The sequence below is a fragment of the Pseudomonas sp. S2_B07 genome (genome assembly GCF_054668435.1).
In genome coordinates this window covers 3,261,292-3,470,000 of the sequence record NZ_CP162769.1, presented here as the reverse complement: position 1 = coordinate 3,470,000, position 208,709 = coordinate 3,261,292, and the positions used below count along the sequence as shown (strand labels likewise).

General features: G+C 58.9%; 175 protein-coding genes, 5 tRNA genes, 6 rRNA genes and 10 pseudogenes (2 of these 196 only partly in view). 106 read left to right on the top strand and 90 right to left on the bottom strand.

Annotation, left to right across the window (positions count from 1 at the left end):
- The 3 genes from AB4N43_RS15905 to rrf (AB4N43_RS15895) all read left to right on the top strand — a co-directional run.
- A 23S ribosomal RNA gene (locus tag AB4N43_RS15905) occupies nucleotides 1–2,047 on the top strand (it extends 845 nt beyond the left edge of the window).
- Between the two features lie 149 nt (nucleotides 2,048–2,196).
- Nucleotides 2,197–2,312 (top strand): 5S ribosomal RNA (gene rrf / locus AB4N43_RS15900).
- Between the two features lie 108 nt (nucleotides 2,313–2,420).
- Nucleotides 2,421–2,536 (top strand): 5S ribosomal RNA (gene rrf / locus AB4N43_RS15895).
- A gap of 78 nt (nucleotides 2,537–2,614) precedes the next feature.
- Here the strand turns inward: rrf (AB4N43_RS15895) and AB4N43_RS15890 are convergent.
- The 5 genes from AB4N43_RS15890 to AB4N43_RS15870 form a co-directional block, all read right to left on the bottom strand.
- On the bottom strand, nucleotides 2,615–3,082 hold the full coding sequence (locus AB4N43_RS15890; RefSeq protein ID WP_027926033.1) for an SRPBCC family protein: 468 nt from the start codon (nucleotides 3,080–3,082) through the stop codon (nucleotides 2,615–2,617).
- A gap of 22 nt (nucleotides 3,083–3,104) precedes the next feature.
- On the bottom strand, nucleotides 3,105–6,518 hold the full coding sequence (locus tag AB4N43_RS15885; protein ID WP_460151685.1) for an amino acid adenylation domain-containing protein: 3,414 nt from the start codon (nucleotides 6,516–6,518) through the stop codon (nucleotides 3,105–3,107).
- A gap of 14 nt (nucleotides 6,519–6,532) precedes the next feature.
- On the bottom strand, nucleotides 6,533–7,462 hold the full coding sequence (locus AB4N43_RS15880) for a diiron oxygenase (RefSeq protein ID WP_460151684.1): 930 nt from the start codon (nucleotides 7,460–7,462) through the stop codon (nucleotides 6,533–6,535).
- Nucleotides 7,459–8,235, bottom strand: coding sequence for a DUF3050 domain-containing protein (locus tag AB4N43_RS15875; protein ID WP_027926030.1), 777 nt, complete (start codon nucleotides 8,233–8,235; stop codon nucleotides 7,459–7,461). Before AB4N43_RS15875 ends, AB4N43_RS15880 begins: the two co-directional genes overlap by 4 nt.
- A gap of 683 nt (nucleotides 8,236–8,918) precedes the next feature.
- Nucleotides 8,919–9,629 (bottom strand): GntR family transcriptional regulator, encoded by a 711-nt coding sequence (locus AB4N43_RS15870; RefSeq protein WP_027926029.1) that lies wholly within the window; start codon nucleotides 9,627–9,629, stop codon nucleotides 8,919–8,921.
- A gap of 218 nt (nucleotides 9,630–9,847) precedes the next feature.
- On the opposite strand from AB4N43_RS15870, the gene lapG reads away from it, so the two are divergent.
- The 3 genes and pseudogenes from lapG to AB4N43_RS15855 all read left to right on the top strand — a co-directional run.
- A complete protein-coding gene (lapG, locus tag AB4N43_RS15865; RefSeq protein ID WP_027926028.1) occupies nucleotides 9,848–10,540 on the top strand; it encodes a cysteine protease LapG in 693 nt (230 codons plus the stop codon).
- 14 nt (nucleotides 10,541–10,554) lie between these two features.
- The gene (lapD, locus tag AB4N43_RS15860) at nucleotides 10,555–12,501 is read left to right on the top strand and encodes a cyclic di-GMP receptor LapD (protein WP_059181869.1); all 1,947 of its coding nucleotides are present in this window, start codon (nucleotides 10,555–10,557) and stop codon (nucleotides 12,499–12,501) included.
- Between the two features lie 400 nt (nucleotides 12,502–12,901).
- Nucleotides 12,902–13,146: pseudogene (locus tag AB4N43_RS15855) on the top strand (DUF6124 family protein); the annotation flags it as partial.
- Nucleotides 13,147–13,195: 49 nt separating this feature from the next.
- Here the strand turns inward: AB4N43_RS15855 and AB4N43_RS15850 are convergent.
- The 3 genes and pseudogenes from AB4N43_RS15850 to AB4N43_RS15840 all read right to left on the bottom strand — a co-directional run.
- Nucleotides 13,196–13,534 (bottom strand): hypothetical protein, encoded by a 339-nt coding sequence (locus AB4N43_RS15850; protein WP_027926026.1) that lies wholly within the window; start codon nucleotides 13,532–13,534, stop codon nucleotides 13,196–13,198.
- A gap of 149 nt (nucleotides 13,535–13,683) precedes the next feature.
- Nucleotides 13,684–20,232 (bottom strand): immunoglobulin-like domain-containing protein, encoded by a 6,549-nt coding sequence (locus AB4N43_RS15845; protein WP_460154214.1) that lies wholly within the window; start codon nucleotides 20,230–20,232, stop codon nucleotides 13,684–13,686.
- Nucleotides 20,233–20,364: 132 nt separating this feature from the next.
- Nucleotides 20,365–25,617, bottom strand: a pseudogene (locus AB4N43_RS15840) (retention module-containing protein); the annotation flags it as partial.
- Nucleotides 25,618–26,197: 580 nt separating this feature from the next.
- Here AB4N43_RS15840 and AB4N43_RS15835 point away from each other — a divergent pair.
- From AB4N43_RS15835 to AB4N43_RS15785, 11 genes are all read left to right on the top strand, one after another.
- On the top strand, nucleotides 26,198–26,566 hold the full coding sequence (locus AB4N43_RS15835; RefSeq protein WP_460151680.1) for a hypothetical protein: 369 nt from the start codon (nucleotides 26,198–26,200) through the stop codon (nucleotides 26,564–26,566).
- Complete coding sequence (locus AB4N43_RS15830) at nucleotides 26,529–28,685, top strand: type I secretion system permease/ATPase (RefSeq protein WP_059181867.1); 2,157 nt, start codon at nucleotides 26,529–26,531, stop codon at nucleotides 28,683–28,685. Before AB4N43_RS15835 ends, AB4N43_RS15830 begins: the two co-directional genes overlap by 38 nt.
- Nucleotides 28,675–30,042 (top strand): HlyD family type I secretion periplasmic adaptor subunit, encoded by a 1,368-nt coding sequence (locus AB4N43_RS15825; protein WP_027926023.1) that lies wholly within the window; start codon nucleotides 28,675–28,677, stop codon nucleotides 30,040–30,042. Before AB4N43_RS15830 ends, AB4N43_RS15825 begins: the two co-directional genes overlap by 11 nt.
- 215 nt (nucleotides 30,043–30,257) lie before the next feature.
- Complete coding sequence (locus AB4N43_RS15820) at nucleotides 30,258–31,145, top strand: TauD/TfdA dioxygenase family protein (RefSeq protein ID WP_460151678.1); 888 nt, start codon at nucleotides 30,258–30,260, stop codon at nucleotides 31,143–31,145.
- Nucleotides 31,146–31,162: 17 nt separating this feature from the next.
- On the top strand, nucleotides 31,163–32,188 hold the full coding sequence (locus AB4N43_RS15815; protein ID WP_460151676.1) for an ABC transporter substrate-binding protein: 1,026 nt from the start codon (nucleotides 31,163–31,165) through the stop codon (nucleotides 32,186–32,188).
- A gap of 5 nt (nucleotides 32,189–32,193) precedes the next feature.
- On the top strand, nucleotides 32,194–33,054 hold the full coding sequence (locus AB4N43_RS15810) for an ABC transporter ATP-binding protein (protein WP_460151674.1): 861 nt from the start codon (nucleotides 32,194–32,196) through the stop codon (nucleotides 33,052–33,054).
- 20 nt (nucleotides 33,055–33,074) lie between these two features.
- Nucleotides 33,075–33,941 (top strand): ABC transporter permease, encoded by an 867-nt coding sequence (locus AB4N43_RS15805; RefSeq protein ID WP_059181866.1) that lies wholly within the window; start codon nucleotides 33,075–33,077, stop codon nucleotides 33,939–33,941.
- A 196-nt stretch (nucleotides 33,942–34,137) separates the two neighbouring features.
- On the top strand, nucleotides 34,138–35,058 hold the full coding sequence (locus tag AB4N43_RS15800; protein ID WP_460151672.1) for a LysR family transcriptional regulator: 921 nt from the start codon (nucleotides 34,138–34,140) through the stop codon (nucleotides 35,056–35,058).
- Nucleotides 35,059–35,190: 132 nt separating this feature from the next.
- Entirely contained in the window at nucleotides 35,191–36,726 is a 1,536-nt protein-coding gene (locus AB4N43_RS15795) for an MFS transporter (protein WP_027926017.1), read from the top strand.
- 26 nt (nucleotides 36,727–36,752) lie between these two features.
- A complete protein-coding gene (locus tag AB4N43_RS15790; RefSeq protein ID WP_460151669.1) occupies nucleotides 36,753–37,817 on the top strand; it encodes an HlyD family secretion protein in 1,065 nt (354 codons plus the stop codon).
- Nucleotides 37,814–39,289 carry an efflux transporter outer membrane subunit gene (locus tag AB4N43_RS15785; protein WP_460151667.1) on the top strand — a complete coding sequence of 492 codons (1,476 nt, stop codon included), beginning with the start codon at nucleotides 37,814–37,816 and terminating at the stop codon, nucleotides 39,287–39,289. Before AB4N43_RS15790 ends, AB4N43_RS15785 begins: the two co-directional genes overlap by 4 nt.
- Here AB4N43_RS15785 and AB4N43_RS15780 read toward each other — a convergent pair.
- Nucleotides 39,270–39,959, bottom strand: a complete 690-nt coding sequence (locus tag AB4N43_RS15780; RefSeq protein WP_082694318.1) for an NYN domain-containing protein — start codon at nucleotides 39,957–39,959, stop codon at nucleotides 39,270–39,272. The two genes, AB4N43_RS15785 and AB4N43_RS15780, sit on opposite strands and share 20 nt — an antisense overlap.
- A gap of 587 nt (nucleotides 39,960–40,546) precedes the next feature.
- Here AB4N43_RS15780 and AB4N43_RS15775 point away from each other — a divergent pair.
- The gene (locus AB4N43_RS15775) at nucleotides 40,547–42,118 is read left to right on the top strand and encodes a glycosyltransferase family 39 protein (protein ID WP_027926015.1); all 1,572 of its coding nucleotides are present in this window, start codon (nucleotides 40,547–40,549) and stop codon (nucleotides 42,116–42,118) included.
- 11 nt (nucleotides 42,119–42,129) lie between these two features.
- Here AB4N43_RS15775 and AB4N43_RS15770 read toward each other — a convergent pair whose 3' ends face one another.
- Entirely contained in the window at nucleotides 42,130–42,888 is a 759-nt protein-coding gene (locus tag AB4N43_RS15770; protein ID WP_027926014.1) for a slipin family protein, read from the bottom strand.
- 2 nt (nucleotides 42,889–42,890) lie between these two features.
- Complete coding sequence (locus AB4N43_RS15765) at nucleotides 42,891–43,424, bottom strand: NfeD family protein (protein WP_027926013.1); 534 nt, start codon at nucleotides 43,422–43,424, stop codon at nucleotides 42,891–42,893.
- A gap of 198 nt (nucleotides 43,425–43,622) precedes the next feature.
- On the opposite strand from AB4N43_RS15765, the gene AB4N43_RS15760 reads away from it, so the two are divergent.
- From AB4N43_RS15760 to AB4N43_RS15715, 10 genes are all read left to right on the top strand, one after another.
- Nucleotides 43,623–44,084, top strand: coding sequence for an aminoacyl-tRNA deacylase (locus tag AB4N43_RS15760; RefSeq protein ID WP_027926012.1), 462 nt, complete (start codon nucleotides 43,623–43,625; stop codon nucleotides 44,082–44,084).
- A gap of 117 nt (nucleotides 44,085–44,201) precedes the next feature.
- Nucleotides 44,202–44,447: a DUF2789 domain-containing protein gene (locus AB4N43_RS15755; protein ID WP_460151663.1), complete on the top strand. Its 246-nt coding sequence runs from the start codon at nucleotides 44,202–44,204 to the stop codon at nucleotides 44,445–44,447.
- Nucleotides 44,448–44,540: 93 nt separating this feature from the next.
- Complete coding sequence (locus AB4N43_RS15750; RefSeq protein WP_460151661.1) at nucleotides 44,541–44,786, top strand: type II toxin-antitoxin system Phd/YefM family antitoxin; 246 nt, start codon at nucleotides 44,541–44,543, stop codon at nucleotides 44,784–44,786.
- 126 nt (nucleotides 44,787–44,912) lie between these two features.
- Nucleotides 44,913–45,341 carry a MarR family winged helix-turn-helix transcriptional regulator gene (locus tag AB4N43_RS15745; protein ID WP_027926009.1) on the top strand — a complete coding sequence of 143 codons (429 nt, stop codon included), beginning with the start codon at nucleotides 44,913–44,915 and terminating at the stop codon, nucleotides 45,339–45,341.
- A complete protein-coding gene (locus AB4N43_RS15740) occupies nucleotides 45,338–47,410 on the top strand; it encodes an FUSC family protein (protein WP_027926008.1) in 2,073 nt (690 codons plus the stop codon). Before AB4N43_RS15745 ends, AB4N43_RS15740 begins: the two co-directional genes overlap by 4 nt.
- The gene (locus tag AB4N43_RS15735; RefSeq protein WP_460151659.1) at nucleotides 47,407–47,616 is read left to right on the top strand and encodes a DUF1656 domain-containing protein; all 210 of its coding nucleotides are present in this window, start codon (nucleotides 47,407–47,409) and stop codon (nucleotides 47,614–47,616) included. The genes AB4N43_RS15740 and AB4N43_RS15735 overlap by 4 nt, the downstream gene beginning before the upstream one ends.
- Nucleotides 47,613–48,500 carry an efflux RND transporter periplasmic adaptor subunit gene (locus AB4N43_RS15730; RefSeq protein WP_194941126.1) on the top strand — a complete coding sequence of 296 codons (888 nt, stop codon included), beginning with the start codon at nucleotides 47,613–47,615 and terminating at the stop codon, nucleotides 48,498–48,500. The genes AB4N43_RS15735 and AB4N43_RS15730 overlap by 4 nt, the downstream gene beginning before the upstream one ends.
- A complete protein-coding gene (locus tag AB4N43_RS15725; RefSeq protein ID WP_460151657.1) occupies nucleotides 48,497–49,945 on the top strand; it encodes an efflux transporter outer membrane subunit in 1,449 nt (482 codons plus the stop codon). Before AB4N43_RS15730 ends, AB4N43_RS15725 begins: the two co-directional genes overlap by 4 nt.
- A gap of 82 nt (nucleotides 49,946–50,027) precedes the next feature.
- Nucleotides 50,028–50,663, top strand: coding sequence for a hypothetical protein (locus tag AB4N43_RS15720; protein ID WP_027926004.1), 636 nt, complete (start codon nucleotides 50,028–50,030; stop codon nucleotides 50,661–50,663).
- 293 nt (nucleotides 50,664–50,956) lie between these two features.
- Nucleotides 50,957–52,465 carry a YdgA family protein gene (locus AB4N43_RS15715; RefSeq protein WP_027926003.1) on the top strand — a complete coding sequence of 503 codons (1,509 nt, stop codon included), beginning with the start codon at nucleotides 50,957–50,959 and terminating at the stop codon, nucleotides 52,463–52,465.
- 75 nt (nucleotides 52,466–52,540) lie between these two features.
- Here AB4N43_RS15715 and AB4N43_RS15710 read toward each other — a convergent pair whose 3' ends face one another.
- Nucleotides 52,541–54,070, bottom strand: coding sequence for an apoptosis inducing factor family protein (locus tag AB4N43_RS15710; protein ID WP_194941124.1), 1,530 nt, complete (start codon nucleotides 54,068–54,070; stop codon nucleotides 52,541–52,543).
- Nucleotides 54,071–54,208: 138 nt separating this feature from the next.
- On the opposite strand from AB4N43_RS15710, the gene AB4N43_RS15705 reads away from it, so the two are divergent.
- From AB4N43_RS15705 to rrf (AB4N43_RS15660), 10 genes are all read left to right on the top strand, one after another.
- A complete protein-coding gene (locus tag AB4N43_RS15705; protein ID WP_027926001.1) occupies nucleotides 54,209–54,769 on the top strand; it encodes a YbhB/YbcL family Raf kinase inhibitor-like protein in 561 nt (186 codons plus the stop codon).
- An 88-nt stretch (nucleotides 54,770–54,857) separates the two neighbouring features.
- Complete coding sequence (locus AB4N43_RS15700) at nucleotides 54,858–56,561, top strand: vWA domain-containing protein (protein WP_460151654.1); 1,704 nt, start codon at nucleotides 54,858–54,860, stop codon at nucleotides 56,559–56,561.
- A 1-nt stretch (nucleotide 56,562) separates the two neighbouring features.
- Nucleotides 56,563–57,129: an RNA polymerase sigma factor gene (locus AB4N43_RS15695; RefSeq protein WP_027925999.1), complete on the top strand. Its 567-nt coding sequence runs from the start codon at nucleotides 56,563–56,565 to the stop codon at nucleotides 57,127–57,129.
- Nucleotides 57,126–57,707 (top strand): hypothetical protein, encoded by a 582-nt coding sequence (locus AB4N43_RS15690; RefSeq protein WP_027925998.1) that lies wholly within the window; start codon nucleotides 57,126–57,128, stop codon nucleotides 57,705–57,707. The genes AB4N43_RS15695 and AB4N43_RS15690 overlap by 4 nt, the downstream gene beginning before the upstream one ends.
- 20 nt (nucleotides 57,708–57,727) lie before the next feature.
- Nucleotides 57,728–57,976, top strand: coding sequence for a hypothetical protein (locus tag AB4N43_RS15685; RefSeq protein ID WP_027925997.1), 249 nt, complete (start codon nucleotides 57,728–57,730; stop codon nucleotides 57,974–57,976).
- A 445-nt stretch (nucleotides 57,977–58,421) separates the two neighbouring features.
- Nucleotides 58,422–59,958 (top strand): 16S ribosomal RNA (locus AB4N43_RS15680).
- An 81-nt stretch (nucleotides 59,959–60,039) separates the two neighbouring features.
- Nucleotides 60,040–60,116: transfer RNA gene (locus AB4N43_RS15675), tRNA-Ile, on the top strand.
- 30 nt (nucleotides 60,117–60,146) lie between these two features.
- Nucleotides 60,147–60,222, top strand: a tRNA-Ala gene (locus AB4N43_RS15670).
- A gap of 250 nt (nucleotides 60,223–60,472) precedes the next feature.
- A 23S ribosomal RNA gene (locus tag AB4N43_RS15665) occupies nucleotides 60,473–63,363 on the top strand.
- Nucleotides 63,364–63,514: 151 nt separating this feature from the next.
- Nucleotides 63,515–63,630 (top strand): 5S ribosomal RNA (gene rrf, locus AB4N43_RS15660).
- Together the 16S, 23S and 5S rRNA genes with 2 tRNA genes alongside form the textbook arrangement of a ribosomal RNA operon.
- Before the next feature lie 366 nt (nucleotides 63,631–63,996).
- Here the strand turns inward: rrf (AB4N43_RS15660) and AB4N43_RS15655 are convergent.
- Nucleotides 63,997–64,073, bottom strand: a tRNA-Arg gene (locus AB4N43_RS15655).
- Between the two features lie 348 nt (nucleotides 64,074–64,421).
- Here AB4N43_RS15655 and gabD point away from each other — a divergent pair.
- The 3 genes from gabD to AB4N43_RS15640 all read left to right on the top strand — a co-directional run bounded on the left by gabD (nucleotide 64,422) and on the right by AB4N43_RS15640 (nucleotide 68,681).
- Nucleotides 64,422–65,864 (top strand): NADP-dependent succinate-semialdehyde dehydrogenase, encoded by a 1,443-nt coding sequence (gene gabD, locus AB4N43_RS15650; RefSeq protein ID WP_008148203.1) that lies wholly within the window; start codon nucleotides 64,422–64,424, stop codon nucleotides 65,862–65,864.
- Nucleotides 65,865–66,047: 183 nt separating this feature from the next.
- The gene (gabT, locus tag AB4N43_RS15645) at nucleotides 66,048–67,325 is read left to right on the top strand and encodes a 4-aminobutyrate--2-oxoglutarate transaminase (RefSeq protein ID WP_027922279.1); all 1,278 of its coding nucleotides are present in this window, start codon (nucleotides 66,048–66,050) and stop codon (nucleotides 67,323–67,325) included.
- Between the two features lie 141 nt (nucleotides 67,326–67,466).
- Nucleotides 67,467–68,681 carry an HDOD domain-containing protein gene (locus AB4N43_RS15640; RefSeq protein WP_460151652.1) on the top strand — a complete coding sequence of 405 codons (1,215 nt, stop codon included), beginning with the start codon at nucleotides 67,467–67,469 and terminating at the stop codon, nucleotides 68,679–68,681.
- Between the two features lie 32 nt (nucleotides 68,682–68,713).
- Here the strand turns inward: AB4N43_RS15640 and AB4N43_RS15635 are convergent, their stop codons facing one another.
- Both AB4N43_RS15635 and desA read right to left on the bottom strand, forming a co-directional pair.
- The gene (locus tag AB4N43_RS15635) at nucleotides 68,714–69,703 is read right to left on the bottom strand and encodes a GGDEF domain-containing protein (RefSeq protein ID WP_059181843.1); all 990 of its coding nucleotides are present in this window, start codon (nucleotides 69,701–69,703) and stop codon (nucleotides 68,714–68,716) included.
- 150 nt (nucleotides 69,704–69,853) lie between these two features.
- Nucleotides 69,854–71,038 carry a delta-9 fatty acid desaturase DesA gene (desA, locus tag AB4N43_RS15630; RefSeq protein WP_027922276.1) on the bottom strand — a complete coding sequence of 395 codons (1,185 nt, stop codon included), beginning with the start codon at nucleotides 71,036–71,038 and terminating at the stop codon, nucleotides 69,854–69,856.
- Between the two features lie 147 nt (nucleotides 71,039–71,185).
- Between desA and dibA the strand changes: the two genes are divergently transcribed.
- The 6 genes from dibA to AB4N43_RS15600 all read left to right on the top strand — a co-directional run bounded on the left by dibA (nucleotide 71,186) and on the right by AB4N43_RS15600 (nucleotide 77,307).
- Nucleotides 71,186–73,105 (top strand): phosphodiesterase DibA, encoded by a 1,920-nt coding sequence (gene dibA / locus AB4N43_RS15625; RefSeq protein ID WP_460151651.1) that lies wholly within the window; start codon nucleotides 71,186–71,188, stop codon nucleotides 73,103–73,105.
- A 168-nt stretch (nucleotides 73,106–73,273) separates the two neighbouring features.
- Complete coding sequence (gene oscA / locus AB4N43_RS15620) at nucleotides 73,274–73,456, top strand: sulfur starvation response protein OscA (RefSeq protein ID WP_027922274.1); 183 nt, start codon at nucleotides 73,274–73,276, stop codon at nucleotides 73,454–73,456.
- 70 nt (nucleotides 73,457–73,526) lie between these two features.
- Nucleotides 73,527–74,540, top strand: coding sequence for a sulfate ABC transporter substrate-binding protein (locus AB4N43_RS15615; protein WP_059181841.1), 1,014 nt, complete (start codon nucleotides 73,527–73,529; stop codon nucleotides 74,538–74,540).
- Nucleotides 74,541–74,609: 69 nt separating this feature from the next.
- Nucleotides 74,610–75,428 carry a sulfate ABC transporter permease subunit CysT gene (gene cysT, locus AB4N43_RS15610; RefSeq protein ID WP_027922272.1) on the top strand — a complete coding sequence of 273 codons (819 nt, stop codon included), beginning with the start codon at nucleotides 74,610–74,612 and terminating at the stop codon, nucleotides 75,426–75,428.
- A gap of 13 nt (nucleotides 75,429–75,441) precedes the next feature.
- A complete protein-coding gene (gene cysW, locus AB4N43_RS15605; RefSeq protein WP_027922271.1) occupies nucleotides 75,442–76,314 on the top strand; it encodes a sulfate ABC transporter permease subunit CysW in 873 nt (290 codons plus the stop codon).
- A gap of 3 nt (nucleotides 76,315–76,317) precedes the next feature.
- Nucleotides 76,318–77,307: a sulfate/molybdate ABC transporter ATP-binding protein gene (locus AB4N43_RS15600; protein ID WP_027922270.1), complete on the top strand. Its 990-nt coding sequence runs from the start codon at nucleotides 76,318–76,320 to the stop codon at nucleotides 77,305–77,307.
- 100 nt (nucleotides 77,308–77,407) lie between these two features.
- Here the strand turns inward: AB4N43_RS15600 and AB4N43_RS15595 are convergent, their stop codons facing one another.
- The gene (locus tag AB4N43_RS15595; RefSeq protein WP_027922269.1) at nucleotides 77,408–77,926 is read right to left on the bottom strand and encodes an Mpo1 family 2-hydroxy fatty acid dioxygenase; all 519 of its coding nucleotides are present in this window, start codon (nucleotides 77,924–77,926) and stop codon (nucleotides 77,408–77,410) included.
- An 84-nt stretch (nucleotides 77,927–78,010) separates the two neighbouring features.
- Between AB4N43_RS15595 and AB4N43_RS15590 the strand changes: the two genes are divergently transcribed.
- Both AB4N43_RS15590 and AB4N43_RS15585 read left to right on the top strand, forming a co-directional pair.
- Nucleotides 78,011–78,697, top strand: a complete 687-nt coding sequence (locus tag AB4N43_RS15590; protein WP_027922268.1) for a Crp/Fnr family transcriptional regulator — start codon at nucleotides 78,011–78,013, stop codon at nucleotides 78,695–78,697.
- Between the two features lie 70 nt (nucleotides 78,698–78,767).
- Nucleotides 78,768–79,133, top strand: coding sequence for a response regulator (locus AB4N43_RS15585; RefSeq protein WP_460151648.1), 366 nt, complete (start codon nucleotides 78,768–78,770; stop codon nucleotides 79,131–79,133).
- Between the two features lie 156 nt (nucleotides 79,134–79,289).
- Here AB4N43_RS15585 and AB4N43_RS15580 read toward each other — a convergent pair whose 3' ends face one another.
- Nucleotides 79,290–80,294, bottom strand: coding sequence for an AraC family transcriptional regulator (locus tag AB4N43_RS15580; RefSeq protein WP_310266294.1), 1,005 nt, complete (start codon nucleotides 80,292–80,294; stop codon nucleotides 79,290–79,292).
- 100 nt (nucleotides 80,295–80,394) lie between these two features.
- Here AB4N43_RS15580 and AB4N43_RS15575 point away from each other — a divergent pair, with 100 nt between their 5' ends.
- The 8 genes and pseudogenes from AB4N43_RS15575 to AB4N43_RS15540 all read left to right on the top strand — a co-directional run bounded on the left by AB4N43_RS15575 (nucleotide 80,395) and on the right by AB4N43_RS15540 (nucleotide 90,336).
- On the top strand, nucleotides 80,395–81,468 hold the full coding sequence (locus AB4N43_RS15575) for a fatty acid desaturase (protein WP_027922265.1): 1,074 nt from the start codon (nucleotides 80,395–80,397) through the stop codon (nucleotides 81,466–81,468).
- Nucleotides 81,469–81,866: 398 nt separating this feature from the next.
- Nucleotides 81,867–82,448 (top strand): alpha/beta hydrolase, encoded by a 582-nt coding sequence (locus AB4N43_RS15570; RefSeq protein ID WP_027922264.1) that lies wholly within the window; start codon nucleotides 81,867–81,869, stop codon nucleotides 82,446–82,448.
- A 58-nt stretch (nucleotides 82,449–82,506) separates the two neighbouring features.
- Nucleotides 82,507–83,442, top strand: coding sequence for a sigma 54-interacting transcriptional regulator (locus tag AB4N43_RS15565; RefSeq protein ID WP_460151646.1), 936 nt, complete (start codon nucleotides 82,507–82,509; stop codon nucleotides 83,440–83,442).
- A 156-nt stretch (nucleotides 83,443–83,598) separates the two neighbouring features.
- Nucleotides 83,599–84,381, top strand: coding sequence for a MetQ/NlpA family ABC transporter substrate-binding protein (locus AB4N43_RS15560; RefSeq protein ID WP_010464830.1), 783 nt, complete (start codon nucleotides 83,599–83,601; stop codon nucleotides 84,379–84,381).
- A gap of 398 nt (nucleotides 84,382–84,779) precedes the next feature.
- A pseudogene (locus AB4N43_RS15555) lies at nucleotides 84,780–84,887 on the top strand (glutamine ABC transporter substrate-binding protein); the annotation flags it as partial.
- A gap of 237 nt (nucleotides 84,888–85,124) precedes the next feature.
- Entirely contained in the window at nucleotides 85,125–86,228 is a 1,104-nt protein-coding gene (locus AB4N43_RS15550) for an efflux RND transporter periplasmic adaptor subunit (protein ID WP_027922261.1), read from the top strand.
- A complete protein-coding gene (locus AB4N43_RS15545) occupies nucleotides 86,225–87,289 on the top strand; it encodes an efflux RND transporter periplasmic adaptor subunit (protein ID WP_460151644.1) in 1,065 nt (354 codons plus the stop codon). The genes AB4N43_RS15550 and AB4N43_RS15545 overlap by 4 nt, the downstream gene beginning before the upstream one ends.
- A complete protein-coding gene (locus AB4N43_RS15540; protein ID WP_460151643.1) occupies nucleotides 87,286–90,336 on the top strand; it encodes an efflux RND transporter permease subunit in 3,051 nt (1,016 codons plus the stop codon). Before AB4N43_RS15545 ends, AB4N43_RS15540 begins: the two co-directional genes overlap by 4 nt.
- A gap of 96 nt (nucleotides 90,337–90,432) precedes the next feature.
- Here AB4N43_RS15540 and AB4N43_RS15535 read toward each other — a convergent pair whose 3' ends face one another.
- From AB4N43_RS15535 to AB4N43_RS15480, 12 genes are all read right to left on the bottom strand, one after another.
- Nucleotides 90,433–91,062 carry a class I SAM-dependent methyltransferase gene (locus AB4N43_RS15535; protein WP_460151642.1) on the bottom strand — a complete coding sequence of 210 codons (630 nt, stop codon included), beginning with the start codon at nucleotides 91,060–91,062 and terminating at the stop codon, nucleotides 90,433–90,435.
- Nucleotides 91,063–91,131: 69 nt separating this feature from the next.
- The gene (locus AB4N43_RS15530; RefSeq protein ID WP_059181836.1) at nucleotides 91,132–91,776 is read right to left on the bottom strand and encodes a methionine ABC transporter permease; all 645 of its coding nucleotides are present in this window, start codon (nucleotides 91,774–91,776) and stop codon (nucleotides 91,132–91,134) included.
- Nucleotides 91,766–92,887: a methionine ABC transporter ATP-binding protein gene (locus AB4N43_RS15525; protein ID WP_194940920.1), complete on the bottom strand. Its 1,122-nt coding sequence runs from the start codon at nucleotides 92,885–92,887 to the stop codon at nucleotides 91,766–91,768. Before AB4N43_RS15525 ends, AB4N43_RS15530 begins: the two co-directional genes overlap by 11 nt.
- 2 nt (nucleotides 92,888–92,889) lie before the next feature.
- Nucleotides 92,890–93,699 (bottom strand): MetQ/NlpA family ABC transporter substrate-binding protein, encoded by an 810-nt coding sequence (locus AB4N43_RS15520; RefSeq protein WP_194940919.1) that lies wholly within the window; start codon nucleotides 93,697–93,699, stop codon nucleotides 92,890–92,892.
- A 139-nt stretch (nucleotides 93,700–93,838) separates the two neighbouring features.
- Complete coding sequence (locus tag AB4N43_RS15515; RefSeq protein WP_460151639.1) at nucleotides 93,839–95,197, bottom strand: LLM class flavin-dependent oxidoreductase; 1,359 nt, start codon at nucleotides 95,195–95,197, stop codon at nucleotides 93,839–93,841.
- A complete protein-coding gene (locus tag AB4N43_RS15510; protein WP_059181833.1) occupies nucleotides 95,197–96,390 on the bottom strand; it encodes an SfnB family sulfur acquisition oxidoreductase in 1,194 nt (397 codons plus the stop codon). Before AB4N43_RS15510 ends, AB4N43_RS15515 begins: the two co-directional genes overlap by 1 nt.
- Nucleotides 96,391–96,429: 39 nt before the next feature.
- Complete coding sequence (locus AB4N43_RS15505; protein WP_460151637.1) at nucleotides 96,430–97,671, bottom strand: SfnB family sulfur acquisition oxidoreductase; 1,242 nt, start codon at nucleotides 97,669–97,671, stop codon at nucleotides 96,430–96,432.
- Between the two features lie 298 nt (nucleotides 97,672–97,969).
- On the bottom strand, nucleotides 97,970–98,734 hold the full coding sequence (locus tag AB4N43_RS15500) for a hypothetical protein (protein ID WP_460151635.1): 765 nt from the start codon (nucleotides 98,732–98,734) through the stop codon (nucleotides 97,970–97,972).
- 487 nt (nucleotides 98,735–99,221) lie between these two features.
- Entirely contained in the window at nucleotides 99,222–99,974 is a 753-nt protein-coding gene (gene tcyN, locus AB4N43_RS15495; RefSeq protein WP_027922250.1) for an L-cystine ABC transporter ATP-binding protein TcyN, read from the bottom strand.
- A gap of 3 nt (nucleotides 99,975–99,977) precedes the next feature.
- Nucleotides 99,978–100,643 carry a cystine ABC transporter permease gene (gene tcyL, locus AB4N43_RS15490; protein ID WP_032833441.1) on the bottom strand — a complete coding sequence of 222 codons (666 nt, stop codon included), beginning with the start codon at nucleotides 100,641–100,643 and terminating at the stop codon, nucleotides 99,978–99,980.
- Nucleotides 100,643–101,443, bottom strand: a complete 801-nt coding sequence (tcyJ, locus tag AB4N43_RS15485; RefSeq protein ID WP_027922248.1) for a cystine ABC transporter substrate-binding protein — start codon at nucleotides 101,441–101,443, stop codon at nucleotides 100,643–100,645. The genes tcyL and tcyJ overlap by 1 nt, the downstream gene beginning before the upstream one ends.
- A 228-nt stretch (nucleotides 101,444–101,671) precedes the next feature.
- Nucleotides 101,672–102,664 carry a D-cysteine desulfhydrase gene (locus AB4N43_RS15480; protein WP_027922247.1) on the bottom strand — a complete coding sequence of 331 codons (993 nt, stop codon included), beginning with the start codon at nucleotides 102,662–102,664 and terminating at the stop codon, nucleotides 101,672–101,674.
- A gap of 190 nt (nucleotides 102,665–102,854) precedes the next feature.
- Between AB4N43_RS15480 and epsC the strand changes: the two genes are divergently transcribed.
- On the top strand, nucleotides 102,855–103,781 hold the full coding sequence (gene epsC / locus AB4N43_RS15475) for a serine O-acetyltransferase EpsC (protein ID WP_027922246.1): 927 nt from the start codon (nucleotides 102,855–102,857) through the stop codon (nucleotides 103,779–103,781).
- A 427-nt stretch (nucleotides 103,782–104,208) separates the two neighbouring features.
- Nucleotides 104,209–106,164 carry a choline transporter BetT gene (gene betT / locus AB4N43_RS15470; RefSeq protein ID WP_177327593.1) on the top strand — a complete coding sequence of 652 codons (1,956 nt, stop codon included), beginning with the start codon at nucleotides 104,209–104,211 and terminating at the stop codon, nucleotides 106,162–106,164.
- Between the two features lie 16 nt (nucleotides 106,165–106,180).
- On the opposite strand, the gene AB4N43_RS15465 is transcribed toward betT, so the two are convergent.
- Together AB4N43_RS15465 and AB4N43_RS15460 are read right to left on the bottom strand one after the other, a co-directional pair.
- Nucleotides 106,181–106,441, bottom strand: coding sequence for a hypothetical protein (locus AB4N43_RS15465; RefSeq protein ID WP_027922244.1), 261 nt, complete (start codon nucleotides 106,439–106,441; stop codon nucleotides 106,181–106,183).
- Between the two features lie 80 nt (nucleotides 106,442–106,521).
- Nucleotides 106,522–107,256 carry an SDR family oxidoreductase gene (locus AB4N43_RS15460; RefSeq protein ID WP_460151633.1) on the bottom strand — a complete coding sequence of 245 codons (735 nt, stop codon included), beginning with the start codon at nucleotides 107,254–107,256 and terminating at the stop codon, nucleotides 106,522–106,524.
- 121 nt (nucleotides 107,257–107,377) lie between these two features.
- On the opposite strand from AB4N43_RS15460, the gene AB4N43_RS15455 reads away from it, so the two are divergent.
- Nucleotides 107,378–108,268 carry a LysR family transcriptional regulator gene (locus AB4N43_RS15455; protein ID WP_460151631.1) on the top strand — a complete coding sequence of 297 codons (891 nt, stop codon included), beginning with the start codon at nucleotides 107,378–107,380 and terminating at the stop codon, nucleotides 108,266–108,268.
- Between the two features lie 236 nt (nucleotides 108,269–108,504).
- Entirely contained in the window at nucleotides 108,505–109,542 is a 1,038-nt protein-coding gene (mgrA, locus tag AB4N43_RS15450) for an L-glyceraldehyde 3-phosphate reductase (protein WP_027922241.1), read from the top strand.
- A gap of 161 nt (nucleotides 109,543–109,703) precedes the next feature.
- On the opposite strand, the pseudogene AB4N43_RS15445 reads toward mgrA, so the two are convergent.
- The 4 genes and pseudogenes from AB4N43_RS15445 to AB4N43_RS15430 all read right to left on the bottom strand — a co-directional run.
- Nucleotides 109,704–109,808, bottom strand: a pseudogene (locus AB4N43_RS15445) (taurine dioxygenase); the annotation flags it as partial.
- An 80-nt stretch (nucleotides 109,809–109,888) separates the two neighbouring features.
- Nucleotides 109,889–111,472: a glutamate--cysteine ligase gene (gshA, locus tag AB4N43_RS15440; RefSeq protein WP_027922240.1), complete on the bottom strand. Its 1,584-nt coding sequence runs from the start codon at nucleotides 111,470–111,472 to the stop codon at nucleotides 109,889–109,891.
- Between the two features lie 274 nt (nucleotides 111,473–111,746).
- Nucleotides 111,747–112,130 carry a PaaI family thioesterase gene (locus AB4N43_RS15435; protein ID WP_032833439.1) on the bottom strand — a complete coding sequence of 128 codons (384 nt, stop codon included), beginning with the start codon at nucleotides 112,128–112,130 and terminating at the stop codon, nucleotides 111,747–111,749.
- The gene (locus AB4N43_RS15430; protein ID WP_027922238.1) at nucleotides 112,130–114,454 is read right to left on the bottom strand and encodes a Tex family protein; all 2,325 of its coding nucleotides are present in this window, start codon (nucleotides 114,452–114,454) and stop codon (nucleotides 112,130–112,132) included. The genes AB4N43_RS15435 and AB4N43_RS15430 overlap by 1 nt, the downstream gene beginning before the upstream one ends.
- Before the next feature lie 258 nt (nucleotides 114,455–114,712).
- Between AB4N43_RS15430 and AB4N43_RS15425 the strand changes: the two genes are divergently transcribed.
- From AB4N43_RS15425 to AB4N43_RS15415, 3 genes are all read left to right on the top strand, one after another.
- On the top strand, nucleotides 114,713–114,841 hold the full coding sequence (locus tag AB4N43_RS15425; RefSeq protein WP_256218301.1) for a hypothetical protein: 129 nt from the start codon (nucleotides 114,713–114,715) through the stop codon (nucleotides 114,839–114,841).
- Nucleotides 114,816–115,556 (top strand): osmolarity response regulator transcription factor OmpR, encoded by a 741-nt coding sequence (ompR, locus tag AB4N43_RS15420; protein WP_027922237.1) that lies wholly within the window; start codon nucleotides 114,816–114,818, stop codon nucleotides 115,554–115,556. Before AB4N43_RS15425 ends, ompR begins: the two co-directional genes overlap by 26 nt.
- Before the next feature lie 114 nt (nucleotides 115,557–115,670).
- Nucleotides 115,671–116,984, top strand: coding sequence for an ATP-binding protein (locus tag AB4N43_RS15415; protein WP_460151627.1), 1,314 nt, complete (start codon nucleotides 115,671–115,673; stop codon nucleotides 116,982–116,984).
- A gap of 120 nt (nucleotides 116,985–117,104) precedes the next feature.
- Here AB4N43_RS15415 and rimK read toward each other — a convergent pair whose 3' ends face one another.
- Both rimK and rimB read right to left on the bottom strand, forming a co-directional pair.
- Complete coding sequence (gene rimK, locus AB4N43_RS15410) at nucleotides 117,105–118,010, bottom strand: 30S ribosomal protein S6--L-glutamate ligase (protein ID WP_007949201.1); 906 nt, start codon at nucleotides 118,008–118,010, stop codon at nucleotides 117,105–117,107.
- Complete coding sequence (gene rimB, locus AB4N43_RS15405) at nucleotides 118,007–118,486, bottom strand: retropepsin-like aspartic endopeptidase RimB (protein ID WP_027922235.1); 480 nt, start codon at nucleotides 118,484–118,486, stop codon at nucleotides 118,007–118,009. Before rimB ends, rimK begins: the two co-directional genes overlap by 4 nt.
- Nucleotides 118,487–118,702: 216 nt before the next feature.
- Between rimB and AB4N43_RS15400 the strand changes: the two genes are divergently transcribed.
- Nucleotides 118,703–119,110 (top strand): RNA-binding S4 domain-containing protein, encoded by a 408-nt coding sequence (locus tag AB4N43_RS15400; RefSeq protein WP_027922234.1) that lies wholly within the window; start codon nucleotides 118,703–118,705, stop codon nucleotides 119,108–119,110.
- Between the two features lie 132 nt (nucleotides 119,111–119,242).
- Here the strand turns inward: AB4N43_RS15400 and AB4N43_RS15395 are convergent.
- Nucleotides 119,243–119,450: pseudogene (locus AB4N43_RS15395) on the bottom strand (phosphatase PAP2 family protein); the annotation flags it as partial.
- A 76-nt stretch (nucleotides 119,451–119,526) separates the two neighbouring features.
- Between AB4N43_RS15395 and hslO the strand changes: the two are divergent.
- On the top strand, nucleotides 119,527–120,429 hold the full coding sequence (gene hslO, locus AB4N43_RS15390) for an Hsp33 family molecular chaperone HslO (protein WP_027922233.1): 903 nt from the start codon (nucleotides 119,527–119,529) through the stop codon (nucleotides 120,427–120,429).
- 180 nt (nucleotides 120,430–120,609) lie between these two features.
- Nucleotides 120,610–122,151 carry a phosphoenolpyruvate carboxykinase gene (locus tag AB4N43_RS15385; RefSeq protein WP_027922232.1) on the top strand — a complete coding sequence of 514 codons (1,542 nt, stop codon included), beginning with the start codon at nucleotides 120,610–120,612 and terminating at the stop codon, nucleotides 122,149–122,151.
- 58 nt (nucleotides 122,152–122,209) lie between these two features.
- Here AB4N43_RS15385 and AB4N43_RS15380 read toward each other — a convergent pair whose 3' ends face one another.
- The 8 genes and pseudogenes from AB4N43_RS15380 to AB4N43_RS15345 all read right to left on the bottom strand — a co-directional run bounded on the left by AB4N43_RS15380 (nucleotide 122,210) and on the right by AB4N43_RS15345 (nucleotide 127,218).
- A complete protein-coding gene (locus AB4N43_RS15380) occupies nucleotides 122,210–123,064 on the bottom strand; it encodes an EamA family transporter (RefSeq protein WP_460154213.1) in 855 nt (284 codons plus the stop codon).
- Between the two features lie 43 nt (nucleotides 123,065–123,107).
- Nucleotides 123,108–123,254 (bottom strand): annotated as a pseudogene (locus AB4N43_RS15375) (DUF1493 family protein); the annotation flags it as partial.
- Between the two features lie 46 nt (nucleotides 123,255–123,300).
- On the bottom strand, nucleotides 123,301–124,575 hold the full coding sequence (locus AB4N43_RS15370) for a type II toxin-antitoxin system HipA family toxin (protein WP_460151624.1): 1,275 nt from the start codon (nucleotides 124,573–124,575) through the stop codon (nucleotides 123,301–123,303).
- 2 nt (nucleotides 124,576–124,577) lie between these two features.
- A complete protein-coding gene (locus tag AB4N43_RS15365) occupies nucleotides 124,578–125,048 on the bottom strand; it encodes a helix-turn-helix domain-containing protein (RefSeq protein ID WP_194940915.1) in 471 nt (156 codons plus the stop codon).
- A gap of 202 nt (nucleotides 125,049–125,250) precedes the next feature.
- Complete coding sequence (locus AB4N43_RS15360) at nucleotides 125,251–125,616, bottom strand: DUF1493 family protein (RefSeq protein WP_027922228.1); 366 nt, start codon at nucleotides 125,614–125,616, stop codon at nucleotides 125,251–125,253.
- Nucleotides 125,617–125,897: 281 nt separating this feature from the next.
- Nucleotides 125,898–126,194 (bottom strand): hypothetical protein, encoded by a 297-nt coding sequence (locus tag AB4N43_RS15355; protein ID WP_460151622.1) that lies wholly within the window; start codon nucleotides 126,192–126,194, stop codon nucleotides 125,898–125,900.
- 280 nt (nucleotides 126,195–126,474) lie between these two features.
- Complete coding sequence (locus AB4N43_RS15350) at nucleotides 126,475–126,750, bottom strand: hypothetical protein (protein ID WP_027922226.1); 276 nt, start codon at nucleotides 126,748–126,750, stop codon at nucleotides 126,475–126,477.
- A gap of 321 nt (nucleotides 126,751–127,071) precedes the next feature.
- Nucleotides 127,072–127,218 (bottom strand): hypothetical protein, encoded by a 147-nt coding sequence (locus AB4N43_RS15345; protein ID WP_172825921.1) that lies wholly within the window; start codon nucleotides 127,216–127,218, stop codon nucleotides 127,072–127,074.
- Nucleotides 127,219–127,481: 263 nt separating this feature from the next.
- On the opposite strand from AB4N43_RS15345, the gene AB4N43_RS15340 reads away from it, so the two are divergent.
- The 3 genes from AB4N43_RS15340 to AB4N43_RS15330 all read left to right on the top strand — a co-directional run bounded on the left by AB4N43_RS15340 (nucleotide 127,482) and on the right by AB4N43_RS15330 (nucleotide 131,196).
- Nucleotides 127,482–129,416: a RecQ family ATP-dependent DNA helicase gene (locus AB4N43_RS15340; protein ID WP_460151620.1), complete on the top strand. Its 1,935-nt coding sequence runs from the start codon at nucleotides 127,482–127,484 to the stop codon at nucleotides 129,414–129,416.
- A 103-nt stretch (nucleotides 129,417–129,519) separates the two neighbouring features.
- On the top strand, nucleotides 129,520–130,746 hold the full coding sequence (locus tag AB4N43_RS15335) for a 3-hydroxyacyl-CoA dehydrogenase (protein ID WP_027922224.1): 1,227 nt from the start codon (nucleotides 129,520–129,522) through the stop codon (nucleotides 130,744–130,746).
- A 30-nt stretch (nucleotides 130,747–130,776) separates the two neighbouring features.
- Nucleotides 130,777–131,196 (top strand): acyl-CoA thioesterase, encoded by a 420-nt coding sequence (locus tag AB4N43_RS15330; protein ID WP_059181821.1) that lies wholly within the window; start codon nucleotides 130,777–130,779, stop codon nucleotides 131,194–131,196.
- 69 nt (nucleotides 131,197–131,265) lie between these two features.
- Here the strand turns inward: AB4N43_RS15330 and AB4N43_RS15325 are convergent, their stop codons facing one another.
- The 4 genes from AB4N43_RS15325 to AB4N43_RS15310 form a co-directional block, all read right to left on the bottom strand.
- Nucleotides 131,266–131,754, bottom strand: a complete 489-nt coding sequence (locus AB4N43_RS15325; RefSeq protein ID WP_027922222.1) for a glycine zipper domain-containing protein — start codon at nucleotides 131,752–131,754, stop codon at nucleotides 131,266–131,268.
- 339 nt (nucleotides 131,755–132,093) lie between these two features.
- The gene (locus AB4N43_RS15320; protein ID WP_027922221.1) at nucleotides 132,094–134,442 is read right to left on the bottom strand and encodes an FdhF/YdeP family oxidoreductase; all 2,349 of its coding nucleotides are present in this window, start codon (nucleotides 134,440–134,442) and stop codon (nucleotides 132,094–132,096) included.
- Nucleotides 134,439–135,278, bottom strand: a complete 840-nt coding sequence (gene fdhD, locus AB4N43_RS15315) for a formate dehydrogenase accessory sulfurtransferase FdhD (protein ID WP_027922220.1) — start codon at nucleotides 135,276–135,278, stop codon at nucleotides 134,439–134,441. Before fdhD ends, AB4N43_RS15320 begins: the two co-directional genes overlap by 4 nt.
- A 92-nt stretch (nucleotides 135,279–135,370) precedes the next feature.
- A complete protein-coding gene (locus tag AB4N43_RS15310) occupies nucleotides 135,371–136,258 on the bottom strand; it encodes a LysR family transcriptional regulator (protein ID WP_027922219.1) in 888 nt (295 codons plus the stop codon).
- Nucleotides 136,259–136,396: 138 nt separating this feature from the next.
- On the opposite strand from AB4N43_RS15310, the gene lysM reads away from it, so the two are divergent.
- Nucleotides 136,397–136,837 carry a peptidoglycan-binding protein LysM gene (gene lysM / locus AB4N43_RS15305; protein WP_027922218.1) on the top strand — a complete coding sequence of 147 codons (441 nt, stop codon included), beginning with the start codon at nucleotides 136,397–136,399 and terminating at the stop codon, nucleotides 136,835–136,837.
- Nucleotides 136,838–136,937: 100 nt separating this feature from the next.
- Here the strand turns inward: lysM and yrfG are convergent, their stop codons facing one another.
- Complete coding sequence (yrfG, locus tag AB4N43_RS15300) at nucleotides 136,938–137,600, bottom strand: GMP/IMP nucleotidase (protein ID WP_027922217.1); 663 nt, start codon at nucleotides 137,598–137,600, stop codon at nucleotides 136,938–136,940.
- Between the two features lie 90 nt (nucleotides 137,601–137,690).
- Between yrfG and nudE the strand changes: the two genes are divergently transcribed.
- Both nudE and cysQ read left to right on the top strand, forming a co-directional pair.
- Nucleotides 137,691–138,257, top strand: coding sequence for an ADP compounds hydrolase NudE (gene nudE / locus AB4N43_RS15295; protein ID WP_027922216.1), 567 nt, complete (start codon nucleotides 137,691–137,693; stop codon nucleotides 138,255–138,257).
- Nucleotides 138,254–139,087 carry a 3'(2'),5'-bisphosphate nucleotidase CysQ gene (cysQ, locus tag AB4N43_RS15290; RefSeq protein WP_032833437.1) on the top strand — a complete coding sequence of 278 codons (834 nt, stop codon included), beginning with the start codon at nucleotides 138,254–138,256 and terminating at the stop codon, nucleotides 139,085–139,087. Before nudE ends, cysQ begins: the two co-directional genes overlap by 4 nt.
- A gap of 46 nt (nucleotides 139,088–139,133) precedes the next feature.
- Here the strand turns inward: cysQ and AB4N43_RS15285 are convergent, their stop codons facing one another.
- The 4 genes and pseudogenes from AB4N43_RS15285 to rfbC form a co-directional block, all read right to left on the bottom strand.
- Nucleotides 139,134–139,589, bottom strand: coding sequence for a thioesterase domain-containing protein (locus AB4N43_RS15285; RefSeq protein ID WP_027922214.1), 456 nt, complete (start codon nucleotides 139,587–139,589; stop codon nucleotides 139,134–139,136).
- A 40-nt stretch (nucleotides 139,590–139,629) separates the two neighbouring features.
- A pseudogene (locus AB4N43_RS15280) lies at nucleotides 139,630–141,020 on the bottom strand (sigma-54-dependent transcriptional regulator).
- Nucleotides 141,017–142,825: a sensor histidine kinase gene (locus AB4N43_RS15275; RefSeq protein WP_027922212.1), complete on the bottom strand. Its 1,809-nt coding sequence runs from the start codon at nucleotides 142,823–142,825 to the stop codon at nucleotides 141,017–141,019. Before AB4N43_RS15275 ends, AB4N43_RS15280 begins: the two are co-directional and overlap by 4 nt.
- Before the next feature lie 103 nt (nucleotides 142,826–142,928).
- Complete coding sequence (gene rfbC, locus AB4N43_RS15270; protein ID WP_027922211.1) at nucleotides 142,929–143,474, bottom strand: dTDP-4-dehydrorhamnose 3,5-epimerase; 546 nt, start codon at nucleotides 143,472–143,474, stop codon at nucleotides 142,929–142,931.
- 197 nt (nucleotides 143,475–143,671) lie between these two features.
- On the opposite strand from rfbC, the gene AB4N43_RS15265 reads away from it, so the two are divergent.
- The 10 genes from AB4N43_RS15265 (at nucleotide 143,672) to AB4N43_RS15220 (ending at nucleotide 154,041) form a co-directional block, all read left to right on the top strand.
- Nucleotides 143,672–146,584 (top strand): aminotransferase, encoded by a 2,913-nt coding sequence (locus AB4N43_RS15265; RefSeq protein ID WP_460151618.1) that lies wholly within the window; start codon nucleotides 143,672–143,674, stop codon nucleotides 146,582–146,584.
- Nucleotides 146,585–146,795: 211 nt separating this feature from the next.
- Entirely contained in the window at nucleotides 146,796–147,674 is an 879-nt protein-coding gene (aguB, locus tag AB4N43_RS15260; RefSeq protein WP_027922209.1) for an N-carbamoylputrescine amidase, read from the top strand.
- A gap of 5 nt (nucleotides 147,675–147,679) precedes the next feature.
- Nucleotides 147,680–148,786: an agmatine deiminase gene (gene aguA / locus AB4N43_RS15255; protein ID WP_460151617.1), complete on the top strand. Its 1,107-nt coding sequence runs from the start codon at nucleotides 147,680–147,682 to the stop codon at nucleotides 148,784–148,786.
- A 245-nt stretch (nucleotides 148,787–149,031) separates the two neighbouring features.
- Complete coding sequence (locus tag AB4N43_RS15250) at nucleotides 149,032–149,244, top strand: HAD family hydrolase (protein WP_059181815.1); 213 nt, start codon at nucleotides 149,032–149,034, stop codon at nucleotides 149,242–149,244.
- 214 nt (nucleotides 149,245–149,458) lie between these two features.
- A complete protein-coding gene (locus AB4N43_RS15245; RefSeq protein WP_460151616.1) occupies nucleotides 149,459–150,073 on the top strand; it encodes a DsbA family protein in 615 nt (204 codons plus the stop codon).
- 229 nt (nucleotides 150,074–150,302) lie between these two features.
- The gene (locus tag AB4N43_RS15240; protein ID WP_027922206.1) at nucleotides 150,303–151,589 is read left to right on the top strand and encodes an OprD family porin; all 1,287 of its coding nucleotides are present in this window, start codon (nucleotides 150,303–150,305) and stop codon (nucleotides 151,587–151,589) included.
- A gap of 230 nt (nucleotides 151,590–151,819) precedes the next feature.
- A complete protein-coding gene (locus tag AB4N43_RS15235; RefSeq protein ID WP_059181814.1) occupies nucleotides 151,820–152,569 on the top strand; it encodes a 2OG-Fe dioxygenase family protein in 750 nt (249 codons plus the stop codon).
- 46 nt (nucleotides 152,570–152,615) lie between these two features.
- The gene (locus AB4N43_RS15230) at nucleotides 152,616–153,029 is read left to right on the top strand and encodes a GNAT family N-acetyltransferase (protein WP_172825958.1); all 414 of its coding nucleotides are present in this window, start codon (nucleotides 152,616–152,618) and stop codon (nucleotides 153,027–153,029) included.
- Nucleotides 153,026–153,745 carry an AzlC family ABC transporter permease gene (locus tag AB4N43_RS15225; protein ID WP_027922203.1) on the top strand — a complete coding sequence of 240 codons (720 nt, stop codon included), beginning with the start codon at nucleotides 153,026–153,028 and terminating at the stop codon, nucleotides 153,743–153,745. The genes AB4N43_RS15230 and AB4N43_RS15225 overlap by 4 nt, the downstream gene beginning before the upstream one ends.
- Nucleotides 153,724–154,041 carry an AzlD domain-containing protein gene (locus tag AB4N43_RS15220; RefSeq protein ID WP_081743912.1) on the top strand — a complete coding sequence of 106 codons (318 nt, stop codon included), beginning with the start codon at nucleotides 153,724–153,726 and terminating at the stop codon, nucleotides 154,039–154,041. Before AB4N43_RS15225 ends, AB4N43_RS15220 begins: the two co-directional genes overlap by 22 nt.
- Here the strand turns inward: AB4N43_RS15220 and AB4N43_RS15215 are convergent.
- Nucleotides 153,958–154,884 (bottom strand): LysR family transcriptional regulator, encoded by a 927-nt coding sequence (locus AB4N43_RS15215; protein ID WP_059181813.1) that lies wholly within the window; start codon nucleotides 154,882–154,884, stop codon nucleotides 153,958–153,960. The two genes, AB4N43_RS15220 and AB4N43_RS15215, sit on opposite strands and share 84 nt — an antisense overlap.
- A 520-nt stretch (nucleotides 154,885–155,404) precedes the next feature.
- Here AB4N43_RS15215 and AB4N43_RS15210 point away from each other — a divergent pair.
- Nucleotides 155,405–157,018, top strand: coding sequence for a Fic family protein (locus AB4N43_RS15210; RefSeq protein ID WP_194940909.1), 1,614 nt, complete (start codon nucleotides 155,405–155,407; stop codon nucleotides 157,016–157,018).
- Between the two features lie 55 nt (nucleotides 157,019–157,073).
- Here the strand turns inward: AB4N43_RS15210 and AB4N43_RS15205 are convergent, their stop codons facing one another.
- A complete protein-coding gene (locus AB4N43_RS15205; protein ID WP_410921740.1) occupies nucleotides 157,074–157,367 on the bottom strand; it encodes a DUF3077 domain-containing protein in 294 nt (97 codons plus the stop codon).
- 695 nt (nucleotides 157,368–158,062) lie between these two features.
- Between AB4N43_RS15205 and AB4N43_RS15200 the strand changes: the two genes are divergently transcribed.
- From AB4N43_RS15200 to AB4N43_RS15185, 4 genes are all read left to right on the top strand, one after another.
- Nucleotides 158,063–158,284, top strand: a complete 222-nt coding sequence (locus AB4N43_RS15200) for a tautomerase family protein (protein ID WP_027922199.1) — start codon at nucleotides 158,063–158,065, stop codon at nucleotides 158,282–158,284.
- A complete protein-coding gene (locus AB4N43_RS15195; protein ID WP_059181810.1) occupies nucleotides 158,281–158,937 on the top strand; it encodes a DsbA family oxidoreductase in 657 nt (218 codons plus the stop codon). Before AB4N43_RS15200 ends, AB4N43_RS15195 begins: the two co-directional genes overlap by 4 nt.
- 47 nt (nucleotides 158,938–158,984) lie before the next feature.
- Nucleotides 158,985–159,695, top strand: a complete 711-nt coding sequence (locus tag AB4N43_RS15190) for an SDR family NAD(P)-dependent oxidoreductase (protein WP_460151613.1) — start codon at nucleotides 158,985–158,987, stop codon at nucleotides 159,693–159,695.
- Between the two features lie 66 nt (nucleotides 159,696–159,761).
- Nucleotides 159,762–160,604, top strand: coding sequence for an oxidoreductase (locus AB4N43_RS15185; RefSeq protein ID WP_460151612.1), 843 nt, complete (start codon nucleotides 159,762–159,764; stop codon nucleotides 160,602–160,604).
- A gap of 155 nt (nucleotides 160,605–160,759) precedes the next feature.
- On the opposite strand, the gene AB4N43_RS15180 is transcribed toward AB4N43_RS15185, so the two are convergent.
- The 8 genes from AB4N43_RS15180 to AB4N43_RS15145 form a co-directional block, all read right to left on the bottom strand.
- The gene (locus AB4N43_RS15180) at nucleotides 160,760–160,966 is read right to left on the bottom strand and encodes a hypothetical protein (protein WP_027922195.1); all 207 of its coding nucleotides are present in this window, start codon (nucleotides 160,964–160,966) and stop codon (nucleotides 160,760–160,762) included.
- 225 nt (nucleotides 160,967–161,191) lie between these two features.
- A tRNA-Thr gene (locus AB4N43_RS15175) sits at nucleotides 161,192–161,267 on the bottom strand.
- 77 nt (nucleotides 161,268–161,344) lie between these two features.
- Nucleotides 161,345–162,169, bottom strand: coding sequence for an FkbM family methyltransferase (locus AB4N43_RS15170; RefSeq protein WP_027922194.1), 825 nt, complete (start codon nucleotides 162,167–162,169; stop codon nucleotides 161,345–161,347).
- Nucleotides 162,170–162,512: 343 nt separating this feature from the next.
- A complete protein-coding gene (locus tag AB4N43_RS15165; protein WP_460151609.1) occupies nucleotides 162,513–163,745 on the bottom strand; it encodes a methyltransferase in 1,233 nt (410 codons plus the stop codon).
- On the bottom strand, nucleotides 163,726–164,415 hold the full coding sequence (locus AB4N43_RS15160; protein WP_027922192.1) for an ABC transporter permease: 690 nt from the start codon (nucleotides 164,413–164,415) through the stop codon (nucleotides 163,726–163,728). The genes AB4N43_RS15165 and AB4N43_RS15160 overlap by 20 nt, the downstream gene beginning before the upstream one ends.
- Nucleotides 164,412–165,107 carry an ABC transporter permease gene (locus AB4N43_RS15155; protein ID WP_027922191.1) on the bottom strand — a complete coding sequence of 232 codons (696 nt, stop codon included), beginning with the start codon at nucleotides 165,105–165,107 and terminating at the stop codon, nucleotides 164,412–164,414. The genes AB4N43_RS15160 and AB4N43_RS15155 overlap by 4 nt, the downstream gene beginning before the upstream one ends.
- A gap of 78 nt (nucleotides 165,108–165,185) precedes the next feature.
- Nucleotides 165,186–165,932, bottom strand: a complete 747-nt coding sequence (locus tag AB4N43_RS15150; protein WP_027922190.1) for an ABC transporter substrate-binding protein — start codon at nucleotides 165,930–165,932, stop codon at nucleotides 165,186–165,188.
- Between the two features lie 13 nt (nucleotides 165,933–165,945).
- A complete protein-coding gene (locus tag AB4N43_RS15145) occupies nucleotides 165,946–166,719 on the bottom strand; it encodes an ABC transporter ATP-binding protein (RefSeq protein ID WP_027922189.1) in 774 nt (257 codons plus the stop codon).
- Between the two features lie 552 nt (nucleotides 166,720–167,271).
- Between AB4N43_RS15145 and gabP the strand changes: the two genes are divergently transcribed.
- Nucleotides 167,272–168,663 carry a GABA permease gene (gene gabP, locus AB4N43_RS15140; RefSeq protein ID WP_027922188.1) on the top strand — a complete coding sequence of 464 codons (1,392 nt, stop codon included), beginning with the start codon at nucleotides 167,272–167,274 and terminating at the stop codon, nucleotides 168,661–168,663.
- 380 nt (nucleotides 168,664–169,043) lie between these two features.
- Nucleotides 169,044–169,370, top strand: coding sequence for a hypothetical protein (locus AB4N43_RS15135; RefSeq protein WP_027922187.1), 327 nt, complete (start codon nucleotides 169,044–169,046; stop codon nucleotides 169,368–169,370).
- An 83-nt stretch (nucleotides 169,371–169,453) separates the two neighbouring features.
- Here the strand turns inward: AB4N43_RS15135 and vapC are convergent, their stop codons facing one another.
- The 6 genes and pseudogenes from vapC to AB4N43_RS15105 all read right to left on the bottom strand — a co-directional run bounded on the left by vapC (nucleotide 169,454) and on the right by AB4N43_RS15105 (nucleotide 172,862).
- The gene (gene vapC, locus AB4N43_RS15130) at nucleotides 169,454–169,861 is read right to left on the bottom strand and encodes a type II toxin-antitoxin system tRNA(fMet)-specific endonuclease VapC (protein WP_460151605.1); all 408 of its coding nucleotides are present in this window, start codon (nucleotides 169,859–169,861) and stop codon (nucleotides 169,454–169,456) included.
- The gene (vapB, locus tag AB4N43_RS15125) at nucleotides 169,861–170,091 is read right to left on the bottom strand and encodes a type II toxin-antitoxin system VapB family antitoxin (protein WP_194940893.1); all 231 of its coding nucleotides are present in this window, start codon (nucleotides 170,089–170,091) and stop codon (nucleotides 169,861–169,863) included. Before vapB ends, vapC begins: the two co-directional genes overlap by 1 nt.
- 183 nt (nucleotides 170,092–170,274) lie before the next feature.
- Nucleotides 170,275–170,727: a hypothetical protein gene (locus AB4N43_RS15120; protein WP_027922184.1), complete on the bottom strand. Its 453-nt coding sequence runs from the start codon at nucleotides 170,725–170,727 to the stop codon at nucleotides 170,275–170,277.
- Between the two features lie 6 nt (nucleotides 170,728–170,733).
- Entirely contained in the window at nucleotides 170,734–171,150 is a 417-nt protein-coding gene (locus tag AB4N43_RS15115; protein WP_027922183.1) for a hypothetical protein, read from the bottom strand.
- Nucleotides 171,151–171,180: 30 nt separating this feature from the next.
- Nucleotides 171,181–172,155, bottom strand: a complete 975-nt coding sequence (locus AB4N43_RS15110; protein ID WP_027922182.1) for an alpha/beta hydrolase family protein — start codon at nucleotides 172,153–172,155, stop codon at nucleotides 171,181–171,183.
- 69 nt (nucleotides 172,156–172,224) lie between these two features.
- A pseudogene (locus AB4N43_RS15105) lies at nucleotides 172,225–172,862 on the bottom strand (DUF1016 N-terminal domain-containing protein).
- A gap of 264 nt (nucleotides 172,863–173,126) precedes the next feature.
- Here AB4N43_RS15105 and AB4N43_RS15100 point away from each other — a divergent pair.
- Nucleotides 173,127–173,573: a hypothetical protein gene (locus AB4N43_RS15100; protein ID WP_027922181.1), complete on the top strand. Its 447-nt coding sequence runs from the start codon at nucleotides 173,127–173,129 to the stop codon at nucleotides 173,571–173,573.
- Between the two features lie 56 nt (nucleotides 173,574–173,629).
- Here the strand turns inward: AB4N43_RS15100 and AB4N43_RS15095 are convergent, their stop codons facing one another.
- The 6 genes from AB4N43_RS15095 to AB4N43_RS15070 form a co-directional block, all read right to left on the bottom strand.
- Nucleotides 173,630–174,091 (bottom strand): DUF4234 domain-containing protein, encoded by a 462-nt coding sequence (locus tag AB4N43_RS15095; RefSeq protein WP_027922180.1) that lies wholly within the window; start codon nucleotides 174,089–174,091, stop codon nucleotides 173,630–173,632.
- Between the two features lie 335 nt (nucleotides 174,092–174,426).
- A tRNA-Phe gene (locus AB4N43_RS15090) sits at nucleotides 174,427–174,502 on the bottom strand.
- A 103-nt stretch (nucleotides 174,503–174,605) separates the two neighbouring features.
- Entirely contained in the window at nucleotides 174,606–174,878 is a 273-nt protein-coding gene (locus tag AB4N43_RS15085; RefSeq protein WP_010464608.1) for an oxidative damage protection protein, read from the bottom strand.
- Nucleotides 174,875–175,942: an A/G-specific adenine glycosylase gene (mutY, locus tag AB4N43_RS15080; protein ID WP_059181797.1), complete on the bottom strand. Its 1,068-nt coding sequence runs from the start codon at nucleotides 175,940–175,942 to the stop codon at nucleotides 174,875–174,877. The genes AB4N43_RS15085 and mutY overlap by 4 nt, the downstream gene beginning before the upstream one ends.
- Nucleotides 175,939–178,164 (bottom strand): AsmA family protein, encoded by a 2,226-nt coding sequence (locus AB4N43_RS15075; RefSeq protein WP_059181796.1) that lies wholly within the window; start codon nucleotides 178,162–178,164, stop codon nucleotides 175,939–175,941. The genes mutY and AB4N43_RS15075 overlap by 4 nt, the downstream gene beginning before the upstream one ends.
- A 79-nt stretch (nucleotides 178,165–178,243) precedes the next feature.
- The gene (locus AB4N43_RS15070) at nucleotides 178,244–178,648 is read right to left on the bottom strand and encodes an acetyl-CoA sensor PanZ family protein (protein ID WP_027922177.1); all 405 of its coding nucleotides are present in this window, start codon (nucleotides 178,646–178,648) and stop codon (nucleotides 178,244–178,246) included.
- Between the two features lie 222 nt (nucleotides 178,649–178,870).
- Here AB4N43_RS15070 and AB4N43_RS15065 point away from each other — a divergent pair, with 222 nt between their 5' ends.
- From AB4N43_RS15065 to hisF, 6 genes are all read left to right on the top strand, one after another.
- A complete protein-coding gene (locus AB4N43_RS15065; RefSeq protein WP_027922176.1) occupies nucleotides 178,871–180,535 on the top strand; it encodes an OFA family MFS transporter in 1,665 nt (554 codons plus the stop codon).
- 272 nt (nucleotides 180,536–180,807) lie between these two features.
- Nucleotides 180,808–181,401, top strand: a complete 594-nt coding sequence (gene hisB, locus AB4N43_RS15060; RefSeq protein ID WP_003218037.1) for an imidazoleglycerol-phosphate dehydratase HisB — start codon at nucleotides 180,808–180,810, stop codon at nucleotides 181,399–181,401.
- The gene (gene hisH / locus AB4N43_RS15055; protein WP_059181795.1) at nucleotides 181,401–182,039 is read left to right on the top strand and encodes an imidazole glycerol phosphate synthase subunit HisH; all 639 of its coding nucleotides are present in this window, start codon (nucleotides 181,401–181,403) and stop codon (nucleotides 182,037–182,039) included. Before hisB ends, hisH begins: the two co-directional genes overlap by 1 nt.
- Entirely contained in the window at nucleotides 182,040–182,300 is a 261-nt protein-coding gene (locus AB4N43_RS15050; RefSeq protein WP_027922174.1) for a DUF2164 domain-containing protein, read from the top strand.
- 42 nt (nucleotides 182,301–182,342) lie between these two features.
- Nucleotides 182,343–183,080, top strand: coding sequence for a 1-(5-phosphoribosyl)-5-[(5-phosphoribosylamino)methylideneamino]imidazole-4-carboxamide isomerase (gene hisA / locus AB4N43_RS15045; protein WP_010464588.1), 738 nt, complete (start codon nucleotides 182,343–182,345; stop codon nucleotides 183,078–183,080).
- Between the two features lie 9 nt (nucleotides 183,081–183,089).
- Nucleotides 183,090–183,860, top strand: a complete 771-nt coding sequence (gene hisF, locus AB4N43_RS15040) for an imidazole glycerol phosphate synthase subunit HisF (RefSeq protein ID WP_007972752.1) — start codon at nucleotides 183,090–183,092, stop codon at nucleotides 183,858–183,860.
- 36 nt (nucleotides 183,861–183,896) lie between these two features.
- On the opposite strand, the gene AB4N43_RS15035 is transcribed toward hisF, so the two are convergent.
- Nucleotides 183,897–185,426, bottom strand: coding sequence for a trypsin-like serine peptidase (locus AB4N43_RS15035; protein ID WP_460151598.1), 1,530 nt, complete (start codon nucleotides 185,424–185,426; stop codon nucleotides 183,897–183,899).
- A 215-nt stretch (nucleotides 185,427–185,641) separates the two neighbouring features.
- Here AB4N43_RS15035 and AB4N43_RS15030 point away from each other — a divergent pair, with 215 nt between their 5' ends.
- Entirely contained in the window at nucleotides 185,642–186,397 is a 756-nt protein-coding gene (locus AB4N43_RS15030; protein ID WP_027922172.1) for a substrate-binding periplasmic protein, read from the top strand.
- Between the two features lie 39 nt (nucleotides 186,398–186,436).
- Here AB4N43_RS15030 and AB4N43_RS15025 read toward each other — a convergent pair whose 3' ends face one another.
- From AB4N43_RS15025 to gpmI, 4 genes and pseudogenes are all read right to left on the bottom strand, one after another.
- Nucleotides 186,437–187,213: a divergent polysaccharide deacetylase family protein gene (locus AB4N43_RS15025; protein WP_194940891.1), complete on the bottom strand. Its 777-nt coding sequence runs from the start codon at nucleotides 187,211–187,213 to the stop codon at nucleotides 186,437–186,439.
- 1 nt (nucleotide 187,214) lies between these two features.
- Nucleotides 187,215–188,531, bottom strand: a complete 1,317-nt coding sequence (locus AB4N43_RS15020; protein WP_027922170.1) for a S41 family peptidase — start codon at nucleotides 188,529–188,531, stop codon at nucleotides 187,215–187,217.
- A gap of 32 nt (nucleotides 188,532–188,563) precedes the next feature.
- A pseudogene (locus AB4N43_RS15015) lies at nucleotides 188,564–189,860 on the bottom strand (murein hydrolase activator EnvC family protein).
- 184 nt (nucleotides 189,861–190,044) lie between these two features.
- Nucleotides 190,045–191,574, bottom strand: a complete 1,530-nt coding sequence (gene gpmI, locus AB4N43_RS15010; protein WP_059181792.1) for a 2,3-bisphosphoglycerate-independent phosphoglycerate mutase — start codon at nucleotides 191,572–191,574, stop codon at nucleotides 190,045–190,047.
- A 419-nt stretch (nucleotides 191,575–191,993) separates the two neighbouring features.
- Between gpmI and AB4N43_RS15005 the strand changes: the two genes are divergently transcribed.
- From AB4N43_RS15005 to secB, 3 genes are read left to right on the top strand one after another with little or no spacing between them, the layout of a single operon-like run.
- Nucleotides 191,994–192,407 carry a rhodanese-like domain-containing protein gene (locus AB4N43_RS15005; protein WP_027922167.1) on the top strand — a complete coding sequence of 138 codons (414 nt, stop codon included), beginning with the start codon at nucleotides 191,994–191,996 and terminating at the stop codon, nucleotides 192,405–192,407.
- A 1-nt stretch (nucleotide 192,408) separates the two neighbouring features.
- The gene (grxC, locus tag AB4N43_RS15000; RefSeq protein WP_008149430.1) at nucleotides 192,409–192,663 is read left to right on the top strand and encodes a glutaredoxin 3; all 255 of its coding nucleotides are present in this window, start codon (nucleotides 192,409–192,411) and stop codon (nucleotides 192,661–192,663) included.
- Nucleotides 192,664–192,704: 41 nt separating this feature from the next.
- Nucleotides 192,705–193,196: a protein-export chaperone SecB gene (gene secB, locus AB4N43_RS14995; RefSeq protein WP_027922165.1), complete on the top strand. Its 492-nt coding sequence runs from the start codon at nucleotides 192,705–192,707 to the stop codon at nucleotides 193,194–193,196.
- A gap of 111 nt (nucleotides 193,197–193,307) precedes the next feature.
- Here the strand turns inward: secB and AB4N43_RS14990 are convergent, their stop codons facing one another.
- Nucleotides 193,308–193,763, bottom strand: coding sequence for a tRNA (cytidine(34)-2'-O)-methyltransferase (locus AB4N43_RS14990; protein ID WP_027922164.1), 456 nt, complete (start codon nucleotides 193,761–193,763; stop codon nucleotides 193,308–193,310).
- On the opposite strand from AB4N43_RS14990, the gene AB4N43_RS14985 reads away from it, so the two are divergent.
- Entirely contained in the window at nucleotides 193,762–194,202 is a 441-nt protein-coding gene (locus AB4N43_RS14985) for a hypothetical protein (RefSeq protein ID WP_027922163.1), read from the top strand. The genes AB4N43_RS14990 and AB4N43_RS14985 overlap by 2 nt on opposite strands.
- A gap of 583 nt (nucleotides 194,203–194,785) precedes the next feature.
- Here AB4N43_RS14985 and ntrC read toward each other — a convergent pair.
- The 6 genes and pseudogenes from ntrC to glnA form a co-directional block, all read right to left on the bottom strand.
- A complete protein-coding gene (ntrC, locus tag AB4N43_RS14980; RefSeq protein ID WP_027922162.1) occupies nucleotides 194,786–196,222 on the bottom strand; it encodes a nitrogen regulation protein NR(I) in 1,437 nt (478 codons plus the stop codon).
- Nucleotides 196,219–197,304, bottom strand: coding sequence for a nitrogen regulation protein NR(II) (gene glnL / locus AB4N43_RS14975; RefSeq protein WP_008024908.1), 1,086 nt, complete (start codon nucleotides 197,302–197,304; stop codon nucleotides 196,219–196,221). The genes ntrC and glnL overlap by 4 nt, the downstream gene beginning before the upstream one ends.
- A 230-nt stretch (nucleotides 197,305–197,534) precedes the next feature.
- Nucleotides 197,535–198,156 (bottom strand): annotated as a pseudogene (locus AB4N43_RS14970) (DUF4124 domain-containing protein).
- Entirely contained in the window at nucleotides 198,153–198,662 is a 510-nt protein-coding gene (locus AB4N43_RS14965; RefSeq protein ID WP_460151595.1) for a DUF4124 domain-containing protein, read from the bottom strand. Before AB4N43_RS14965 ends, AB4N43_RS14970 begins: the two are co-directional and overlap by 4 nt.
- Nucleotides 198,663–198,688: 26 nt before the next feature.
- Entirely contained in the window at nucleotides 198,689–199,105 is a 417-nt protein-coding gene (locus AB4N43_RS14960; protein WP_194940889.1) for a cupin domain-containing protein, read from the bottom strand.
- A gap of 181 nt (nucleotides 199,106–199,286) precedes the next feature.
- Entirely contained in the window at nucleotides 199,287–200,693 is a 1,407-nt protein-coding gene (gene glnA / locus AB4N43_RS14955; RefSeq protein ID WP_027922158.1) for a glutamate--ammonia ligase, read from the bottom strand.
- Between the two features lie 330 nt (nucleotides 200,694–201,023).
- On the opposite strand from glnA, the gene thiI reads away from it, so the two are divergent.
- Together thiI and typA are read left to right on the top strand one after the other, a co-directional pair.
- Nucleotides 201,024–202,478: a tRNA uracil 4-sulfurtransferase ThiI gene (thiI, locus tag AB4N43_RS14950; protein WP_027922157.1), complete on the top strand. Its 1,455-nt coding sequence runs from the start codon at nucleotides 201,024–201,026 to the stop codon at nucleotides 202,476–202,478.
- A 139-nt stretch (nucleotides 202,479–202,617) separates the two neighbouring features.
- The gene (gene typA, locus AB4N43_RS14945; protein ID WP_027922156.1) at nucleotides 202,618–204,438 is read left to right on the top strand and encodes a translational GTPase TypA; all 1,821 of its coding nucleotides are present in this window, start codon (nucleotides 202,618–202,620) and stop codon (nucleotides 204,436–204,438) included.
- Between the two features lie 210 nt (nucleotides 204,439–204,648).
- Here typA and AB4N43_RS14940 read toward each other — a convergent pair whose 3' ends face one another.
- Entirely contained in the window at nucleotides 204,649–205,089 is a 441-nt protein-coding gene (locus tag AB4N43_RS14940; protein WP_027922155.1) for a YkgJ family cysteine cluster protein, read from the bottom strand.
- A 260-nt stretch (nucleotides 205,090–205,349) separates the two neighbouring features.
- On the opposite strand from AB4N43_RS14940, the gene AB4N43_RS14935 reads away from it, so the two are divergent.
- Complete coding sequence (locus AB4N43_RS14935; protein ID WP_027922154.1) at nucleotides 205,350–207,800, top strand: glycogen/starch/alpha-glucan phosphorylase; 2,451 nt, start codon at nucleotides 205,350–205,352, stop codon at nucleotides 207,798–207,800.
- A 221-nt stretch (nucleotides 207,801–208,021) separates the two neighbouring features.
- A protein-coding gene (locus tag AB4N43_RS14930) for a DUF2339 domain-containing protein (RefSeq protein ID WP_460151593.1) crosses the window boundary here: on the top strand, nucleotides 208,022–208,709 show its beginning. The gene runs 2,891 nt beyond the window's last position; only the first 688 of its 3,579 coding nucleotides appear in the window; its start codon is at nucleotides 208,022–208,024; the stop codon falls past the right edge of the window.

The following is a 208,709-nucleotide window of genomic DNA, read 5'->3' as shown; positions in this document are numbered from 1 at the left end:
GGGGTAGAGCACTGTTTCGGCTAGGGGGTCATCCCGACTTACCAAACCGATGCAAACTCCGAATACCTACAAGTGCCGAGCATGGGAGACACACGGCGGGTGCTAACGTCCGTCGTGAAAAGGGAAACAACCCAGACCGTCAGCTAAGGTCCCAAAGTTATGGTTAAGTGGGAAACGATGTGGGAAGGCTTAGACAGCTAGGAGGTTGGCTTAGAAGCAGCCACCCTTTAAAGAAAGCGTAATAGCTCACTAGTCGAGTCGGCCTGCGCGGAAGATGTAACGGGGCTCAAACCATACACCGAAGCTACGGGTATCACTTAGGTGATGCGGTAGAGGAGCGTTCTGTAAGCCTGTGAAGGTGAGTTGAGAAGCTTGCTGGAGGTATCAGAAGTGCGAATGCTGACATGAGTAACGACAATGGGTGTGAAAAACACCCACGCCGAAAGACCAAGGTTTCCTGCGCAACGTTAATCGACGCAGGGTTAGTCGGTCCCTAAGGCGAGGCTGAAAAGCGTAGTCGATGGAAAACAGGTTAATATTCCTGTACTTCTGGTTATTGCGATGGAGGGACGGAGAAGGCTAGGCCAGCTTGGCGTTGGTTGTCCAAGTTTAAGGTGGTAGGCTGGAATCTTAGGTAAATCCGGGATTCTAAGGCCGAGAGCTGATGACGAGTGTTCTTTTAGAACACGAAGTGGTTGATGCCATGCTTCCAAGAAAAGCTTCTAAGCTTCAGGTAACCAGGAACCGTACCCCAAACCGACACAGGTGGTTGGGTAGAGAATACCAAGGCGCTTGAGAGAACTCGGGTGAAGGAACTAGGCAAAATGGCACCGTAACTTCGGGAGAAGGTGCGCCGGTGAGGGTGAAGCATTTACTGCGTAAGCCCATGCCGGTCGAAGATACCAGGCCGCTGCGACTGTTTATTAAAAACACAGCACTCTGCAAACACGAAAGTGGACGTATAGGGTGTGACGCCTGCCCGGTGCCGGAAGGTTAATTGATGGGGTTAGCTAACGCGAAGCTCTTGATCGAAGCCCCGGTAAACGGCGGCCGTAACTATAACGGTCCTAAGGTAGCGAAATTCCTTGTCGGGTAAGTTCCGACCTGCACGAATGGCGTAACGATGGCGGCGCTGTCTCCACCCGAGACTCAGTGAAATTGAAATCGCTGTGAAGATGCAGTGTATCCGCGGCTAGACGGAAAGACCCCGTGAACCTTTACTATAGCTTTGCACTGGACTTTGAATTTGCTTGTGTAGGATAGGTGGGAGGCTTTGAAGCGTGGACGCCAGTTCGCGTGGAGCCAACCTTGAAATACCACCCTGGCAACTTTGAGGTTCTAACTCAGGTCCGTTATCCGGATCGAGGACAGTGTATGGTGGGTAGTTTGACTGGGGCGGTCTCCTCCTAAAGAGTAACGGAGGAGTACGAAGGTGCGCTCAGACCGGTCGGAAATCGGTCGTAGAGTATAAAGGCAAAAGCGCGCTTGACTGCGAGACAGACACGTCGAGCAGGTACGAAAGTAGGTCTTAGTGATCCGGTGGTTCTGTATGGAAGGGCCATCGCTCAACGGATAAAAGGTACTCCGGGGATAACAGGCTGATACCGCCCAAGAGTTCATATCGACGGCGGTGTTTGGCACCTCGATGTCGGCTCATCACATCCTGGGGCTGAAGCCGGTCCCAAGGGTATGGCTGTTCGCCATTTAAAGTGGTACGCGAGCTGGGTTTAGAACGTCGTGAGACAGTTCGGTCCCTATCTGCCGTGGACGTTTGAGATTTGAGAGGGGCTGCTCCTAGTACGAGAGGACCGGAGTGGACGAACCTCTGGTGTTCCGGTTGTCACGCCAGTGGCATTGCCGGGTAGCTATGTTCGGAATAGATAACCGCTGAAAGCATCTAAGCGGGAAACTAGCCTCAAGATGAGATCTCACTGGGACCTTGAGTCCCCTGAAGGGCCGTCGAAGACTACGACGTTGATAGGTTGGGTGTGTAAGCGCTGTGAGGCGTTGAGCTAACCAATACTAATTGCCCGTGAGGCTTGACCATATAACACCCAAGCAATTTGCGTCGAAAGGCCAGATTGCGGTGTGTGAAGACGATACAAAGTCGAAAATTCGAAACGAAACACACAAATCTATTACATACCCATTCGCTGGAGCGTGAACCGAAAGGTAAACGACCTGGCTACCGAATTTCTTGACGACCATAGAGCATTGGAACCACCTGATCCCATCCCGAACTCAGCAGTGAAACGATGCATCGCCGATGGTAGTGTGGGGTTTCCCCATGTGAGAGTAGGTCATCGTCAAGATTAAATTCCGAAACCCCTATCTGCGTATGCAGGTAGGGGTTTTGTTTTAGTAGAAGTCACCATTTTTTGCTGGCACGTTGCTGCGGTAACGGGCTGGTCACAGAATTTCTTGACGACCATAGAGCATTGGAACCACCTGATCCCATCCCGAACTCAGCAGTGAAACGATGCATCGCCGATGGTAGTGTGGGGTTTCCCCATGTGAGAGTAGGTCATCGTCAAGATTGAATTCCGAAACCCCTGTCTGCTAACGCAGACAGGGGTTTTGTCGTTTCAGGCTAAGTTATCGATCAAGCTCAGACTTATACAAACAGCTTCAACACATTATTCATCGCATCATCAGCAAACCCCTGCACAAACGCCTTGAACCCCGGCAGAGCCTCAGCACCCCTCTGCACCGGTTCGGCGATGATGGTCCAGGTCGCACGGGACTTGCCCACGCCCAGCGGCTCAACACTCATCGCCGCCCACAAATTGGCCACGCCCAAGGTGTTGTAGATCGTGGTCCAGGTCATGTTCAACGCGTGGTCATCCCGCGAGTTGAGTTGCTCGACCACCAGGTTACCGTCCTTGAAGAATTTTTTGCGTAAGGACGATACGCCTTCGCCCGTCATTTCGATGTGCGACAGTGCCGGAATGAACTGATCAAAGCCGGCAAAGTTGCCGACGATTGCCCAGACTTTCGTGGCTTCCACCGGCACTTCCACCGAGGACACCACGTGGCAGCCTTCAGGATTTTTGATCAGGGTATCGGGTTGCAGAGTGCTCATGGTTTTGCTCCGTTTGGTTGATTCAGATGAAGTTGATTTCTTTCAGGTAGTCGCAACCACGCCGCAGTAGCGCCGGGGTCTTTTCCGGGTAGTGCGCGCCCATCTGTCGCACGCCTGCCTGGGCGTTGGCGTGGCCGATCATCGAGATGTCGCCGATGTCTTCCTCGAAGCCGTTGAGGTAAAAACCGAGCACACCGAACAGCGCGTTGTCGCTGTCGACCCGGCCCAGTTGCTGCTGCCAGTGCGCGACGCTGACCATAGAGAATTCCCGCCCGGCCTCGCGAAAGGACGCCACGTAGTCGTCCCAGCTCAACGGCTCGGGGTTGTGCAGGTTGAACACCGCCTTTTCCGGCTGATAGCGGCTGGCATGGAAGGCGATGAATCGGGCGAGAAAGTCCACCGGCATCAGGTCGAAATTCAGCGCGAACTCCGGCACCTGGCCGAGCTGGATCGAGCCTTTGAGCATCAACATCAAACGGTTTTTGTGCGGCTGGCAGACACCCGTGAGGCTGTTGAAACTGATGTTGCCGGGGCGATAGAGATTGACCCGCACCCCACGCTCGCGAGCCCGTTCAAGAATCCGTTCGCCGACCCACTTGGAGAGGTTGTAGCCATTCTTGATATAGATTGGCGGGGTCTGCGCCGCTGGCAATTCCAGCACTCGGCCGTCGGCGGCAATCGTGCTGGACGCCGAGAGCGTCGAGACGAAGTTGAAGACTTTCTTGCTGCGCCCTTCACACAACTTCAGGCACTCGAAAATCGGTTCGACGTTGTCTCGCGCCAGTGATTCGTAATCGAGTACGTGATTGACGTTGGCAGCGTTGTGCACCAGCGCGCCGAACTCTCGATCGAGGCGCGCGTAAACCTCATCGGATAGCCCCAGAAACGGATGAGTCATGTCCGACGCATAAACCCGTACACGGCTCAGATCCAGATGCTCCAGACGGTTCTCGCGCAGCGCATGAGCGAAGCGCTCGGCCGCTGATTGCCCACCGCCATCGCGCACCAGGCACGCGACTTCAGTGGCGCCCCAACCCAGCAGTGCCTCGACGATATGCACACCGACAAAACTGTTTGCGCCGGTGACAATCACCTTATGCACGTCGCCCATTCGGCTGACAGGCAGCGGCTGAATATCCAACTCACGGAAGGCATCCGCCAGGGCCTTTTCGCTGAGCACTTCTTCAGTGCCGGAGCCGCGCACCAAGGTCGCCAACTTCGTAATGGTCGGCAGTTCAATGAAGCGGTTGATCGAAATACTGCGCCCGAACTCCTCGCGCAATCGCAGCAACATGCGCGACAACAGGATCGAGTGACCGCCCAGATTGAAGAAGCTTTCGTCGGTAGAAATATCGCTGGCCGGCAGCTCCAGCAACTCGGCCCAGATCTCCAGCAGCAAAGCCTCATCGGCACTGACTGGCAAGCGTCGAGCGGTGTTTTCCAGGACGTTGACCGGCATGGCAAGCAACGCTTTGCGATCGACTTTGCCATTACTGGCGAAGGGCATGCTGTGCAGTTCGGTCCAGGCACCGGGCTGCATGTAGTCCGGCAAGAACTGCAACGCGTGAGCCTTCAAGGCTTCGCGAGCGGCACCGGGCCAGTCTTCCTGAGGCTGTGCGAGGAAGGCCAGAATGCGCCGCTGACTGTCGATGACCACCGCCACCTGGCGGTACAACAGGCTGTCGCGCAGGCAGCGTTCGATCTCTTCCGGTTCAACCCGAAAGCCGCGAATCTTCACCTGGTTATCTCGCCGCCCACACAGCTCGATGCCGTCGCTCGTCCACTTCGCCATATCGCCAGTCCGATAGGCGCGCAGGCTTTGGTCGCTTGGCAAACTCAGGTTCAGATAGCGTTCGGCGGTCTGCTGCGGGTTGTTCAGATACCCCAGGCACACCCCCGGCCCGACGATGTACAACTCACCGACGGTGTGGTCGGTAACGGGTTGAAACTCTTCATCGAGAATCAGCACCTGACTGTTGGCAATCGGTGCGCCGAGGGTCCGGTTACTGTCGCCGGGACGCAATTGTCGCGCGGTGATCAGCACCGTGGCTTCGGTCGGGCCATACAAGTTGTAGAGCTTGCCCTGGCGCGACAGTTGTTCGATCACGTACGGTTCACAAACGTCGCCGCCGGTCATCACATGATCCAGCCCCTGTAACTGATCCAGCGGCAGAATGCTCAGCAGTGCCGGCGGCAAAAAACCGTGGCTGAGTTGCTGGTGGCGGATCAGCTCGACCAGTTGCAAGGGATCACGGCGTTGATCGTCACTGGGCACGATCAGCTCGGCGCCCTGCAACAGCGTCGGGAAAATATCGATCAGCGACGAGTCAAAACTCAGCGATGAAAACTGCAGTACCCGACTCTGTTCGGTGAGTTGTACGTAGTCGGCGTACCACGTAGTGAAGTGTGCAAGGTTGGCCTGACTGAGCAACACGCCTTTGGGATGCCCGGTGGTGCCCGAGGTATAGAGCGCCATGCACGGCGCATCCCTGTCAGGTCGCTGACGCATCAAGGGTTGTTCGAGGTCCACGTCGTCGAGGTCGATGCGGCTGATGTCCAGCCCCGGCATGTCCTCGGCGAGCGGATGCTGGCCGTCATGCAGCAACAACACGGCCCCGGCGTTTGAAAGTATGTACTGCTGACGTTGCAGCGGATGGCTCGGCTCCAACGGCAAATACACCGCGCCGCTGCCGAGAATCGCCAGAATCCCTGCATACAGCGCACTGCATTTCGGCAGGCAGATCCCGACCACCAACGGCCCCTGATGCTTATCGAGCAGCGGCTGTAACTGCTGTTGGATAGCACGGCTATGGGCATGCAGTTGCCGATAGCTCAGCGTCGTACCGTCGATGCTCAGCGCGGGTCGTTCGGCGGATTGAAGGAGGCGCTGTTCAAGGCGCTCGATCATCGGGATCTGCCCCAGTTCCAGCAGCCAGGGTTGAGTGGTGACGTTGAGTTGATGGACGAATGCCAGGTGTTCAAGCCACACCAACGTGTCCACACGCTCAAAGTGAGCCGGCGCGGCCGGTTGTGCGTGCAGAAAATACTCGGCATCCCGGGAGAAGCGGCTGACCAGCAGCGCGACGTGATCCACCAGCTCCGCTACCGCTCGCAGGCGCAATGCCTGGCCGTTGCCGTAAGGCTCGTCGGCGATCGGCACACGCGTGAACAATGCCTCGTTGTACGAGCACAACAGGTCCAGCGACGGCAAGCTACCAGCCTCCGACCCGCCGATACCCAGTTGAAGCGTCAATCGCGGTGTCTCACCAGAATGACCGAAAGGCATCGACGCGTCGTCTATCAGCAAATCAAACGACGGTTGCTTATCAAGTGTGTCGAAAAACCGCACCAGCGAATGACCGTGTTGTTCAAGCTCCAGCGCCAGGGCGGTCAAGGCCTGGCTTTGCCCAATGAGCAAAATGTCGAGACGTCTCATGGAGGTTCTCCTCGTTAAACCAGGTAGTCGCTGAGGGCGTCTTGCACGCACGGCGAATCGAGCAGCGAACTGCTGCGGAAAAACCGCACGATGTTGGCGACCAGCGGGTGATGGCGATTGATCGGGAAGGCCAGCCCCGAGACTTCGCCCTTGAGGGCCTGACGCGCCGCGTCGCTGATCTGCAAAGACTCGATCAGCCGGAAGTCGAAAGACTTCTGGATATCGTTGGTCAGGTAATGGCCGATGAACACCGGCAGGATCTGCGCGATGCAATGGCGATCGTCTTCGCTCGCGGTGTGCCAGTAGATACGCACGAGCCGCGCCCAGAAGCCGGAGTGGCGACCTTCGTCCAGCAAGTGATCGGCCATCAGGCCTTTGATCGATTGCTTGACCGTGTCGTCTTTGGCGAACGCCGCGACATCGCCGGTCACGGTGTTCTCGGCAATGGCCACGCAGATCAATTCGACGGCACTGCGCAAGTGTTCCGGCGCGAGCGCCACCGCCGCCGGGATAGCGCGACTGAGCTCGATTTCGTCTGGCAACACGACCGGTGTGATGCCGGTCATGGCGATGGTCTGCTGCATGAAATCCATGGCCACCAAGGCGTGGTAATCCTCGTCCACCACCACGGTCATGGCGTCGTATCGGCAAGCGAACGGGAACGCCACGGCGAAGCGATTCTTGGCGATGCTGCGCGCAGTCTTGTCGACGATCTCGGTTTCGAAAATCACCACGTCGTTGATGAATTTGTAGAGCGTCTGCACCAAGGCGAAGTCCCGCTGTTCCGGGCATTCGCGCAGGAAGGTTTCGCTCAGCACCAGCGGCTGACGGCTCAAGGGATAGATCAGCTTGTCATCGTTTTCCAGCACTCGCCGTGGGCGAGTGCGGATGGTCGCGCGGCTCTCCCAGGCGTCGGCGAAGGATTGGTAATCGGCAGCGTTCATACAGTCACCTCACGCAAAGGCTCGCCCATGCTCAGGCGCAGACCGTCCCACAGGGCAATGCGGCTTTCTACGGCAGCAATCGCGCTGGCGTAGACGTCTTCTTCCCGTTGCGGATTGCCATCAACCAACCGGGCGAGAAGCTTTTCCGCCGCCGGGCCGTGGTCTTCGGAATCGACTTCGATGTGCCGTTCCAGGTAATAACGGAAGGTCGGCGCTTGCTCGATGCCGATGCCCCAATCGTCGAGAATTCGCTGGAACATCTGCGGAATCACACTCTCACGACCATGTAAAAACGCCGCTGCAACGCTGTGTCCCGGTGCATGCAATGCCGTGTGCAAGGTGTGCCGCACGAACTGCGCGGCGGCCGGGTCGACGTCCACGCTTTGCAACGCGACGTCGTAGCTCACGCCTTCTTGTTGCAACGCAACAAAGCGCTCCACGGCGACGGTGCTGGCGCCGACTTCGCGCATCGCATCCAGATACAATTCAAAGTGGCTGTAATGACCCTGGGCCGGACGGTCATCGGACTCCTCACCCAGCACGATCTCGTTGATCAGGCGTGCGGCCTGCGAGTCTCGAGGCGGCAGCCAAGGTAATTGAACACAGGTCAGTTCCTGTTGCAGACGTTTGGTCAGCGACATGAAATCCCAGACTGCAAATACATGGGTTTCCATGAAGCGCTGAAGTACCGCCAGCGAATGTATTTCAGAAAAGATCGGGTGTGCACTAAGTTCTGCTTTCTTCTGGATGAGACGGTCTTTATTCGCTTTCATGAGTATGCCTATAAGTGATCTGAGATGGCGTTAAGGAAGTTGCGATCAATCAGTGCCTGGCGTTTAAAGTTTTCAGTGGGCGAGCAAGTGCCTCGAACTGATTAGTCGGTTTGAATGGCTATGAGTCCACAGGGCAAGCCTTGTAGGACTTTGCTCAGTGCGGCGAGCAAAAACTAATACACGAATAAAGTTTCCGGCAAGTCATTTTTTAATTAAATGAAAGTTCAAGTTTGTTCGGCGCGACAAGCTCCAATAAAACTGCGGTTTGAAGTTTTATTCAGGCGTAGTTGCTCCTTCCAACTAATTAAAGTCAGAATTGAAATAAAGAGTGAATGCCTCACTCGAAGCAACTTTCTTGGTTGAATCAATGACGTGACTTTAGAGGGTGGAAGTTGGCTGGGATCAACGCCGATGCTTCCTTTCCCGTGACAAGACTCCTTCCGTAGGTTCTTGTGGCGGGGACTGTTGCGCAGGTGCGCAGCGTCGCCCGTTCATTGGTTGTTGGCCGTCCAAGAGTGAGCGTAAATCACGGCAGCCGCTATCACCGAGGCGTCATCCTCTCGGTACAGTTATTGGGCTTGGGAAGGGAAAAATCGAGGGCAAGGCTTTAGCGAGGGGCTGAGCGCCGACGTGGTCAGCGAAACGAGCAGTCCGATCTGCTCGTTCAGGCTTGATGGCACGATTTACCGGGTGGTTTTCTTGTTCAGTGCTTCAGGGCTGGCGAGATAGCGCGTAATGACCTCTACACCGCGGTTGAGGTGATTTTCTAGCAGCTTGACTGCGCGCTCGATGTCGCGATCTTCCACGGCCAGCAACAGCTCCCGGTGATCGTCCTGGGACAGTTTGCCCAGTCCCATCGCTTCGAGGTTGAAACGCAGGAAGCGTTCTTCTTCGTTCAACCCTTCTTCGATCAGGCCCAACAGGCGGCGGTTAGGCGCCTTGCAGTACAACGACATGTGGAACAAGCGATTGAGACGGCCAATCTCGCTGTAGTTCTGCTCGGTCTCCATATCATCGATATGACGGGCAGCGGCTTCCAGGTCTTCTTTTTCGAGCAATGGAATCGACAATCGCAGGGCTTCCGATTCCAGGAGAATCCGCAGCGCATAGGTTTCCACGGCGTCGCCCTGGACCAGCGGTGCGACGACGGCACCTTTATGGGCGACAACGTTGAGCAGCGCCTGGGCTTCGAGCTGGCGCAAGGCTTCGCGCACGGGCATACGGCTGACGCCGAACAGGTCAGCCAGGTCTTGCTGGCGCAACGCGGTGCCGCAAGGGATGCGCCCATCGAGAATCGCCGAACGCAGCGTTTCTTCGATCACCGAACGTGCGAGGTGAGCGGGTATCGACCCGCTGACCTTGATACTGCTGAGAGGGTTGGTCTTGTGTGACACTACTCGCACCCTATTCGACTGAAATATTTGGATCCAACTGGACACTAGTGACTGCGATGAGGCTTGTCAAACAAGTCAGGTTTTCAATCGCAACCTTTTAATGACATTCACAATACAAAGTCTAGCGCGTCGCCCGTGATTGCACCGTGCCATTGTCTTTTGTCGGGCTAACCTGCACCATCGGGCGAATTCCATTTGCCTGCTCTGGATGCCTCGCATTGGCGGTACGTTTCGCAATCCCACGGATCTTGCGCTGGCTGTGCTGCGCGCTGCTGCTGACCGGCGTCATGCTGGGCGGCTTGCAGGCCGATTGGGACTTTTCGCTGATCAGCCGTCGCGCCCAGGCCCTGTACGGGCCGTTGGGTGAAGGGCAGCAACGGATAGACGCCTGGCAGCATTTACTGGCCACGCAGAAGCAGGTCAGCGAGCTGGAACAGCTCAAAGTGGTCAACCTGTTCTTCAACAATCAGGTGCGCTACGTCGAGGACATCGACCTGTGGCACGACGTCGATTATTGGGAAACGCCCATCGAAGCGTTGTGGAAGGGCGCCGGCGATTGCGAAGACTATGCGATTGCCAAGTATTTCAGCCTGCGCCACCTCGGCGTGTCCAGTGACAAGCTGCGCATCACCTACGTCAAGGCGTTGCGTCAGAACCGGGCGCACATGGTGTTGACCTACTATTCCAGCCCCGAGGCCATGCCGCTGGTGCTCGACAGTCTGATCAACGAGATAAAACCGGCCAGTCAACGAACCGATCTGTTACCGGTCTACTCTTTCAATGCAGAAGGTTTGTATTTGCCGGGCGCCAAGGGCAACAAAAAGGTCGGTGACACCAAACGCCTGTCCCGCTGGCAGGACGTGTTGAAGAAAATGCAGGCCGAAGGTTTCCCGGTCGAAACGACAAACTAGGAGCACGCGCTCAGATGTCTTTGTTCAAACAGCTGTTGATCGCTATCTGTCTGTTCCTGGTGGTCGCCTTCACCGGCAGCTTCATGGTCAGCCTGGAAAGCTCGCGCACCCAGTACGTCAACCAGTTGCGTTCCCACGCTCAGGACGCCGCGACGGCGCTGGCGCTGTCCCTGACGCCGAACATCGACGACCCGGCGATGGTCGAGTTGCTGGTCAGTTCGATTTTCGACAGCGGCTACTACGCCAGTATCCGCGTCGTTGATCTGAGCAATGACAAAACCATCGTCGAGCGCAGCGGGATTCCGGCGGTGAACAACGTGCCGGACTGGTTCGTCAAAATGATTGGCCTCGAAGCCGCTGGCGGCGATGCGATTGTCAGCCGTGGCTGGGAGCAGGCGGCGCGGGTCGAGGTGGTCAGCCACCCGATGTTCGCGTTGGCCAAGCTGTGGCAGAGCGCGCTGGGCAGTCTTGGCTGGTTGCTGGTCTGCGGCGCCGTGAGTGCGGTACTGGGCGCGCTGCTGTTGCGTCGGCAATTGAAACCGCTGGACTACATGGTCCAGCAATCCCACGCCATCGCGCGTCGTGAATTTCTCAGCCTGCCGGAGCTGCCACGCACCCCGGAGCTGCGCCGCGTGGTGCAGGCGATGAACCAGATGGTCGAGAAGCTCAAGGCACTGTTCCAGGAGCAAGCCGAACGCAGTGAAAAACTGCGGGTCGAGTCCTATCAGGACAACCTGACGGGACTCGCCAACCGTCGTTATTTCGAGATGCAATTAAACGCTCGGGTGAGCAATCCGGAGCAGGCCAGTTCCGGTTATCTGCTGTTGTTGCGGGTCAAGGACCTGGCCGGTTTGAACCAGCGGTTAGGCGGCCAGCGCACCGACCAGTTGTTGAAAGCGGTAGGCGAGCAGTTGTCCCGCGAGTGTGCCAAGTACCCGGAAACCCAGAACCTCGTCACGCGGATTCGCGGCGGCGAATTCGCTGTGCTGGCCCCGGGGTTGGTGCGCGAAGAAGCGTTGCAGCTGGCGCAGAGCCTCGACAGTGCCTTGGCCAGCCTGCATGCGACGGGCGCCACCGACGTGGCCACGGTGGCTTCGATCGGGCTGGCGCCGTTTGTTCATGGCGACTCACCACAAGCGGTGCTGGGGCTGGGTGACCAGGCGCTGGCGCAGGCCGAAAGTCAGGGCGAGCCGAGCTGGGCGTGCCTGGATCACAGCGCGTCGGCCAGTGTCGGCGATGACCATCATGCCTGGAACAACTTGCTGGATCAGGCGTTGAATCAGCGGCGCTTCCAGCTGTATTTCCAACCGGTTGTGGCCAGTCAGGACACGCAACTGGTGCTGCATTACAAAGTGCTCTCGCGCTTGGTCGACGAGCAGGGCCAGACCATTCCCGCCGGGCGCTTCCTGCCATGGCTGGAGCGTTTTGGCTGGACTGCGCGGCTGGATCGGCTGATGTTGGAGTTGGTGCTGGAACAGATGGCGGACCACGAAGAGTCGCTGGCGTTGAACCTGTCGTCGGCGACGTTGGGCGATCCGCAAACGCTGAATAAAATCTTCGAGATTCTGCGCGCGAATTCCAATCTGGGGCCGCGCCTGACCCTGGAAATTGGCGAGGAACAATTGCCAGAGCAGGCGAAGCTGGAAGAGCTGACGCGGCGCCTGCGAGAGCTCGGTTTCTCCCTGAGCCTGCAGCGCTTTGGCGGGCGTTTCAGCATGATCGGCAACCTGGCGCGGCTGGGGTTGGCGTACTTGAAGATCGATGGCGGCTACATTCGGGCGATTGATCAGGAGAGCGACAAGCGCCTGTTCATCGAGGCAATCCAGCGCGCGGCGCACAGCATCGATTTGCCGCTGATTGCCGAGCGGGTCGAGACCGAAGGGGAGTTGTCGGTGATTCGGGAAATGGGGATCTATGGGGTTCAGGGGCAGTTGTTCGGTGAGCCCAAGCCTTGGCGGTGAGGCTGATGCCCTTATCGCAGTCACCGGGAAATCTGAAGGAAAACTCCTAGGAGATTTCCTTCGAGTTGCGTCGGTTTTGGTGAACTTATTCCGGGTAATGCGCAGGTCTAGTCTGGCCTTGTCACTGAATAATCGGTGACACGGACGTGCAAGTCCGGGTAAAAACCACATCCAAACACTGCCTCTGGCCGTTCATCAGGCATTTTTCATGCTTGTTGCGATTGCTTTATGGCGGCTGTGTGCGGGAGACCTTCGGGTCTGCCGAGGTTTAGGGCGTGGTTTACTCGGTCTTGCACCCCGCACATAGCGGCCACCTTATTCGCGTGCAAGCGAACCGGGTCAGCCTCTTTGTAATCATTGAGACTACGCCATGTTCAAAGTAACCCCCAACTGGCCTTCTCCCCGCAGAGGCCACCTCTTCACCGTCTCCCCCGACATCCCCACCGAAGCCCTCCTGGCCAACGCCTCTGAAGACCTGCGCTCCATCAGCGCCATCGCTGCCGATCTGGCAGACGATGTCGAAGGCTCACGCCGCTGCGTCGCGCTGGCGCTTGGCCGAATGGCAGATGGGGTTCATCATTGGTGGAGCGAGCGCTGGACCACCTTGAATCGCCAGAGTTGGCGCCGGGTTCGGTCAAGGCTTAGCGCGGATGATCGATCCCACGCTCCGCGTGGGATCGATCAGTGTGCGGGGTTAAATCAACCCCGTCTCTTCATCATCAATCAAATGACTCAACCCGCCCAACGCCTCACGGGCCTGGGTCCGGTCCATCAATTTGGCTTGTGCCGCCGGCGGCAGATCGGTGACGCGGATCACGCCTTTGCTGGTCAGCACCTGGATCAAGTCGTCGAGTACCCGGATCATTTCCTGGTCGCTCTGCTTGAGTTGTTTGAGGTTGGTTTCCACCACTTCGTTGGCATACCAGGCCTGGATCTCATGGTGGTCGGCCGGCAGTGTTTCCGTGGCCTCGGCGTAGGCCGCGGCTTCCACGCGCACTAACTGGCCTTGCGCATCGCGTTGCACGTAGAACATGTGAGCATCCCTCAGAAATGAACCAGCCTCATGCTGTCAGCAGCATAGGCCAACTGGACGCGAGTATGCGGTGCGGCGACGAAATCGTCACCGTGGAGAAAGGCACAAACGTGACGGCCGCCCCATAAGGGCGGCCGTTTTTCTTGGGATCAGCTGTTGTTGTGGTCGACTTTGATGGTTGGATCGCTGCCGGCAATCAGCGTGTGGATGTTGGCGCTGGACCAATTGTTGCCTTCCAGTTTGATCGTCACGTCCGGTGTCGCGGCTGCCGCGTCGCCAGAGTTGAACTTGCCGCCGGAGCTGACTTGCAGCGACGACACGCCATCCACCGTGCTGATCTTCAGGAAGTTGTCGATGGTGCTGCCGGTCTCGCCCTGCAACAGATCACGCAGGTCGATACGGTCGCCTTCGCTGGCCTTGAAGTCCTTGATCACGTCGTTGCCGGTGTCGCCCGACTTCCACACAAAGGTATCGGCGCCCGAACCGCCAATGAGGATGTCGTTGCCCGAACCACCCATCAGCGTGTCGTTACCGGTGCCGCCGAGCAGAATGTCATTGCCCTTGCCGCCGTCGAGGCTGTCGTTGCCACCCGAGCCGAAGAGAATGTCATTGCCCGCACCACCCAACAGCGTGTCGTTGCCGTCGTGGGCGCCGGACACATCAAACACGGTGTAGTGCTCGGTGATGAACTGGTGCACGTTGCTGGTGGTGACCTTGCTGACGTCCACGCCGGTCTGCTGGGCGACGAACGCCTGCATCGCCTGATAACCCTCACCGGCAACACCGTTGAAGCTCACCAGGTCGCCGAACAGAATGTCGTTGCCGTCGCCGCCATTGACCGTGTCGGAACCTGGTTGTGTCGCTTCGGTATGACCGACGATCGAGTTGGCCAGGTCTTTCGGATCGATGTTGGTTTGCGGTGTATGGTTCGAGTCGTACGGGCTCAAGTCGACGAGGGTAACGCCCTTGTTCAGGCCAATGGCTTCAACGTTGGACACATTGCTCAGCAGCGCAAAACTGGAAGAGGAGTTATCGACAATCGTCTGATCACTGCCGCTGCCCGTCGTGTAGGACACCTCGTAAGTACCGTCGCCCTGAGCGTGTATGGTTCCCACGTCGCTGGCTTTCCAGTTCTTGGAGCCGTTCAAGGTGTACAGCGTCGCATTCCCGTCACTGTCGATGGTCAGTTTGTGAGTACTGTCGATGGTCGTGGAGAAGGTATCTCCCGGCTTGTAATTGCGGGTGTTCACCACGTCATCGAGCTTCACGCTGCCGTACAGCGTCGGGTTGGTCTGTTCGCCACTCTGGTAGTAGTTCGGTTGGCCGTCGGTGATGAAGTAGGTGAGGTTCTTCGCCCCGGTGTTGGCCACGGCGTCAGCGCTCTGGAACCAGTTGGCCGTGGTTTTGAACACATCTTCGTAGTTGGTCACACCGCCGGACGACATCGAGTCCAGTACCGATTTGAGCAAGGTCAGGGCGTTCGGATCGTTCAGGTTGACCGATACCGATTTGTTGACCTGGGTATCGAAGTCCACCAGGAAGATGTTCACGGTGCCCGAGTTGCCGCCCATGCTCTGCTTGAGGGTGTTGAACACCGACGTCAGCGAGTCCTTGGCGGCGTTGATCGACGACGAGCTCATGCTGCCCGAACTGTCGACCATGAACGCGATGTTGTAGTTGGTGCCCGGCACCACGGTCAGCCCGCCGATGTCGGCGACCATGATGTCGTTGCCGTCGGTGCCGGTGATGTTGTCACTACCGGACGTTGCGGTAACGGCGTTGTAAGCCGCCGGGTAAACCGTGACTGGAATCGTCGCGGTGCTGAGTGCCGATCCGCCCAACGCCTCGGTGGAGGTCGAGGTCACGGTCAGGTTGAACTGGCCGTTGTAGTACGGCGGCGGGGTCACGGTCAGGGTGCCGAGGTTCCAGCCGGTGACGTTGGCTTCGCCTGAGGTCGCGGTGGCGATGAAGGTGTGGCCGGCGCCATCGGTGAGCACCGAGCCCGCCGGGATGCCGCTGATCTTCACGCTCAGGCTTTCGGAGCCGTCGGTGTCGGTCAGCGCTGTGTTGATCGCGGTCAGGTGAACGCTGGTGCCTTCGGCGCCTGTGTTGAGTTTGTAACCGTCGTAGTAGCCTTCGCCGTTGGTGCCGTGCAAATCGGACACCGTCACGCCGGCCGCGACCAGGTCCGCCACACCGGTGTACAGCGGCACGCCAGCGCTGCTCAGGTCGACTGCCGCACCGCCGTTGACCGACAGGTTGACGTCATAGCTGCCCGGGCCGCTCTGGTTGTGGTGGTAGATGTCCAGGGTGTAATAACCGCTGGTGGTCGGGATGAACGAACCGTTCAAATTACCCCCCGCACCCCAGGTGATCGACGCAACGTTCTTGCCGCCGATGGTCACCAGCAGGCTGTCATCGCCAGTCCCGCTGAAGGTGTAAGTCTTGCCCGCTTCGAGGTAGATCAGACCGGAGGTTTTCGACGCCGTGCCTGCCGCGACGCTGCCGTCGGACTGCACGTTGGTCACTGTGCCACTGGTGTTCGGTGTGCCCGCGCCATCGATGACGCTTTTCAGCGTGCCCGTAGCCGCGCCGTTGCCATCGGTGCCGAGGCCCGACAGGCCGGTCCAGACTTCCTTGATCAAGCCTGTCGAGGTTACGTTGTTGCTCGCGACGTTCAGCGTTGGCGCGTCAGCAACCGGGGTGATGTCGATTTTGATCGTGCCGGTGTTGCCCTGCAGCGAGCCATCGGTTGGCTGGAACTGGATCTGCGCGTAGTCCGCCTTGTTGTTGCCCATGCCGGCGCTGTTGCCATTGGCGCCAGACTCGTTGGCATCCGGCATGAAACGCACTTTACCGGCGTCGATATCAGTCTTGCTGAGGGTCTGGTTGGCCGTTACGTCGGTCCAGGTCGAGCCGTTCAGGTACTGCAATTTACCTTCGCCCGGCAGGCCGGTGATTTTCACACCGAGGCTGGCGGCGGGGGTGTCGACATCGCTGACGCCGAAGGTCGACCAGTTCAGGATCAGCGGGGTGTCTTCGGTGCCGGTGACGTTGACCGGTGCGGCGGTCGGTGCGTCATTCACCCCGACGACGGTCACCGTGGTGGTCGCGGTGTTGGAGTAGTTGCTGCCATCGGTCACGGTCACGGTGATGATCCGCGGCACGGTGCTCGGGTCTTCACTGCTGTTGGTGAAGCTGATGTTCTTGATCTGCTGCATGTAGTCGGCGAGTGTCGCGTTGCCGGACAACGTCAGCGTGACCGTGCCATTCGTGCTGTTGGCATTGATGGTGATGCCATTGACGCTGTTGCCCAGGTTCAGCGCATCGCCCGGCTGACGGTTGGTCAGCACGATGGTTGCGCCGGTCAGCATTGTGCTGTCCGGGTCGGTGATTTTCAGATCAGTGTCGCCGATCGATACACCCTGGCCGGTGGTGCCTTCGGTGAACGTCACGTTGTAGTTGGCACCGGTGGCGCCGCTGGAGTTATTGGCGTCGAGGTCGAGCACCGGCGGCGCATCGTTGTCGATGATCGAGGTGCTGACGCTGCCATTGGTCGCACTGACCGCCAGCGTCTCGAAGTTGCCGCCGGTGGCCGAGTCGATCTTGACCACGAAGTTTTCAGTGCCTTCGGTGATCCGGTCGTCCAGCGTTGCGACATTGAAATTGGCGCTGCTGGCGCCGGCCGGAATCTTCACGGTGTACACCCCGGTGAAGTCCGAACCGTCGGCCGCGGTGCCGCTGTAGACGATTTTCAGCGTCACTTCGGTCTGCGCCGGGTTGGTCAGGCTGACCGTGTAATTGGCCGTCTGGCCTTCGGTCACCGAGGCGCTGCCGGTGATGCTGACCGTGGTGGTGTCCTTGAAGTCGCCGACCGTGGTCGAGACGCTGGTCTTGTCTGCGCCGAGGGCTTCAAGGTTGCCGCCGCTGGCGCTCTTGATGGATTCAGTGACGCTTGGCGCGCCGTTGTAAACGTCGTTGCCCGCGGTTACCGACAAGGTGCCCGAGCTCTGGCCGACGGCGATGGTGATGGTCTTGCCGCTGTCGAGCGTGACGGTGACCGGCGCATCGTGCGCGGTGACCAAGGCGCCTTTGGCGTCGGTCAGCGTCGCGGTGTAAGTGATGGTGCCGTTTTCATCGACGCTCGGCGTGGCGGTCAGCTTCACGGTGGTGGCGTCGTTGACGTCATTGACCGTGGTGGTGACTTTGTCTGTGTTGGGCGAAATCAGTTCCAGGTTGCCACCGGCCGCCGATTTGATGCCCTCGGTAACGGTGGTCTGGCCTTTGTAGACATCGTTATCCGCCGTCACCAGCAAGGTGCCGGAGCTCTGGCCGACGGCGATGGTGATGGTCTTGCCGCTGTCGAGGGTGACGGTGACCGGTGCATCGTGAGCGGTGACCAAGGCGCCTTTGGCATCGGTCAGGGTCGCGGTGTAGGTGATAGTGCCGTTTTCATTCACGCTCGGGGTCGCGGTCAGCTTGGCGATGACTTCGCTAATGGTGTCGGTGATGACCACCGATGCCGGGTTACCCACCACCAGATTTTCCAGCGCAGTGCCACCGGAAGTTGCGCCGCTGATGCCCAGCGTCGCGGTGCCGCCGTCTTTGTAGACGTCTTCGCCTTGCGGCGCCAGGGTGTGGACTTTTTCCGTTTCGCCTGCGGCGAAGGTCACTGTCTGGCCGTCGCTCAGTTTCACGGTCAGGGCAACATCCTGGGCCTTGTCGAGCTTGATGGTGAAGCTCGGCGCCTGGTTTTCCAGGACCGCGCCGTTGCCGACGATGGTGATGCCGACTTTGTCGCCATGGTTGTCGATTGAGGTACCCGAACCTGACTCGTCGGTCACGGTGGTTTGCGACGAATTCTGCGCCAGGGTCAGTTGTTGGAAGTTGTCAGCACCGCTAACGCTTTCGAGCTTGTTGACGATGGTCGGCTGACCGCCCATCAGGATGTCGTCAGGGGCGGTAATGGTGAACGAGCCCGACGCCGCGTTGGCGGGCACTTTGATGAGTGTGCCGTCGGACAGCTTGAAGGTCAGCTCGTCGTGGCTGCTGATTGCAATGCCGTCTTTGTTGGACAGGGTCACGGTGTAAGTGATCTGGCCACCTTCGGCCACGGTGGTTTTATCCACGGTGAGGGTCGCAACCACTTCGCTGACGTAGGCCGTCGGATAAACCGTGACCGGGATCGTCGCGGTACTTGGCGCGGAACCGCCGAGGGTCTCGGTGGACGTCGAGGTCACGGTCAGGTTGAACTGGCCGTTGTAGTTCGCCGGCGGGGTCACGGTCAGGGAGCCGAGGTTCCAGCCGGTGACATTGGCTTCGCCTGAGGTCGCAGTCGCGGTGAAGGTATGGCCCGCGCCGTCAGTAAGTACCGAGCCCGCCGGGATGCCGCTGATCTTCACGCTCAGGCTTTCAGAGCCGTCGGTATCGGTCAGCGCCGTGCTGATGGCGGACAGGTGAATGCTGGTGCCTTCTACGCCGGTGTTGAGTGCGTAGCCGTCGTAGTAGCCTTCGCCGTTGGTGCCGTGCAAATCGGACACCGTCACGCCGGAAGCGGCCAGATCCGCGACGCCGGTATACAGCGGAACGCCAGCGCTGCTCAGGTCGATGGCCGGGCTGCCGTTGACCGACAGGTTGACGTCATAGTTGCCCGGACCGTTCTGATTGTGGTGGTAGATGTCCAGCGTGTAGTAACCGCTGGTGGACGGGGTGAATGAACCGTTCAGGTTGGCACCCGCGCCCCACGTAGTGGCCGCGATGTTCTTGCCACCAATGGTCACCAGCAAGCTGTCATCGCCGGTGCCGCTGAAGGTGTAAGTCTTGCCGGCTTCGAGGTAAATCAGGCCGGAGGTTTTCGACGCCGTGCCTTGGGCCACATCGCCACCGGATTGCACGTTGCTCACGGTGCTGCTGGAATTCGGTGTGCCGGCGCCATCGATGACACTTTTCAGTGTGCCCGTTGCCGCGCCGCTGCCATCGGTGCCGAGGCCTGACAGGCCGGTCCAGACCTCTTTGATCAAGCCCGTCGAGGTTACGTTGTTGCCCGCGACGTTCAGCGTTGGCGCGTCAGCTACCGGGGTGATGTCGACTTTCAAGGTCGATTCCGCGCCCTGGTTGAAGCCGTCGGTAGGTTTGAACTGGATCTGCGCGTAATCCGACGCCTTGTTACCAACGCCGGTACCGCCGTAACCATCGGCGCCCGATTCATTGGCGGCGGGTACAAAGGTCAGTTTGCCCAGCGCGATATCCGCCTGGCTGATGGTCTGGCCCAAGGTGACCTGCACGCCGTTGAACAGCAGCGTGCCACCGCCCGATACCTGGGTGATGGTGATGCCGAGTGGACTGTCATTATCGACGTCGGTGACCTTGAAGTCGTTCCAGCTCAGGGTGATGGTCGAATCTTCGAGGCCGGTGACAGCACCGCCGGCGGACACTGGCGCGTGGTCGTTGTCGATGACGGTGACGGTGGTCTTGTCGGTGCTCAGTACCAGGTTTTCGAAGTTGTTGGTGCCCGAGACGCCAGTCAGTTGATTAACCACAGTCACCGGCTGGTTGACGTAGTGGTTGTCCTGGGTGGTCACCACGGTGTTGCCGCTGGTTTGGTTGGCCGCAACTTTGACCACGGTGCCGTCAGTCAATGTAAAGGTCAGGTCACCGTGATTGTTGACCGGCAAACCATCGGCGTTGGTCAGGGTCACGGTGTAGGTGACTTTGCCGCCTTCGGTGATGCTGGAGTTATCCACCGTCAGTTTGGCGACCACGTCGTTGAGGGTGTCCGTGATGTCCGTGGACACCAGCGACTTGTCCGGCACCAGGCTTTCAAACTTGCCGCCGCTGACCTGATCGATGCTGGCGGTGACTTTGCCGGCGTCCAGGTACACGTCGTCTTTCGGTGCGTCCACGCTGACCTGGCCGGACACCGCATCCTTGAGGATGGTGATGATCGCGCCGTTGCTCAGTTTCACGGTCATGTCGCTGCCGGCGGCATGGGACAAGGTCGCGGTGTAGACGATCTGCCCACCTTCCTGCACCGAACTGCTGGCGCTGAGGGTCAGGCTGGTGGTGTCGGCGGTGTCGGTTACTTTGGTGACGACGGCGGAGCGGTCGGTGTCGAGTTTTTCGAAGTTGCCGCCGGTGCTGTCGGCGATTGCTGCGCGGACGTCCGGTGCGCCGGTGTAAATGTCATTCGGCACGGTGTACGGCACCGAACCACTGGATTCGCCGGCCTTGATATTGATCACCAGGCCATTGTTCAGCGTCACGGTCATCGCGGTGTCAGCCGGGTGGTTCAGGGTGGCGGTGTAGATGATCTGGCCACCTTCGCCGACGGTGCTCACGTCTGCGCTGAGCTTCAGCGTCGTGGTGTCGATGGTGTCATTGACGGTGGTGGTGTGCGTGGTCTGGCTGACGTCGAGCTTCTCGAAATCGCCGCCGCTGGTGCTGGCGATGCCGACGGTGATCTTGCTGCCGTCCTTGTAGACGTCATCGCCCGGCGCCGGAACGGTGATGGAGCCCGACTTGTCGCCGGCCTTGATCAGGACGCTCTCGCCGTTGCTCAACTTGACCGTCATGTCAGTGCCAGCGGCATTGCTGAGGTTGACGGTGTAAGTGATGTTGCCGCCTTCGACCACGTAGTCGCTGGCGGTCATGGTCACCTTGGTGGTGTCCACGGTATCGCTGATGGCGGTCGAGGTCGGGGTTTTGTCGGCGACCAGATTCTCGAAGTTGCCACCGGTCACCTCCTTGATGGAGTTGATCAGCGGCTCGTGGCCGACCAGCGCATCGTTCGGCGCCTTGACGGTGATCGAGGCATTGCTTTCACCGACGGCGATGGTGATTTTTTCACCGTTGGCCAAGGTGACGACCACGGCCTGGCCAGTGACGGGTGCAGTGACGGACGCGGTGTACACCACGTTGCCGCCTTCGTTCGTGGCAGGCGTTGCCGTCAGGCTGACCGTCGAGGTGTTGATCGTGTCAGTGACGTCAGTCACCGCTGCTACCGGGCTGCTCACCAGGTGTTCGAAGTTGCCGCCAGTGGCGTCTTTGATGGTCGCTTCGACTTTGCCGGCGTCTTTGTAGACGTCATCGGCCGGTGCCTTGACGGTCACCGAGCCAGTGGTCGCACCCGCAGCGATGCTGATCACCGCGCCATTGCTCAAGGTGACGGTGACTGGCGTGCCGGCGGCGTTGGTCAGTTTGGCGGTGTAAACGATCGAGCCGCCTTCAGCGACGGAATCGGTCGCGGTCAGGCTAACCGTGGTGGTGTCTTTTACATCGGTCACTGAGGTGACCGCCGGCGTTTTGTTCGCCACCAGATTTTCGTAGTTGCCACCGGTGGTGCCGTCGATTTTTACGCTCAGCGATCCGCCGCCAGCCAAGGCATCGTTAGGTGCTTTGAAATGCACGCTGGCACTGCTGGCGCCGACCGGAATGGTGATGGTCTGGCCGTTGGACAAGGTCACAACCACCGGTGAACCGGTGACGGGCGCGGTGACGGACGCGGTGTAGACCACGGTGCCGCCTTCGACCGTGTGGGCCGTGGCGGTCAGGGATACGGTGCTGTTGTTGATGGTGTCGGTCACGTTAGTGACAGCTGGCGTCTTGTCGGCCACCAGGTTTTCGAAGTTGCCACCGGTGGTTTTGGTGATGCTGGCGTCGACTTTGCCGGCGTCCTTGTACACATCATCCTTGGGCGCGGCGAAACTCACTGAGCCGGTGGTGGCGCCCTTGGCAATGTTGATCACGGCGCCGTTGCTCAGCGTCACACTCATGGCAGAGCCAGCGGCATTGGTCAGCGTCGCGGTATAGACAATCGAGCCGCCCTCGGCGACCGTGCCGGTGGCGCTCAGTGACAGGCCGGTGGTGTCTTTCGTATCAGCAACGGTGGTGACCGCAGGCGCGTAATTGACCGCGACGTTTTCGAAGTTGCCACCGCTTTGGCTGACGATGATCGCCGCGACTTTGCCGCCATCGACGTACGGTGTGTCAGCCGGTGCAGCAAACTCGACCGAACCGCTGGAAGCGCCAGCGGCGATCTGGATGACCGCGCCGTTGCTCAACTTCACGGTCATGGCCGTGTCTGTCGGGTTGCTCAGGGTGGCGGTATAGGTGATCTGGCCACCCTCACTGACGGTGTGGCTGGCCGACAGAGACAGCAATGTGGTGTTGATGGTGTCAAAGACGATGGTGATTGCGGGTGCCTGGCTGACGACGAGGTTCTCGAAGTTGCCGCCGGTGGCGTCGGTCACCTTCACGGTGAGCAAACCGGTGTCCCTGTAGACGTCGTCGCTTGGCGCCGCGATGGTCACCGAACCACTGGTTTTGCCCGCGGCAATGGTGATGGTCTCACCGTTGCTCAGCGTGACGGTTACCGGGGTTTGCGCGGCGTGGGTCAGGGTCGCGGTGTAAGTAATGTGCGAACCTTCAAGTACCGCCGTGTCCGCGCTGAGGGTCAGGCGTGTGGTGTTGGTGGTATCCGCCACGTTGGTCACGGCTGGCGCCGGGTTGGTGACCAGGCTTTCAAAGTTGCCGCCGGCCGCGTCTTTGATGGTGACTTCAACTTTGCCGGCGTCTTTGTAGACGTCGTCCTTCGGCGCATCGACTTTGACGGTGCCGGTGGTTTTACCGGCGTCGATGGTGATGGTCGCGCCGTTGCTCAGGGTCACGGTCACTGGCGTGCCGGCCGGGTTGGTCAGGGTCGCGGTGTAAACAATCGAGCCACCCTCGTTGACGTTGCCGGTGGCCGTCAGCGACAGGGTGGTGGTGTCGACGGTGTCGGTCACGCGGGTGCTGACCGGTGTCTTGTCGGCGACCAGGTTTTCGTAGTTGCCGCCGCTGATGTTGGTGATCGAGTTGGTGACCGGCGCGTGGCCATTTAGCACATCGTTCGAGACCACGGCATTGACGGTGCCGCTGCTTTTGCCAACGTCGATGGTGATGGTCTGACCGTTGGCCAGGGTCACGATGACGGGCGAACCGGTAACCGGAGCACCGACCGATGCGGTGTAAACCACGGTGCCGCCCTCGGCCACGCTGCCGGTGGCGGTCAGGGTGACGGTCGAGGTGTCGAGGGTGTCGGTGACGCTGGTCACGGCGGCAGCCGAGTCTTTGACCAGATTTTCGAAATTGCCGCCAGTGGCGTCCTTGATGGTGACTTCGACTTTGCCGGCGTCTTTGTAGACGTCATCGGCCGGTGCTTTAACGGTCACGGAACCGCTGGTTGCGTTGGCCGCGATGGTGATGACCGCGCCATTGCTCAGGGTGACGGTCACCGGCGTGCCGGCGGCGTTGGTCAGGGTCGCGGTGTAAACGATCGAGCCGCCTTCAGCGACGGAATCGGTCGCGGTCAGGCTAACGGTGGTGGTGTCCTGGGTATCGGTGATCGAGGTGTCCGCCGACTTGCCGTCAACGTCCAGCTTCTCGTAGTTGCCGCCCTTGGCGTCATCAATCTTGACGCTCAAGGAACCGCCACCGGCGAGGGCATCGTTCGGCGCGGTGAAATTCACACTGCCGCTGCTCGATCCGACCGGGATGGTAATGGTCTGGCCGTTGGACAAGGTCACAACCACTGGCGAACCGGTGACGGGTGCGGTAACGGACGCGGTGTAAACCACGGTGCCGCCTTCGGCCACAGTACCGTTGGCGGTCAGGCTGACTGTCGACGTGTTGATGGTGTCAGTGACTTCAGTCACCGCCGCTGCCGGGCTGGTCACCAGGTTTTCGAAGTTGCCGCCGGTGGCGTCCTTGATGGTCGCTTCGACTTTGCCGGCGTCTTTGTAGACATCATCAGCCGGCGCCGGGACGCTCACGCTGCCGGTGGTCGCGCCCGCCGCGATGGTAATGACCGCGCCGTTGCTCAAGGTCACGGTGACTGGCGTACCGGCCGGATTGGTCAGGGTTGCGGTGTACAGAATCTGACCGCCCTCGGCCACTTCGGTCGATGCCGACAGGCTCAGGCCGGTGTCGTCGCGGGAGTCGGTGATGGTGGTGACCGCCGGCGTGGTGCTCGGGACCAGGTTTTCGAAGTTGCCACCGGTTGCACCGGTAATCGTGGTGGTGACGGTGCTGCCATTGTTATAGACATCGTTGGCAGCGGTCGGCACGTTAACGGTGCCCGTGGTGTTGCCGGCGTCGATGGTGATGGTCGAACCGTTGGACAGCGTGATGGTCACCGGGGTTTGAGCCGGGTTGGTCAGCGTCGCGGTGTAGGTGATCACGCCGCCTTCGGTAACGCTGGCGCCTGCGGTCAAACTAACCGTGGTGGTGTCGACGGTGTCGGTGACCTGAGTCACGGCCGGGGTCGTCGGCGGCGTGACGATGATGCCGTTGCCGCCCGTGGTGCCGGTGACGGTCACATCGATTTGGGTCGGGTCGTTATAAACAGTGTCGTTCGGCGCCAACGGCACACTGACGGTGCCGGTCAGTTGGCCGGCCTGGATCACGATCACCGAGCCGTTGGACAAGGTGATGCTCAGGTCGGTCAGCGGCGCCTGTGTCAGGGTCGCGGTGTAAACCAGTACGCCGCCGGCTTCGGTGATGGTCGGCGTGGCGCTGAGGCTCAGGGTCGATTCACGTTGCAGGTTCGGATTGGTGTCGGCCGTTTGTCCGTCGAGGGGGTTCTGTGCCGCCAATGCGCTGGTGCCAAAACCCGCCGTCGGGAAACCCACGGTCGGGTCCACCCGGCCAGCGGTGGCATCCAGCATCACGAAGCTGTGACCGCCACCTGCCGCGCCGCCCGTGCCGGCAGCCGTGGGGCCGGCCGCGGTGGCTTCAAGGTCTTTGGTCGGGTCGGCGCCGGCGACGATGGCTTGCTGCAATTCTTCAACCGATGGCGCGGCCTGTGCGGTGGCTTCTGCCAGGTCGGTGCTGGAGTCCGGAGCGCTGGCGCTCCACTGAGTGTCGCGACCCAGGTCCAGGGTCCGGCCGTCAGCCAGTTCGAGCGTCACGGCACCCGCTGCCCCCGTGTCTACCTGATCCCCTGTCAGCAACCGATCGCCTTCAACGAGTACACGACGGACGCCCTCTGGGGACACCGCGAAAACTTGACCGACAATGCTTTTGACGATGGCAACAACACTGCTCATTGAAGACTCTCCGGGTGGAACATTCAGTTGACTTGCACACGTGACTTACAGGGACATGACGGCACTCGGCCGGACCTGTCCGGGCAAACTTTTAAAGCAAGAGTAGACGCAAGTTTGACGCGGATATTCGTCAATAAATTGTCTATATTTTTTAGCTATTGACTATATGCCAAACTATTGACCTTGCGGGTGCCATCCTAAACACTCGTCTCAGTAATGTCACATTGATATTTGAGTAACGAGCGGTCCCGTCGAGTGTGATCCGGGTCCAATTTTAAACTTTCCGACATACGGTCATTCGGGTGGTCATTTTCCGATGCGTTCGTATGTTTCACAGTGATTTACGACAAGTAATTCAGGGAAATAGAAACCGTTCGTCTGCACTGATTCAAGGCTTCGCCCCATCGCTCCAGGCACCGGTTTTGTTCGGGTACAGAGCTTTGCGCAGGCCATGCGATAGGCACTGGAAGTCCATCCGGAAGTCCAGGCAGGTGTTAATAATCGATTGGGCGCGGATTATCAGTTAAAGACGGCCAAAGGGGGATACTTCCAAGGGGCGATCTGCTGGGCGGTAATTGTCATGAAGACACTGAATAGCGTCACCACGCGAACAGCATCGACCCATAATCACCGGGGGAATTTTGCTCCGCAGGCGTCGCGCCAGCGCCTCTCGCCAATGGCGTTTGACGGTTTCTCGACGTCCAGTGAAGTGGTGCGTCAACAAGCCGCCGAGCTCAAAAACATTCAGTTATTTACTCATCACCGATTCAAGGCGACCATGAGCCGGTTGCTCAAGCGCCAGGGAGTGGTTGCACCGTTGGCATCCGTTGTGCAGAACGACGTGAAGCCAGGTTCCGCTTTCCGGGATGAATTGAGTCCTCCCTTTTTACCGTTAGCCAAGAGTGTCGAGCGTGGAATCAGAAGTCAGTCGAGTTCAACTCATCCATGATCCACGCGCGTTGCATGACGATCCGTTACTGGATGGCCTGCTCGCCCTGTGCACGCTGCACCAGAAACCGGCCAGCGCCGCGATGTTGACCACCGGCCTGCCATTGCCCAAGCAACGCCTGAGCGTTGAGTTGCTGCCTCGCGCCGCCGCTCGCGCCGGCCTGCAAGGTCGGGTGCTGCAACGCAAGCTTGAGCAGATCCCGGCGATTGCGATGCCTGCATTGCTGTTGCTCAAGGATGGCCGCAGTGCGGTCCTGCTCGGCTGGCACGGTGACGACCAGGCGCGCGTACTGCTGAGTGAATGCGATGGCGGCGAAAGTCTCGTCAGTCGTGAATTGCTCGCCGACGACTACACCGGCAAAGTGTTTTTCGCTCAACCCCAGCACAAATTCGACGTCAATCACGGCACGCTGATTCCGCGTGCGCGTTCGTGGTTCCGCGACACCCTCAAGCGTTCGCGCTGGCTGTACGCCGACGCCATCGCCGCCAGTTTCCTGATCAACATCATCGCCATGGCCGCGCCGCTGTTTGTGATGAATGTGTACGACCGCGTGGTGCCGAACCAGGCGGAATCGACCCTGTGGGTCTTGGCCATCGGCATTTCCGGTGCCTACCTGTTCGACCTGATTCTGAAGAGCCTGCGCAGTCTGTGTCTGGACCTGGCCGGCAAGAAAACCGACCTGATCATCTCCGCCACTCTGTTCGAGCGCATTGTCGGCATGGCGATGAAATACCGCCCGGCGCGGGTCGGCAGCTTCGCCCAGAACATCCATGAGTTTCAGAGCCTGCGCGACTTCCTCGCCTCGCTGACCCTGACCAGCCTGATCGACCTGCCGTTTACGCTACTGATCTTCATGGTCATCGCGATCCTCGGCGGGCACCTGGTATGGATTCCGGTGCTGGCGTTCCCGATTGCCTTGCTGATCGGCTACGCGCTGCAGAAACCGCTGGTGGCGACCATGGAACGAACCATGGCCCTCGGCGCAGAGCGTCAGTCGAGCCTGATCGAAACCCTCGCCGGCCTCGACGCGGTGAAGGTCAACAACGCCGAAAGCGAACGCCAGTATCAGTGGGAACAAACCATCGGCACCCTCAGCCGCCTCGAACTGCGGGTGAAAATGCTCTCTGGCCTGGCGATGAACATCACCTTGCTGATCCAGCAACTGGCCGGGGTGATCATGATTGTCTTCGGTGTGTACCAGATCATCGCCGGTAACCTGAGCATGGGCGGCCTGATTGCCTGCTACATGCTCAGCGGTCGTGCGCTGAGCCCGCTGGCTTCGCTGTCCGGCCTGCTGACCCGTTATCAGCAAGCACGGGTGACCATGACCTCGGTCGATCAAATGATGGAGTTGCCGCAAGAGCGCAATTTCGAAGAGCGCCCGCTGAGCCGCAAGGTGCTGCAAGGTGCCATCGAATGCCGGCAGATGAGTTTCACCTATCCGCAACAGCAGAATCCGGCGCTGAAGAACATCAACCTGATCATCAAGCCGGGCGAGAAAATCGGCATCATCGGTCGCAGCGGCTCGGGCAAAAGCTCCCTGGCCAAACTGCTGGTGGGCCTGTACCAACCGGATGACGGCGCGCTGTTGGTGGATGGCGTCGACATCCGTCAGATCGACGTCAGTGAGTTGCGCCACAACATCGGCTACGTGGCTCAGGACATCCAGCTGCTGGCGGGTACCTTGCGCGATAACCTGGTGTCGGGCGCGCGTTATGTAGAAGACGAATTGGTCCTGCAGGCCGCCGAACTGGCCGGCGTGCACGAGTTTGCCCGTCTGCACCCGCAAGGTTACGAACTGCAAGTCGGTGAGCGCGGGCAGAACCTGTCCGGCGGTCAGCGCCAGAATGTCGCGCTGGCCCGGGCGCTGTTGCTTGATCCGCCAATCCTGCTGCTCGACGAGCCGACCAGTGCCATGGACAACACCGGCGAAGAACGCCTCAAACAACGCCTCGCGGCCGTGGTGGAAAGTAAAACCGTGGTGCTGGTCACGCACCGGGCTTCGCTGTTGTCGCTGGTGGATCGCTTGATCGTCATCGACCGTGGACAAATTCTTGCCGATGGCCCGAAAGCCGCCGTGATGGAAGCGTTGAAGAAGGGGCAGATCAGTGTTGCTTAAGTCGGGGTTCAAAAATTCGATCGGTCGTTACTTCAAAGGCTCCGATTCGTTGCATGGCCAGCCACTGCCCGAGGTCAACAAAGCCCTCATCGAAGACGCCCCACGCGTGGTGCGGTTGACGATCTGGGCGATCATCGCTTTCTTCGTGTTCCTGATGCTCTGGGCCCATTACGCGGTGATCGACGAGGTCACCAAGGGCGACGGCAAGGCGATTCCATCGTCCAAGATCCAGAAAATCCAGAACCTTGAGGGCGGTATCGTCTCCGAGCTGTTCGTCAAAGAAGGGCAGATCGTTGAGGCCGGTGCGCCGCTGATTCGCCTCGACGATACGCGCTTCGCTTCCAATGTCGGCGAGACCGAAGCGGATCGCTTGTCGATGCTACTGCGGGTTGAACGCTTGAGCGCGGAAGTCGACGACCGTCCGCTGAATTTCGCGGCGGACGTGCTCAAAGCCGTGCCCGTTCAGGCGGCCAGCGAAGAGTCGCTGTACACGAGCCGTCGTCAGCAACTGCACGATGAAATCGGTGGTTTGCAGGAGCAGTTGATCCAGCGTCAGCAAGAGCTGCGTGAGTTCACCTCCAAACAGTCGCAGTATCGCCAGCAACTGAGTATGCAACGCCAGGAAATCAACATGTCCGAGCCGTTAGTGGCCCAGGGCGCGGTGTCGCCGGTTGAAGTGCTGCGCCTGCGGCGTGCCGAAGTCGAAACGCGCGGACAACTGGATGCCACGACACTGGCGATCCCTCGCGCCGAATCGGCGATCAAGGAAGTGCAGCGCAAGATTGACGAGACACGCGGTAAATTCCGCAGCGAAGCCCTGACTCAACTGAACGAAGCACGCACCGACCTGAACAAGGCCCAGGCCACGGGCAAAGCGCTGGAAGACCGGGTCAGCCGAACGCTGGTGGCATCTCCGGTTCGCGGCATCGTCAACAAGCTGCTGGTGAACACCATTGGCGGCGTGATCCAGCCGGGCAGCGACCTGGTGGAAATCGTGCCGCTGGACGACACCTTGCTGGTCGAGGCGAAAATTCGCCCGCAAGACATCGCCTTCCTGCACCCGGGGCAAGAGGCGACGGTGAAGTTCACGGCGTACGACTACACCATCTACGGTGGGTTGAAGGCCAAGCTTGAGCAGATCGGTGCAGACACCATCACCGATGAAGACAAGAAGACCACGTACTACATCATCAAGCTGCGCACCGATCGCAGCCACCTGGGCACGGATGAAAAGCCGTTGCTGATCATTCCGGGGATGGTGGCGTCGGTGGATATCATCACCGGCAAGAAGTCAGTGCTCAGCTATTTGCTCAAGCCGATTATTCGGGCGCGGGCTGAGGCGTTGCACGAGCGATAATTCGCGATGGCGGCCTGAAAAACAGCACATCCCTAAAAGCCATATCGTTATTCACTAACGGTATTTAAATTTCAATTCTTATACCTATAAAGTCACTCTCCTGCGTACCTGCCGACCAATCGGCGCGCCGCACGACACGAACCAACACGGGACCTCCGTGAGTTTCTTGATCGACGCGCGCGCCCTTGAGCGTGCCGTGCGTGGGAGTGATTTTTATGTCAGCTGTCTCTGCTACCAACCGCATCGCGCCACAAACCTTCGACATCCGCCCGTTCAGCGGCGCTGTCGGTGCCGAAATCATCGGCCTCGACCTGTCCCACCCGATCAATGATCAGGACTTCGCCCGCCTCCATCGCGCGCACCTGAATCATCACGTCGTGGTGTTCCGCGACCAGCGCATCACCCCCGAGCAGCAGATTGCCTTCAGCCGTCGATTCGGCGTGTTGCAGATCCACGTGCTCAAGCAATTCCTGCTGGCCGGCCACCCGGAAATCCTCATCGTTTCCAACATCATCGAAAAGGGCCAATCCATTGGCCTCGGTGACGCTGGCAAGTTCTGGCATTCGGACCTTTCCTATAAAGAACTGCCCAGCCTGGGCTCGATGTTGCACGCCCAAGAGCTGCCATCCGAGGGCGGCGACACCTTGTTCGCTGACATGCACAAAGCCTGGGACAACCTGCCCGATGCGTTGCGCAAAGCGGTTGAAGGCCGATCCGCGGCGCACTCTTACACGGCGCGCTACAGCGAAACCAAATTCGAAGGCAACTGGCGCCCGACCCTGACGCCGGAACAGCTCGCTCAAGTTGCCGAAGTGGTCCACCCGATCGTGCGCACGCACCCGGAAAACGGGCGCAAGGCGCTGTTCGTCAGCGAAGGCTTTACCACCCGCATCGTTGGGTTGCCGGATGACGAGAGCCAGCAACTGCTCGCCGAGCTCTACGCCCACAGCGTGCTGCCGCAAAACATCTACCGCCATCAGTGGCAACCGCATGACCTGGTGTTCTGGGACAACCGTTCGTTGATCCACCTCGCCGCCGGATGCCCCAGCCATCTGCGCCGCAAGCTGTACCGCACCACCATTCAGGGCGACGCGCCTTTCTGATTTATCGGAGAACTCACATGTCCAAACGTTTTCCCTTTGCACCGCTGGCGGCCGCTATCGGCCTGGGTTTCAGCCTGATCGCCGGCAGCCTGGTGGCGCCGACCGCGGCCCACGCCGAAGGTGAAATCCGCATCGCCGAGCAGTTCGGCATTGTTTACCTGTTGCTCAATGTGGTGCGCGATCAGAACCTGATCGAGAAGTACGGCAAGCAGGAAGGCATCGACATCAAGGTCGACTGGACTCAGCTGTCGGGAGGCGCGGCGGTCAACGATGCGCTGCTCTCGGGCTCGATTGATATTGCAGGCGCGGGCGTCGGTCCGTTGCTGACCATTTGGGATCGCACCCACGGCAAGCAGAACGTCAAAGCCGTGGCCTCGCTTGGCAACTTCCCTTACTACCTGGTGAGCAACAATCCCAAGGTCAAGACCATCGCCGATTTCACCGAAAAGGACCGGATTGCGGTGCCGGCGGTGGGCGTGTCGGTGCAGTCACGTTTCTTGCAATACGCGGCCGCCAAGCAGTGGGGGGACAAGGAATTCAATCGCCTCGACAAGTACACCATTGCAGTGCCGCACCCGGACGCTACGGCTGCGTTGGTGGCCGGGGGCACCGAGTTGTCCGGGCACTTCTCCAACCCGCCATTCCAGGATCAGGAGCTGGCCAACCCCAACGTCCACGTGGTGTTGAACTCCTATGACGTGCTCGGCCCGAACTCGCCGACGGTGCTGTTCGCCACCGAGAAATTCCGAGACGAGAACCCGAAAACCTATAAGGCCTTCATCGCGGCGCTGACCGAAGCGGCCGAATTCGCGCAGAACGACAAAGGCGCTGCCGCCGACACTTACATCCGCGTCACCAAGGCGAAAATCGACCGCGCCGCGTTGCTGAAAATCATCGACAACCCGCAGTTCGAATTCAGCGTCACGCCGAAGAATACGTATCCACTGGCCGAGTTCCTCTACCGCGTGGGTGCGATCAAAAACAAACCGGATTCGTGGAAGGACTATTTCTTCCAGGACGCCAAGCCACTGCAAGGGAGCTGATCGAAATGAACGCCCCTTTGCAAGGCCACACGGTCAGCAAACCGAACGTTGCAGCCCAGGCGCTGCTGTCGGTCGACAACGTCAGCCTCGAATACCGCACGCCGCAGCGTGTGGTTCGAGCGACCCATCAAGTCAGTTTTGAAATTGATCCGGCGGACCGCTTTGTGCTGCTCGGCCCGTCCGGTTGCGGCAAATCAACTTTACTCAAGGCAGTAGCCGGGTTCATTCAGCCGTGTGAGGGCGAGATCCGTCTTCAAGGGCAAACCGTACATGCGCCGGGGCCGGACCGCATCGTGGTGTTCCAGGAGTTCGATCAACTGCCGCCGTGGAAAACCGTGAAACAGAACGTCATGTTTCCGCTGCTGGCATCGAAAACCCTGAAGCGTAAAGCAGCTGAAGAGCGGGCGCTGCACTACCTCGAAAAAGTCGGGCTGGCGGCGTTTGCCGATGCTTATCCGCATACCTTGTCCGGTGGCATGAAAGCGCGAGTCGCCATCGCTCGCGCCTTGGCGATGCAACCGAAAATCCTCCTGATGGACGAACCCTTCGCCGCGCTCGATGCGCTGACCCGCCGCAAGATGCAGGAAGAATTGCTGCTGCTGTGGGAAGAGGTGCGTTTCACGCTGCTGTTCGTCACCCACTCCATCGAAGAGGCGTTGGTGGTGGGCAATCGCATTCTGTTGCTGTCGCCGCATCCGGGTCGGGTGCGGGCGGAAGTCCACAGCCACCAATACGATCTGCACAGCCTTGGCGGCGTGGCGTTTCAGGAGTCGGCGCGACGGATTCACCGATTGTTGTTCGATGAAGGTCAGTCGCCGGAAACCGAGCGTGAGCTGGATTTCTCCGACATTCGCATCGCTTATTGAGCCATTGAGAGGAGTGCCCGATGAGCCATTTATCATCTGCGCGTGAAGCGTTCGAAACGGTTTTGCAGCCGCTGACCAGCGTACCGCTGGAGCGTGAATTACCCCTCGGTCAGCGCCTCTGGCAACAGGGCTGGATTCGTAAAAGCCTGATCCTGATATTGCTGGCGGTACTGTGGGAAGTGGTCGCCCGCGTTCAGAACAATGACCTGCTGCTGCCGAGTTTTCTGCAAACCGCCAGCGCGCTGTATGACGGTTTGCTCAGTGGTGAGTTGCTGGGCAAGGTCTGGATTTCGCTGGTGGTGTTGCTCAAGGGCTACCTGATCGGCATCGTCCTGGCGTTTGCCTTGACCACGTTGGCGGTGTCGACCCAGTTCGGTCGGGACCTGCTGAGCACATTGACCTCGATGTTCAACCCGTTGCCGGCGATTGCCTTGTTGCCGTTGGCGCTGCTGTGGTTCGGCCTGGGGCAGAACAGTTTGATTTTTGTGCTGGTGCATTCGGTGCTGTGGGCGTTGGCCTTGAACACCTATGCCGGTTTTCTCGGGGTCTCGGAAACGTTGCGTATGGCGGGTCGTAATTACGGGTTAAAGGGTATGCGGTTTGTGCTGTTTATCCTGATCCCGGCAGCACTGCCGTCGATACTTGCCGGGTTGAAGATTGGCTGGGCCTTTGCCTGGCGTACGTTGATTGCGGCGGAGTTGGTGTTTGGCGCGACCAGCGGCAAGGGTGGGTTGGGCTGGTACATTTTTCAGAACCGTAATGAGCTGTACACCGACAAGGTGTTTGCCGGGTTGGCGGTGGTGATTTTGATTGGGTTGCTGGTGGAGAACCTGGTGTTTGATTCGTTGGAGCGGGTGACCGTTAAGCGCTGGGGGATGCAGCGGTAAGAGTTGTGGTGTTTGGTCTGAGCCATCGCGAGCAAGCTCGCTCCCACAGGGTTTTGTATGGTTCGCAAAATGGTCGGTCAATGTAATCCATCGTGCGAGCTTGCTCGCGATGGGGCCAATCCAGCCAACACATCATTTGAGAGATGTTTGCTAGCATTGCGTCTGAATCAATCCAGATCAGCCACGAGTGCTCAGCATGCAACTCCCGGACATGAACCTGTTGGTCGCCCTCGACGCCTTGCTCAATGAGGGCAGCGTGGTTGGCGCTGCGCGGCGGATGAACCTCAGCCCGGCGGCGATGAGCCGAACGCTGACGCGCATACGCGAAGCCATCGGCGACCCGATCCTGGTGCGCGCCGGGCGCGGTCTGGTGCCAACGCCCAAGGCGCTGGAACTGCGCGAGCAGGTGCGTGACGTGGTCGAGCAGGCCGCCTTGCTGTTTCGTTCCGCCGATGAGGTGGACCTCGGTTCGTTGCGCCGCCGGTTCAGTATCCGCGCCAATGATTTTTTCGTCGGTGTCTATGGCGGCAAACTGTTCGACACCCTGGAGCGCCAGGCGCCGCACTGTGAGTTGCGCTTTGTGCCGGAAGGCGATGGCGATGATGAAGCGCTGCGTGAAGGGCGGATCGATTTGAGTGTCAGCAACAATCGTCCGGTCATGCCGGAAGTGAAAGTGCAGAACCTGTTCTCGACACACTTCGTCGGTCTGGTGCGCGAGGACCATCCCCTGTTCGACGAAGAGATTACCGCCGAGCGCTATGCCGGTTTTTCGCATATCAGCATGTCGCGCCGTGGCATTGCCCGCGGGCCGATCGACACGGCTCTCAACGCATTGGGGCTGGAGCGGCGGGTGGCGGTGATCGCGCCGAGCTTTCATGCGGCAATGTTCGCGTTGCCGGATTCCAATCTGATTCTGCCGGTGCCCCAAGAGGCGTTGCTGAGCGTGCGACGCCTGGGTTTGAAACTGCGCTCGTTCACCCTGCCGATTCCGCTGCCCACCCTGATGCTGACCCAGGCCTGGCACCCACGGTTTGACAATGATCCAGCTCACCGTTGGCTGCGTGAAACCCTCAAAACCTGCTGCGACGAAACATGGCAGGCCGCACAACCCATCTGAAGCAACCCCCACTCCTACAGGGGGTTTTGTATTGTTGCGCCTAGCGCACTTATAACCTGTCGATAAGTCAGTTTTCGTCAGGCCCCACGCTTTTTAAAATGCCCCGGTATTCAACCCCCGGAGCAAGCCGTAATGACTTCCCTCACCGTCACGGCACCCCTCGCCGTGACCCCGCCCGCCGCCGTCGTGCCACCGGTCTTCGGCCCGCGGATCATCATCGGTCTGGTGGGGGTGTTGCTGGCAGTGCTGGTGTCGGGCTTGAACGAGATGGTGACCAAAGTAGCGTTGGCGGATATTCGCGGTGCATTGGCCATCGGTTACGACGAAGGCACCTGGCTGGTCGCCAGTTACACCGCGACCTCGGTGGCGGCCATGGCGTTTGCGCCGTGGTGTGCGGTGACGTTCTCCCTGCGGCGATTCACCCTGTGCGCCATCAGCGTCTTCACGGTGTTGGGCCTGTTGTGTCCGTTCGCCCCGAACTACGAAAGCCTGCTGGTCATGCGCACGTTGCAGGGCCTGGCCGGCGGTGCATTGCCACCGATGCTGATGACCGTCGCACTGCGGTTCCTGCCGGCCAATGTGAAGCTCTATGGCCTGGCCGGTTATGCGCTGACCGCCACGTTCGGCCCCGGTCTCGGTACACCACTGGCCGGGTTGTGGACCGAGTATGTCGGTTGGCAGTGGACGTTTTGGCAGATCATCGTGCCGTGTCTGCTGGCGCTGGGCGCGGTGGCCTATGGTTTGCCCCAGGACCCGCTACGTCTGGAGCGCTTCAAGCACTTCAACTGGCGCGGACTGCTGCTGGGTTTTCCGGCGATCTGCATGCTGGTGATCGGCATCTTGCAGGGCAATCGGCTGGACTGGTTCGAGTCGAGCCTGATCTGTGGATTGCTCGGTGGTGGGCTGCTGTTGCTGGTGCTGTTTTTGATCAATGAATGGTCGCAGCCGATACCGTTTTTCAAGATGCAGATGCTTGGCATCCGCAACCTCTCGTTTGCTTTGCTCACCTTGGCCGGGGTGCTGGTGATACTGCTGGCGGTGATCATCATTCCGTCCTCTTACCTCGCTCAGGTGCAGGGTTACCGGCCCGTGCAGACGGCGCCGATCACGCTGTTGGCGGCGTTGCCGCAGTTGATTGCGCTGCCGTTGGTGGCGGCGTTGTGCAACCTGCGATGGGTCGATTGTCGCTGGGTGTTGGGCGCGGGTTTGAGCCTGTTGGCGCTGTCGTGCGTCGGTGGTTCGCAGCTGACGTCAGCATGGATTCGCGACGATTTCTACGCGCTGCAACTGCTGCAAATATTCGGTCAGCCCATGGCCGTCCTGCCGCTGTTGATGCTGTCGACCGGCAGCATCTTGCCGATGGAAGGGCCGTTCGCCTCGGCCTGGTTCAACACGGTGAAAGGTCTGTCAGCGGTAATTGCGACCGGCGTCATCGAGGCATTGACCACCACCAGGCTGCATTTTCACTCGACGATGCTGGTGGACAACCTCGGCAACTCGCCCCTGGCCGAACGCGACAGCGCGGGCCTCGCCCATCGCCTGCACGAGCAAGCCGTGGTGCTGACTTCTTCCGATCTTTACCTGTGCATGGCGGGCGTCGCGTTGGCGTTGATCCTGCTGATTTTCTGGCTGCCGACGCGGATGTATCCACCGCGCGCGCCGACTTGAACGCTTTACTGAAACAGAAGGTTTTTATGACGACTCAAACCAAGCAAAAGATAGCTGTCGGTGTCGCCGTAGTAGTGGCGGTCAGTGTGCTGATTTGCCTGCTGACGCCCGGCCTTTTCGGTCCGCGTACGCAGCAAAAAACCAATGACGCGTTTGTCTCGGCGGACTTCACGCTGGTGGTCTCGCGCGTGGCCGGGTTTATCAAGGAGGTGCTGGTGGAAGACAACCAGCAGGTCAAGACCGGGCAGTTGCTGGCACTGATCGATGATCGTGATCTGCGCGCTGCGGCTCAGGCGGCGGACGCCGAAACCCTGGTGGCCAGGGCGCAACTGCAAAATGCCCGCGCAACCCTTGAGCGCCAGGCCTCAGTGATCGCTCAGGCTCAAGCCTCGGTAGTCTCGGCCAAGGCTGAAATGGCGTTCGCCGAGCATGAGTTGAACCGCTACGACCACTTGGCCGGTGTTGGGGCCGGCACGGTGCAGAATGCTCAGCAAGCGCGCACGCGCATCGATCAGGCCAATGCGCGGTTGGCCAACGCGATGGCGGTGCTGGCGGCGGAGCGCAAGCAAGTGGACATCCTGACGGCCCAGCGCGATGCGGCGGAAGGCGGACTGAAACGGGCGCAAGCCGCGCTGGAAATCGCCAGCTATGAGTTGTCTTACACGCGCATTGTCGCGCCGCAGGACGGCATGGTCGGCGAGCGCGCCGTGCGAGTCGGCGCTTATGTGACACCGGGTAGCAAGATTCTGGCGGTAGTGCCGCTGGCGCAGGCTTACGTGGTGGCCAATTTTCAAGAGACTCAACTGACTAACGTTCAGCCAGGGCAGGGTGTGCAGGTGCGGGTTGATAGCCTCGGCGGGGAGGCGCTGAACGGTCGCGTCGAGAGCATCGCCCCGGCGACGGGCGTGACGTTTGCTTCGATCAAGCCGGACAACGCCACGGGTAACTTCACCAAGGTTGTGCAGCGGATCCCGGTGAAAATCGTCCTCGAACCTGGGCAGGCATTGGCCTCGCGGCTGCGCGTGGGGATGTCGGTGGAGGCGAGTATTGATACGGCGAGTGCCGTGTCGCATGAGGTGGCTCAGCGATGAAGATTTTTGTTGAGCGGTGGCCTCAACTGACCTTTTGCGCCTTGCTGATCATGAGCCTGTCAGCCTGCACCGTCGGCCCCGACTTCCACAAACCTCAAGCCCGACAAATCACCGAATGGTCAAAACCGGCCAAACCCGCCGCCGGTGAAGCGGTCACCGCCGACATGAACGAACGCTGGTGGGAAGTCTTCAACGACCCAAAACTCTCCGCCCTGACCCAGCGCGCCCAGACCGACAACCTCGACCTGAAACTCGCCAGCAGCCGCTTGCAGCAAAGCCGTGCCGCGCGCCAGGTGATCACCGCCAACCGTTACCCCAACACGGCCGCGACGGGCAGCTATGGGCGCAAACGCAACAGCGGCGAAGGCTTGAACGATCCCTCGGGGCACAACGGTGATTCGGCATTCAACCTGTGGGACACCGGCTTCTCCGCCTCCTGGGAACTGGATTTCTGGGGACGTGTACGCCGCGAAACCGAAGCCGCCGACGCCACGCTGGAAGTCGCGGAAAACGATCGTCGCGGCGTGCTGCTGTCGGTGCTCGCGGAAACCGCTCAGGACTACATTCAGCTGCGCGGCGTGCAAAGCACTCGGGCTGTTACCGAGCAAAACCTCGATGTCGCCCGCCACAGTTTGAAACTTTCGCAACTGCGTCTGGCCGACGGCGTTGCCACTGACCTGGATGTCGCCGAGGCTGCCGCCCAAGTTGCCGCCATCGAATCGCGCCTGCCCGCGCTGGAGCAGCGGCAGTCGCAACTGATCAACGCGTTGAGCCTGTTGATGGGCGAACCGCCGCAAGCGCTGCACGCCGAGTTATCCACAGATGGGCCGGTGCCGCAAACCCCGCGCCAGGTCGCGATCGGCTTGCCGTCGCAGCTGGCTGAACGCCGTCCGGATATTCGCCAGGCTGAGGCGCAACTGCACGCTGCCACCGCGAACATCGGCGTGGCCAAGGGTGACTTCTACCCGCGGATCACCTTGTCGGGCAACCTGGGTTCGCAAGCCATGCAGCTCAGCGATTTTGGTTCGTGGGGCTCGCGTTCATTCGGCATCGGCCCGCAATTCAGCCTGCCGCTGTTTGACGGCGGTCGCCTGCGCGGTGTGCTGAACCTGCGCGAAGCCCAGCAACAGGAAGCGGCCATCGCCTATCAGCAAACCGTGCTGCGCGCCTGGCATGAAATCGACGATCAACTGGCCGCCTACAACGCCAGCCAACTGCGCCGCGACAGCCTCGCCGAAGCCGTCCGCCAAAACCAGATCGCCCTGCGCACTGCGCAGCAGCAATACACGGAAGGCGTGGTGGACTTCGTTAATGTGCTGACGGTGCAAAGCGCATTGCTGGCGACGCAGGAGCAGTTTGTGGAGAGTTCGACCGGGGTTTCGCTGGCGATGGTCGGGTTGTACAAGGCGTTGGGTGGGGGATGGGAGTCGGTGTATCCGCTGGTAAATGTCGTTACCAATAATCCGGTTTGATGGCGGGCGCCTTGTGCGTTGGTACCCTGTTTGGAAATTGATGTGTCCGCAGCTCTTCTGCGGTGACGACTCGTCGCATCCAGTGGGAGTGTTCTTTCAAAGAACCTGGAGAAGGACGGTTTAACTCAGCCCGGTGGGGAAGAATGACACCGACTTTCATGTCAGGGAAATCTTCTCGAATTGCTCTGAGAGCTGGAGTCATGTCTGTGTCGCTGGATACTAATACAAGTTGTTCGATAGGCTCATTGAAATGAAGTTTGGACTGTCTTGCTGCCGTGCGATACATGCTGATTCCGATGTGAACATCTGTTTCTTTCTCTTCAAGTTTCCAGATGTCGACTTTGTCTTGGCGCGATGCCCCGGTTTTTCTGTCAATGAAACGTGGGGCTTTAGCAGGCTCAAGCTTATGGCGACCATAGTGAACGGCAACGTTGGTCGTTTTTAACGCTCGTACGTAAGTGTCTTGAGCTTCTTTAGAGGTTCGGCCGCGAGTAGCAAGTTCTGGTTTGACGGATGAAGTGAAGTAATCAACAGAGATAATTGAGCTCTGCGGATTCTCGATGTGCGCGACATGGGCTAGCAAGCCTTTGAGATTAAGCCATTTGTAGGGCGTGCCAGCGAGTAACCCATAGAACACGTTGTAGCCATCAACAAAGAAAGCAGTTCGCAAAAGCTCATACCTCAGAAACGAAAAAACCGGCCTAAGCCGGTTTTCTCACCTCCAACTGCCAGAGAATTTAATCTCTGCGTACGGGGTTCAGTGGGGGGATCGTAAGTCGGGTGGGGCACGGACGTCAACCCGTTGATTGATCCATCGCTCTACTCGACTTGCAGCGGCGAGCCAGTTTTGAGCAGTCGGTTGGTCGTTGGTCAAGGTCTTATCGACTAAATCTATGAGCGTTTGCTACGAGATGAAGTTCAAAGTGCTGCATCTTTGCAAAAGTGAAAGTTGTCTACAGGTCTTCTCAGTAACGACCGCATGTAGATTCCCAGAATCCTGTGGGATTTGATACCGAGAGGCAATGGAGAGGGAACATGGTGCCTGCTGAGAAGTATCTGGTTTTTTGAAACAGCACATTTCTATCGAGTAACCATTCTCCGCTTGATGCTCCGCCGCGTGTTTTAGCCTCTACTCATCCATCTGGGAGATAAGGTCGGCAACGTCACTGGTCGCAAAGCCAGCATCGACGAAGAACCTGCGCCGCCTTAAAGTGATCCATAGGCTTCGTGATGTCGGGCCGGTTGCAGGGGGAGGCAATGGAAGCGCGCAGAGAAACTTCGCTTGGCGGTACCCAGGATCCGCACGCGGTGCCTGGCGGCTGGGCGGTGGTACAGCGTTGGTTGCGGTGGGCGCAGGAGCACCGGCTGTTGCCGATTCTGGCGTTGGCAGCCTTGGTACGTTTCTACGACCTGACGGCGGCGGCCATTTGGGGCGACGAAGGGTCGAGCCTGCTGATGAGCCACTACTCATTGGCCGAAATATGGGTGCACGCTGCCCATGACGTGCACCCGCCGCTGTATTTCATGCTGCTGCATGGCTGGATCGAAGTGTTCGGCGACGGCATTTTTTCGATTCGCTGTCTCAGCGCTCTGCCCGGGATCATTACGGTGTGGCTCGGCGTCTGGTTGATGGACTTGATCGCCACCCGGCGCGCTGCGTTATTGGCCGGTTTTCTCCTGGCGCTGCTGCCGACGGCGGTGCGTTATAGCCAGGAAGTGCGGATGTACTCGCTGCTGGGCCTGTGGCTGATCGGCGCGACGATTGCGCTGGTCTACTGGATCAGGCATCCCCGGCGTACACGCTATCTGGTGGCGTATGTGCTGCTGATGAGTGCGGCGTTCTACACCCATTATTTCACCGCCCTGTGCGTGGTGTGCCACTGGCTGTACCTGGGGCTGATTCGTGTACTGCCAGCGTATCGCGTGCGCACTATTCAACGCCCCGGCTGGTGGTTGGCGAACGTGGCAATCGTGCTGATCTACCTGCCATGGGTACCCAACCTGATTGATCTGATCCAGCACATGGACCTGCTCAAAGCCAATGGTGATGTGGGGTGGGAGTTGCCGGTCACGTTCGGCTCGTTGCCGTCGATGATCTGGTCGTTGCTGACCCAGGACGATGGCGAAAACTTGCCGACGCTGATTTTTATCGCGCTGCCGCTGGCGTTGCTGGCCATTGCCGGCGTGGCATTGGCGCGGGATCGTAGCGTCATTCGCGGCAGTATCCTGCTGGTGATCTACACGGCGTTGCCAATGCTGTTGGTGTTCGCCGTGTCGTTTATCTCGCCGGTGTTCATTGAGCGTTACCTGACGGCCTATGCACTGGGGTTGCCGATGATTGTCGCGCTGGCTGTTGATCGCCTGTATTCAGGCTTTCGAATGCTGGCGCTGGCAGTGCTGGTGTTGTTTGTCGGCGTCGAACTGGTCGGCTTGAAAAACAACGCTACGGTCGATACCCACGATCAAATCAATGTGATGGTCGACTACGTTAACCAGCACTTCGTTGCGGGCGACCAGATCGTCACCAGCGATATGCTCTGGTACCTCGCCTATGTTTATTACAATCGCACCGACGCTAAACCGTTGCTGTACACCCCGCCGTTGGCCAATGGCGGGTCGGGCCGACCCAATGGCTATGGATTTGGCACGCTGGTCACCCAGGACATTTATCTGGACCGCCTCGACAACTTGCCCAAGGGCACCGGTCGGGTGTGGCTGATCGGCACCGTCGGTGTGCCGGACGAGTTCGCACCGCTGCCCGTGGGCTGGAAGAACGCCGGTATTACGCAGGCGGGCGGGGCTAATGCGCGCTTGTTTGTGCTGCATTGAAAGTCTTGGTATTAAGGTTTTGACGACAAATCCGCCATCCCCTTGAGCAGTTCAATCGGCAGCGGGAAGACAATGGTCGAGCTCTTGTCCCCGGCAATCGAACTCAGCGTCTGCATGTAACGCAACTGCATGGCCCCAGGCTGACGGCCGAGCATTTCAGCGGCCTGCATGAGTTTTTCCGAGGCCTGCAATTCACCCTCGGCGTGGATCACCTTGGCCCGGCGCTCCCGTTCGGCTTCGGCCTGTTTGGCGATGGCACGGACCATCGATTCATTGAGGTCCACATGTTTGATCTCGACGTTGGCAACCTTGATGCCCCAGGCGTCGGTCTGGGCGTCGAGCACTTGCTGGATGTCGATGTTCAGCCGTTCGCGCTCGGCCAGCAGTTCATCGAGCTCATGTTTACCCAGCACCGCTCGCAGAGTGGTCTGGGCCAATTGGCTGGTGGCCGCCAGAAAGTCTTCGACCTGGATAATCGCTTTCTGTGGATCGAGCACACGGAAATACAGCACCGCGTTGACCTTGACCGAGACGTTGTCGCGGGTAATGACGTCTTGTGGGGGAACGTCGAGGACGATGGTTCGCAGGTCGACACGGACCATTTGCTGGACCACCGGGATCAGCAGGATCAAGCCGGGACCCTTGACCTGCCAGAAGCGTCCGAGTTGGAACACCACGCCGCGCTCGTATTCGCGCAGGATGCGGAAGGTCGACCCCGCCAGTGCAATCAGCAGTAGCAGCAGCGCGGCGAAACCTACTTGCAGGCCCATGTTTATTCTCCCACCGGCACCGCGTCAGCCGCGGCCACTTGCAACAGTAATCCTTTTCGCGCCACCACCAGGACGTGTTGCCCCGGCTGCAGCGGTGTCGGGCTTGAAACCTGCCAGCGCTCCCCTTGCAGATGCACCCAGCCGTTGCAGGCGTTGTCGGGCAGCAACGACAGGACCGGCGTCACGCTGCCCAGCAGCTCTGCATCGCCAGTGACGTTACGCCGCGGTCGGGTTTTCAGGGCGCGGATCAGCAGGAAAATCAGGAGCAGGGCACTCACCAGCCCCAGGCCGATGATCAAGGGAACAGGTATTTCGGTGTTGGTCAGAATCACTGCACCGATCACGAACATCACAATGCCGCCCAAACCGATCACGCCATAGTTGGGCAACGCGGCCTCGGCGATCAGAAAGGCGATGCCGAAGGTGATCAACCAGATCCCGATGGGATTTGGCATCAGCAGCACAACGGTATCGGCGGCGAACACCGATCCGCTCATCGCCAACAGCAGTGCAACGGCACAGCAACGAATCTTCACGTGACCCTCCGCGAGAGTCATCAGGTGGCTCTGTATACAGTTTAGTTGAGCCTTGGCATCTCTGAATTCTGCTCACTTTACGGTGGCGTCCGATGGGCGGATTTCCCGCCGAAATGCATCATCAGGCCTAGACTTTCAGTACGAAGAAACGCGTCAACCATCGTCCGCTCGTCACTGTTGCGGACACCGAGGTGCATCATGCGTATGGCAAGAACCGTGCAGCGAAGCCTGGAAACGGCACACTGCGAATATGACATCGTCACCCATCCCCATTCGGCCAGTAGCCTGGAAACGGCGCGGCTCGCGGGTGTTCCTGCCGAGCGGGTGGCCAAGTCGGTCATCCTCGACGATCACCACGGCCACTACCTGATGGCCGTGTTGCCTGCCAGCCGTCACCTGGACCTGAGCAAAGTCCGCAGCAGCGGTGAATGGCAGGTCTCGCGGGAAAGCAATCTGCCGCACCTGTTCGATGATTGCGAACGCGGTGCCGTGCCGGCGCTGGGTGAGGCCTATGGGCTGGATGTGGTCATTGACCCGTTGGTAACCCGGCAGAAAGACATCTATCTGGAAGCTGGCAATCACATCAATTTGCTGCACATGGACATGCCGCAATTCTTGAAAATGGTGCCGCATGCCGAGGTGCGGGAATTGAGTCAGTGAGTGTTGTGTTGTCAGTACCACCGCCATCGCGAGCAAGCTAGCTCCCACCTTTGACCGGGTTTTTAGGTGGGAGCGAGCCTGCTCGCGATTGATTTTTCATTTCTCAAGGAGCCCGACATGGAATCCCCAACCCACACCCTGCCCAACCTGTTCAAGCAACTCGGCCTGGAGGATGACGCCGAGAGCATCGATAAATTCATCGCCACCCACTCACCGCTCAAGCCCGAACTGCACCTTGCCGATGCGTTTTTCTGGAGCGAGAGCCAGGCGGATTTTTTGCGTAACGATATTTTGGAGGATGCGGATTGGGCGGAGGTGGTGGATCAGTTGGATGTGTTGTTGAGGAAGGGGCGGGGGCTGTAGAAGCAATTGAAAAAACTCGTCACAGGTTTTTTGAAGGTTATGGGCCTGGCTGAAGTAATTTCATGAAAACAGATTCTATGAAGAGATCAGCTCATGCAGCGGTTGTTGGCAGAAAAGGTCATCGGCATCTCCGAGTTTGCTCAGAACGCAGGTGATGGGGTACGGGAGGCGCAACAGGAGCCAATCGCAGTTCTAGAGAACAACAGAATCCAGGCGTATCCGATTTCGGCAGATTTGTATGGCGCGATGCTGGAGCGTCTGGATGATTTCGATTTGGCGGCGCTTGCTCTTGCCCGCAGTGGTGAAGACTCCGTGCCTGTGAGCCTTGATGCTCTGTAGAAGTGTTCAATCCGCAGGTGAATTGTTTCAAAACTTGACCACCTTTCCCCCCAAATGCGATATTGATAGTTAGCAAACTAACAGTGTGTATTTCCCCTCGTGCCGAAGAACCTCGACGCTCTCCAGATGAACATCAGCAGCTCCATGGTGGTGGCCGCCAGGCATTGGCGGAAGATCTGCCAGACCACGCTGGTCAACTATGGAATCTCCGAAGCCTGCGCCGTCCCGTTGTTGATGATCGGGCGCTTGGGCGAGGGCGTGCGGCAGGTGACGGTGGCGCAGGCGGCGGGGATGGAGAGTCCGTCCCTGGTGCGTTTGCTCGATCAGTTGTGTCATTCGGGCTACGTCTGCCGCACCGAAGATGCCCATGACCGGCGCGCCAAGTGCCTGAGCCTGACCGCCACCGGTCGCGAATTGGTGCAGGCCGTCGAAATCGAGCTGGTGCGATTGCGCCATGAAGTGCTTGAAGGCATCGACCAAAGCGATCTGGAAGCTACGCTTCGGGTACTGAAAGCCTTTGAAGCGGCGAATTCGCCGTCGGTGGTCAACCCTTGAGCGGATTTTTCAGCGGTATGCCCGCGGCGCGAGACTGGTTCTACGGTGTGCGTACTTTTGCCGCCTCGATGATCGCGTTGTACATCGCCCTGCTCATGCAAATGCCGCGTCCGTATTGGGCGATGGCCACGGTCTACATCGTGTCCAGCCCCTTTGTCGGTCCTACCAGTTCGAAGGCGCTGTACCGTGCCATCGGTACCTTTTTCGGCGCGGCGGCCGCGGTGCTTTTTGTGCCGATGTTTGTCCAGAGTCCCTACGTTTTGGTGGTGGTTATTGCGCTGTGGACCGGGACGCTGTTGTTCCTGTCCTTGCACCTGCGCACCGCCAACAACTACGCCTTGATGCTCGCCGGTTACACCTTGCCGCTGATCGCCTTGCCAGTGGTGAACAACCCGTTAGGCGTCTGGGATGTGGCAGAAGCGCGGACGGAAGAAATCTTCCTCGGCATCGCCGTGGCAGCGGTGGTCGGCGCCATGTTCTGGCCGCGGCGGCTGGCGCCGGTGTTCAACGACTCGGTGAGCAAATGGTTTGCCGATGCCTCGACGTACAGCCTGCGTTTCCTCAGCCGCCAGGTGCAGCCGGACGAAGTCAGTGCGCTGCGCTCCGCCATGGTCACGACCTTCAATACCCTGGAATTAATGATCGGCCAGTTGCCGCACGAGGGCGCGCACCGGCAAACCGTGCGCAACACCAAGGAATTGCGTGGGCGCATGATTCACCTGTTGCCGGTGATCGACGCCCTCGACGACGCGCTGTATGCCCTTGAGCGGCGTACGCCCGAGCTGGTGGAGAAGTTCGCACCGTTGCTGGCCGCTGCGACCGAATGGCTCAATCACAAAGACGCCGACCTCGCGCGCTGGCAGGCGCTGAAAGAACAGCTTGAGGCCCTGCAACCGTCCGCCGAAGCGCTTAACGATCGCAAACAGCTGCTGTTCTCCAATGCGTTGTATCGCCTCGGCGAGTGGATTGATGTGTGGCAAGACTGCCGCAGCCTGCAATACGCCATCCAGTGCGAAAGCCCGGACAGCTGGCGCGCCGTGTATCGCCACTGGCGCCTCGGTCGCCTGTCACCGTTTCTCGACCGTGGGTTGATGCTCTACTCGGCGGCCTCGACGGTCACCGCGATCATCGTTGCCTCGGTGCTGTGGATTCTGCTTGGCTGGACCGATGGCGGCTCGGCAGTGATTCTGGCCGCCGTGTCGTGCAGCTTTTTCGCCTCGATGGATGACCCGGCACCGCAGATTTACCGATTCTTCTTCTGGACCGCGATGTCGGTGGTGCTGGCCAGCCTTTACCTGTTTCTGGTGCTGCCCAACCTGCACGATTTCCCGATGCTGGTGTTGGCGTTTGCCGTGCCGTTTATCTGCATCGGCACCCTGACGGTCAAGCCGCAATTTTACCTGGGCATGCTCCTGACCCTCGTCAACACCTCGTCGTTTATCAGCATTCAGGGCGCCTACGATGCGGACTTCCTCAGTTTCGCCAACTCCAACCTGGCCGGCCCCATCGGGCTATTGTTTGCCTTCATCTGGACCCTGATCGCCCGGCCGTTCGGTGCGGAGCTGGCGGCCAAGCGGTTAACCCGCTTCAGTTGGCGCGACATCGTCAATCTCAGCAAACCGGCGAACCTGGCCGAACACCGGCAATTGGGCGTACACGTGCTCGATCGTCTGATGCAGCACTTGCCGCGTCTGGCCATGACTGGCCAGGACACCGGCATTGCGTTGCGTGAGGTGCGTGTGGCGCTGAACGTGCTCGATCTGCTGGCTTACACGCCGCGAGTGGACGGTGTACCGCGAGCGCTGCTGCATCAGGTGGTGGCGGAAGTCGGTGAGTATTTCAAGGCCTGCCTGAAGGCGGATGAGCGTCTGCCGGCCCCCGGCCCGTTGCTGATGACCCTCGACCGCGCCCGCCGGGCACTGGACACGAATTGTGATGAGGATGCCCGTCTGAATTTGTTGCATGCCCTGAGCGGCCTGCGCCTGGCGTTGTTGCCGGGCGTGGAATTCGTAAGCGTGGGCGAACTCGAAGAACCGCTGCCCCATGGCATCGATGGAGCGCCTTTATGATCGGTGATGTGGACATCAGCGGGGTGTTTCTGCCCACGCTGCTGGTACTGATGGGCATTACGTATGTGTTGTACCTGCTGGTGCACGGGTTGCTGATGAGCCTGCACTTTTACCGTCTGGTCTGGCACCGGGCATTGTTCAACGTGGCTCTCTACGCTTTGCTGCTCGGCGCCGTGGACTCACTCAGTCGATACCTGATGACATGAAAAAACCTTTTTTGACCCTGGGGCGCGTGGTGCTGACCCTGTTGATCGTGACCTTCGCCGTCGTCGTGGTCTGGCGCATGGTGATGTACTACATGTTTGCGCCGTGGACCCGCGACGGGCATATCCGTGCCGACATCGTGCAAATCGCCCCGGACGTGTCCGGGCTGATTCAGCAAGTGGACGTGCGCGACAACCAGTTGGTGAAACGCGGGCAGGTGTTGTTCAGCATCGATCAGGACCGTTTCAAACTGGCCCTGCGCCAAGCTAAAGCGACAGTCGCCGACCGTCAGGAAACCCTGGCTCAGGCGCAACGCGAAGCCAAGCGTAACCGTGGCCTGGGCAATCTGGTGCCGGGCGAGCAACTGGAAGAAAGTCAGTCCCGGGTGGCTCGCGCCGAAGTGGCGTTGATGGAAGCCCAAGTGGCGGTGGACAGCGCTCAACTGAACCTCGACCGCTCGACCATCCGCAGCCCGGTCGATGGCTATGTCAACGACCGTGCACCGCGGGCCCAGGAATTCGTCACCGCCGGGCGACCTGTGTTGTCGGTGGTCGACAGCAATTCATTCCACATCGACGGCTATTTCGAAGAAACCAAACTGAACGGCATTCATGTCGGCCAAAGCGTCGACATCCGCGTGATCGGCGACCGCGCGCGGCTGCGTGGTCATGTGGAAAGCATCGTCGCCGGCATCGAAGACCGCGACCGCACCATCGGCAACAACCTGCTGCCCAACGTCAACCCGGCATTCAGCTGGGTGCGCCTGGCACAGCGGATTCCGGTGCGGATTGTCTTTGACGATGTGCCGGCGGACTTCCGCATGATCGCCGGGCGGACTGCGACCGTGTCGATCATCGACGATCAACCGCAGGAGCCGGCGAAATGAGCAAGGCGTCGGGTTTGGCGGTTGCCGGATTAGGTTTGCTGCTATCGGCGTGTCAGGTCGTTGGCCCGGATTACCATTTGCCCGACGAAGCGGCTGTCCATCGACCCGATTTGCAGGGCGATCTGGCGGTCGACGGCAAAACGGTGGTGTCCGCCCCGGTGCCGGCCGATTGGTGGCGCCTGTACAAGGACCCGCGACTCGACCAGTTGGTACAACAGGCCATGGCGTCCAATACCGATTTGCGCGTTGCGGCGGCCAGTTTGTCGCGCTCCCGTGCTCAGGTCGATGAGGCAGAAGCGGCGGGTGGCTGGAGCGGCGGTGTGAAGATGGGCGCCCAGCGATTGCAGGAGTCTGGCCAAGCGTTCCTGCTTCCGGAAAAAGTGCCGGTGGCCAACGTCGGTGATATCGGCATCAGCGCGTCGTACCAGTTCGATCTGTTCGGCACGTTGCAGCGCGGCATCGAAGCGGCCAAGGCCAACGCCGATGCGACGCAGGCAGCTGCCGATACGGCTCGCATCACCGTGGTGGCCGACGTGGTCCGAGCCTACACCCAGGTGTGCGCGGCCAATGAGGAACGGGAGATTGCCCAGCACTCCCTCGACCTGCAGGCCCAGAGCACCACGCTGATCCAGCGCCTGCGCGATGCCGGCCGTGGCGACGAAACCCAGGTCACCCGTTCGCAAACCCAGTTCAAATCCCTGCGCGCCGACATGCCGCGCTATGAGGCCTCGCGTCAGGCCGGGCTGTATCGCCTGTCGATGTTGCTGGCCAAGCCAGTGGATCAACTGCCGGCCGGCACCGCCACCTGCGACGAGCTGCCGAAAATCGCGCAATTGATTCCGGTGGGCGATGGCGCCGCATTGCTCAAGCGTCGTCCCGATGTGCGGCAGGCCGAGCGCCGGCTGGCGACGGCGACGGCCGGGATTGGCGTCGCCACGGGTGAGCTTTACCCAAACATCAGCATCGGCGCGACCATCGGCACCGTCGGTATCCTCGACGATCTCGGCGACCCGTCCACCAACCGTTGGGGCTTCGGTCCGTCGCTGACCTGGAACGTGCCGACCAACGGCGCCCGGGCACGCATCCGCGAAGCCGAAGCGGTGACTCAGGCGACGCTGGCGCATTTCGATGGGGTGGTGCTCAACGCCATTCGCGAAACCCAGACCAGCCTGGCCCAGTACGCTGCGTTGTTGCAACGTCGTGACGCCCTGGCAGACGCCGAGCAATCGGCAAGACTGGCAGCGGACCAGACGCATCGTTTCTTCCAGGCCGGGCGCGAATCATTCCTGGCGGACCTGCAAGCGACCCGCACCTACACGGACGTCACTGCGCAACTCGCCGCTGCCAACACCCAGGTGGCCGCCAGCCAGATCGATTTGTTCCTCGCCTTGGGCGGCGGCTGGGAAAGCGGACGAACGCAAGGCACGAACGCCAGCAAACCCTGAGGCCGTTGCTATGCTTTGATTTGATGGAGTCGCGAGTCGACTTCATCGATCAAGCTCGCGTTGGTCATGGGGATTAAAAATAATGAAAAACCCTTATGCTCCTGGCTTTTGGTGCGCTATTGCAGCATTGGTTTTGCTGTCGGCCACCTATTTCTACGGCATCATGCTGGCCCACCAGATCGACAAGGCGCTGGTGTTTCTCGACAGCGCAACCGCGCTCATCGCCGTGATGGCGATCGTGGTGGTGGCCTGGGCTTCCGTCCAGGGTCAGCGCATCAAAAAAAGACAATTCGAACAAGGCAAGACCCTGGTGCTGATCTGGGATACCAAGGTGGCGCTGCGTCGTGTCGAAACGGTGTTTGACCAATATTTCTGGGGCAGCTACTGGCAACCGGGGCGCACGTTCCAGGAAGTCATGGGCGAACTCACTGGCACACCGCTGGAAAAAAGCCTCGAAACCTTGAAGAAGCAATGCCTGGCGTTGGATAAACAGGTGTCCGAGGACGGCTGGCACTGGCTCAACAATGCCCGCGAGCTGTCGGATGTCGCCACCAAGATGGCGCGGGAACGCTATCAACTCGACGTCTGTGATCCGCGCTCGGAGGTGACCGGCGGGGCGGTGATCAACCGCGACTTTGAGGTGCTGGTGTATACGTGGACGGCGCGGCTCAAGAGCTTTGATCATCAGCTGGATGAGATGGAAGTGCAGTATTCCTGATGTGTGTTGGCTGGGATGACGCCATCGCGAGCATGCTCACTCCTACAAGGGTTCTGTGAACGACACATAACCTTTGTAGGAGTGAGCCTGCTCGCGATGGCGATTTCATATCCGCCGAAACTCTCAACCGTCCCGAGTAGTCCATAGACACTCTTTAACCTTTAAACATTGGGCCGCCCGATGCGCCTAGTGCTAATCTCCACCCCACTTTTAGCGGAGTCGAGCCGCAACCCCCTCAAGGGTTCAGGGAAGACGACGACACCTTCAAACAACGGACATTGACTGGGTCATTCATGAATAAATCAGCAGGCGTGCTTCTTGGAATCGTCGTAGCCATCGGTGCAATCAGCGCGGGTGGAGCCTGGTACACCGGGACCAAAATCGAAGGCGTGTTGAACACCTCGATCGCCGACGCCAACAAAGAGCTGAAGGCTGCGCTGGTCGGTTCCAATGGCACGGCCTCGCTGGAGCTGGTGTCGCTTGAGCGTCATGTGTTCAGCAGCACCGCGCACTACCGCCTCAAGGGCGAAGGCGAGATGTTTGGTGAAGCCCCGATTGAGTTGCTCTTTGTCGACCACATCGAACATGGCCCGCTGCCGTTCTCGCGTCTGGTCTCGTTGAAGTGGTTGCCGGTCATGGCCACCAGTCACTACGAACTGGAACGCACCCCGCTCACCGAGAAATGGTTTGCTGCCGCCAAAGACAAATCCCCGCTCACCGGCGTGGTCAACATCGGTTACGACAACGCCACCAATGGCACCCTCGAATTCCTGCCACTGGATGTCGCGCTGGATGACAAGTCCAACCTGAAATTCTCCGGTTTGAACCTCGAAGTCGCCGCCAGCGCCCAGGCCCAGAAGATCAAGGCCAACGGCTACATGGACAGCCTGACGCTGACCACCGTGGCTGAAGATCAGACCCCGGTGAAGGTCGAGCTCAATGGCCTGACCATGGCCAGTAACCTGGTAAAAAGCACTTACGGTTTTTACACCGGCGAGAACACCCTCGAGCTGAGCGACAGCAAATCCACCTTCGGTCCCAAGCAATCGGTGCTGGGCCTGAAGAAATTTGAAATGAAAAACCTGACCGAGGAATCGGGCACCAGCGCTTCGGGGCGTGCCGATTACAAAGTGGGTGAAGTGTCGGTGAACGGCAAGGCGGTCGGTTCCGCGCAAATGGCCATGAGCCTGAAGAACCTCGATATCCCGGCGACCATGTCGCTGATGCAGGTCTACCAGACCAAACTGCAGCCTTACGAGAAAGCCGCCGCCGAGGCCGCTGCGGCCGGTCAGCCGTCTCCAGAACTGGTCCTGACCCCGGCCGAAGAGGCGCAGGTCAAAACAGGCCTTGAAAAACTGCTGGCTGCCGGCCCGCAGGTGGCGTTGGAAAACCTGTCGTTCAACACCACCAATGGCGAAAGCCGCGCCAATCTGGTGCTCGACCTGACCAAACCACCGACCATGGACCTGCCGCCCGATCAACTGACTCAACAGTTGATTGCACTGCTGGATATCAATGTAAAAGTGTCCAAGCCAATGCTCGTCGACGTGTTCACCGTGCAAAGCCAGCTTGATGGTCAGACCGACGCCAAGCTCATCGCCGACCAGGCGACCGCCACGGCCGACATGTTCGGCAGCATGGCGGTCGGTACGCAATTCGCCAAACTGGACGGCAACAACATCGTCAGCAAATTTCACTACGCCAACAATCAGGTGGAATTCAACGGCCAGAAAATGACCGTAGAAGAGTTTGTGGGCTTCGTGATGAGCAAAATCGGTGGTGGTGCTGAAATCCAGGAATAAAACCAGTCGTTCAAAACAACGCCCGACTTCTGCTGCACGCAGAGGCCGGGCGTTTTGCTGTCGGGTGTTTGCCTGCTAACTCATGTCCCGAATCAGTTGCCACGCTTCATCCATTGAGAGCGGCTGCTTCATGCGTTCGGCGAGCAGCGCCATGGCCCGTTCTTCATCGCAGGCAACCGCAGCCGCCACTACGCCGTTCTTGCCGAACAGGCCTATAAAGGGCGGGCGGTAGGGATCACCCTTGAACTCCACTTCGTCCCAGGCTTCGGCATGGCCGAGATAGTCGTAGTTTTTGCCGAAGTGCCAGGTCCAGAAATACGGTACGTCGAGGTAATGCTCGTCAGCGCCCAGCATATTCGCGGCGGCGATCCGCGCCTGTTGTTGAGCCAGGCGCCAATGCTCGATGCGCTGAGGCTGGCCGTTGAGCGGGAAGGTCGCGATATCGCCGACTGCCCACACCCCGTCGGTAACGCGCATGGCGCCATCGACCTTCAGCGAGCGGTCTTTTTCCTTGGGCAGATCGGTAAACGGATCGGTTGCGGGGGTGACGCCGATGCCGGCCAGCACCAGGTCCGCCGGCAAACGTTGACCATTGTCCAGGCACACCGCTTCGACGTTTTCCGTGCCTTCTATATAAGAGGCTTCGCCTTCGGTATGAAACACCACGCCATTGGCCTCATGAAGGGCGCGAATCGCTTTGCCGACGGTTTCGCCAAATTGCGCGACGAAGGGGATGGCATGCCGGGCCAGAACAGTCACTTCCAAGCCGTATTCACGCAGGGCTGACGCGGATTCCAGTGCTATAAAGCTGTCGCCGATGATTACTGCGCGCTGGCCGGGTTTTGCCGCCTGCAGAATCTCCCGTGCCTGATCTTTTGAGCGCAACACGAACACTTGCGGCAAATCCGCGCCAGGCAGCGTGAGAGGATTGGGCTTGCCGCCGGTGGCAAGCAACGCGGCGTCATACCTCAACGATCGACCCTCAGTCAGCCGCAGGGTTTTGCTCGACGAGTCCAGGCTGGCGACTTCACCGCTGATGCGCTCGATACGCTGTTCGCGATAAAACGCCTCGTCCCTCAGCGGCGGGATTTCTTCCGGCGGCATCTCCCCGGCGATAACAAATTTGCTCAGGACGGTGCGGTCGTAGCCGGCATCGACTTCGCGGTCGATCAGCAGCACTTGGCCGCCGAAGCCCTTTTCGCGCAGCGCCGCCGCACACGCCGTACCGGCCGCCCCGGCCCCGACGATGACAAATGTCCGTTCGTCGTCTGCCGGCGGTGTATGCGCATCGGCTAATGGCTGGTCGTCGACCCAGATCTCGCCCTCGCGTACTTCCAGCGGATAGCGCTTGAGACTGTCCAGGGCCGGCGGTTCGCACAATGCCCCGTCCTCAATCCGATACGCCGCTTTGTGCCACGGGCAGATCAAGCGTCCGTGGCACAGCGCGCCTTCCGCCAACGGTGCCCCGGCATGCGGGCATTCGCCCTGATAGGCGCGTAACTGATCGCCCACTCGCAACAAAACGATTTTGGTGTCTGCAACCCGGACTTCAAGGCCCCGGCTCTCGGACACATCGGCGAAATGCGCAACGCGGTGCAGTGCCATGATGGCTCTCCAGACAGACTTTCACTTAAGAGTTTGGCGCTTTACGCGAGGTTCAGCCAATTCCCACTGCCACCGCACGAACGGTACAGCTATAGTTCGCAAGCCGACGACGGCCCTATCCGCACAAGGTGCTCCGGAATGACCCGATTGACCTCTCTGAACCCTTGGCTGGCGGCCGTTGCAGTCGCCCTTTGCGTGCAATTTCCGGCGCAGGCCCAGGAGCGTTTCACCCTGAACATTCCAGGTGTAACGGATGACCGGCTGTTTACCTCGGCGGCTGCCAGCGATGCTCCGGGTTGTGGCGGACACAATGCGTCACCGGCGCTGAACTGGAACACCGGTCCGGCGGGAACACTGAGTTATGCCATCGTCATGCACGACCCGGACGGCCAAAAGGGCCAAGGTGTTGATCATTGGGTGCATTACGGCATCAAGGCCACCACGCACCAGATTCCTGCCGGCGTCGGGGCAAAATCAGCCCTTGAAGGTGTCAGCGGCACCAACAGCAAAGGCACCCCCGGTTACATGGGGCCCTGCCCACCGACTGGCGACAGCGCCCATCACTACATTATTCAGTTGTATGCGCTGGACCTCGCTCCAGACGCCTTGCCTGCCGGCCTGACGCGTGCGCAACTGCTGGAAAAAATCAAAGGTCATGTGCTGAGGAACAGCAGCGTGGTGCGCCGTTACCACCGCTGAGTTTAATTTTCAGCCGGTTTAACCCGAACCTGAACGGGAGCTCGTCTCAGAGGATGAATGGATCAATTTCCTCCTGAGGTCAGCCCCCATGTCCCTCCCTCTGCATTTCCTCCGCCCGGCCGCCCAGGGATTCACCACCGGGTTGCTGCTGGCCATCGCCGGTTGCGGCGTTTCCTCCGCACCCGATTCCGCGCAAGTGTCGCCACCGGCTCAAAGCGAGATGAAGGCGGCTGGGGTGGTGCGCAGTGAAGCGCCGCTGGCGGATAGGTCGATGGCCAGGCGCAGCGCACGTCCGGCACCGGTCGCAAGTGTTGCACCTGAGTCATTCCCACCGGGGTATCGGGATGAACAGCGAGAGCAATACCAGGCGCTGGCGGACAACCCCATCCACAGCGTGGCCGAGGCGCCGGTCTCGACCTTCAGTGCCGATGTGGATACTGGCGCTTACGCCAACGTCCGACGGTTACTGAATCAGGGGCGCTTGCCTCCCGACGGCGCTGTGCGCCTGGAGGAAATGGTCAATTACTTCCCCTACGACTATGCGTTACCCACCGACGGCTCGCCATTCGGCGTGACCACTGAAGTGGCATCGTCACCCTGGAACCCGCATACGCGCCTGCTGCGCATCGGCATCAAGGCGTCTGACCGCGCGGTAGCGGAACTGGCCCCGGCGAACCTGGTGTTTCTGGTGGACGTGTCTGGTTCAATGGACCGCCGCGAAGGTCTGCCGCTGGTCAAAAGCACCCTGAAATTGCTGGTTGATCAATTGCGCGAACAGGATCGTGTTTCGTTGGTGGTCTACGCTGGCGATTCGCGTGTGGTGCTCGAGCCAACTTCCGGACGCGAAAAGGCGAAAATTCGTACAGCAATCGATCAATTGACCGCCGGCGGTTCGACCGCTGGCGCGTCGGGCATCGAACTGGCCTATCAAATGGCGCAGCAGGCGTTTATCCCCAAGGGAATCAACCGCATCCTGCTGGCCACCGACGGTGACTTCAATGTCGGCATCAGCGATTTCGATAGCCTCAAGCAACTGGCTGTGGATAAACGCAAGACTGGCGTTTCCCTGACGACCCTGGGTTTTGGGGTGGATAACTACAATGAACACCTGATGGAGCAACTGGCCGACGCCGGGGACGGTAACTACGCCTACATCGACAACCTGCGTGAAGCGCGCAAGGTGCTGGTGGATCAGCTCGGCTCAACGCTCGCGGTCGTGGCGAAGAACGTCAAGCTGCAAGTGGAGTTCAATCCGGCTCAGGTCAGCGAGTATCGACTGTTGGGGTATGAAAATCGGACGTTGAAGCGCGAGGATTTCAGCAACGACAAAGTCGATGCGGGCGAGATCGGTGCAGGGCACACGGTGACGGCGCTGTATGAAATTGTGCCCAAGGGTGAGAAGGGATGGCTGGAGCCTTTGCGCTATGGCAAACCTGAGTCGTCCGTTTCCGGGAGTTCCGGAGAACTGGCGATGCTGCGAGTGAGGTATCAGCTGCCCGAAGGTGGGAATAGTCGCTTGATCGAGCGACCCATCACTGACAGTCAATCCGGCAAAGCCAGCGATGACCTGAGGTTTGCGGCGGCCGTCGCCGCGTTTTCCCAGCAGCTTAAAGATGGGCGGTATACCGGTGATTTCAGTTTGAGGGACACGCAAGCACTGGCTCGCGGTGCGCGGGGAGAGGATCGATTCGGGCTGCGTGCCGAGTTCGTGCAGTTGGTAGCGTTAGCACAAAGCCTGCGCACCACGACGGCATCGAACAGTGAGCCGCTTATTAAAGGAGGCTACAACTGACATGTCAGCTCTTGAGCCGGGCGACGAAGCGCTGCTGGCCCGTTATCGAGCAGGTGACGGGCCAGCGTTCGAGATCTTGTACGCTCGCCATCGTTTGGGCCTCTATCGATTCCTGCTCGGCCTCAGCGGTAAACCCGAGCTGGCCGAAGAGGTTTACCAGGACACTTGGCTGAGCCTGATTCGCAGTACCAGTCAGCCACAAGGTCGGGCGAACTTTCGTACGTGGCTTTACCAGATCGCCCGTAATCGACTGATCGATCACTGGCGTAAGCACGGAGTCCACAACCCCTTGCACGACAGCTATGACGAACAGGCTCATGCAGTCATTGATGAGGCGACCGATCCGGAGCAACTGCTAAGCCTGAGTCGCGACAGTCAGCGCTTGGAAACGGCGCTGCAAAATCTGCCTGCTGACCAGCGTGAGGTCTTCCTCCTGCGTGCCCATGGCAATCTCGATCTGGCGCAGATCGCCATGCTCATTGGAGCACCGCTGGAAACCGTCAAAAGCCGTTTGCGTTACGCCCAGCAAAAACTGCGTCGGCTGCTGGCCGAGGAGGTACTGATATGACTGACGCCCGTCCTGCACCTGAAGATGATGTGGTGAAGCACTTTCGTGAGCACGCGACGGGTGAACCGCCGGCTCATCTGGATTCATTGATCCTTGCCGTGGCCCATAAGGAAGCTCCGGTGCCGAAGCCAAACCTGTGGCAGCGCTGGATTCAGGCGTGCCAGAAGCCTCGCTGGCAGGTTGCGTTTGCCAGCCTTGTGGGTGTCGCGTTGATGCTGGCGTTGGCGCAGCGTACGCCGGAGCAATCGCCGGGCTATGACTTCGTCACGGCGCCCAAGGCATCCGCCCCGGTCGTCAAAAAAGAAGCTGCGCGCTCTCTGGCTGCCCCGGCGGCGCCGATGGCCGATGTTGCTGCGCCCGCGCAGAGCGAGCCGATTAATGCCGAGAGGGCCGAAGAGGCGAAAATTGCTAAACGTGCAGCGGCGCCGGCAATAGCGCTGGATGAGCAACTGCGTGAGGTGGTGCGCCTGCAGAATGCCGGTCAGGTACAGGCGGCAGATACATTAATGAAGGCATTGCACAAACGCTTTCCTGACGAAAACGTCGAGGCCCGACTCAAGGAAATGCCCAGAAACTGAGTTGCAAGACGGTCAGCCATTTGGCATCCGTGCCCGAAAGCGCGCACTATCGGGTCGTAGCCGATGCGTTGGAGGAAGCCGTGGCGAAAAAAATCGATCGCATCGCCCAAATGCTCAACTGCCCCGTGAAGGGGGAGGAACTAAGACGGGCAATTACTGAGAGTCGTAAGGATTTCCTCCTTAACCAACCGGAAGCGGAGGAGGTTGATGAGGAGGACTTTGAGGACGATGAGGAGTGGGACGACGATCTCGACTGGACGACCGAGTAGTCGCGTCGCTGGTTTACCCAGCCAATGCGGCTTGGGAGGGGGCTGAAAAGGCCTCTGTAGTACAGGCGTTCGGACGGGGAAAGAAAGTTCAAAAAGAGACTTGACGTAGTATTGGAACGCTGTAGAATTCGCCTCCCGCTACCGAGTGATCGGAAGCGCAAGTGGTTGAAGTTGTTAAAGATTTCCAAGCGAAACTTTGAAAACTTCTGAAAATAACCGCTTGACAGCAACAGAGGCTGCTGTAGAATGCGCGCCTCGGTTGAGACGAAAGATCTTAACCAGCCGCTCTTTAACAACTGAATCAAGCAATTCGTGTGGGTGCTTGTGGAGTCAGACTGATAGTCAACAAGATTATCAGCATCACAAGTTACTCCGCGAGAAATCAAAGATGTAACCAACGATTGCTGAGCCAAGTTTAGGGTTTCTTAAAAACCCAAAGATGTTTGAACTGAAGAGTTTGATCATGGCTCAGATTGAACGCTGGCGGCAGGCCTAACACATGCAAGTCGAGCGGTAGAGAGAAGCTTGCTTCTCTTGAGAGCGGCGGACGGGTGAGTAATGCCTAGGAATCTGCCTGGTAGTGGGGGATAACGCTCGGAAACGGACGCTAATACCGCATACGTCCTACGGGAGAAAGCAGGGGACCTTCGGGCCTTGCGCTATCAGATGAGCCTAGGTCGGATTAGCTAGTTGGTGAGGTAATGGCTCACCAAGGCGACGATCCGTAACTGGTCTGAGAGGATGATCAGTCACACTGGAACTGAGACACGGTCCAGACTCCTACGGGAGGCAGCAGTGGGGAATATTGGACAATGGGCGAAAGCCTGATCCAGCCATGCCGCGTGTGTGAAGAAGGTCTTCGGATTGTAAAGCACTTTAAGTTGGGAGGAAGGGTTGTAACCTAATACGTTGCAATCTTGACGTTACCGACAGAATAAGCACCGGCTAACTCTGTGCCAGCAGCCGCGGTAATACAGAGGGTGCAAGCGTTAATCGGAATTACTGGGCGTAAAGCGCGCGTAGGTGGTTCGTTAAGTTGGATGTGAAATCCCCGGGCTCAACCTGGGAACTGCATTCAAAACTGACGAGCTAGAGTATGGTAGAGGGTGGTGGAATTTCCTGTGTAGCGGTGAAATGCGTAGATATAGGAAGGAACACCAGTGGCGAAGGCGACCACCTGGACTGATACTGACACTGAGGTGCGAAAGCGTGGGGAGCAAACAGGATTAGATACCCTGGTAGTCCACGCCGTAAACGATGTCAACTAGCCGTTGGGAGCCTTGAGCTCTTAGTGGCGCAGCTAACGCATTAAGTTGACCGCCTGGGGAGTACGGCCGCAAGGTTAAAACTCAAATGAATTGACGGGGGCCCGCACAAGCGGTGGAGCATGTGGTTTAATTCGAAGCAACGCGAAGAACCTTACCAGGCCTTGACATCCAATGAACTTTCCAGAGATGGATTGGTGCCTTCGGGAACATTGAGACAGGTGCTGCATGGCTGTCGTCAGCTCGTGTCGTGAGATGTTGGGTTAAGTCCCGTAACGAGCGCAACCCTTGTCCTTAGTTACCAGCACGTTATGGTGGGCACTCTAAGGAGACTGCCGGTGACAAACCGGAGGAAGGTGGGGATGACGTCAAGTCATCATGGCCCTTACGGCCTGGGCTACACACGTGCTACAATGGTCGGTACAGAGGGTTGCCAAGCCGCGAGGTGGAGCTAATCCCAGAAAACCGATCGTAGTCCGGATCGCAGTCTGCAACTCGACTGCGTGAAGTCGGAATCGCTAGTAATCGCGAATCAGAATGTCGCGGTGAATACGTTCCCGGGCCTTGTACACACCGCCCGTCACACCATGGGAGTGGGTTGCACCAGAAGTAGCTAGTCTAACCCTCGGGAGGACGGTTACCACGGTGTGATTCATGACTGGGGTGAAGTCGTAACAAGGTAGCCGTAGGGGAACCTGCGGCTGGATCACCTCCTTAATCGACGACATCAGCTGCTCCATAAGTTCCCACACGAATTGCTTGATTCATTGAAGAAGACGAAAGAAGCAGCCCGAAATTGGGTCTGTAGCTCAGTTGGTTAGAGCGCACCCCTGATAAGGGTGAGGTCGGCAGTTCGAATCTGCCCAGACCCACCAATTTTGTGTGGGAAACGCCTGTAGAAATACGGGGCCATAGCTCAGCTGGGAGAGCGCCTGCCTTGCACGCAGGAGGTCAACGGTTCGATCCCGTTTGGCTCCACCACTACTGCTTCTGTTAGTAAGAAAGCTTAGAAATGAGCATTCCATCGTTGAGATGGTGAATGTTGATTTCTAGTCTTTGACTAGTTCGTTCTTTAAAAATTTGGGTATGTGATAGAAAGATAGACTGAACGTTACTTTCACTGGTAACGGATCAGGCTAAGGTAAAATTTGTGAGTTGCTCTTAATTGAGTATTATCGAATTTTCGGCGAATGTCGTCTTCACAGTATAACCAGATTGCTTGGGGTTATATGGTCAAGTGAAGAAGCGCATACGGTGGATGCCTTGGCAGTCAGAGGCGATGAAAGACGTGGTAGCCTGCGAAAAGCTTCGGGGAGTCGGCAAACAGACTTTGATCCGGAGATGTCTGAATGGGGGAACCCAGCCATCATAAGATGGTTATCTTAAGCTGAATACATAGGCTTAAGAGGCGAACCAGGGGAACTGAAACATCTAAGTACCCTGAGGAAAAGAAATCAACCGAGATTCCCTTAGTAGTGGCGAGCGAACGGGGACTAGCCCTTAAGTGGCTTTGAGATTAGCGGAACGCTCTGGAAAGTGCGGCCATAGTGGGTGATAGCCCTGTACGCGAAAATCTCTTAGTCATGAAATCGAGTAGGACGGAGCACGAGAAACTTTGTCTGAATATGGGGGGACCATCCTCCAAGGCTAAATACTACTGACTGACCGATAGTGAACTAGTACCGTGAGGGAAAGGCGAAAAGAACCCCGGAGAGGGGAGTGAAATAGATCCTGAAACCGTATGCGTACAAGCAGTGGGAGCCCACTTGTTGGGTGACTGCGTACCTTTTGTATAATGGGTCAGCGACTTATTTTCAGTGGCGAGCTTAACCGAATAGGGGAGGCGTAGCGAAAGCGAGTCTTAATAGGGCGTCTAGTCGCTGGGAATAGACCCGAAACCGGGCGATCTATCCATGGGCAGGTTGAAGGTTGGGTAACACTAACTGGAGGACCGAACCGACTACCGTTGAAAAGTTAGCGGATGACCTGTGGATCGGAGTGAAAGGCTAATCAAGCTCGGAGATAGCTGGTTCTCCTCGAAAGCTATTTAGGTAGCGCCTCATGTATCACTGTAGGGGGTAGAGCACTGTTTCGGCTAGGGGGTCATCCCGACTTACCAAACCGATGCAAACTCCGAATACCTACAAGTGCCGAGCATGGGAGACACACGGCGGGTGCTAACGTCCGTCGTGAAAAGGGAAACAACCCAGACCGTCAGCTAAGGTCCCAAAGTTATGGTTAAGTGGGAAACGATGTGGGAAGGCTTAGACAGCTAGGAGGTTGGCTTAGAAGCAGCCACCCTTTAAAGAAAGCGTAATAGCTCACTAGTCGAGTCGGCCTGCGCGGAAGATGTAACGGGGCTCAAACCATACACCGAAGCTACGGGTATCACTTAGGTGATGCGGTAGAGGAGCGTTCTGTAAGCCTGTGAAGGTGAGTTGAGAAGCTTGCTGGAGGTATCAGAAGTGCGAATGCTGACATGAGTAACGACAATGGGTGTGAAAAACACCCACGCCGAAAGACCAAGGTTTCCTGCGCAACGTTAATCGACGCAGGGTTAGTCGGTCCCTAAGGCGAGGCTGAAAAGCGTAGTCGATGGAAAACAGGTTAATATTCCTGTACTTCTGGTTATTGCGATGGAGGGACGGAGAAGGCTAGGCCAGCTTGGCGTTGGTTGTCCAAGTTTAAGGTGGTAGGCTGGAATCTTAGGTAAATCCGGGATTCTAAGGCCGAGAGCTGATGACGAGTGTTCTTTTAGAACACGAAGTGGTTGATGCCATGCTTCCAAGAAAAGCTTCTAAGCTTCAGGTAACCAGGAACCGTACCCCAAACCGACACAGGTGGTTGGGTAGAGAATACCAAGGCGCTTGAGAGAACTCGGGTGAAGGAACTAGGCAAAATGGCACCGTAACTTCGGGAGAAGGTGCGCCGGTGAGGGTGAAGCATTTACTGCGTAAGCCCATGCCGGTCGAAGATACCAGGCCGCTGCGACTGTTTATTAAAAACACAGCACTCTGCAAACACGAAAGTGGACGTATAGGGTGTGACGCCTGCCCGGTGCCGGAAGGTTAATTGATGGGGTTAGCTAACGCGAAGCTCTTGATCGAAGCCCCGGTAAACGGCGGCCGTAACTATAACGGTCCTAAGGTAGCGAAATTCCTTGTCGGGTAAGTTCCGACCTGCACGAATGGCGTAACGATGGCGGCGCTGTCTCCACCCGAGACTCAGTGAAATTGAAATCGCTGTGAAGATGCAGTGTATCCGCGGCTAGACGGAAAGACCCCGTGAACCTTTACTATAGCTTTGCACTGGACTTTGAATTTGCTTGTGTAGGATAGGTGGGAGGCTTTGAAGCGTGGACGCCAGTTCGCGTGGAGCCAACCTTGAAATACCACCCTGGCAACTTTGAGGTTCTAACTCAGGTCCGTTATCCGGATCGAGGACAGTGTATGGTGGGTAGTTTGACTGGGGCGGTCTCCTCCTAAAGAGTAACGGAGGAGTACGAAGGTGCGCTCAGACCGGTCGGAAATCGGTCGTAGAGTATAAAGGCAAAAGCGCGCTTGACTGCGAGACAGACACGTCGAGCAGGTACGAAAGTAGGTCTTAGTGATCCGGTGGTTCTGTATGGAAGGGCCATCGCTCAACGGATAAAAGGTACTCCGGGGATAACAGGCTGATACCGCCCAAGAGTTCATATCGACGGCGGTGTTTGGCACCTCGATGTCGGCTCATCACATCCTGGGGCTGAAGCCGGTCCCAAGGGTATGGCTGTTCGCCATTTAAAGTGGTACGCGAGCTGGGTTTAGAACGTCGTGAGACAGTTCGGTCCCTATCTGCCGTGGACGTTTGAGATTTGAGAGGGGCTGCTCCTAGTACGAGAGGACCGGAGTGGACGAACCTCTGGTGTTCCGGTTGTCACGCCAGTGGCATTGCCGGGTAGCTATGTTCGGAATAGATAACCGCTGAAAGCATCTAAGCGGGAAACTAGCCTCAAGATGAGATCTCACTGGGACCTTGAGTCCCCTGAAGGGCCGTCGAAGACTACGACGTTGATAGGTTGGGTGTGTAAGCGCTGTGAGGCGTTGAGCTAACCAATACTAATTGCCCGTGAGGCTTGACCATATAACACCCAAGCAATTTGCGTCGAAAGGCCAGATTGCGGTGTGTGAAGACGATACAAAGTCGAAAATTCGAAACGAAACACACAAATCTATTGCATACCCATTCGCTGGAGCGTGATCTCGCAAGAGAAAACGACCTGGCTACCGAATTTCTTGACGACCATAGAGCATTGGAACCACCTGATCCCATCCCGAACTCAGCAGTGAAACGATGCATCGCCGATGGTAGTGTGGGGTTTCCCCATGTGAGAGTAGGTCATCGTCAAGATTAAATTCCGAAACCCCTATCTGCGTATGCAGGTAGGGGTTTTGTTTTGCCCGCTGGAAAGTTCATACCGTAGTGCTTTATTTCAATTGGGGTGTGAGCCTCATACTTTAAAGGGAGGTTCTGATGGCGAGCCGCCTGTTCAAGGCTCTGACCATGGCTTCCAAGCCGCGTGGCAGCCCCTGAGACTCGATTCAGGGCTTGCGTGGCGACACACTGCCCCTGACGCTCTCGCAAGCCTCAGATAGCGAGCGGATGCACAGCCCCTCAGTTCACGCCAAAAACAACGTCATTGTCCGAAGTTGAAAAATCGTCACCCACAAAAAAGCCCCAGACCCTAAGGTCTGAGGCTTTTTCATTTGCAGCGTATGGTGCACCAGGCGGGATTCGAACCCACGACCCCTGCCTTCGGAGGGCAGTACTCTATCCAGCTGAGCTACTGGTGCAAGCGGGCGCCATGATACTCATATGTGCTGCGTGCGTCCATGCTGCTGAATCGCCTGTGTTTTTTGAAAGCGTAACCTGCGTTTGCTACGTTGATCAGAAAAATTAGGCAAATGCGGCGTTTTCGTTCTTTTTTTCGAACAGGCTATTGTCCTTTACCCCCTTTGATCCTAGGATTCGTTTGAGATTTCAAACGCTCTTGTCTGGGTGCTGAACCGCACGGTATCAATCAGTGCGCTATTTATGTGCTTCAGCCCAGTGAATGATTTCCCTGACGGCAGCCTATAGGGCGCCTTTCTACAATCATAATTTGCTCCGCGCCTGCCGCGGTGCTGTTAAGGAAAGCCGACATGCAGCTTAAAGACACCCAGTTGTTCCGCCAGCAAGCCTTTATCGATGGCGCTTGGGTCGACGCGGACAATGGTCAGACGATCAAAGTGAACAACCCGGCCACCGGCGAAATTCTGGGCACCGTGCCGAAAATGGGCGCTGCCGAAACCCGCCGTGCGATCGAAGCCGCTGACAAAGCGCTGCCGGCCTGGCGTGCACTGACCGCCAAGGACCGCGCGAACAAGCTGCGTCGTTGGTTCGAACTGATTATCGAGAACCAGGATGACCTGGCTCGCCTGATGACCCTCGAGCAGGGCAAGCCATTGGCCGAAGCCAAGGGCGAAATCGTTTACGCCGCTTCCTTCATTGAATGGTTCGCCGAAGAAGCCAAGCGCGTCTACGGTGACGTGATACCGGGTCACCAGCCAGACAAGCGTCTGATCGTGATCAAGCAACCAATCGGCGTGACCGCTGCAATCACCCCGTGGAACTTCCCGGCCGCAATGATCACCCGTAAAGCCGGCCCAGCCCTGGCTGCCGGTTGCACCATGGTGCTCAAGCCTGCTTCGCAAACTCCGTTCTCCGCGTTCGCCCTGGCTGAACTGGCTCAGCGCGCTGGCATTCCAGCTGGTGTGTTCAGCGTTGTTTCCGGCAGCGCCGGCGACATCGGTAGCGAGCTGACCAGCAACCCGATCGTTCGCAAACTGTCCTTCACCGGCTCGACCGAAATCGGTCGCCAGCTCATGGCTGAATGCGCCAAGGACATCAAGAAAGTGTCCCTGGAACTGGGCGGCAACGCACCGTTCATCGTGTTCGACGACGCGGACCTGGATAAGGCCGTCGAAGGCGCGATCATTTCCAAGTACCGCAACAACGGCCAGACCTGCGTCTGTGCCAACCGCCTGTACATTCAGGATTCGGTCTACGACGCGTTCGCCGAGAAGCTGAAAGTGGCCGTGGCCAAACTCAAGATCGGCAACGGTCTGGAAGAAGGCACCACCACTGGCCCGCTGATCGACGAAAAAGCCGTGGCCAAGGTTCAAGAGCACATTGCTGACGCGATCAGCAAAGGCGCAACCGTTCTGGCCGGTGGCAAGGTCATGGAAGGCAACTTCTTCGAGCCGACCATCCTGACCAACGTGCCGAAAAACGCTGCTGTGGCCAAGGAAGAAACCTTCGGTCCATTGGCGCCGCTGTTCCGTTTCAAAGACGAAGCCGAAGTGATCGCGATGTCCAACGACACCGAGTTCGGTCTGGCTTCCTACTTCTATGCGCGCGACCTGGGTCGTGTGTTCCGTGTGGCTGAAGCCCTGGAATACGGCATGGTCGGCGTCAACACCGGGTTGATCTCCAACGAAGTCGCGCCGTTCGGCGGCATCAAGGCGTCGGGCCTGGGCCGTGAAGGCTCCAAGTACGGCATCGAAGATTACCTGGAAATCAAATACCTCTGCCTGGGCATCTAAGCCCGGCAAGGCATTGCTTCAAGCGGAAAGGGCACGAGAGCGCTGTCCCTTTCTGCGCTTCACACGGAATTTTCTCTGTGGCCGGGAAAGCTGTGGCAGTCGATCATCGCATGCTGCCGTAGTTGCCTCCCCGCCGCATTTTCCTTGAACCACGCCGCCCGATGAGCGGTGAATGAGGACTTTATGAGCAAGACAAACGCATCCCTGATGAAACGCCGCGAAGCCGCTGTACCGCGCGGTGTTGGCCAGATTCACCCGATCTTCGCCGACCACGCGAAGAACGCCACCGTGACTGACGTTGAAGGTCGCGAGTTCATCGACTTCGCCGGCGGTATCGCCGTGCTGAACACCGGTCACGTACACCCGAAAATCATCGCCGCCGTCACCGAGCAGTTGAACAAGCTGACCCACACGTGCTTCCAGGTACTGGCCTACGAACCGTACGTAGAGCTGTGCGAAAAAATCAACGCCAAGGTACCTGGTGATTTCGCCAAGAAAACCTTGCTGGTCACTACCGGTTCCGAAGCGGTGGAAAACGCCGTGAAAATCGCTCGTGCCGCCACTGGCCGCGCTGGCGTGATCGCCTTCACTGGCGCTTACCACGGTCGCACCATGATGACCCTGGGCCTGACCGGTAAAGTCGTGCCTTACTCGGCCGGCATGGGCTTGATGCCAGGCGGCATCTTCCGCGCGCTGTACCCGAATGAACTGCACGGTGTGAGCGTCGACGACTCGATCGCCAGCATCGAACGCATCTTCAAGAACGACGCTGAGCCGCGTGACATCGCTGCCATCATCATCGAACCAGTTCAGGGCGAAGGCGGTTTCTACGTCGCGCCTAAAGAGTTCATGAAGCGTCTGCGCGCCCTGTGCGACCAGCACGGCATCCTGTTGATCGCTGACGAAGTGCAAACCGGCGCTGGCCGTACCGGCACCTTCTTCGCCATGGAACAGATGGGCGTGTCCGCCGACCTGACCACCTTCGCCAAATCCATCGCTGGCGGCTTCCCGTTGGCCGGTGTGTGCGGCAAGGCCGAATACATGGACGCCATCGCTCCAGGCGGCCTGGGCGGCACCTACGCCGGTAGCCCGATCGCTTGCGCTGCGGCCCTGGCCGTGATGGAAGTGTTCGAAGAAGAACACCTGCTGGACCGTTGTAAAGCTGTTGGCGAGCGTCTGGTGACTGGCCTCAAGGCTATCCAGGCCAAGTACCCGGTGATCGGCGAAGTCCGTGCCCTGGGCGCGATGATCGCTGTCGAGCTGTTCGAAAACGGCGACAGCCACAAGCCAAACGCTGCTGCGGTAGCCTCGGTTGTGGCCAAGGCTCGCGACAAAGGCCTGATCCTGCTGTCCTGCGGCACCTACGGCAACGTTCTGCGCGTCCTGGTACCGCTGACTGCGCCGGACGAGCAACTGGACAAAGGTCTGGCGATCATCGAAGAGTGCTTCTCCGAGCTGTGATCACCTAGTGTGTGACCTGATCGACAAAAAACCCGCTTCGGCGGGTTTTTTTACGCCTCTTGAAACACATTCAGGTCATTTGATTTGTCTCGAATCGCCAGTGTTGACTATGGTTCATAGCATTGCGAGGGAGCGTGCTGCATGACTGTCGTTGATTTACCCGCTGCACCGAGGGTGTTGATTGTCGAGGCCGACCCGTGGTCTCGAGACTTGCTCAAGCAGGTGTTATTGAAAGTGCGCTGCGATGCGCGAGTAGACCTGTGCGCCGATGGCCAACAGGCAATCGACCGGCTGGCGGAAATTCCCTACGACCTGGCGATCGTTGACTGGGAGTTGCCCGGTGTCGATGGCTTGAATGTCTTGCGTAACGTGCGTCAGCGCCGACGCAATCCACCGCTGCCGTTCATTCTGATGAGCAGCCGCAACGACAGTGGCAGCGTGCACGAGGCTTTGCCTTTGGCGCCCACGGCGTACCTGACCAAACCCCTGAACATGGAAAACCTGACCCAGCGTCTGCAGGAGTTGCTGCTGAACGCCGGTGAAGAGGTTTCCTGCGAGGTGCCAAGGTTGGCGCCGGGCATGACGTTATCGGTGTACCTGGAGCGACGGCGAGACCTGACGGACGGTGCGCCGTTGATGACTGATGTACAGATAGCAGTCCAGCGCAGCCTCAATCCGAGCGGTCTCGATCTGAAACGACTGGAGGACGAGATTCGCACCGATCCGCAGATTACCGCTGTGCTGATTGCCGCCGCGAACAGCGCGGCGCATCACCTTGGCGATCCCGTGCAAACCCTGTCCCAGGCCTTGCACCGTTTAGGCTCCGGACAAAGCATGAATCTCATTCTGGGGTTGGCCCTTAAGCGCAGTGCGCGGCTCGACGATCCGCTACTGGCGGACTATGCCGAACGTAACTGGGAGTTGTCCCTGCACACCGCCGAGTACGCCCGCACGCTGGCACGCTTGCTGGATCTGGAACAAGAGCGCTGTTACTGCGCAGGCATGCTGCATCGTCTTGGTGACCTGGCTCTGCTGCGATGTTTACAAGAGTGGAAGCAGGGCGGAGGTGATCTGGACGAGTGGGAGGAAGTCGGCGATGCGCTGGCCAAGTTCGGCGCGGCCTACGGTTCGGCACTGCGCACCCGCTGGCGTCTGCCGCTGGAGCTGAGAGAGTTGATCGCGTCGGTCTATCAGCTCGGTGGCGGGGTTTACTCACGCGAGGCGCTGGTGATGAACATGGCGGCGCAATTGGCGCGCCTGACCGAGCATGAGGGCGTGGAAGCATTGGCGAAAAGCCGAACAGCGCGGTTGCTCAAGATCGGTTTGCCGGAACTGATGCGATTACGCAAAAAGTAATCCATACACAATCCCTGGAGGAGTTCGGCGGATTAACCGGAAATGATCCGGTTCTTGCCCTGCCGCTTGGCTTCATACATCGCCGCATCTGCCCTGGCAAACAGGCTGTCGAGGCTTTCGTCCTCGTTGGTGAGACTGGTCAGCCCCTGGCTGACAGTAATGCCAAACGTCTGGTCGTCATGGCTAAAGCTCAATTGCTGAATCTGCCGTTGCAATCTTTCCGCCACTTGCAGGGCCATGTCCGGCGCACAGCCAGGAAACACCGCCGCAAACTCTTCACCACCGATCCGTCCGAACACATCGCCTCGGCGAAGCGCCGCGCGACCGCTCTCTGCGATCTGTTGCAGCACTACGTCACCTTGTGGATGACCGTACGTGTCGTTGACCCCTTTGAAATCATCGATGTCCAGCAGCAGAAACGCCAGCGGTGTGCCTTGCTTGCGTGCCTGTGCAAACTCCTTTTGCGCGCATTCGAAGAAGTGCCGGCGATTGCTGCTTTGAGTCAGCACGTCAGTGGTGGCCAGGCGTTGCAGTTCGGCTTCCATCCGCTTCTTTTCGGTGATGTCTTCGGCAATGCCGACAATGATCACGGGTTGGCCGGGTTCCGCCTGACGATTGATGAAGCATTTGTCGCTGAGCCAACGCACCTGCCCATCGGCATCGATGATGCGGTATTCGCGGTCTTCAACCGCACCTTTGACCAGCACGTCGGCCAGGCTGCGCTCGGCATAGTCCAGGTCGTCGGGGTAAATGCTGTCGCGCCATTCGTTGTAGTCGGACAGCAAACTGCCGGCGGAGCGGCCGAAAATTCGCTCATAAGCCGGGCTGACGTAAAGCACCTGCCGGGTTTCCCAGTTGAATGCCCACAACACCGCGTTGACACTCACCAGCAGCGAACTGAACAGCTGTTCGCGTTCGCTCAGGCGCGCCACTTCACTTTGGGCATGCATCAGCGCCATCAGGGTTTGAGCTGTGTCGGGCGATTGCGCAAAGGATGAGTCGTGCAGGTTTTTTGGGACCATAGGGACAAATCTCAAAGGGCGTGCGCTGTTCTGGACTCGAAAGCGGCGACAACGAAACCCGCCAGGGGTGGCGAAGTGTCTTTGAGATAGGGGATTTGGAGCTTAGTTCCGAAGGGTGCGCCCGCTGGCGGGGCGCACCGATCAACGGCATCAGACAGCGGCAGGGCGCAGGGAGTAGGTCTTCAACTGGTCGGCGAAGTCACGCAGGGATTGAATCCCGCTGGCCTCAGCTTCATGCACCCAATCCTTGATGGCGGCGAGCATGTCGTGACCATTTGAGCTGGTCTTGACCCAGATCTGCTGCAAGGCCAGGCGTTTTTCGTAAATTACCTTCAGCGCCTGGCTGTGTTCGAGCATGGTCTGGATGCGAACGTGGTGTTTTTCGTCCAGCAGGCTGGTTTCCCGCGAAAGCAGGCGCTTGGCGCGATGGAATTGATGGCGGACCGAGTGATCGACCTTTTCCAGTTCTTGCTTGACCAGAGGCGCGATCACCAATTTGCGGTACTGGGCCATGATCTGGAAGCGGTTGTTGAGGATGGCCATGGCAGTGTCCATGTCCAGGCTGCCTTTGCCTTCAACCCGGTGCGCGATCGGGGCGACCCGCTGGACCTTGGCCAGACGGAAGAAACTGAAGACCTGGATCCAGGCCCAACCGAGGTCGAACTCCCACTTCTTCACCGACAATTTTGCCGAGTTAGGGTAGGTGTGATGGTTGTTATGCAGCTCTTCACCGCCGATCAGGATGCCCCAAGGCACCAGATTGGTGGCGGCATCGCGGCATTCGAAGTTGCGGTAGCCGATGGCATGGCCAAGGCCATTGACCACGCCGGCGGCCCACACAGGGATCCACATCATCTGGATGGCCCAGATGGTGATGCCGATGGTGCCGAACAGCAGCAGGTCGATGACACCCATGATCGCCACACCCAACAGCGGGAATCGGCTGTAGAGATTACGTTCGATCCAGTCTTCGGGGCAGTTCTTGCCGTAGATGCGCAGGGTCTCCGGGTTTTCCGCTTCGGCGCGGTACAACTCGGCACCTTTGCGCAAAACGGTGGAAAGACCTTTGACGACCGGGCTGTGCGGATCATCGACGGTTTCGCATTTGGCGTGATGCTTGCGGTGGATAGCGGTCCACTCGCGGGTGTTCTGCGCCGTGGTCAACCACAGCCAGAAGCGGAAGAAATGTTTCAGGCCGGCATTGAGCTCAAGCGAGCGATGGGCTGAATAACGATGGAGATAGACCGTGACGCCAACGATCGTGACGTGGGTCATCAGCAGGGTGACTGCCACCAGTGACCAGGGCGACAAGCCGAGTAAACCTTCGTACCACATAGGCTGTAGGGCCCTCGATAAAGAAAAAAACAGCCGTTGCATTATCACTAAGCCTACGGATAAAACCAGTCGCCCTTTCAGATAAGAGTGGCTGGATGTGTCCTTGGCCTATAATTCCAACCTTTCTGTAGGGACATGGACGTTCTAATGTCTGCCACCTATCGCGACGCCTTGCGTGCAGCGCTGCTTTACCTGTTGCTTTCAGTCGCCTGGATGGCCGTCAGCGGCTATGTATTGAACAGTTTCTTCGATAGCTCTGCCGAGCTATTGCGATGGCAACTGATCAACGGTTATTTCTGGGTGGTGCTCAGTGCCGGTTTGATCTTCCTTGCCCGGGCCCGACTGTTCAAATGCCTGGGGATCGGCGCCAGGCTGCGCGAGCGCCATGCCGACCGTGAGCGTTTGCGCCAGGCCGCCGCCGTGTTCGATTGCACCCGTGAGGGCGTGTTGGTCACCGATAGCAATGGGCTGATTGTCCATGTAAACCGGGCCTTCATGGCGATCACCGGTTATCAGTGTGATGAGGTGCTGGGCCGGCAACCCAGCCTGTTCAAATCCGGCCATCATCCGCCAGCGTTTTACCAGTCGATGTTCGCGACACTCAACAGCACCGGTGAGTGGAGCGGGGAGATCTGGAATCGCCGTAAAAGCGGTGAAATCTACCCACAATGGCAAACCATCCGCATCATCCATGACGATCAGGGCCTGCGTAGCCACTACGTGGCGGTGTTTTCCGATATCAGTGCGATCAAAAATTCCGAGCACGAACTCAAGCATCTGGCTCACCACGATCCGCTGACCGATCTGCCCAATCGACTGCTGTTCACCGACCGTGTCGAACAGGCACTGGCATCGGCGCAAATCCATAAACGGGGCTGCGCGTTGCTGATGATCGACCTGGATCACTTCAAGATGATTAACGACAGCCTCGGGCATACCGTCGGTGATCAACTGCTGAAGGCGGTGGCCGAGCATTTGAATGCCATGTTCGGCCCAGGCATGACCCTGGCGCGTCTGGGCGGTGACGAATTTGCGGTGCTCGCCGAAAGCTGTCCGCAAGTGGCACAAGCCGCGGCGCTGGCTCAGCGAATCATCGATGGCCTGCGGGAGCCGTTCCACATTGATGGGCATCGACTGTTTATCAACGCCAGTGTCGGCATCAGTCAGTTTCCGAGTGATGCCTTGAGTGCCGAGCAAATGTTGCGCAACGCCGATTCGGCCTTGTTCAAGGCCAAGAGTGCGGGCCGGGATGGCTACGCGCTCTATACCGAAGAATTGACCGCCCATGCCCAGCAGCGGGTCGAAATGGCCTTTGAGCTGCGCCGCGCGCTCCAGCAGCAAGAGCTGCGCGTCTATTACCAACCCGTGCATGACCTCAAAACCAGTCGCCTGATCGGCGTCGAAGCACTGGTGCGTTGTGCGCATCCGCAGCGCGGGCTGGTGTCGCCGGCAGAGTTCATCCCCATCGCCGAGCGTACCGGGCTGATTGCCGAGATTGATGCCTGGGTTATGCAGCAGGCCTGTCAGCAAATGTGTCAGTGGCGAGCGGCGGGTGTGGGGTTGGCGTTTGTGGCGGTAAATGTCTCATCGCGACTGTTTGCCCGACGCGAGCTGTATCAGCAGGTGGCTCAGGTGCTTGATTCGACGGGGCTTGATCCGGCGTATCTGGAGCTGGAAGTGACCGAAAGTGCAGTGATGGAGGATCCGGAGGTGGCGCTGGAGCAGATGCATCGCCTGCGCGAGCTGGGTGTGCGGCTGGCCATCGACGATTTCGGCACGGGATATTCGTCCCTGCTGCGGCTCAAGCGATTGCCGGTGCAGAAACTCAAGATCGACCAAGGCTTCGTCGCCGGGTTGCCGTGTGATGAAGATGACGCGGCGATTGTGCGAGTGATCATTGCCCTGGCGCAGAGCATGGGGATGCAAGTGCATGCCGAGGGGATCGAGCAGGTCGAGCAGGCCGGATTCCTGCTCGAGCATGAATGCGATCTGGGGCAAGGCTACTGGTTTGGGCGACCGGTGCCGGCAGAGCAGCTGGATTGGATGTGCGCGCCCATTATTCGCTAAGCCCGTGTTCGATCATTCCCACGTGCTGTGTGGGAACGATCAGTCTTTAAGTTATATAAACATTCTTAAATAGTCTTTTTAAGAATATCTACTCCTCACTACTATTGGTCTCACGCCGCAAGCAGTGCCGCCACTGCCAGGCAACCTCTCAGTTGAAGGAGCAGCACCATGAGCGCATCCCTACGTAGTGTTGATGGCCAAGACGAAGCAGCCATTTTGCGTGAGATCCAGAGCGCATTGCGCGATCTGCGCTTTGGGGCTGTGGAGATCACTGTGCATAACGCCCAGGTCGTCCAGATCGAACGCAAAGAGAAATTCCGTCTGCAGAACCCGAGCAACAAGCCGAGCTAAGCAACCGGCAATCCGCTTCCCGCCTCCATAAAAAAAAGCCAACACAAACAGAATTCCAGGAGCTTTCACCATGTCGTCGATTCGTCATTTCGCTTTGGCCGCCCTGGCCAGCGCCCTTTTTGCGGGATCCGCGGTTGCCAAGGATTACGAGCTGCTCAATGTGTCGTACGACCCGACGCGTGAGCTGTACCAGGACTACAACGCCGAGTTCATCAAGTACTGGCAGGCGGATCACGCCGGCGACACTGTAAAAATCCAGCAATCCCATGGTGGTTCGGGCAAGCAGGGCCGCGCGGTGATCGACGGTCTGCGTGCCGACGTCGTGACCCTGGCCCTGGCGGGTGACATCGACGAAATCGCCAAACTCGGCAAGACCCTTCCGGCTGACTGGCAGAAGCGTCTGCCAGAAGCGAGCACGCCGTACACCTCGACCATCGTGTTCCTGGTGCGCAAAGGCAACCCGAAAGGCATCAAGGACTGGGGCGACCTGGTCAAGAACGATGTCTCGGTCATCACCCCGAACCCGAAAACCTCCGGCGGCGCCCGCTGGAACTTCCTCGCGGCCTGGGCCTATGGCCTGAAAGCCAACGGCGGTGACGAAGCCAAGGCCAAGGACTACATCCAGACCCTGTTCAAACACGTGCCTGTGCTGGACACCGGCGCTCGCGGTTCGACCATCACCTTCGTCAACAACGGTCAGGGCGACGTGTTGCTGGCCTGGGAAAACGAAGCGTTTCTGGCGCTGAAAGAAGACGGCGGCGCCGACAAGTTTGAAATCGTCGTGCCTTCGCTGTCGATTCTTGCCGAGCCGCCAGTGGCCGTGGTCGACAAGAACGCCGAGAAAAAGGGCAACGAGCAGATCGCCGAAGCGTACCTCAAGCACCTGTACAGCCCGGCCGGTCAGGAAATTGCCGCGAAAAACTTCTATCGTCCACGTGACAAGGACGTGGCTGCCAAGTACGCCAAGCAGTTCCCGACCCTGGACCTGGTGACCATCGACAAAGACTTCGGCGGCTGGAAAACCGCGCAACCGAAGTTCTTCAATGACGGTGGCGTGTTCGACCAGATTTATCAGGCGCAGTAGTCTTAAATAGCCATCAACGAGCCCCGATTTAGCCGTCGGGGCTTTGCGCGTTCTCAACCAAGGACTTTTATGTCGCGTCGTATCTCCCCCGTCATACCCGGCTTCGGGCTGACGCTGGGCTACACCTTGGTGTACCTCAGCCTGATTGTGCTCATTCCACTGGCGGCGATGTTCGTGCATGCCGCCCAACTTACCTGGGATCAGTTCTGGGCAATTATCTCGGCGCCACGGGTGCTGGCAGCGTTGAAGCTGAGCTTCGGCACCGCGCTCTATGCCGCGATCATCAACGGCGTGATCGGCACGCTGCTCGCCTGGGTGCTGGTGCGCTATACCTTCCCCGGTCGCAAAGTCATCGACGCAATGATCGACTTGCCCTTCGCGTTGCCGACGGCGGTGGCCGGTATCGCGCTGACGGCGTTGTACACCCCCACCGGTTTGGTCGGTCAGTTTGCAGCGGACCTGGGTTTCAAGATTGCGTATACCCCCCTCGGCATCACCCTTGCCCTCACTTTTGTGACACTTCCATTCGTAGTACGTACCGTACAGCCAGTATTGGCTGATATCCCGCGTGAAGTGGAAGAAGCGGCGGCGTGTCTCGGGGCAAAACCGTTACAGGTGTTCCGTTACATTCTGGTGCCCGCATTGCTCCCGGCATGGCTGACGGGGTTCGCGTTGGCCTTTGCCCGCGGGGTCGGCGAGTACGGGTCGGTGATTTTCATCGCCGGCAATATGCCAATGAAAACCGAGATCCTGCCGCTGCTGATCATGGTCAAGCTCGACCAGTACGATTACACCGGCGCCACGTCCATTGGTGTACTGATGCTGGTGGTTTCCTTCGTCCTGTTGCTGCTGATCAACTTGCTGCAACGTCGCATCGAAACCCCATAAGGAGGCGCGAACCATGTCCCAATCGTCTATTGCGGCCGCCTCTTCGGCCAACGCTGCGCGCCGTGGCAGTGCCACCTCGCGAAGAATCCTGATCGGCCTTGGCTGGCTGATTTTTGCGCTGTTTCTGCTGTTGCCGCTGTTCATCGTGGTGTCCCAGGGCCTGAAGCTTGGCCTGGGTGCGTTCTTCACCGCGATCTTCGAACCGGATGCGTTGTCGGCGCTGAAACTCACGGTGATCGCCGTGCTGATTTCGGTGCCGTTGAACCTGGTGTTCGGCGTCAGCGCCGCGTGGTGCGTGAGCAAGTACTCGTTCCGCGGCAAGAGCATGCTGGTCACGTTGATCGACTTGCCGTTCTCGGTATCGCCGGTGATTGCCGGCCTGGTCTACGTGCTGATGTTCGGCGCCCAGGGCCTGTTCGGGCCGTGGCTGCAGGATCACGACATCCAGATCGTCTTCGCCTTGCCGGGTATCGTGCTGGCGACGATTTTCGTCACCGTGCCGTTCGTGGCGCGTGAGCTGATCCCGCTGATGCAGGAACAGGGCACGCAAGAGGAAGAGGCCGCGCGCCTGTTGGGCGCCAATGGCTGGCAGATGTTCTGGCACGTCACCGTTCCCAATATCAAATGGGGCCTGATCTACGGTGTGGTGCTGTGTACCGCGCGGGCGATGGGTGAGTTCGGTGCGGTGTCGGTGGTTTCCGGGCACATTCGCGGGGTAACCAACACCCTGCCGCTGCACGTCGAGATCCTCTACAACGAATACAACCACGTGGCCGCGTTCGCGGTAGCGAGCCTGTTGCTGATCATGGCGCTCTTCATCCTGCTGCTGAAGCAGTGGAGCGAAAACCGTATTAACCGCCTGCGCGCCAGCGCCGCGGAGGAATAATTCATGTCGATCGAAGTGCGTAACGTCAGCAAGAATTTCAATGCGTTCAAGGCGCTGGACAACATTAGCCTGGACATCCAGAGCGGTGAACTCGTGGCGCTGCTCGGCCCGTCGGGGTGCGGTAAAACCACGCTGCTGCGAATCATCGCCGGCCTGGAAACCCCGGATCAGGGCAACATCGTGTTCCACGGTGAAGACGTCTCCGGCCACGACGTGCGTGATCGCAACGTTGGCTTCGTGTTCCAGCACTACGCCTTGTTCCGCCACATGACCGTGTTCGACAACGTCGCGTTCGGCCTGCGCATGAAGCCGAAAAAACAGCGCCCGAGCGAAAGCCAGATCGCGGTAAAAGTCCACGAACTGCTGAACATGGTGCAACTGGACTGGCTGGCGGATCGCTACCCGGAGCAACTCTCCGGTGGTCAGCGTCAGCGTATCGCCCTGGCTCGCGCCTTGGCGGTCGAGCCGAAAGTGCTGCTGCTCGATGAACCCTTCGGCGCCCTCGACGCCAAGGTCCGCAAAGAACTGCGCCGCTGGTTGGCGCGGCTGCATGAAGACATCAACCTGACCTCGGTATTCGTGACCCACGACCAGGAAGAAGCCATGGAAGTCGCCGACCGTATCGTGGTGATGAACAAAGGCGTGATCGAGCAGATCGGCTCACCGGGCGATGTCTACGAAAACCCGGCCAGCGATTTCGTTTATCACTTCCTCGGCGATTCGAACCGTCTGCATCTGGGCGAAGACAATCACGTGCTGTTCCGTCCGCATGAAGTGTCGCTGTCACGGCATGAACTGGAAGATCACCATGCGGCTGAAGTGCGCGATATCCGTCCGTTGGGCGCGACGACCCGGGTGACGCTGAAAGTTGAAGGTCAGAGCGAATTGATAGAGGCGGAAGTGGTGAAGGACCATGACAGCCTGATCGGGCTGACGAAGGGCGAAACGCTGTTCTTCAAGCCCAAGGTCTGGCAGAAACTCGCCAACCTCTAAAGCAAAAGCATCGTCGGAACGCCGCCCGGAGCAAGCCCGCTCCCACATTGGATCTATGGTGTACATAGAAACTCTGTGGGAGCCTGCTCGCGAAGGCGTCTTATGCCGCAGCGCGATTCGGATTGATTCTTACACCCCCGGCCCGCGCCTCGATCTGCTCTTTCAGGTCATGCCGCAACCCCAACAAAAACGCCAACTCCGCCACCACAAACAACGGCCCGACAATCAACCCGGTCACGTCATCGACAAAGGCCGGCTTACGCCCTTCATAGTGATGCCCGACAAACTGAATCGCCCAGCCCACCACAAACATCCCGATTCCGCTCGATAGCCAGACCAGCATGCTTTGCTGCGCCAACACCTGGCCCGCCCAAACCGACAGCCCCAGCAACACGGTCATCAGCACCCCAAGGCGCAACTCCAGGCGCAGGTAAAACCACGCCGACGCCAACGACACCAGCACCGCCGGCGAAAGCCAGCCTCCGGCCCATTGCGGCCGCGACAGCAGAACCGCAACGGCCACCACAATCAACGGAATACCGATAAAGTGGCTGGCGATGTTGCGCGGATCACGGTGGTAGGCGGCGTATTGACTGAGATGGTCAACGAGGCTTTTCATTGTTATTCCTCCTGTAGGGTGATTGATCATGCCCCGGGTTCATTTTCCGCTCTGTCAGGCAGGCGACAATCTCCAGGAGTTTCCATGGACATGCAGGTTTGGCGCTCGCGCTTGATGAGCGGCCAGTGGTTCAGTCATCTACCTGTTCCCTTTCAGGATAGTCTGCTGGCCGCGGCCCGGCTGCGGCGCCTGTCGTCCGGGCAATTGCTGTTCAAACGCGGCGATCCGCCGTGCGGGTTGTATGCGGTGCTTGAAGGCTCGGTGCGCATCGGCGCGGTCAGTGAGCAAGGCAAGGAAGCGCTGCTGAGCCTGGTGGAACCGCCGCACTGGTTTGGTGAAATCTGCCTGTTCGACGGTCAGGCGCGGACCCACGACGCCTTCGCTGTGGGGACGTGTACCCTGTTGCACATCCCGCAAGCGGCACTGCTTAAGTTGCTCGACGAACAACCGGTGTACTGGCGGCAACTGGCGTTGCTGATGAGCCACAAGTTGCGCCTGACCTTCATCAACCTCGAACAACTGAGCCTGATGCCCGCCCCGGCGCGTCTCGCCCATCGCTTGCTGATGATCGCTGCAGGCTACGGCGAAATCGATCCACCCCGCCGGGTGCTGCAATTGCCACAGGAGCAGTTGGCGTCGCTGCTGTCGTTGTCGCGCCAGACCACCAATCAGTTGCTCAAGGATTTGCAGGGCCAGGGAATCCTGAATCTCAAGTACGGCGAGATCGAAATTGTCGATGCCGAGCGGTTGCGGGCACTGGCGATTTTTTAACGCGCGACGTTATTGGTGGGCTTTGCCCGCGAAGGCGCCTAGCCTGTGACGACGATAATCGAGGTGTGCCATGCGTGTACTGCTAGTAGAAGACGAACCGGAGACCGCCAAACTCCTGGCCAACGGCCTGAACGAGGCGAGCTATTCGGTGGATGTCGCGCTCAACGGCATGGACGGCCGGCGTTTCATCGAGACCGGCGAATACTCGCTGATCATCCTCGACGTAATGCTGCCGGGGCTCAACGGCTGGCAGTTGCAGCAACAGATCCGCAAGCTCGGAGAGACGCCGGTGCTGTTCCTGACCACCAAGGACGGCATCGAGGATCGCCTGCGCGGATTGGAGTTGCATGAGGACGATTATTTGCTCAAGCCGTTTGCGGTGAGCGAGTTGGTGGCGCGGGTGCGCAAGTTGTTGCGGCGGGATCGCGGGCGCTGAAGCTTTTTTGTGGTGTCTGATCCGGACTCATCGCGAGCAGGCTCGTTCCCACAATTGATCTTCAGAGAACTCAAAATCCCATAAAAACGCAGAACCACTGTGGGAGCGAGCCTGCTCGCGATGAGGCCGGGCGAGGCGACCCAATGTCTGGGCCGGTCAGCGCAACCCATCCCGAAACTGCCCCGGCGTCATCCCCGTCCAGCGCTTGAACGCGCGGCTGAAGCTGCTGGTATCGGCAAACCCCAGCAAGTAACTGACCTCACTCAACGAGCATTGCGGGTCGCGCAGGTGCAGCAGCGCCAGGTTTTCGCGACTTTCATTGAGCAGCGTATCGAACCGACACCCCTCATCCGCCAAATGCCGTTGCAGGCTGCGCAAGCTCAGGTGCAGGGCCTTGGCGATGTGTTCGGCGCTGGGTTCGCCTTCGGGCAATTGCTCTTCGATGGCGTCACGGACCTTGCGCTCCCAGGTCAGCGGTTTGAGCTGTGCCAAGGCGCGGTTGAGCACGGTTTCGTTGTGTTCAGCCAGTTCCGGGTTGGCGTCATCGAGGTGGCTGTCGAAATCCACCAGGGAAAACTCCACGCGGTCTTCTTCTGCCGAAAAATACACCGGTGAACGGAAGACTTTGTGCCATTGGTGGGCATCGGCGGGTTCCGGGCGGCGCAGGTACACCGCCAGCGGTGCATAGTCCCGACCGAGGCGATTGCGGCAGGTGCGTACGTAAATCGCCGTGAAGGCGTCGATGGCTTCGAACGCAGGTGCCGGGTTGCCCACAGGAATTTTCAGGCGAAAGCGGTAGCGGTCCTCGGTGCGGGTCAGCTCCAGTTCCAGGGCATCGCTGACCACCTGGTGATAACGCACGATGCGTTCGAACACCTCGCGCAAACTGCCGCTGGCCACCAGCGCATAACCGAGCGCATGAAACGTGGTGGGGCTGACGAAACGCGATACGCGCAGGCCGATTGCCGGATCGCCACTGACCTGCACGGCGATTTCCCACAGGCGCGTGGTGCCGGACAACGGGTAACGGGCGTTCGGGTCGTCCATCAATCGCGGGTCGAGCCCCGCCTGCTGGCACAGGGCGGTGCTGTCGAGGCCCAGCGCATCGAGCTGCTTGCGCAGGGCGCGGGTCCAGCTGGCGAGGGAGGTCGGTTCAGTCATGCTGATTGGCGCTTCCGGTCAACAGGTTGGCGTTCATGGCTACCACCTTGTAAACATTCGCAAGGCAGGATGCGAACATCAATAACCAGAGGATGGAAGCATGCACGGTACTTCTGCAAGTCCCCAGCGATTGAATGCAGCGCAGCGATCAGCACATATTCGTGAAGTGGTGCTGGCCAAGGGCGTCGAGCTGCGTCAGCGCTACCCGATTCTCAATCATCAGGACGCCCTCGGCGCCGGCATTCTGGCCTTTGCCCTGGCCGGGATGATCGGTTCGGCGGCGCTGTACATGACTGGCCACATGGCCTGGTGGGCGTGCTTGTTGCTCAACGCGTTTTTCGCCTCGTTGACCCACGAACTGGAACACGACCTGATTCACAGCATGTACTTTCGCAAACAGCGCGTGCCGCACAACCTGATGATGGGGTTGGTGTGGCTGGCGCGGCCGAGCACGATCAATCCGTGGATCCGTCGGCATCTGCACCTCAATCACCACAAGGTATCGGGCACTGAAACCGATATGGAAGAACGCGCCATCACCAACGGCGAACCCTGGGGATTTGCGCGGTTGCTGATGGTTGGTGACAACATGATGTCGTCCTTCATCCGCATGCTGCGAGCCAAGACCTGGGCGCATAAATTCAGCATCGTCCAGCGCACGCTCAAGGTCTACGCACCGCTGGCGTTGGTGCATTGGGGCGCGTGGTACGTGTTCCTCGGCTTCCATGCGATCAACGGCATCGCGTTCTTGATGGGCGCGCCAATCGAGTGGTCGGCGACGACGTTGTCGGTGATGCAGGTGATTGATATCGCGGCGGTGGTGATCATCGGCCCGAACGTGTTGCGTACGTTCTGCCTGCACTTCATCAGCTCGAACATGCACTACTACGGTGACATCGAGCCGGGCAATGTGATGCAGCAATGTCAGGTGCTGAACGCCGGGTGGCTGTGGCCGTTGCAGGCGTTCTGCTTCAACTTCGGCAGCAGCCATGGCATCCATCACTTTGTGGTGAAGGAACCGTTTTACATCCGCCAGATGACCGTGCCGGTGGCGCATAAAGTGATGCGTGAGATGGGCGTGCGGTTCAATGATTTCGGGACGTTTGGACGGGCGAACCGGTTTGAACGTAAAGACGCTGCACAACCTCGGGAGGTTCGTGCTGCTCAGGTATGAAGGATGAAATCGAAAACTCAAACACGATGTAAGCGATGGCAAAGGCGCCCGTCATCAATTTGACCCAAAGAGGCGATACGTTAAGGCACAAGCAGGAGGTGGGGCCGTCAACGTTTCGCTGATGGCTATATGCGTTTTAGATCTTATAAAGCAATTAAATATTCCTTTATAAGATAATCGTTTTAACCAATCATCGCTTCAGAGATTTTGAGTTTCCGGGGCCGTCTCCTTGGCAGGGTGCGGTCCTTTTTTTTGCTCTGAAAAATGCCTTGGCGATGAAACAGTGGGATTTGCTTATTCTATGCGGATCTTAATACATAGCTTCTTATTCCTTAACGAATATAAATCCCCTCCCTATACTCGATCAGGAACAGACACGCAGCAGGAGAGCTCCCCCCATGCGCAACGAATCAATTCGCTACCTGATTGTGCCGGGCTGGCAAGGGTCGTCGGAAGATCATTGGCAAAGCCACTGGCAGAACAGTCTGCCGAACAGCGCGCGGGTGGAGCAGGCAGATTGGCTGACGCCGCGTCGTGAAGACTGGGTTGCGGCGCTGGCCGAGGCGATTGCCGCCGACAGCACGCCGGTGATCCTGATCGCTCACAGCCTGGGTTGCATCACCGTCGCCCATTGGGCCGCCGCTGCGCCCGTACAGTTTCTGCGTCAGGTGCGCGGTGCCTTGCTGGTCGCGCCTGCGGATGTCGAGCGCCCGGCATGCGCGCCGGCGTTGCGCAACTTTGCGCCGATTCCCACCGACTTGTTGCCGTTCCCATGCCAGGTCGTCAGTTCCGATAACGACAGCGCCGTGAGTGCGCCGCGAGCCCTTGAACTGGCGCGCAACTGGGGTGCCGAGGCGGGGATTTTATCGGGGGCCGGGCACATCAATGTGAAGTCCGGTCACCAGCGCTGGGAGCAGGGTTTTGCCTACCTCTATCGCCTGCAGAACCGCATGGAACTTCACGCCCTGCGCCGCGCTTGAACCTTTTTTCCTTTTAGAATCGCCCCCGTCTCCCGGCGGTTTTGGGCGGGAGTCAGCCATGAGTCTTGAACACTTCGGTCAGCCGCTGCTGACCTTTCCCGATGCAGAAAAAAGTCCCCTGAGCATCCGCGCCAAAGCGCTGGTGTTTGTCGATCCACGTTCGCGGCAATTGCGCCAGGAACTGGAACAACTGGCCCCGCGTTCAATCTCGGTGTTGATTCGCGGTGAAACCGGCAGCGGCAAGGAATTGCTCGCGCGACATATCCACCGCGCCAGTGATCGCGGCGGGTTGTTCGTTTCGGTCAATTGCGGCGCGATCAGCCCAACCTACGCCGATGCTGAATTGTTCGGTTATGCGGCGGGCAGCTTCAGCGGCTCGGCGAGCAGTCGTGCCGGGTGGTTTGGTTCGGCCAACGGCGGCACGCTCTATCTGGATGAGATCGGTGATTTGCCGCTGCCAATCCAGATCAAATTGCTGTCCGCACTTGAGAATCACGAAGTCACCCGGGTGGGTGCACATCAACCGAGCCCGGTGGACGTGCGTCTGGTGGCGGCCACCAGCATTGATCTGGCCCAGGCAGTGGCCGCCGGGAAATTTCATGAGCGGCTTTATCACTACCTCAGCGAAGGACACCTTGAGCTGCCGGCATTGCGTGACCGTGTGGGCGATATCCTCTCACTGGCGGAGTACTTTCTTGGCATCTACAGCCAGCGTCTCGACCTGCCCGTCCCGCTGATCAGTGAGACCGCGCAGCTGGTGCTGGAGCGGCACGGTTGGCCGGGCAATACCCGAGAGCTGGAAAACGTCATTCATTTCGCATTGCTGGTGAGCACCGGCGACGAGATTTTGCCCGAGCATCTGAATTTGCTGGAGACGCCCGTATCGCTGGCGCAGATCGAGCAGCAGGCGATTCATCTGATCAAAAACGGCACCGCCACGGAGCGTTCCGCGCTCAAGCGTTTACTGGAAAGCCTGACGCAGACGCTACAATGATCTTTATGAACAAAATGGAATATGAAAGTGAATAAAAGATATTATTCGGGAATAAAAAATCCGGGTATTGTCCGCTTCACGCCAGCGATAGCACTTCAATGGCACTTGTATTTAGCCGTCGTCGACGACGACCGAGATTTTCGATAAGGACACTGCATGAAAAAGGTTCTGTTGTTCACCGCACTGGCGGCTGCCCTGACTGCTGGCCTGGCCCAGGCTGGCGAGAAACTTGTGGTTGCGGCCACCCCGGTTCCACACGCCGAGATTCTTGAGCTGATCAAGCCAACCCTCGCCAAAGAAGGCGTGGACCTGGAAATCAAAGTCTTCACCGACTACGTTCAGCCAAACGTACAGGTTGACCAGAAGCGTCTGGACGCCAACTACTTCCAGACCCTGCCGTACCTGAAAAGCTTCAACGAAGGCAAAGGCACCAACCTGGTGACTGTGATCGGCGTACACGTCGAACCGTTCGGCGGCTACTCGAAGAAAGTCAAAACCCTGGCTGAGCTCAAAGATGGCGCGACCATTGCCATCCCTAACGAAGGCAGCAACAGCGGCCGTGCCCTGATCCTGCTGCAGAAGGCTGGCCTGATCGAACTGAAAGACCCGAAAAACGCGCTGGCTACGCCGAAAGACATCGCCAAGAACCCGCACAACTTCAAGTTCAAGGAACTGGAATCGGCCATGCTGCCGCGTGTGCTGGATCAGGTTGACCTGGACATGATCAACACCAACTACGCGCTGGAAGCAGGCCTGAACCCGGCTAAAGATGCGCTGGTGATCGAAGGTGCAGATTCGCCTTATGTGAACTTCCTGGTGGCTCGTCCGGACAACAAGGACAGCGTTGCCATTCAGAAACTGGCCAAGGCTTTGACCAGTCCTGAAGTGAAAGCCTTCATCGAGAAGAAGTACAGCGGCGCGGTTCTGCCGGCGTTCTGATTCGACGCAGCAACAAAACTCTTCAAGGTTTCAAACGCCGACGGCTGATAAAGCGTCGGCGTGGTCATTCCCACGCTCCGCGTGGGAACGATCAACCCTCTCAGGCCACCCCGGCCTTCAACGCCCTGCGCAATGCCACCAATAACTTCACGAAGTCTTGCGGATCCAGTCGCTCTGGCACTTTTACGTCTGCCATTTTCTCTTCCTTGTGAGGGTTCGGCCGAGGGAGTCTGGCCAAAAACTGTCCGTCCTTGGAGGGGCATTTCGAAAAAAAGATCCCTCCTACAGCGCAAAGGAAAGTAGTCGTCATCCATTGCGACAGCAAATCTGCGACTGGTTTTTTGCGTGATATCTATATGCTTTAACGGTATTTAGATTCTTGCGTTTAAAGTCGGTGGGTGCTGTTCAGTTGGGCCAAATAAAACCCGGGCTACCGCGTGTTGACTCTGGGTGCCGAAGCACCGATTTCGCCAGCGGCGAAGAAGGACCTACTCAAGCTGTACGACTAATATGTTCGCAAGGAACCGAGCGATGACACCAAGCCTGAGAGCGTGATTGTCGAGGCGGTTTAGAAGTCTCCGATAAGTTCGGCCAATGCCCTCATCAGGCACTCGCAGCCTCTACGACAGGCGTTTTCAGCGCCATCCATCACAGTTTTTTTCTTCATAAGCCGGGTGTGCAAGCTTTGAACGCTGTTCTAAGCTCTCTGTCGTATTGCCCATAAAAAAGGCCTAGGAGTTTGCATGGCGGTCACCGGATTGAAAGTCATCATGGCCTTGAGCGTCGTCACTCTGCTGACGGCGTGCGATAAAAAAGAACCCATCAAGGAATACCTGCCGAGGGTGTTCATACAAGTCGTCAAACCGGCGGATTACGCCGCCGCGGTCACCCTCACCGGCGATATCCAGGCCCGGGTCCAGACCGAGCTGTCGTTTCGCGTGGGCGGCAAGATCATCCAGCGATCGGTAGACGTCGGTGACCGGGTGACGGCCAAACAAGTGCTGGCCCGCCTCGATCCCAAGGATTTGCAGACCAGTGTCGATTCGGCGCAGGCCCAAGTGGTCGCCCAACAGGCGCTGGTCAAACAGAATGCCGCGGCGTTCGTGCGCCAGGAAAAACTCCTGCCCAAGGGCTATACCAGCCAGAGCGAGTACGACTCGGCGCAGGCGGCGTTGCGCAGCAGTCAGAGCGCCCTGAGCGCGGCCCAGGCGCAGTTGGCCAATGCCCGCGATCAACTGAGCTACACCGCACTGATTGCCGATGCGCCGGGCATCATTACCGCGCGTCAGGCCGAAGTCGGCCAGGTGGTGCAGGCGACGATGCCGGTGTTCAGCCTGGCCCGCGATGGCGATCGGGATGCGGTATTCAACGTCTATGAAGCGCTGCTGGCCGAGAAGCCAACGGATGACGCCATTGTCCTCAGCCTGCTCGACAACCCCGAGATCAAAACCACCGGCAAGGTACGCGAAGTGACCCCGGCGGTGTCCGCCCAGTCCGGCACAATACAGGTCAAGGTGGGCCTGGACAGTCTGCCGCCGGGCATGCAGCTCGGGTCGGTGGTGAGCGCCACGGCCAAGGGCGCGGGCAAATCCTCGGTGGAGTTGCCGTGGTCTGCCCTGACCAAGAACATCAGTCAACCCGCCGTCTGGTTGATCGACGAAAAGGGCCAGGCCCAGTTGCATTCGGTCACGGTAGGCCGCTACCTGACGGGCAAAGTCATCATCAGCAAAGGGCTCACCGGTGGGGAGAAAGTCGTGATCGCCGGTGGGCAATTGCTGCACCCGGGCATGGAAGTCGAGATTGCCGAAAATACTTACAAGGATCTGGGTGGGGGAGCCAAGCCATGAAGCCTTTATGGGCGTTGTCCATCGGGCTGGTGCTGAGCGCCTGCTCCAAAAACGAGCCACCGCCGGAGCCGATACGTCCGGTGTTGTCGATCAAGGTCCAGGCCTTGAAAGAAGAGGATCTGGGCCGGTTTGCCGGCAGCATTCAGGCGCGCTATGAAAGCAATACCGGCTTTCGCGTGGCCGGGCGCATCGCCAGTCGTAACGTCAATGTCGGGGCTGAGGTGACCAAGGATACGCTGCTGGCCACCCTTGATCCTTCCGACCAGCAAAACCAGTTGCGCTCAGCCCAGGGCGATCTGGCGAAAGTCCAGGCGCAACTGATCAACGCGCAAGCCAACGCGCAGCGTCAGCAGTCGTTGTTTGATCGCGGGGTTGGCGCGCAGGCGCAACTGGACGATGCCCTGACTCAGTTGAAAACCACCCAGGCGTCCCTCGATCAGGCCCAGGCGGCGGTCAGCCAGAGCAAGGATCAACTCGGCTACACCGAATTGCGCTCCGACCATAAAGCCGTGGTTACCGCGTGGAATGCCGAGGCCGGCCAAGTGGTGACCGCCGGCCAGCAAGTGGTGACCCTGGCGCAACCGGACATCAAGGAAGCGGTGATCGACCTGCCCGATACCCTGGTCGATCAACTGCCTGATGACGTGGTGTTCCAGGTCGCTGCTCAACTCGACCCGAACACCAACACCACCGCCACCATCCGTGAAATCGAGCCCCAGGCGCAGAGTGCCACCCGTACCCGTCGTGCGCGCCTCACTCTGGCTGAAACGCCGCCGGGCTTTCGTTTGGGGACTGCGATCAGCGTCACTCTGAGTTCGGCGATCAAGCCGCGCATCGAACTGCCTCTCACCGCGTTGCAGGAGGTCGACGGCAAACCCCGTATCTGGGTCCTTGATACACAGAACAAGACCGTGGCACCCAGGGACGTCAAGGTCATCAGCCGCACCGACAGCACCGTGGTGCTGGCCGGTGGCGTCAAAAACGGTGAGCGCGTCATCACGGCCGGCGTAAACAGCCTCAAACCGGGGCAACCAGTGAAATTTGACGAGGACAGTCAATGAAAGGGCCTTTCAACCTCTCCGAATGGGCCCTCAAGCACCAGTCGTTCGTCTGGTACCTGATGTTCGTCGCGTTGCTGATGGGGGTGTTCTCGTACTTCAACCTGGGGCGCGAAGAAGACCCTTCGTTCACCATCAAGACCATGGTGATCCAGAGCAAATGGCCGGGCGCGACCCAGGAGGAAACCCTCAAGCAAATCACCGACCGCATCGAGAAAAAACTCGAAGAACTTGATTCTCTCGACTACGTAAAAAGCTACACGCGGCCCGGCGAATCCACGGTCTACGTGTACCTGCGCGACACCACCAGTGCCAAGGACATTCCGGAAATCTGGTACCAGGTGCGCAAGAAGATCAACGATATTCGCGGCCAGTTCCCCAAAGGCATGCAGGGCCCCGGGTTCAACGACGAATTTGGTGATGTGTTCGGTTCGATCTACGCCTTCACCGCCGATGGCCTGACCATGCGCCAGTTGCGTGACTACGTGGAGCAGGCCCGCGCCGAGATTCGCGACGTGCCGGGGCTGGGCAAGATCGAGATGGTCGGCCAGCAGGACGAAGTGCTGTACCTGAACTTTTCCACGCGCAAACTCGCGGCGCTGGGCATCGATCAGCGTCAGGTGGTGCAGAGCCTGCAATCGCAGAACGCCGTGACCCCGGCGGGGGTGATCGAGGCCGGGCCGGAGCGGATTTCGGTACGGACCTCGGGGCAGTTTGCCTCGGAGAAAGACCTCGCCGAGGTCAACCTCAAGCTCAACGACCGTTTCTATCGGTTGGCCGACATTGCCGAAATCAGTCGCGGCTACGTCGATCCGGCGTCCCCGGAATTCCGCTTCAACGGCCAACCGGCCATCGGCCTGGCGATTGCCATGCAGAAGGGCGGCAACGTCCAGGCATTCGGTAAGGCTTTGCATGAACGGATCAACCAACTGACTGCCGACTTGCCGGTGGGTGTCGGTGTGCACAACGTGTCCGATCAGGCGGTGGTGGTGGAAGAAGCCGTAGGCGGTTTCACCAGTGCGCTGTTCGAGGCGGTGATCATCGTGCTGGTGGTCAGCTTCATCAGTCTTGGCGTGCGTGCCGGGCTGGTGGTGGCGTGCTCGATCCCGCTGGTGCTGGCGATGGTGTTTGTGTACATGGAGTACAGCGGCATCACCATGCAGCGGATCTCCCTGGGTGCGCTGATCATTGCCCTCGGCCTGTTGGTGGACGACGCGATGATCACCGTGGAGATGATGGTCACGCGCCTGGAAATGGGCGAGACCAAGGAGCAGGCGGCCACGTTCGCCTACACCTCCACCGCGTTCCCGATGCTCACCGGTACGCTGGTGACAGTGGCGGGTTTTGTGCCTATCGGCCTGAACGCCAGTTCTGCCGGCGAATACACCTACACGCTGTTTGCGGTGATTGCCTGCGCCATGTTGGTGTCGTGGGTGGTGGCGGTGCTGTTTGCGCCGGTGATCGGCGTGCACATCCTCAGCACCAACGTGAAACCGCACGAAGGCGAACCCGGTCGCGTCGGCAAAGCCTTTAATGGCGGCTTGCTGTGGTGCCTGCGCAATCGCTGGTGGGCCATTGGCATCACCGTGCTGTGCTTTGCGTTGGCGGTGTTCAGCATGCGTTTCGTGCAGAACCAGTTCTTTCCGTCTTCGGATCGACCGGAAATCCTGGTGGACCTGAACCTGCCGCAAAACGCCTCGATCGACGAAACCCGCAAAGCGGTCGATCGCCTTGAGGCCGAGCTCAAGGACGACCCGGACATCGTGCGCTGGAGCACCTACATCGGTCAGGGTGCGATCCGTTTCTACCTGCCACTCGATCAACAACTGCAAAACCCCTACTACGCGCAGCTGGTGATCGTCAGCAAGGGCAAAACCCGTGAAGCCTTGAGCCAGCGGATTCGCGACATCTTGCGCAAGGACTTCGTCGGCATTGGCGGTTACGTCCAGGCCCTGGAAATGGGCCCGCCGGTAGGCCGTCCGATCCAGTACCGGGTCAGCGGCAAAGACATCGACCAGGTTCGTCGTCATGCCATCGACCTGGCCACCGAGCTGGATAAAAACCCGCACATCGGCGAGATCATTTACGACTGGAACGAGCCGGGCAAAGTGCTGCGCATCGACATCGCCCAGGACAAGGCGCGGCAACTGGGGCTGTCTTCCGAAGACGTGGCGGAGTTGATGAACGGCATCGTCAGTGGCGCGCCCGTGACTCAGGTCGATGACGATATTTACCTGATCAACGTGGTTGGCCGTGCGGTGGATTCCGAACGGGGCACGCCGGAAACGCTGCAGAACCTGCAGATCGTTTCGCCCAATGGCACGTCGATTCCGTTGCTGGCATTTGCGACCGTGCGTTACGAACTGGAGCAGCCGCTGGTGTGGCGTCGCGACCGTCTACCGACGATCACCATCAAGGCTGCGGTGCGTGACGAGATTCAGCCGACGGACCTGGTGCGGCTGCTGAAACCGTCCATCGACGCCTTCGCCGCCACGTTGCCGGCAGGTTACAAGGTCGCCACCGGCGGTACGGTGGAAGAGAGCGGCAAGGCCCAGGGGCCGATTGCCAAGGTCGTGCCGTTGATGCTGTTCTTGATGGCGACCTTCCTGATGATCCAGTTGCACAGCGTGCAGAAGCTGTTCCTCGTGGCCAGCGTCGCACCGTTGGGCCTGATCGGCGTGGTGATCGCGCTGGTGCCGACGGGCACGCCGATGGGCTTCGTCGCTATCCTCGGGATTCTGGCGCTGATCGGCATCATCATTCGTAACTCGGTGATTCTGGTGACCCAGATCGATGAATACGAGAAGAAAGGCTTTGCGCCGTGGGACGCGGTGGTCCAGGCCACCGAGCATCGACGCCGGCCGATCTTGCTGACGGCTGCGGCGGCGAGCCTGGGGATGATCCCGATTGCCCGGGAAGTGTTCTGGGGGCCGATGGCGTACGCGATGATTGGCGGGATCATCATCGCGACGTTGCTGACGCTGCTGTTTTTGCCGGCGCTTTATGTGGCCTGGTACAAGATTCGCGAACCGAAGAAAGAGGCGACTTAAAAAATCGAGCGCTTCGCGCTCCGCTCCCACATTGGATCTGTGGCGTTCACAAACTCCCTGTGGGAGCGAGCTTGCTCGCGATGGCGACCGACCAGCCTAAATAGCCTTAAGCCAAACACTCGCCAACCAAGGCTGCTGCTCCCGCGGCAGCCCCGCTGGCCGGTAGTAATGCTCCAGCTCCACAAACCCCGCCTCGGTCAGCAGTTGCTGCCATGCCGCAAGATCGTGATAAGCCCCATAACGCGGACCGTTCCAGCCTTCCTGATTCTCCCCACGTGGATTGGAGCTGAACAACACCCCACCCGGTTTCAACGCCCCCCGCAATTCCTTCAACACTCGAGGCAGTTCCTGTCGCGGGATGTGAAACAGCACCGCATTGGCAAAAATCCCGTCGAAGCGCTCGGCTGGTAAATCCAGCTTCAAAAAATCCTGCTGCCAGACTTCACAACCGCTGTCCTCACGCGCCATCTGCGCAAACTTTTCCGACCCGTCGAGGCCGACGGCGGTATGCCCCATGCGCGTGAACGTTTGCAGATCGCGGCCAGGACCGCAGCCGAAATCGAGAATGTCGAACGGCGCCTCGCCCTGAATGTGCCGCAACAGGGCATCGATGTTCTGGCTGACGTCGTGATCACGCGTGCCTTCACGGAAACCTTCGGCCACCGAGTTGTAATGGCCCAGGGTGGTAGCTGTGATCTGCTGGAGGTCGTCGGGAGTCTGTTTCATGAGGAGGCTGCGCAGGCAATTGGGGTTTGCCGAATATACGCCATGCTACAAGGTGTATGCCCCTCTCGATTAGCGCTTGTTGAGCCCCCGAGCCAACCGATCCCCACCGAGCTGAATGATTGCCACCAACACCACCAGCAACACAATCACCGTCAACATGATCTGGCTGTCAAAACGCTGATACCCATACCGGTACGCAATGTCGCCCAACCCGCCGGCGCCAATCGCCCCGGCCATGGCCGACGAGTTGATCATCGTCACCAGCGTAATTGTGAACCCCCCGACGATCCCCGGCAGCGCTTCCGGCAGCAGCACATGCCAGACAATGTGCCAACGCCGGCAGCCCATCGCTTGCGCGGCTTCGATCAAGCCGAAATCGACCTCGCGCAAGCTGACCTCGGCAATCCGTGCAAAGAACGGCGTTGCAGCGATGGTCAGCGGCACCACGGCCGCCCAGACGCCATACGTGGTGCCGACAATCAGCCGGGTAAACGGAATCAGCGCCACCATCAAAATCAAGAATGGAATCGAGCGGAACAGGTTCACGAACGCCCCCAAGGCGCGGTTCAGTGTCGGTGCTTCGTAGATGCCGCCCTTGGAACTGGTGACCAGAAACACCGCCAGCGGAACACCCACCAACAGCGCGATCAATGACGACACGCCGACCATCAGGAAGGTGTCGATAAAGCCTTGCAGCAAGCGATCAAACCACATAACCCAGCACCTCCACCTGTTGCGCCCATTGGCTGGCGCGTTGGCACACGTCTTCGGCATCAAACGGCGAGCCGGTGACCGCCAATAACAACTGCCCCAGCGCATGGCCCTGAATCCGTTCCACGCCACCCTGCAGCAAGCGCACGCGCCCCCCGAGGGCGCTGAACAAGGCGGCCAGGTCCGGCTCGTCGGTGGCACTGCCGGTGAACTGCAAGCGCAGCACCACCGCCGTTTCCGAAGAAAGCGGCAGTGGGCGCAAACGGCTTTGCAGTTCTTCCGGCAGGGCGTGTTGCAATGGGGCGAGCAAGGTCTTGCTGACCTCATGCTGCGGGTTGCCGAAAACTTCCCAGACCGGTCCTTGCTCGACGATTTTGCCGTGTTCGAGCACCACGACGCGGTCGCAAATATCGCGGATCACCGCCATCTCGTGGGTGATCAGGACGATGGTCAAACCCAGGCGCTGGTTGATCTCGCGTAGCAGGCCGAGGATCGATTGGGTGGTCTCCGGGTCCAGCGCTGAAGTGGCTTCGTCACACAGCAGAATTGCCGGGTCATGCACCAACGCGCGGGCGATGCCGACGCGCTGTTTCTGCCCGCCAGACAGCTGCGCCGGATACGCGTTGTGCTTGCCTTGCAGGCCCACCAGTTCAAGCAGTTCGCGAACCTTTCGCTCGCGTTTGTCCTTGGACACCCCGGCGACTTTCAGCGGCAGCTCGACGTTCTGCCACACCGTTTTGGCCGACATCAGGTTGAAGTGCTGGAAGATCATGCCGATCCGTCGACGCAGCGCCACCAGGCGGTCTTCATCGAACTCGCCGATGTCCACCTGATCGATCAGCACGCGGCCGGTGCTCGGTTGCTCCAGCCGGTTGATGGTGCGGATCAGCGATGATTTGCCGGCACCGCTGCGGCCGATGATGCCGAACACTTCGCCGTGCTGGATCGCCAGGTCGATGCCCTGCAACGCCGCCACCGGACCCTGCTGGCCGTTGTAGGTTTTGCCCAGGCCGACGAAGCGCACATGAACCCGATTGAGCTCCGGGTGCAGTTCGGTGCGTTGAGCGTTTTTGAGCGCTGGACTCTCCAGTCGCAGTGGGGTGGCGGCCGTCATTCTCAGCTTTCCCAACCGGCTTGGTAGAGCTTGCCGTGGGCCTTGTCCAGGGCTGCACGAACGGCCGGCGAATGCTGGTAGATGTCGACGAATTTGATCAGGCGCGGGTCGGTTTTGCTCTTCGGCTGGATCACGAACTGGATCACGTATTCCTTGTGGTCGAGGCCGTCGAACAGCAGCGCGGAACCTGCATCAAAGGTCTTCGAAAGACGGATGTAGGCCGGGTAGCCCTGGACCAGATCAGCATCGTCGTAGGCGCGCACCAGTTGCACGGCTTCGACCTGGAGGATTTTGATCTGCTTCGGGTTGGCGATGATGTCGTCTTCGGTGGCTTTGTAGCCGACGCCGGGTTTGAGCGTGATCAGGCCAGCCTTGGCCAGCAATTGCAGGCCGCGTCCGCTGTTGATCGGGTCGTTGGCGATGGCCACGCTGGCGCCTTGCGGGAGTTCGTCGAAGCTTTTGTATTTCTTCGAGTAGAGACCGACGTTGTTGATGATCCCCGGCGCGAACGGCACCAGGTCAAAACCGGAAGCGGCCTTGGCGTTTTCCAGGAACGGGATGTGCTGGAAATAGTTCACGTCGATGTCGCCGGCGGCGAGGCTGACGTTCGGGGCGATCCAGTCGCTGAACTCCACCAGTTCGACTTTCAGGCCTTGTTTGGAGGCCTCTTCGACGGCGGCTTCGAGGGGGATGGCGAAGGCGGCGGTGGTGCCGATTTTCAACGGTGCGTCGGCGGCGAACACCGCCGAGCTGAACAGGCCGAGGGCCAGGGCCAGTGCTTTGACTGGGCGGATCAGAAATGTTTTTTTCATGTGGAATTTCCAGTCATAAGTTATTTTGGGACCAGCACAGATCAACTGTGGGAGCTGGCTTGCCTGCGATAGCGGTGGGTCAGTTGAAGTAGTGGCTGCTGACACTCCGCTATCGCAGGCAAGCCCGCTCCCACAGAATTCAATGGCGGTAGGTAGAGCCGGTGTGTTGCTCAGGCAAATGCGCCTCACCCTGAAACAGCTTCTCCCGCAAGCTGCCCTGGTCATAAGCCGTCTTGTACGACCCTCGACGCTGCAACTCCGGAATCACCAGTTCAATGAAATCCACATAGCTTTCCGGGGTGACAATCCGTGTCAGGTTGAAGCCGTCCAGGCCGGTTTCGGCGATCCACGATTCCAGTTCATCCGCCACGTGTTCCGGTGAACCGACCACCGTGATATAGCGGCCGCCGAGGGCGTGTTGCTCGAGCAATTTGCGCCGGGTCCAGTCGTTGTTTTGCAGGTTTTTGGTCGCCGACTGGATCGCGTTGCTCTTCACGTACTGGATCGGTTCGTCGATGGCGTATTCGGAAAAATCGATCCCGGTCGACGCCGAAAAATGCGCGACGCCGGCCTCGGCACTGGCATAGCTCAGGTACTCAGCGTGCTTGGCCCAGGCCAGCTCTTCAGTGGCGCCGACAATCACGTTCAGCCCCATGAACACCTTGATGTCCTCGGGGTTACGTCCGGCCTCGACGGCGCTGGCGCGAACCTTGTCCACCTGGATTTTGGTCGACGGTTTGTTCTGGCCGCTGATGAACACACACTCGGCATGGCGCCCGGCGAACAGCAAGCCGCGATCCGAACTGCCGGCCTGGAACAGCACCGGCGTGCGTTGCGGTGACGGCTCACACAGGTGATAACCCTCGACCTGATAGAACTCGCCGTTGTGCTCGACCTTGTGCACTTTCTCCGGCTGCGCGTAGATCCGTTGCTCGCGGTCGTTGAGCACCGCGCCGTTTTCCCAGCTGCCTTCCCAGAGTTTGTAGAGCACTTCCAGGTACTCATCGGCCTGGTCGTAACGACGGTCGTGCTCGACCTGCTCGCTCAGGCCCATGGCCTTGGCGGCGCTGTCGAGGTAGCCGGTGACGATGTTCCAGCCGACCCGGCCACGGCTCAGGTGATCGAGCGTCGACATGCGCCGGGCGAACAGGTATGGCGGTTCGTAAGTGAGGTTGGCGGTCAGGCCGAAGCCGAGATTTTTGGTCACGGCGGCCATGGCCGACACCAGCAGCAGCGGGTCGTTGACCGGCAGCTGGATCGACTCTTTCAGCGGCACGTCCACCGAGTTCTGGTAGACGTCGTACACGCCGACGATGTCGGCGATGAACAGTCCGTCGAACAGCCCGCGCTCCAGCAGTTGCGCCAGTTCGGTCCAGTATTCGAGGGTCTTGTACTGCGTGGAGTTGTCCCGTGGATGGGTCCACAAGCCGTGGTTAATGTGCCCGATGCAGTTCATGTTGAACGCATTGAGCAGGATCTTCTTTTTGGCGTCGGCCATCAGATGGTCCCTCGTAGCGGAGGGTTTTCATCGTTGAGGTAGTAGTTGCCCACTGCGTGATACTTCCAGCGCACCGGGTCGTGCAACGTGTGCACGCGGGCGTTGCGCCAGTGCCGGTCCAGGCCATGTTCGATCAGGGTCGCCTGGCTGCCAGCCAGTTCGAACAGCGTGCTGCCGGCGGCGAGGGAAATTTCAGTGCTGATGGCCCGGGCTTCGGCGACGGCAATCGAGGCGGCGGCGACGGTCTCGGCGTTGGTGTCGGCTTGAGCCTTGTCGAGGAATTCGCCGGAGCGTTCCAGCAGGGCTTCGGTGGCGTGCAGGCGAATGCTCAAGTGCCCGAAACTCTTGATCGTCAGCGGATCATCGGTGGCTTTTTCATGGGTGGCGTCGATCCATGGCCGGGTTTTGGTGCGCACAAAATGCAGCGCATCTTCATAGGCGGCGCGAGCGATGCCGGTGTCGATGGCGGCGTGAAGGATTTGCGCGAGCGGGCCGACGGTGGTCGGGCGTTCGAACGCGCTTTGAAACGGGACCACGTCCTCGGCCGCCACGTACACGTCTTCGAACACTACCGAACCGCTGCCGGTGGTGCGCTGGCCAAAGCCGCTCCAGTCGTCGATGACGGTCAGGCCTTGGCTGTCGCGAGGGACGAACGCCAGTTGCTGTACGCCGTGTTCATCGACCACCGAGGTCGGGATGCGTTGCGCGTAAATCGCGCCGGTTGCGTAGAACTTGCGACCGTTGATGCGATAGCCGTTACCGTCGCGCTTAAGGCTGGTGACGCGGTCGTGAGCGGTTTTGGTGCCAAGTTCGGCGAGCGCATTACCGAAGCGCTGGCCGGCCAGGACTTCGGCGTACAGGCGTTGTTTCTGCGCTTCGCTGCCATTCACACGCAGCACTTCGAGGGCGTAAAAATGGTTCTGCGGGATTTGCCCGAGCGAGCCGTCAGCCTGGGCAATCAAGGCGATCACTTTGGCCAGCGTCACGTTGGACACCCCGGCGCCGCCGTACTCCTTGGGTACACTGATGCCCCACAGGCCCGAGCGGGAAAACACTTCGAGTTCCGGGGTCGGCAAACGACGTTCGCGGTCACGCAGTGCGCTGTCGCGTTTGAAGTCGTCGGCCAGATCACTGGCGACGACCAGGGCTTGCTCGTCGCTGGTTATGACCGCGACGTGGTGGGAATAAGTCATGTGTTTCTCCGGAGATCTGGTCAAAAAGGGTACGGGTCGTCAGATCCAGGAATGCCGCGCCGGCAGCGTGCCGTTGAGGTGATAAGTGCCGACGGCGTAATACTTCCAGCGCACCGGGTCGTGCAGCGTGTGCACGCGGGCGTTGCGCCAATGGCGGTCGAGGTTGAATTCGGCGAGGGTGGCGCGGCTGCCGGCCAGTTCGAAAAGCTTCTCGCTGGCCTGCAGCGAGATCTCGGTGGTCAGCACTTTGGCTTCGGCCACGGCAATCGAGGCGCGGGCGGCCGACTCGGCTGTGACGGGGGCGGCGTTGACCTGATCGAGCACTTGCCCGGCCTTGCGCAGCAGCGCTTCGGCGGCGTGCAATTCGATTTTCAACTTGCCGATATCCGCAATCACGTACAGGTCATCGCTGGCCCGTTCGACCTTGGCGTCGATCCATGGACGCGCGCGGGTTTTCACGAACTCGATGGCGTCGTCGATGGCACCTCGGGCAATCCCCGCGTCGATGGCGGCTTGAATCAGTTGCGACACGGCGCCCTGGAGGTTCGGCTGCTCGTTTATCTTCCAGTTGTCCACCACCAGCTCGGCGTCGACACGCACGTTGTTGAGCAAGAGGGTGCCGCTGGCGGTGGTGCGCTGACCGAAGCCTGACCAGTCATCCACGATGCGCAGCCCCTGCGTGCCGCGACGGACGAAGGCCAGCACTTGTTTGCCATTGTCGTTCAACGCTTTGACCGCAACCCAGTGGGCGAACAGTGCGCCGGTGGAGTAAAACTTCTGCCCATTGAGGACAAAACCGTCGCCGTCGGCGGTGATGCGCGCCTTGAGTTCCAAGGTGTTTTTTGTACCGCGTTCAGGCCCGGCATTGCCGATGCGCCAACCGTCGAGCACGCTTTTGAACAGCTGTTTTTTCTGCGCTTCAGTGGCGCTGCCGAGTACCAGGTTGAGAATGCCAAACTGGTTCTGCGGGATCTGTCCCAATGCCGGGTCTGCCGCGGAAATGATCGCGAATACCTCGGCGACGGTGACGAAAGAAACCTGTGGACCACCGTACTCGCGGGGGATGGCAATGCTGCCTAAACCGCTGCGGGTGAACTGTTCGATTTCCGACCAGGGCAACTTGCGCTGGCGGTCGCGTTTGGCCGCGTGCAGACGAGCGACTTGCGCCAGCTCATGGGCGGCTTTGATGGCTTGTGCGTCGTTGCGCAAGACTTGCGCGGGCAACAACAGGGGGGCGATGTCCAGATCACTCTGAACGATTGCATCTGCCAGACTGGACATCAGTGCCGCTCCTTGGCTGCACGCAATGCCCTGGCGATCTGCACTGGGGTGATTGTGTTCCGGACCATACCTACCTCACATCTCATGGGATCGTCGCGTAGTGGCGACGAATAAAATCAAGAATGTCCGGTGGTCCGGTGCATATACCCTAAGCGTGTATAAAAAATTAATAAACTAACTTTTAGGAATATACATAGAAGGGGTGGCCTACACCCATTTGATGAGTGTGCGCATACCCCTGTAGCAGCAGGCTTCGCCAGCTGCTACAGGATTGAGTTCGCCCAGTGTCAAAGGGGGCTCAGCGTTTACGCGGTTCGGCCGCCATCAACATCTCCTTCTGCCGTACCTTCAGATAGGGATTGGCGCAACCGATGTTCAGCCAGCGCGGTGGCGCCCAACGCGAGTTGTTACCCACGCGGTCGAGGATGCAATAGGTCACTTCCAGCCGCAGGTCTTCGCCGGCTTCGAGAATGATTGTTGGCGGCACCCAGACCTGAATCGGCTGGCCCACCTCGTCGGCCTTGAGCTTGGGCAGGTCCATGCGCACATCGCCCCAGCGCACTGTTATTTCGTCGTCGGCGGCCATGTTCAGGTAGGGCTCGATGGTCAGTGGTACGCCACGCTTGATCTGGTTCGGATTGACCCCTTGGCGGCGAATGGTCTCGGGCAGGCCCACGGGTGCCAGGCTTTGGTTTTCGTCGCCGCACTGGGCCGATAACGAGCCACCAGGGCAGTCCAGCTTGATCTGGACCCGTGTCGCCGGTGATAACGCCGGCCCTTGCCCAACCTGCATGACCTTGTAATGAATGCGTGCGCAGCCGTTGGCAATGAAGCTTTCCGGCACCCGCAGGCCAACGACTGCACCGACGTCGTCGGCGCCCAGCACGCGTGATGCGACGTAGCAGTCGTCCCAGAACAGTTCGATCAGGTCGCCTGCGTCCATGCCGGGGTAGGGCGCCACGTCGATCATGAGATGAGCCGCCGAGATCATGTTGACCCCGGCCTTGTGCGATTGCGCCAGGGTCGGGGCCGCAAGTTCGGGTGTGTTCAAAGTGCTTGTCATGGTTTTTCTCCTTGAAACCTTGCAGCGAAGTTCCGTTTCTGAAAGTTCAAAGGCGTGCATTACCCGGCAACAAATCGGCTTATTACTTGGAAGTTGAATAAGGCTGAAGTGCAAAGGTTGGCGCCTGTTGGCGACTAGATAAGAGTGCGCTTGAATAGGTGTCAATAGAGTTGGCTAGTTAAGTGCTGGATCACCTGTTATTCAGAATAATCCTACGTGCTGAAGTTAATAAGCTGCGGCGAGCTGTCGAACATGGCTACGTTTTTAGGCGTGACATCACGCCGGCGGTGGCCAAGGGTCGCATGTTGTCGAACGCTGGGTTAGGCAAACTTTAGGCGAGAAAGATCTGTTGCAGGACATATATATGTACCGCACCAGGAGGGGGCTGAATTATTTAAAGTAGGGGGGAAGTAGGCGGGAAGGAGTTTTGTTGAGGAATTAGTTGTCACTTCCATCCATGGAAGTTAACAAGTGGCGAGGCGATACTTCAGTGGGTGTTGTTCAAGAACTTACTGAGAAACTGTTTTGTCCGTTCTTCTTTCGGGTTGGCAAACAACGCTTTTGCTTCGCCTTGTTCAACGATCACGCCCTTGTCGAAAAACACCACGCGATTGGCCACGTCCCGGGCAAAACCCATTTCATGAGTAACGATGACCATGGTGCGCTTCTCCTCGGCGAGGCTGCGGATGGCCGCCAGCACCTCACCGACCAGTTCCGGATCGAGCGCCGAGGTCGGCTCATCGAACAGGATCACTTCCGGCTCCATCGCCAGCGCCCGGGCAATCGCCACGCGCTGTTGCTGACCACCGGAAAGGCGCCGCGGGTAAGCATCTTCCTTGCCCGCCAGGCCAACCCTGGCCAAGAGCTTTTTGCCCAGGGCAACGGCTTCGGCGTGCGGGATCTTCTTCACGATGATCGGGCCTTCGATGACGTTTTCCAGAGCAGTACGGTGCGGGAACAGGTTGAAGTTCTGAAACACGAAGCCGACGTGTTGGCGCAGGCGTCGTACCAGACCTTGCTGCTGGTTCAGCGGGCGGCTGCCATCGATCTCGATGTCACCGACCTTGATCCGGCCGCTGGTGGGTTCTTCCAGAAAATTCAGGCACCGCAGGAACGTGGTCTTGCCAGAGCCGCTAGGCCCGATGATCGCCACGACCTCGCCTTCCTTCACTTCAAGATCGATGCCGTTGAGCACGACTTGACCCTTGAACTGCTTTGTCAGTTTTTCCACGACAATCATGGGTCAGGACTCCTGGTCGTGCCGATTGACCCGCGCTTCCAACGTGTTCTGCAGGTGCGACAGCACCGTGGCCAGAATCCAGTAGATCAGCGCGGCGGCAAGATACATGGTGAAGACTTCGAAAGTCCGGGCGGTAATCAGTTGTGCCTGACGGAACAGCTCCGGCACCTGAATGGTGGCGGCCAGTGCCGTGTCCTTGACCAGCGAAATGAAGCTGTTGCCCAGCGGCGGCAAGGCCGTGCGCATCGCTTGTGGCAGGATGGCCCGGCGCAGGGTTTGCGCGCGGGTCATGCCGATACTTGCGGCAGCTTCCCACTGGCCGCGCTCGATGGAGCTGATCGCGGCACGGAGGATTTCGCAGGCGTAGGCCGCCATGTTCAGCGAGAAGCCGATCAGGGCCGCCGGCAGCGGATCAAGTTCGATACCCAGTTGCGGCAAGCCGTAATAGATCACGAACAGTTGCACCAGCAACGGCGTGCCGCGAAAGAACGACACGTAGATGCGGGCGATCCAGCTCACCAGTTTGAAACGCGACAGGCGCATGAGTGCCAGGCCGAACCCCATCACCAGGCCGAAGAACATCCCGCCGAGGCTGAGGATTACTGTGAAGTACGCGCCCTTGAGCAGAAAGGGCGCGGAGTCCAGTGCGAGTTGGAAAGCTTCTTCCATTATTTGGTGACGTCAGCTTGGAAGTATTTTTCCGAGATCTTGGCCAGGGTGCCATCGGCACGCAGCTCGTCGAGGGCCTTGTTCACGGCTGCCAGCAGTTCTGGCTCGCCTTTGCGCAGGGCAATACCGGACTCCTGACGGGAGAACGCTTGACCGGCAGCGACTGTTTTCGGTGCTTTCTTGGCGTATTCAAGTGCGGCCAGGCGGTCGATCAGGATGGCATCGGTCCGGCCATTGTTCAGGTCGGCAAACTTGGTCGGATCATCGTCGTAGGTGCGCACGTCAGCGCCCGGCACGTTGGCGCGGACCCATTGTTCGTAGTTGGTGCCCAGGCCTACACCGACTTTCTTGCCGGACAGGTCAGCGGCGGTCTTGATGTTCAGCGCGGCTTCCTTGTCCTTCAGTACCAGCGCCTGAATACCGGAGATGGTGTACGGTTCGGAGAAGTCATACTTCTTCTTGCGCTCGTCGGAGATGGTGACCTGATTGACCACTACGTCCAGGCGCTTGGATTCCAGAGCAGCAAGAATACCGTCCCACTTGGTTGGCTGAATCTTGGCTTTGACGCCCAGCTTTTTAGCCAGTGCTTCGGAAAGCTCGACTTCGAAGCCGGCCAGTTTGCCGTCGGCGTCAACGAAACTGAACGGAGGATAAGTGCCTTCCAGACCGACGTTGATCACGCCCGCGTCCTTGATTTTTTGCAGTTGCTCACCGGCAACGGCCTGGCCGAGCAAACCGGCGCTCAGCGCCAGGCCCAGCGAACCAACCAGCAGGTTTCGACGTAGTGCGGAAAAATTCATGACAAGCCCCTGTGTTTTCTTATGGAAGACGCTTTAGGAATGTTGGCAAATCCGGGATTTGGACGACTGCGATATCCTGCCCTAAAGCAGCATATGCGTCTCGCTGCAAATTCGCCTGCGGCGCGACTATATGATGACGCCTATAGATTGGAAAATATTAAATATTGATCTGGTTATTCAATAATTGCATATGAAGAGGGTTCCCATGCAGAGCATGGGAACCATCGATCACAAAAAGTCTTTGTAGGCGAACAACGCCGGTGCCCCCCCGGTGTGCAGGAAGATAATCGGCCCCTCATCGAAGCGTCCGCGTCCGATCCCGTCCAGCAACCCGGCCATGGCCTTGCCCGTATACACCGGGTCCAGCAGCAAGCCTTCCTGACTCGCCAGCAGCTTCACTGCTGACAGTGTTCCGGCGTTCGGCTCGCCATAGCGCGGCCCGAAATATTCGTCCCACAGTTCAATTTTGAAACTCGCTGGCAACTGCACGCCGAGCAGTTCGGCCGTACGTTCGGCGAGGCCCTGGACTTTCGGTCGCTGGTCTTCATCACTACGGGAAACCGTGACGCCAATAACTGGCAAATCCGGCAGCGCTTCACTCAGCGCCAACGCCAGCCCGCTGTGGGTGCCGGCACTGCCCGAGGCCAGGACCACGGCGGCGAAATTCAAACCGGTGTCCTTGATTTGCTCGGCCAACTCCAACCCGGCGCGCACATAACCCAACGCGCCCAGCGCATTCGAACCCCCAATCGGCACCAGGTACGGCTTCTTGCCGTTATTGCGCAGGCGATCGGCCAGGGCCTGCAATTGCTCGTCGGCGTTGTCGAGGTTTTCCACCCGCTCGACCTTGGTATCGAACAGGTCCAGCAACAGGCGATTGCCGTTGCCGAGATAGTTGGCGTCGTCAGTGCCCAAAGGGTTTTCCAGCAGCGCGACGCAACTCAGGCCCAGTTTGGCGGCAATGGCTGCGGTCTGGCGCACGTGGTTGGACTGCAGCGCACCGGCGGTGATGAGCGTGTCGGCGCCTTGTGCCAGAGCATCGGCGGCGAGGTATTCGAGCTTGCGCAGTTTGTTGCCGCCCATGGCCAGTGGCGTCAGGTCATCGCGTTTGACGTACACATCGCGGCCCAGCCAGGTCGACAAGCGTTCAAGTTTTTCCAGGGCAGTGGGGTGGCCGAGTAAATCGAGACGGTTAAAACGAGCGAGCTGTTGTTTGATCATGGGTCCGTACTGGCGGAGAAAGATGACAGGACTATAGGCACGCCCATTTGCCTGGGCAACCGCCAATCGCTTATAGCCAAAGATTCTGAGCTCTGCACAATTGGTTCTTAATTCGGCCTCAAGACCATGCCGTAAAGTAAACGCCGTCAGCGCGGCCAGACAGTCCGGCCGCCCGTGAGGAGTTTTTACCGTGAGCGAGCGTTCCAGTCATTGGCAACTGCAGACCATCGTCAGCCAACTGCGCACGGCGCGTTCGCAGTGGCGTGCACAAAATGGGCGTGCCAGCACCGAGCAGGGTGGGCGCGAATTGCCGTCGCGAGCGGCCATGGCGGAGATCCTTGAAGCACTCTGCGGGGCGTTGTTCCCGATGCGCCTGGGGCCGGTGGATTTGCGAGAGGAGAGTGAAGACTTCTACGTCGGCCATACCCTCGATGTGGCGCTCAATGCGTTGCTGGCCCAGGCACGACTCGAATTGCACTATGCCGCTCGCCACAGCCAGCAGGCGGAGGCCGACATCGAGGCGAAAACCATTCAGATCATTCAGGACTTCGCGCTCGCCTTGCCGGGACTGCGCAGTTTGCTGGACAGCGATGTGCTGGCTGCCTACCACGGCGACCCGGCGGCGCGCAGCGTCGACGAAGTGTTGCTTTGCTATCCGGGCATTCTGGCGGTGATTCACCATCGCCTGGCGCACCATTTGTACCGCGCCGGGTTGCCATTGCTGGCGCGGATCAGTTCGGAGATCGCCCACTCGGCCACCGGAATCGACATTCACCCTGGCGCGCAGATCGGCCGCAGCTTTTTCATTGATCACGGGACGGGCGTGGTGATCGGCGAGACCGCGATTATCGGTGAGCGCGTGCGGATTTATCAGGCGGTCACGCTGGGCGCCAAGCGCTTCCCGTCCGATGAAGACGGTCAGTTGCAGAAGGGCCATCCGCGGCATCCGATTGTTGAAGACGACGTGGTGATTTATGCCGGGGCGACGATTTTGGGGCGGATCACGATTGGCAAGGGCTCGACCATTGGCGGCAATGTGTGGCTGACCCGCAGCGTGCCGGCGGGGTGCAACCTGACGCAGGCGAATTTGCAGCATGATGATGGGACGCAGAAGTAGGTCCGGAATCTCGATTGACTGATCCGGCCTCATCGCGAGCAAGCTCGCTCCCACAGGGTTTTGTGGTGTTCACAATAGCGTGGACTGACCCAAATCCACTGTGGGAGCGAGCTTGCTCGCGATTGGATTTCAAGCCGTGCCGAGACAACGGCATTCAGCTAAATCTCAACTGAACGAATCCTCAAAATCCCTCCTCTTACCCATCCTTGAGCTAGCGTACGAACAGTACCGCCGAGCCCAGGGATTAGTCCTTAGCCCCCTATCCATGTTTAACTTGAACGCTCATTCAAGTTAAACCGGCAGTTTGCTGCCCGCTCACAACAGGAGGCTTGCCTTTGCTGAGTCTGATTTCTACAGCCACGTTTTACCCCTTAGAGGTGCACGTTTCATGAGTGCATCGTCTATCCCACCCAGCGGCCTGGTCCGCATGAACCCGCCGGTGTTCTACTTCTCGGCGAGCTTCATTCTGCTCTTCGGCATTGTCGTCATCGCCATGCCCGAGCAAGCCGGTGCCTGGTTGCTGGCGGCGCAAAACTGGGCGGCCAATACGGTCGGCTGGTACTACATGCTCGCGATGACCCTGTATCTGGTCTTCGTGGTTGTCACCGCCTTGTCCGGCTACGGCAAGATCAAGCTCGGTGCCGACCACGACGAACCCGAGTTCAGTTACCTGTCCTGGGCCGGCATGCTGTTCGCCGCCGGGATCAGCATCACGCTGTTTTTCTTTTGTGTGTCCGAACCGCTGACCCACTTGGCGCAACCGCCCCAAGGCACGGCCGGTACACCGGAGGCTGCGCGTCAGGCGATGCAGATTCTGTTTCTGCACTGGGGCCTGCACGGCTGGGGCGTGTTCGCTTTTGTCGGCATGGCGCTGGCCTACTTCGCCTACCGTCACAACCTGCCGCTGGCCCTGCGCTCGGCGCTGTACCCGCTGATCGGCAAGCGTATCAACGGCCCCATCGGTTACGCGGTGGACGGCTTCGGCATCATCGCCACGGTGTTCGGCCTCGGTGCCGACATGGGTTTTGGTGTGCTGCACCTTAACTCCGGTCTGGATTACTTGTTCGGCATCGCCCACACCCAGTGGATTCAGGTCGGCCTGATTACGCTGATGATGGGCGCGGCGATCATCGTCGCAGTGTCTGGCGTCGATAAAGGCGTGCGGGTGATGTCCGACATCAACATGCTGCTGGCCTGCGCACTGCTGCTGTTCGTGCTGTTCGCCGGCCCCACGCAGCACCTGTTGAACACCCTGATCCAAAACATCGGCGACTACCTCGGCGCCTTGCCGATGAAGAGTTTCGACCTGTACGCCTATGACAAACCCAGCGACTGGCTGGGCGGCTGGACGGTGTTTTATTGGGCCTGGTGGATCGCATGGTCGCCGTTCGTGGGCCTGTTTATCGCGCGGATTTCCCGTGGCCGCACCATCCGCGAATTCGTCTTCGGCGTGCTGCTGATCCCGCTCGGTTTCACCCTGGCGTGGATGTCGATCTTCGGCAACAGCGCCATCGATCAAGTGCTCAACCATGGAATGAGTGCGCTCGGCATGTCGGCCATCGACAACCCGTCGATGACCCTCTACTTGCTGCTGGAAACCTACCCGTGGAGCAAAACGGTGATCGCCGTGACGGTGTTCATCAGCTTCGTGTTCTTCGTCACCTCGGCTGACTCCGGCACGGTGGTGTTGTCGACGTTGTCCGCCAAGGGCGGCAACCCGGATGAAGACGGGCCGAAATGGCTGCGGGTGTTCTGGGGCGCGATGACCGCACTGGTGACCAGTGCGCTGCTGTTCTCCGGCAGCATCGATGCGTTGAAGTCGGCGGTGGTGCTGACGTCGCTGCCGTTCTCGCTGATCCTGCTGTTGATGATGTGGGGGCTGCACAAGGCGTTCTACCTGGAGTCCCAGAAGCAGATTGCGCAACTGCATTCCCTGGCACCGGTGGCCGGCTCACGGCGCGGTGGCTGGCGTCAGCGCTTGAGTCAGGCGGTGCACTTCCCGTCCCGGGATGAGGTGTATCGTTTTCTCGATACCACGGTGCGCCCGGCGATCGAGGAAGTGTCGGCGGTGTTCGTCGAGAAGGGTTTGAATGTGATCACGCAACCGGACCCGGTCAACGACAGTGTCAGCCTGGAAATCGGTCACGGTGAAGAGCATCCGTTTATTTATCAGGTGCAGATGCGCGGTTACTTCACGCCATCCTTTGCCCGTGGCGGCATGGGCTCCAAGCAGCTCAATAACCGTCGTTATTACCGGGCCGAAGTGCATTTGAGCGAGGGCAGTCAGGACTACGATCTGGTGGGTTACACCAAGGACCAGATCATCAACGACATCCTTGACCAGTACGAACGGCATCTGCAGTTTTTGCATTTGGTGCGTTAGTAACGCGGGGCCTGTTTCAGGCCTCTGCGCTCAACACCATGAACAACACCAGCGCCGCCACTGGCACACTGAACACCACCGTGCCGATCCCCAGCTCCGAGCTCAAGGACTGGCCGGCAGTGACCACGCCGATGGCGCCGTTGATCACTGTCAGCGCCAGCCACAGGACTACAAAGCTGTAGGTCAGTGTCTGGCGGCTGAAGCCGATTTTCTCGCCGATGAACAGCATCAGGGCGAGGAGGGCCAGGCCGAAGGTGATGATGATGGCGGTGTGCATGGTGGGTTTTGCCCTTTAGAGATTTGTTTCCTGGTAAGCCTGCTCGCGAAAGGGTCACTAGGGTCTTGGATTGAGCATAGTTAAACCAACCCACCATTAGCGCGCAAAATCTGCCCGTTGACCCAGGCCGAGTCCGGCCCCACCAGAAACGACACCACCCGAGCAATATCCTCCGGCTGACCCAGCCGTTCCAGCGGAGGCATCTTCGCGAAATTCTGAATCTGCTCTTCACTCTTGCCGTGCAAAAACAACTCAGTGGCCACCGGCCCCGGCGCCACGGCATTCACGGTGATATTGCGCCCGCGCATTTCCTTGGCAAACACCTGGGTCAGCGATTCCACCGCCGCTTTGCTGGCAATGTACACCGCGTAACCTGGCAGGTTAAGGCCGACGGTGCTGCTGGAAAAGTTGACGATCCGCCCGCCGCTGTTCAAGCGCGTCGCCGCTTCACGCAAGGTGTTGAACGTGCCGCGTGCGTGAATGTTGAACGTCTGCTCGAACAATTCATCGGTGTGTTGCGCCAGCGGCAGCACTTTGAGGATGCCGGCGTTATTGATCAGTACATCGACTTTCCCCAGTTGCGTTTCGGTCTCGTCGAACATCCGACGCACGTCGTCGGCGTTGGCCACGTCAGCCTTGATCGCTATGGCTTGATGGCCGGCCTGACGCAACTCCACCACCAGGGCCGACGCTTCAGTGGCGCTGCTGGCGTAATTGATGGCGACGGCGAAACCGTCGCGGGCCAATTGTCTGGCGATCACCGCGCCGATGCCGCGCGAGGCACCGGTGACGATGGCAACTTTCTGAATACTCATGGTGTTGATTCCTGATCAGGGGTGGGCTCGGTGTGAAGCCAGACTCACATGTTTACTCAGGTCGATAAATGCACGAGAGTTGCCTTGACTGTTCAAGAATCGCCAACAATCGGAGGTCGGCATGGATCAAGTCAAAGCGATGAAGGTGTTCGTGCGGATTTACGAGCGCAGCAGCTTCACCCTGGCGGCCGACGACCTGAACCTGCCGCGCGCCACGTTGACGCACACCCTGAACCAGTTCGAAGCCTGGCTCGGCACGCGATTGCTGGAGCGTAGTACGCGCAAGGTGCGCCCGACGCTGGATGGCGAGGCGTATTACCTGCGCTGCGTGCAACTGCTGGCGGAACTGGAAGAGGCCGAACTGGCGTTTCGCGGCTGCGCACCGAAAGGCCGGCTGCGCGTCGACCTGCACGGCACGTTGGCGAAAAGCTTTGTGATCCCCGCCTTGCCGCAGTTCATGGAACGCTACCCGCAGATCGAACTGTCCATCAGCGAGTCCGACCGCTTTGTCGACTTGATCGCCGAAGGCGTCGACTGCGTACTGCGCGCGGGCACGTTGAGTGATTCGGTCCTGATCGGAAAACGCATCGCCCACCTGCGCCAGATCACCTGCGCCAGCCCCGCGTACTTGCGCAAATACGGCGAACCGAAAACCCTCGACGACCTCAAGCATCACCGCGCGGTGAACTACGTCTCGCGCACCACCGCCAAGTTGTTTCCGTTCGAATTCATGGTGAATGGTGAACTGAAGGAAGTCGCCATCGACGGCGCGCTTTCAGTGTTCGGCGCGCAAATCTACGCCGCCTCGGCGATTGCCGGACTCGGGCTGATCCAGTGCCCGCATTACCGGATGGAGACCCTGATTGCCCAAGGGCTGGTGCAGGAAGTTCTCACCGACACGCCACCACCGCCGATGCCGGTATCGGTGCTGTATCCGCATAACCGCCACATGTCGCCACGGGTTCGAGTGTTTGTGGATTGGTTGGAGGAGGTGTTTGCGGGGGCCATTTGAGAGCAGATCTTTCCCATGCTCCATGTGGGAATGCATCCCGTGACGCTCTGCGTCACTTCAAAAAACGGAACGCAGAGCGTTCCCGGCAGCATCCCCACGCAGAGCGTAGGAACGATCATTTGTGAAACGTTTCAGCATTTTCTCGAGTCCGAGGTTTATCGGCGTTTGTCTGGGCGTATGCTGGGCAACTTGCGAAGCAGTCGATACCACATTCAAGACCGACAAGAGAGGATTCGATGACCTACACCGCTGCCGAAAACCGCTACGATTCCATTCCTTACCGCCGCGTGGGTCGCAGCGGTCTGGTGCTGCCGGCACTGTCCCTGGGCCTGTGGCACAACTTCGGTGACAGCACGCCGATCGATACCCAGCGCGCGTTGTTGCGCACGGCGTTCGACCTGGGCATCAACCACTTTGACCTGGCCAACAACTATGGCCCGCCGTATGGCAGTGCCGAGATCAACTTTGGCCGTCTGCTGCGCGAAGATTTCAAGCAGTACCGCGATGAGCTGATCATCTCCAGCAAGGCTGGCTGGGACATGTGGCCCGGTCCTTACGGGCAGGGCGGTGGTTCGCGCAAATACGTGCTGGCCAGCCTGGATCAGAGCCTGCAGCGTCTGGGCCTGGATTATGTGGATATTTTCTATTCGCACCGCTTCGACCCGGACACCCCACTGGAAGAAACTGCCAGCGCGCTGGCCACCGCCGTACAGCAAGGCAAGGCCTTGTACATCGGGATCTCGTCGTATTCCGGGGTGAAAACCCGTGAGATGGCGGCGCTGTTGAAAGAGTGGAAAGTGCCACTGCTGATTCATCAGCCGGCCTACAACCTGCTCAATCGTTGGGTGGAAAAAGACCTGCTGGACGTCACCGACGAACTCGGCACTGGCGTGATTGCTTTCACGCCGTTGGCGCAGGGGTTGCTGACCGATAAGTACCTCAACGGTATTCCGAAGGATGCGCGGGTCAATCGTCCGGGCGGTGGTTCGTTGCAGTCCTCGCACCTGTCCGAGGCCAACATTGCGCATGTGCGTGGGCTCAATGAGATTGCCAAGCGCCGTGGGCAGAGTCTGGCGCAACTGGCGCTGGCCTGGACGCTGCGCGATCCGCGAGTGACCTCAGCGCTGATCGGTGCGAGTCGGCCGGAGCAGATTATCGAGAACGTCGGGGCGTTGAAGAATTTGAGCTTCAGTGCTGAAGAATTGGCGGAGATTGACCGGTTTGCCCAGGAAGGCGGAATTAATCTTTGGGAGAAACCTTCGACGGCTGAGTAACCGTTTGGCGCCGGATTTTTCCGGCGTCTGTTACACCGCCATCGCGAGCAAGCTCGCTGCCACAGTGGATGGGTGGTGGCCAATTTTTGTGGCCAAGCATTAACCCTGTGGGAGCGAGCTTGCTCGCGATGGGGCCAGACCAGACGCTGAAGAGTCCGGGGTTACCGGAAAAACGGCACATCCCCCAACACCGTCGCCCGTTGCATCACCCGCCGCGCCGGCCGGTAGTCATCCACCGCGTAGTGCTGGGTCACGCGGTTATGTGTGGAAAACGCTATGCCTCCCCCTGATCGTTCCCACGCAGAGCGTGGGAGCGATCAATGAACAAGGGATCTGCCTTGGCTGGTCAGTTACTGATCGCCAGAATACTCGCCTGATACGACCCGACAAACACATCGAAATCGCCGACTTCGTTCTGCTCCAGCTCAACCTGAGCCGCCAGCGACGAACGCGCCAGCGATTCAAATTTCGCCTGGTCTTCCTCACTCAAAGGCTCGCTGCGGAAAAACTCCGCATGTGTCCGGCTCTGACGCAAAGAGAACTGAGCAAAACTTTCCTCGTGTTCCGCCATCGCCGCCAGCACTTGGGCAGAAGGCGTCAACGACGGATCCTTGACCTTGGCCAACTGCGTATCCAGCGCCTTGCTATGAGCATCGCCACCATGGCTTTGATCGAGCATCGCGGCCAACGGAGCAATCTGCTCCAGCAACTCGCTGGCCCACTCCTTGAGGTCCACCGGCTGCCCGTCGCGGTGCAATTGCAGGCCCGGGCGGCGACCTTCCTTGACCACGCTGAGGAAGTTCGAGGTGGCGTTGCTGCAGGACGTATTGGTCAACAGCGGACTGTCGTTCAGGGCGCAATACAGCAGGAACGCGTCGAGGAAGCGCGACTCGGTGAGGTCGATGCCCATCGGCAGGAACGGGTTGATGTCCAGGCAACGCACTTCAACGTACTGAATGCCACGGGCCACCAGCGCCTGAATCGGCCGTTCACCGGTATAGGTCACACGTTTCGGACGGATGTTGGAGTAGTACTCGTTTTCGATCTGCAAAATATTGGTGTTGAGCTGAACCCACTCACCGTCCTGATGCGTGCCGATTTCGACATACGGCGCATACGGCGTGGCGACCGCTTTGCGCAGGCTATCGGTGTAGCTCGACAGGTCGTTGTAGCACGGCGTCAGACCGGCCTGGGCATTGCTCTGGTAACCCAGGTCGCTCATGCGCAGGCTGGTGGCGTACGGCAAGTACAAGGTGTCCGGGTCCAGTTGTTCCAACTGGTGCGAACGCCCCCGCAGGAAGCCGGCGTCCAGCGCAGGCGAGGCGCCAAACAGGTACATCAGCAGCCAGCTATAGCGGCGGAAGTTTCGGATCAGTGCGATGTAGGCCGAGGACTGATAGTCGCGGTCGGTGCCGACAAAGCCTTCCGACTCCTTGAGTAACGGCCAGAGCTTTTCCGGCAGGGAAAAGTTGTAGTGAATCCCGGCGATGCACTGCATGGTCTTGCCGTAGCGCAGGGCCAGGCCCTTGCGATACACATACTTGAGCTGACCGATGTTGGACGTGCCGTAGTAGGCAATCGGGATGTCTTCCTCGGCCGGCAACGGGCACGGCATCGAGGGGCTCCACAGAAACTCGTTGCCGAGCTTGCTGTAGGCAAAGCGATGGATCTTGTCCAGGCTCGCCAGCGTATCCGCCGGATCGGGCAGGGCGGGCGTGATGAACTCCAGCAGCGACTCGGAATAGTCGGTGGTGATTTGTTCGTTGGTCAGCGCGGAACCCAATTCTTCCGGGTGCGGCGTTTGCGCCAGGCGACCTTCGCCAGTCACGCGCAGGCATTCACGTTCGATGCCGTGAAGGCACTGTTCGAGCAGAGAGAGGTTAGCGCGCTCGCCGAGCAGGGCCAGGCGGCGGTTGAGAAGTTCGCTCAAGTTGGATTCCTTCACGCGTCAGTCGCCCCAATATGGGGGTGGGCAAGACGGTCTACAAGGGTGAAGTTAAAACTGGCGTTTTCGCCTGGTTTTTTCGAGCCGCACAGGCCTAATGCCGGTCAGTCAGGAATTGCACAAACCCCGTGGGAACGAGCTTGCTCGCGATGAGGGATTGTCAGTCAACATTGATGTCGTCTGACACACCGCCATCGCGAGCAAGCTCGCGCCCACAGGTTGCATTGCGCCGAAATTAACTCAAATCGATGACATCTAGCTACAGGACAGCGAACGTGCCTTGTGCTTTTGCGACCAGTTTGTCGCCTTGCATCACATCGGCCTCGACCACCAGCGTGCGGCGGCCCGGGTGGATCACCCGCGCCGTGCACATCACTTCACCGTCTGAAACAGCACGGATGTAGTTGATCTTGCATTCGATGGTCGCGCTCTGCTGGTCAAAGCCGTGGGTGCTGGAGCAGGCCAGCCCCATGGCAATGTCCACCAGACTGAACAAAGCCCCGCCGTGCAGCTTTCCGCCGCGATTGCGCAGCTCTGGCTCCAGTGCCAGGGCGACGTGCGCCACCCCGGTTTCCAGGCTGTGCAAGCGACACCCCAGCAGCTTGAAAAAGGCGCTTTCGGTGTACCCGGCAGGGATGTCCATCAGCGTTTCTTCAACTGCTTGGCGTTGGCGAACAGCGACGCCATCGCGTTGTTGCTCGGGGCTGGCGCAGTGGTTTCCTTGCGCGGTGCGGTGTTCTGGGACTGGCGTGGTGCCGACCCCGGACGTGCGCCGCGCGCACCGTCGATCTTCTCGCCCGGGGTGTCGCTCATGCGCATCGACAGACCCACGCGTTTGCGCGGGATGTCGACTTCCATGACCTTCACCTTCACCACATCACCGGCCTTCACCGCTTCACGTGGATCCTTGATGAACTTCTCAGAAAGCGCAGAGATGTGCACCAAACCGTCCTGATGCACGCCGATGTCGACGAACGCGCCAAAGTTGGTCACGTTGGTCACCACGCCTTCGAGGATCATGCCCAGTTCGAGGTCCTTGAGGTCTTCGACGCCTTCCTGGAACTCGGCGGTCTTGAACTCTGGACGCGGGTCACGCCCCGGTTTTTCCAGCTCTTGCAGGATGTCGGTGACCGTTGGCAGACCGAAGGTTTCGTCGGTGTACTTCTTCGGATCAAGACGCTTGAGGAAGCTGGCGTCGCCGATCAGCGAGCGGATGTCGCGGTCGGTTTCAGCGGCAATGCGCTGTACAAGCGGATAGGCTTCCGGGTGAACGGCCGACGAATCCAGCGGGTTATCGCCGTTCATCACCCGCAGGAAGCCTGCGGCTTGTTCGAAGGTTTTTTCGCCCAGACGCGCGACTTTCTTCAACGCGGCGCGGGTTTTGAACGCGCCGTGCTCGTCACGGTGGCTGACGATGTTCTGCGCCAGGGTCGCGTTGAGGCCGGAAATGCGGGCCAGCAGCGCCACGGAGGCGGTGTTGACGTCGACGCCCACGGCGTTCACGCAGTCCTCGACTACCGCGTCCAGGCCGCGGGCCAGTTTCAGCTGCGACACGTCGTGCTGGTACTGGCCGACGCCGATGGATTTCGGATCAATCTTCACCAGCTCGGCCAGTGGATCCTGCAAGCGACGGGCAATCGACACCGCGCCACGGATCGACACGTCCAGATCCGGGAATTCTTTCGACGCCAGTTCCGACGCCGAGTAAACCGATGCGCCGGCCTCGGAGACCATGACCTTGGTCATTTTCATCGCCGGGTATTTTTTGATCAGCTCAGCGGCCAGCTTGTCGGTTTCGCGGCTGGCGGTGCCGTTGCCGATGGCGATCAGGTCGACCGAGTGCTTGGCGCACAGGGCGGCCAGAACGGCGAGGGTCTGGTCCCACTTGTTGTGCGGCACGTGCGGGTAAACCGTGGCGTGATCCAGCAGCTTGCCGGTGGCGTCGACCACGGCGACCTTGCAACCGGTGCGCAGGCCCGGGTCGAGACCCAGGGTGGCGCGTGGGCCGGCCGGTGCCGACAGCAGCAAATCGTGCAGGTTGTGCGCGAACACGTTGATCGCTTCGGTTTCCGCGCCATCGCGCAGTTCACCCAGCAAATCGGTTTCGAGGTGGGTGTAAAGCTTGACCTTCCAGGTCCAGCGCACCACTTCGCCCAACCATTTGTCGGCGGCGCGATTCTGGTTCTGGATGCCGAATTGCTGGCCGATCATGCCTTCGCACGGGTGCATGGTGCCCGGCAGCTCGTCGCCGACTTTCAGCGCCGAACTCAGAATGCCTTCGTTACGGCCACGGAAAATGGCGAGCGCGCGGTGCGATGGCATGCTTTTCAGCGGTTCGTCGTGTTCGAAATAGTCGCGGAACTTGGCGCCTTCCTCTTCCTTGCCGGCAATGACGCGGGCACTGAGGGTGGCTTCCTGCTTCAGGTAGCTGCGCAGTTTGTCCAGCAAACCGGCATCTTCGGCGAAGCGTTCCATGAGGATGTACTTGGCGCCTTCGAGGGCTGCCTTGACATCGGCCACGCCTTTTTCGGCGTTGATGAAGCGTGCGGCTTCGGTGTCCGGGGTCAGGGTCGGGTCGTTGAACAGGCCGTCGGCCAGTTCGCCGAGGCCGGCTTCCAGGGCGATCTGGCCCTTGGTGCGGCGCTTCTGCTTGTACGGCAGGTACAAGTCTTCGAGGCGGGTCTTGGTGTCGGCGAGTTTGATGTCGCGCTCAAGTTGCGGGGTCAGCTTGCCTTGCTCTTCGATGCTGGCGAGGATGCTGATGCGCCGTTCGTCGAGTTCTCGCAGGTAGCGCAGACGCTCTTCCAGATGCCGCAACTGGATGTCATCGAGGCTGCCGGTCACTTCTTTCCGGTAACGGGCGATGAAGGGAACGGTAGAGCCTTCATCGAGTAGCGCGACGGCCGCTTCGACCTGTTGTGGGCGTACACCGAGTTCCTCGGCGATGCGGCTGTTGATGCTGTCCATAAAACCACCTGACAAATTGTGAAAGCAGGCTCGCAGGCGCAGAATTAAAGGCTCTGCGAGTCTGGTTGAGCGGCCTGGCCTGCGCCGCTGCCTGGATCAAAGGGCACCCCATTGACCCGTGAAATCGAACAATTACTGCGCACGCCCGGGAAATAAATGGCGCCGCTCTGTCGTACCTGTCTGATGTTGCCTGACACAAAAGGCCGCGCATTATAACCAGCGTTCGGCCGTTCGGGGGCATCGCAGACTGGAGGGGCAATGGCCGGTTTGCTGGCGGTGGAGGAAAAATCTGCTAACAATGCACACGGTGCGTATAACGGCAGCTACGCCATAATGCGCGCCGAGCTAAAAGGAGCATCTAATGAGCAGCACTGCAAACATTGCTGAAGGCGAAAAAATTCTTATTGTTGACGACGATCCAGGGCTGAGCAGCCTGCTGGAACGCTTTTTCGTCAGCAAGGGCTACCGCGCCCGCGCCGTACCGAACACCGAGCAAATGGACCGCCTGCTGGCGCGTGAAGTGTTCAACCTGGTCGTCCTCGACCTGATGCTGCCTGGCGAAGACGGCCTGACCGCGTGCCGCCGCCTGCGCACGGCGAACAATCAGATTCCGATCATCATGCTGACCGCCAAGGGCGACGAGCTGAGCCGTATCAAGGGCCTTGAACTGGGCGCCGACGATTACCTGGCCAAGCCGTTCAACCCGGACGAGTTGATGGCCCGCGTCAAAGCGGTCCTGCGTCGTCAGTCGACGCCTGTGCCAGGTGCACCGGGCAGCGAAGACGAAAGCGTGACGTTCGGTGATTACGAACTGTCGCTGGCGACCCGCGAGCTCAAGCGCGGTGACGAAGTGCACATGCTCACCACCGGTGAGTTTGCGGTCCTCAAGGCATTGGTCATGAACGCGCGTCAGCCATTGACCCGCGACAAACTGATGAACCTGGCCCGTGGCCGCGAGTGGGATGCCCTGGAGCGTTCCATCGACGTGCAGATTTCCCGTCTGCGCCGGATGATCGAACCCGATCCGTCCAAGCCGCGTTACATCCAGACTGTCTGGGGCGTGGGCTACGTGTTCGTTCCGGATGGCGCCGCCACCAAGTGATCGGCGATTTGTAGGAGCGGGTCTTGCGGGCAACGGTCAGACGACTTTGTCCGCAGACTCGCGATCCGCAATATGCGAGCATCGCTCGCTCCTGCAAGTGTGTAGCGGTTATCCATGAAAACCCCCGTTTGGTTCCCCCAGAGTTTCTTCTCCCGCACCCTTTGGCTGGTGCTGATCGTCGTCCTGTTTTCCAAGGCGCTGACCCTGGTTTATCTGTTGATGAACGAAGACGTGCTGGTGGACCGCCAATACAGCCACGGCGTCGCCCTGACGCTGCGCGCCTATTGGGCTGCTGATGAAGAAAACCGCGCGAAAATTGCCGATGCCGCCACCCTGATCCGGGTCGTGGGTGCGGGTGTACCGGAGGGTGAACAGCATTGGCCGTACAGCGAGATTTACCAGCGGCAGATGCAGGCCGAACTGGGCGCCGACACTGAAGTTCGATTGCGCATGCACTCACCACCGGCGCTGTGGGTCCGGGCGCCGAGCCTGGGCGATGGCTGGCTGAAAGTGCCGCTGTATCCCCATCCGTTGCGTGGCCAGAAAATCTGGAACGTGCTCGGCTGGTTCCTCGCCATTGGCTTGCTGTCGACTGCGTCGGCGTGGATTTTCGTCAGTCAGCTCAATCAACCGTTGCAACGTCTGGTGTATGCCGCCAGGCAACTTGGCCAGGGACGCAGCGTGCGACTGCCGATCAGTGATACGCCCAGCGAAATGACTGAGGTTTACCGCGCCTTCAACCAGATGGCCGAAGACGTCGAGCAGGCCGGGCGTGAGCGCGAATTGATGCTGGCGGGAGTGTCCCACGACCTGCGTACGCCCTTGACCCGCTTGCGGCTGTCTCTGGAGCTGATGGGGGATCGCACCGACCTCACCGACGACATGGTGCGCGACATTGAGGACATGGACGCGATTCTCGACCAGTTTCTGGCGTTTATTCGCGATGGCCGTGACGAGTCGGTGGAAGAGGTGGACCTCAGCGACCTGGTTCGTGAAGTCGCTGCGCCGTACAACCAGAGTGAAGAAAAGGTCCGTCTGCGCCTGGAGCCGATTCAGCCGTTTCCATTGCGTCGGGTGTCGATGAAACGCCTGTTGAACAACCTGATCGGCAATGCCTTGCATCACGCGGGCAGTGGCGTTGAGGTGGCAGCCTATGTCTCCGGCGATACCAGCGCACCGTATGTGGTACTGAGTGTCATGGACCGTGGGGCGGGGATTGATCCTTCCGAGCTGGAAGCGATCTTCAATCCGTTCACCCGGGGGGATCGTGCCCGGGGTGGCAAGGGGACTGGATTGGGTTTGGCGATCGTGAAGCGGATCGCTTCGATGCATGGCGGGAATGTAGAGCTGCGCAACCGTTCCGGTGGCGGGCTGGAAGCGCGGGTGCGGTTGCCGCTGGGGTTGATGTTGCCTCGAGATGCGGTATAGCAGCAGCTTCAAGCTTCAAGCTTCAAGCTTCAAGCTTCAAGCTTCAAGCTTCAAGCTTCAAGCGAAAAGCAAATCCGCTTTTTACTTGCAGCTTGAAACTTGCCGCTTAAAGCTGCTTTTTTATCCCTTGCCTTTGGTGCGCGTCATATTCGGCCCACCATTCTTCTCCAGATGCTCAATGATGATCCCCGCCACATTCTTCCCGGTGGTGGTCTCGATCCCTTCCAGACCCGGTGACGAATTCACTTCCATCACCAGCGGCCCGTGATTCGAACGCAAGATATCCACACCCGCCACCGCCAGGCCCATCACCTTCGCCGCACGCAATGCAGTCATACGTTCTTCCGGGGTGATCTTGATCAGGCTGGCGCTGCCACCCCGATGCAGGTTGGAGCGAAACTCCCCAGGCTTGGCCTGGCGCTTCATCGCCGCAATCACCTTGTCACCGACCACGAAACAACGGATGTCCGCGCCGCCGGCTTCCTTGATGTATTCCTGGACCATGATGTTCTGCTTCAGGCCCATGAACGCTTCGATCACCGACTCCGCCGCCGTCGCGGTTTCACACAACACCACGCCGATGCCTTGGGTGCCTTCCAGCACCTTGATCACCAGCGGAGCGCCGTTGACCATGTCGATCAGGTCGGGAATGTCATCCGGGGAGTGCGCGAACCCGGTTACCGGCAAACCGATCCCGCGACGTGACAGCAATTGCAGCGAGCGCAGTTTGTCCCGCGAGCGGGCAATGGCCACCGATTCATTGAGCGGAAACACGCCCATCATTTCAAACTGACGCAACACCGCGCAGCCATAGAACGTTACCGACGCACCGATCCGGGGGATCACCGCATCGAACCCTTCCAGCGGCTTGCCGCGGTAGTGGATCTGCGGCTTGTGGCTGGCAATGTTCATGTAGGCGCGCAGGGTGTCGATCACCACCATTTCGTGGCCACGCTCGGTACCGGCTTCAACCAGACGACGAGTGGAATACAGACGCGGATTCCGCGACAGCACAGCGATCTTCATGCAACACCTGTGGAAGAGGTAGATACCGGGAACACCGGCTTGTCTTGTACGTACTTGATGCCCGGATTGACCACCAGTTGGCCGTGAATCAGGGCTTTGGAACCGAGTAACAGGCGATAACGCATGGATTTGCGGCAGGCGAGCGTGAACTCAACCTTCCAGACCCGATCACCGAGGGCCAGGGTGGTACTGACCACGTAGCGCTTCTGCGCGTGGCCGTTGGAGCTTTTAATGGTTTTCATCGTCACCAGCGGTGCTTCACAGCGTCGATGACGCAATTGCACCACCGTGCCCAAGTGCGCGGTGAAGCGAACCCACTGCTCGCCATCGCGCTCGAACGGCTCGATGTCGGTGGCATGCAGGCTGGAGGTACTGGCACCGGTGTCGATTTTTGCCCGCAGGCCCGCGACTCCCAAATCAGGGAGCGCCACCCACTCGCGCAGACCGACAACGGTCAAATGATCAAATGTCTTCAAAGTTGCTCAACCGGTAGAAACCGCACGGCCCGCAAGCGGCCGAATTCGCGGTATTCACGCAGAATAATGGTTAAAAGGCGACAGATATCTACGGCCCGGATTTCCAGCCCTCCGAGGAGGTTCTGGAATGCATGCATTGTAATCCGCGCCGGTGCAATTCTTGGTGCGACTGAAACAGTAGTACAGTTCACCAATATTTCAGAATGAGGAAATCCCATGGCACAAAAAAACGAAGAGGACGACAAAGTCCGTCTCGATAAATGGTTGTGGGCCGCGCGTTTTTACAAAACCCGAGCCTTGGCCAAGGCTGCGATTGAAAGCGGCAAGGTGCATTGCCGCGGCGAGCGCTGCAAGCCGGGCAAGGAGCCAAGAGTAGGCGACGAATTTGTGATTCGCGCAGGTTTCGAAGAGCGCACGGTAGTGGTTCAGGCCTTGTCGATCGTTCGCCGTGGCGCGCCGGAGGCCCAGACACTGTATGCCGAAACCGAGGCCAGCATCGCCAAGCGCGAAAACGCCGCGGCCCAGCGCAAGGCGGGTGCGTTGGGGATGACCACCGATGGCAAGCCGAGCAAGAAACAGCGCCGGGATCTGTTCAAGTTTCGGGGCAGCAGCAACGACGAGTGAGTTATACAGCCATCGCGGGCAAACCCGCTCCCACAGGGATATGCGGTCTACTGTGGGAGCGTGCGGTGCGACGATTCGACTTGCCCGCGATCGAGTGCGCAGCACTCGCCTGAGGCCAGCTTATCCACAGGCAAGACTTGCAATTACCTGATCGAGTAACCATATCGGGTGACTCGCCAGCGGCGCATCGAGCGGACAAACAGCCGCTCGTCGAAAATCACACACAGCCTCTGACCTGTAGGCCATAACCAGAAGGTCAGCAGTGCCAGAGACGCAAAATCGCGAGAGCCCATACCGGCGGACGTTCCACCTTGCTTGGAACTACCCCCGGATTGTTCATAAAATACCGGCCATGCCGAGCACACGCGATTTTTGACCGTTGAACCCCATCTTCACCCATTCAGATACCCAGACCTATGACCGACCTACCGGATAACGACTTCACCCAACGCTTCATCTTCGATGACAGCGACACCCGTGGCGAGCTGGTCTCGTTGGAGCTCAGCTACGCCGAAGTCCTGGCCAAGCACGCCTATCCGGAACCGGTCCAGCAACTGCTCGGCGAACTGATGGCGGCCGCCTCGCTGCTGGTCGGCGCGCTGAAGTTCGATGGCTTGCTGATCCTTCAGGCCCGTTCCGACGGCCCGATCCCGCTGCTGATGATCGAGTGCTCCAGTGAGCGCGATATTCGCGGCCTGGCCCGTTACGAAGCTGACCAGATCGCCCCTGACGCGACGCTCGCCGACCTGATGCCGAACGGCGTCCTGGCGCTGACGGTCGACCCGACCCACGGTCAGCGCTACCAAGGCATCGTCGACCTCGACGGCGAAACCCTGTCCGAGTGCTTCACCAATTATTTCGTCATGTCCCAACAGGTCGGTACGCGCTTCTGGCTGTACGCCGATGGCCGCCGTGCCCGTGGCCTGCTGTTGCAGCAATTGCCCGCAGACCGTTTGAAAGATGAAGAAGAACGCGCCGCCAGCTGGCAGCACATCACCGCGCTGGGTAGCACCCTGACCGCGGATGAGCTGCTGAGTCTGGACAACGAAACCGTGCTCCATCGCCTCTACCACGAAGAGCAGGTGCGCCTGTTCGACGTGCAGAAACTGCGCTTCCGTTGCAGCTGCTCCCGCGAACGTTCCGCCAATGCCCTGGTCAGTCTGGGGGTGGAGGATGCGCAAAACCTGGTCGTCGAACACGGTGGCAACATCGAGATCGATTGTCAGTTTTGCAATCAGCGCTACCTGTTCGATGCCGCCGATATCGCTCAATTATTCGCCGGAGCGGGCGTCGACACGCCGTCAGATACCCGTCACTAAAACGGTTCAGCGCAGGTAAATTCACTGGTTAGCGCCGGTATTACGCCGTTACGACGGGAGGGCCCTACTCTTTTTGGGCTTTTCTGGCATAATCCGGCCCACTTTTTCTCGCGGTAGTAGTGCACGACTTTCTACTACAAAACGTTTGGAGCACTCGGCCACTGGCCGATGGGGAACCTCATGACGCAAGCCAATAACGCCGTGTACACCGATCTGAGTGTTGATGATCTGGTTAAAGAAGCCCTGAATCGCGGTGAAGGCGAGCTTGCCGATACCGGCGCGCTGGTTGTTCGCACCGGTCACCGTACCGGCCGTTCGCCAGTCGACCGTTTCATCGTTGACGAGCCGACCACTCAGGCCGCTATCGCCTGGGGCCCGATCAACCGCAAGTTCCCGGCCGACAAGTTCGATGCCCTGTGGGACCGCGTCGAGGCGTTCAACAACGCGCAAGAGCATTTCGTTTCCCACGTGCATGTAGGCGCATCGGCCGATCACTACCTGGCCGTGAAAATGACCACCCAGACTGCCTGGCAGAACCTGTTCGGTCGTTGCCTGTTCATCAACCCGGCCCAGTACAACCCGGCTGGCCGTGATGAGTGGCAGGTGCTCAACGTCGCCAACTTCGAATGCGTGCCTGAGCGTGACGGCACCAACTCCGATGGTTGCGTGATCATCAACTTCGCACAGAAGAAAGTGCTGATCGCCGGCATGCGTTACGCCGGTGAAATGAAGAAAGCCATGTTCTCCGTGCAGAACTTCCTGCTGCCGGCTTCCGACGTGCTGCCAATGCACTGCGCTGCCAACATCGGCGAAGCAGGCGACGTGACCCTGTTCTTCGGTCTGTCCGGGACCGGTAAAACCACCCTGTCGGCCGACGAAAGCCGTTACCTGATCGGTGACGACGAGCACGGCTGGGGCGAGGGCGTGGTGTTCAACATCGAAGGCGGTTGCTATGCCAAGTGCATCGACTTGTCCGAGAAGAACGAGCCGGTCATCTGGAAAGCCATCAAGCACGGCGCAGTCCTGGAAAACGTCGTTATCGATGACGCCAAGCACGCCGACTACGCTGACGTCAGCCTGACCCAGAACAGCCGCGCAGCCTATCCGCTGGAGCACGTTGCCAAGCGTTCCGAGAAGAACCTCGGTGGCGAGCCAAACGCTGTGATCTTCCTGACCTGCGACCTGACCGGCGTGCTGCCGCCAGTGTCGATCCTCAGCGAAGAACAAGCGGCCTACCACTTCCTGTCCGGCTACACCGCACTGGTGGGCTCGACCGAAATGGGTTCCGGCAGCGGCATCAAGTCGACCTTCTCCACCTGCTTCGGCGCACCGTTCTTCCCGCGTCCGGCTGGCGAATACGCAGAACTGCTGATCAAGCGCATCCGCGGCTTCGGCTCCAAGGTTTACCTGGTCAACACTGGCTGGACCGGTGGCGGCTACGGCGTTGGCAAGCGTTTCAACATCCCGACCACCCGTGGCGTGATTGCAGCGATCCAGAGCGGCGCGTTGATCGGTGCTGAAACCGAACACCTCGACACCATCAACCTCGACGTGCCGTTGGTTGTACCGGGCGTTGAGACTGGCCTGTTGAACCCACGTAATACCTGGGCTGACAAGGCTGCTTACGATGAAGCCGCTAAAGCACTGGCTGGATTGTTTGTCGAGAACTTCAAGAAGTTTGAAGTGAGCGACGCGATCAAGGCTGCCGGGCCTAAGTTGTAAGTGTTGGTTTGATAATAAGAAAGCCACCCTCTGGGGCGGCTTTTTTGTGGGCGCTGTTTCAGGTTTTCAGATGCAGCACGAACGCGCCAACCAGGACCAACACGACACCCAGCACCTGCACCTTCGCCAGTCTTTCCTTGAAGAACACATAGCCCAGAATGGCGGCAATTCCACCGGACAGTGTGCTGATCACCGTCACCACCGAAACCGACCCCGCCACTGCGCCCCAGGCGAAAGAGAAGAATCCGCCGAGGTTTATCAGGCTGGCACCGGTCAAGGTCATGCAGTTTTTCAACGGCGGAATTTTCAAGCCGTCCTTGATCTTCAACACCATCAATACCAGCACGACCAGCCCCACCAGATAGGCAAGCCAAAGCATCGTCACCGGTCCAAGCACCGGAAGAACGAAGTGGCCTTGCAGCCAAAAACTGGTGCCATAAAAAACCGCCGCCAGAAGTGCATAGGCAATCGAGCTGCTGGCCGGAGGGTTGTGTGGAAGCTTTGAATCGGCGTGGATGCTGGAAAGGATGACCCCGATCACGCAGAGCGCGATGCACAATGACTGGATCAGATTGATCTGTTCACCCGCGGCCCAGGACAGCAGCGTAGTGACTACGCCGTAGGAGGTCACCAGCGGCGCGACGATAGATGCTTTGCCGAGGGCGAATGCCTTGGACAACGCCAAGGCGCCGGACACGGTGAGCACAGCGGCGACAATGCCGAACAACCAGACGTCGAGCGATGCCGACAACGATTTGAGAATAAAGGCAGGAAAGGCAATCAACAGCACGCTCATGATGCTGAAACCCAACGCCTGACCGAAGTACACCGCGCGTTTAACGCCGACCGCACGGGCGTTCAAACCCACCAGAAAATCCGTACCGCCCCACAGCAAGGCAGCCAGTAAACCCATCAATACGTCCACGCTATGTCCTTATAGGTGTGCGCTGCGGACGTTAGAGGTCTTCTAGCGTCTGAGTGTCCCAGCGTTGGGCCTTGATGGCCTGATAGAGCATTGCGATGGTCAGCGGCAGTTTGACGCCACGTCCCCTGGCTTTGCGTTTGAGGGACACATCGTAGCCTTCGGGCTGGAAGTAGCGATAGCCGAATTGCTCGAAGACCAGGGCGACTGGATGTGCACGCCTCTCCTCAGCGATTGCCTGAGAGGCGAAACGCTGGCGCCATGTTGTCTTGTTCGCGCCTCGACAGTCCCAATGCGCTGGCCAGTGTTGGCCATTGGCTGACGGCCTCTTGGAAACTCTCAATGATTTCTTCCGCATCCGCACGGTTGACTCGAAAGTATTCGGCCACTTCTCGAGCGAGTTCAAGGTCCAGTGCGTTGTCGGCGTCTGTGATGTTGAGCTTCAATCCATCGGAGTGTGCGACAGGGTTCATGTCATAGGCATCAGACAAACGCCAGCCCCGCCCGGGGTCAAGGAGAAAGCCATGGTTGCGCATGTGGTCGTCCGTATTGGAGACCAGGATGTTGAACACGATACGTGACCACAGCTCGCGCAAATCTGTGTTGGGTTCTGAACCGTGTTCCATGAGCACTTCTGCCAACTCAAGGTAGCTGGCGCCTACCGATGCATCGTCACCGTCCACACGGTCTGTCATGGTCATGGCTGAGGCGAAATGTAGTCGGCCACCCGTTTCGGTACGGTCGAAGCGCTTGACCATGAAACAGTGATGATCGCTTGCGAAGCGACGAGCTCTGCCGGTTGCGACACGCAACCCGCAATGATTCGCCAAGGCATTCACCACCATTTCCCAGCCTCCGACATCGTAGTCATCACGAGTGCTGGGGAACTTCGCAATCCATAAATGACCATGCTCGTCGGCAACGCTGGCCTTGGGTCTGGCGCCCCCCAGTGAACCACCGGGTGCTATCAGCATCCTTAACCACTCGCGCCCATCGGGAGAGGTGTTATCTGGATCGTTCTCCAACGCACGACTTGCCTCCTCCAATGCGCGCAATTCCACAAAAGGTGGGGCCGCCAAGCCATCAGAATCATCCAGAAAATTGCCTTCGTCGTTGAGCTTGTATCGAATTGCCCCGACTCGATAGAGGTCATGAACGCCCAGGAGGAAATCCGATTCGTATAGCTTGGTGCCTACCGGAGCCGCCCCGTCACGGATATCTCGCTCCAGTCGCCGCTTCATCAACAATTGACCCCATCGATCCGGGCTTGAGTCGGCAAAAACGCCGAACCGTGACTGATGTTGACCCGGAAACTGTCGCCCTTGAAAGAGGCCGATGCGGGGATCCAGCGACGTGAAGTTCAACTCGGGATCGGCTAAGGCGGCGGCATCGTACTCAAACTCGAACACATTGCTGGTGCGAGCCTTTCTGGCATGTAGAAATCCCAGGCGTCGGGGTCCGTTCAAGGATTCCCAGTCGGCATACACCGCGATCAGTGTCATTTTTAATCCGTCGTAGGTTTAGGTTTTTTCTTCGTCAGCAATCTGGATAAAGAGTGGGTGTTCAAAGGGAAGTCAACGGCAAGATCTGATTTGGATATCGGTGTTTCCAAGGCTTCCGTCTCTGTTTCACGAATAGGCGGCGACGCCTTCGCGAGGGGCAAGCTGCGTGCTCGTTGGCGTTTTACGGGGCCTAATTGCGCGTCTTGCAGTTGGCGCCCCAACTCATCCGCTGCGGCGACCTTGCTCAAGTCTTTTTCCAGCCCCAGCACCTGCATCACTGACAAATAAGCGCCCATCGTCACGCCTGATCCGCCGGACTCAAGAGAGCGCAACGTCGTTAGCGACATGCCTGCTCTCTCGGCGACTTGCTTGGCTGTCAGCCTGCGACGCAGCCGAGCGAGTTTCAGTCGTTCGCCAAACTCGGCAAGCAGCTTGGACGCAGCCGGCAATAGGGGCGCTGTCTTCTTTGCCATGTACCATTATTCCTACATTATTTGGCCTTAACTGCCAGAATAATAGCACTTATTCAATTCTTTGCTGGGCTGGAGGATGAGGCGCAAGATCCAGTTTTGTCCTATTCAGCGGCTTACTTGGACGAGGTATGAACGGGAGAGTAATTATTAACACTGCGATTATTCCATCTATAAATGCCATAAACAGGCAGAATAATGGCACTTATGAGTTCGGTTGAATGCCTTCTATTTCTTTTGTCTCCCATCGTTGCGATTTGATTGCTTGGTAAAGCATGTCGATGGTCAGGGGGACTTTATCGCCGCGACCCTTTGCGCGGCGCTTGAGGAATACGTCAAACCCTTCGGGTTGAAAGTAGCGATAGGCGTCGTAGTCGATGAAATCGATGGCGAACTGTTCTTCAAGCGTTTCCATCAAATGCTGCGCATCGGCACCGTCACAGCCTAGGTCGAAATTGATCGAGGTGGTGAGGCTGATAGATTTGCGTTCGGGCAGACCGAGCTCTTCGTGCAGCAGCTGCATGAGCAGGTGCATGGTGTGGTCATCAGGGAAGTTAGGGGCGAGGTTCATGGTGAGGGTGTCCGGTCGGGCTTGCGCGGGTCTTATTGGGCGTCTGGTTTTGGGGGAAGCATGGATCTGTTGTTCTGTCGCAGAGGGCGGATCGATTGGGGATCTCTTTAACGTGGAACGCATCGACATGAAATTCGCGGGAAGGCTGGCGCTCCGCTCGCATGATTTTGTTCATCTGTTGCACGCTTTCTATCAGTTCATCAAAAAATTGGCTCAAGGTTATTTCCAGTTTTCAATGATCGTTCCCACATCGAGCGTGAGAACGATCTATTTACACAGCGTCAGGCAGGCGCTTTCCAGCCCATCATGCGTTGTTGGGCAACTTGCATCAGGTCGAGGCCGTCCTGCGTCAGCAGGTAAAGCGCGTGGGTAATGTGGGGGATGTCTTCGACGTCGCCGTGTTTGAAGCAGATGCAGTGCAGGGTTTTCAGGAGGTCGCTGGAGGCTCGGATGCGCTGCATGGCAGCTTCGAAGATGTCCTGGGGGTTGGCCTCTGTGCCGATGATAAGGGCCGGGGAATCGGTGAGGTTGGATTGCAGCGGGCGGTAGCGATCAAAAAGAGGATTTAACGTTGTCACTGAAGAACACCTATATGTAATGGGTAATGTGAGCTCTCTTTGTCGGGTGACCAAGCCCGAGCCGCTGATTTGCCAGCGACGGTCAGACTATAGATGTGAGCCACCGGGCAGCGATAGACGACAAGGGATCTGAAGCTGTAGGACCGGGATGAAGCTTTGATAGGGCATTGCCTACGGACTTATCCCCAGCCGAAATATCTATCGTCTGGTGGCATTCAGGTGCACCGCGTTATCGTTCCTCGCGGGCAAGCCGGCTCCCACAGGGATTTTTATCCGGGCATTAACCCGCGGTAATTTTCGGCAGGCGTTGCCGGGCAATTTCCAGCAGTTCGTTGCCGTCTTGGGTCAGCAGGTACAACGCATTGACGATGTTGGGAATGTCGCCTGTATCAGCCTGTTTAAAGCACAGGCAATAAAGGGTTTCGAGCAGGCCGCTGGCGGCGCGGATGCGTTGGCGGGCAGCGTCGAGTATTTCGTGGGGATCTGCGTCGGTGTCGATGACCAACACGGGCGTTTCGCTGTAACTGGTTTTGAGTGGGCGATAGCGGTCTTGCATGAGGTCCGTCCTTGTATTCAGCGGCGCGGCAAACTATAGGGGCGTGCATCCAGGCCTCGCAATACCGCGCAAATGGACAGGGTTTGTAGGGGATTTACTGTGGGTGTCGCCTTTTGCCTACGTGCGGGCCGAGGTTTTTTTCAGCAATACCCTTGGACGCGAATTTCCTACGGGTTTGTCAGGCGAAGCGCTTCGAGCCTCGGTAGGGACTTCGTCAGAATCTGTAGGACGTTTCGAAAACGACTGTGCAACGCTTAAGGGGAATCAGCCCGGCTCATGCTGCGTGGGCGAGCAAAAGCCGGGGCACTTGACCGGCAGTGGTCAGGAAGTTCGCCAGGCCTGTTGGGCCGAACATTCCAGGGTGTCGCACGTAGCGAGCAACGGTGGCTCCACAGGTGGTCCATCGCAGGCACTCAGCAGCAGGGAAGTCAGGATCAGTGCAACGGCAAAAATCGATTTTTGGAGCATGGTCATTCCTTGTTCAAGTGCCGCGCCCATCAGGCGTCCTGCCGTGATGTGAAGTGCGCGGACAGTTGTTTTGCGAGAAAGACCTTACCGTCAGAGTGAACGGCACGGCGAGGAGCAAAGTGTTTCGTTTGTTTCATTCTGTGGCCAAGCCCCATAGGGTGACGCTGTATCATCCCGTATCGTTTTGGTCCCGACCTTTTCTCGACTCGCTGCGTTTGCCGGCTAGGCTTTGGGCTTCGCAGCGGTCAACGGAGTGACAGCTTATGCACAACACCCTGGAACAGGTTTTCGGTTATCCACAGTTTCGTCCCGGTCAGGAGGCGGCAGTCAGCGCGGTGTTGGCCGGGCGCTCGGCGGCGGCGATTTTTCCCACCGGCTCGGGCAAATCTCTTTGCTATCAGCTGCCAGCCTTGTTGCTGCCGCACCTCACGCTGGTGGTGTCTCCGTTGCTGGCGTTGATGCAGGATCAACTGGCGTTCCTGCAACGCCACGGTATTGCGGCGGGCAGTATCGATTCGGCGCAGAGTCGCGATGACGCCAGCGATGTGATGGCTCGGGCCAAGTCCGGCGAGTTGAAGATCTTGATGATTTCCGTGGAGCGCCTGAAGAACGAGCGCTTCCGCAACTTCCTGCAGCAAGTCCCCATCTCGCTGCTGGTGGTGGACGAGGCGCACTGCATTTCGGAGTGGGGCCACAACTTCCGCCCCGACTACCTCAAGCTGCCCGACTACCAGCGTCAGTTCAATATCCCGCAGGCACTGCTGCTGACCGCGACTGCGACGCCCAAGGTAATCGCCGACATGCAGGCCAAATTCGCCATTGCCCCGGACGATGTCGTGACCACGGGTTTCTACCGGCCAAACCTCAATTTGTTAGTCGAGCCCGTACGCGGTCAGGACAAACGCCGACGCCTGGTTGAATGGATGAGCGAACGCCCCCATCAGCCGAGCATCGTCTATGTCACCTTGCAAAAAACCGCTGAGCATATCGCCGAACACTTGGGGCGCAACGGCATTCAGGCTGAGGCCTATCACGCCGGTTTGCCTCACGATCAGCGGGAAGGCATACAAAAGCGCTTCATGGCCGGGCAGTCCAATTGCATCGTTGCCACCATTGCGTTTGGCATGGGGATCGATAAAAGCGACATCCGCAACGTGGTGCATTTCGACCTGCCCAAATCCATCGAAAACTACAGTCAGGAGATCGGCCGCGCCGGGCGCGACGGGCAGCCCTCCGATTGCCTGGTGCTGGCTAACCGCGACAGCCTCAACGTGCTGGAAAACTTCGTCTACGGTGACACGCCCGAGCTGGACGGGATCCACTGTGTGCTCGATGAAATGCTCGCCGCCGCGCCTGAGGGGCAGTGGGAGTTTTTATTGGGGCCGTTAGCCGATCAAAGCAACATTCGCCAATTGCCGCTCAAGACCTTGCTGGTCCAACTGGAACTGCGCGGTTTGATTGCCCCGCGCTACGCCTACTACGCCGAATATCGGTTCAAGTATTTGCAAGAACCGGAAGCCTTGCTCGCGCGCTTCGAAGGTGAGCGCAAGGACTTCGTCGCCGCGATTATCCAGACCTCCAATCGCGCGCGAACCTGGGCCACGGTGAACTTCGATGCGCTGTACGAGCAGCATCAGGCGGAGCGCGATCGGGTGGTCAAGGCACTGGATTATTTCCAGGAGAAGGGTTGGGTCGAGCTTGAAAGCAAGCAGATGACCGAGGTCTACAGCCTGCTGCAAACGAGCTTCGACAGTCAGGCCCTCAGTGCCGAACTGCATGCTTATTTCACCCAACATGAACGTACCGAGATCGCCCGGATTCACGCCATGCTGAATCTGTTCGCCACAGATCACTGCCTGGGTTATCGCCTGGCCGAGTATTTCGGCGACGAAAACGCGCCTCGGCAATGCGGGCATTGCTCGGTGTGTCACGGTGATGTGGCGCGGTTGCCTGCGCCGCCGGAATTGCCGGCGCTTGTGGATAAAAATTTCGAAGTGCTGTGCGGTGATTTTATCCACAGGCACGAACAACACACCGGCAACGTTCCTTCGGCGGAACGGGTGACGCGTTTCCTGTGCGGGATCAGCGTGCCGCTGTTTACCAAGATGAAGGCTCGGGCGATTTCCGGGTTTGCGGCGCTGGAAGATTATCCGTATGCCGAGGTGCGCAGTTGGGTCGAGGTGCATTTGCCGGCGTAGATCCATCCGCTGAATGTTGCTCATCACAGGAATAAATTTCAAAAAACCGCGATGGCTGACTATGGTGGGGGCTGTCTTTGGGTCGCCAACAAGAGAGCACATCATGAGCCAGACGCCATTCAATATTCAGCGCGCCGCCGTCATCGGAGCGGGCACCATGGGCCGTGGCATTGCCATGTGCCTGGCCAACGCCGGGGTGCCGGTGCAGTGGGTGGATAACAATCCGCAGATGCTTGAACAGGCGCTGGCCACCGTGGCCGAAACCAACGCTCACAATGTGCGACAAGGGCGTATCGATCAGGCCGAGGCCGATGCTCGCACTGCGCGTGTGACCGCAGCGGCGGATTACGCAGCGATCCGCGGAGTCGATCTGGTGATCGAGGCGGTGTACGAAAACCTAGAGCTGAAACAGAAAATTTTCCGCGAGCTGGACGGTCTGCTCAAACCCGAAGCGATTCTGGCGAGTAATACATCGGCGCTGGATATCGACGCCATTGCCGCCGCCACTCGCCGTCCGCAGCAAGTGCTGGGCCTGCACTTCTTCAGCCCGGCCCACATCATGAAGCTGCTGGAAGTCGTCCGTGGCGCCCAGACTGCACCGGCGGTGCTTGATGCGGCATTGGCGCTAGGCAAGCGCATGGGCAAGGTCAGCGTGGTGGCGGGCAACTGCGACGGTTTCATCGGCAACCGCATGCTCAATACCTATGTGCTCGAAGCACGCAAAATGCTGCTGGAGGGCGCTTATCCGTATCAAGTGGATGCGGCGCTGCAAGGGTTCGGTTTCGCCATGGGGCCGTTTCGCATGTACGACGTGGTGGGCGTCGACCTCGGGTGGCGCGCTCGGGAACTGGCGGGTACAGGCCAGGATGCACCGGAGGTTCAAGTGGACAACCGGCTGTGCGAACTCGGGCGTTTCGGTCAGAAGAGTGGCAACGGTTATTACCACTACGAGCCCGGCAGCCGTCAGGCCGAGCACGATGTGGAAGTCGATGCGCTGGTGCTGCAGGTCAGCGAAGGATTGGGCTTCCAGCGTCGTGAGATCAGTGCTGAGGAGATTTTGGAGCGTTGCTTGCTGGCACTGGTCAACGAAGGGGCGAAGATCCTTCAGGAAGGCATTGCGCAGTCAGCGCACGATATCGATCTGGTGTACCTCAACGGCTACGGCTTCCCGGCGGCGAAGGGCGGGCCAATGGCCTGGGCGGATCAGCAAGGCCTGGCAGACATCCACCAGCGCTTGATGGCCCTGGAAACCCGGCAGGGCGACCACTGGAAGCCGGCACGCTTGATCGGTGAGCTGGCAGCGGTGGGTAAAGGCTTTGCGGATCGGTAGACTTCAGCCACTTCCAGACGAGAGCTGCGCATGAACCAACGCACCGACTATCCGCACTTCCAGCCGATCACCACGCGCTGGCACGACAACGACGCTTACGGTCACGTCAACAACGTCACCTACTACAGCTTCTTCGACACGGCGGTGAACACCTACCTGATCGACGTCGGTGGTCTGGATATCCATGACGGCGAGGTGGTGGGTTTTGTCGTGAGTTCAGCGTGCGATTACTTTGCATCCATCGCCTTTCCGGACCGGATCGAGATCGGCCTGCGGGTCGGCAAGCTCGGCAACAGTTCAGTGCAATACGAATTGGCGGTGTTCAAGCAAGGGGAAGACGAAGCCTGCGCGGCCGGGCGCTTCGTGCACGTGTTTGTCGATCGTGCTTCGACTCAGCCTGTATCGATTCCGTCAGGATTGCGTGAGGCGCTGGAGCGCCTGGTGGTGTAAACCAGGCAAAAAAAATCGCAGCCCTATGGCTGCGATTTTTATGTACCGGCCAACGAGGCGATGGAAGCCTCAGTCGCGATAGCGATGGTGATGCTTACGGTGGCCATAGGCATGACCGCGGCCTGGGTGGCCGTCACGGTAGTAGCCACGATCACCATGACCACGATAGGAGCGACTATCGTTGTCGCCCTCATCATCGTATTTGTTGCCCATGTAGTTACCCAGCGCGCCACCGGCGCCGCCACCTGCTGCGGAGCCGATCAGGCTGCCGGTGGTGCCGCCCATGCTGCGGCCGACCACGTTACCGCCTGCTGCGCCCAGCGCACCACCGATGGCGGCTTCGCCACGGCTGTGTTTGTTTGCGCCGACGGCGCTACCACCCGCGCCGCCCAGCGCCGCGCCGATGGTGGAACCAGTATTACCGCCCAGCGATTGACCGACGACCGAGCCAAGAACCCCGCCCAATGCGCCGCCCACACCTGCTTCGGTGGTGCCGCCAGCAGAAGCAAGGCCACTGAACAAGCCAAGGGACAACAAGAGAATCGAGGAGAACTTCATGGAGGAACCTCAAGGGGATGACGGCGCGATCCTGAGGCTGTGTCGGGGCGGTGACAATCGAAATCCGACGAGTAACACGACTTCAGCACATTTCTATAAGTTACTGTTTTTTAGACGGAACTTAACTGTTTTTCGCCGGTCTTTAGTTACTTCGGGCAGGCCGTTTCTTTATAGAAACGGCCTTTTTTGTGGGCGATTGGAAAGTGGTTGGTCCGGAATATGTATTTAGTTTGAGATCGCCACCGCGAGCAGGCTCACATCCTGCGATGGATCTGTGTTGAACACAAATTCCCCTGTAGAAGTGAGCCTGCTCGCGATAGCGGTAGAACAGACGAAACGTTAAGCCGACTTGGCCAAGATCAATCCAGTCTCACTCGCCATTTCCAACCGGATCGCCACAAACTTCGACGTTGGCGTATGGCTGCCATCCCCGATGCTTTCCAGCGGCACTAGCGGGTTCACTTCCGGGTAGTAAGCGGCCGCTTGCCCCGCCGGAATATCAAACGCCAACAACGTGAAACCCTTCACGCGCCGCTCACGCCCGTCATCCCAGATCGAAACGATGTCAGCCTTCTGCCCCGGCTTGAAACCCAGGCGAATGATGTCGGCTTCGTTCACAAACAACACATCGCGCTGACCCTTTACGCCACGGTAACGGTCATCAAGACCATAAATCGTGGTGTTGTACTGATCGTGGGAACGCATCGACTGCATGATCAGATCCGGCAACACGCCCGTCGCGCGGGTGCGTTCGTGCACCAGGTCTTTGGGCAAGACGTTTGGACGGAAATTCGCGCGCCCCGACGGGGTATTCCACTTGCGTGCACCGGCACTGTTGCCGAGGTAGAAACCGCCCGGATTCTTGATCTTCTCGTTGAAGTCCCGGAAGCCCGGGATCGTGTCGGCGATCAGGTCGCGGATACGGTCGTAATCGGCCACCAGCCAGTTCCAGTCCACCGGTTTGCTGCCCAGCGTGGCGGCGGCGATGCCGGCAATGATCGACGGCTCCGAGCGCATCTGGTTCGACAGCGCCTGCAACTGGCCGTTGGAGGCGTGGACCATGCTGAACGAGTCTTCCACGGTCACCGCTTGCGGGCCTTCGGTCTGGATGTCGATGTCGGTACGGCCCAGGCACGGCAGGATCAGCGCCTCTTTGCCGTGGGCCAAATGGCTGCGGTTAAGCTTGGTGCTGATTTGCACGGTCAGGTCGCAATTGCTCAATGCCTGGAAAGTGCGCGAGCTGTCCGGCGTGGCCTGGGCGAAGTTGCCACCCAGGCCGATGAACACTTTGGAGCGACCGTCGGCCATGGCGTGAATCGCTTCGACGACGTTGTGGCCATTGTCACGCGGCACCTTGAATCGGAAGCGACGCTCCAGCGAATCGAGGAACGCCACCGGCGGACGCTCGTTGATGCCCATGGTCCGGTCGCCCTGCACGTTACTGTGGCCACGCACCGGGCACAGACCGGCGCCCGGTCGGCCGATGTTGCCGCGCAGCAGCATCAGGTTGGCGATTTCCTGGATGGTCGCCACCGAATGGCGGTGCTGGGTGATGCCCATCGCCCAGCACATGATCACGTTCTTGGCCTTGACGTACATACGCGCCGCTTGCTCGATCTCCACCAGGGGCAGGCCGGACTGTTCGACGATCTGCTCCCACGGCGTATCGTCGACGGCGGCCAGGTATTCCAGGACATTGGCGCTGTGTTCGTTGAGGAAGTCGTGGTCGAACACTGCAGGCTCACCGGCCTTCTGCGCATCGCGTTCCCACTGCAGCAGAAACTTCGCCATGCCGCGCATGATTGCCATATCGCCGCCCAATGCCGGACGGAAGTACGCGGTATTGGTTGGTTTGTCGCCGTTGGTGAGCATTTCGATCGGGTGTTGCGGATGCTGGAAGCGCTCCAGGCCGCGCTCTTTGAGCGGGTTGATACACACCACCTGCGCACCGCGTTTCACCGCTTCGCGCAGTGGTTCGAGCATACGCGGGTGGTTGGTGCCGGGGTTCTGGCCCCAGACGAAAATTGCATCGGCATGTTCGAAGTCGTCGAAGGTCACGGTGCCTTTGCCGACGCCAACGCTCTGCGCCAATGCCACACCGCTGGCCTCGTGGCACATGTTCGAGCAGTCGGGGAAGTTGTTGGTGCCGTAAGTGCGCACGAACAATTGATAGAGGTACGCCGCTTCGTTGCTGGCGCGGCCCGAGGTGTAGAACTCGGCCTGGTTCGGGCTCGACAGGCCCTGCAAATGCTTGGCGATCAAGGCGAACGCGGCTTCCCAACTGATCGGCTTGTAGCGATCGGTGTCGGCGTCGTAGCACATCGGCTCGGTCAAACGGCCCTGGTACTCGAGCCAGTAATCACTTTGTTCCAGCAACGAACTGACGCTGTGCTTGGCGAAAAACGCACCATCGACACGGCGTTTGGTCGCTTCCCAGTTCACCGCTTTGGCGCCGTTCTCGCAGAACGCCACCATGCCGGCTTCCTTGGAATCGCCCCAGGCGCAACCCGGGCAGTCGAACCCACCGTTCTTGTTGGTCTTGAGCATCATGCGCAGGTTTTTCAGCGCGTTGTCGCTGGTTAACCAGGCCCGGGCAACGCTGGCCAGCGCGCCCCAACCACCGGCCGGACCTTTGTAAGGCTTGTAACGAGGAACAGGTGTCTGGTCGGCTTGACGGTGTTGACTCACGCTTGATTCTCCAAAGCCGGGCTGTAGACCCGTGGCGCATTCTTCTGGGGCAGATGGATGAGGTTGAGGTTGTGACGACGGGCCCATTGCACGGCAAGGCCCGTGGGCGACGACAGGCTGACCAGGGTCTGGATGCCGGCGCGTAATACTTTCTGGATCAATTCGAGGCTGCAGCGGCTGGTGACAATCGCCAGGCCGCCAGTGGTCGGGATTTTCTGGCGGATCAGTCCGCCAATCAGCTTGTCGAGGGCGTTATGGCGGCCGATGTCTTCACGGCCCAGTAGCAATTCGCCTTGACCGTTCATGAACACCGCCGCGTGCACCGCACCGCAGTGCTGACCGAGCGGCTGGAAGGCGCCGATGCGCTGGCGCAGGCCGTCGAGCCATTCGGCGGGCGGCAGTGGCGCGCCCGGCAATACCTTGAGGTCGGGCAATGCCTGTTCGACCGCTTCCACACCACACAGCCCGCAACCGCTGGTGCCGGCCAGTTGTCGACGCTGCTGCTTGAGGTTCCAGAAGGCGCGATTGGCGATGGTCACTTGCGCGTACTGCGCCGACCCCGAGCCGCTGAGTTGCAGGTCATAGATGTCGGTGGCGTCTTCGATGATGCCGCTGCCCAGGCTGAATCCGACGATGAAGTCTTCAAGGTCAGTCGGCGTGACCAGCATCACCGCCTGACTGATGCCGTTGTAGGCGATCGCCAACGCCACTTCCTCAGCGAGCGCGGTGCTGGCTGATTCGGTGTATTGGAGGTCGCTATAGCTGTAGGTCTGGCTTGCGTCTGGCGCGGGCGTTTCTAGGGCTGGCGCCGCGCAGGAAGGGCGCTTGGCGTTCATGGCATCACCGACGGTTGGGTCAGGCTTAAGCCTAGGCGCGTCAATAGGTTGCGTCTAATCGCTATTACTGATCTACCGATAGATGACGTCGATCAAGAGTCGGTCGGTGATTTCTGATAGATCGCGAAACAGGCTTCCGCCAAGGCCGAACGCGGCGCGCTTCGACGCATGATCAGCCCCAGCCGGGCGAGGGTTTGCGCTTTTTCGATGGGTTGCAGGCGCAAGTGATCGGTGAGGTTTTCCAGGCCACCGTCCAACGGCATCACCGCGCAGCAAAGGCCACCGTGCACCGCTTGTAACAATTGGTGGACGGCATCGGTTTGCAGCAGGGGTTGGGGTGTGAGGCCGCGGCTGTGGAAGTTGTGGTCGATGGACTGACGAAAGTGCATGCCGCTGGTGAGCATGCCCAGGGGCAACTCGATCAGCGATTCCCATGTGAGCGGCGCTTCGCCGAAACTGAAGAAACGACGATCGTAGAGCAGGCCCATGCGGGTTTCGCTGAAGGCCAGCGAATCGAAACGCTCGCCGTCCAGGCGTTCCAGATAGGACACGCCAAGGTCGAGACGGTTGTTCGCCAGTTGTTCGAGGATTTGCTCGGAGCTGAGCGCCGAGAGTTCGAAACGCAGGTTCGGGTGTTCGGCATGCAGGCGTTGCATCAAGGGCAGCGGATCGAAACTCGACAACGGCACCACACCCAACCGCAACGTACCGACCAGATTGCCGCGACACGCCGCGGCTTCGGCCTGCAAACCGTCGTAAGCGGCCAAAACCGTGCGCGCCCACGCCAGCACCCGTTCACCTGGTGCCGTGAAACCTTCAAAGCGCTGACCGCGATTGACCAGCGGCAAATCAAGTTCTTCTTCGAGACTGCGCAAGCGCATGGACAGGGTCGGCTGGGTGATGTGGCAGCGCGCAGCGGCCTGGCCGAAGTGCCGGGTTTCGTCGAGGGCGATGAGGAATTTGAGCTGCTTGATGTCCATCTTCGCTCCAGGGCGCGGTGAAGGAGGGGGATTCTAGCGCTTGCGCCGGATCAACGTCATTGGTCGGGTTGGAACCGGGGATGACAAGCTTGGTCTAGTCTTTTGCGTCTGGAACCTGAAACCTAAGGAGAGTGCACCATGAGTCTATTGAGCTTTGTGAAAGAAGCAGGCGAAAAACTGCTCGATTTGCTGACCCCCGGCAACGCCAATGCCAGCGAACAGTTGAAGGAGCACATCAGCAAGGTCGGCTTGGGTAACCCGAATGTGCAGGCCACGGTGGATGGCGACAAAGTGACCGTGACCGGGGAAGTCGGCAGTCAGGAAGAGAAGGAAAAAATTCTGCTGGCGGTGGGCAATATTGCCGGCGTGGGCAGCGTGGATGACCAGATCACAGTGACCGGCCCGGTGGCTGTGGCCGCGCGATTCGTCGTGGTTGAGAAGGGCGATACCTTAAGTGCGATTTCGTTACGCGTTTACCATGACGCCAACAAGTATCAGAAAATCTTTGAGGCCAACAAGCCGATGCTCAAGGATGTGAACAAGATCTATCCGGGGCAAACATTGCGGATTCCTGAGTAATCCTCAAGACCGTGTGATGGCCATTGCGGGCAAGTCACGCTCCCACAGGTTTTGTATCTTCTGTGGGCGCGTGGCTTGCCCGCGATGCAGTCGATAAGGTCTAAAGCCCTGCAATAAGCTCTCGATAATCCCCCACCGCCGCAAACTCCGCCGTGTCCTTGGCCCCTTTTCGACTGTCCGGCTCACTCACCGCCAACAGGTGCGCTACGCCAAAACGGCGGGCACTGCGCAGGATCGGCAGCGTATCGTCGATAAACAGACTGCGCGTGGGGTCGAAGCCGATGTCGGCCTGCAACGCCTCCCAGAACTGCGGATTCTCCTTGGGAAACCCGTAATCATGCGAGCTGATCAATCGCTCGAAATACGGCGCCAGTTCAATCCTTTCCAGCTTCAATGACAGCGAATCGCGGTGCGCATTGGTGATCATCACCACCCGCTTGCCTGCTTGTTTGATCGCCGCCAGAAACGTATCCGCATCCGGGCGCAAGGCGATCAGGTGCGCGGTTTCCAGTTTCAGTTCGCGCACCGGCAGTTTCAATTCGGCGCTCCAGAAATCCAGGCAGTACCACTGCAACTGGCCGGCATTGCGTTCGAACAGCGGCTGCAATTCCATCTCGGCCATGGCCCGGCTCACCCCGTGCAACTCGGCGTAACGCTGTGGCAAGTGCTCCATCCAGAAATGGTTGTCGTAATGCAGGTCCAGCAGCGTGCCGTCCATGTCCAGCAGAACGGTGTCGATGTCGCGCCAGGGCAGCAGGGACATAAAAAACTTCTCCAGCGTTAAAAGAGATATCCGAAGTCAACAATCAGGATAGGCCGGGTATAGTAACGCGTTCACGCCCAGGAGCTTTTCATGCGCCAGAAACCCACCGTACTCGCCCGCGAGATAGTCGCCACCAGCCGTTTGTTTTGTGTCGAAGAGCTCAAACTGCGCTTTTCCAATGGCGTGGAGCGCACCTACGAGCGTTTGGTCGGCAAGGGCGCGGGTTATGGCGCGGTGATGATCGTGGCGATGCTCGATGCCGATCACGCGGTATTGGTCGAGGAATATTGCGGCGGCACCGATGAATACGAGCTGTCATTGCCCAAAGGCTTGGTCGAGCCGGGTGAAGACGTGCTGGCGGCGGCCGAGCGAGAGCTCAAGGAAGAAGCCGGGTATGGCGCGCGGCAGCTGGAGCATCTGACCGAGTTGTCGCTGTCGCCCGGTTACATGAGCCAGAAGATCCAGGTGGTGCTGGCCACCGATCTGTATGAAGAAAGCCTTGAGGGTGACGAGCCCGAGCCAATGGGCGTGGAAAGGATCAACTTGCGCGAGTTGTCCGCGCTGGCTCAGAACCCGCGTTTCACTGAGGGTCGTGCCTTGGCGGCGCTGTATCTGGCCCGTGACTTACTGACCCAGCGTGGGGTGTTTTTGCCATGAATTTGAGTTTCCCCCATCCGTTGATGGCGCCTGTGGTTGAGCTGGCGTTGAAGGCGGGCGACGCGATTTTGCCGTTCTGGCGCACCGGTACCGCCGTGACGGCCAAGGCTGACGATTCTCCGGTGACCGCTGCCGATCTGGCAGCTCACCACTTGATTCTGGCCGGGTTGACCGCGTTGGACCCCAGCATTCCGGTGCTGTCCGAAGAGGACGCCAACATCCCGCAAAGCGTGCGCGCTAGTTGGCATCGCTGGTGGCTGGTCGACCCGTTGGACGGCACCAAGGAATTCATTTCCGGCAGTGAGGAGTTCACCGTCAACATTGCGTTGATCGAGCGGGGACAGGTGGTGTTTGGCGTGGTGTCGATGCCGACCAACGGCCGCTTTTACGTCGGTGGTGCCGGTTTGGGCGCCTGGCGTGGCGACAAGGGCAGCTCGCCATTGCCGATCCAGGTTCGCGAAGTGCCTGCGGCGGGGGAAGCGTTTACCGTGGTCGCCAGCCGCCGGCATTCGAGCCCGGAGCAGGAGCGCTTGCTGGCCGGGTTGAGCGATAGCCTGGGTGAATTGCAATTGGCCAACATTGGCAGTTCGCTGAAGTTTTGCCTGTTGGCGGAAGGGGCGGCGGATTGTTATCCGCGCCTGGCACCGACGTCGCAGTGGGACACGGCCGCGGCGCAAGGCGTGCTGGAAGGCGCCGGCGGTGAGGTGCTGGATTTGAGCGGTGCGCCGTTTTGCTATCCGGCGCGGGAATCGTTGTTGAATGCATTCTTTTTGGCGCTGCCGGCGAAGGCTGCGTGGCGCGAAAAGCTGCTGGAGCTCGCCCGTTCCTGACCGCGGGTAAGGGCTCGTTCCTACAGGGTTTTGTGCTGGCCTCTACTCAGCGGTGGAGGACGTACTGCCCGGTAAACCTCACCGCATCCTCATCGCTGTCGACATTCACGATCCTTGAATGAAGCGTCAACCGCGCCCGCCCATAGCGCTGATACATCGCCAGAAACTTCTTCCACACCGCCGCACTCGGCGCCTGGCAAATTGCCGTCGCGTCCATGGTCACCGGCAGTGGATAGTTGATCTGCCCTTCCTGAATCACGATGTGCCCGTCTTCAATCCCTTCCTCGCGCAAGCGCAAATGCAGCCAGCCCCAACCCGCCAACACCGCGCCGCAATACAGGCTGCCGCCGAACATGGTGCTTTTGTGGTTGACGTTGGCTTCCAGCGGCAAGTACAGGCGCAGTTGCTGGTCGTGCCAGTCGAGCACTTTGACGCCCATCGCCTGCGTCAGGGGGATGTCGTGATGGAGAATCGATTCCAGGTGACGACTGTCGCGGTTCATGCACAGGCCTCTTGTTTGAAAGTGATGATTTAACGGTCGCTCAATCGAGATCGTCGCTGGTACCGCTGGCGCCACCCGCGAAGTTCAGCCCGTGTTTGCGCAGCTTGTCGTGCAAGGTTTTGCGCGGGATGCCTAGCGCTTCGGCGAGGCTGCGCACGGAGCTGTGAGAGCGCGCCAGTTCGGCGGCGATCAGGCTCTTTTCGAAATTTTCCACTTGCTCGCTCAAACCGCCGCTGACCCCTTCGACCGGTGTACTGCTTGCGCCATCCGGCGTGTTGTTGTCCAGCGCCAGTTCCAGGCCCAGTGCAAAGCGTTCGGCGGCGTTTTGCAGCTCCCGTACATTGCCGGGCCAGGTGTGGCGCAGCAACAGGGCGCGTTGCCCCGGTTGCAATTCATGGGGCGGTAAACCGTGGCGGGCGCTGGCTTCGTCGGCGAAATGCTGGAACAACATCAACGCATCCTCGCCACGCTCGCGCAGGGGGGAATGCGTAGCGGTGCGACGTTCAGGCGGTAATACAAGTCAGCGCGGAAACGTCCTTGATCGGCGGACTGGCGCAGGTCTTCCTTGGTCGCGGCGATGATGCGGATGTCCAGCGGGATCAACTGATTGCCGCCCAAACGCTCGACGACGCGCTCTTGCAGCAAGCGCAGCAATTTCACCTGCACGTCCAGGCTCATGCTTTCGATTTCATCGAGAAACAGCGTGCCGCCGTTGGCGAATTCGAACTTGCCGATGCGACGTTTTTGCGCGCCGGTGAACGCCCCCGGCTCATGGCCGAACAACTCGCTTTCCACCACCGACTCGGCCAGTGCGCCAGCGTTGATCGCCACGAACGGACCGTTACGACGGTTCGACAAATCGTGCAGCGCACGGGCCACGACTTCTTTACCCGCGCCGGTTTCACCGAGGATCAACACGTCAGCCTTGGTCGCGGCCAGTGCGCCAATCTGCTCACGCAGGCGCAGCATCGGCGCCGATTGCCCGACCAGTCGAGTGCTCAGTTCATTGCGATCACTCAGGGCCAGACGCAGGCTGCGGTTATCCAGCACCAACCGGCGCAAGGCCAGGGCGCGGCGCACGCTGTCGAGCAGGGCGTCGCTGGCGAACGGTTTTTCGAGGAAGTCATAAGCCCCGGCGCGCATGGCTTGCACCGCCAGCGGCACATCGCCGTGGCCGGTGATCAGCAGCACCGGCAGCTCCGGGTCCTGGGCATGCAGTTCGGTCAGCAATTCGAGACCGTCCATGCCCGGCATGCGAATGTCGCTGACTACCACGCCCGGCCAGTCGCGCTCCAGTTGTGCGGCCAGGCCTTTGGCTTCGGCCAGCGGCAGGATTTTCAGGCCGGCCAGGTCCAGCGTCTGACTCAAGGCCTGACGCAGGTGGGGATCGTCGTCGATCAACACGACCTGAATGCGATTCTCGATGGTCATGCACTTCGGTCCTCGGACGGTTGCAGGCTCACGCCCGGTGCGCCAGCGCGCAGTTTCAGGGTAATCAGGGCGCCACCTTCCTTGTGGTTGGCGAACGACAGTTCACCACCGAAGGCACGCATCAGGGTTTCGCAAATCGCCAGCCCCAGCCCAAGCCCTTGTGTGCGGGTCTTGGTGGTGTAGAAGGGCTCGCTCGCACGTCCCAGGGCTTCCATGCAAAAGCCGGGACCGTTATCGCGAATGTACAAAGTGACGCCGTCCGCGGTGGATTGGGCACTCAACCAGAGTTTACGCGGCGGCCCTTTTTCGGTCAGCGCATCGAGGGCGTTGGCCAACAGGTTGCCGAGCACCTGACGCAGACGGGTTTCCCCGGCCTCGACCCACAGCGTGGCGGCAGGCAAGTCGCGGATCAATTCGACTTCCATGCTGCGGCGGCGCTTGGCCAGCAACGCCAGCGCGTCATCCAGCGCCGGTTGCAGGGCCACGCTTTCCGGCGCGTGCCGATCACGGCGGGCGAAGGCGCGCAGGTGAGCGATGATCGAGGCCATGCGCCCGGTCAATTCGCTGATCAATTTGAGGTTGCCACGCGCATCGTCAGTGCGTTGATGATCGAGCAGCACTTCGGCGTTTTCCGCATAGCTGCGAATCGCCGCCAGCGGTTGATTGAGTTCGTGGCTGATGCTCGCCGACATCGTGCCGAGTGCCGACAATTTGCCGGCCTGGACCAGATCATCCTGGGCGCGAACCAGTTCCTGCTGGGCATGCTCGCGCTCCAGTACTTCCTGTTTCAATCGGCGGTTGAGGCCTTCGAGATCGCTGGTGCGCTCGGCGACCCGGCCTTCGAGTTCGCGCCGGGCCTTGGCTTCGAAGGCGATCCTTTCAAGGTAATGGCGCCGGCGCTGCATCATCAGCCCGAGCAGCAGCATCACCACCAACAATGTTGCGCCGCCGACGGCGACCACCGTGCGCACGGGGCGATCGATGAGGGTGCGCGGGGCAAGGATGCTGACGTTCCAGCCGGTTTCTGCGATCTGCTGGGTCTGCGTCACCCAGGCATTGGGATTGAGATTCAGCGGCTTCGGATCGCGGGTCGGATACGGTTGGATCGCGGTAATGGCCTGGTTTTCTTCATCGCTCAACGGGCGAGTCGAGCGAAAGCGCCACTCCGGCCGCGACGTGAGAATGACCACGCCGTTGTGGTCGGTCAGCAGCAGTTGTTCCGGGGTTTTGCCCCAGAGGCTTTCGGTGTGGTCCAGGTCGACTTTGACCACCAGCACGCCGATGACTTTTTCGCCCTCGCGTACCGCCGCGGCGAAGAAGTAGCCGCGTTTGGCCGAGGTCGTGCCCAGGCCGAAAAACCGTCCCAGCCGCCCGGCCATGGCTTCGCTGAAATAAGGCCGGAAGGAAAAATTACGCCCGACGAAGCTGTCGTGTTTGTCCCAATTGGACGCCGCCAGTGTCTTGCCACGGGTGTCCATCAGGTACATGACTTCGGCACCCGTTTGGGTGCTGATGTTTTTCAACAAGCGGTTGGCGTTGCCCTGGGTGACGCTATCGTCTGGCGCACCAAGTACGGCGCGCAGCGCCGGCAGGTCGCCGAGGATCTGCGGCAAGACTTCATAACGGTGCAACGTGCCCAGCAGGTTGGCGACGTACAAGTCGAGAGTCTGACGGTTCTGCCCGGCCAATTCGCTGCGGTAATAGCGCTCGGCCAAATGCTCCAGCGGCCACAGCAGCGGCGCCAGGCACAGCGCCAGCAGGGCGAGGCTGCGCCAGCGGGGTCTGCGAGGTAGGGTCGGAGTCATGAGCATCGGGCGCCTGTGGGTACAGGCGCATTATGCCTAGGCTTGATGGCGCAGTCTGCGCGCCTTGGTCAAGTCGTGGTTGCAACGAAGATGCAGACAGGTTTCAGGAAAAGACTTCAGCGTCCTTGAAGAACGCGGCTGCCTGGTCTTTGCCGGACAGTTGTGGTGCTGCCTCCAGTTGCCAATCGATCGCCAGGTCCGGGTCGTCCCAGCGAATGCTGCGCTCGGCGGAGGGGGTGTAGTAGTCAGTGGTTTTGTAGAGGAATTCGGCGAACTCGCTCAGCACCACGAATCCGTGGGCGAAACCTTCCGGGACCCAAAGTTGGCGATGGTTGTCGGCGGACAGACGCACCGCTACCCATTTGCCGAAATGGGGTGAGCTACGACGAATATCCACCGCCACATCCAGCACTTCACCGGCCGTCACGCGGACCAGTTTGCCCTGGGTATTTTGCAGTTGGTAATGCAGGCCGCGCAGTACACCTTTTTGCGAACGGGAATGGTTGTCCTGGACAAACTGTGTGTCCAGCCCCGTCGCTTCTTCGAAGGCCTTGGCATTGAAGCTCTCATAGAAGAAGCCGCGTTCGTCACCAAAAACCTTGGGTTCGATGATCAGAACACCGGGCAGGTCGGTGGTGACTACATTCATGGTGCTTCTCCAGTAATGGGCGTTGATGGGGGACATTCTTGCGCAAAGTGCCGAGTGAGGCGAGTACGACTTGATTTTTCCTGACCCGTTCACTGGTCATGTCGAGTGTCAGGGCCGGTCAGGCGATCAAAAGGGGGTTGCGTATCGCGTCTGGCAGTGGCGATATAAGCGCCTAATAAAATTTCAGGGGTCGTTGTATGCCGCTCGCCACGTTGATTCACCGCGCCAGTTTGCCCAGCCCGCAAGTGTCTGCGCAGCAAGCGTTAGAGCTGCTGGAAGGGCATTACGGACTGAGCGGAACGTTGCAGACCCTGGGCAGCCAGCAGGATCTCAACTTTCGCGTCGACAGCGACCGGGGGCGTTTCGTCCTGAAAATCTGCCGTGGTGAGTATTCGGCGCTGGAACTGCAAGCCCAGCACGCGGGGCTCAAGCATTTACGGGAGCAGTCCGGCGTGAAGGTGCCGCGAGTGATCCCGGCCAAAAATGGTGCTGATCTGCTCACGCTGGATGTCGCGGGTCAATCGGTGCACGTGCGCCTGCTCGACTACATCGAAGGTCAGTCGCTCACCCATCTGGATCACCTGCCGGGTGCCGTGGTGGCGGGTTTCGGTCAACTGTGCGGCGAAATGGACCTGGCCTTGGCGGCGTTCGACCATCCGGGCCTTGAGCGCACGTTGCAGTGGGACGCCCGTCACGCCAACGCATTGATTGGTCATCTGCTGCCGGTGATCAAGGATGACGCGCAACGCCGGTTGATCGCCGAGGCCGCCGAACGCGCCGAGCGTCATCTGCAACCGCTGGTGGACAAGTTGCCGGTGCAGGCCATTCACATGGACATCACGGACGACAACGTGGTCTGGCAGCGCGATGCGCAACGCCAGTGGCAATTGCAGGGCGTGATCGATTTCGGCGACCTGGTCCGCACCTGGCGCATCACCGATCTTTCGGTGACGTGCGCCGCGCTGCTGCACCACGCCAACGGCGACCCGTTCTACATTTTGCCGGCCATCGAGGCCTATCACGCGGTCAATCCTTTGCAGCGTGAAGAGCTGCTGGCGCTCTGGCCACTGATCGTCGCGCGTGCGGCGGTGCTGGTGCTCAGTGGCGAGCAGCAAGTGAGCATTGATCCGGGCAACCAATACAGCCGTGACAACCTGACCCATGAGTGGGAAATTTTCCGCGTGGCCACCTCGGTGCCGCTGGACCTGATGGAAGCGGCGATCCTGGCGTGTGTTGGCCAGAGTCTGCCGAGCATCGGCAGCGAAGGGTTTGCACCGTTGTTGCCAAGCCTGGTGGGGCGCGAGTTTGCGCTGATCGATCTGGGCGTCCTCAGCCCGCATTTCGAGGCGGGCAACTGGGAGCAAGAAGGCATCGATCAGCGACTCCTGACGGAAGCTGCTGCGACCCACGGCCTGGCGGCCAGTCGCTATGGACAATACCGGTTGTCGCGAACCCGGCCAGACACGGCGGACGAGCCGGACACCTGCCCGTTGCACGTCGAATTGCGAGTGCCCCACGGCACGGCAGTCGAATCGCCGTTTGCCGGTGTGGTTCATCAGCCCTCGGCGGGTGTACTGCAACTCGACGGTCCGCAACTGAGCGTACGACTGTGGGGCGTGACCCCGTCGCTGCACGTCGGCGCGGCGCTGGTCAAAGGCCAGGTGCTGGGCTCGGTCAGCGGGCCGTTGATCGTGCAGTTGTGCCGAGGCACGGCGTTCAACGCGCCGCTGTTTTGCACGCCATCGCGTGCCCTGGCCTGGCAAGCCTTGTGCCCGTCGCCAGCGGCATTGCTGGGGCTGGCCTGTGACGCTGAAGAAGAACTGGATTCGCAGACACTGCTGGCACGCCGCAGCGCCAGTTTCGCCCGGACCCAAAAGCACTATTACGTCGATCCGCCGCGCATTGAGCGCGGCTGGCGCAACCACCTCATCGACATGCAGGGCCGCTCCTACCTCGACATGCTCAACAACGTCGCGGTGCTCGGCCATGGTCATCCGCGCATGGCGGCGGTCGCCGGTCGTCAGTGGTCGCTGCTCAACACCAACTCGCGTTTCAATTATGCGGCGGTCGCCGAGTTTTCCGAGCGTTTGCTGAAGTTGGCGCCGGACTCCATGGACCGGGTATTCCTGGTCAACAGCGGCAGCGAGGCCAACGACCTGGCCATTCGCCTGGCGTGGGCCTACAGCGGCGGGCGCGACATGCTCAGCGTGCTGGAGGCCTATCACGGCTGGACGGTAGGCGCCGATGCGGTGTCGACGTCGATTGCCGACAACCCCAAGGCCTTGAGCAGCCGCCCGGACTGGGTGCATCCCGTCGTTGCGCCGAACACGTATCGCGGGGAATTTCGTGGCCCGGACAGCGCGCCGGACTACGTGCGCAGCGTCGAACACAACCTGGCAAAAGTCGCTGCACAAGGACGCAAACTGGCCGGTTTCATTTGTGAACCGGTGTACGGCAATGCCGGCGGAATCTCGTTGCCACCGGGCTATTTGCAGCAGGTCTACGCCAGGGTCCGCGCCCAGGGCGGTGTATGCATCGCCGATGAAGTGCAGGTCGGTTACGGGCGCATGGGCCATTTCTTCTGGGGTTTTGAAGAGCAGGGTGTGGTCCCGGACATCATCACCATGGCCAAAGGCATGGGTAACGGTCAGCCGTTGGGCGCGGTGATCACCCGTCGGGAAATTGCCGAAGCGCTGGAGGCCGAAGGTTATTTCTTCTCGTCGGCGGGCGGCAGTCCGGTCAGTTGCCAGATCGGCATGGCGGTGCTGGATGTGATGGAAGAAGAAAAGCTCTGGGACAACGCTCAGGTGGTGGGCGGGTACTTCAAGGAGCGCCTGGAAGCGCTGATCGATATTCATCCGCTGGTAGGCGCGGTACACGGTTCCGGGTTTTATCTGGGCGTCGAGCTGATCCGCAATCGCGACACGCTGGAACCGGCAACCGAAGAAACCACGGCGCTGTGTGATCGCCTGCGCGAGCTGGGGATTTTCATGCAGCCGACCGGTGATTTCCTTAACGTCCTGAAGATCAAACCGCCGATGGTGACGTCGCGCCAGAGCGTGGATTTCTTCGTCGACATGCTCTCGAAGGTGCTCGCGGAAGGCCTGTAAACCCATAACCCTGTAGGCGTGTTAATTCGATAGATATCGGCTTTTTAGCAAAAAAATATGACAGAAGGTTTGTGGGTGGCTTCTAAAGCCGATATTTATCGGCTATAAAGTCACCGCTGCCTCGCTGTGGACGATCCATGCCCAGCGCTTCCCATTTCTGTCACGGGTCGATGCCACAGTCGACCCCAAGCCTTTGCTCAGGAGCCGATTCATGAGCCGTATCGTTACCGTCGCCGCTACCCAGATGGCCTGTTCCTGGGACCTTGAAGCCAATATCGAAACCGCCGAGAAGCTGGTTCGTGAGGCGGCAGCCAAAGGCGCGCAGATCATCCTGATCCAGGAACTGTTCGAAGCCCCCTACTTCTGCCAGAAGCCAAACGCGGATTACCTGCAACTGGCCACAGCCGTTGAAGACAACGTCGCGATCAAGCACTTCCAGAAAGTCGCCAAAGAGCTGCAAGTGGTGCTGCCGATCAGCTTCTACGAATTGGCCGGTCGTGCGCGCTTCAACAGCATCGCGATCATCGATGCCGACGGCTCCAACCTCGGGATTTATCGTAAAAGCCACATCCCGGACGGCCCCGGTTACCATGAGAAGTACTACTTCAACCCGGGCGATACCGGTTTCAAAGTGTGGAACACCCGTTACGCGAAAATCGGCGTGGGCATCTGCTGGGACCAGTGGTTCCCGGAGTGCGCCCGCAGCATGGCGTTGCAAGGCGCGGAAATACTGTTCTACCCGACCGCCATCGGCAGCGAACCGCACGACAAGACCATCTCGTCCCGTGATCACTGGCAGCGCGTGCAACAGGGCCATGCCGGCGCCAACCTGATGCCGCTGATCGCCAGCAACCGCATCGGCAACGAAGAGCAGGACGGCTACGACATTACCTTCTACGGCTCTTCCTTCATCGCCAACCAGTTCGGCGAAAAAGTTCAGGAGCTCAACAAAACCGAAGAAGGTATTCTTGTGCACACTTTCGACCTCGACGAGCTGGAGCACATTCGCAGCGCGTGGGGTTCGTTCCGTGATCGTCGCCCGAACCTGTACGGCGCACTGAAAACTCTCGACGGTTCCCTGGAGTCCTGATTCTCATGACCACTTTGCACACCACGCCTCGCGCCGACGGCTTTTACATGCCGGCCGAATGGGCGCCACAAACCCAGACCTGGATGATTTGGCCCGAGCGCCCGGACAACTGGCGCCTGGGTGGCAAACCGGCGCAAGCCGCACACGTGGCGGTGGCCAAAGCCATCGCACGTTTCGAACCGGTGACCGTCGCGGTTTCCGCAGGCCAGTACGAAAACGCCCGCGCCCGCCTCGATGTGCCGAATATTCGTGTGGTGGAAATGTCCAGCGATGACGCGTGGGTGCGCGACACCGGTCCGACATTCGTCATCAACAACCGTGGCGAAGTCCGTGGCGTGAACTGGGACTTCAACTCGTGGGGCGGTTTCGACGGTGGCCTGTATTCGCCATGGAACCGTGACTCGCAGGTCGGCGGCAAGATCCTCGAGATCGAGCGCAACCAGCGTTACCGCACCGAGGGCTTTGTGCTCGAAGGCGGTTCGATTCACGTCGATGGCGAAGGCACCCTGATCACCACCGAAGAATGCCTGCTCAACCGCAATCGCAATCCGCACCTTGATCGTGCAGAGATCGAAGCGGTGCTCAGCGCGAATCTGGCTGTGGATAAAATCATCTGGTTGCCGGACGGTTTGTTCAACGACGAAACCGACGGCCATGTGGATAACTTCTGCTGCTACGTGCGCCCGGGTGAAGTATTGCTGGCCTGGACCGATGACCCGCAAGACCCGAACTACCCGCGCTGCCAGGCGGCCATGAAGGTCCTGCAAAGTAGCACCGACGCGAAAGGTCGCCCTTTCACGGTGCACAAGATGCCGATTCCGGGTCCGCTGTATGCGACCGAAGAAGAGTGCGCGGGCGTCGACCCGGTGGACGGCACTCAGGAACGAAATCCGACCGTTCGTCTGGCGGGTTCCTACGTGAACTTCCTGATCGTCAACGGCGGCATCATCGCGCCAAGCTTCGATGACCCGCTGGACGAGCCGGCAAAGGAAATTTTGCAGACCCTGTTCCCGCAACACGAAGTGGTGATGGTGCCAGGCCGGGAACTGTTACTGGGAGGCGGTAACATTCACTGCCTTACTCAACAGCAACCCGCGCCGCACAAGGAGTGAGTGGGGTTGTAACAGCCTGAGTCGATTGCACAATCAGCTGAGCTACGGTTAACCCTCCCCACACCCTGAAAAGCCCGCAGCCCTTATGGACTGCGGGCTTTTTTGTATCCGCTTGTCGACAGCACAGACACATTGGCACAGCTCTTGTATCTGTCACCGCGTGAAACAGGGAGGGGGAGAACTGCGATGTTCTGTCATAAACCTTGGATAAGTTAGCCGCTCACGAACCAGGAGAGAGCGCTGAAATGAACGCCGAAATGAACGTAGTGAGCGAGCGGGCGTTGCATCCCCTGGCAATTAATAGCGAATCGCTCCAGGTCCTTGCGCAGTGGTTCAAGTCCAATGGAACGCGTCAGATCAGTGAACCTGATCCGCGCCGGATGATGATCGAGCGCTACCCCGCTGGCTTGTTCAGCGAAGCGGAACTGGAAGCGTTGTGGGATGTGATGGAAGGATAAGAAGAATAAACAAAGGATTGATAAAGCGCTGCCGGGATGGCGGCGCTTTTTTATGGGCGATGGTTTTTTCAGGCTTACTCCAGGTCAGAGGTCGGCCGGCATTATTCGACCGATCCACGAAACAGACTGAAAGCCATTCCAGCGTTTTTCCGCAACCACCTGAGGATTAGTCTGCCGGCAGTGAATTTTCCTACTTTATTGCCTGAGCCTTTCGATGATCCTTCATTACATTTATGACCCGTTGTGCGGCTGGTGCTATGGCGCCAAACCATTGGTGCAAGCAGCCCAAGGCGTGTTGCCGGTAATCGCCCACGGTGGCGGCATGATGACGGGCGCCAACCGCAAAGCCGTTTCACCACAACTGCGCAATTACGTGATGCCTCACGATCGACGCATTGCCGAATACAGCGGGCAGCCTTTTGGCGAAGCATATTTTGAAGGTCTGCTGCGCGATGAAACGGCGGTGTTCGATTCCGCTCCGCCAATTGCGGCCGTGCTGGCAGCCGAGCAAATTGCCGGGCGTGGGATTGAGTTGTTGGGGCGTTTGCAGACCGCGCATTACGTTGAAGGTCGGCGCATCGCCGATCAATCGGTGCTGCTTGAATTGGCAGCAGAGATCGGCCTGGAACCCCTGGCCTTCGAAACGGCCTTTCACAGTGCCAATACCGAACAGCACATCAAAGACAGTCGCGCCCTGTTGGCCAAGGTCGGCGGACAAGGTTTTCCGACACTGGCGCTTGAGCGAAATGGCCAGTTCACGCTGGTCGATGTCAGCCCTTGGCTCGGCAAGCCCGAGGCGTTTGCGGCCTCGCTGGCTCAGCTCGCTTAGACGTTTTTCGTCTATCTATAGTCAATTCATCAAATTGACACAGCATTGTGGGCGCGACTAGGATCCCGCCCAACGCCTGTGGCTAACCGCCACGACTCACAAAATAATAAAAGGTCCGCCACGATTTTTTCGTGCGCGGACCTTTTTGTTTTGGGGTGAAAAAAGAGTGCGATAGCGCCGTTTCAGCCGTTCGACACAGCGCGTTTCAACCCGAAATAAGGAAAACAAAATGTTGAACAAGCGAATCAGCCTGATCGCTCTGGGGATGTTGAGTGCTACACAGGCCATGGCTAACGACCAGGCCGAGTCCAAGGGTTTTGTTGAAGACAGCAGCCTCAAAGTGCTGTTGCGCAACGCCTACATCAATCGTGATTACAAAGACGGCAACCCGGATAAATCCGAGTGGGGCCAAGCGGCCATCGGCACGTTCTCGTCCGGCTTCACCCAAGGCACCGTGGGTGTCGGAGTCGACGCTTTCGGTCTGTACGCCCTCAATCTGGAGCGCAGCGAAGACCGTAGCGGCGCGCAAGGCATCGATTTCTTCAAAAAGGGCGACAGTGGCCAGCCGGCTGACGACCTGTCCAAGGGTGGCGCCGCGATCAAGTTCCGCCTGTCCAGCACCACGCTGACCTACGGCGACCAGATGCCGGCCCTGCCGGTGTTGAATTACGACAACTCGCGCCTGCTGCCAGAAAGCTACACTGGCACCTTGATCACGTCCAAAGAGATCAAAGGCCTGCAGCTGGACGCCGGTCGTTTCACCGCCGAATCGCGTAAAAGCGCTGAAGGTCGTGATAGCGGTGGCCTGAAGTCGATCAACGTCTTGGGCGGTAGCTACCAGTTCACCGAACAATTCAAAGGCGCGCTGTACGCTTCCGACGTCGAAGACGTGTTGAAGAAGCAATACGTGAATGCCAACTACATTTTCCCGATCGACAAGGATCAGTCCCTGACCCTGGACTTCAACGGCTACCGCACCAAGCTGGACGATGCCTACGTCCGCGAAAACGGTATCACCGGCGACGACAACAAGATCTGGAGCCTGGCCGCGACCTTCGTCACCGGCCCGCACTCGTTCACCCTCGCGCACCAGCGCAGCACGGGCGACAGCAACCTCGGCTACGCCTACGGCGGCTACCAGAAAGACCAAGGGCGTGTGGGCGACGGTGGCAACACCATCTACCTGGCGAACTCCTACTGGTCCGACTTCAACGCCGAAGACGAACGCAGCTGGCAGTTGGGCTACGGCCTGGACTTCAGCGCGTTCGGCGTTCCGGGTCTGACGTACAACGTTGCGTATGTGCGCGGTGACAACATCACCACGTCCACCAGCGAAGGCGGCACCGAGCGCGAAATCTTCAACCAGTTCAAATACGTCGTGCAAAGCGGCCCGGCCAAAGACCTGAGCGTGAAGCTGCGCAGTTCGGTGCTGCGTGTGTCGCAGAAGTCCAGCGAGTACAACGTCAGCGGTAACGAACTGCGTGTGTTCGTGGATTACCCGATCAACGTCTTCTGATGATCGATTAAGCGTAAAAAAATCGTAAATCCCTCGACTGGCTCGGGGGATTTTTTTGCCTGGTGACGGTTAAAAAGCGCTAAAAACCGCTGTTTTCAGTCGCAAAACGTCAAATTGAAGCAACTTCAAACTCCGTTTCAAGCAACGCTTGATATGCCTGAAATTCTTTCTCATGGACGCAAATCCTGTGCTCTCTAGATTAGGTTGCTAAATGCACGGAGATTTTGAAAATGCTCGTTTTGAACAAAGAAGTGGGCGAATCGCTACGGCGCGACAAATACGTCAACGTCAAAAGTAGTGACTTCAATCTGTTCGGTCACTTCTCCGACTTCATCAGATTGACCAGAAGTTGGGAACACATGGAGCCCGACAGTTACTACGGTCAGGCCGAGGCGGGCAATCGGTACCGACGCTACAGCGATTTCGAATACAACCCGGTGACGCGCGAACTGACGCAGCTGGAGCACCGCGCCTACGTCCAGTCCAAGGCCAACAACGCCTACGTGGGCGGAATGGTCCGGCACTTCCAGGATTTCTCCGATGAAATCATTCATTCGCCGGTGATGCGCAGCCTGATCGACACGGATTTCGAAGTGTACAAAAACGTTCTGCCGCCGGAACTGCACGACGAAATCTGGCAATGCCAGATTCACCAGATCCGGATCGAGATCAAACCAGGCAAGCAACTGGAGATCACCCCGGAAGGTATTCACTGCGACGGTTACCCGTTCAGCGGCGTGCATTTCTGGGGACGCAATAACGTGGAGGGCGCGGAAAGCCGCTTGTACAGTGCCCATGAACAAGAGCATCTGGCGTCGACGACTTACACGGACATTCTCGACACCACTTACTTCCTGGATCGGGACATGCGCCACTACGTCACGCCGGCGCGCAACACCCATTCCCATGCCATGGCCTACCGGCAAATTCTGGCGATTTCCTTCTCGCGGCCCGGGACCGCTTTCGACATTGTTCGCTGAACAGTACAACGCCGCGATCAGCCTCGCCGAGTGCCCTGCACCGGTGATGTTGAGGCGTACGACAGCCAAGGATGCCCAGCGCCTGGAGCGCTTCTTCCGGCAATTCGAAGAGGTGTCTTTCTGCGAATGGCAGGACGCCAAGTGCCTGCGTGGTGTATTGGTGCAGAAGACCACCACCGCGTTCATCGCGCTGGACACCCGCGGCGAAATCGTCGGCGCGGTGCTCGGCGGCATGCTGGGCAGTCGTGGCACGATCAACCATTTGGCGGTGAGCCCGTTGTATCGCAGCCAAGGCGTGGGTCAACGGCTGGTTGAAGCGGCTTCGGCGGACATGAAACGCGTGGGCGTGCTGCGCATGTTCCTGTTTGTCGACGATGCCAACCTCGCCGGGAAACGTTTTTGGAGTGCCCAGGGTTTTTGCGAACCGCGTGGCGAAAGAACATTTGAGAGGGATCTATGAATGAGACGTCCAGCAGCCGGCCGCTGATGGTCGGGCCACAACAACGTTCGCGCACCTTTGCAGAAGCCAGCCCGGTGGTGGCCGGTTATTTCACGGTGTCGTTCGTGTTCGGCCTGATGGCGGTCAATGCCGGGATGCCCGTGTGGTTGCCAGTCGCGATGTGCCTGTTTGTCTACGCCGGTGCTTCGCAGTTCGCCGCGCTGGCACTGATTACCAGTGGCGCGTCGCTGACCACCATTGTCCTCACCACATTTTTGATCAACGCGCGGCACATGCTGATGTCGGTCTACATGGCCAAGGCGTTGCAGGCCATGGGGCTCAGTCGTCTTGAGCGTTGGTGTTATGCGGGTGGTTTGACCGATGAGTCGTTCGCCTTCCACAGCGTCAAACTGGGCAAGGGCGCGCCAGTCAATGTGCGTTACCTGATCGGCTTCAATCTGTATTGCCACACGTCGTGGGTGCTCGGCGGTTTACTCGGGGCGATTTGCGCGCAGTACGCGGCGCACTTGATCAAGTACCAGCTCGACTACGCACTGACGGCGATGATGCTCTACGTGCTGGTGTCGCTGTGCAATACGCGTAACAAACTCATCGCCGCACTGGCCGCTGTCGCCTGCATGGGCGCATTGAGCCTGGCCGGCAGTTCTCCGTTCAACGTATTCATCGCCACCTTTGTGGGCTGCGGGGTGGGTGTATGCCTGACCAAACGTTCCTGATTCTGGTCGTCGTCCTGATGATGGCCGTGACCTTCCTGCCGCGTGCGTTGCCGCTACAAGTGAACACCGACCATTGGCCGCCCTTCGTCGCCCGTGCGCTGGAATACTTGCCGGTGGCGATCGTCGCTGCCATCAGCGTCACGCCGTTGTTGATCAAGGATCAGCACGTGCAGCTCGATCGCCCGGAATTTTATGCCGCGATTCCGACGTTGTTATGTGCGTACTTCAGCAAAAACCTCTTTCTCTCCGTTGCGGTGGGAACGGCTGCGTACATTGCGCTCGGTTCGTTCATGTAGCGGCAGGTCGACCACATCGTGCAATGCCTGGCCCGACAACTCAGGGTTATTGACCGCCAACCGCACTTCGAGGGCATCCTCGAAGCCAGGGAAAATGGTCAAGCCGTTACGTTGGGCCGCATCGCGGGACACCATGCCGAGGCCATCCATTTGCGTGATCAGCGACAGCGTCAGCGTTTCACTGCAGGAGTAGACCATCCGCTTGTTCGACTCGTAATTGCCAAGACCGGCGTCGAGAAAGCGCAGGAAGCTGTGGGAATACGGACAATCGTCAGCCGGACGCACCTGAAACTTGTTGCCGAGCATGACCAGCGGATCATGTTCCTGGCCGCAATGGGCACCGACCACCTGCACCTGAACCTCGGGCAGGATAATGCTCGGTAATCCCGGCTGCTGCGGGCCGATCAACACCGCCAGGTCGAAGTCTTCGTTCTTCAGCTTGCTGAGATTTTCCATCGACTCGGCGTAGCTGAATTCCAGCTGATAGTCGGGAAACACCTCAATCAGGCGTCCGATCATTCGGCGATTGAAGTCAGACGAAAGCGTCGTGTTCAGCGCCACCCTGAGCGTGCGCTGCCCAGGCTCTTTCAACGCCGCGACTTTTTCTTCGAGTTGTCGCGTGGCCACTAACACCTTGTCCATGAAAGGCGTGAGTTCCGTGCCCTGCGTGGTCAGGGTCAACCCCTTGTTGGAGCGACGAAACAACCGAAAACCAAACTGCTCTTCGACCTTGTTCAACTGCGCAGCCAATGCCTGCACCGTTAAACAGGAATGCTCTGCCGCCGCCGACAATGAGCCGGTCTGCACAATGCGCATCAAGTTGCGTAGGGTTCTGCTATCCATTGGGTAATGCCCTCTAAAGTGGGCTGGCTATTGTTGAGTACCTGGCCGTCGGTTGGGCGATACGTGCTGGCTATAATCCTGCACCTGAACCCGCTTGTCCCGAGTTTAGTAGCGAATTGATGCTGGCGTCCGATGGTTGGAGGGTTGCGCAGGATCGCGGGTTTCTGGGGGAGGGTGGGTGATCGGGGTCAAAGAATGCTCGGACCGGGAGGTTTGGGCATTTTTTTTGGGTGGGAACGGGGTTGTCAGTGCGGGTTTCGTGCCGCTGGGACTTCGAAAGGCGGCCGGTCTCGAAACGTTTTTATGCAAAAGTACGGATTTATGATCGTTTTTGAGCACCGAAACTCGTTTTTATGCGTTTAGGGTCAGGGCCGGATCAATCTGACGCGTCTGAAATGTTCATTTTTATGCAAACCCATCAAAAAATAATCGTTTTTATGCAGCAAAACCTGATTTTGATCGTTACTCTCCATTTATAGGCATTTTTGATTTCAGCCGAGCTGTTCAAAGGAGTGTGACCGTGAGCGAGTTTCCCGTAGATCCCATCGGTGCTGCCTGGCTAGCGACGACATTCGGCGTGCTGCCGATGGCGCGGCTACCCGTGTTGAGTCAGGTGGGTAGCCGGCGGTTAACTCAAGTCGAAGACGGGTTTCGTCTTGAGACGTATACGGAGAATATGCGCCCCGATCCGGACCTCTCATCCCATCTGCAATTTCATCTGCGGCATGAAGTCCCGAACCTTGAATTCTTGAGTCGGCTGTTTACCAAGGTGGGTCCGGCACCGGTGCAAGACTGGTTAAATGTTGAGCCCACTGGCCAATATGCACGCCGGGCAGCGTTCCTGTTTGAGTGGCTCACCGGCGAGCAATTGCAAGCGCCCGAGCCCATAGGCGGTAAGTATGTCGACGCCATCAACGCCGATCTGATGGTGGCGGCGTCACCCGAAGAGGCGGTGAAAGTGCCGCGTTGGCGCGTGACTGACAACCTGCCAGGCACGCGCTACTTCTGCCCAGTCGTCGTCAAGACAGCAGCAGTCCAGTCAGCAGCGGACCTCGATGTGCCTCACCTCTTTGGTCAACTGACCGCAGAATTTGGCGAGGCGCTTCTGCTGCGCGCCGCGGCATGGATGACGCTGCGGGAAAGCAAAGCCAGTTTCGCCATTGAAGGGGAGGCGGATCGCTCTACGCGTATCCAGCGATTTGCAGATGTGTTGGCGCGACGAACCGGTCAGGGCGAATTGCCGCTCACCGATGCGGCACTGGCTGAGATGCAGGAAGAGATCCTTGGCGCAGTGACCACCCTGACCCGCCTGGGAATTCGGCAATCGCCGGTGTTTGTTGGAGAGACGGTTCGCTATCAGGAGATCGTCCATTATGTCGCGCCACCGGAAAGTGATCTGGAGCGGATGTTAGAAGGGATTCGCGTCTTTCTGAATCGCACTCAAGGGCAATCCCCGGTCATGCGCAGCGCTGTGGCGGCGTTTGCTTTCGTCTATATCCATCCGCTGGCTGATGGCAACGGCCGGGTCCATCGCTTCCTGATCAACGACATTTTGCGTCGTGATGGAGCCATTCCAGATCCGGTGATTCTTCCGATTTCAGCGGTTATCACCGACGACTCGGCCGAGCGGCGCCTGTATGACAGCGTGCTGGATCAGGTTTCAAAACCGCTCATGCAGGGCATACGAGACCAGGTAACGTTCGCCAGTACTCGCACGCAATACCCTGACGGCGTGGTCTCGAACATTGAATTCACGGGGCAGGAACAGGCACGCCCGGTGTGGCGATATCCAAACCTGGGGCCACACGTCGTGTTCATCTCGAACGTCATCCGCCGCACGATCACCGAACAGATGCGTGAAGAGTCGCGGTATTTACGCAGCCACATAAGGGCCAGGCAGGCGATCAAGGAAATCGTTGAAATGCCGGATCAACAGGCTGACCGACTCCTGCGATCCATTGAGCAGAACGAAGGGAAGCTGAGCAACGTACTGGCAAAGGAAATGCCGGTGCTGACAAGGCCGGACATTTGGGACGCCATTACCGAAGCGGTGGCTCAGTCGATGCGGGGGGAAGAACCGATAGACAGTGGCGTGAGTGATCGATATCACCCGAATCAGCCAGTGGGTAGATGACCAACTTACGCAAAAGCCCCGATTGATTCGGGGCTTTTTCATGCGTGCGATTTGTTTATGGCGCGACGTTACTGGCTCGGTTGTTACACGGCGCGGCTAGCACCTTCACTACGTCATCGATGATCGCCTTACTCATATCCTGCAAATAATGAGACGCCCAGGCATGCCGGTCGGTATCGCGAACCATCGCGGCATCGGATGCGAGAAGCTTGGCGATGTGGAGCAGATCGGAAGCGTGGGAGAGGGCCTGGATCACCGGGACGCCGGCGTTGATGCGGAACAGTGCATCGTTGGCGTGGTAGGAGAAAGGGGTGAGGCCGATGGTTTTGAGGTCTTGAGGGTTGGTCATTGGGCACCTCCGGTGTTTGGGCGGTGGTGGAGGATGACCGGTGGAGCGGTAGCGCAAATTTTGGACGGACCGGTAGCGGGCATTAGCAAAAACTCCTGAATCAAAGTTTGAGCTACCACGTTCGTTCTCAGGCGAATGGGTGGCAGCTGTGCGCGGGCTGAGAAACCGGAGATACAGGAACCCGGCAGACCCGAAGGTCTCCCACGCACAGCCGCCATTACACGGAAATGCAGGCACAAAAAAACGCCAACAATCGTGATTATGGGCGCTTGTGCGCCTGTATCTTACTCGGGTTCTCAGGCCCGGTCGCTGAATTGGCAGCGACGACCTGAAGGTAGCTTGAGAGGGACGACTGCGCAATCGTGGCTAGGTGGTGGCGTGGAGGGCGGTTTAGTGATTTTTATGGCTGAGCAACAGTTAAACGAAGGAACACATCGACGCGCACATGTCGTCACCAGCGACACGTTCTAATAACGTGTCGCAGAAAGTGAAAAAAAGCGACACGTCAAAAGGCGGACTACATCAGAAGCGGCTGAGTCCTACTGCAAAATCGGACACCTGCGATATCTTACTAATTACACCAAGTAACTAATGATGTTCCCGCCCCCACCTTTTTCCCCTCCAGCTAACGCCCTACATTGAGCTCCAACGCCTACCCATTCATTCCGAAGGGCAGGTCACTTGGAGATTCCCTCATGCCTTTTGTCAGCGTTCGCATTACCCGCGATGGCGTTACCTCAGAGCAGAAAGCTCAGGTGATCGCCGAAATCACAGAAACCCTGGAGCGCGTCCTGAAGAAGGATCCGCACCTGACCCACATCGTGATCGAAGAAGTCGACACCGATAACTGGGGCTACGCCGGCATCACCACCACAAAGTATCGAAAGCAACTGGCTGAGGCGGAGGGCAAGTCATGACCGCGTCCGTCTCCATCGACTTCATCTCCGACGTGGTGTGCCCGTGGTGTGCATTGGGTGCGACGGCGCTGGAGCAAGCGATCGAGAACGTGGCCGGTGAGATTTCGGTGGAGCTGACCTACAAGCCTTTCGAACTGAACCCGGACATGCCGGCAGTCGGCGAAAAAGCGGTCGAGCATTTGATGCGCAAATATGGACGCACCGCCGAAGACGTCGCCGCCGGCAAAGCCATGCAAATCGCTCGTGGCGAGGCCATCGGTTTCACCTTCGATCTGGAGAAGCGCACGCACTTCTACAACACGTTTGATGCGCACCGATTGCTGTTGTGGGCGTTGCAGGAAGGGCGGCAGATCGAGCTGAAGAAGATCCTGTTGCGCGCTTACTTCACTGACGGCCAGAACCCTAGCAACCGCGAAACCCTCGCTCGTCTGGCCGGGGAAGCGGGACTGGATGTGGCCGCTGCGCAAGAAGTGTTGGCCTCCGGAGCGTTCGCAAAAGAAGTGCGTGAGCTTGAAGCGTTTTACCGCCAGCACGGCATCAACTCGGTCCCGGCCATGGTGCTGAACGGTCGCCACCTGGTGTCCGGTTCGCAGTCGGTCGAGTACTACGAACAAATGTTGAGACAAATGGCCAAGGCCCCCGCCGAAGCCTGATTACTTACTTACTTATTCAAACCATCATTTATTAGTAGAGGTTCATCATGAGCAATTCGAAAAAAGTCATCGTTATCACTGGCGCATCCCAAGGCCTCGGCGCCGGCATGGTCAAAGCCTTCCGCGATCTGGATTACAAAGTTGTCGCCACTTCGCGTTCGATCAAACCGTCCAGCGATCCGGACATCCTCACCGTGGCGGGCGACATCGGCGACCCGGCGGTTGCGCAGCAAGTGATCCGTGAAGCGATCGCACGTTTTGGCCGCATCGATACGTTGGTCAACAACGCCGGGATCTTTATCGCCAAACCGTTCACCGCATACACCGCTGAAGACTACGCCAATGTGTTGTCGGTGAACCTGAACGGCTTCTTCTACATCACCCAACTCGCGATCAACGAGATGGAAAAACAAGGCAAAGGCCATGTGGTCAACATCACCACCAGTCTGACGGACCACGCGGTTGATGGTGTGCCATCGGTGTTGGCTTCGCTGACTAAAGGTGGCTTGAACGCGGCGACCAAGTCCCTGGCGATTGAGTACGCCAAGCGCGGGATTCGGGTGAATGCGGTTTCGCCAGGCATCATCAAGACGCCGATGCATGGTGAGGAAACGCATGAAGCGCTGGGGAATCTGCACCCGGTTGGGCATATGGGTGAGATCGGTGACATTGCTCAGGCGGTTGTTTATCTGGATAGCGCCAACTTCGTCACTGGCGAAATCCTGCACGTCGATGGCGGTCAGAGCGCCGGTCACTAAGACCTCGTTGACTTGTCCACAGCGCCGTCGATCACTATCGACGGCGTTTTTATTGGAGAACGCAGCATGAACACCCACGCTCACAAGGTTTTCCTGATCACCGGCGTCAGTTCAGGTTTCGGCCTGGCCTTTTCCCAAGCAGCGCTGGCGGCGGGGCACACGGTGGTTGGCACGGTGCGGCGCGAATCCGAGCGCGTCGCGTTCGAAGCGCTGGACGCCTATCGCGCTAAAGCGTTCGTGCTCGACGTCACCGATTTCCCAGCCGTCGAACCGCTGGTGGCTGACATCCTGCGTGAAGTGGGGCAGATCGACGTGCTGGTGAACAACGCCGGCTATGGGCACGAAGGCATTCTCGAGGAATCGCCACTGACTGAAATGCAGCGCCAGTTCGACGTCAACGTGTTTGGCGCGGTGGCAATGATCAAAGCAGTCCTGCCCGGCATGCGTGAACGGCGCAGCGGGCATATCGTCAACATCACCTCCATGGCCGGCTTCATCACCTTGCCGGGCATCGCTTACTACAGCGGCAGCAAATTCGCCCTTGAAGGCATCAGCGAAGCGCTGGCCAAAGAAGTCGAAAGCCTCGGCATCCACGTGACCGCCGTGGCACCTGGCTCATTTCGGACCGAATGGGCGGGGCGCTCGATGATCCGATCCAGTCGCACCGTGAGTGACTACGACGCGGTGTTTGATCCAGTGCGCAAGGCGCGGGAAGAGAAGAGTGGCAAGCAGGCTGGCGATCCGCAAAAGGCTGCGCAGGCGTTGCTGACCTTGGTCGCTGCTGAAAAGCCGCCGGTTCATCTGTTGCTGGGTAAGGATGCGGTGAGGTTGGTGCGTGAAAAGATTACGCGGTTGCAGGGGGAGATTGATGCTTGGGAGCATCTTTCGGTTTCTACGGAGTTTGATTGATGGCCGGTGTATAAAAACCCAGAACCCAGAATCCAGAAACAACAAAGCCCCCGTATTTCTACGAGGGCTTTGTTTTGTGGTGTCGGCAATAGATCTGAAAATCATTTGGGCGCCCCCCTCCTCTCGTAGGAGGCGAGTGATTCCATTCGCTACAGTCAGAAAAGCGCCACATCTTCGTCGTCGGGGACTTCGTCCGTAACAATCACTCGTGCGTGTGCGCTGTGCTCGTCCTCCATGCGCAACCCGAAGTAGCGGGTATCGTTGGCGTCCCAAAATGCCTCTATCTGTGACATGGGTGCATGTTCAAGCAGCACCTCGGCGCTGCGCTCCAAGATGATCGAGTAACGTCGTTCGGTGTTCATTACAAAGCGGCTCGCAACGGCGGAGAGGGTTGTGCATAAGCACTGCTGTCATTATGCCGTCTCACAGCTTTTCGACCGTAACCGCTCATCGTTTCGGGGAGGGATGTAGATGCGCGGTACCAGAATTGGATGCGTCGGTTCGCCATCCTTCAGCGAAAGGGGCGAGCGTAAGACCCACAAACGAAAAAGGCCCACCTTTCGGTGAGCCTTTTTCGATATTGCGTATGGTGCCGGCACCAGGAGTCGAACCCGGGACCTACTGATTACAAGTCAGTTGCTCTACCAACTGAGCTATACCGGCGTGTTGGGCGACGATTATAGCGATTGGGTTGGTTCTGTAAACCCCTGAATTCAGACTATTTTTGCGCAGGCGTCAGGTCAGGCGCGTAGCAGGGTTTTCTTGAGTTTCTGGATGGCTTGCCAGGTGCGGCTGTTTTGCATTGCGCGCAGCTGTGCTTCGGCCTGTTCGGCGCGTTGCAGGGCGGTGGCGAGTTGCTGTTCGGCATCGCCGATGGGGTGGCTGAAGTTGTGGCCTTTGCAGAACTGGAATTCATCCAGGTTGCACGGCGGGATGTCGAAGGCGGGTTTGAGGTTCAGGTGTTCTTCGGCGAGGTAGTAGGTGTTGATGCCGTCGAACAGGATGGAGTGGTAGCCGGCGCCGGTGACGAGGGTTTCCCAGGTCTGGTCGCGGTCCCACGGGGTTTCGATGAGGATGACCCATGGCCGCCACCGGGTGAAGTCCATGCCGCGCAGGACGGTTTCTTCGTGGCCTTCGACGTCGATTTTCAGGAAGTGGATCGGGCGGCCCTGGGCGTGTTCTTCGCAGATGGACGTCAGGGTGCGGGACTGGACGGTTTGGCTGCGCACGTCCATGCCGGCGTCTTTGTGCATTTGCGCCATGGCCGGGTCGACGGTCGAGAGGCCGGTGCCGGCGATGCCATAGAAGGTCAGGCTGTCGGCGCTTTCGCCGGCCACGCATTGCAGGTTGGTGTCTTTGGGACGTTGCTGGCACAGGGCTTCGTAGTAGTTGGGCATCGGTTCGACGTTGATGCCGCTCCAGCCGTGGTCGTAGAACGCTTTGGTGACCGAGTCATGGGTCGGATCGTTGGCGCCGACGTCGATATAGAAGCCGTTCTCGACGGTTTTGAGGGCGCGCCACAGGCGTATGTCTTCGAAGTTCTGTGCGTAGGAAATGAACGTCACGGTCGCATCCTGTCGGTCGAATTTTCTTGTTCGTGGTCGCGCTGACGGCGTCCTTGCGTGTTTGTATAACAAGAGTCGGGAGGCGGTGCAATTTTCCCCGCGTGAGGTCCGGGTTTAGGCGCTTATGTCCTTTGCATTGAATGCTTATGCACAACGGCGGCGGTGGCATTCTGCGCTCACCGGTGATTTTGTGGACCTGTTCTCATTGGTGCGCAAATCCCTGTTTTTCGTGATTTTTTCGTGAGTGTACGAAAAATGAACAGTTGCGTTTCACCTCTGAAACAGCCGTAGATATTGGATCCACGATAATTTCATCAACAGAGTTATCCACAGGCTGTGGCTTTTATGGGCGTTCCGCCAAGAGCAGGACATTACGCGGCGTCAGCGGGGTTTCGCAGAAGGTCCCGAGGCGAACGGTATAACCCTGATCGGCAAGGAAAAGGGCGCGATCGAGGACCAGCCAAAGCTCCAACGGACGTCGGAAAAGTCCGCGCAGCAGCTCCAGATTGCGCACGTGCGCCAAGCGTTGCCATCCAGCAGCTTCGACAGCGGACCAATCTTGCGAACCGACTGTGGATAAGTCTTTCAGTGCGGCCAGATGATGGCAGTACTCGGCGAAGGACTTGTCCAGCCAGGCACTCGGCAGGGAAGGGGTGGGCAGGTATTCATCGACGCCGCGCAATTGCCGTTGCAGCACGTCGAAACCCAGGCGCCGGGCCATGGAGGTGTCGCGTTGACGTCGTACGCGAGCGCCAGCGGTGACGGTTTCGCTCATGGGCAGGGCGAGATCGTCGAGGGACAGCTGTAGGTCAGATCGCAAACCGACCGAGGAAAGCGGCTGATAGGCCGGAAGATTGATCCGGTTATAACAGCACGGCGCGATGGCCAATTGTTTGCACCCCGCCGCGCTGGCGAGCTGGATCAACCGCACATGCAAATCACCGCAGGCGTGCAGCGCCACCGGTGTGTGATCAACAGTCAATAAATTCGCGGTGTCAGGCGCGAGCACATCCTGTTCGACGTGCCGCGCCCGCAATTGATGACGCTGGCTGAGTGCCTGTCCGCTGGCCACCAGGGCCGGGTCGTATTCCAGGCAGGTCAATTGTTGCCCGGTTTGCAGTAAACGCCGACCCAAGTGGCCCTTGCCCGAACACCAATCCAGCCAATGCTTCGGCGCTGCTGCAAAGGACAGGCGACTGGCGAACGCCTCGATTTGTTGCCACTTGCGTCCCGGTACATCGACGTTCAGCCGATGCCCGGCCGCTTGCAGCGAATGCGCCGGTAATTCACCCACAGAACTCAATTCAAGGGACAACGCCGCCAATGAAGCAAACGGCTCCGGCGCATGCAGCAAACAAGGTTGGTTATGAGCGAATTCTGCGTCGTCCAGTGACCGTTCCCGTAGCCAAAGTGCCAATTCCGGGTAGGACGTTTCCCAAGGCAGATGCAGATGAGTAAACGGACGCGGTTTCCACAGCGCTTGATGCTCGATCAGGAAAGCATCCAGCGCGGTGAAGCGGGCGAGCAGGGCCTCGCCCGTCAGCACGCGGGAGGAATCAACGCCCTTGGCAGGCATCGACGCGCAACCAGCGCTCCAGCAGCTTGAAGCCACGAACCAGTACGTAAGCCATCAACAGATAGAACATGCCCGCGGCGAAGAAGATCTCCACCGGCAGGTAGGTCCGGGCAATGATGGTGCGGGCCATGCCGGTCAACTCCAGCAGGGTCACGGTACTGGCCAGGGCGCTGGCCTTGAGCATCAGGATCACTTCGTTGCTGTAGGCCGGCAGGCCGATGCGCGCGGCTCGCGGCAGGATGATGTAGAACAGCGCTTTGGCGCGGGACATGCCCAACGCGCGCGCCGCTTCGATTTCACCCGGCGGAATCGCCTGGATCGCGCCGCGCAGGATCTCGGCGATGTAGGCCGCCGTGTGCAGGGTCATGGTCGCGGTGGCGCACCAGAACGGATCGCGCAGGTACGGCCACATCGGGCTGTTACGAATTGCATCGAACTGAGCCAGGCCGTAATAGACAAGGAACAACTGGACCAGCAACGGCGTGCCACGGAAAAAGAAGATGTAGCCGTAGGGAAATGCCCGCACGTACCAAAGCCGCGACGAACGCGCGATGCCCAACGGAATCGCCAGCAGCAAACCGGCGATCACGGCGATGGCCACCAGTTCCAGAGTCAGCGTTGCGCCTTGGGCCAGTTTCGGCAGCCACTTGATGATGACTTCCCAGTTCATTGGGTGCTCCTCGCGAAGCCGCGCGCGGCACGTCGTTCCATCAAGTGCATGCCGCTCATGGCGAGCACGGTCAGGCCCAGGTACATGAACGCGGCCACCATATAGAAGGTGAACGGTTGCTTGGACACGGTCACGCCAATTTGCGCGTGGCGCATGATTTCTTCCAGGCCGATGACCGATACCAGCGCGGTGTCTTTCATCAGAATCATGAACAGGTTGCCAAGGCCCGGCAGGGCGATGCGCCACATCTGCGGCATGATCAATTTGGTAAAGATGCGGAATTTCGACAGGCCCAACGCCACGCCGGCTTCACGGTGACCTTTGGGAATCGCCAGGATCGCGCCGCGAAACACTTCGGTGGCGTAGGCGCCAAAGCACAGGCCCAGCGCGATCACGCCGGCGGCGAAGGCATTGAGTTCGAGATCGGGATTCCCGAAAAACTCGCCCAGGGCACGCATCAGGTTGACCGTGCCGAAGTAGATCAACAGCACCCAGAGCAATTCCGGGATGCCGCGAACCAGTGTCGAATAAGTGCCGCCAAGCCATTGCAACGGCTTGTACGGGGATGTCTTGGCCAAGGCGCCGAGCAAACCGAGCACCAGCCCCAGACACAAGGCCGAGAGTGCCAGTTTCACAGTCATCAGCGCGCCAGCGGCGAGCGCCGGGCCGAATCCGTAGAGATCGATAGTCATGGGTTTCTTTTCAAATCGCGGCAGGCAATGCCATGGACTGGCGCCGTTAGCGAACGGCGCCGGTCCGGCAGGTCAGAATCAATAGATGCTGAACGGGAAGTACTTGTCGTTGATTTTCTTGTAGGTGCCGTCTTCGACGATTTCCTTCAGGGCGAGGTTCAGCTTCGCGAGGATCGGGTCGCCTTTACGTACCGCGATACCGATCTTGTCGCTTTCTTCTACCGGATCACCCTTGAATTCGTAGGACCGGCCGGCGTCGCTTTTCAGCCATTCGTAGTTGACGTACTTGTCCGCCAGGATGCCGTCCAGACGACCGGAGGTCAGGTCCAGGTAAGCGTTTTCCTGGGTGTCGTAGAGTTTGACTTGGACGCCGTCCATGTTGTCTTCCATCCAGGTGCCGGCGAGGGTCGCACGTTGTGCGCCGATCACTTTGCCTTGCAGGGAAGCCTTGTCGGTTTTGAACTCTTTGTCTTTAGGTGCGATGAACTGCAGCTTGTTCGAGTAGTACGGGGCGGTGAAGTCGACCGCTTGCTTGCGCTCGTCGGTGATCGACATCGAGGAGATCAGGAAGTCGAACTTCTTGGCGTTCAGGGCCGGGATGATGCCGTCCCAGTCGGAGGTCACCACGGTGCACTCGACTTTCATCTTGGCGCACAGAGCGTCGCCGATTTCCTTGTCGAAGCCGACGACATTGCCACTGGCATCTTTATTGTTGAACGGCGGGTAGGCCGCTTCGATGCCCATCTTCAGGGTTTCGGCCATGGCACCGGCGCTGAACGCCAGGGTGACGGCGGCCGCCAGGAAGACTTTTTTGAAGTTCTGCATGCGGGTAGCTCCGTTAGCGGTTGCTGGACATGAATTGTTTGCAGCGTGCCGAAAGCGGGTTGTCGAACACCTGCTGTGGCGATCCTTGTTCTTCTACCAGGCCCTGGTGGAGGAACACCACTTCGCTGGAGACCTGACGGGCAAAGCCCATTTCATGGGTCACGAGCAGCATGGTACGGCCTTCTTCGGCCAGGGCGCGGATGACATTAAGTACTTCCTGGACCATTTCCGGGTCAAGGGCGGAAGTCGGCTCGTCAAACAGGATCACCTTGGGTTGCATCGCCAACGTGCGGGCGATGGCCGCGCGTTGTTGCTGGCCGCCGGACAATTGCGCCGGGTAGGCATGGCGCTTGTCGGCGATACCGACCTTGGCCAGCAGGGCTTCGGCGACTTCGATGGCTTCGGCTTTGCTTTGACCGAGGACGCGACGCGGCGCTTCGATGATGTTGTCGAGCACGCTCATGTGCGGCCAGAGATTAAAGTTTTGAAACACAAAACCAATCTCGCTGCGCAGGCGGTTGATCTGCTTGCCATCGGCAGCGACCAGTTCGCCATTCTTCGCGGCTTTGAGTTTGAGTTCTTCGCCGGCCACCAGGATCTGGCCCTGGTGCGGGTTTTCCAGCAGGTTGATGCAACGCAGGAACGTGGACTTGCCGGAACCGGAAGAACCCAGGATCGAGATCACGTCGCCGTCGCGGGCGGTCAGCGAGATGCCTTTGAGCACCTCAAGCTGTCCGTAGCGTTTGTGCAAGTTGCGGATTTCAAGCGCGGGCGTGGCCTCAGCCATGTGCGTTCCTCATAGTGTTTCGCTCCTGCTGTTGGCGGCCTTCCTGGCGAGGCGGCCAAGCTAGCATAGCGTTCGAATGGCAGCCAACAGCGCTACGGGCGGTAAACGGACGTGACGTGGCAGGTTGTCGCATCGCTACAGCAGACTGTCGCGCTGCTATCAACCGAACAGCCGTTTGAACCAGATACCCGGCGGGTGTCGCGTAAAAAAGGGCGCGATGTTGCCAGCTTTGGCGGGGGGTTGGAAGCGCTAACCGGCCAAACGTTCCTGATCTGCACTTTTATTGTGCGTCGAGCATTTTCCTGGGGTGTTTCCGGTGCGCGGATTCGTCCTTGAAAGTGAGTCGCAGGGTAACGCCTTGGCAAAGTGCCATTATTTTCAATGGGTTGCGATGACTGTCCGGTCTGGACGAGATCACCGTGATAGACGGTGTTGAAACATTTTGGCGCAATTATTGCGTACAGAATCCAGAACGCCCCGTTGGTTTCTTTTTACGAGAGAGAAATCGAGGCGGGATGCACGCATTCGCTTTTCCTTACAAAGGTAGTTTCAATGAGCAGTACCCCAAGCTCCAATGGCCTCGAACAGGGGCTCAAACCGCGTCATGTGACCATGCTGTCGATTGCCGGGGTAATCGGCGCCGGCTTGTTCGTAGGCTCGGGTCACGCCATCGCCGCCGCAGGCCCGGCCGTGCTGTTGGCTTACGCCGCCGCCGGTATGCTGGTCGTGCTGGTGATGCGCATGCTCGGCGAAATGGCTGTTGCCTCGCCGGACACCGGTTCCTTCTCGACATATGCCGATCGCGCGATCGGTCACTGGGCCGGTTTCACCATCGGCTGGTTGTACTGGTGGTTCTGGGTATTGGTAATCCCGTTGGAAGCCAACGCCGCCGCGACCATCCTGCACGCCTGGTTCCCGAACGTGGCGATCTGGGCGTTCACGCTGATCATCACCTTGCTGCTGACGGTGACTAACCTGTTCAGCGTAAAAAACTACGGTGAGTTCGAATTCTGGTTCGCCCTGATCAAGGTCGTGGCGATCATCGGTTTCATCGCCCTCGGCGTAATGGCGATCTTCGGCTTCTTGCCGAGCAGCCAGGTCAGCGGCGTTTCGCACCTGTTCGACACCCAGGGCTTCCTGCCAAACGGCATGGGCGCGGTACTGGGCGCGATCCTGACCACCATGTTCTCCTTCATGGGCACCGAGATCGTGACCATCGCGGCCGCGGAATCGAAGAACCCGGGCCAGCAAATCTCCAAGGCCACCAATTCGGTGATCTGGCGGATCGGCTTGTTCTACCTCGTATCGATTTTCATCGTGGTAGCCCTGGTGCCATGGAACGACCCGATCCTGGCCAGCGTTGGTTCGTACCAGACTGTGCTGGAGCGCATGGGCATCCCGAATGCCAAGCTGATCGTCGACATCGTGGTGCTGGTTGCTGTGACCAGCTGCCTTAACTCGGCGCTGTACACCGCTTCGCGCATGATGTTTTCCCTGGGCAAGCGCGGTGATGCACCGGCCGTTTCCCAGCGCACCAACAAGAGCGGCACCCCGTACTGGGCCGTCATGCTGTCCACCGGCGCTGCGTTCCTTGCGGTATTCGCCAACTACGTGGCCCCGGCCGCGGTGTTCGAATTCCTGCTGGCCAGCTCCGGCGCCATCGCGTTGCTGGTGTACCTGGTGATCGCCATTTCGCAACTGCGCATGCGCAAACAGCGCATGGCTCGCGGTGAAAAAATCGCCTTCAGCATGTGGCTGTTCCCGGGCCTGACCTACGCGGTGATCATTTTCATCGTGGCGGCCCTGACCATCATGTTGTTCCAGGAAGCGCATCGCGTGGAGATTCTCGCGACCGGCCTGTTGGCGCTATTGGTCGTCGCGGCAGGCGTGCTGGTTGCACGCCGTCGTCACAATGAGAAGCTGAGCGCAGCCTTGGCGCGCTGAGATCTGACTCACGCCAATTGTTGTTGAAGCACCGAAACGACCGCCATCAGAGATGATCGCGGTCGTTTTTTTTGCCTTTCATTCAGATGCTTTATTGGGTAGCAAGCGGATAGACACGATGATGGCTAGATAGTAGCCTTTGCACCGAATGTGTATCCCGCTGTTACGGGATGCGATGGAGTTTCAGGACACGGATTGTTCGACGCCCTCAGCCTTCCCGGCTAAAAGCCTCCCGACCTTTTCTTGCCTGCTCCTTCATCTGCGGTGTGTTCACAGATGCATTTGCGTGTGCCTGCCGTTCAAGCGGTAGATCGGAATCAGCGCTGCATGGAGCTAGCCCGGCCATTCAGCCAACCCATTGGGGCATCAAGGAGACAGGCATGGCGTTTACATCGGTTGTGTTTAAAAACCCGAATACCGGTGCCATGAAAGAAGCGCCAATCGGCTTCTCGTGGACCGTATTTTTCTTTGGCTTTTTCCCGGCCTTGTTCCGTGGTGACTTCAAGTGGGCAGCGATCATGTTCGTCGTGGCCTGCTTCACCTTCAGCCTCAGCAACCTCGTGTTCATGTTCATCTACAACAAGCTGTACGTGAAGGACCTGATCAATGACGGTTACAAGGCTCAGTCCATCGCCAAAGGCGAACTGGGCTATGCCAGTGCCAAGCTTGGCTTTGATATCCCGCGTCTGGAAGGTGTTGCTGCCTGATTGTTGATTTGAAGGCGTGAAAAAAAACGGCCGCTGTCAGTGATGACGAGCGGCCGTTTTTTGTTTGAGTGGCTGTGTCCGGCTCAAGCGGGGTGAACCCAGTCTTCTACACGCAGTCCTGGGACCCGTTCGAACTCGCGCAGGTTGTTTGTTACAACAATGAGCCCGCGTGAACGGGCATGTCCCGAAATCATAGAGTCGTACGGGCCAATGGGTGTGCCCGCCCTTGCCAGCTCTGACCGAATCATTCCTGTGTGCGCGGCCGCGTCATTGTCGAAAGGCAAGACCTCAAGGCGTGCAGCGAAGCTCTCGACCACCGCCAGATTCTTTTCGGGAGCCGCAGATTTTTCGGCACCGTAGATCAACTCCATCAACGTGACTGCACTGATGCACAACTGCCCGTCGTGAAGGTTGAAAGCTTCTCTTACGATTTGCGGTTTGTTTTTGATGGTGAAGATGCAGATGTTGGTATCGAGCATGAACTTGATCATCAGAACGACTCACGCTCCTGTTCGAAGGGTTGGTCGCGGTCAGTCATAAAGTCTGCGCTTACGCTATCTCCATCGAACCAGCTATCCCAAGTTTCGTCCGCTGGGGTGATGATGCGGGCCCTGCCGATGGCAACTACGTTGACTCGTTTTACATCGCTTGGCATGGCTACAGCTTTCGGAAGACGGACAGCCTGGCTTCGATTACTCATGAAAAGGGTGGTCTGTTCCATTTTTGGCCTCCGGCTTTTTTGGGTGTGTTGTGAGTCCAAAGAATAGATTTAAAAAGGGATATGTCAATGGGATATACCGATCCGCTGATGAGAGGTAGCGGGCGGGTCCTTTTGGAATGGTTTCCATAAAAAACGGCCGCTGTCAGTGATGACGAGCGGCCGTTTTTTGTTTCTGCCAAGCGTTTATTCGCTCTTTTCTTCCTGCGCATCCAGCGCCTGACGATAGCTGTCCAGCGCATGACCGAAGTCGGTGATGAACTGCGGCTCGGTCAGCCAGGCCTGAGCGGTTTCCCGGTCCATGCCATCAGCCCACATGCGGTAGTCGAGCAGCATGTCGGCGGCCAGGTGGGTGGCGGCCATGGCTTCGTTGTCAGCGTTTTCCATGTCCAGCAAGTCTGGATGGTCGCTGATGATGCCGGCGAGGTCCGACAGCAGGACCTGAAGCATGTCGCTGCGGCTGGTGGCTTCGGCGTCGTGCATCTTGCTGAACATCGCCAGGGTGTATTCCGGGATCGGCTCGCCGATTTCGTCCAGGTCATCGTCCAGCGCGGCAGGTTTGCGGCCGTGGATGTTGATTTGCTTGGCTTTGGCCTTTGCGCGCTTGGCGCGTTTTTGTTGCTTGTTCAGGGATGCCATGGGAGCTCAGTTTGCTTTCTGTTGGGTTTGCGCGGCGATGCTATCGGACGCCGCGACATAGTCAGCCTGGAAGGCTGGTGATTCGATCCACGCCAGGGCACCGGCCTCGTCGACTTCGGTCGACCATTGGCGGTACTCGATCAGCGCGGCGAGAATGAAGTCCATCGCACCTTCTTCGCCTTCCTGTTCATAGACCAATTCCAGCAGCGGGTCTTCCAGGAACGCCAGGCACATTGCTTGCTGGCTGGTCTTTTCGGCGTCGATCATTTTCTTGAACAGCTCGGTCAGGTCCACCGATTCGAAGTCGATGCGATCGTCGTTCGGGTCCAGCTCGACCGGCGCGGCGGCACGCTGGGTGCGGTTCTGCTTGGCCTTGGCTTTGGCGCGGGAGGCGCGTTTGTTTTGCTTGTTGGCGGAGGCCATGGACGTCGTTCCGTAATTTTTTGAGAGGGCTCAGCTGCGCGGGACTCGCCGCCCGGGTGTGTCGGGGGCCAGTTCGGCGTTTTGCAGCCAGTACAATGCAATGGGCCATAGTGTGGCTTGGTATGCGCTGCGAAAAAAGGCGAAATGTCCGACTTCTTCTTCGCCGATGTCTTGCGGGGTGATTCGCAGATGGGTGCGGGTGCTTTGAGTGAAGTAGCCGAGTAGGCGTTCGATGGCCGAAATCGTACCGTAAGGATCGTCGCTGACGCTGATCGCGAGGATATTTGCGCCGACGCGTTCGAAGGGTAATCGACCGCTTCCGAGATGCAGGCGCCGACCGCTGGGGCGTGTTTCAAAGCGGTCGGTCGGTGTGCTCCAGTCACGAACCACGCCGGCGGGCGTGTCTTCCAGCCAGCCGAGGCGTTTGCCGGGGAAGTAGCCGTGAAACATCGTCATCAACGGCATCACCACGTGCCATTTGCCGAACATCCGCCAGCGATGGGCGGGCGCATAGTCGCGCCAGTAAGCGAATTGCGCGCCGACCGTCACCATCCGTCGAATGACATGCCCGGACGCTCCCAGGCCCGCTGCACAGCCGCCAAAGCTGTGGCCGATGACATCGATGGGCTGGCCGGGGAATTCACGCTCAGCGCGCTTGAGCATCGCCTCAAAGTCCAGCGCACCCCAGTCGGTCCATGAGGCGTCGAGGTTTTTCAGCGAGGCGGGACGAGATTCGCCGATGCCCCGGTAATCGTAGGTAATGACATCGAACCCGTTGGCGAACAGGTAATCGGCAAAACGCGAGTAATGGCGGCAGCGCACCGAGGTGGCGGCGTTGATGATCACGACGGGTCGGGCCGGGTCTTGCGCGGTGTGCCGCCAGGTGAAGCCACCGAGGATGAAGCCGTCTGCGGCGGTCTCCTTGAAGGGGGCGCCGGGTGGGGTGGCAGGCAATGGCCGCTCGATCTGAGCAGGCGCCAGTGCAGGCGTGTCCTTGAAATTCATCGATGACGTACCTTTGCGCGTAGCTGCCAACGATAGACTTCATGACGGTTTCGGACAATCCACCCATTTTTATCGGCGTTTCTTGACCAGCCGATCCTCAAGCAGGACCCGTTCCCGATCCAGCTCCACTCGAAGTTCCTCTTCACTCGGCAGCACCCGTTTGTACTTGCTGGCGAACAGTTGCTCATGGCCCTCCAGTACCGAAAAGCGCTCCCTGACAGTGGACCGATCACGACTCGCCAGCAGACGTTCGTAATACAGCGTGTTGATCTGACGCTCAAGGGCGCGGCTTGACCAGTTCTGGTGGGCTGATTCGTTCATGTACCACTGACGGGCATGGTCGTTGTCGACGCGCAGAAGCCTTCGGTAATGGGTCCAGCTCAATTCGTGACGCAGTGCGTCACAAATCGGGAAGGCTTGATAGAACTGGCGCATGTAGCGGAGGTTGGATGCGTCAAAACCTTTCCCAAACTTGGCGGTTAGGGCTTTGGCCAACGACGCCAACAACTGCTTCCCATACCCGCCCTACGAGCCCCCTCCTGCTCGAACTCAACGATATGCCGCCCGATCTGCCAACAGGTTTGCACTTGCGCCGTATCGACCGCTCGCAACGCTTTCAGGCGTGCCTGGCGGATCAGTTCGCCAAGGTTGTCCACCAATGAGGTGAGTGGCGAATCTTGAGTGTTATCGGGTTTGACGAGGGTCATGAAGTCTTCCGCGGCTGGAGAAGCAGGCGAAAGAGGATGCCAAGCGTGCATGGGGTAGCGATGCAGTACGCCGCTGCCAATCCGGAAGGAAATACCGGATACGTTTTGCAGGACCAAGCCGATGACGGGACGTGTTTGTGGAATACAGGGTGTAGTCCGTTTCGCAGTGAACCCAAGATCGAATCAATCTAAAACCGGAACCGCGTCCAGGAAATCAAAACTCAAGGGAATGAGAGGGTTCTGAGGAGCCCGGGAGTCGTCATCATGAAATACGTCCATGCCTTCATGTTGTCCTTTGTTGCTGTCGGTGTCCTGGCGTTTCCGGCGATGTTGAATGCCGCCAGCCTTGACCCTGTTGATGCTACTGGCGTGCAAGTTCAACGGCAGGAACAAAACGGGATTTCTTACCTCTCCGGCGGTATCGGCGAGGATGAGGCAAAAGCCATCCAGCAAACGACTGGCTACAACCTGCACATGACCTTCTCGGTCGGTCCGCAAGACGAATACATTCCGGACGTGCAGTTGCTGGTTCAGAACGCTAAAGGGCCGGTGCTGACGCTGAGTCAGGCGGGTCCTCTGGTTTATGTCCAATTACCTGCCGGCAAGTACACGGTCGTGGCAACGCGCAACGGTGAAGCGAAACGTGACACGACGGATATCGGCAGTGCTGGCGCGAGGAATCTGGTGTTCCACTGGAACAGTAGCGAATGAGGGAGGCTGCAGATTAGACGGGCAGCCACTAGGGGCTGCCCGCCCATTACCCTGAATCAGGCTTGTGTTGTCGAGCCACGCAGGATCAGTTGCTTGCGTTGCTCTTCAGGCAGGTCGTTGATGCAGTAGTTGATGTAGAAAACATTCAGGAAGAACGTGTAGAACGCGTTCATCCGCAGATCGATTTTGTGTTCGCTGAGGGCGTATTCCGACAGTGCATTCTTGGCTTTGAACGCCCAGACGATGTACAGCGCGTTGGTTGCAATGATCAGAATGCCAGACAGTGCATCGAACAGTACTTCACCCGAATTGGACAAAGCACCGCTCCAGCCAAGGCAGACGGCCAGCCAGATGATGTAGGTGTTATCGACCAGTTTGATTTTGGTGGTTTCGCTGATTTTCTGATTGGTTCTGACCAGCCACAGCAACAGGTACAGCCCAACGGTTGCGGCCGACAGCAAAACCATATTCAAGGTTTTAGTGTTGATCTTGTCTTTGAGTTCATTGATGTCAGACATAACTGTTCCATGTTCAGGATTTCGAGAGGAGAGCGTGCTTGCAAGACTGGCTACACAGGTCCAACAGGGGAGGTCAGTGTTTTGCGGGGAGGGGGTAAAAAGCACGCACTCCATGCGCTGTCTCGATCCTGTATCGACTGATTCGGATGCGGGGGCATCGGCACCAATGTAGGTCGTCTTCCATGTAACGGAAAAATAATAGCACGGAGCCATCATTGGGCTAGAGCAATAAGGAGGGATTTGTTTTTCAGAGGGGAGCGCTGCAGGTTTCAGGCGGTTATCAAATCGCAGGCATAAAAAAACCCTGAATCTTGCGATTCAGGGTTTTCGGTATTTGGTGCCCAGAGACGGAATCGAACCGCCGACACGGGGATTTTCAATCCCCTGCTCTACCGACTGAGCTATCTGGGCAACGGGGCGCATTAAACTGGTTTTTCAGGGGGTCGTCAACAAACTTTTCAAAAAAAATTTAATTATTACCGTCGCTTACGATCCGCCCCCCGAGAAATCGGGATTATTCAGCCGGCGGCACGTAGCCGTCAGCCTTGGCGTATTCCTCGCCGGAGAAGTACTTGTCCATCTCGCCCTGAAGATATTTGCGGTCTTCGGCGTTCATCATGTTCAGGCGTTTTTCGTTGATCAGCAGGGTCTGGTGCTTTTGCCAGTCGGCCCAGGCCTTGGCCGAGACATGGTCAAAAATGTCTTGGCCTTTTGCGCCCGGGAAGGGAGCGCGTTCCAGGGCGGGCAATTCTTCTTTGTACTTGCGGCACATGATGGTGCGGGTCATGACAATTCTCCTGCGTTCAATACGGCGGCCGCGCGTTCGAGCAAGGTTTTGACCGGGGCGGCAAGGCCCAGGCGCGGCGGGGTGGCGAGGTTATACCAGAGCCAGTCGGCCTCGGCCACGTGATGGCCGGCCTCCTGGACATGGACCAGCCAGGGTTCGATGGACAATTGAAAATGGCTGAACGTGTGCACCAGGCTCGGTAGCGCCTGTTGGCTGCCCAGTTCCAGCGAGTGTTGCGCGGCCAGATGGTGCAGGTCGTCGAGGTCATCGAGCTCCGGCAAACTCCAGAGACCGCCCCACAGGCCCGTGGAAGGCCGCCGGTAAAGCAGAACCGCGCCTTCGCCGTTGGCGAGCATCGGCATCAGCGTGCGCTTCTGTGGCACGGTTTTACGCGGTTTGGGGATGGGGTAGCGGGTTTCCAGGCCGAGCATGTGCGCTTCGCAGCCCTTTTCCAGCGGGCAGAGCAGGCAACTCGGTTTGCTGCGCGTACACAGCGTGGCGCCCAGGTCCATCATCGCCTGGGTGTAGGCGTTGACCCGATCATGCGGCGTAAAGCGCTCAGCGTTCGCCCATAGCTGTTTGGCGACCTTCGGCTCCCCCGGGTAACCCTCTTGCGCAGTAAAGCGCGCCAGGACGCGTTTGACGTTGCCATCGAGGATCGGCGCCCGCAGGCCCATGCTCAGGCTGGCGATGGCGCCCGCCGTCGACAGGCCGATGCCGGGCAATTCAACCAGTTTTTCAACGTCGCGGGGAAACTCGCCAGCGTAGTCAGCGACAACAATCTTCGCGGTCTTCTGCAGATTGCGTGCGCGAGTGTAGTAACCCAGGCCGGTCCACAGGTGCAGCACTTCGTCTTCCGGCGCTGCGGCCAGGGCTTCGACCGTCGGCAACGAAGCCATGAAGCGGTCGAAGTAATTCAACACGGTGCTGACCTGGGTTTGCTGCAACATGATTTCCGAGACCCACACCCGATACGGGGTGATGCCTTGTTGCCAGGGCAAATCGTGGCGGCCGTGGCGGTCGTACCAATCCAGCACCGCCGTTGAAAACTGCTCGGCTTTCATCGCTTGAACAGCCCCTTCAATGCGTTTTTCAGTTCGGGACTGACCTTGTCGCCCAGCTTCTCGTCGATTTTTTCGCTGATCTTGTCGCCCGCCATTTTGCTCGCGACCTGACCCATGCGTTCGTTATCCAGACGGCAGGCCTTGGCACCAAGTTCCAGCGGACCCCGGCAACGCAGTGGCCACTCGACACCGACAAACTTGTCGCCGACCTGGCAAGCCGGGTCCGGCATGGCGCTGGTGTCGCCTTCGACGATGATGCCCACGCGGTAATCCATGCCCAGCACGCGCAGGTCGACGTCACCGTCGCCATTCACGGTCATGCCCGGGATGCGTACTTTCAGGTCCGGGTTGCTGGCCACGCCGTTACGGAAGGTCAGGTTGCCCTTGAGTTCCTGGAACGGCGTGTCCTTGCCCCGAGGCTCGCCGCTGAGGGTTTTGCGATTCAGGGTGGCGATGCCTTTGCACAGCTGTTGCTCAAGGTTGGCATTGAGCAGCACGCCGTTGTTGATGACGAAACTGGCGGTGCCGTTGAGGCTGTCGATCAGCGCTTTCTGGCTGTTACCGCTGCCGGTCAGCGCACTGTTGAGCGTCACCAGGCCTTTGACCGGTGGATTCTTGCCCTGGCTTTCGAGGATTTTTTCCACTGGTACTTTGCTGATGCGCGTCTGCATGTTCAGCGCAGGAACCTGCTGGCGCACATCGAGGGTGCCCTTGGCTTCGAAGTTGCCCTCGTACAGATCGCCGCGCAGGTTCTCCAGGGTCAGCAGGCCTCCCTGGCCGGTGGCCTTGAGCGCCGCGTTGTTGATCGGCAGCTTGTCGAGGGTCAACTGGCCAAAGGTCAGGTCGGCGTCCACGTCGAGCTTGCTCAAGCGCTCGACCGGCAGCAGGCGTTCGGTGCTCCAGGCTGTCTTGGTCGGCGACTCCGGCAGCGGTGTGCTGCCCGCGCCGGCCATGGCGTCGGCCTCGGTGCTGGCGACTTCGGCCTGACGCACTTGTGTCGCGCTGTTGGCTTCGGCGGATTTGGGTGGCAGATAGCGGTCGACGTTGAACGTGTCCGCCTTGAGGGCCGCGCGCAGCGATTGCTTGGCGAAGTCTTCGACAGCGATTCGGCCGCTGAAGGTGCTGTCATCGATTTTCAGGTTGATGTTGTCGAACGACACGCTGGTCGGCGTGCCGGCCACACGGCTGACCAGTTCGACTTTGCTCAGGCTGCCTTCGGCCATCGCTGGCAGTTTCTGGCCGATGCTGTCGACAAATTTCGCCAGGTCGAACTGGGCAATCGAAATGCCGCCACTGATCTGTGGGGTCTTGTCGAGGTCGTTGACCTTGAGCTCACCCAGTGCGCGCAGTTGGTTGGCGGAAATCTTGATGCCGGTCCATTCGGCGACGTTCGCCGCCTTATCCAGCAGCAATTGCCCTTGCGCCGCGAAGGTCATGGTCTTGCCCTGCAGCGGATCCCCTGCGACTTCGCCGGACAGTTTCATGTCTTCAAACTTGTAGCGCTGCAAGGCGCGTTCGAAACGCAGCTCGCCATTGAGCTCGGTGCGCACTCGCAGAACCGGTTGGTTGGTGCCCAGGAACGCGGTGAGTTTGACGGGAATATTGGTCGAGTCGTGGACCGGACCGGTGCTGAGCTGAATGCTCTCGGCGCTGAACTGCTTGCCCGTCTGCTCGTCGTTGTACTCAACGCGGGCGTTGTTGACGGTCAGGCTGTCGATGTCCAGACGAACGGGCTGGGCCGGTTTTTCCACTTGAACGGTGGTTTCCGGTGCCGGTTCGCCAGGAGTGGCCGGTGTCGTGGCCGCAGTGGCTGGCGCCGGAACCTTGCCGACGTCCTGCCAGTTGCCATGGCCGTCCTTGTCGCGGGTCAGGCGCAGGTTCAGGCCTTCGACGCGGACATCGCTCATTTGCACTTCGCGGCGCAGCAGCGGCAACACGCGCACCGACAGGCCGAGCATCTGCAAGTCGGCAAACGGCTCTGTCGGTTTGACCAGGGTCGCAACACTGGCGTCGTGCAACTCCAGGCCCAGCCACGGGAACAGGCTCCAGCCGATGTCGCCATTGAGCGTCAGCTCGATGTGGGCCTTGTCGCGGGCAATCTGGCGAATCTCGTCTTTATAGTCGTTGGGATCGAAGAGGTGGGTCAGGGCAAAGCCCAGCGCCACAATGATCAGCAACAGCCCGAGAAGTACCAGACCCAGGATTTTGCCGAACGCTTTCATGGGCGAGTCCTTGTAGTTAGTCAAATTCGAAATTTAGCCGGGGAGTATAGCGCTCCAATGCGGACGACCGGTCAGGCGATCACGCTGGTAACACATCCAGCGGCAGTTTCAGCTTGGCCGCCAGCGCCTGGGCTTCGAGATGCCCGGCGGGAGCCAGCAGGCGCAGGGTGGCGCCCGAATCAGAGGCCAATTTCTGCGCTTCGCTCACCAGCCGCTCGGCGACACCACGGCGTCGGGTAATTTTTCGTACGCAAAGTTGGGACAAGTGCCAAACGTCCTGGTGCCGTTGCAAACGCGCTGCGCCCAGCAGTCGATCATTGAAGCGTCCGGCGATCAGCGAACCGTCCCGCAAACAGCTTTCGATCAGCTGTACATCCCCGGAAAACGGGGCGTACAGCCAGTCCGGAGCGTCGCGGTAAATCTTCTGCAGATCTTGCTGATCCTGATAAGTGACCTCGTTCAGCGGTTCGACAATGATCGGCATGGCGTCTCCTTAAAGAGGTACGAGAACAGATGACTTACAAAAGGTGATATCAGTTTGGTTTTTCTGTCACGTGCAAATGGTAACCTTTGCCCGTTCGTCCGTCCCGCTGCGACCCGATGTCGCACAAAAAGGCACTTCACTCAACAAAACGGTCATGCGTGCGCATAAAGGCCGGGGGTGAGGAGTGGCTGGCGAACCCTACTAATAATTGGGGGATACACAATGACTACAAGCCTCGCGGCGGACGGCCTCTACGCCGGCCAGCCTGCGTTCCTGTCCAAGGAACGCATCATCGCCAAGCCCGGTTTCAACCGCTGGCTGGTACCACCGGCCGCGTTGGCCATCCACCTTTGCATCGGCATGGCCTACGGCTTTTCGGTGTTCTGGTTGCCACTGTCCAAAGCCTTGGGTGTGACCAAACCGGTGGCTTGTGCGCCGGACATGAGCTTTATCTCGCAAGTATTCTCGTCGCAATGCGACTGGCCGATCTCGATGCTCGGCTGGATCTACACCCTGTTCTTCATCTTCCTCGGCTGCTCGGCAGCGATCTGGGGCGGCTGGCTGGAACACGCCGGGCCGCGCAAGGCGGGCGTTGTATCGGCGCTGTGCTGGTGCGGTGGTCTGCTGATTTCTGCGCTGGGGATCTATACCCACCAGATCTGGCTGATGTGGGTCGGCTCCGGGGTCATTGGCGGTATCGGCCTGGGGTTGGGCTATATCTCACCAGTGTCGACGTTGATCAAGTGGTTCCCGGACAAGCGTGGCATGGCGACCGGCATGGCGATCATGGGGTTCGGTGGTGGCGCGATGGTCGGTGCTCCGCTGGCCGCAGCCCTGATGGGCCATTTCGCTTCGGCAGAAAGCGTGGGCGTGTGGCAAAGCTTCCTGGTGATGGCCGCGATCTACTTCGTGTTCATGATCGGTGGCGCACTGTCCTACCGCGTTCCGCCAACCGGCTGGAAGCCTGAGGGCTGGACCGCTCCGGCGAAAAAAGCCTCGAATGCGATGATCACTCACCGTCACGTTCACGTGAATGTGGCGTGGAAAACTCCGCAGTTCCGTCTGGTGTGGCTGGTGCTGTGCCTGAACGTATCCGCCGGCATCGGCATTCTTGGCATGGCGTCGCCGCTGTTGCAGGAAGTGTTCGGCGGTAAATTGATCGGTGTGGACCTGCCATTCGGTCAACTGGACGCCGGGCAATTGGCTTCGATTGCGGCGATTGCTGCCGGTTTCACCGGTTTGCTGAGCCTGTTCAATATCGGTGGCCGGTTCTTCTGGGCCTCGTTCTCGGACTACCTGGGTCGCAAAAACACCTATTTCGTGTTCTTCGCCCTCGGTTTCGCGCTGTACGCGTTGATCCCGAACCTCGGTCATCTGGGCAATGTTGCACTGTTCGTGGCCGCGTTCTGCATCATCCTGTCGATGTACGGCGGTGGTTTTGCGACGGTCCCGGCGTATCTGGCGGATCTGTTCGGTACGCAAATGGTCGGTGCAATCCACGGTCGTCTGCTGACGGCATGGGCCGCGGCGGGCGTGTTGGGTCCGGTGTTGGTGAACTACCTGCGTGAGTATCAGCTGAGCATCGGCGTTGAACGTGCCGCCGCTTACGACATCACCTTGTACATCCTCGCGGGCCTGCTGGTGCTGGGTTTCCTGTGCAACCTGCTGGTGCGTCCAGTGGCCGACAAGTACTTCATGACCGACGCTGAACTGGCTGCCGAACAGGCGCTGGGCCACGACAAGGGCGCTGACAGCAGCACCGTGCTGGAGTGGAAAGCTGCGCCGGGCTCCAAGCCTTTGGCGATTGCTGCATGGCTGGTGGTGGGTATTCCGTTGGCGTGGGGTGTTTGGGTGACCTTGCAGAAAACTGCAGTCCTCTTCCACTAAGTAAACGCAGTCCCCCTGTAGGAGTGAGGCCGGCTTGCCGGCGATAGCGGTCTGACAGTCGACAGAAATGTTGAATGTGAGGGCCCTATCGCCGGCAAGCCGGTCTCACTCCTACAGTTGTTTTGGGGTGTCCAAAATGGCTTGTATGGACATGTCTATCCCCGACAGCACGGGATTCTATCCGTCAGCCATATCACGTCTCGTGTTTCTGTTTCGGCCCCGCGCCCCTATAATGGCTGCCTTTTTCGCCCAATGATTTTGCGGAGCTGGTGATGGCCGAACGTAAGGCGTCAGTCGAGCGCGACACTCTGGAAACCCAGATCAAAGCCTCGATCAACCTGGATGGCACCGGAAAGGCCCGATTTGATATCGGTGTTCCTTTTCTTGAGCACATGCTGGACCAGATCGCCCGTCACGGGCTGATCGACCTGGATATTGTCAGCAAGGGCGACCTGCATATCGACGACCACCACACGGTGGAAGACGTCGGTATCACCCTGGGTCAGGCCTTCGCCAAAGCCATCGGCGACAAGAAAGGCATCCGTCGCTACGGCCACGCCTATGTGCCGCTGGATGAAGCGCTGTCGCGCGTGGTGATCGACTTCTCCGGCCGCCCCGGCCTGCAGATGCACGTGCCGTATACCCGCGCTACCGTCGGTGGTTTCGACGTTGACCTGTTCCAGGAATTCTTCCAGGGCTTCGTCAACCACGCCCTCGTCAGCCTGCACATCGACAACCTGCGTGGCACCAACACCCACCACCAGATCGAAACCGTGTTCAAGGCTTTCGGCCGCGCCCTGCGCATGGCCGTCGAGCTCGATGACCGCATGGCCGGTCAGATGCCATCGACCAAAGGCGTTCTGTAATGCAGACGGTCGCGGTTATCGATTACGGCATGGGCAACCTGCACTCGGTGGCCAAGGCCCTCGAGCACGTCGGTGCCGGCAAGGTCTTGATCACCAGCGATGCCGACGTGATTCGCGAAGCTGACCGGGTGGTGTTTCCCGGCGTCGGCGCGATTCGCGATTGCATGGCGGAAATTCGTCGCTTGGGCTTCGATTCGCTGGTGCGTGAAGTCAGCCAGGACCGCCCGTTCCTCGGCATCTGCGTGGGCATGCAAGCCTTGCTCGACAGCAGTGAAGAGAACGACGGCGTCGACTGCATCGGCCTGTTCCCGGGCGCGGTGAAGTTCTTCGGCAAGGACCTGCATGAAGACGGCGAACACCTGAAAGTCCCGCACATGGGCTGGAACGAAGTGAAACAGAAGGTGAGTCACCCGCTGTGGCACGACATTCCGGACCTGGCGCGTTTCTACTTCGTGCACAGCTACTACATCGCCGCCGGCAATGCACGGCAGGTGGTCGGTGGCGGTCACTACGGTGTCGATTTCGCCGCGGCGCTGGCCGATGGTTCGCGTTTCGCCGTGCAGTTCCACCCGGAGAAGAGCCATACCCATGGCCTGCAATTGCTGCAGAACTTCGCCGCGTGGGATGGTCGCTGGTAAATGGCCGTCAAGAAAACGAAGCCACCGATCCTGACCCTCACTCCTGAACAGGAGAACGAGGCCAACCAGAAGATCAAACGCTTCATGGAGGATCGCTTCGAACTGGACCTGGGTTCGTTCGAAGCGGCCGAAATCCTTGAACTGTTTACCCGTGAAATTGCTCCGCATTATTACAACAGGGCGATTTTCGATGTGCAGACGCACCTCAAAGAGAGGTTCGAAAGCATCGAAAGCGACTTGTGGGCGCTCGAGAAAAACTGATTTCCGAGCGAAGCTGAACACTCGAATTTGAAGGTTTGCCAGATGCTGATTATTCCCGCTATCGATCTCAAAGACGGTGCCTGTGTTCGTCTGCGCCAGGGCCGCATGGAAGATTCCACGGTGTTCTCCGATGACCCGGTGAGCATGGCTGCCAAGTGGGTGGAGGGCGGTTGCCGTCGTCTGCATCTGGTCGACCTGAACGGCGCCTTCGAAGGCCAGCCGGTCAACGGCGAAGTGGTCACCGCGATTGCCAAGCGCTACCCGAACCTGCCGATCCAGATCGGTGGCGGTATCCGTTCCCTGGAAACCATCGAGCACTACGTGAAAGCGGGCGTGAGCTACGTGATCATCGGCACCAAAGCTGTGAAAGATCCGGCTTTCGTGGCTGAAGCCTGCCGTGCGTTCCCGGGCAAAGTGATCGTCGGTCTGGACGCCAAAGACGGTTTCGTCGCCACTGACGGTTGGGCGGAAATCAGCACCATTCAAGTGATCGACCTGGCCAAGCAATTCGAAGCCGATGGCGTGTCCGCGATCGTTTATACCGACATCGCCAAAGACGGCATGATGCAGGGCTGCAACGTACCGTTCACCGCCGCGCTGGCCGCTGCCACGCGCATTCCGGTGATCGCGTCCGGTGGTATTCACAACCTCGGCGATATCAAGTCGCTGCTCGACGCCAAGGCGCCCGGCATCATCGGCGCGATCACCGGCCGGGCGATCTACGAAGGCACCCTCGACGTCGCTGAAGCGCAAGCTTTCTGCGATTCGTACAAAGGCTGAGGACTGACCATGGCGCTGGCCAAACGCATCATCCCTTGCCTGGACGTGGACAACGGCCGGGTCGTCAAAGGTGTGAAGTTCGAGAATATTCGCGACGCCGGTGACCCGGTGGAAATCGCTCGTCGCTATGACGAGCAGGGTGCTGACGAGATTACCTTCCTCGACATCACCGCCAGCGTCGACGGTCGCGATACCACGCTGCATACCGTGGAGCGCATGGCCAGCCAGGTGTTCATCCCGCTGACCGTGGGCGGTGGCGTGCGTACCGTGCAAGACATCCGCAACCTGCTGAATGCCGGTGCGGACAAGGTCTCGATCAACACCGCTGCAGTGTTCAATCCGGAATTTGTGGGCGAGGCGGCGCAACATTTCGGTTCGCAGTGCATCGTGGTTGCCATCGATGCGAAGAAGGTCTCCGGCCCGGGCGAAACCCCGCGCTGGGAAATCTTCACCCACGGTGGCCGCAAGCCTACCGGCCTCGATGCCGTCGAGTGGGCGAAGAAGATGGAAGGCCTGGGTGCCGGTGAAATCCTGCTGACCAGCATGGATCAGGACGGCATGAAAAACGGCTTCGACCTTGGCGTGACTCGCGCTATCAGCGATGCGTTGGGTATTCCGGTGATCGCCTCCGGCGGCGTCGGCAACCTGCAGCATTTGGCCGACGGCATTATCGAAGGTCACGCCAGTGCAGTTCTGGCCGCGAGTATTTTCCACTTCGGCGAATACACCGTGCAGGAAGCCAAGGCCTACATGGCCCATCGCGGCATCGTGATGCGGTGAAGGCCCGTGGCCCGGAGAAGATGTTCCGGGCCTATGTTATGGATTAATCTGGGCGTTGGATGACGCAGCCTTATGAATCCCTGTCACGGGGCTCAGTAAGTCGGTCCTCGGTTCGGAAGCCTGTCCCGATTTGTCATAAGCAATGGAGCAGAGCTTCCCTGGAAGCTCCTCGCTATCAATCCAGAAGTCCATGTCCATGTCGTCGACGTATTTCTCAGGTTGATGACAGTCTGTTGTTGCTGCTGGACCAAATTTGATGGAATAGGTCCTATAGGGCTCTGCTGTTTTCGCCAGTGTCACATTGACGTCGCCCTTGATCGATAAATCGGGTGGCGAGGTTGGCTTGTTCTCCAGAACCTCGACCGGCAGGGACAGCGCATTTTTCAGAAGCCCTGATTCAGGTTCTTGCGCCAAGGAATCAACACCGAGAATGCAAAGAAAATAGAATCCGGGCTCCGTGCCTATCTCGGAATTGATGAAGGTATCAATTGAGCTTACGGCATCGCTGTAGTGATGGGGGCTCTCACAGTCCATTGCCGTGCGGACGCTTTTATGACGGTAAAAAGCAGTACTTATTGAAAATCGATAGTTCCACGTAGGGATGGCAATCGAACCGTTATCCTGCTGTTTGACCCTTTTGTATCTTTCCAGCTTATTCGCGTCCGTGTCGACGGTGAACGCCGGGTAGAGCTGGCAAGACGACGGTGGGTTTTTAGCAATGCGGCCCTGCAAGAAGCACCCGTTGAGAAATGCCGTCGGGTTGCCGTACACATTCCCCGGCACAGCCAGATAGACATTTCCAACAGGTGTGCAGGGGGCATGATCGCGGCATGGAATGATGCTGTCATCAAAGTTCCCCGTTCCTATGACGCCTACGATCTCATTGGAGTATCGATCCAGTAAGGGGCTTCCAGAGCTGCCTCCCCGGATATCCTGACAGCGAGTCATAAACGTGTTTCGCCATACCCATGCACCTTCAACAATCTCCAGAGCGGGTTGTAAGGTGCAGGCGGCCATGCGCAATGTGACGTCCTCAAAGCCTGTAGGGGCGCCCACGATCAACACATCGGTGTCGTTCGCCGGTGTATCCCGGGCCAGTTTCAACGGTTGTATGCCCTCATCGATGAGCTTTTGAAGGCTGACTTCCAGTTCAACGATAGCCAGATCAACGCCTTGCATGCTCCGCCATACCACCGCTTTCAACGGATAAGATTTGAATCCGGGAATGTCGGCGAAGAAATTGAACTGCATGGTTCCGCTTACCGGCTTGTCCGTTACGATGTTTCCGTTGGTCAATTCGATGCAGTGTCCAGCGGTGAGCACGTAAGCGGGAGTCGGTGGGGATGCCAGTTCATCGCGCGTGTCCAGAAGCGTTGCGGTGCATCTGGCACCATTGATTTCCAGGCGTCCGATACCTTGCCAGTGGTCCTGCGAACCATCGATGTTTTTAAGAACCCTGGAAGCAGCGAGATTTTGCAGGTTTTCTCCATAATCTCTGGTATCAGCGAAGCACGGTAGACATAGCGAACACAATGCGCTGATAAAAAGTACGGGGATCGAATTCATTGAATGGTGCCTCTGATTAATTATGTAAAACCGGCCTGTCGCCGGGTATTAGCAATTAATCAGGTGAGGCTGGGTGAAGGGCGGTAACTATCTACCACAGTGACTGTGACACTCATTTTGTTTGCGATGTCGATAAGGCTGTTATTAAAAGGCCAGTAGACAGTGTGGCGAGCTCAAGGCACTCTTGGGTACGCCATGGATTTCGGTAGCCAGACATGCTTAAACGCCTTCTTCTTATCCTCGCCAGCGCTTCTCTATTGCTCATCAATGGGGTGCGCGCCGAAGAAAGTCCCGACACCGACCTGGTGTTGCTGACGGAAAACTTCCCGCCGTACAACATGGCGAAGAACGGCAAAAACTTCGCTCAGGACGAGAACATTAATGGCATCGCCGTGGACATCGTCCGCGAGATGTTCAAACGTGCCGACATCACCTACAGCCTGACCCTGCGTTTCCCCTGGGAGCGCATCTACAAACTCGCGCTGGAAAAACCCGGTTATGGCGTGTTCGTGATGGCGCGTTTGCCCGACCGCGAGAAGCTCTTCAAATGGGTTGGCCCGATTGGTCCGGATGACTGGATCATGCTGGCCAAGGCTGACAGCAAGATCAGCCTTGAAACGCTGGATGACGCGCGCAAATACAAGATTGGCGCGTATAAGGGTGATGCGATTGCCGAGACGCTGGGCAAGCAGGGGTTGAATCCGATCGTTGTGCTGCGCGACCAGGACAACGCGAAGAAGCTGGTCAATGGCCAGATTGATCTGTGGGCCACGGGCGACCCGGCCGGGCGTTATCTGGCGCGGCAGGAAGGCGTGAATGGTCTGAAAACGATACTGCGTTTCAACAGCGCCGAACTGTATCTGGCATTGAACAAAGACGTGCCGGACGAAATGGTCGCCAAGCTTCAGGCCGCGCTGGATCAGCTGCGCAAGGAAGGCAAGGTGGACGAGATCATGGCGCGGTATCTCTAAGACCCAGTGATCAAAATGGGGGAGCGGCGGTGTGACGGATTACCGGTAAACGCCATCCTTGCCATGGGCGGCCGTCGCGCGGTTACCCCGCACGCTGATCATCTGCTTGATATCAATCCACTCAATCCCCTGCGCCTTCAGCTTCGGCAGCTCGCGTTCCAGTACCGCCAGTGTCTGCGGATACGGATGCCCGATCATCACCGCCGAACCCTGCTTGCGCGCCAGGCTGATCGCTGTCTGTAGCTGCGTGAAGATTGCCGCCTCGGTGCGCTCATCATCCAGAAACACATCCCGCGAAACACTCGCCAACCCGATCTTCTGCGCCTCGGCGGCAGCAACGGTTTGCGCGCTGGTACGGCTGTCGACGAAGAACTTGTGCCGTTGCTGCAAGTCCGCCATCAACCAGACCATGGCCGGTTGCTGTGCGGTCATGCGGCTGCCCATGTGATTGTTGATGCCCGCGGTGTAGGGCACGACCTTGAATGCCGCGTCGAGGCGCCTCTCAAGTTCTTCGATGGGCAGATCGGGATGCCAGGCGAACGGCCCCGTGGCCGGGTCCATCGGCATGTGCAGGATGACGATCTTGCCGGCGCGATGGGCTTCGCGGGCGAACTCGGTGGCGTGGGGCGTGTCGGGCATGATCGCCGTGGTCACCGGGCCGGGCAGGGCCAGCACGCGGCGATCCCGGGGCAGGTTCTGCCCCAGGTCATCGATGATCAGGCTGAGATACGCTTTTTGAGGGGCCGTCTCGACGGGGGCTGCGTGAGCAACACCCGTCAGGCAGAGCAATAAACCCAGGATAAACCGCTGGAACATCTCAGCGGCCGGACGTGATGCTCAACCCTTTGAGCAGGCTCAAGGCCTGGGCCAACTGGTAATCATCATCCTGTGGCATGGCCTTGGCTTTGCTGGAACTGGTCGGCTTGTCGGCGCCGCCGTTGCCATTGCCCAAGTGGCCTTGCAGGTCGGCTTCCTTGAAGTACTCGCCGTCCTGCTCGTTGGTGATCTTTGCCTTGCGCACTTCGATGTCCGGAACAATGCCCTGGGCCTGAATCGAGCGGCCGTTCGGCGTGAAATACAACGCCGTCGTGATCTTCAGCGCGCGATCGTTGTTCAGTGGCAGTACGGTTTGCACCGAGCCCTTGCCGAAACTGGTGGTGCCCATCAGCACAGCGCGTTTCTGATCCTGCAAGGCACCGGCGACAATCTCGGACGCCGAGGCACTGCCGCCGTTGATCAGCACGACCATTGGCACGGCTTCGCTTTCGTCCTTGCCGGTCGCGGAGAAGCGCAGCTCGGAGTTGGCGATACGGCCCTTGGTGTAGACGATCAGGCCCTTCTTGATGAAGTGGTCGACCACTTCCACCGCGGCCTGCAGCACGCCGCCAGGGTTGTTACGCAGGTCGAGGATGATGCCGTTGAGCTTCTTGCCATTTTCCTTGCGCAGCTTGGCGAGGGCCTGGGAGACCTCTTCGCCGGTCTTGACCTGGAATTGCGTGATGCGGATGTAGCCGTACCCGGATTCCAGCAATTGCGACTTCACGCTCTTCACTTGAATGATGGCGCGGGCCAGGGTGACGTCGAACGGCGTGCCGCCATCGCGCACCAGGGTCAGGGTGATTTTCTGGCCGATCTTGCCGCGCATCTTGTCCACGGCTTCGGTCATGCTCTGGCCGCGAGTCGGCTGGCCGTTGATCTTGACGATGAAGTCGCCGGCTTGAATACCTGCCTTGGAGGCGGGGGTGTCATCGATCGGCGAAACCACCTTGATGAAACCGTCTTCGGCGCCGACTTCGATGCCCAGGCCGCCGAATTCACCGCTGGTGCTTTCCTGCAGTTCGGCGAAATCTTCCGGGCCCAGGTAGGCGGAGTGCGGATCGAGGTTGCTGAGCATGCCTTTGATGGCGTTTTCCAGCAGGGTCTTGTCGTCCACCGGCTCGACATAAGCGGCTTTGATCCGGTCCATGACCTCGGCAAAGGTGCGCAATTCTTCCAGCGGCAACGGCGCCTTGGTCGTCGCGGCAGTGCCCGCAGGCGCGACTGCCGGGGCCGGTTGAGCGGCGAACGCCAGAGGCGCGCCGATCACCAGGGCGATCGTCAGGGCCAGCGAGGTAAGGCGGGACAAATGCAGCATGTCTAACGAACTCCTGAAATTAGGTAGCGTGCTTATCCTTGCGCGCGACACCATTGCGCCGGATCACTCGGGTGACCCTGCTGACGAATTGCGAAATACAGCGCTGGTGTGTCCTGCCCGCCGCTGTTACCGACAGTGGAGATGGACTCACCGGCTTTTACCACGTCACCCGCAGACTTGAGCAGCGTCTGGTTGTGACCATAAAGACTCAAAAAACCGTTGCCGTGGTCGAGAATCACCAGCAGCCCGGCGCCACGCAACCAGTCTGCAAACACCACGCGACCACCATGCACGGCATGCACCTGGCTGCCGGCGGAGGCGCTGATCATCACGCCGTCCCACTTGGTGCGGGCATCGTCGCCACGGGATTCGCCGAAGCGTGCCAACAGTCGACCATCAACCGGCCAGGGAAGTTTTCCCCGGGTTGACGCGAAAGGGCCGCCAAAGGTCTCGCCGGAACTTGAAACCAGGGCGCCAGGTGTCGATTTAACCGGTTTGCGTGGGGCGTCGGTGTTCTCTGCGTCTGCAGCCGCCTGGGCCTCACGTAAACGCTTTTTTTCGGCTTCCTGCTGGGCGATCAGCGCTTTTTTCCGCGCTTCTTCTGCCTCACGGGCCTGGCGAGCCAAGGTTTCTTCAATGGTTTTAAGGACTTTAGACAGGTCTGCCTGATCCTGCTCGCGGGATGCCAGTTTCTGGTCGCGCGCCTTTACGTCGTCGTTGAGCTTGGCCAGGACTTGCTGGCGTTCCTTGCGGACTTTATCGAGCTCATCGCGCTGGGTGTCGAGGCTGCTCTTCTGCACCAGCAACTGCGCCTGTTGGGCGTCGATGTCTTTTTCGACATTGGTCAGTTGGCGCAGGGTTTCGTTGAAATTCTTTAGCTGCTCCAGGCGGGCCTGGCTCAGGTAGTCGTAATAGGTGAGGGTGCGGGCGAATTTTTCCGGGTTCTGCTGATTGAGCAGCAGCTTCAGGTATTCCTCACGGCCGTTCTGATAGGCCGCCCGGGCCTGAATGGCGATCAGTCGTTGCTGTTCAGTGCGCGCGCTCTGGAGTTTTTTTCTCTGCATCGAGTCGCTGCAGCTCGGATTCGCTTTTCTTCAGTTCTTTTTGCAGGGCATCGACCTGCTTCTCGAGCTTGCCCATTTCGGTCTCGGTGCCTTTGAGTTCTTTCTGCACACCGGATTTTTCTTCCTGGAGCTTGCCCAGCAGTTTTTTCAGCTCGGCAATGTCCTGACGCGTGGCGTCCAACTGTTGTTGGGTTTGCTCGCGCTCGTCAGCAAAAGCCGGTTGGAGCAGGCAAGTCAGTGCAAGGGCTATCAGGACGCGGAGCATAGAGGCGGGCGACACCAGGGAAAGGGACGGCCTAGTATGCCCGCCAAGCGTGGCAAAAAAAATGCCCAATTGGGACTGTGTGATAACTGGACAAAAAAACACCCCAAAACCAATGTGGGAGCGGCGATGCGACGATTCGACTTGCTCGCTCCCACAGGGTTTCGGTTGTGTTCGAGCGAGCGGGTTACACCAGAATCGATGTCCCGGTCATTTCCGCCGGTTTTTCCAGGCCCATCAGCATCAGCATGGTCGGTGCCACATCCGCCAGTACGCCGCCTGCACGGACCTTGAGGTCACGCTTGCCGACATAGATGAACGGCACCGGCTCGGTAGTGTGCGCGGTGTGCGCCTGACCGGTGGCTTCATCAGCCATCTGCTCGACGTTGCCATGGTCGGCAGTGATCAGCGCTTCGCCACCGACCTTTTCCAGGGCTTCGACGATACGCCCGACGCACCGGTCCAGGCATTCAACCGCTTTCACCGCGGCATCAAACACGCCGCTGTGGCCGACCATGTCGCCGTTGGCGTAGTTGACCACGATCACGTCGTAACGCTGGTGTTCAATGGCATCAACGATGCGATCGGTCACTTCCGGCGCGCTCATCTCGGGCTGCAAATCATAGGTAGCGACTTTCGGCGACGGGATCAGGATGCGTTCTTCGCCCGGGAACGGTTCTTCACGACCGCCGGAGAAGAAGAAGGTCACGTGGGCGTATTTTTCGGTTTCGGCGATGCGCAGTTGCGTCTTGCCGTTTTTCGCCAGGTAATCGCCGAGCACGTTTTCCAGGCTGCCGGCGGCGAAGGCCGATGGCGCGGGAATGCTCGCGGCGTATTGGGTCAGCATGACGAAACCGGCCAGTTTCGGCTGACGGCTGCGTTCGAATTCCTTGAAATCGTCTTCGACGAACACGCGAGTCAGCTCTCGGGCGCGGTCGGCGCGGAAGTTCATGAACACCACGGCATCGCCGTCTTCGACCTTGACCGGCTCGCCGATGGAGGTGGCTTTGACAAACTCGTCGCTCTCGCCACGGGCGTAGGCGGCTTCCAGACCTTCCTGGGCGGTGGCGGCGTTGAACTCGCCTTTGCCGTCGACAATCAGGTTATAGGCCTGGGACACGCGGTCCCAACGGTTGTCGCGGTCCATGGCGAAGTAACGGCCGATGATGCTGGCGATCCGGCCTTTGCCCAGCGCCTGGAAGGTCGCGTCGAGCAGTTCGATGGACGACTGAGCGCTTTTTGGCGGCGTGTCGCGGCCATCAAGGAAGGCGTGCAGGTAGATTTTTTCAGCGCCGCGCTTGAACGCCAGTTCCGCCATGGCGATCAGGTGGTCCTGGTGGCTGTGAACGCCGCCATCGGACAGCAGGCCCATGAAATGCACGGCTTTGCCGGCGGCAACGGCTTTATCCACGGCGGCGCAAATGGTCGGGTTCTCGAAAAACTCGCCATCGCGGATCGATTTGGTCACGCGGGTGAAGTCCTGATACACCACACGGCCGGCGCCGAGGTTCATGTGGCCGACTTCAGAGTTGCCCATCTGGCCGTCCGGCAGGCCGACATCCATGCCGCTGCCGGAGATCAGGCCATTCGGTACGGTGGCCCACAAACGGTCCAGTACGGGCTTCTTCGCGGCAAAGATGGCGTTGGATTCAGGGCTCTCACTGTGACCGAAGCCATCGAGAATAATCAGGACCAAAGGTTTAGGCGTGGTAGTCATGGATTCCACTCGTGGCTGAGGTTAAAAGAGGGCGATTAAAAAGGGAGTGGCAAGTTTAGGACGTGTTGACCCTCAATTGCGAGTCGCGTTTGCCCTGTGAGCGTGCCAGGCAAGGCGCGGGACGTGGGTAAGGGTTGTTTCCTGGCCGAGTCCCGCAACGCAGCATGGCGCGCTCACAGGGCAAACCCGGAGGGTCACGCCCCGTAAAGCGCAATCCGTCGTTATTCGTCGTTCATTTGAAACGCCAAACCTCACTCCTCATGCCTAGTCTTGCGATTTACGGGGCGCGGCGCGACTCGCAATTGAGGGTCAACACGCCCTACAGCCAAGTTCCGGCCACGTCACCGCCGGACGGGGTTTGGCCCACCATAGTGGCTGTGTATACTGGCCGACATTTTAACGCCCTGGAACCTCCTTCGATGGTTGCTCACCTGATTGAATTTGCCACTAACCACTACATTCTTGTCGGTATCTTCGTCGTACTGCTGGCGGCGCTGATTGCCTATCAAATGCAAGGCGGCGGCCGTAGCCTGAGTACCGGTGAATTGACCGGGCTGGTCAACAAGGACGCAGGCGTCGTGATCGACATCCGTTCGAACAAGGACTTCGCCGCCGGTCACATCGTTGGCGCGTTGAACATTCCTCACGACAAACTGACCGCGCGCATCGGCGAACTGGAAAAGCACAAGGCCAAGACCATCATTCTGGTCGACGCCCTGGGCCAGACCGCCGGTACCCATGCCCGCGAACTGATGAAATCCGGCTTCACCGCCGCCAAGCTCTCCGGTGGTATTTCCAGCTGGAAGGGCGACAACCTGCCGTTGGTGAAGTGATATGAGCAACGTCGTCGTCTATTCCAGCGATTACTGCCCCTACTGCTCGCGAGCCAAGTACCTGCTCGAGAACAAAGGCGTGGCCTTCGAAGAGATCAAGGTCGATGGCAAGCCGCAGGTGCGCGCCGCCATGGCTCAGAAAGCCGGACGTACGTCCGTGCCGCAGATCTGGATCGGCAGCACCCACGTGGGTGGTTGTGATGATTTGTTTGCCCTTGAGCGCGCCGGTAAGCTCGACGCCATGCTCAAGGCCTGAATACCTTCCCTATAAGACCCCAAGATCAGAAAGGATCTGAGATGACTGACCAACAGAACACTGCAGCTAGCGAAGAAGAAACCGCACCGCAATTCTCCTTGCAGCGCATCTACGTACGTGACTTGTCCTTTGAAGCCCCGAAAAGCCCGGCGATTTTCCGCCAGCAGTGGGAGCCGAGCGTCGGTCTGGATCTGAACACCCGTCAAAAGGCTCTGGAAGGCGATTTCCACGAAGTCGTGCTGACCTTGTCCGTGACCGTGAAAAACGGTGAAAACGGCGAAGTGGCGTTCATCGCTGAAGTGCAACAGGCCGGGATCTTCCTGATCAAGAACCTGGATGACGCTTCGATGAGCCACACCCTTGGCGCGTTCTGCCCGAACATCCTGTTCCCGTACGCTCGCGAAACCCTGGACAGCCTGGTCACCCGTGGTTCGTTCCCGGCCCTGATGCTGGCACCGGTGAACTTCGACGCGCTGTACGCACAAGAACTGCAACGCATGCAGGCGGCCGGCGAGACTCCGACCGTTCAATAAGCTGCGCTGCTGAAAATTGCGGGCGAGCCCGCTCCCACAGGATTGTGCAAAACCTGTGGGAGCGGGCTTGCCCGCGATTGTTTCTGTCAGGCAAAAATGATGGTCGGATTATTACTTGAACCCGAGTTGACGCCAGCCTTCATAAACGGCGACGGCCACGGTGTTCGACAGGTTCAGGCTGCGACAGCCTTCACGCATCGGCAAACGCAGGCGCTGGTCGCCGGGCAGGGCGTCGAGCACGTCAGCCGGCAGGCCTCGGCTTTCCGGACCGAACAGGAAGGCATCGCCCTCGGCGAAGCTGGCATCGTGGAACGGTCGCGAACCCTTGGTGGTGAAGGCGAACAACCGGGGATGGCCAAGGCTTTCCAGGCAGCTGGCGAGGTCGGCGTGGCGCTGCAGGGTGGCGTATTCGTGGTAGTCGAGGCCGGCCCGGCGCAGGCGCTTGTCATCCATCTCGAAGCCCAGCGGCTCGATCAAATGCAGGTGGCAGCCACTGTTGGCGCACAGCCTGATAACGTTGCCGGTATTCGGCGGAATTTCTGGTTGAAAAAGGATGACGTGAAACATGCACGGCTCCGAAGATAAAGATGACGGGCATTCTACGCCGCCAAAGGACCCCCGTTCGAAACTATTCCCGCGTGTGCTCGGTTCGTTGGCGATTGTCGGGATGATGGTGGGGCTGATGATTGGTCGCCTGACCGCGCCAGACCCGACGGTCTTGCAGCAAGTGGAGGTCACCAGCGACGGCCTGGTTGTGTGGTTCAACAACGAACCCAAAAGCCACGGCGAGTTTGTCGACGGTAGCCTCGCGCTGCTGTTCGAGGCTGAAGGCAAGGCGCAGAAAGGTCAGCTCAGACTCGACGATAAAAACGTCAACTGGCGAGTTCGTTTGAGTGATGGGGGGTTGTTGCTGTCGGTGGTGGCGGCCCGGCCACTGCAAGGCGAGTGGGCCGGAAGCGAGGTCAATGACCGCTGGCGACTGGAGATCCATCTCCGGGAGCAATAAAAGAGGGAATCCCCGGCCTGCCTGTACCAAGGTTCCCAAAACGGAGGGGCTCACGCATTGCGTCGTGAGCCCGGTGTAAAGAAGGAACCCCTGACCTGCCTGTATCAAGGGCCCCAAAACGGGTGGGCTCGTCGCTTGTGCGGTGTGAGCCCGATGTAAAGAGGGGAATCCCCGGCCTGCCTGTACCAAGGTCCCCGAAACCGGGTAGTGAACTGAATCACTGAATGGACTATTGCAGGGGGCGTGCCAGTTTTTAACAAGTTGAAACAGAAAGCCGTGCTGAAACGTCGAAAGCCCCGTATTCAGGGGCTTTCGTGTTTTTTCGACAGGGGTTCGATTGCGAAAAGCGATGGGGTGATGGATCAGCGTTTGTGCGCGATTGCGGTTCACGGTGCATTCAGTCGGTGCACAGAGCTCTAAATGTAGGAGTCAGCCTGCTCGCGATTGGATTTGGCTGTTGATCGTTCCCACGCTCTGCGTGGGAATGCAGCCCGGGGATGCTCCGCGTCCCCAGTTGAAGTGGACGCAGAGCGTCCATTGAGGCGTTCCCACGCGGGAGCGTGGGAACGATCAGGTGAAGGGTTTAGCCCTCATCCCCCTCATCATCATCCCCACCATCCACCTTCATCCCCAGTTCCTTGATCTTGCGCGTCAGGGTATTACGCCCCCAACCCAACAAGACCGCAGCATCGCGGCGGCGGCCGGCGGTGTGTTTGAGGGCGGTCTCGATCATGATCCGTTCGAAAGCCGGCACGGCGGTGTCCAGCAGGCTCGACTGACCACGCGCCAACGCCTGATCGGCCCACTGGCGCAGTGCTTGTTCCCAGTTGGTCACCGGCGCCGAATCCTGTGGCAGGCTCAGCAGTTCAGGCGGCAGGTCGCTGATGTGTACTTCGCGACCCGATGCCATCACCGTGATCCAGCGGCACGTGTTCTCCAGCTGACGGACGTTGCCGCCCCACGGCAAGTTCTTCAGGTATTCCTCGGTTTCGCTTTTCAGCAGCTTCGGCTCGACCGCCAGTTCTTGCGCGGCGCGGCTGAGGAAGTGCTTGGCGAGTGTCGGGATGTCTTCGCGACGGTCCGACAGGCGCGGAATGTGGATGCGGATCACATTGAGGCGGTGGAACAAGTCCTCACGGAACTTCCCGGCGTGCACCAGGGTTTCCAGGTTCTGGTGAGTGGCGGCGATGATTCGCACATCGACCTTCACCGGCACATGACCGCCAACGCGGTAGAACTCGCCGTCGGCCAGTACCCGCAGCAAACGGGTCTGGGTGTCGGCCGGCATGTCGCCGATTTCATCAAGGAACAGCGTGCCGCCATCCGCTTGCTCAAAGCGACCGCGACGCAGGTTGGCCGCGCCGGTGAACGCGCCTTTTTCGTGGCCGAACAGCTCGGATTCCATCAAATCTTTCGGAATTGCCGCCATGTTCAGCGCGATGAACGGCGAGGCCGCCCGTGGGCTGTGGCGGTGCAGGGCGTGAGCCACCAGTTCTTTACCGGTCCCGGATTCGCCGTTGATCAGCACCGTGATGTTGGAGTGGCTCAAGCGCCCGATGGCGCGAAACACTTCCTGCATCGCCGGTGCTTCGCCGATGATTTCCGGAGTACGGGTCAGGGCGACCGGGACTTCCAGGCCTTGCTGTTCCTGAGCGTGCTGATTGGCGCGCTTGACCAGGGAGACGGCTTCATCGACATCGAACGGCTTGGGAAGGTACTCAAACGCGCCGCCCTGATAGGACGCGACAGCGCTGTCCAGATCGGAGTGAGCGGTCATGATGATGACCGGCAACCGTGGGTGCTGTTCGCGAATCCGTGCCAGGAGGTCCAGGCCGCTGGCGCCCGGCATGCGGATGTCGGAGATGATCACGTCCGGTTGCTGGCGCGCCAGGCGGCTCATCACGCCATCGGCGCTGTCGAAGCTTTGCGTGGTCATGCCTTCCTGCTGCAAGGCTTTTTCCAGGACCCAACGGATAGAACGGTCGTCATCGACGATCCACACGGTTTCACTACGGCTCATGTCGATGTGGCTCCTTGTTCCAGTGGCAGAAAGATCGAGAAAGTGGTGTGGCCTGGGTGGCTGTCACATTCGATCAAGCCCTGGTGCTGGCTGATGATGTTCTGGGTAATGGCCAGGCCCAGCCCGGTACCGTCCGGGCGACCGCTGACCATGGGAAAGAAGATGGTTTCCTGAAGTTCCGCAGGAATGCCCGGACCGTTGTCGATGATTTCGATCTTGGTCACCAGGCGATGGCGCACGTGGCCGATGGTGAACTGGCGCATGGCGCGGGTGCGCAGGCTGATGCGGCCCAGGCGCAATTCGTTCTGGCTGCTGATGGCCTGCATCGCGTTGCGCACGATGTTCAGCACCGCCTGAATCATTTGTTCGCGGTCGATCAGCACGTCTGGAATGCTCGGGTCGTAATCGCGCACCAAGGTGATGCAGCCCTGGCTTTCCGCTTCCACCAGATGGCAGACGCGCTCCAGCACTTCGTGGACGTTGCACATGGCCAGCGACGGCAATTTGTTGGAGCCGAGCATGCGGTCGACGAGGTTTCGCAGGCGATCGGCTTCTTCAATGATGACGTTGGTGTAATCGCGCAGGCTTTCTTCTGGCAGTTCGCGGGCGAGCAGTTGCGCCGCGCCGCGAATCCCGCCCAGCGGATTCTTGATCTCGTGGGCGAGCCCGCGGACCAGCATCTTGCTGGTTTCCTGCTTCGACAACTGCGCCTCTTCCTTGGTGATCCGCAGCAGGCGGTCACGGGGATGGACTTCCAGCAACAGCATGGTGGCGCCGTTGGCCAGGATCGGCGTGACCGCGTAATCGACAGTCAGGGTCTGGCCGGTGAGGGCCGTGAGCATCGCTTCGCGTTTGGTGAACGGGTGCGCCTGCTCGACCGCCTGGCGCAGGGAATTCAGCGCCTCGGTGGATTCGGTGAACAACTCACTGATGAACTGCCCATGGCTGCGCTGGCCGCTGATGGCCAGCAGCATTTCCGCCGCCGGGTTCATGTACTCGAGGCGCAATTCGGCGTCGAGCAGGATGGTGGCGGTGGTCAGGTTGTCGAGTAGCAAGCGGTGTAGTGCGTCGCTAATGGTCATCAGGACCTCTTTTGGAGCGGAGCATGCGCGAGAAACAAGCGCTGATGCGGGGAAAATGCAAAAACCAAACCAAGGCTCCGAAAAGAAGCAATTAAGGCCTGAAACGGGCGTTTGACGCTCGTTTGCGTGGCGTTCTGCCAGCTTTCCCGGGTACTTTCGAACCAAAATGGGTTGCGATGTGGGTACGGTGCACCCTATTGCACCAATATAGTGCGCAAACCTGAACGGCGTTAGAACAAACGCAGGAACGGATTTTTTTCTTCTTCCGGTTTGTCTTCGAGGGGGCATTCCGGCCGGTGGCCGTAGTCGGCGAGGGTGCAGGGTTTGACCCGGCGTTGTTGCGCGAGTGAGGTGCTCAGCATGTGGAAGGGCTGATTGGCGGTGCGTTCGACGGTGCGGCCTTGTTCGTCGAGGATTTCCACTGACAGGTTGTGGCTGCCGCGATCGATATTGGTCAGGGGGAAATACAGGACTCAGGCCAGGTTCGGCGGTGGGTTGGCCGTCGAGTAGCAGGCGGTAGCGATGACCCGGTTGCAGGCGGGGTTCGTTGGTGACGCTGACGATAATTTCGCCGGCATTGCTGCGGATTGTCGCGTCAGGTTCTGGCACCAGTATGCGCAACAAGTCGTAGTGAAACAGCGGTTGCTCTTCGGGCGGATTCGCGGCAATCAGCGGCTTCGCAGTCGTGGGCTGGGCAGCCATGCGATTGCTGGTCGGCAGCGGTATGCGTTTGGCGTTGCCGTGCTGCGGCTGGTCGGTGAATGCGCGATTGCCTTGTGCGTCGAGATAAGTGAATACCTCTGCTGTCGCAGGGAAGGCGATCAAGCTGGCGATCAGCAGCCACAGCCTCACGGCTTGTGCACCCGTTGCACGGTGAATGTCACGGTCGGACTTTGCTGAAGGGCATCCTCGCCATCAACCACTTGTACCGCCAGGCTGTGCTCGCCGCGGGCGATGTTCACCAGTTGCAGGATCGGCACATTGCTTGATTGTCCATACGGTTGTCCATCCAGCAGCAATCTCAGCAGGTGCGGCGCTTTCAGGCGCGGTTTGATCAGGACGCTGACGGTGAAAGTGCCATTGTTGGCACGCAGGGCCTCTTCGGTGGGCAGTCCGGTCAGTTGCAGTACCTCATAGGTGCTGCGTGGCTGCTGATGGTTAACGGTATCGGTAGGCGGTGCGGGAAGCGGCGGGTGCTCAATATTATTGAGCGGCGGCAGTTCTACCGGTTGGGCCGTGACGCCATCGGGCGGTTGATTGCTGTAGGCAGTGTTGCCGTCGGCGTCGGTGTATTTGTAGATTTGGGCCATCACGGGAAAAACGAAGGACAGCAGCAAAAGCATTAAAAGTGGCTGCATTCAGACTCCCTGTGAGCAGCAAGGATTTACTCCGACAGTGGAATACCTTCGCTGCCAGCATAGAACACAATCAGCTCTACCGGTTCATCACCGGTGACCCCGCGATGGGCGATATCGACCATTTCCGCCACGGCTTCACCTTGTTTGACGCGTCTGGTCTGGCCGTTGTCCTTGTTCTCGATCATCAGCTCGCCGGAGAGGACATAGCCCGTATTGGGCATGGCGTGGGTGTGCCAAGGCAGTTGGGTGTTGGCGGGTATCTTGAGTCTGAGCACTGTCAGCTCGGGTGTCGCATCCGGGTAGCGAACGTAAGGTGTGTCATCCCACGATCGGCTGCTTTTGAGCAGGACTTCTCGTTCGATTTCCATGGTGGTTGTGGTGCAGCTTTGAAGGGCGAGGGCGCAGAGAGCGACCAGTGATGTCTTTAGCGTAAGGGTTTTCATCGATCCATCCTTTGAGTTCGGGCAGAGGACAGGCTACGAGTCATTAAAAGTGGTTGATGCCGGACGATGCTGCGTGCGCCCGAGGAGATGGCGAATTTCATTGTGGGAAATTGCCCCAACAAAAAAGGCCTCCCGAAGGAGGCCTCTTTTTTGTCACGCTGCGTGTCGCAGCGCTACCGGATCAGCAGCTGTAGTACAGCTCATATTCCAGTGGGTGTACGAAGGTGCGGACCTTGATTTCTTCTTCGCTTTTCAGAGCGATGTAAGCGTCGATGAAGTCATCGGAGAACACGCCGCCTTTGGTCAGGAACGCACGACCTTTGTCCAGCTCTTCCAGGGCTTCTTTCAGGCTGCCGCAAACTTGTGGGATCTCTTTCGCCTCTTCAGGCGGCAGGTCGTACAGGTTTTTGTCAGCAGCATCGCCAGGGTGGATCTTGTTCTGGATGCCGTCCAGGCCAGCCATCAACAGTGCAGCGAAGCCCAGGTACGGGTTGGCTGCTGGATCCGGGAAGCGGGCTTCGATACGGCGAGCGCGAGGGCTGGACACGTAAGGAATACGGATCGAAGCGGAACGGTTGCGAGCCGAGTAGGCCAGCATTACCGGTGCTTCGAAACCTGGGACCAGACGCTTGTAGGAGTTGGTCGACGGGTTGGTAAAGCCGTTCAGTGCCTTACCGTGCTTGATGATACCGCCGATGAAGTACAGGGCGGTGTCGGACAGGCCGGCATAGCCTTCGCCAGCGAAGGTGTTCTTGCCATCTTTGGCGATGGACAGGTGGACGTGCATACCCGAACCGTTGTCGCCGTACAGAGGCTTAGGCATGAAGGTCGCGGTGCGGCCGTATGCATCAGCAACGTTGTGTACGCAGTACTTCAGGGTTTGAACTTCGTCAGCCTTGGCAACCAGGGTGTTGAACTTCACGCCGATTTCGTTCTGGCCAGCAGTCGCCACTTCGTGGTGGTGAACTTCGATGACCAGGCCCATTTCTTCCATGGCGTTGCACATGGAGGTACGGATTTCGTGGTCGTGGTCGAATGGCGGAACAGGGAAGTAGCCGCCTTTGACGCCTGGACGGTGGCCACGGTTGCCGCCTTCCACGTCCTGGTCGGACATCCACGAACCTTGTTCGGAGAAGATTTTGAACATCGAGCCAGAGATGTCGGACTTGAACTTCACTTCGTCGAAGATGAAGAACTCAGGCTCCGGACCCACAAATACGGTGTCACCGATACCGGTCGACTTCAGGTATTCCTCGGCACGCTTGGCGATCGCACGTGGGTCGCGGTCGTAGCCTTGCATGGTCGAAGGCTCGATCACGTCGCAAACCAGGATCAGGGTCGGCTCTTCGGTGAACGGGTCAAGTACGGCAGTGCTGTCGTCCGGCATCAGGATCATGTCGGAGGCTTCGATGCCTTTCCAGCCAGCAATGGAGGAGCCGTCGAACATTTTGCCTTCTTCGAAGAAAGCGTCATCCAGCGCGTCGCGAGCCGGCATGGTCACGTGGTGCTGAGTGCCTTTGGTGTCCGTGAAGCGCAGATCAATCCACTTGACGTCATGATCTTTGATGAGTTGAACCGACTTCGACATAGTGTCCTCCGGGTGGCTTCGGGCTTAGTAGTGGATGCCCTTGGAATGTGGGTGATGCCGGCGCGAATACTCTGCCAAGGCAACCTGCCTCACAAGGGAGCAAATTGCATGCCAGTGCCCCACCATGGGTTTTTTGCCCCAATTTCACGCTTATAAAGGCACAAAGCGTCTTCAGGTGAAAAATCTCGCCCTACAATGTAGCGTTAAAATCCATAAATGACCTGTTTTGGTGCGCGCAAAACCTTCTGCACATTAACTGGTTAAACCTTGAGCAATTTCCGCTATAATCCGCGCCCCCCTTTTTCGGCTGGCCCAGCGCGCGCTGTTTTCATGAAACTAATCGTAAAAGTCTTCCCCGAGATCACCATCAAGAGCCGCCCGGTACGGATGCGTTTCATCCGCCAATTGGCTAAAAACATCCGCACCGTGCTCCGCGACCTGGACCCGGCCGTGGTGGTGAACGGTGTGTGGGACAATCTCGAGCTGGAAACCCGCGTCAGCGAGCCCAAAGCCCTGAAGGAGATGACCGAGCGCCTGAGCTGCATGCCGGGCATCGCGCATTTCCTGCAGGTCGATGAATACCCGTTGGGCGATTTCGACGACATCGTCGCCAAGTGCAAGCAGCACTTCGGTGAGTCCCTGGCCGGCAAGATCTTCTCGGTGCGCTGCAAGCGTGCCGGCAAGCACGAATTCAGCTCGATGGACGTCGAAAAATACGTCGGCAGCCAACTGCGTCGTCAGTGCGGCGCCGCCGGAATCTCGCTGAAAGAGCCGGAAATCGAAGTTCGCATCGAAATTCGCGACAAACGGTTGTTTGTGATCCACAGCCAGCACAACAGCATCGGCGGTTATCCGCTGGGTGCACTGGAGCAGACGCTTGTGCTGATGTCCGGTGGCTTCGACTCCACCGTGGCGGCGTACCAGATCATGCGTCGTGGCCTGATGAGCCATTTCTGCTTCTTCAATCTGGGCGGAAGGGCCCATGAACTGGGCGTCATGGAAGTCGCGCACTTCATCTGGAAGAAGTACGGAAGCTCCCAACGCGTGTTATTTGTCAGTGTGCCGTTCGAGGAAGTTCTGGGAGAAATTCTCGGGAAAGTCGATAACAGTCATATGGGTGTAGTTTTGAAGCGTATGATGTTGCGCGCTGCTTCCCGTATTGCTGATCGGCTGGACATTGAAGCGCTGGTCACCGGTGAAGCGATTTCCCAGGTGTCGAGCCAGACGTTGCCGAACCTTTCCGTGATCGACTGCGTGACCGACAAGCTGGTCTTGCGTCCGCTGATCGCCAGTCACAAGCAGGACATCATCGACCTGGCCAACGAAATCGGGACTGCCGACTTCGCCAAGCACATGCCGGAATACTGCGGGGTCATCTCGGTGAACCCAAAGACCCACGCCAAGCGTCCGCGCGTGGAGCATGAAGAGAAAGAATTCGACATGGCGGTCCTTGAGCGTGCGCTCGAGAACGCCAAACTGGTCCCGATCGATCGCGTAATCGACGAATTGGGCCAGGACTTGCAGATTGAAGAAGTCAGCGAAGCGCTGGCGGGGCAAATCATCATCGACATCCGTCACCCGGATGCCGCTGAAGATGATCCGCTGGCCCTGGCTGGTATCGAGGTACAAGCGATGCCTTTCTATGCATTGAACGCTCGTTTCAAGGAACTGGACCCTACTCGCCAGTACCTGCTGTATTGCGACAAAGGCGTGATGAGTCGCCTGCATGCCCACCATTTGCTCAGTGAGGGGCATGCCAATGTGCGCGTTTATCGACCGAGCTAAGAGCCCGGGGCTGTATGCCTGTGGCCTGCGTCACCGGCCCCCCGACTCTGCCGTCAAGCTGTAACGGCAAGGCCTGACTCTACTGTTAATCGCTGCCAAGACTTGTCAGCACACCGAATCCTCTGATCGAGATACACAAGTGATCGAAAATCTACGCAACATCGCCATCATTGCTCACGTTGACCATGGTAAAACCACCCTGGTAGACAAACTCTTGCGTCAATCCGGCACCCTGGAGCGCAACGAGCTCAACGACGAGCGCGTGATGGACTCCAACGACCAGGAGAAAGAGCGCGGTATTACCATTCTGGCGAAAAACACCGCCATCAACTGGAACGGCTACCACATCAACATCGTGGACACCCCGGGCCACGCCGACTTCGGCGGCGAAGTTGAACGCGTAATGTCGATGGTTGACTCCGTTCTGCTGCTGGTTGACGCTCAAGACGGCCCTATGCCGCAAACCCGTTTCGTGACCAAGAAGGCTTTCGAAGCCGGCCTGCGTCCAATCGTGGTCATCAACAAGGTTGACCGTCCAGGCGCGCGTCCGGACTGGGTTCTGGACCAGATCTTCGACCTGTTCGACAACCTCGGTGCTACCGAAGAACAGCTGGACTTCAAAGTCGTCTACGCCTCGGCCCTGAACGGCATTGCCGGTCTGGAACACACCGACATGGCTGAAGACATGACCCCGCTGTACCAGTCGATCGTCGACAACGTACCTGCGCCGAAAGTCGACCGCGATGGTCCATTCCAGATGCAAATCTCCGCTCTGGACTACAACAGCTTCCTGGGTGTTATCGGCGTTGGCCGTATCGCTCGTGGCCGCATCAAGCCGAACACTCCGGTTGTCGCTATCGACGCCGACGGCAAGAAGCGTAACGGTCGTATCCTGAAGCTGATGGGTCACCACGGTCTGCACCGTATCGACGTTGACGAAGCAGCTGCCGGCGACATCGTCTGCATCAGCGGCTTCGACCAGCTGTTCATCTCCGACACTCTGTGCGACCCACTGAACGTCGAAGCGATGAAGCCGCTGACCGTTGACGAACCAACCGTTTCCATGACCTTCCAGGTAAACGACTCGCCTTTCTGCGGTAAAGAAGGCAAGTTCGTGACTTCCCGTAACATCAAGGAACGTCTGGACAAAGAACTGCTCTACAACGTTGCCCTGCGCGTTGAAGAAGGCGACACCGCCGACAAGTTCAAAGTCTCCGGCCGTGGTGAGCTGCACCTCTCGGTACTGATCGAAACCATGCGTCGCGAAGGCTTCGAAATGGGTGTTGGTCGTCCGGAAGTGATCATCCGCATGGTTGATGGCGTCAAGCACGAACCGTACGAAAACGTGACCATCGACCTGCCGGAAGAATCGCAAGGTTCGATCATGGAACAGATCGGTATCCGTAAGGGCGACCTGACCAACATGGTTCCGGATGGCAAGGGCCGTGTGCGCCTTGAGTACAACATCCCGGCCCGTGGCCTGATCGGTTTCCGTAACGAGTTCCTGACCCTGACCTCCGGTGCAGGCATCCTGACCTCGATCTTCGACCGTTACGACGTGATGAAGTCCGGCGACATGTCCGGCCGTCAGAACGGCGTGCTGGTGTCGGTTGCTACCGGTAAGGCACTGACTTACTCGCTGGAAACCCTGCAAGCTCGCGGCAAACTGTTCCTGGGTCACGGTGAAGACGTGTACGAAGGTCAAATCGTCGGCATCAACAGCCGCGACAACGACCTGGGCGTCAACCCAACCAAAGGCAAGAAGCTCGACAACATGCGTGCTTCGGGTAAAGACGAAACCATCGCTCTGGTTCCGCCTATCCGCTTCACTCTGGAGCAGGCTCTGGAATTCGTTCAAGAAGACGAATTGTGCGAAGTCACTCCTAAGTCCATCCGTCTTCGTAAGAAGATCCTGGGCGAAAGCGAGCGTACCCGCGCTGCCAAGAAAAGCGGCAACTGAGTTTCGACTTAGTTAACGCTTAAAAAAACGCCCCCGACCGCAAGGTCGGGGGCGTTTTTGTTTGTCTGGGGTTTGTGCGGTAACTGTGGCGAGCGAGCTTGCTCGCGCTGGGCTGCGTAGCGGCCCCAGATTTTTGCAGCTAGCTGATTTTCTGAGTGCTATGCACTCAGGCGGGAGCAAGCTCCCTCGCCACAGTTCACAGGCTGAGGATCAGAATTTTTCGAGGGTACGACGGCTACTGCTGGTCTCGCGCGCCACTTCCTTTGGCTTGTAAGCGCAATACCCCGGCCGTGGCCCGATTTTCGGGTGATTGCGGCAGGTATCCGGGCGCTTTTCATAAATAGTGCACAGACGGCTCTTACGATCCAGGTACAGGCAATCGTTGTTGCTCATGCGCTGGAGGGTGAAGATCTCGGTCTTCTGGCTGTAGCGTTCGACGATTCCTTCCTTCTGCAGGCGCTTGGCGATGTTCTTCGCCGGCTCGCCGCGTTCGAACTCGTCGACGATGCCGATACGGATCAGATCCTTGATCTTGACCTCGACCGGCAGCGTGCAGCAGCTGGACACGCAGGAACCGCACATCGGCGCAGAGTACTTGGCCCAGGTATCGAGGCGATCGATCTCAGCGGCGGCGATCAGGTTGGGCTTCATCATCGGTTGTTACCAGCTACGTGCATCAGGGCGCGCGATCATACCGGGACTGGTGGATTTTTGAACAACCTTTCGCCAGATTTTTTCTGTATCACCCAAAAAGCACCGTTAATCCGGCACGGCCCCTGCATTGATTCAGGCACACGACAAGGTAATGCCGACCTATCTCGCACTATCAGGAAAAACTGCCGAACCAGAGCCCTCACCGTCTGTCAGACCGTCTAGGCTCAACAACTCCACGCTCGCTCGAGGTCCTATCGATGACTCAAGAACCACTTGTTCGCGAAGCAGAGGTGGCCGCATTCCGCGACGCCGTCTTGACCAAACTCACCTATGCGGTGGGTAAAGACCCGGATCACGCCTTCGACCACGACTGGTTCGAAGCCATCGCCCTGGCGGCGCGGGATCACATGGTCGAGCACTGGATGGACCACACCCGGCAGATCTACCGCAAAGGACAGAAACGGGTTTATTACCTCTCCCTCGAATTTCTTATCGGCCGGCTGCTCTACGACAGCCTGAGCAACCTGGGCTTGCTCGACGTCGCCCGCGAAGCGCTGACCGAACTCGGTGTCGACCTCGAACGCATTCGCCTGCTGGAGCCCGACGCGGCGCTGGGCAACGGTGGCCTCGGTCGTCTGGCCGCCTGCTTCATGGAAAGCATGTCGACCCTGGGCATCGCCGGCCACGGCTACGGCATTCGTTATGAACACGGTTTGTTCCGCCAGGCCATCGTCGACGGCTGGCAGCAGGAACAGACCGAACACTGGCTGGACTTCGGCAACCCGTGGGAATTCGAGCGCCCAGAAGTCGTTTACCCGATCGGCTTCGGCGGCGGCGTCGAAACCGTCACCGATGAAAACGGCAAGACCAAGCAAGTCTGGACCCCGGTGGAAACCGTCCGCGCGATTGCTTACGACACGCCGGTGGTCGGCTGGCGCGGGGCGAGCGTCAATACCTTGCGTCTGTGGCGCGCGCGCGCGATGGAAGATTTGCACCTGGAACGCTTCAACGCCGGTGACCACTTGGGTGCCGTGGCCGAAGTCGCCCGGGCCGAAAGTATTTCCCGCGTGCTTTATCCCGCGGACAGCACCGAAGCCGGGCAGGAACTGCGCCTGCGCCAGGAATATTTCTTCGTCGCTGCCTCATTGCAGGATTTGCTGCGCCGTCACCGCAACATGCACACCTCGGTCCTGACCCTGGGCGACCACGCGGCGATCCAGCTCAACGACACGCACCCCTCGATTGCCGTGGCCGAATTGATGCGCCAACTGGTCGATGTCTACGACGTCGCCTGGGATGCAGCATGGCAAGTCACCGTGGACACGCTGTCGTACACCAACCACACGCTGCTGCCGGAAGCGCTGGAAACCTGGCCGGTCGGCTTGATGGAGCGGATGTTGCCGCGGCACATGCAGATCATTTACCTGATCAACGCCCAACACATCGATTCGCTGCGGGCCAAAGGGATTCACGACTTCGACGTGTTGCGCGCGGTGTCGCTGATCGAAGAAGACAATGGCCGCCGTGTGCGCATGGGCAACCTCGCGTTCCTTGGTTCGCACAGCGTCAACGGTGTCTCCGGGCTGCACACGCAGTTAATGCGTAAAACCGTATTCTCCGAACTGCACAAACTCTACCCCGACCGGATCAACAACAAGACCAACGGCATCACCTTCCGCCGCTGGCTGTACCAGGCCAACCCTGAACTGACGTCGATGATGGTCGATGCCCTCGGGCCTGATTTGCTCGATAACCCCGAAGAGCGCTTGCTCGATCTGGAACCGTTCGCCGAGAAATCCGCGTTCCGAAAAGCCTTCGCCGATCAGCGTCTGCACAGTAAAAAAGCCCTGGCGTACCTGATTCACGAGCGGCTGGGCGTGGCGGTCAACCCGGCGGCGATGTTCGACGTGCAGGTCAAACGGATCCACGAGTACAAACGCCAGTTGCTCAACCTGATGCACACCGTAGCGTTGTATCAGGCGATTCGGGCCGAACCGGAAGTCGACTGGGTGCCGCGCGTGAAGATCTTCGCCGGCAAGGCCGCCGCCAGTTATCACCAGGCCAAGCTGATCATCAAATTGACCAACGACATTGCCCGGGTGGTGAATAACGACCCGACCGTGCGCGGTCTGCTCAAAGTGGTGTTCCTGCCCAACTACAACGTCAGCCTGGCGGAGAGCATTATTCCGGCGGCGGATTTGTCGGAGCAGATTTCCACCGCAGGCTTCGAAGCCTCCGGCACCAGCAACATGAAGTTCGGCCTCAACGGTGCATTGACTATTGGCACCCTGGACGGGGCCAACGTCGAAATGTGCGAGCGCATCGGCGCCGAGCACATGTTCATCTTCGGCCTCAGTGCGCAGCAGGTTGAAGCACGCAAACAGAATCATGAGTTCAACGCGACGCCGGATATCGCAGCGTCCCATCGGCTGAGCGACGTGCTGCAAGCGATTCGTGGCGGGGTGTTCTCGCCGGATGATCCGTCCCGTTATACCGGGTTGATCGATTCGCTGGTGGACTACGACCGCTTCCTGGTCTGTGCCGACTTCGACTCTTATTGGGACGCGCAGATGCGCGTTGAAGCCCATTGGCACGACTCCAAGGAATGGTGGCGTTCGGCGGTGTTGAACACCTCGCGGATGGGCTGGTTCTCCTCGGACCGGACTATTCGTGAGTACGCGACGGACATCTGGAAGGCACTGGAGTAACTTTTCGCAATAATTGCGTGCAAGGCCCGACGGTTGTTGGGCCTGGCCGATATACTAAGCACCAGTTTCAGTGAGCGCTGCGCGCTCAATCGCGGGCAAGTCACGCTCCCACAGGTCATCGTCGTTCTTGCGGCTCATGAAAATCCTGTGGGAGCGTGACTTGCCCGCGATGACGTCAGTGCAGACGCCACAAGGCAATGAGCCGCTTAGGGATATCGACCATGCAATGGATTTTCATGCTGATTGGGCTGGTGCTCGGCTGGATACTCGATGAGTCGTTCAGTGATGCGCTGTTGGGCGCGTTGCTCGGCTTGGGTATTGGCCAAGCCATTCACATCGCCCGTTTAGGTTCAAAAGCGGCCAAGCAGCACCTTTTGCTGGAGCAGACGCAAGTTGCGCTGAATGCCGTGCAGCAACGACTGACGTTGCTCGAAGTGTCCGGCGTCAAGGCGTCTGAAACCGGCGAACCGATCGCCAGCGAGTCTGTTGCGCCTCCTGAATTTACGCTCGACGAAATCCCTGCCGACACCCCGGAACTGATCTGGGATCTCCCTGCCGAACTCGAACCGATCACCACTGCGGCGACTGAGTCCAGTCAGCCACTGCCGGCCGATGTCTGGAAACCCGAGCCGGTTGCCCGCGAACCTGCCATCCCGCGCGGCCCTAACTTTATCGATCGCGCCATCAGTGGCGCCCGCGCCTGGCTGTTCGGTGGCAACACTGTGCTGCGGGTCGGTGTGGTGCTGTTGTTCCTCGGTCTGGCCTTTCTGCTGCGCTACGCAACCGAAGGCATGGTGGTGCCGATTGAACTGCGTTACGCCGGGGTTGCGGCGGCAGCATTGGGCCTGCTCGGTCTGGGCTGGTGGCTGCGTCATCGCAACACCCATTACGCATTGATGCTGCAAGGCA

Coding starts and splice junctions, on each gene's coding strand:
- cysT (WP_027922272.1), top strand. CDS start 74,610: ATGTCGCGTCGTATCTCCCCCGTCATACCCGGCTTCGGGCTGACGCTG.
- AB4N43_RS15275 (WP_027922212.1), bottom strand. CDS start 142,825: ATGACTCCGACCCTACCTCGCAGACCCCGCTGGCGCAGCCTCGCCCTG.
- AB4N43_RS14935 (WP_027922154.1), top strand. CDS start 205,350: ATGACTCAAGAACCACTTGTTCGCGAAGCAGAGGTGGCCGCATTCCGC.
- AB4N43_RS15560 (WP_010464830.1), top strand. CDS start 83,599: ATGAAAAAGGTTCTGTTGTTCACCGCACTGGCGGCTGCCCTGACTGCT.
- rfbC (WP_027922211.1), bottom strand. CDS start 143,474: ATGAATGTAGTCACCACCGACCTGCCCGGTGTTCTGATCATCGAACCC.
- AB4N43_RS15110 (WP_027922182.1), bottom strand. CDS start 172,155: ATGAATTTCAAGGACACGCCTGCACTGGCGCCTGCTCAGATCGAGCGG.
- AB4N43_RS15360 (WP_027922228.1), bottom strand. CDS start 125,616: ATGAACCTCGCCCCTAACTTCCCTGATGACCACACCATGCACCTGCTC.
- AB4N43_RS15425 (WP_256218301.1), top strand. CDS start 114,713: ATGGCCGGTTTGCTGGCGGTGGAGGAAAAATCTGCTAACAATGCACAC.
- lysM (WP_027922218.1), top strand. CDS start 136,397: ATGAGTCTATTGAGCTTTGTGAAAGAAGCAGGCGAAAAACTGCTCGAT.
- AB4N43_RS15385 (WP_027922232.1), top strand. CDS start 120,610: ATGACGCAAGCCAATAACGCCGTGTACACCGATCTGAGTGTTGATGAT.
- AB4N43_RS15700 (WP_460151654.1), top strand. CDS start 54,858: ATGTCCCTCCCTCTGCATTTCCTCCGCCCGGCCGCCCAGGGATTCACC.
- AB4N43_RS15370 (WP_460151624.1), bottom strand. CDS start 124,575: ATGACACTGATCGCGGTGTATGCCGACTGGGAATCCTTGAACGGACCC.
- AB4N43_RS15235 (WP_059181814.1), top strand. CDS start 151,820: ATGCTCGTTTTGAACAAAGAAGTGGGCGAATCGCTACGGCGCGACAAA.
- hslO (WP_027922233.1), top strand. CDS start 119,527: ATGACCGACCTACCGGATAACGACTTCACCCAACGCTTCATCTTCGAT.
- AB4N43_RS15535 (WP_460151642.1), bottom strand. CDS start 91,062: ATGAAACAGACTCCCGACGACCTCCAGCAGATCACAGCTACCACCCTG.
- AB4N43_RS15135 (WP_027922187.1), top strand. CDS start 169,044: ATGGCGTTTACATCGGTTGTGTTTAAAAACCCGAATACCGGTGCCATG.
- gabT (WP_027922279.1), top strand. CDS start 66,048: ATGAGCAAGACAAACGCATCCCTGATGAAACGCCGCGAAGCCGCTGTA.
- rimK (WP_007949201.1), bottom strand. CDS start 118,010: ATGAAGATCGCTGTGCTGTCGCGGAATCCGCGTCTGTATTCCACTCGT.
- gabP (WP_027922188.1), top strand. CDS start 167,272: ATGAGCAGTACCCCAAGCTCCAATGGCCTCGAACAGGGGCTCAAACCG.
- AB4N43_RS15805 (WP_059181866.1), top strand. CDS start 33,075: ATGAGCCATTTATCATCTGCGCGTGAAGCGTTCGAAACGGTTTTGCAG.
- AB4N43_RS15415 (WP_460151627.1), top strand. CDS start 115,671: ATGAAAACCCCCGTTTGGTTCCCCCAGAGTTTCTTCTCCCGCACCCTT.
- cysW (WP_027922271.1), top strand. CDS start 75,442: ATGTCCCAATCGTCTATTGCGGCCGCCTCTTCGGCCAACGCTGCGCGC.
- aguB (WP_027922209.1), top strand. CDS start 146,796: ATGAGCCGTATCGTTACCGTCGCCGCTACCCAGATGGCCTGTTCCTGG.
- AB4N43_RS15835 (WP_460151680.1), top strand. CDS start 26,198: ATGAAGACACTGAATAGCGTCACCACGCGAACAGCATCGACCCATAAT.
- tcyJ (WP_027922248.1), bottom strand. CDS start 101,443: ATGAATTTTTCCGCACTACGTCGAAACCTGCTGGTTGGTTCGCTGGGC.
- AB4N43_RS15720 (WP_027926004.1), top strand. CDS start 50,028: ATGAAAAACCCTTATGCTCCTGGCTTTTGGTGCGCTATTGCAGCATTG.
- hisA (WP_010464588.1), top strand. CDS start 182,343: ATGCTGATTATTCCCGCTATCGATCTCAAAGACGGTGCCTGTGTTCGT.
- AB4N43_RS15225 (WP_027922203.1), top strand. CDS start 153,026: ATGAATGAGACGTCCAGCAGCCGGCCGCTGATGGTCGGGCCACAACAA.
- AB4N43_RS15785 (WP_460151667.1), top strand. CDS start 37,814: ATGAAGATTTTTGTTGAGCGGTGGCCTCAACTGACCTTTTGCGCCTTG.
- AB4N43_RS15790 (WP_460151669.1), top strand. CDS start 36,753: ATGACGACTCAAACCAAGCAAAAGATAGCTGTCGGTGTCGCCGTAGTA.
- AB4N43_RS15715 (WP_027926003.1), top strand. CDS start 50,957: ATGAATAAATCAGCAGGCGTGCTTCTTGGAATCGTCGTAGCCATCGGT.
- dibA (WP_460151651.1), top strand. CDS start 71,186: ATGTCTGCCACCTATCGCGACGCCTTGCGTGCAGCGCTGCTTTACCTG.
- AB4N43_RS15195 (WP_059181810.1), top strand. CDS start 158,281: ATGACCGCGTCCGTCTCCATCGACTTCATCTCCGACGTGGTGTGCCCG.
- AB4N43_RS15085 (WP_010464608.1), bottom strand. CDS start 174,878: ATGACCCGCACCATCATGTGCCGCAAGTACAAAGAAGAATTGCCCGCC.
- AB4N43_RS15070 (WP_027922177.1), bottom strand. CDS start 178,648: ATGCCGATCATTGTCGAACCGCTGAACGAGGTCACTTATCAGGATCAG.
- oscA (WP_027922274.1), top strand. CDS start 73,274: ATGAGCGCATCCCTACGTAGTGTTGATGGCCAAGACGAAGCAGCCATT.
- AB4N43_RS15800 (WP_460151672.1), top strand. CDS start 34,138: ATGCAACTCCCGGACATGAACCTGTTGGTCGCCCTCGACGCCTTGCTC.
- AB4N43_RS15750 (WP_460151661.1), top strand. CDS start 44,541: ATGCAGCGGTTGTTGGCAGAAAAGGTCATCGGCATCTCCGAGTTTGCT.
- grxC (WP_008149430.1), top strand. CDS start 192,409: ATGAGCAACGTCGTCGTCTATTCCAGCGATTACTGCCCCTACTGCTCG.
- vapC (WP_460151605.1), bottom strand. CDS start 169,861: ATGATCAAGTTCATGCTCGATACCAACATCTGCATCTTCACCATCAAA.
- glnA (WP_027922158.1), bottom strand. CDS start 200,693: ATGTCGAAGTCGGTTCAACTCATCAAAGATCATGACGTCAAGTGGATT.
- AB4N43_RS15205 (WP_410921740.1), bottom strand. CDS start 157,367: ATGACCAACCCTCAAGACCTCAAAACCATCGGCCTCACCCCTTTCTCC.
- AB4N43_RS15730 (WP_194941126.1), top strand. CDS start 47,613: ATGAAAAAACCTTTTTTGACCCTGGGGCGCGTGGTGCTGACCCTGTTG.
- AB4N43_RS15455 (WP_460151631.1), top strand. CDS start 107,378: ATGGATCAAGTCAAAGCGATGAAGGTGTTCGTGCGGATTTACGAGCGC.
- AB4N43_RS15545 (WP_460151644.1), top strand. CDS start 86,225: ATGAAGCCTTTATGGGCGTTGTCCATCGGGCTGGTGCTGAGCGCCTGC.
- AB4N43_RS15215 (WP_059181813.1), bottom strand. CDS start 154,884: ATGGATAGCAGAACCCTACGCAACTTGATGCGCATTGTGCAGACCGGC.
- aguA (WP_460151617.1), top strand. CDS start 147,680: ATGACCACTTTGCACACCACGCCTCGCGCCGACGGCTTTTACATGCCG.
- AB4N43_RS15095 (WP_027922180.1), bottom strand. CDS start 174,091: ATGTCTGACATCAATGAACTCAAAGACAAGATCAACACTAAAACCTTG.
- vapB (WP_194940893.1), bottom strand. CDS start 170,091: ATGGAACAGACCACCCTTTTCATGAGTAATCGAAGCCAGGCTGTCCGT.
- AB4N43_RS15460 (WP_460151633.1), bottom strand. CDS start 107,256: ATGAGTATTCAGAAAGTTGCCATCGTCACCGGTGCCTCGCGCGGCATC.
- hisB (WP_003218037.1), top strand. CDS start 180,808: ATGGCCGAACGTAAGGCGTCAGTCGAGCGCGACACTCTGGAAACCCAG.
- AB4N43_RS15165 (WP_460151609.1), bottom strand. CDS start 163,745: ATGCCTGCCAAGGGCGTTGATTCCTCCCGCGTGCTGACGGGCGAGGCC.
- yrfG (WP_027922217.1), bottom strand. CDS start 137,600: ATGTCCCTGCTGCCCTGGCGCGACATCGACACCGTTCTGCTGGACATG.
- AB4N43_RS15850 (WP_027926026.1), bottom strand. CDS start 13,534: ATGTTCTACGTGCAACGCGATGCGCAAGGCCAGTTAGTGCGCGTGGAA.
- AB4N43_RS15520 (WP_194940919.1), bottom strand. CDS start 93,699: ATGAAAAAAACATTTCTGATCCGCCCAGTCAAAGCACTGGCCCTGGCC.
- AB4N43_RS15065 (WP_027922176.1), top strand. CDS start 178,871: ATGACTACAAGCCTCGCGGCGGACGGCCTCTACGCCGGCCAGCCTGCG.
- AB4N43_RS15705 (WP_027926001.1), top strand. CDS start 54,209: ATGACCCGATTGACCTCTCTGAACCCTTGGCTGGCGGCCGTTGCAGTC.
- AB4N43_RS15075 (WP_059181796.1), bottom strand. CDS start 178,164: ATGAAAGCGTTCGGCAAAATCCTGGGTCTGGTACTTCTCGGGCTGTTG.
- AB4N43_RS14985 (WP_027922163.1), top strand. CDS start 193,762: ATGCACGGCTCCGAAGATAAAGATGACGGGCATTCTACGCCGCCAAAG.
- AB4N43_RS15150 (WP_027922190.1), bottom strand. CDS start 165,932: ATGCAGAACTTCAAAAAAGTCTTCCTGGCGGCCGCCGTCACCCTGGCG.
- AB4N43_RS15635 (WP_059181843.1), bottom strand. CDS start 69,703: ATGGTCCCAAAAAACCTGCACGACTCATCCTTTGCGCAATCGCCCGAC.
- AB4N43_RS15710 (WP_194941124.1), bottom strand. CDS start 54,070: ATGGCACTGCACCGCGTTGCGCATTTCGCCGATGTGTCCGAGAGCCGG.
- thiI (WP_027922157.1), top strand. CDS start 201,024: ATGAAACTAATCGTAAAAGTCTTCCCCGAGATCACCATCAAGAGCCGC.
- cysQ (WP_032833437.1), top strand. CDS start 138,254: ATGAATTTGAGTTTCCCCCATCCGTTGATGGCGCCTGTGGTTGAGCTG.
- nudE (WP_027922216.1), top strand. CDS start 137,691: ATGCGCCAGAAACCCACCGTACTCGCCCGCGAGATAGTCGCCACCAGC.
- AB4N43_RS15115 (WP_027922183.1), bottom strand. CDS start 171,150: ATGGCCTCCGCCAACAAGCAAAACAAACGCGCCTCCCGCGCCAAAGCC.
- AB4N43_RS15180 (WP_027922195.1), bottom strand. CDS start 160,966: ATGAACACCGAACGACGTTACTCGATCATCTTGGAGCGCAGCGCCGAG.
- AB4N43_RS15525 (WP_194940920.1), bottom strand. CDS start 92,887: ATGACGGCCGCCACCCCACTGCGACTGGAGAGTCCAGCGCTCAAAAAC.
- tcyL (WP_032833441.1), bottom strand. CDS start 100,643: ATGGAAGAAGCTTTCCAACTCGCACTGGACTCCGCGCCCTTTCTGCTC.
- AB4N43_RS15335 (WP_027922224.1), top strand. CDS start 129,520: ATGAGCCAGACGCCATTCAATATTCAGCGCGCCGCCGTCATCGGAGCG.
- AB4N43_RS15245 (WP_460151616.1), top strand. CDS start 149,459: ATGATCCTTCATTACATTTATGACCCGTTGTGCGGCTGGTGCTATGGC.
- AB4N43_RS15770 (WP_027926014.1), bottom strand. CDS start 42,888: ATGGGCCTGCAAGTAGGTTTCGCCGCGCTGCTGCTACTGCTGATTGCA.
- AB4N43_RS15510 (WP_059181833.1), bottom strand. CDS start 96,390: ATGACTTATTCCCACCACGTCGCGGTCATAACCAGCGACGAGCAAGCC.
- AB4N43_RS14965 (WP_460151595.1), bottom strand. CDS start 198,662: ATGCAGCCACTTTTAATGCTTTTGCTGCTGTCCTTCGTTTTTCCCGTG.
- AB4N43_RS15100 (WP_027922181.1), top strand. CDS start 173,127: ATGAAATACGTCCATGCCTTCATGTTGTCCTTTGTTGCTGTCGGTGTC.
- AB4N43_RS15365 (WP_194940915.1), bottom strand. CDS start 125,048: ATGGCAAAGAAGACAGCGCCCCTATTGCCGGCTGCGTCCAAGCTGCTT.
- AB4N43_RS15220 (WP_081743912.1), top strand. CDS start 153,724: ATGCCTGACCAAACGTTCCTGATTCTGGTCGTCGTCCTGATGATGGCC.
- AB4N43_RS15540 (WP_460151643.1), top strand. CDS start 87,286: ATGAAAGGGCCTTTCAACCTCTCCGAATGGGCCCTCAAGCACCAGTCG.
- AB4N43_RS15035 (WP_460151598.1), bottom strand. CDS start 185,426: ATGAATTCGATCCCCGTACTTTTTATCAGCGCATTGTGTTCGCTATGT.
- AB4N43_RS15595 (WP_027922269.1), bottom strand. CDS start 77,926: ATGAAAAGCCTCGTTGACCATCTCAGTCAATACGCCGCCTACCACCGT.
- AB4N43_RS15310 (WP_027922219.1), bottom strand. CDS start 136,258: ATGGACATCAAGCAGCTCAAATTCCTCATCGCCCTCGACGAAACCCGG.
- secB (WP_027922165.1), top strand. CDS start 192,705: ATGACTGACCAACAGAACACTGCAGCTAGCGAAGAAGAAACCGCACCG.
- AB4N43_RS15815 (WP_460151676.1), top strand. CDS start 31,163: ATGTCCAAACGTTTTCCCTTTGCACCGCTGGCGGCCGCTATCGGCCTG.
- AB4N43_RS15745 (WP_027926009.1), top strand. CDS start 44,913: ATGAACATCAGCAGCTCCATGGTGGTGGCCGCCAGGCATTGGCGGAAG.
- AB4N43_RS15735 (WP_460151659.1), top strand. CDS start 47,407: ATGATCGGTGATGTGGACATCAGCGGGGTGTTTCTGCCCACGCTGCTG.
- AB4N43_RS15480 (WP_027922247.1), bottom strand. CDS start 102,664: ATGATCAAACAACAGCTCGCTCGTTTTAACCGTCTCGATTTACTCGGC.
- gpmI (WP_059181792.1), bottom strand. CDS start 191,574: ATGACTACCACGCCTAAACCTTTGGTCCTGATTATTCTCGATGGCTTC.
- AB4N43_RS15350 (WP_027922226.1), bottom strand. CDS start 126,750: ATGCAAGACCGCTATCGCCCACTCAAAACCAGTTACAGCGAAACGCCC.
- AB4N43_RS15890 (WP_027926033.1), bottom strand. CDS start 3,082: ATGAGCACTCTGCAACCCGATACCCTGATCAAAAATCCTGAAGGCTGC.
- AB4N43_RS15435 (WP_032833439.1), bottom strand. CDS start 112,130: ATGGACATCCCTGCCGGGTACACCGAAAGCGCCTTTTTCAAGCTGCTG.
- hisH (WP_059181795.1), top strand. CDS start 181,401: ATGCAGACGGTCGCGGTTATCGATTACGGCATGGGCAACCTGCACTCG.
- AB4N43_RS15505 (WP_460151637.1), bottom strand. CDS start 97,671: ATGTCCAGTCTGGCAGATGCAATCGTTCAGAGTGATCTGGACATCGCC.
- AB4N43_RS15575 (WP_027922265.1), top strand. CDS start 80,395: ATGCACGGTACTTCTGCAAGTCCCCAGCGATTGAATGCAGCGCAGCGA.
- AB4N43_RS15795 (WP_027926017.1), top strand. CDS start 35,191: ATGACTTCCCTCACCGTCACGGCACCCCTCGCCGTGACCCCGCCCGCC.
- AB4N43_RS15250 (WP_059181815.1), top strand. CDS start 149,032: ATGAACGCCGAAATGAACGTAGTGAGCGAGCGGGCGTTGCATCCCCTG.
- fdhD (WP_027922220.1), bottom strand. CDS start 135,278: ATGAACGCCAAGCGCCCTTCCTGCGCGGCGCCAGCCCTAGAAACGCCC.
- AB4N43_RS15330 (WP_059181821.1), top strand. CDS start 130,777: ATGAACCAACGCACCGACTATCCGCACTTCCAGCCGATCACCACGCGC.
- AB4N43_RS15285 (WP_027922214.1), bottom strand. CDS start 139,589: ATGAACCGCGACAGTCGTCACCTGGAATCGATTCTCCATCACGACATC.
- AB4N43_RS15640 (WP_460151652.1), top strand. CDS start 67,467: ATGACTGTCGTTGATTTACCCGCTGCACCGAGGGTGTTGATTGTCGAG.
- mgrA (WP_027922241.1), top strand. CDS start 108,505: ATGACCTACACCGCTGCCGAAAACCGCTACGATTCCATTCCTTACCGC.
- AB4N43_RS15820 (WP_460151678.1), top strand. CDS start 30,258: ATGTCAGCTGTCTCTGCTACCAACCGCATCGCGCCACAAACCTTCGAC.
- AB4N43_RS15880 (WP_460151684.1), bottom strand. CDS start 7,462: ATGAACGCTGCCGATTACCAATCCTTCGCCGACGCCTGGGAGAGCCGC.
- AB4N43_RS15230 (WP_172825958.1), top strand. CDS start 152,616: ATGTTGAGGCGTACGACAGCCAAGGATGCCCAGCGCCTGGAGCGCTTC.
- AB4N43_RS15530 (WP_059181836.1), bottom strand. CDS start 91,776: ATGTGGTTTGATCGCTTGCTGCAAGGCTTTATCGACACCTTCCTGATG.
- AB4N43_RS15775 (WP_027926015.1), top strand. CDS start 40,547: ATGGAAGCGCGCAGAGAAACTTCGCTTGGCGGTACCCAGGATCCGCAC.
- AB4N43_RS15590 (WP_027922268.1), top strand. CDS start 78,011: ATGGACATGCAGGTTTGGCGCTCGCGCTTGATGAGCGGCCAGTGGTTC.
- AB4N43_RS15570 (WP_027922264.1), top strand. CDS start 81,867: ATGCGCAACGAATCAATTCGCTACCTGATTGTGCCGGGCTGGCAAGGG.
- AB4N43_RS15120 (WP_027922184.1), bottom strand. CDS start 170,727: ATGGCATCCCTGAACAAGCAACAAAAACGCGCCAAGCGCGCAAAGGCC.
- AB4N43_RS15810 (WP_460151674.1), top strand. CDS start 32,194: ATGAACGCCCCTTTGCAAGGCCACACGGTCAGCAAACCGAACGTTGCA.
- AB4N43_RS15005 (WP_027922167.1), top strand. CDS start 191,994: ATGGTTGCTCACCTGATTGAATTTGCCACTAACCACTACATTCTTGTC.
- AB4N43_RS15185 (WP_460151612.1), top strand. CDS start 159,762: ATGAACACCCACGCTCACAAGGTTTTCCTGATCACCGGCGTCAGTTCA.
- AB4N43_RS14940 (WP_027922155.1), bottom strand. CDS start 205,089: ATGAAGCCCAACCTGATCGCCGCCGCTGAGATCGATCGCCTCGATACC.
- AB4N43_RS14990 (WP_027922164.1), bottom strand. CDS start 193,763: ATGTTTCACGTCATCCTTTTTCAACCAGAAATTCCGCCGAATACCGGC.
- AB4N43_RS15885 (WP_460151685.1), bottom strand. CDS start 6,518: ATGAGACGTCTCGACATTTTGCTCATTGGGCAAAGCCAGGCCTTGACC.
- AB4N43_RS15550 (WP_027922261.1), top strand. CDS start 85,125: ATGGCGGTCACCGGATTGAAAGTCATCATGGCCTTGAGCGTCGTCACT.
- AB4N43_RS15030 (WP_027922172.1), top strand. CDS start 185,642: ATGCTTAAACGCCTTCTTCTTATCCTCGCCAGCGCTTCTCTATTGCTC.
- AB4N43_RS15695 (WP_027925999.1), top strand. CDS start 56,563: ATGTCAGCTCTTGAGCCGGGCGACGAAGCGCTGCTGGCCCGTTATCGA.
- AB4N43_RS15025 (WP_194940891.1), bottom strand. CDS start 187,213: ATGTTCCAGCGGTTTATCCTGGGTTTATTGCTCTGCCTGACGGGTGTT.
- AB4N43_RS15240 (WP_027922206.1), top strand. CDS start 150,303: ATGTTGAACAAGCGAATCAGCCTGATCGCTCTGGGGATGTTGAGTGCT.
- AB4N43_RS15725 (WP_460151657.1), top strand. CDS start 48,497: ATGAGCAAGGCGTCGGGTTTGGCGGTTGCCGGATTAGGTTTGCTGCTA.
- desA (WP_027922276.1), bottom strand. CDS start 71,038: ATGTGGTACGAAGGTTTACTCGGCTTGTCGCCCTGGTCACTGGTGGCA.
- mutY (WP_059181797.1), bottom strand. CDS start 175,942: ATGAAAGCCGAGCAGTTTTCAACGGCGGTGCTGGATTGGTACGACCGC.
- AB4N43_RS15265 (WP_460151618.1), top strand. CDS start 143,672: ATGCCGCTCGCCACGTTGATTCACCGCGCCAGTTTGCCCAGCCCGCAA.
- AB4N43_RS15380 (WP_460154213.1), bottom strand. CDS start 123,064: ATGGGTTTACTGGCTGCCTTGCTGTGGGGCGGTACGGATTTTCTGGTG.
- lapD (WP_059181869.1), top strand. CDS start 10,555: ATGTCTTTGTTCAAACAGCTGTTGATCGCTATCTGTCTGTTCCTGGTG.
- AB4N43_RS15690 (WP_027925998.1), top strand. CDS start 57,126: ATGACTGACGCCCGTCCTGCACCTGAAGATGATGTGGTGAAGCACTTT.
- AB4N43_RS15875 (WP_027926030.1), bottom strand. CDS start 8,235: ATGAAAGCGAATAAAGACCGTCTCATCCAGAAGAAAGCAGAACTTAGT.
- AB4N43_RS15565 (WP_460151646.1), top strand. CDS start 82,507: ATGAGTCTTGAACACTTCGGTCAGCCGCTGCTGACCTTTCCCGATGCA.
- gabD (WP_008148203.1), top strand. CDS start 64,422: ATGCAGCTTAAAGACACCCAGTTGTTCCGCCAGCAAGCCTTTATCGAT.
- AB4N43_RS14960 (WP_194940889.1), bottom strand. CDS start 199,105: ATGAAAACCCTTACGCTAAAGACATCACTGGTCGCTCTCTGCGCCCTC.
- AB4N43_RS15145 (WP_027922189.1), bottom strand. CDS start 166,719: ATGGCTGAGGCCACGCCCGCGCTTGAAATCCGCAACTTGCACAAACGC.
- AB4N43_RS15200 (WP_027922199.1), top strand. CDS start 158,063: ATGCCTTTTGTCAGCGTTCGCATTACCCGCGATGGCGTTACCTCAGAG.
- AB4N43_RS15345 (WP_172825921.1), bottom strand. CDS start 127,218: ATGCTCCAAAAATCGATTTTTGCCGTTGCACTGATCCTGACTTCCCTG.
- AB4N43_RS15190 (WP_460151613.1), top strand. CDS start 158,985: ATGAGCAATTCGAAAAAAGTCATCGTTATCACTGGCGCATCCCAAGGC.
- AB4N43_RS15515 (WP_460151639.1), bottom strand. CDS start 95,197: ATGGCCGACGCCAAAAAGAAGATCCTGCTCAATGCGTTCAACATGAAC.
- AB4N43_RS15500 (WP_460151635.1), bottom strand. CDS start 98,734: ATGACAAGCACTTTGAACACACCCGAACTTGCGGCCCCGACCCTGGCG.
- hisF (WP_007972752.1), top strand. CDS start 183,090: ATGGCGCTGGCCAAACGCATCATCCCTTGCCTGGACGTGGACAACGGC.
- AB4N43_RS15465 (WP_027922244.1), bottom strand. CDS start 106,441: ATGCACACCGCCATCATCATCACCTTCGGCCTGGCCCTCCTCGCCCTG.
- betT (WP_177327593.1), top strand. CDS start 104,209: ATGAACCCGCCGGTGTTCTACTTCTCGGCGAGCTTCATTCTGCTCTTC.
- AB4N43_RS15430 (WP_027922238.1), bottom strand. CDS start 114,454: ATGGACAGCATCAACAGCCGCATCGCCGAGGAACTCGGTGTACGCCCA.
- AB4N43_RS15155 (WP_027922191.1), bottom strand. CDS start 165,107: ATGACTATCGATCTCTACGGATTCGGCCCGGCGCTCGCCGCTGGCGCG.
- AB4N43_RS15340 (WP_460151620.1), top strand. CDS start 127,482: ATGCACAACACCCTGGAACAGGTTTTCGGTTATCCACAGTTTCGTCCC.
- AB4N43_RS15580 (WP_310266294.1), bottom strand. CDS start 80,294: ATGACTGAACCGACCTCCCTCGCCAGCTGGACCCGCGCCCTGCGCAAG.
- AB4N43_RS15600 (WP_027922270.1), top strand. CDS start 76,318: ATGTCGATCGAAGTGCGTAACGTCAGCAAGAATTTCAATGCGTTCAAG.
- AB4N43_RS15585 (WP_460151648.1), top strand. CDS start 78,768: ATGCGTGTACTGCTAGTAGAAGACGAACCGGAGACCGCCAAACTCCTG.
- AB4N43_RS15160 (WP_027922192.1), bottom strand. CDS start 164,415: ATGAACTGGGAAGTCATCATCAAGTGGCTGCCGAAACTGGCCCAAGGC.
- AB4N43_RS15020 (WP_027922170.1), bottom strand. CDS start 188,531: ATGCTGCATTTGTCCCGCCTTACCTCGCTGGCCCTGACGATCGCCCTG.
- glnL (WP_008024908.1), bottom strand. CDS start 197,304: ATGACCATTAGCGACGCACTACACCGCTTGCTACTCGACAACCTGACC.
- tcyN (WP_027922250.1), bottom strand. CDS start 99,974: ATGATTGTCGTGGAAAAACTGACAAAGCAGTTCAAGGGTCAAGTCGTG.
- AB4N43_RS15400 (WP_027922234.1), top strand. CDS start 118,703: ATGGCACAAAAAAACGAAGAGGACGACAAAGTCCGTCTCGATAAATGG.
- AB4N43_RS15760 (WP_027926012.1), top strand. CDS start 43,623: ATGCGTATGGCAAGAACCGTGCAGCGAAGCCTGGAAACGGCACACTGC.
- AB4N43_RS15615 (WP_059181841.1), top strand. CDS start 73,527: ATGTCGTCGATTCGTCATTTCGCTTTGGCCGCCCTGGCCAGCGCCCTT.
- AB4N43_RS15050 (WP_027922174.1), top strand. CDS start 182,040: ATGGCCGTCAAGAAAACGAAGCCACCGATCCTGACCCTCACTCCTGAA.
- ompR (WP_027922237.1), top strand. CDS start 114,816: ATGAGCAGCACTGCAAACATTGCTGAAGGCGAAAAAATTCTTATTGTT.
- AB4N43_RS15755 (WP_460151663.1), top strand. CDS start 44,202: ATGGAATCCCCAACCCACACCCTGCCCAACCTGTTCAAGCAACTCGGC.
- AB4N43_RS15325 (WP_027922222.1), bottom strand. CDS start 131,754: ATGAAGTTCTCCTCGATTCTCTTGTTGTCCCTTGGCTTGTTCAGTGGC.
- ntrC (WP_027922162.1), bottom strand. CDS start 196,222: ATGAGCCGTAGTGAAACCGTGTGGATCGTCGATGACGACCGTTCTATC.